At 67.6% G+C, this 222,462-nt stretch carries 232 protein-coding genes, 2 tRNA genes and 1 other RNA gene (2 of these 235 cut by a window edge); 70 read left to right on the top strand and 165 right to left on the bottom strand.

Features of this window, described 5'->3' with window-relative positions:
* Positions 1-1,241, top strand: the 3' portion of a protein-coding gene (locus tag ASE34_RS08855) for an acyl-CoA dehydrogenase family protein (protein ID WP_056278638.1). Its footprint begins 4 nt before the window's first position; the window shows 1,241 of its 1,245 coding nt (coding positions 5-1,245); its start codon lies off the left edge, out of view; it ends in the stop codon at positions 1,239-1,241.
* Between the two features lie 86 nt (positions 1,242-1,327).
* Here ASE34_RS08855 and ASE34_RS08850 read toward each other — a convergent pair whose 3' ends face one another.
* The 6 genes from ASE34_RS08850 to ASE34_RS08825 all read right to left on the bottom strand — a co-directional run bounded on the left by ASE34_RS08850 (position 1,328) and on the right by ASE34_RS08825 (position 8,012).
* Complete coding sequence (locus ASE34_RS08850; RefSeq protein WP_056278637.1) at positions 1,328-2,092, bottom strand: class I SAM-dependent methyltransferase; 765 nt, start codon at positions 2,090-2,092, stop codon at positions 1,328-1,330.
* On the bottom strand, positions 2,089-3,345 hold the full coding sequence (locus tag ASE34_RS08845) for an MFS transporter (protein ID WP_056278636.1): 1,257 nt from the start codon (positions 3,343-3,345) through the stop codon (positions 2,089-2,091). Before ASE34_RS08845 ends, ASE34_RS08850 begins: the two co-directional genes overlap by 4 nt.
* Complete coding sequence (locus tag ASE34_RS08840; protein WP_056278635.1) at positions 3,342-4,118, bottom strand: fumarylacetoacetate hydrolase family protein; 777 nt, start codon at positions 4,116-4,118, stop codon at positions 3,342-3,344. Before ASE34_RS08840 ends, ASE34_RS08845 begins: the two co-directional genes overlap by 4 nt.
* A gap of 78 nt (positions 4,119-4,196) precedes the next feature.
* Positions 4,197-5,297 carry a branched-chain amino acid aminotransferase gene (locus ASE34_RS08835; RefSeq protein WP_056279045.1) on the bottom strand — a complete coding sequence of 367 codons (1,101 nt, stop codon included), beginning with the start codon at positions 5,295-5,297 and terminating at the stop codon, positions 4,197-4,199.
* A gap of 60 nt (positions 5,298-5,357) precedes the next feature.
* Positions 5,358-6,401 carry a 3-isopropylmalate dehydrogenase gene (locus tag ASE34_RS08830; RefSeq protein ID WP_053095867.1) on the bottom strand — a complete coding sequence of 348 codons (1,044 nt, stop codon included), beginning with the start codon at positions 6,399-6,401 and terminating at the stop codon, positions 5,358-5,360.
* 75 nt (positions 6,402-6,476) lie between these two features.
* Positions 6,477-8,012: an MFS transporter gene (locus tag ASE34_RS08825; RefSeq protein WP_056278634.1), complete on the bottom strand. Its 1,536-nt coding sequence runs from the start codon at positions 8,010-8,012 to the stop codon at positions 6,477-6,479.
* Positions 8,013-8,124: 112 nt separating this feature from the next.
* Here ASE34_RS08825 and ASE34_RS08820 point away from each other — a divergent pair, with 112 nt between their 5' ends.
* Complete coding sequence (locus ASE34_RS08820) at positions 8,125-8,670, top strand: TetR/AcrR family transcriptional regulator (protein WP_053095865.1); 546 nt, start codon at positions 8,125-8,127, stop codon at positions 8,668-8,670.
* Between the two features lie 72 nt (positions 8,671-8,742).
* Here ASE34_RS08820 and serA read toward each other — a convergent pair whose 3' ends face one another.
* From serA to ASE34_RS08805, 3 genes are all read right to left on the bottom strand, one after another.
* Positions 8,743-10,347 carry a phosphoglycerate dehydrogenase gene (gene serA / locus ASE34_RS08815; RefSeq protein WP_053095864.1) on the bottom strand — a complete coding sequence of 535 codons (1,605 nt, stop codon included), beginning with the start codon at positions 10,345-10,347 and terminating at the stop codon, positions 8,743-8,745.
* A 114-nt stretch (positions 10,348-10,461) separates the two neighbouring features.
* Entirely contained in the window at positions 10,462-10,812 is a 351-nt protein-coding gene (locus ASE34_RS08810; RefSeq protein WP_056278633.1) for a hypothetical protein, read from the bottom strand.
* A complete protein-coding gene (locus ASE34_RS08805) occupies positions 10,809-11,330 on the bottom strand; it encodes a hypothetical protein (protein WP_056279044.1) in 522 nt (173 codons plus the stop codon). Before ASE34_RS08805 ends, ASE34_RS08810 begins: the two co-directional genes overlap by 4 nt.
* Positions 11,331-11,407: 77 nt before the next feature.
* Here ASE34_RS08805 and ASE34_RS08800 point away from each other — a divergent pair, with 77 nt between their 5' ends.
* Entirely contained in the window at positions 11,408-12,337 is a 930-nt protein-coding gene (locus ASE34_RS08800; protein WP_056278632.1) for a hypothetical protein, read from the top strand.
* Between the two features lie 67 nt (positions 12,338-12,404).
* On the opposite strand, the gene ilvC is transcribed toward ASE34_RS08800, so the two are convergent.
* The 7 genes from ilvC to ASE34_RS08765 all read right to left on the bottom strand — a co-directional run bounded on the left by ilvC (position 12,405) and on the right by ASE34_RS08765 (position 21,174).
* Complete coding sequence (gene ilvC / locus ASE34_RS08795; protein WP_268778156.1) at positions 12,405-13,592, bottom strand: ketol-acid reductoisomerase; 1,188 nt, start codon at positions 13,590-13,592, stop codon at positions 12,405-12,407.
* A complete protein-coding gene (ilvN, locus tag ASE34_RS08790; protein WP_056278631.1) occupies positions 13,480-13,989 on the bottom strand; it encodes an acetolactate synthase small subunit in 510 nt (169 codons plus the stop codon). The genes ilvC and ilvN overlap by 113 nt, the downstream gene beginning before the upstream one ends.
* Before the next feature lie 2 nt (positions 13,990-13,991).
* Positions 13,992-15,794 (bottom strand): acetolactate synthase large subunit, encoded by a 1,803-nt coding sequence (locus tag ASE34_RS08785; protein WP_053095859.1) that lies wholly within the window; start codon positions 15,792-15,794, stop codon positions 13,992-13,994.
* A gap of 61 nt (positions 15,795-15,855) precedes the next feature.
* Entirely contained in the window at positions 15,856-17,574 is a 1,719-nt protein-coding gene (ilvD, locus tag ASE34_RS08780; protein WP_053095858.1) for a dihydroxy-acid dehydratase, read from the bottom strand.
* 9 nt (positions 17,575-17,583) lie between these two features.
* Positions 17,584-18,378, bottom strand: a complete 795-nt coding sequence (gene otsB, locus ASE34_RS08775; protein WP_082586576.1) for a trehalose-phosphatase — start codon at positions 18,376-18,378, stop codon at positions 17,584-17,586.
* Between the two features lie 63 nt (positions 18,379-18,441).
* A complete protein-coding gene (locus tag ASE34_RS08770) occupies positions 18,442-19,851 on the bottom strand; it encodes an alpha,alpha-trehalose-phosphate synthase (UDP-forming) (protein WP_056278630.1) in 1,410 nt (469 codons plus the stop codon).
* A 51-nt stretch (positions 19,852-19,902) separates the two neighbouring features.
* Positions 19,903-21,174 (bottom strand): MFS transporter, encoded by a 1,272-nt coding sequence (locus ASE34_RS08765; protein WP_082586575.1) that lies wholly within the window; start codon positions 21,172-21,174, stop codon positions 19,903-19,905.
* 237 nt (positions 21,175-21,411) lie between these two features.
* Between ASE34_RS08765 and ASE34_RS08760 the strand changes: the two genes are divergently transcribed.
* Positions 21,412-21,693 carry a hypothetical protein gene (locus tag ASE34_RS08760; protein WP_053095855.1) on the top strand — a complete coding sequence of 94 codons (282 nt, stop codon included), beginning with the start codon at positions 21,412-21,414 and terminating at the stop codon, positions 21,691-21,693.
* Positions 21,694-21,696: 3 nt separating this feature from the next.
* On the opposite strand, the gene ASE34_RS08755 is transcribed toward ASE34_RS08760, so the two are convergent.
* Genes ASE34_RS08755 through ASE34_RS08745 form a run of 3 tightly spaced genes read right to left on the bottom strand, consistent with a single transcriptional unit; the run spans position 21,697 to position 24,348 of the window.
* Positions 21,697-22,899 (bottom strand): acetyl-CoA C-acetyltransferase, encoded by a 1,203-nt coding sequence (locus ASE34_RS08755; protein WP_056279041.1) that lies wholly within the window; start codon positions 22,897-22,899, stop codon positions 21,697-21,699.
* A 23-nt stretch (positions 22,900-22,922) separates the two neighbouring features.
* A complete protein-coding gene (locus ASE34_RS08750) occupies positions 22,923-23,573 on the bottom strand; it encodes a CoA transferase subunit B (protein ID WP_187249537.1) in 651 nt (216 codons plus the stop codon).
* A gap of 1 nt (position 23,574) precedes the next feature.
* Positions 23,575-24,348 carry a CoA transferase subunit A gene (locus ASE34_RS08745; protein WP_056279039.1) on the bottom strand — a complete coding sequence of 258 codons (774 nt, stop codon included), beginning with the start codon at positions 24,346-24,348 and terminating at the stop codon, positions 23,575-23,577.
* Positions 24,349-24,454: 106 nt separating this feature from the next.
* Between ASE34_RS08745 and ASE34_RS08740 the strand changes: the two genes are divergently transcribed.
* Genes ASE34_RS08740 through ASE34_RS08730 form a run of 3 tightly spaced genes read left to right on the top strand, consistent with a single transcriptional unit; the run spans position 24,455 to position 26,940 of the window.
* On the top strand, positions 24,455-25,240 hold the full coding sequence (locus ASE34_RS08740) for an IclR family transcriptional regulator (RefSeq protein ID WP_053095854.1): 786 nt from the start codon (positions 24,455-24,457) through the stop codon (positions 25,238-25,240).
* Between the two features lie 39 nt (positions 25,241-25,279).
* Positions 25,280-25,717 (top strand): MarR family winged helix-turn-helix transcriptional regulator, encoded by a 438-nt coding sequence (locus tag ASE34_RS08735; protein ID WP_056278629.1) that lies wholly within the window; start codon positions 25,280-25,282, stop codon positions 25,715-25,717.
* A complete protein-coding gene (locus ASE34_RS08730) occupies positions 25,714-26,940 on the top strand; it encodes an MFS transporter (protein ID WP_056278628.1) in 1,227 nt (408 codons plus the stop codon). The genes ASE34_RS08735 and ASE34_RS08730 overlap by 4 nt, the downstream gene beginning before the upstream one ends.
* A 99-nt stretch (positions 26,941-27,039) precedes the next feature.
* Here ASE34_RS08730 and ASE34_RS08725 read toward each other — a convergent pair whose 3' ends face one another.
* Both ASE34_RS08725 and ASE34_RS08720 read right to left on the bottom strand, forming a co-directional pair.
* Positions 27,040-27,450, bottom strand: coding sequence for a protease inhibitor I42 family protein (locus ASE34_RS08725; protein WP_157538163.1), 411 nt, complete (start codon positions 27,448-27,450; stop codon positions 27,040-27,042).
* Positions 27,451-27,560: 110 nt separating this feature from the next.
* Positions 27,561-27,633 (bottom strand) — tRNA-Lys (locus tag ASE34_RS08720).
* Positions 27,634-27,778: 145 nt separating this feature from the next.
* Here ASE34_RS08720 and hisN point away from each other — a divergent pair.
* On the top strand, positions 27,779-28,576 hold the full coding sequence (gene hisN, locus ASE34_RS08715) for a histidinol-phosphatase (protein ID WP_056278626.1): 798 nt from the start codon (positions 27,779-27,781) through the stop codon (positions 28,574-28,576).
* Positions 28,577-28,597: 21 nt separating this feature from the next.
* Positions 28,598-29,161, top strand: a complete 564-nt coding sequence (locus tag ASE34_RS08710; protein WP_056279038.1) for a hypothetical protein — start codon at positions 28,598-28,600, stop codon at positions 29,159-29,161.
* Positions 29,162-29,164: 3 nt separating this feature from the next.
* On the opposite strand, the gene ASE34_RS08705 is transcribed toward ASE34_RS08710, so the two are convergent.
* Positions 29,165-29,479 carry a hypothetical protein gene (locus ASE34_RS08705; protein WP_056278625.1) on the bottom strand — a complete coding sequence of 105 codons (315 nt, stop codon included), beginning with the start codon at positions 29,477-29,479 and terminating at the stop codon, positions 29,165-29,167.
* A gap of 88 nt (positions 29,480-29,567) precedes the next feature.
* Here ASE34_RS08705 and ASE34_RS08700 point away from each other — a divergent pair, with 88 nt between their 5' ends.
* The 6 genes from ASE34_RS08700 to ASE34_RS08675 all read left to right on the top strand — a co-directional run bounded on the left by ASE34_RS08700 (position 29,568) and on the right by ASE34_RS08675 (position 34,060).
* Positions 29,568-30,422, top strand: coding sequence for a hypothetical protein (locus tag ASE34_RS08700; protein ID WP_056278624.1), 855 nt, complete (start codon positions 29,568-29,570; stop codon positions 30,420-30,422).
* Positions 30,423-30,547: 125 nt separating this feature from the next.
* Positions 30,548-31,912: a GmrSD restriction endonuclease domain-containing protein gene (locus ASE34_RS08695; RefSeq protein WP_056278623.1), complete on the top strand. Its 1,365-nt coding sequence runs from the start codon at positions 30,548-30,550 to the stop codon at positions 31,910-31,912.
* A 279-nt stretch (positions 31,913-32,191) separates the two neighbouring features.
* On the top strand, positions 32,192-32,767 hold the full coding sequence (locus tag ASE34_RS08690; RefSeq protein WP_056278622.1) for a hypothetical protein: 576 nt from the start codon (positions 32,192-32,194) through the stop codon (positions 32,765-32,767).
* A 195-nt stretch (positions 32,768-32,962) separates the two neighbouring features.
* Positions 32,963-33,289, top strand: coding sequence for a hypothetical protein (locus tag ASE34_RS08685; protein ID WP_056278621.1), 327 nt, complete (start codon positions 32,963-32,965; stop codon positions 33,287-33,289).
* 100 nt (positions 33,290-33,389) lie between these two features.
* On the top strand, positions 33,390-33,725 hold the full coding sequence (locus ASE34_RS08680) for a hypothetical protein (RefSeq protein WP_056278620.1): 336 nt from the start codon (positions 33,390-33,392) through the stop codon (positions 33,723-33,725).
* 83 nt (positions 33,726-33,808) lie between these two features.
* Positions 33,809-34,060, top strand: coding sequence for a hypothetical protein (locus tag ASE34_RS08675; protein ID WP_157538161.1), 252 nt, complete (start codon positions 33,809-33,811; stop codon positions 34,058-34,060).
* A gap of 26 nt (positions 34,061-34,086) precedes the next feature.
* On the opposite strand, the gene ASE34_RS08670 is transcribed toward ASE34_RS08675, so the two are convergent.
* On the bottom strand, positions 34,087-34,404 hold the full coding sequence (locus tag ASE34_RS08670; RefSeq protein ID WP_056279037.1) for a hypothetical protein: 318 nt from the start codon (positions 34,402-34,404) through the stop codon (positions 34,087-34,089).
* A 418-nt stretch (positions 34,405-34,822) separates the two neighbouring features.
* Here ASE34_RS08670 and ASE34_RS08665 point away from each other — a divergent pair, with 418 nt between their 5' ends.
* The gene (locus ASE34_RS08665) at positions 34,823-36,640 is read left to right on the top strand and encodes a hypothetical protein (protein ID WP_056278618.1); all 1,818 of its coding nucleotides are present in this window, start codon (positions 34,823-34,825) and stop codon (positions 36,638-36,640) included.
* 79 nt (positions 36,641-36,719) lie between these two features.
* On the opposite strand, the gene ASE34_RS08660 is transcribed toward ASE34_RS08665, so the two are convergent.
* Genes ASE34_RS08660 through ASE34_RS08625 form a run of 8 tightly spaced genes read right to left on the bottom strand, consistent with a single transcriptional unit; the run spans position 36,720 to position 41,802 of the window.
* Entirely contained in the window at positions 36,720-36,980 is a 261-nt protein-coding gene (locus ASE34_RS08660; protein ID WP_056278617.1) for a hypothetical protein, read from the bottom strand.
* Between the two features lie 9 nt (positions 36,981-36,989).
* Positions 36,990-37,322, bottom strand: a complete 333-nt coding sequence (locus ASE34_RS08655) for a hypothetical protein (protein WP_056278616.1) — start codon at positions 37,320-37,322, stop codon at positions 36,990-36,992.
* A 2-nt stretch (positions 37,323-37,324) separates the two neighbouring features.
* On the bottom strand, positions 37,325-37,813 hold the full coding sequence (locus ASE34_RS08650; protein WP_056278615.1) for a hypothetical protein: 489 nt from the start codon (positions 37,811-37,813) through the stop codon (positions 37,325-37,327).
* A complete protein-coding gene (locus ASE34_RS08645) occupies positions 37,813-38,661 on the bottom strand; it encodes a hypothetical protein (RefSeq protein ID WP_056278614.1) in 849 nt (282 codons plus the stop codon). The genes ASE34_RS08650 and ASE34_RS08645 overlap by 1 nt, the downstream gene beginning before the upstream one ends.
* Positions 38,658-38,972 (bottom strand): hypothetical protein, encoded by a 315-nt coding sequence (locus ASE34_RS08640; RefSeq protein ID WP_056278613.1) that lies wholly within the window; start codon positions 38,970-38,972, stop codon positions 38,658-38,660. The genes ASE34_RS08645 and ASE34_RS08640 overlap by 4 nt, the downstream gene beginning before the upstream one ends.
* Before the next feature lie 31 nt (positions 38,973-39,003).
* A complete protein-coding gene (locus ASE34_RS08635) occupies positions 39,004-39,732 on the bottom strand; it encodes a hypothetical protein (RefSeq protein WP_056278612.1) in 729 nt (242 codons plus the stop codon).
* Between the two features lie 9 nt (positions 39,733-39,741).
* Positions 39,742-41,319: a sialate O-acetylesterase gene (locus ASE34_RS08630; protein ID WP_056278611.1), complete on the bottom strand. Its 1,578-nt coding sequence runs from the start codon at positions 41,317-41,319 to the stop codon at positions 39,742-39,744.
* A 3-nt stretch (positions 41,320-41,322) separates the two neighbouring features.
* Positions 41,323-41,802 (bottom strand): hypothetical protein, encoded by a 480-nt coding sequence (locus ASE34_RS08625; protein WP_056278610.1) that lies wholly within the window; start codon positions 41,800-41,802, stop codon positions 41,323-41,325.
* 67 nt (positions 41,803-41,869) lie between these two features.
* On the opposite strand from ASE34_RS08625, the gene ASE34_RS08620 reads away from it, so the two are divergent.
* Complete coding sequence (locus ASE34_RS08620; RefSeq protein ID WP_056278609.1) at positions 41,870-42,061, top strand: hypothetical protein; 192 nt, start codon at positions 41,870-41,872, stop codon at positions 42,059-42,061.
* Complete coding sequence (locus tag ASE34_RS08615; RefSeq protein WP_056278608.1) at positions 42,058-42,489, top strand: hypothetical protein; 432 nt, start codon at positions 42,058-42,060, stop codon at positions 42,487-42,489. Before ASE34_RS08620 ends, ASE34_RS08615 begins: the two co-directional genes overlap by 4 nt.
* On the opposite strand, the gene ASE34_RS08610 is transcribed toward ASE34_RS08615, so the two are convergent.
* From ASE34_RS08610 to ASE34_RS08525, 18 genes are all read right to left on the bottom strand, one after another.
* Positions 42,486-43,172 (bottom strand): hypothetical protein, encoded by a 687-nt coding sequence (locus ASE34_RS08610; protein WP_056278607.1) that lies wholly within the window; start codon positions 43,170-43,172, stop codon positions 42,486-42,488. The genes ASE34_RS08615 and ASE34_RS08610 overlap by 4 nt on opposite strands.
* Positions 43,169-44,290, bottom strand: a complete 1,122-nt coding sequence (locus ASE34_RS08605) for a hypothetical protein (protein ID WP_056278604.1) — start codon at positions 44,288-44,290, stop codon at positions 43,169-43,171. Before ASE34_RS08605 ends, ASE34_RS08610 begins: the two co-directional genes overlap by 4 nt.
* A 16-nt stretch (positions 44,291-44,306) precedes the next feature.
* Positions 44,307-45,080: a hypothetical protein gene (locus tag ASE34_RS08600; protein WP_056278602.1), complete on the bottom strand. Its 774-nt coding sequence runs from the start codon at positions 45,078-45,080 to the stop codon at positions 44,307-44,309.
* Between the two features lie 2 nt (positions 45,081-45,082).
* A complete protein-coding gene (locus ASE34_RS08595) occupies positions 45,083-47,809 on the bottom strand; it encodes a phage tail tape measure protein (RefSeq protein ID WP_056278600.1) in 2,727 nt (908 codons plus the stop codon).
* Between the two features lie 324 nt (positions 47,810-48,133).
* The gene (locus ASE34_RS08590) at positions 48,134-48,538 is read right to left on the bottom strand and encodes a hypothetical protein (protein WP_056278599.1); all 405 of its coding nucleotides are present in this window, start codon (positions 48,536-48,538) and stop codon (positions 48,134-48,136) included.
* 4 nt (positions 48,539-48,542) lie between these two features.
* Entirely contained in the window at positions 48,543-49,298 is a 756-nt protein-coding gene (locus ASE34_RS08585; protein WP_056278597.1) for a phage tail tube protein, read from the bottom strand.
* Positions 49,295-49,735: a phage tail terminator protein gene (locus ASE34_RS08580; protein ID WP_056278595.1), complete on the bottom strand. Its 441-nt coding sequence runs from the start codon at positions 49,733-49,735 to the stop codon at positions 49,295-49,297. The genes ASE34_RS08585 and ASE34_RS08580 overlap by 4 nt, the downstream gene beginning before the upstream one ends.
* A complete protein-coding gene (locus ASE34_RS08575; RefSeq protein ID WP_056278593.1) occupies positions 49,728-50,051 on the bottom strand; it encodes an HK97 gp10 family phage protein in 324 nt (107 codons plus the stop codon). Before ASE34_RS08575 ends, ASE34_RS08580 begins: the two co-directional genes overlap by 8 nt.
* Positions 50,052-50,056: 5 nt before the next feature.
* Complete coding sequence (locus ASE34_RS08570; protein ID WP_056278591.1) at positions 50,057-50,383, bottom strand: hypothetical protein; 327 nt, start codon at positions 50,381-50,383, stop codon at positions 50,057-50,059.
* The gene (locus tag ASE34_RS08565) at positions 50,380-50,688 is read right to left on the bottom strand and encodes a hypothetical protein (protein ID WP_157538159.1); all 309 of its coding nucleotides are present in this window, start codon (positions 50,686-50,688) and stop codon (positions 50,380-50,382) included. Before ASE34_RS08565 ends, ASE34_RS08570 begins: the two co-directional genes overlap by 4 nt.
* Positions 50,689-50,760: 72 nt before the next feature.
* Positions 50,761-51,177, bottom strand: a complete 417-nt coding sequence (locus tag ASE34_RS08560) for a hypothetical protein (RefSeq protein ID WP_056278587.1) — start codon at positions 51,175-51,177, stop codon at positions 50,761-50,763.
* The gene (locus tag ASE34_RS08555; protein ID WP_056278585.1) at positions 51,177-52,094 is read right to left on the bottom strand and encodes a hypothetical protein; all 918 of its coding nucleotides are present in this window, start codon (positions 52,092-52,094) and stop codon (positions 51,177-51,179) included. The genes ASE34_RS08560 and ASE34_RS08555 overlap by 1 nt, the downstream gene beginning before the upstream one ends.
* 10 nt (positions 52,095-52,104) lie before the next feature.
* Positions 52,105-52,473 (bottom strand): DUF2190 family protein, encoded by a 369-nt coding sequence (locus ASE34_RS08550; protein ID WP_056278583.1) that lies wholly within the window; start codon positions 52,471-52,473, stop codon positions 52,105-52,107.
* A gap of 3 nt (positions 52,474-52,476) precedes the next feature.
* Entirely contained in the window at positions 52,477-53,703 is a 1,227-nt protein-coding gene (locus tag ASE34_RS08545) for a head maturation protease, ClpP-related (RefSeq protein WP_056278581.1), read from the bottom strand.
* Positions 53,700-55,208, bottom strand: a complete 1,509-nt coding sequence (locus ASE34_RS08540) for a DUF935 family protein (protein WP_056278579.1) — start codon at positions 55,206-55,208, stop codon at positions 53,700-53,702. Before ASE34_RS08540 ends, ASE34_RS08545 begins: the two co-directional genes overlap by 4 nt.
* 13 nt (positions 55,209-55,221) lie before the next feature.
* The gene (locus tag ASE34_RS08535) at positions 55,222-56,892 is read right to left on the bottom strand and encodes a hypothetical protein (protein ID WP_235567476.1); all 1,671 of its coding nucleotides are present in this window, start codon (positions 56,890-56,892) and stop codon (positions 55,222-55,224) included.
* The gene (locus ASE34_RS08530) at positions 56,852-57,490 is read right to left on the bottom strand and encodes a hypothetical protein (protein WP_056278575.1); all 639 of its coding nucleotides are present in this window, start codon (positions 57,488-57,490) and stop codon (positions 56,852-56,854) included. The genes ASE34_RS08535 and ASE34_RS08530 overlap by 41 nt, the downstream gene beginning before the upstream one ends.
* Entirely contained in the window at positions 57,487-58,782 is a 1,296-nt protein-coding gene (locus ASE34_RS08525) for a DNA methyltransferase (protein WP_056278573.1), read from the bottom strand. Before ASE34_RS08525 ends, ASE34_RS08530 begins: the two co-directional genes overlap by 4 nt.
* A gap of 158 nt (positions 58,783-58,940) precedes the next feature.
* Here ASE34_RS08525 and ASE34_RS08520 point away from each other — a divergent pair, with 158 nt between their 5' ends.
* The gene (locus ASE34_RS08520; protein ID WP_056278571.1) at positions 58,941-59,525 is read left to right on the top strand and encodes a hypothetical protein; all 585 of its coding nucleotides are present in this window, start codon (positions 58,941-58,943) and stop codon (positions 59,523-59,525) included.
* 2 nt (positions 59,526-59,527) lie between these two features.
* Here the strand turns inward: ASE34_RS08520 and ASE34_RS08515 are convergent, their stop codons facing one another.
* Both ASE34_RS08515 and ASE34_RS08510 read right to left on the bottom strand, forming a co-directional pair.
* Entirely contained in the window at positions 59,528-59,842 is a 315-nt protein-coding gene (locus ASE34_RS08515) for a hypothetical protein (RefSeq protein WP_056278569.1), read from the bottom strand.
* A 499-nt stretch (positions 59,843-60,341) separates the two neighbouring features.
* A complete protein-coding gene (locus ASE34_RS08510) occupies positions 60,342-60,683 on the bottom strand; it encodes a hypothetical protein (RefSeq protein WP_056278568.1) in 342 nt (113 codons plus the stop codon).
* Positions 60,684-60,948: 265 nt separating this feature from the next.
* On the opposite strand from ASE34_RS08510, the gene ASE34_RS08505 reads away from it, so the two are divergent.
* Positions 60,949-61,476 (top strand): hypothetical protein, encoded by a 528-nt coding sequence (locus ASE34_RS08505; RefSeq protein WP_157538157.1) that lies wholly within the window; start codon positions 60,949-60,951, stop codon positions 61,474-61,476.
* Here the strand turns inward: ASE34_RS08505 and ASE34_RS08500 are convergent.
* Complete coding sequence (locus ASE34_RS08500; RefSeq protein ID WP_056278564.1) at positions 61,464-61,691, bottom strand: hypothetical protein; 228 nt, start codon at positions 61,689-61,691, stop codon at positions 61,464-61,466. The two genes, ASE34_RS08505 and ASE34_RS08500, sit on opposite strands and share 13 nt — an antisense overlap.
* A 32-nt stretch (positions 61,692-61,723) precedes the next feature.
* Between ASE34_RS08500 and ASE34_RS08495 the strand changes: the two genes are divergently transcribed.
* Positions 61,724-62,362 carry a hypothetical protein gene (locus tag ASE34_RS08495; RefSeq protein WP_157538155.1) on the top strand — a complete coding sequence of 213 codons (639 nt, stop codon included), beginning with the start codon at positions 61,724-61,726 and terminating at the stop codon, positions 62,360-62,362.
* A 45-nt stretch (positions 62,363-62,407) separates the two neighbouring features.
* Here ASE34_RS08495 and ASE34_RS08490 read toward each other — a convergent pair whose 3' ends face one another.
* The 5 genes from ASE34_RS08490 to ASE34_RS08470 are packed head-to-tail and all read right to left on the bottom strand — an operon-like array spanning position 62,408 to position 66,375.
* Positions 62,408-63,010, bottom strand: coding sequence for a hypothetical protein (locus tag ASE34_RS08490; protein ID WP_056278560.1), 603 nt, complete (start codon positions 63,008-63,010; stop codon positions 62,408-62,410).
* Positions 63,007-63,375 (bottom strand): hypothetical protein, encoded by a 369-nt coding sequence (locus ASE34_RS08485; RefSeq protein ID WP_056278558.1) that lies wholly within the window; start codon positions 63,373-63,375, stop codon positions 63,007-63,009. The genes ASE34_RS08490 and ASE34_RS08485 overlap by 4 nt, the downstream gene beginning before the upstream one ends.
* The gene (locus ASE34_RS08480) at positions 63,372-63,569 is read right to left on the bottom strand and encodes a hypothetical protein (protein WP_056278556.1); all 198 of its coding nucleotides are present in this window, start codon (positions 63,567-63,569) and stop codon (positions 63,372-63,374) included. The genes ASE34_RS08485 and ASE34_RS08480 overlap by 4 nt, the downstream gene beginning before the upstream one ends.
* Positions 63,570-63,580: 11 nt before the next feature.
* Entirely contained in the window at positions 63,581-63,925 is a 345-nt protein-coding gene (locus tag ASE34_RS08475) for a hypothetical protein (RefSeq protein WP_056278555.1), read from the bottom strand.
* On the bottom strand, positions 63,922-66,375 hold the full coding sequence (locus tag ASE34_RS08470; protein WP_082586573.1) for a phage/plasmid primase, P4 family: 2,454 nt from the start codon (positions 66,373-66,375) through the stop codon (positions 63,922-63,924). The genes ASE34_RS08475 and ASE34_RS08470 overlap by 4 nt, the downstream gene beginning before the upstream one ends.
* Positions 66,376-66,402: 27 nt before the next feature.
* Between ASE34_RS08470 and ASE34_RS08465 the strand changes: the two genes are divergently transcribed.
* Positions 66,403-67,044, top strand: a complete 642-nt coding sequence (locus tag ASE34_RS08465; protein WP_056278553.1) for a hypothetical protein — start codon at positions 66,403-66,405, stop codon at positions 67,042-67,044.
* A 124-nt stretch (positions 67,045-67,168) separates the two neighbouring features.
* Here ASE34_RS08465 and ASE34_RS08460 read toward each other — a convergent pair whose 3' ends face one another.
* The 10 genes from ASE34_RS08460 to ASE34_RS08425 form a co-directional block, all read right to left on the bottom strand.
* Positions 67,169-67,912, bottom strand: a complete 744-nt coding sequence (locus ASE34_RS08460) for a hypothetical protein (protein ID WP_056278550.1) — start codon at positions 67,910-67,912, stop codon at positions 67,169-67,171.
* A gap of 22 nt (positions 67,913-67,934) precedes the next feature.
* Positions 67,935-68,915, bottom strand: coding sequence for a hypothetical protein (locus ASE34_RS08455; protein WP_056278548.1), 981 nt, complete (start codon positions 68,913-68,915; stop codon positions 67,935-67,937).
* A gap of 78 nt (positions 68,916-68,993) precedes the next feature.
* Positions 68,994-69,377, bottom strand: coding sequence for a hypothetical protein (locus tag ASE34_RS08450; RefSeq protein ID WP_056278546.1), 384 nt, complete (start codon positions 69,375-69,377; stop codon positions 68,994-68,996).
* A 2-nt stretch (positions 69,378-69,379) separates the two neighbouring features.
* Entirely contained in the window at positions 69,380-70,015 is a 636-nt protein-coding gene (locus ASE34_RS08445; protein WP_056278545.1) for a hypothetical protein, read from the bottom strand.
* 15 nt (positions 70,016-70,030) lie between these two features.
* Positions 70,031-70,558, bottom strand: a complete 528-nt coding sequence (locus ASE34_RS08440; protein ID WP_157538153.1) for a hypothetical protein — start codon at positions 70,556-70,558, stop codon at positions 70,031-70,033.
* 11 nt (positions 70,559-70,569) lie between these two features.
* Positions 70,570-70,704, bottom strand: a complete 135-nt coding sequence (locus ASE34_RS18265) for a hypothetical protein (protein WP_268778155.1) — start codon at positions 70,702-70,704, stop codon at positions 70,570-70,572.
* On the bottom strand, positions 70,701-72,050 hold the full coding sequence (locus ASE34_RS08435; RefSeq protein ID WP_056278540.1) for a ParB/RepB/Spo0J family partition protein: 1,350 nt from the start codon (positions 72,048-72,050) through the stop codon (positions 70,701-70,703). The genes ASE34_RS18265 and ASE34_RS08435 overlap by 4 nt, the downstream gene beginning before the upstream one ends.
* A 53-nt stretch (positions 72,051-72,103) precedes the next feature.
* Positions 72,104-72,253, bottom strand: coding sequence for a hypothetical protein (locus ASE34_RS17765; RefSeq protein ID WP_157538151.1), 150 nt, complete (start codon positions 72,251-72,253; stop codon positions 72,104-72,106).
* A gap of 107 nt (positions 72,254-72,360) precedes the next feature.
* Positions 72,361-72,606, bottom strand: a complete 246-nt coding sequence (locus tag ASE34_RS08430) for a helix-turn-helix transcriptional regulator (protein WP_056278539.1) — start codon at positions 72,604-72,606, stop codon at positions 72,361-72,363.
* Positions 72,603-72,875: a helix-turn-helix domain-containing protein gene (locus ASE34_RS08425; protein ID WP_056278537.1), complete on the bottom strand. Its 273-nt coding sequence runs from the start codon at positions 72,873-72,875 to the stop codon at positions 72,603-72,605. Before ASE34_RS08425 ends, ASE34_RS08430 begins: the two co-directional genes overlap by 4 nt.
* Before the next feature lie 88 nt (positions 72,876-72,963).
* Between ASE34_RS08425 and ASE34_RS08420 the strand changes: the two genes are divergently transcribed.
* From ASE34_RS08420 to ASE34_RS08410, 3 genes are read left to right on the top strand one after another with little or no spacing between them, the layout of a single operon-like run.
* Positions 72,964-73,416, top strand: a complete 453-nt coding sequence (locus ASE34_RS08420) for a hypothetical protein (protein WP_056278535.1) — start codon at positions 72,964-72,966, stop codon at positions 73,414-73,416.
* Complete coding sequence (locus ASE34_RS08415) at positions 73,413-73,871, top strand: ImmA/IrrE family metallo-endopeptidase (RefSeq protein WP_056278533.1); 459 nt, start codon at positions 73,413-73,415, stop codon at positions 73,869-73,871. Before ASE34_RS08420 ends, ASE34_RS08415 begins: the two co-directional genes overlap by 4 nt.
* 2 nt (positions 73,872-73,873) lie before the next feature.
* Positions 73,874-75,049 carry a site-specific integrase gene (locus ASE34_RS08410; protein ID WP_056278531.1) on the top strand — a complete coding sequence of 392 codons (1,176 nt, stop codon included), beginning with the start codon at positions 73,874-73,876 and terminating at the stop codon, positions 75,047-75,049.
* Positions 75,050-75,129: 80 nt separating this feature from the next.
* On the opposite strand, the gene ssrA is transcribed toward ASE34_RS08410, so the two are convergent.
* Positions 75,130-75,499: a transfer-messenger RNA gene (gene ssrA / locus ASE34_RS17535) on the bottom strand.
* Between the two features lie 131 nt (positions 75,500-75,630).
* Between ssrA and ASE34_RS08405 the strand changes: the two genes are divergently transcribed.
* Entirely contained in the window at positions 75,631-76,302 is a 672-nt protein-coding gene (locus ASE34_RS08405) for an SIMPL domain-containing protein (protein WP_056278529.1), read from the top strand.
* A 24-nt stretch (positions 76,303-76,326) separates the two neighbouring features.
* Here the strand turns inward: ASE34_RS08405 and hflX are convergent, their stop codons facing one another.
* Positions 76,327-77,661 (bottom strand): GTPase HflX, encoded by a 1,335-nt coding sequence (hflX, locus tag ASE34_RS08400; protein WP_372983662.1) that lies wholly within the window; start codon positions 77,659-77,661, stop codon positions 76,327-76,329.
* Positions 77,662-77,906: 245 nt separating this feature from the next.
* On the opposite strand from hflX, the gene ASE34_RS08395 reads away from it, so the two are divergent.
* Entirely contained in the window at positions 77,907-78,548 is a 642-nt protein-coding gene (locus tag ASE34_RS08395) for a class I SAM-dependent methyltransferase (RefSeq protein WP_053095844.1), read from the top strand.
* A gap of 18 nt (positions 78,549-78,566) precedes the next feature.
* Here the strand turns inward: ASE34_RS08395 and ASE34_RS08390 are convergent, their stop codons facing one another.
* The 16 genes from ASE34_RS08390 to dapA form a co-directional block, all read right to left on the bottom strand.
* Positions 78,567-79,217, bottom strand: a complete 651-nt coding sequence (locus tag ASE34_RS08390) for an HAD family hydrolase (protein ID WP_056278527.1) — start codon at positions 79,215-79,217, stop codon at positions 78,567-78,569.
* Positions 79,217-80,089, bottom strand: coding sequence for a diaminopimelate epimerase (gene dapF, locus ASE34_RS08385; protein ID WP_053095842.1), 873 nt, complete (start codon positions 80,087-80,089; stop codon positions 79,217-79,219). The genes ASE34_RS08390 and dapF overlap by 1 nt, the downstream gene beginning before the upstream one ends.
* Positions 80,090-80,111: 22 nt before the next feature.
* Complete coding sequence (locus ASE34_RS08380) at positions 80,112-80,588, bottom strand: GNAT family acetyltransferase (protein WP_056278525.1); 477 nt, start codon at positions 80,586-80,588, stop codon at positions 80,112-80,114.
* Positions 80,581-81,108 (bottom strand): dihydrofolate reductase family protein, encoded by a 528-nt coding sequence (locus ASE34_RS08375; RefSeq protein ID WP_056278524.1) that lies wholly within the window; start codon positions 81,106-81,108, stop codon positions 80,581-80,583. Before ASE34_RS08375 ends, ASE34_RS08380 begins: the two co-directional genes overlap by 8 nt.
* Before the next feature lie 58 nt (positions 81,109-81,166).
* Complete coding sequence (gene miaA / locus ASE34_RS08370; RefSeq protein ID WP_056278521.1) at positions 81,167-82,105, bottom strand: tRNA (adenosine(37)-N6)-dimethylallyltransferase MiaA; 939 nt, start codon at positions 82,103-82,105, stop codon at positions 81,167-81,169.
* Between the two features lie 32 nt (positions 82,106-82,137).
* Positions 82,138-83,685 (bottom strand): tRNA (N6-isopentenyl adenosine(37)-C2)-methylthiotransferase MiaB, encoded by a 1,548-nt coding sequence (gene miaB, locus ASE34_RS08365; protein ID WP_056278519.1) that lies wholly within the window; start codon positions 83,683-83,685, stop codon positions 82,138-82,140.
* Positions 83,686-83,772: 87 nt separating this feature from the next.
* A complete protein-coding gene (locus ASE34_RS08360; RefSeq protein WP_056278517.1) occupies positions 83,773-84,348 on the bottom strand; it encodes a regulatory protein RecX in 576 nt (191 codons plus the stop codon).
* 306 nt (positions 84,349-84,654) lie between these two features.
* Positions 84,655-85,698 carry a recombinase RecA gene (recA, locus tag ASE34_RS08355; RefSeq protein WP_056278514.1) on the bottom strand — a complete coding sequence of 348 codons (1,044 nt, stop codon included), beginning with the start codon at positions 85,696-85,698 and terminating at the stop codon, positions 84,655-84,657.
* 285 nt (positions 85,699-85,983) lie between these two features.
* Positions 85,984-86,208 carry a DUF3046 domain-containing protein gene (locus ASE34_RS08350; protein WP_053095835.1) on the bottom strand — a complete coding sequence of 75 codons (225 nt, stop codon included), beginning with the start codon at positions 86,206-86,208 and terminating at the stop codon, positions 85,984-85,986.
* Positions 86,209-86,231: 23 nt separating this feature from the next.
* Positions 86,232-86,540, bottom strand: a complete 309-nt coding sequence (locus tag ASE34_RS08345; RefSeq protein ID WP_042541772.1) for a helix-turn-helix domain-containing protein — start codon at positions 86,538-86,540, stop codon at positions 86,232-86,234.
* 141 nt (positions 86,541-86,681) lie between these two features.
* Entirely contained in the window at positions 86,682-87,164 is a 483-nt protein-coding gene (locus tag ASE34_RS08340; protein WP_056278512.1) for a CinA family protein, read from the bottom strand.
* Positions 87,161-87,736, bottom strand: a complete 576-nt coding sequence (gene pgsA / locus ASE34_RS08335; protein WP_053095833.1) for a CDP-diacylglycerol--glycerol-3-phosphate 3-phosphatidyltransferase — start codon at positions 87,734-87,736, stop codon at positions 87,161-87,163. The genes ASE34_RS08340 and pgsA overlap by 4 nt, the downstream gene beginning before the upstream one ends.
* Positions 87,736-90,474, bottom strand: a complete 2,739-nt coding sequence (locus tag ASE34_RS08330) for an FtsK/SpoIIIE family DNA translocase (protein WP_056278509.1) — start codon at positions 90,472-90,474, stop codon at positions 87,736-87,738. Before ASE34_RS08330 ends, pgsA begins: the two co-directional genes overlap by 1 nt.
* An 81-nt stretch (positions 90,475-90,555) precedes the next feature.
* The gene (locus ASE34_RS08325; RefSeq protein WP_056278507.1) at positions 90,556-91,050 is read right to left on the bottom strand and encodes a GNAT family N-acetyltransferase; all 495 of its coding nucleotides are present in this window, start codon (positions 91,048-91,050) and stop codon (positions 90,556-90,558) included.
* A gap of 73 nt (positions 91,051-91,123) precedes the next feature.
* Positions 91,124-92,800: a ribonuclease J gene (locus ASE34_RS08320; protein WP_053095830.1), complete on the bottom strand. Its 1,677-nt coding sequence runs from the start codon at positions 92,798-92,800 to the stop codon at positions 91,124-91,126.
* 68 nt (positions 92,801-92,868) lie between these two features.
* Positions 92,869-93,846 (bottom strand): 4-hydroxy-tetrahydrodipicolinate synthase, encoded by a 978-nt coding sequence (dapA, locus tag ASE34_RS08315; protein ID WP_053095829.1) that lies wholly within the window; start codon positions 93,844-93,846, stop codon positions 92,869-92,871.
* 112 nt (positions 93,847-93,958) lie between these two features.
* Between dapA and ASE34_RS08310 the strand changes: the two genes are divergently transcribed.
* Positions 93,959-94,498 (top strand): NUDIX domain-containing protein, encoded by a 540-nt coding sequence (locus ASE34_RS08310; protein ID WP_056278504.1) that lies wholly within the window; start codon positions 93,959-93,961, stop codon positions 94,496-94,498.
* A 60-nt stretch (positions 94,499-94,558) separates the two neighbouring features.
* Here the strand turns inward: ASE34_RS08310 and ASE34_RS08305 are convergent, their stop codons facing one another.
* The 3 genes from ASE34_RS08305 to ASE34_RS08295 are packed head-to-tail and all read right to left on the bottom strand — an operon-like array spanning position 94,559 to position 96,602.
* On the bottom strand, positions 94,559-95,320 hold the full coding sequence (locus ASE34_RS08305; protein WP_056278502.1) for an SDR family NAD(P)-dependent oxidoreductase: 762 nt from the start codon (positions 95,318-95,320) through the stop codon (positions 94,559-94,561).
* Positions 95,320-95,796: a dihydrofolate reductase gene (locus ASE34_RS08300; RefSeq protein WP_053095826.1), complete on the bottom strand. Its 477-nt coding sequence runs from the start codon at positions 95,794-95,796 to the stop codon at positions 95,320-95,322. Before ASE34_RS08300 ends, ASE34_RS08305 begins: the two co-directional genes overlap by 1 nt.
* A complete protein-coding gene (locus tag ASE34_RS08295) occupies positions 95,793-96,602 on the bottom strand; it encodes a thymidylate synthase (protein ID WP_056278499.1) in 810 nt (269 codons plus the stop codon). The genes ASE34_RS08300 and ASE34_RS08295 overlap by 4 nt, the downstream gene beginning before the upstream one ends.
* 96 nt (positions 96,603-96,698) lie before the next feature.
* Here ASE34_RS08295 and ASE34_RS08290 point away from each other — a divergent pair, with 96 nt between their 5' ends.
* The 3 genes from ASE34_RS08290 (at position 96,699) to ASE34_RS08280 (ending at position 98,206) form a co-directional block, all read left to right on the top strand.
* Positions 96,699-97,112 (top strand): thioredoxin family protein, encoded by a 414-nt coding sequence (locus ASE34_RS08290; RefSeq protein ID WP_053095824.1) that lies wholly within the window; start codon positions 96,699-96,701, stop codon positions 97,110-97,112.
* A gap of 16 nt (positions 97,113-97,128) precedes the next feature.
* Entirely contained in the window at positions 97,129-97,695 is a 567-nt protein-coding gene (locus ASE34_RS08285; protein ID WP_053095823.1) for a DUF4395 domain-containing protein, read from the top strand.
* 85 nt (positions 97,696-97,780) lie between these two features.
* A complete protein-coding gene (locus ASE34_RS08280) occupies positions 97,781-98,206 on the top strand; it encodes an OsmC family peroxiredoxin (protein WP_056278497.1) in 426 nt (141 codons plus the stop codon).
* A 6-nt stretch (positions 98,207-98,212) separates the two neighbouring features.
* On the opposite strand, the gene ASE34_RS08275 is transcribed toward ASE34_RS08280, so the two are convergent.
* From ASE34_RS08275 to ASE34_RS08250, 6 genes are all read right to left on the bottom strand, one after another.
* The gene (locus ASE34_RS08275; RefSeq protein ID WP_056278494.1) at positions 98,213-98,647 is read right to left on the bottom strand and encodes a hypothetical protein; all 435 of its coding nucleotides are present in this window, start codon (positions 98,645-98,647) and stop codon (positions 98,213-98,215) included.
* Positions 98,647-99,387: a 4-hydroxy-tetrahydrodipicolinate reductase gene (gene dapB, locus ASE34_RS08270; protein WP_053095820.1), complete on the bottom strand. Its 741-nt coding sequence runs from the start codon at positions 99,385-99,387 to the stop codon at positions 98,647-98,649. Before dapB ends, ASE34_RS08275 begins: the two co-directional genes overlap by 1 nt.
* A gap of 70 nt (positions 99,388-99,457) precedes the next feature.
* Complete coding sequence (locus tag ASE34_RS08265) at positions 99,458-100,060, bottom strand: histidine phosphatase family protein (RefSeq protein WP_053095819.1); 603 nt, start codon at positions 100,058-100,060, stop codon at positions 99,458-99,460.
* 80 nt (positions 100,061-100,140) lie between these two features.
* Positions 100,141-101,169, bottom strand: a complete 1,029-nt coding sequence (locus ASE34_RS08260; protein ID WP_056278491.1) for an aldo/keto reductase — start codon at positions 101,167-101,169, stop codon at positions 100,141-100,143.
* 216 nt (positions 101,170-101,385) lie between these two features.
* The gene (locus ASE34_RS08255; RefSeq protein ID WP_053095817.1) at positions 101,386-103,662 is read right to left on the bottom strand and encodes a polyribonucleotide nucleotidyltransferase; all 2,277 of its coding nucleotides are present in this window, start codon (positions 103,660-103,662) and stop codon (positions 101,386-101,388) included.
* Positions 103,663-103,954: 292 nt separating this feature from the next.
* Positions 103,955-105,880: a GDSL-type esterase/lipase family protein gene (locus tag ASE34_RS08250; RefSeq protein WP_230100570.1), complete on the bottom strand. Its 1,926-nt coding sequence runs from the start codon at positions 105,878-105,880 to the stop codon at positions 103,955-103,957.
* Between the two features lie 154 nt (positions 105,881-106,034).
* Here ASE34_RS08250 and ASE34_RS08245 point away from each other — a divergent pair, with 154 nt between their 5' ends.
* Complete coding sequence (locus ASE34_RS08245; protein ID WP_230100571.1) at positions 106,035-106,607, top strand: DedA family protein; 573 nt, start codon at positions 106,035-106,037, stop codon at positions 106,605-106,607.
* A 39-nt stretch (positions 106,608-106,646) separates the two neighbouring features.
* Positions 106,647-106,823: a DUF5302 domain-containing protein gene (locus ASE34_RS17910; protein WP_091232420.1), complete on the top strand. Its 177-nt coding sequence runs from the start codon at positions 106,647-106,649 to the stop codon at positions 106,821-106,823.
* Between the two features lie 60 nt (positions 106,824-106,883).
* Here the strand turns inward: ASE34_RS17910 and ASE34_RS08240 are convergent, their stop codons facing one another.
* Positions 106,884-108,323: a cation:dicarboxylate symporter family transporter gene (locus ASE34_RS08240; RefSeq protein ID WP_056279034.1), complete on the bottom strand. Its 1,440-nt coding sequence runs from the start codon at positions 108,321-108,323 to the stop codon at positions 106,884-106,886.
* Between the two features lie 161 nt (positions 108,324-108,484).
* On the opposite strand from ASE34_RS08240, the gene ASE34_RS08235 reads away from it, so the two are divergent.
* The gene (locus ASE34_RS08235; RefSeq protein WP_056279033.1) at positions 108,485-109,756 is read left to right on the top strand and encodes an ATP-binding protein; all 1,272 of its coding nucleotides are present in this window, start codon (positions 108,485-108,487) and stop codon (positions 109,754-109,756) included.
* Positions 109,753-110,451 (top strand): response regulator, encoded by a 699-nt coding sequence (locus tag ASE34_RS08230; protein ID WP_053095815.1) that lies wholly within the window; start codon positions 109,753-109,755, stop codon positions 110,449-110,451. The genes ASE34_RS08235 and ASE34_RS08230 overlap by 4 nt, the downstream gene beginning before the upstream one ends.
* Before the next feature lie 84 nt (positions 110,452-110,535).
* Here ASE34_RS08230 and ASE34_RS08225 read toward each other — a convergent pair whose 3' ends face one another.
* From ASE34_RS08225 to ASE34_RS08215, 3 genes are all read right to left on the bottom strand, one after another.
* Positions 110,536-111,888 (bottom strand): FAD-binding oxidoreductase, encoded by a 1,353-nt coding sequence (locus tag ASE34_RS08225; RefSeq protein WP_056278486.1) that lies wholly within the window; start codon positions 111,886-111,888, stop codon positions 110,536-110,538.
* Positions 111,889-111,968: 80 nt separating this feature from the next.
* Positions 111,969-112,613, bottom strand: a complete 645-nt coding sequence (locus ASE34_RS08220) for an FMN reductase (protein WP_053095813.1) — start codon at positions 112,611-112,613, stop codon at positions 111,969-111,971.
* Between the two features lies 1 nt (position 112,614).
* On the bottom strand, positions 112,615-113,838 hold the full coding sequence (locus ASE34_RS08215) for an LLM class flavin-dependent oxidoreductase (protein WP_056279032.1): 1,224 nt from the start codon (positions 113,836-113,838) through the stop codon (positions 112,615-112,617).
* Between the two features lie 109 nt (positions 113,839-113,947).
* Here ASE34_RS08215 and ASE34_RS08210 point away from each other — a divergent pair, with 109 nt between their 5' ends.
* Both ASE34_RS08210 and ASE34_RS08205 read left to right on the top strand, forming a co-directional pair.
* Positions 113,948-115,105 carry an acyltransferase family protein gene (locus tag ASE34_RS08210; RefSeq protein ID WP_053095812.1) on the top strand — a complete coding sequence of 386 codons (1,158 nt, stop codon included), beginning with the start codon at positions 113,948-113,950 and terminating at the stop codon, positions 115,103-115,105.
* Positions 115,102-115,965 (top strand): serine hydrolase domain-containing protein, encoded by an 864-nt coding sequence (locus ASE34_RS08205; RefSeq protein ID WP_082586571.1) that lies wholly within the window; start codon positions 115,102-115,104, stop codon positions 115,963-115,965. The genes ASE34_RS08210 and ASE34_RS08205 overlap by 4 nt, the downstream gene beginning before the upstream one ends.
* Positions 115,966-115,978: 13 nt before the next feature.
* On the opposite strand, the gene efeB is transcribed toward ASE34_RS08205, so the two are convergent.
* The 3 genes from efeB to efeU are packed head-to-tail and all read right to left on the bottom strand — an operon-like array spanning position 115,979 to position 119,494.
* On the bottom strand, positions 115,979-117,292 hold the full coding sequence (gene efeB / locus ASE34_RS08200; protein ID WP_053095810.1) for an iron uptake transporter deferrochelatase/peroxidase subunit: 1,314 nt from the start codon (positions 117,290-117,292) through the stop codon (positions 115,979-115,981).
* A gap of 22 nt (positions 117,293-117,314) precedes the next feature.
* Positions 117,315-118,547, bottom strand: a complete 1,233-nt coding sequence (gene efeO / locus ASE34_RS08195) for an iron uptake system protein EfeO (protein WP_056278482.1) — start codon at positions 118,545-118,547, stop codon at positions 117,315-117,317.
* Entirely contained in the window at positions 118,544-119,494 is a 951-nt protein-coding gene (gene efeU, locus ASE34_RS08190) for an iron uptake transporter permease EfeU (protein WP_082586570.1), read from the bottom strand. The genes efeO and efeU overlap by 4 nt, the downstream gene beginning before the upstream one ends.
* Before the next feature lie 155 nt (positions 119,495-119,649).
* Here efeU and ASE34_RS08185 point away from each other — a divergent pair, with 155 nt between their 5' ends.
* Positions 119,650-120,654, top strand: coding sequence for an isopenicillin N synthase family dioxygenase (locus ASE34_RS08185; RefSeq protein WP_056278477.1), 1,005 nt, complete (start codon positions 119,650-119,652; stop codon positions 120,652-120,654).
* A gap of 6 nt (positions 120,655-120,660) precedes the next feature.
* On the opposite strand, the gene ASE34_RS08180 is transcribed toward ASE34_RS08185, so the two are convergent.
* The 3 genes from ASE34_RS08180 to rpsO all read right to left on the bottom strand — a co-directional run bounded on the left by ASE34_RS08180 (position 120,661) and on the right by rpsO (position 122,268).
* Positions 120,661-120,990, bottom strand: coding sequence for a transcriptional regulator (locus tag ASE34_RS08180; RefSeq protein ID WP_082586569.1), 330 nt, complete (start codon positions 120,988-120,990; stop codon positions 120,661-120,663).
* Positions 120,983-121,843: a hypothetical protein gene (locus ASE34_RS08175; RefSeq protein ID WP_056278470.1), complete on the bottom strand. Its 861-nt coding sequence runs from the start codon at positions 121,841-121,843 to the stop codon at positions 120,983-120,985. Before ASE34_RS08175 ends, ASE34_RS08180 begins: the two co-directional genes overlap by 8 nt.
* A 155-nt stretch (positions 121,844-121,998) precedes the next feature.
* The gene (gene rpsO, locus ASE34_RS08170) at positions 121,999-122,268 is read right to left on the bottom strand and encodes a 30S ribosomal protein S15 (protein ID WP_017203073.1); all 270 of its coding nucleotides are present in this window, start codon (positions 122,266-122,268) and stop codon (positions 121,999-122,001) included.
* Between the two features lie 250 nt (positions 122,269-122,518).
* Between rpsO and ASE34_RS08165 the strand changes: the two genes are divergently transcribed.
* Positions 122,519-123,745, top strand: coding sequence for an MFS transporter (locus ASE34_RS08165; RefSeq protein WP_235567473.1), 1,227 nt, complete (start codon positions 122,519-122,521; stop codon positions 123,743-123,745).
* 25 nt (positions 123,746-123,770) lie between these two features.
* Here the strand turns inward: ASE34_RS08165 and ASE34_RS08160 are convergent, their stop codons facing one another.
* From ASE34_RS08160 to ASE34_RS08145, 4 genes are all read right to left on the bottom strand, one after another.
* Positions 123,771-124,325, bottom strand: coding sequence for a YceI family protein (locus ASE34_RS08160; protein ID WP_053095805.1), 555 nt, complete (start codon positions 124,323-124,325; stop codon positions 123,771-123,773).
* A 181-nt stretch (positions 124,326-124,506) separates the two neighbouring features.
* Positions 124,507-124,875 carry an FKBP-type peptidyl-prolyl cis-trans isomerase gene (locus ASE34_RS08155; RefSeq protein WP_056278468.1) on the bottom strand — a complete coding sequence of 123 codons (369 nt, stop codon included), beginning with the start codon at positions 124,873-124,875 and terminating at the stop codon, positions 124,507-124,509.
* 220 nt (positions 124,876-125,095) lie between these two features.
* On the bottom strand, positions 125,096-125,791 hold the full coding sequence (locus tag ASE34_RS08150) for an alpha/beta fold hydrolase (protein ID WP_056278466.1): 696 nt from the start codon (positions 125,789-125,791) through the stop codon (positions 125,096-125,098).
* 12 nt (positions 125,792-125,803) lie between these two features.
* Positions 125,804-127,123 (bottom strand): PrsW family intramembrane metalloprotease, encoded by a 1,320-nt coding sequence (locus tag ASE34_RS08145; protein WP_082586567.1) that lies wholly within the window; start codon positions 127,121-127,123, stop codon positions 125,804-125,806.
* 88 nt (positions 127,124-127,211) lie between these two features.
* Between ASE34_RS08145 and ASE34_RS08140 the strand changes: the two genes are divergently transcribed.
* Positions 127,212-128,078, top strand: coding sequence for a fumarylacetoacetate hydrolase family protein (locus tag ASE34_RS08140; protein WP_053095802.1), 867 nt, complete (start codon positions 127,212-127,214; stop codon positions 128,076-128,078).
* Positions 128,079-128,150: 72 nt separating this feature from the next.
* Here ASE34_RS08140 and ASE34_RS08135 read toward each other — a convergent pair whose 3' ends face one another.
* Both ASE34_RS08135 and ASE34_RS08130 read right to left on the bottom strand, forming a co-directional pair.
* Positions 128,151-129,611: an aspartate ammonia-lyase gene (locus tag ASE34_RS08135; RefSeq protein ID WP_053095801.1), complete on the bottom strand. Its 1,461-nt coding sequence runs from the start codon at positions 129,609-129,611 to the stop codon at positions 128,151-128,153.
* 93 nt (positions 129,612-129,704) lie between these two features.
* Positions 129,705-130,619: a metallophosphoesterase gene (locus tag ASE34_RS08130; protein WP_056278463.1), complete on the bottom strand. Its 915-nt coding sequence runs from the start codon at positions 130,617-130,619 to the stop codon at positions 129,705-129,707.
* An 80-nt stretch (positions 130,620-130,699) separates the two neighbouring features.
* Between ASE34_RS08130 and ASE34_RS08125 the strand changes: the two genes are divergently transcribed.
* Positions 130,700-131,266, top strand: coding sequence for a TetR/AcrR family transcriptional regulator (locus tag ASE34_RS08125; RefSeq protein WP_056278461.1), 567 nt, complete (start codon positions 130,700-130,702; stop codon positions 131,264-131,266).
* A 25-nt stretch (positions 131,267-131,291) separates the two neighbouring features.
* On the opposite strand, the gene ASE34_RS08120 is transcribed toward ASE34_RS08125, so the two are convergent.
* Both ASE34_RS08120 and ASE34_RS08115 read right to left on the bottom strand, forming a co-directional pair.
* A complete protein-coding gene (locus ASE34_RS08120; RefSeq protein ID WP_056278458.1) occupies positions 131,292-131,627 on the bottom strand; it encodes a hypothetical protein in 336 nt (111 codons plus the stop codon).
* The gene (locus tag ASE34_RS08115; protein ID WP_053095797.1) at positions 131,624-133,003 is read right to left on the bottom strand and encodes an inorganic phosphate transporter; all 1,380 of its coding nucleotides are present in this window, start codon (positions 133,001-133,003) and stop codon (positions 131,624-131,626) included. The genes ASE34_RS08120 and ASE34_RS08115 overlap by 4 nt, the downstream gene beginning before the upstream one ends.
* A gap of 159 nt (positions 133,004-133,162) precedes the next feature.
* Here ASE34_RS08115 and ASE34_RS08110 point away from each other — a divergent pair, with 159 nt between their 5' ends.
* Positions 133,163-135,262, top strand: a complete 2,100-nt coding sequence (locus tag ASE34_RS08110; protein ID WP_056279030.1) for a S9 family peptidase — start codon at positions 133,163-133,165, stop codon at positions 135,260-135,262.
* Between the two features lie 73 nt (positions 135,263-135,335).
* Here ASE34_RS08110 and ASE34_RS08105 read toward each other — a convergent pair whose 3' ends face one another.
* The 6 genes from ASE34_RS08105 to truB form a co-directional block, all read right to left on the bottom strand.
* Complete coding sequence (locus tag ASE34_RS08105; RefSeq protein WP_053095796.1) at positions 135,336-136,364, bottom strand: ATP-dependent 6-phosphofructokinase; 1,029 nt, start codon at positions 136,362-136,364, stop codon at positions 135,336-135,338.
* Between the two features lie 222 nt (positions 136,365-136,586).
* A complete protein-coding gene (locus ASE34_RS08100; RefSeq protein WP_053095795.1) occupies positions 136,587-138,731 on the bottom strand; it encodes a DEAD/DEAH box helicase in 2,145 nt (714 codons plus the stop codon).
* Positions 138,732-138,940: 209 nt separating this feature from the next.
* Positions 138,941-139,894: a bifunctional riboflavin kinase/FAD synthetase gene (locus tag ASE34_RS08095; protein ID WP_056278455.1), complete on the bottom strand. Its 954-nt coding sequence runs from the start codon at positions 139,892-139,894 to the stop codon at positions 138,941-138,943.
* A complete protein-coding gene (locus tag ASE34_RS08090) occupies positions 139,891-140,337 on the bottom strand; it encodes a hypothetical protein (RefSeq protein ID WP_235567465.1) in 447 nt (148 codons plus the stop codon). Before ASE34_RS08090 ends, ASE34_RS08095 begins: the two co-directional genes overlap by 4 nt.
* A 53-nt stretch (positions 140,338-140,390) precedes the next feature.
* Complete coding sequence (locus ASE34_RS08085; protein ID WP_056278448.1) at positions 140,391-140,759, bottom strand: hypothetical protein; 369 nt, start codon at positions 140,757-140,759, stop codon at positions 140,391-140,393.
* Complete coding sequence (truB, locus tag ASE34_RS08080) at positions 140,756-141,649, bottom strand: tRNA pseudouridine(55) synthase TruB (RefSeq protein WP_053095791.1); 894 nt, start codon at positions 141,647-141,649, stop codon at positions 140,756-140,758. The genes ASE34_RS08085 and truB overlap by 4 nt, the downstream gene beginning before the upstream one ends.
* A gap of 104 nt (positions 141,650-141,753) precedes the next feature.
* Between truB and ASE34_RS08075 the strand changes: the two genes are divergently transcribed.
* The gene (locus ASE34_RS08075) at positions 141,754-142,653 is read left to right on the top strand and encodes an A/G-specific adenine glycosylase (protein WP_056278447.1); all 900 of its coding nucleotides are present in this window, start codon (positions 141,754-141,756) and stop codon (positions 142,651-142,653) included.
* 9 nt (positions 142,654-142,662) lie between these two features.
* Here ASE34_RS08075 and ASE34_RS18130 read toward each other — a convergent pair whose 3' ends face one another.
* From ASE34_RS18130 to nusA, 5 genes are all read right to left on the bottom strand, one after another.
* Positions 142,663-144,861: a helix-turn-helix transcriptional regulator gene (locus tag ASE34_RS18130; RefSeq protein ID WP_056278443.1), complete on the bottom strand. Its 2,199-nt coding sequence runs from the start codon at positions 144,859-144,861 to the stop codon at positions 142,663-142,665.
* A gap of 64 nt (positions 144,862-144,925) precedes the next feature.
* Entirely contained in the window at positions 144,926-145,360 is a 435-nt protein-coding gene (gene rbfA, locus ASE34_RS08065) for a 30S ribosome-binding factor RbfA (RefSeq protein ID WP_053095788.1), read from the bottom strand.
* A gap of 71 nt (positions 145,361-145,431) precedes the next feature.
* Positions 145,432-148,224 carry a translation initiation factor IF-2 gene (gene infB, locus ASE34_RS08060; protein WP_056278440.1) on the bottom strand — a complete coding sequence of 931 codons (2,793 nt, stop codon included), beginning with the start codon at positions 148,222-148,224 and terminating at the stop codon, positions 145,432-145,434.
* A gap of 95 nt (positions 148,225-148,319) precedes the next feature.
* Positions 148,320-148,574 (bottom strand): YlxR family protein, encoded by a 255-nt coding sequence (locus tag ASE34_RS17530; RefSeq protein WP_072591126.1) that lies wholly within the window; start codon positions 148,572-148,574, stop codon positions 148,320-148,322.
* A 59-nt stretch (positions 148,575-148,633) separates the two neighbouring features.
* Positions 148,634-149,617 (bottom strand): transcription termination factor NusA, encoded by a 984-nt coding sequence (gene nusA / locus ASE34_RS08055; protein ID WP_053095786.1) that lies wholly within the window; start codon positions 149,615-149,617, stop codon positions 148,634-148,636.
* Positions 149,618-149,748: 131 nt separating this feature from the next.
* Between nusA and ASE34_RS08050 the strand changes: the two genes are divergently transcribed.
* Positions 149,749-151,104 carry a flavin monoamine oxidase family protein gene (locus tag ASE34_RS08050; RefSeq protein ID WP_082586622.1) on the top strand — a complete coding sequence of 452 codons (1,356 nt, stop codon included), beginning with the start codon at positions 149,749-149,751 and terminating at the stop codon, positions 151,102-151,104.
* On the opposite strand, the gene ASE34_RS08045 is transcribed toward ASE34_RS08050, so the two are convergent.
* Positions 151,073-152,113 (bottom strand): TIGR00730 family Rossman fold protein, encoded by a 1,041-nt coding sequence (locus tag ASE34_RS08045; protein WP_053095785.1) that lies wholly within the window; start codon positions 152,111-152,113, stop codon positions 151,073-151,075. The genes ASE34_RS08050 and ASE34_RS08045 overlap by 32 nt on opposite strands.
* A gap of 117 nt (positions 152,114-152,230) precedes the next feature.
* Between ASE34_RS08045 and ASE34_RS08040 the strand changes: the two genes are divergently transcribed.
* Complete coding sequence (locus ASE34_RS08040; protein ID WP_053095784.1) at positions 152,231-152,734, top strand: pyridoxamine 5'-phosphate oxidase family protein; 504 nt, start codon at positions 152,231-152,233, stop codon at positions 152,732-152,734.
* 66 nt (positions 152,735-152,800) lie between these two features.
* Here the strand turns inward: ASE34_RS08040 and ASE34_RS08035 are convergent, their stop codons facing one another.
* Both ASE34_RS08035 and ASE34_RS08030 read right to left on the bottom strand, forming a co-directional pair.
* Positions 152,801-154,558, bottom strand: coding sequence for a proline--tRNA ligase (locus ASE34_RS08035; RefSeq protein WP_056278438.1), 1,758 nt, complete (start codon positions 154,556-154,558; stop codon positions 152,801-152,803).
* 43 nt (positions 154,559-154,601) lie between these two features.
* On the bottom strand, positions 154,602-155,372 hold the full coding sequence (locus ASE34_RS08030) for an isocitrate lyase/PEP mutase family protein (protein ID WP_053095782.1): 771 nt from the start codon (positions 155,370-155,372) through the stop codon (positions 154,602-154,604).
* A gap of 163 nt (positions 155,373-155,535) precedes the next feature.
* Here ASE34_RS08030 and ASE34_RS08025 point away from each other — a divergent pair, with 163 nt between their 5' ends.
* Together ASE34_RS08025 and ASE34_RS08020 are read left to right on the top strand one after the other, a co-directional pair.
* Positions 155,536-156,951 carry an RNB domain-containing ribonuclease gene (locus ASE34_RS08025; protein ID WP_056278434.1) on the top strand — a complete coding sequence of 472 codons (1,416 nt, stop codon included), beginning with the start codon at positions 155,536-155,538 and terminating at the stop codon, positions 156,949-156,951.
* A gap of 40 nt (positions 156,952-156,991) precedes the next feature.
* Positions 156,992-157,684: a nucleotidyltransferase domain-containing protein gene (locus tag ASE34_RS08020; RefSeq protein ID WP_056278433.1), complete on the top strand. Its 693-nt coding sequence runs from the start codon at positions 156,992-156,994 to the stop codon at positions 157,682-157,684.
* A gap of 7 nt (positions 157,685-157,691) precedes the next feature.
* Here the strand turns inward: ASE34_RS08020 and ASE34_RS08015 are convergent, their stop codons facing one another.
* Positions 157,692-158,558 carry a hypothetical protein gene (locus ASE34_RS08015; protein WP_056278430.1) on the bottom strand — a complete coding sequence of 289 codons (867 nt, stop codon included), beginning with the start codon at positions 158,556-158,558 and terminating at the stop codon, positions 157,692-157,694.
* A gap of 84 nt (positions 158,559-158,642) precedes the next feature.
* Positions 158,643-159,794: a flavodoxin-dependent (E)-4-hydroxy-3-methylbut-2-enyl-diphosphate synthase gene (gene ispG, locus ASE34_RS08010; RefSeq protein ID WP_187249498.1), complete on the bottom strand. Its 1,152-nt coding sequence runs from the start codon at positions 159,792-159,794 to the stop codon at positions 158,643-158,645.
* Between the two features lie 230 nt (positions 159,795-160,024).
* On the opposite strand from ispG, the gene ASE34_RS08005 reads away from it, so the two are divergent.
* The gene (locus ASE34_RS08005; RefSeq protein WP_056278425.1) at positions 160,025-161,908 is read left to right on the top strand and encodes a chorismate-binding protein; all 1,884 of its coding nucleotides are present in this window, start codon (positions 160,025-160,027) and stop codon (positions 161,906-161,908) included.
* Positions 161,909-161,951: 43 nt separating this feature from the next.
* Here the strand turns inward: ASE34_RS08005 and ASE34_RS08000 are convergent, their stop codons facing one another.
* A complete protein-coding gene (locus tag ASE34_RS08000; RefSeq protein WP_150115054.1) occupies positions 161,952-163,268 on the bottom strand; it encodes a M50 family metallopeptidase in 1,317 nt (438 codons plus the stop codon).
* A gap of 82 nt (positions 163,269-163,350) precedes the next feature.
* Between ASE34_RS08000 and ASE34_RS07995 the strand changes: the two genes are divergently transcribed.
* The 3 genes from ASE34_RS07995 (at position 163,351) to ASE34_RS07985 (ending at position 166,419) form a co-directional block, all read left to right on the top strand.
* Positions 163,351-163,923, top strand: a complete 573-nt coding sequence (locus ASE34_RS07995; protein ID WP_056278422.1) for a hypothetical protein — start codon at positions 163,351-163,353, stop codon at positions 163,921-163,923.
* A gap of 88 nt (positions 163,924-164,011) precedes the next feature.
* The gene (locus ASE34_RS07990) at positions 164,012-164,707 is read left to right on the top strand and encodes a YcnI family protein (RefSeq protein ID WP_056278419.1); all 696 of its coding nucleotides are present in this window, start codon (positions 164,012-164,014) and stop codon (positions 164,705-164,707) included.
* 89 nt (positions 164,708-164,796) lie between these two features.
* A complete protein-coding gene (locus ASE34_RS07985) occupies positions 164,797-166,419 on the top strand; it encodes a Mur ligase family protein (RefSeq protein WP_056278416.1) in 1,623 nt (540 codons plus the stop codon).
* An 84-nt stretch (positions 166,420-166,503) separates the two neighbouring features.
* Here ASE34_RS07985 and dxr read toward each other — a convergent pair whose 3' ends face one another.
* Entirely contained in the window at positions 166,504-167,586 is a 1,083-nt protein-coding gene (dxr, locus tag ASE34_RS07980; protein WP_056278413.1) for a 1-deoxy-D-xylulose-5-phosphate reductoisomerase, read from the bottom strand.
* Between the two features lie 36 nt (positions 167,587-167,622).
* Positions 167,623-168,612, bottom strand: a complete 990-nt coding sequence (locus ASE34_RS07975; protein WP_056278410.1) for an FKBP-type peptidyl-prolyl cis-trans isomerase — start codon at positions 168,610-168,612, stop codon at positions 167,623-167,625.
* 123 nt (positions 168,613-168,735) lie between these two features.
* Between ASE34_RS07975 and ASE34_RS07970 the strand changes: the two genes are divergently transcribed.
* Positions 168,736-169,515 (top strand): lysophospholipid acyltransferase family protein, encoded by a 780-nt coding sequence (locus ASE34_RS07970; protein ID WP_053095771.1) that lies wholly within the window; start codon positions 168,736-168,738, stop codon positions 169,513-169,515.
* 12 nt (positions 169,516-169,527) lie between these two features.
* On the opposite strand, the gene ASE34_RS07965 is transcribed toward ASE34_RS07970, so the two are convergent.
* Positions 169,528-170,022 (bottom strand): OsmC family protein, encoded by a 495-nt coding sequence (locus tag ASE34_RS07965; RefSeq protein WP_053099076.1) that lies wholly within the window; start codon positions 170,020-170,022, stop codon positions 169,528-169,530.
* Between the two features lie 91 nt (positions 170,023-170,113).
* Between ASE34_RS07965 and ASE34_RS07960 the strand changes: the two genes are divergently transcribed.
* Entirely contained in the window at positions 170,114-171,109 is a 996-nt protein-coding gene (locus ASE34_RS07960; RefSeq protein WP_056278407.1) for an asparaginase, read from the top strand.
* A 19-nt stretch (positions 171,110-171,128) separates the two neighbouring features.
* On the opposite strand, the gene ASE34_RS07955 is transcribed toward ASE34_RS07960, so the two are convergent.
* The 16 genes from ASE34_RS07955 to prmC all read right to left on the bottom strand — a co-directional run bounded on the left by ASE34_RS07955 (position 171,129) and on the right by prmC (position 187,024).
* Complete coding sequence (locus tag ASE34_RS07955) at positions 171,129-173,903, bottom strand: FtsK/SpoIIIE domain-containing protein (protein ID WP_056278404.1); 2,775 nt, start codon at positions 173,901-173,903, stop codon at positions 171,129-171,131.
* A gap of 57 nt (positions 173,904-173,960) precedes the next feature.
* Positions 173,961-174,779 carry a PP2C family protein-serine/threonine phosphatase gene (locus ASE34_RS07950; RefSeq protein WP_053095767.1) on the bottom strand — a complete coding sequence of 273 codons (819 nt, stop codon included), beginning with the start codon at positions 174,777-174,779 and terminating at the stop codon, positions 173,961-173,963.
* 242 nt (positions 174,780-175,021) lie between these two features.
* Positions 175,022-175,801 (bottom strand): DUF5684 domain-containing protein, encoded by a 780-nt coding sequence (locus ASE34_RS07945; protein ID WP_157538147.1) that lies wholly within the window; start codon positions 175,799-175,801, stop codon positions 175,022-175,024.
* 118 nt (positions 175,802-175,919) lie between these two features.
* Positions 175,920-176,666, bottom strand: coding sequence for a YaaA family protein (locus ASE34_RS07940; protein WP_056278399.1), 747 nt, complete (start codon positions 176,664-176,666; stop codon positions 175,920-175,922).
* A gap of 72 nt (positions 176,667-176,738) precedes the next feature.
* Positions 176,739-176,999 carry a F0F1 ATP synthase subunit epsilon gene (locus tag ASE34_RS07935; RefSeq protein WP_053095764.1) on the bottom strand — a complete coding sequence of 87 codons (261 nt, stop codon included), beginning with the start codon at positions 176,997-176,999 and terminating at the stop codon, positions 176,739-176,741.
* Positions 177,000-177,001: 2 nt separating this feature from the next.
* Positions 177,002-178,456: a F0F1 ATP synthase subunit beta gene (gene atpD / locus ASE34_RS07930; RefSeq protein ID WP_053095763.1), complete on the bottom strand. Its 1,455-nt coding sequence runs from the start codon at positions 178,454-178,456 to the stop codon at positions 177,002-177,004.
* A 23-nt stretch (positions 178,457-178,479) separates the two neighbouring features.
* Positions 178,480-179,379 (bottom strand): F0F1 ATP synthase subunit gamma, encoded by a 900-nt coding sequence (locus ASE34_RS07925; protein ID WP_053095762.1) that lies wholly within the window; start codon positions 179,377-179,379, stop codon positions 178,480-178,482.
* Between the two features lie 20 nt (positions 179,380-179,399).
* Positions 179,400-181,040: a F0F1 ATP synthase subunit alpha gene (gene atpA, locus ASE34_RS07920; RefSeq protein ID WP_053095761.1), complete on the bottom strand. Its 1,641-nt coding sequence runs from the start codon at positions 181,038-181,040 to the stop codon at positions 179,400-179,402.
* A 47-nt stretch (positions 181,041-181,087) separates the two neighbouring features.
* Positions 181,088-181,876, bottom strand: coding sequence for a F0F1 ATP synthase subunit delta (locus ASE34_RS07915; protein WP_053095760.1), 789 nt, complete (start codon positions 181,874-181,876; stop codon positions 181,088-181,090).
* Positions 181,876-182,430, bottom strand: a complete 555-nt coding sequence (locus ASE34_RS07910) for a F0F1 ATP synthase subunit B (protein WP_053095759.1) — start codon at positions 182,428-182,430, stop codon at positions 181,876-181,878. The genes ASE34_RS07915 and ASE34_RS07910 overlap by 1 nt, the downstream gene beginning before the upstream one ends.
* Before the next feature lie 27 nt (positions 182,431-182,457).
* Complete coding sequence (gene atpE, locus ASE34_RS07905; protein ID WP_042541851.1) at positions 182,458-182,694, bottom strand: ATP synthase F0 subunit C; 237 nt, start codon at positions 182,692-182,694, stop codon at positions 182,458-182,460.
* A gap of 43 nt (positions 182,695-182,737) precedes the next feature.
* On the bottom strand, positions 182,738-183,520 hold the full coding sequence (atpB, locus tag ASE34_RS07900; protein WP_053095758.1) for a F0F1 ATP synthase subunit A: 783 nt from the start codon (positions 183,518-183,520) through the stop codon (positions 182,738-182,740).
* A gap of 146 nt (positions 183,521-183,666) precedes the next feature.
* Positions 183,667-184,242 (bottom strand): hypothetical protein, encoded by a 576-nt coding sequence (locus ASE34_RS07895; protein WP_056278396.1) that lies wholly within the window; start codon positions 184,240-184,242, stop codon positions 183,667-183,669.
* Positions 184,239-185,411 (bottom strand): MraY family glycosyltransferase, encoded by a 1,173-nt coding sequence (locus ASE34_RS07890; protein ID WP_053095756.1) that lies wholly within the window; start codon positions 185,409-185,411, stop codon positions 184,239-184,241. Before ASE34_RS07890 ends, ASE34_RS07895 begins: the two co-directional genes overlap by 4 nt.
* The gene (locus tag ASE34_RS07885) at positions 185,408-186,115 is read right to left on the bottom strand and encodes an L-threonylcarbamoyladenylate synthase (RefSeq protein WP_053095755.1); all 708 of its coding nucleotides are present in this window, start codon (positions 186,113-186,115) and stop codon (positions 185,408-185,410) included. Before ASE34_RS07885 ends, ASE34_RS07890 begins: the two co-directional genes overlap by 4 nt.
* A 48-nt stretch (positions 186,116-186,163) precedes the next feature.
* Positions 186,164-187,024, bottom strand: a complete 861-nt coding sequence (prmC, locus tag ASE34_RS07880; protein WP_056278391.1) for a peptide chain release factor N(5)-glutamine methyltransferase — start codon at positions 187,022-187,024, stop codon at positions 186,164-186,166.
* A gap of 99 nt (positions 187,025-187,123) precedes the next feature.
* Between prmC and cysK the strand changes: the two genes are divergently transcribed.
* Both cysK and epsC read left to right on the top strand, forming a co-directional pair.
* Positions 187,124-188,062, top strand: coding sequence for a cysteine synthase A (gene cysK, locus ASE34_RS07875; protein ID WP_053095753.1), 939 nt, complete (start codon positions 187,124-187,126; stop codon positions 188,060-188,062).
* A 7-nt stretch (positions 188,063-188,069) separates the two neighbouring features.
* On the top strand, positions 188,070-188,639 hold the full coding sequence (gene epsC, locus ASE34_RS07870; protein WP_053095752.1) for a serine O-acetyltransferase EpsC: 570 nt from the start codon (positions 188,070-188,072) through the stop codon (positions 188,637-188,639).
* Positions 188,640-188,652: 13 nt separating this feature from the next.
* On the opposite strand, the gene ASE34_RS07865 is transcribed toward epsC, so the two are convergent.
* Positions 188,653-189,066, bottom strand: coding sequence for a hypothetical protein (locus ASE34_RS07865; RefSeq protein WP_053095751.1), 414 nt, complete (start codon positions 189,064-189,066; stop codon positions 188,653-188,655).
* 18 nt (positions 189,067-189,084) lie between these two features.
* On the bottom strand, positions 189,085-190,629 hold the full coding sequence (locus ASE34_RS07860) for a CitMHS family transporter (protein WP_056278388.1): 1,545 nt from the start codon (positions 190,627-190,629) through the stop codon (positions 189,085-189,087).
* Positions 190,630-190,786: 157 nt separating this feature from the next.
* Between ASE34_RS07860 and ASE34_RS07855 the strand changes: the two genes are divergently transcribed.
* Together ASE34_RS07855 and ASE34_RS07850 are read left to right on the top strand one after the other, a co-directional pair.
* Complete coding sequence (locus tag ASE34_RS07855; protein WP_321163934.1) at positions 190,787-192,436, top strand: sensor histidine kinase; 1,650 nt, start codon at positions 190,787-190,789, stop codon at positions 192,434-192,436.
* Positions 192,433-193,086, top strand: coding sequence for a response regulator (locus ASE34_RS07850; RefSeq protein ID WP_056278385.1), 654 nt, complete (start codon positions 192,433-192,435; stop codon positions 193,084-193,086). The genes ASE34_RS07855 and ASE34_RS07850 overlap by 4 nt, the downstream gene beginning before the upstream one ends.
* A gap of 27 nt (positions 193,087-193,113) precedes the next feature.
* Here ASE34_RS07850 and prfA read toward each other — a convergent pair whose 3' ends face one another.
* From prfA to lysA, 5 genes are all read right to left on the bottom strand, one after another.
* Positions 193,114-194,193, bottom strand: a complete 1,080-nt coding sequence (prfA, locus tag ASE34_RS07845; RefSeq protein ID WP_056278381.1) for a peptide chain release factor 1 — start codon at positions 194,191-194,193, stop codon at positions 193,114-193,116.
* An 11-nt stretch (positions 194,194-194,204) separates the two neighbouring features.
* Positions 194,205-196,184 carry a transcription termination factor Rho gene (gene rho / locus ASE34_RS07840; protein WP_056278378.1) on the bottom strand — a complete coding sequence of 660 codons (1,980 nt, stop codon included), beginning with the start codon at positions 196,182-196,184 and terminating at the stop codon, positions 194,205-194,207.
* 198 nt (positions 196,185-196,382) lie between these two features.
* Positions 196,383-197,312 carry a homoserine kinase gene (thrB, locus tag ASE34_RS07835; RefSeq protein WP_053095746.1) on the bottom strand — a complete coding sequence of 310 codons (930 nt, stop codon included), beginning with the start codon at positions 197,310-197,312 and terminating at the stop codon, positions 196,383-196,385.
* Positions 197,313-197,314: 2 nt separating this feature from the next.
* Positions 197,315-198,622, bottom strand: a complete 1,308-nt coding sequence (locus ASE34_RS07830) for a homoserine dehydrogenase (RefSeq protein WP_053095745.1) — start codon at positions 198,620-198,622, stop codon at positions 197,315-197,317.
* Positions 198,623-198,688: 66 nt separating this feature from the next.
* On the bottom strand, positions 198,689-200,098 hold the full coding sequence (gene lysA, locus ASE34_RS07825; protein ID WP_056278376.1) for a diaminopimelate decarboxylase: 1,410 nt from the start codon (positions 200,096-200,098) through the stop codon (positions 198,689-198,691).
* A 150-nt stretch (positions 200,099-200,248) separates the two neighbouring features.
* Between lysA and ASE34_RS07820 the strand changes: the two genes are divergently transcribed.
* The gene (locus ASE34_RS07820) at positions 200,249-201,304 is read left to right on the top strand and encodes a YihY/virulence factor BrkB family protein (protein WP_056279027.1); all 1,056 of its coding nucleotides are present in this window, start codon (positions 200,249-200,251) and stop codon (positions 201,302-201,304) included.
* A gap of 7 nt (positions 201,305-201,311) precedes the next feature.
* Here ASE34_RS07820 and ASE34_RS07815 read toward each other — a convergent pair whose 3' ends face one another.
* Positions 201,312-202,163 (bottom strand): DUF2993 domain-containing protein, encoded by an 852-nt coding sequence (locus ASE34_RS07815; RefSeq protein ID WP_056278374.1) that lies wholly within the window; start codon positions 202,161-202,163, stop codon positions 201,312-201,314.
* 38 nt (positions 202,164-202,201) lie between these two features.
* On the bottom strand, positions 202,202-203,866 hold the full coding sequence (argS, locus tag ASE34_RS07810; protein WP_056278371.1) for an arginine--tRNA ligase: 1,665 nt from the start codon (positions 203,864-203,866) through the stop codon (positions 202,202-202,204).
* 70 nt (positions 203,867-203,936) lie between these two features.
* On the opposite strand from argS, the gene ASE34_RS07805 reads away from it, so the two are divergent.
* The gene (locus ASE34_RS07805; RefSeq protein WP_235567463.1) at positions 203,937-204,746 is read left to right on the top strand and encodes an SGNH/GDSL hydrolase family protein; all 810 of its coding nucleotides are present in this window, start codon (positions 203,937-203,939) and stop codon (positions 204,744-204,746) included.
* Between the two features lie 16 nt (positions 204,747-204,762).
* Positions 204,763-204,835 (top strand) — tRNA-Arg (locus tag ASE34_RS07800).
* A gap of 105 nt (positions 204,836-204,940) precedes the next feature.
* Here the strand turns inward: ASE34_RS07800 and ASE34_RS17525 are convergent.
* A complete protein-coding gene (locus ASE34_RS17525; RefSeq protein WP_235567460.1) occupies positions 204,941-205,498 on the bottom strand; it encodes a YegP family protein in 558 nt (185 codons plus the stop codon).
* Between the two features lie 57 nt (positions 205,499-205,555).
* Entirely contained in the window at positions 205,556-205,777 is a 222-nt protein-coding gene (locus ASE34_RS07790; RefSeq protein ID WP_235567459.1) for a hypothetical protein, read from the bottom strand.
* A 106-nt stretch (positions 205,778-205,883) separates the two neighbouring features.
* On the opposite strand from ASE34_RS07790, the gene ASE34_RS07785 reads away from it, so the two are divergent.
* Both ASE34_RS07785 and ASE34_RS07780 read left to right on the top strand, forming a co-directional pair.
* Positions 205,884-206,198, top strand: a complete 315-nt coding sequence (locus ASE34_RS07785) for a hypothetical protein (RefSeq protein WP_056278363.1) — start codon at positions 205,884-205,886, stop codon at positions 206,196-206,198.
* 81 nt (positions 206,199-206,279) lie between these two features.
* The gene (locus ASE34_RS07780; protein ID WP_056278360.1) at positions 206,280-206,552 is read left to right on the top strand and encodes a hypothetical protein; all 273 of its coding nucleotides are present in this window, start codon (positions 206,280-206,282) and stop codon (positions 206,550-206,552) included.
* Positions 206,553-206,572: 20 nt separating this feature from the next.
* Here the strand turns inward: ASE34_RS07780 and ASE34_RS07775 are convergent, their stop codons facing one another.
* From ASE34_RS07775 to ASE34_RS07765, 3 genes are read right to left on the bottom strand one after another with little or no spacing between them, the layout of a single operon-like run.
* A complete protein-coding gene (locus tag ASE34_RS07775; protein ID WP_056278358.1) occupies positions 206,573-208,180 on the bottom strand; it encodes a DHA2 family efflux MFS transporter permease subunit in 1,608 nt (535 codons plus the stop codon).
* 10 nt (positions 208,181-208,190) lie between these two features.
* Complete coding sequence (locus ASE34_RS07770; protein WP_082586561.1) at positions 208,191-209,036, bottom strand: SDR family NAD(P)-dependent oxidoreductase; 846 nt, start codon at positions 209,034-209,036, stop codon at positions 208,191-208,193.
* 33 nt (positions 209,037-209,069) lie between these two features.
* The gene (locus tag ASE34_RS07765; protein ID WP_056278354.1) at positions 209,070-209,300 is read right to left on the bottom strand and encodes a hypothetical protein; all 231 of its coding nucleotides are present in this window, start codon (positions 209,298-209,300) and stop codon (positions 209,070-209,072) included.
* 315 nt (positions 209,301-209,615) lie between these two features.
* Here ASE34_RS07765 and ASE34_RS07760 point away from each other — a divergent pair, with 315 nt between their 5' ends.
* The 7 genes from ASE34_RS07760 (at position 209,616) to ASE34_RS07730 (ending at position 216,988) form a co-directional block, all read left to right on the top strand.
* Positions 209,616-210,329 carry a GAP family protein gene (locus ASE34_RS07760; protein ID WP_056278350.1) on the top strand — a complete coding sequence of 238 codons (714 nt, stop codon included), beginning with the start codon at positions 209,616-209,618 and terminating at the stop codon, positions 210,327-210,329.
* 71 nt (positions 210,330-210,400) lie between these two features.
* Positions 210,401-210,829 carry a MarR family winged helix-turn-helix transcriptional regulator gene (locus ASE34_RS07755; protein ID WP_056278348.1) on the top strand — a complete coding sequence of 143 codons (429 nt, stop codon included), beginning with the start codon at positions 210,401-210,403 and terminating at the stop codon, positions 210,827-210,829.
* A 32-nt stretch (positions 210,830-210,861) separates the two neighbouring features.
* Positions 210,862-211,284 (top strand): organic hydroperoxide resistance protein, encoded by a 423-nt coding sequence (locus ASE34_RS07750; protein WP_053095718.1) that lies wholly within the window; start codon positions 210,862-210,864, stop codon positions 211,282-211,284.
* A gap of 44 nt (positions 211,285-211,328) precedes the next feature.
* Entirely contained in the window at positions 211,329-212,306 is a 978-nt protein-coding gene (locus tag ASE34_RS07745) for a zinc-binding dehydrogenase (protein WP_056278345.1), read from the top strand.
* Between the two features lie 98 nt (positions 212,307-212,404).
* Positions 212,405-214,828: a glycosyl hydrolase family 95 catalytic domain-containing protein gene (locus tag ASE34_RS07740; protein WP_082586559.1), complete on the top strand. Its 2,424-nt coding sequence runs from the start codon at positions 212,405-212,407 to the stop codon at positions 214,826-214,828.
* A complete protein-coding gene (locus ASE34_RS07735) occupies positions 214,818-215,822 on the top strand; it encodes an acetylxylan esterase (RefSeq protein WP_200955168.1) in 1,005 nt (334 codons plus the stop codon). Before ASE34_RS07740 ends, ASE34_RS07735 begins: the two co-directional genes overlap by 11 nt.
* Positions 215,822-216,988, top strand: coding sequence for an ROK family transcriptional regulator (locus ASE34_RS07730; protein ID WP_056278338.1), 1,167 nt, complete (start codon positions 215,822-215,824; stop codon positions 216,986-216,988). The genes ASE34_RS07735 and ASE34_RS07730 overlap by 1 nt, the downstream gene beginning before the upstream one ends.
* Before the next feature lie 131 nt (positions 216,989-217,119).
* On the opposite strand, the gene ASE34_RS07725 is transcribed toward ASE34_RS07730, so the two are convergent.
* The 3 genes from ASE34_RS07725 to ASE34_RS07715 all read right to left on the bottom strand — a co-directional run bounded on the left by ASE34_RS07725 (position 217,120) and on the right by ASE34_RS07715 (position 220,768).
* On the bottom strand, positions 217,120-218,748 hold the full coding sequence (locus tag ASE34_RS07725; protein WP_053095713.1) for an extracellular solute-binding protein: 1,629 nt from the start codon (positions 218,746-218,748) through the stop codon (positions 217,120-217,122).
* A gap of 65 nt (positions 218,749-218,813) precedes the next feature.
* Positions 218,814-219,797 carry a carbohydrate ABC transporter permease gene (locus ASE34_RS07720; protein WP_233277305.1) on the bottom strand — a complete coding sequence of 328 codons (984 nt, stop codon included), beginning with the start codon at positions 219,795-219,797 and terminating at the stop codon, positions 218,814-218,816.
* A complete protein-coding gene (locus tag ASE34_RS07715) occupies positions 219,794-220,768 on the bottom strand; it encodes an ABC transporter permease (protein ID WP_082586558.1) in 975 nt (324 codons plus the stop codon). Before ASE34_RS07715 ends, ASE34_RS07720 begins: the two co-directional genes overlap by 4 nt.
* Positions 220,769-220,932: 164 nt before the next feature.
* On the opposite strand from ASE34_RS07715, the gene ASE34_RS07710 reads away from it, so the two are divergent.
* Positions 220,933-222,462 carry the 5' portion of an alpha-galactosidase gene (locus ASE34_RS07710; RefSeq protein ID WP_056278334.1) on the top strand. Its footprint extends 675 nt past the window's final position, so 1,530 of the gene's 2,205 nt are visible here — the first part of the coding sequence; it begins with the start codon at positions 220,933-220,935; its stop codon lies beyond the right edge, outside the window.

Below are 222,462 nucleotides of genomic sequence, written 5' to 3'. Positions count from 1 at the left end.
CAATCACGGATGCAGTGACGACAGGCCTCAGCGATCGCTGGCGCGGCACGCCAAGACCTCAGACCAGCCTCGAGTGGATCGACCGCGCCGAGGAGGTGGCCGACATCCTCGCGGTGGATGCCGTCGAGCGGGACCGCGCGAATGCGACCCCTCGGGCCGAGGTCCAGCTGCTCAAGGACTCGGGGCTGGTCACCCTGCTCGGCCCTCGCGCCCACGGCGGCGCCGGTGAGAGCTGGGACACCGCCTACAAGGTGATCAGGGCGGTGGCCCGCGGCGACGGGTCGATCGGACAGGTCCTCGGGTATCACTACCTCTGGGCGTGGGCGGCCCGTCTCGTCGGAACCGAAGAGCAGATCGCCGCGGTCGAGGAGCTGTACACCGCGAACGACTTCGTCTTCGGCGGCGCGGTCAACCCGCGCGACTCCGACTTGGTGATCCGCGAAGACGGCGATGATCTCGTGTTCTCCGGGCGCAAGTCCTTCTCGACGGGCGGCCAGATCTCGGACCTGACCGTCCTCGAAGGCGTCCTCGAAGGCACCGAGACGCACATCTTCGCGATCGTCCCCACGGCTCAGGAGGGGATCGTCTTCGGAGACGACTGGGACAACCTGGGGCAGCGACTCACCGAATCGGGCTCGGTCGAGATCCGCGACGTCCGAGTCCCCTGGTCGGCGGCAGCCGGCTTCGTCGACCGGGTGTTCCGCCCCTTGACCTACAACACTCTGAACGTGCCGACCATCCAGCTCGCCTTCGCGAACTTCTACCTCGGCATCGCACAGGGTGCCCTCCAGACGGCATCCGCCTACACGCGATCTGTGACCCGCCCGTGGCCGTACGGCGGCGATGACAAGCAGCACGCGACAGACGAGTGGTATCTGCTCGAAGGCTATGGCGAGCTGGCATCGAAGCTGTGGGCCGACGAAGCGCTGCTCGATGCCGTGGGCGCCGAGATCAGTGCGGTGCTGCACGCCCCGCGCGAAGAACTCGCTGCACGTCGACGTGGCGAGATCGCCGTGCGCATCGCGGCGGGGAAGCTGCGCATCGTCGACGACGGCCTGGAGGTCGCCACGAAGATCTACGAGCTCACCGGCGCCAGGGCCTCGGCCAACTCGGTCGGCCTCGACATCTTCTGGCGCAACCTGCGCACGCACAGTCTGCACGACCCGATCGCGTACAAGAAGCGGGAGGTCGGCGACTACGTGCTGCGCAATGAGGTGCCTGAGCCGACCTGGTACACCTGATCGCTCGATGCAGATGCTCCTCGGTGCCGCGTCCACGGAGGCGGTCGCGGCACCGAGGAACCCTGGGCATTCTGCCCTGGGCGGTCTCAGCCTCGCGGCGCGACGGCGACCGCCGCAGAGTGCGCCAGCGGCAGGCGTCCGGCGATCGACCGCTCGGCGCACACGAGCTCGAAGGCCGCGCGGAACGAGCGCCGATCGGTGTCGTCGAGCGCACGGTAGAACTGACCGGCTCCCCCGACGCCTCCCTCGGCGGACGCCCACAGCGCAGTCGCATCGGCCGACCACGTCCAGGTGATCTCAGACACCTGCGGGCGCGGCCAGCCCGCGTCGTCGAGCATCCTCGCGAAGCCGTCGACGGTGCGCTCGAAGTCCTTCTCCGGCGGCAGTCGCTCCCCCGTCGCAGGAATGAGTGCCGCACGCTCGCACACCTCCCGCCAGAGCCAGGTGGGCGAGTTCGTCCAGATCGTCGCCGACACCAGATCTGCGGAGACGCGGAGGAGCTCCGCCGCGGATGCTCGGGGGTCGGCGACGTGGTTCAGCACGAAGTTCGCCACGACGACGTCGAACTGGCCGTCCTCGAAAGGCAGGTCAGGCAGCGTTCCGTCGTGCACCGGAATCGCGGGATGCTCGCGCAGCGCGACGTCTCGCATCGTCGGCTCGGGCTCGCATCCGGTCGCATCCCAGCCGGCATCGGTGAATGCGGCCGTGAGCATTCCCGTGCCCGACCCCACGTCGAGCAGCGTCCGCTCCCCATGGGTTCCGAACGCTCCGAGCAGGGCCTCCGCGGTCCCGACGCAGAGCGACGCGTAGGAGTCGGCGTATGCGCGCCCGGTGCCCGCCCAGTCCTTCATCCGCGCGAGCGGCCGAGCGGCGACAGCGCGACGATGGCGATGACGATCACCGATGCCGCGATCCCGAGCCCTGCGTACTGGAAGTTCGCGAGCACCACACCCGCGAGCACAGCGCCTGCTGCGGCCGAGAGGCTCATCAGCGAATCGCTGCGGCCCTGCCTGCGCGTGCGGATCTCGGGGGCACTCGACTCGGTCAGCAGCGCGGCCCCTGCCACCGTCGCCGCGCTCCATCCGAGTCCCAGCAGGATGAGAGCGACGATCACGCCCCACTCCCGATCGTTCGCGAAGACGGCGAACGCGAGCGCCCCGCCGAGAAGGATCTGCCCCAGCAGAACCACGCGCAGCCGGCCCCATCTGTCGGCGAGGATGCCGAAGACGGGCGACAGCGCGTACATGCCTCCGACGTGCAGGGCGATCGTGATGCCCACGAGAGCCGAGACATCGGCCGGGGTGGGCGCCATGCCGTGAGCACCGTGCGCCATGTGGGCGAGGTGGACAGGGGTCATCGCCATGACGGAGGCCATCACCACGTGCGAACCGGCCACCGCGAACATCGCGTAGCGCGCGACCACAGGTCGGTCGGCGACGACGGCGCCCGTCGCCTTCGCGGCCGCCGAGGCGAGCCGCTGCGCTGCCAGAAGCGGGTCGGGGCGGAGCGCCACGAGGTACAGGACGAGCGCGACGCACTGAGCGACGAACGAGAAGGCGTAGGAACCGGTCTGTGGCGGCATGCCGATCGCCGCCCCGACGATCTCCCCCGGCCCCAGCAGCAACGGCCCAGCGACACCGCCGATGGTGGTCGCCCAGACCACGATCGAGAGATCCCTTCCGCGATGCTGTGGTGCGGCGAGGTCGGTCGCGGCGAACCGCGACTGCAGATTGCCCGCATTGCCGGCGCCGATCATCAGGATGCCGACGAGCAGCAGCGGGAACACCCGCACCGACGCCGCGAGGATCACCACCGCGATGCCGACGAGTGCGAAAAGATTTCCCAAGGTGAGGGCTCGGCGTCGGCCCATCTTGGCAGCCAGGCGCGCGAGCGGGATGGCGCACAGCGCGGCCCCGAGGGTGACCGACGCCGTCGCGAGCCCCGAGAGGGCGTCGCTGCCCGAGATGTCGGCCGCAAGCAGAGCGCCGAGAGACACCGTCGCCCCGAAGGCGATCCCGCCCAGCACCTGCCCTGTGGAGAGAACCAGCACGGCTCGCCGCTGCACCGCCGCCTGCTGAGCAGCCGTGAGGGCGACGACCGTCATGACGCGCGCACGGCGTCGTGCACGGTGTTGCGCAGGATACCCAGTCCGGTGATCTCGACCTCGACGGTGTCCCCGGCGACGAACTCCCCCACACCTGCCGGCGTACCCGTGAGGATGACGTCGCCGGGGAGCAGCGTGAAGGCCGCCGAGGCATGCTCGATGATCGCCTCGACCGAGTGGATCATGTCGGTGAGCGGGGCCTTCTGCCGCACCTCGCCGTTGATGCGGGTCTCGATCGTCGCGACCGAGGGGTCGAAGTCGGTGCTGATGGTCGGGCCGAGAGGGCAGAAGGTGTCGAAGCCCTTCGCCCGAGCCCACTGACCGTCCTTGCGCTGGAGGTCACGCGCGGTGACGTCGTTGGCGATCGTGTAGCCGAGCACGTGATCGAGGGCATCCGCGGCCTTCACGTTCTTCGCGACCCTACCGATCACGACAGCGAGCTCACCCTCGTACTCTGTCTGCTCCGAGATCGAGGGGCGCACGATGGCGTCTCCCGGGCCGATGACGGCGGTGTTGGGCTTGAGGAACAGCAGCGGCTCCTCGGGGGCGACTCCCCCCATCTCGGCGGCGTGATCGTGGTAGTTCTTGCCGACGCAGACGATCTTGGAGCGCGGGATCACCGGAGCGAGGATCACCGCGTCTGCGATCGGCACCCGGTCACCCGTGGGCTCGTAGCCCGCGAAGAGCGGATCGCCCGAGAGGACGACGAGGTCGGTGTCATCGACGATCCCGAAGAGGATGGCGTCGTCATGGCTGAATCGGGCGATCTTCATGCCACCAGCCTATCCAGCGTGCTGCACGACGAGACCCCGCTGCACGGAAGCGCAGCGGGGTCTCGAGAGTACGAAGGCTCAGACGTCGAGCCGCAGAAGCCAGCCGTGCTTGTCCTCACGGCGGCCGTACTGGATGTCGGTGAGCTCTTCGCGCAGCGACAGGGCGAGTTCGCCGAGCGGCTGCGGCTCATCGAAGCCCTCGCCGACGAGAGCACCGATGGGAGTCACGACGGCGGCGGTGCCGCAGGCGAAGACCTCGACGATGTCGCCTGAGGCCACACCCTCGCGCCACTCGTCGATGGAGATCGGACGCTTCTCGACCGCGTAGCCGCGGTCTTCGGCGAGCTGCAACAGCGAATCGCGTGTGATCCCCTCGAGGATGCTGTCGGACTCGGGCGTCACGACGCGGCCGTCTTTGAAGACGAACACGACGTTCATGCCGCCGAGCTCCTCGACGTTGCGCTGCTCGTTGAGGAACACGACCTGGTCGCAGCCCTTCGCGCTCGCCTCACTCTGCGCGAGCAGGCTCGAGGCGTAGTTGCCGCCGGTCTTCGCCTTGCCGGTGCCGCCCTTGCCGGCACGGGCGTAGTCCTCGGAGAGCCAGATTCGCACGGGCTTCACTCCCCCGGTGAAGTACGCTCCGGCTGGGCTGGCGATCACGTAGTACGCGACCTTCTGAGCCGCGCGAACACCGAGGAAGGCCTCCTTGGCGAACATGAACGGACGCAGGTACAGGCTCTGGTCGGCACCTGAGGGAACCCAGCGACCGTCGACCGCGATGATCTCGCGCAGCGACTGGATGAAGTACTCGGTGGGCAGCTCCGGGAGCGCGAGTCGACGCGCGCTGGCCTGCAGTCGTGCCGCGTTGCGGTCGGGGCGGAACGTGTGGATCGAGCCGTCGGCGTGACGATAGGCCTTGATGCCCTCGAAGATCTCCTGGGCGTAGTGCAGCACGGACGCGGCCGGGTCGAGCGGGATGGGTCCGTAGGGCTGCACGCGCGGTCGGTGCCATCCGCCCTTGACGGACCAGCAGATGTCGACCATGTGGTCGGTGAACACGACACCGAACCCCGGGTTCTCGTGAACCTCGGCGACCCGACCGGGCGTCGCGGCGGTCAGGTTCTTGGTCACAGCGAACTCCAGCGGAGCCACGGTGGTCTCGGCGTCGATGGTCGTCATCTCGTCATCCATTCCTCATGCGGCGCGCATCCTCGCGCCGTCTCAGCCTACGCCTGTCGGTCAGAGCAGAGCAGCGATCGCGGAGCCGATCTCCGCGGTCGTGCGCGCACCCGTGCGGGTCGCGATGTCGGATTCGACGGCGGCACTCACTCGAGCGGCCTCCGCTCCGAGTCCGAGGTGGTCGAGCAGCAGCGCGACCGACAGGATCGCCGCGGTGGGGTCGGCCTTCTGCTGCCCCGCGATGTCGGGAGCCGAGCCGTGCACCGGCTCGAACATCGACGGGAAGGTGCCGTCGGGGTTGATGTTGCCCGATGCGGCGAGTCCGATGCCGCCGGTGACAGCGCCTGCGAGATCGGTGAGGATGTCGCCGAAGAGGTTGTCGGTGACGATCACGTCGAAGCGCGAGGGATCAGTGACGAGGAAGATCGTCGCGGCATCGACGTGCAGGTAGTCGACGGACACGTCGGGATGCTCGGACGCGACCTCGTCGACGACGCGCTGCCAGATGGCGCCGGCGTGCACGAGCACGTTCGTCTTGTGCACGAGGGTGATCTTCTTGCTGCGACGTTCGGCGAGATCGAACGCGTATCGCACGACCCGCTCGACGCCGAATGCCGTGTTCACGGACGTCTCGTTGGCGACCTCGTGCGGTGTGCCCTTGCGGATCGCGCCGCCGTTGCCGACGTACGGCCCCTCAGTGCCCTCGCGGACGACGACGAAGTCGATCTCGCCGGGGTTCGCGAGCGGACCCGAGGCACCGGCGAAGAGCTTGGACGGACGCAGATTGACGTAATGATCCAGCGTGAAGCGGAGTTTCAGCAGCAGGCCGCGCTCGATGTTCGCGTCCTTCAGGCGAGGGTCTCCTGGCGTGCCGCCGACCGCGCCGAGCAGGATCGCGTCGTGTTCGGAGATCGACTGCAGATCATCGTCGGTGAGAGTGTCGCCCGTCTCGAGGAAACGGGCGGCGCCGAGCGAGAAGCGCGTCTTGTCGAACGTCACATCGCTCGATGCGGTGACCGCGTCGAGGACCTTCTCGGCCTCGGCGACGACCTCTGGGCCGATTCCGTCACCGGGGATGACGGCCAGCTTCACGACACGCGACATGACACTCCTTGCATCGGGATGGACCGGCCGACGCTCGGATGCATGCCGAGCGGGCCGGTCCTCCCAGCGTACTGGTCAGTGCGAGGGCGCCTTGCGCAGTGTGACGGCGGCGATCACCCCGGCCACGATCACCAGGCCCGCGCCGATCAGCGAGGTCACCAGGACACCCGATCCGAAGGCGGCGGCAGCCGCATCCCACAGCGCGTCTCCGAGCTGCGCGGGCAGATCCTTCGCGGCAGTGTAGGCGCCGGCCAGCGTCTCCGTCGCGGCGTGCGCCGCCTCCGCTGGGATGCCGGAGGGAATCACCAGCGCCCCGCGGTAGAACGCGGTGATCAGGCCGCCGAGGACGGCGGTGCCGAGCACCGCTCCCAGCTCGTAGGCGGTCTCGGAGACGGCGCTGGCCGCGCCCGCCTTCTCGGCCGGAGCACTGGACAGGATCAGCTCATTCGAGATCGTCTCCGCCGCCCCGATGCCGATGCCCAGCACCACGAAGGCGATGATCAGCGGAGCGACGCCGTGATCCGCCGTCGTGAACGCGACCAGGAGGTAGCCGGCCACAGAGAACGCGAGACCGGCGGGCACGAGCACGTGCGGTGGCACTCGCCGTGAGATCGGCACGACCGAGAGGCCGGCGACGATCATCGCGGCCATTCCGGGCACGAGCGCTGCGCCGGCCGTCATCGGCGAGAGACCGAGGACGAGCTGCAGGTGCTGCGACACGAAGTAGAGGAAGCCCACGAGCGCCACGACGCTCAGGAGGTTCACGAGGATCGCCCCCGAGAAGGAGCCCCGGCGGAACAGCTGCATGTCGAGCATCGGGACCTCGGCAGCGAGCTGACGCCGCACGAAGAGATACCCCATCACGATGCCGAGCAGCGCCCACGCCCCCGCAGTGAGGCTGGGGCCGTCGACGGCGAGCGACTTGATCGCGTAGACGACCGGGATCATCGCTGCCATCGAGAGCATGATGCTGACGATGTCGATGCGTCCGGGGTGCGGGTCGCGGCTTTCGGGAACGAGCAGCGGCGCCGCGATGAGGAGCGGGATCAGCACGGGCACGGCGATCAGGAAGACCGAGCCCCAGTCGAAGTGCTCGAGCAGGAAGCCGCCGACGATCGGGCCGAGGGCCGAGCCCGCGGAGAACGCCGACGCCCAGACCGCGATGGCGAGTCGCCGCTGATCGCGGTTCGTGAAGATCGAGCGCAGCAGCGAGAGGGTCGACGGCATCAGCATCGCACCGAAGAAGCCGAGCATCGCTCGCGCGGCGATGAGAAGACCTGCCGTGGGGGCGAACGCAGCGAGTGCCGACACGGCCGCGAAGCCGGTCGCGCCGATCAGCAGCATCCGACGACGCCCGAAGCGGTCTCCGAGTGTGCCCATGGTCACGAGCAGCCCGGCGAGCACGAGCGGATACACATCGATGATCCACAGCTGCTCCGCTCCGGTGGGCGCGAGCGCGATGGAGATCTCGGGCAGTGCGAAGCTCAGCACCGTGTTGTCCACCGACACCAGGAGCACCGGCAGCATGAGGACGACGAGTGCCGCCCAGCCACGGGCGCCGACGCGGGGAGCATCCGTCTCTGTCGTCGGGATCGACGCAGTACGGGTCATGGAACACCTCTCAGGATCACGACGGTATCGTTACTAAACCGTCCAGATGGTATAGTAACAGAATCGTCATACGGCCGCGCTACTGTGAATCGAGACGAACAGAGGATCCCCGATGCCCCGACCTCCCCTCGCCCGCGAACGCGTCCTGGACGCCTTCGAATCGATCGTCATCGAAGACGGTGAGCGGGCGGCCACTTTGGATGCGACAGCGAAGGCCGCCGGCGTGTCGAAGGGCGGCCTCCTCTATCACTTCGGCTCGAAGGACGAGCTGGCAGCGGGCCTCATCGAGCGCCTCGATGCGCTCACCACTCTGGATCTCGAGCGGATGACCTCGGCCGAAGAGGGCCCCGTCGCGTACTACGTGCGCACCTCCGTGATGGAGGACGACGCGCTGGACCGCGTCCTCATCGCCGCCACCCGCCTGGCCCAAGGCGGCTCGGCACCCGCTGCCGACGCGCTGCGACGCAACCGCGACCGCTGGGAGGACACGATCCGTCCTCATGTGCGGGATGCCGCGAGCCTCGATCTCGTGATGCTGCTCAGTGACGGCCTGTATTTCAACAACTCGCTCGATGTGCACGGTCCCGAACGCCTGGTGCCGAGAAGTGACGAGCTGTCCGACCTGATCGCGCTCGTGCTGCGCGCCACCGCTCCCTGAGGCCGGGAACGACAGAGCGGGAGGAGCGACCTCCCGGCCGCTCCTCCCGCTCTGTCGGAGTCTCCCCTGCGATCAGACCTCGGTGATCTCGATCTGACGGAACAGGTCCGCGTCGATCTCGTTGCGCAGGTCGTCGAGCAGATCGTCCGAGACCGGCGAGTCGAGGGTGAGAACGCTGAGCGCCTGATCGCCCGCCCCCAGGCGCGAGATCTGCATGCCTGCGATGTTGATACCGGCCTCGCCGAACTTCTGACCGTAGACCGCGACGATGCCGGGACGGTCGGTGTAGAGCATCACGACGTGGTGCTTCTCGATCGGCAGCTCGAGGGCGTGGTCATTGATGGCGACCAGCTTCTCGGCCTGCTTGGGGCCCGTGAGGGTGCCCGACACCGACAGCTGCGTGCCGTCCGAGAGCGCTCCGGCCAGAGTGATGACGTTGCGGTACTCGTCGCTCACGTCGTCCTTGAGCAGACGGACCGCGATACCGCGCTGGTCGGCGAGCAGCGGTGCGTTGACGTACGACACGGTCTCGCTGACGATGTTCGTGAAGACGCCCTTGAGCGCGGCGAGCTTCAGCACGCTCACGTCGTAGTCGTTGAGCTCGCCGTGCACCTCGACATCGAGGCTCGTGAGAGGCGACGTCGCGAGCGCCGCGAAGATCTGGCCGAGCTTCTCGACGAGCGAGATGCCGGGGCGCACATACGGGTCGATGACTCCCCCGGCCACGTTGACCGCATCGGGAACGAGGTCGCCGCCGAGCGCGAGGCGCACGGAACGCGCGACCGAGACTCCGGCCTTCTCCTGCGCCTCCTCCGTGCTGGCACCCAGGTGCGGAGTGACGACGACGTTCGGGAGGTCGAGCAGCGGACGAGCAGTTCCGCCCTCGGCCGGGGGCTCGGAGGTGAAGACGTCGAGACCCGCACCCGCGATCTCACCGGCGACGAGGGCCGCGTGCAGCGCTTCCTCGTCGATGAGGCCACCGCGGGCGACGTTGACGACGAAGGCCGTGGGCTTCATGGCCGTGAACTGCTCGGCACCGATCATGCCGGTCGTCTCCGGCGTCTTCGGCATGTGGATCGTGAGGAAGTCCGCCTCTGCGACGAGCTCGTCGAGCGAGAGGAGCTGGACACCGAGCTGCTGCGCGCGGGCCGAGGTGACGTAGGGGTCGTAAGCGACGACGCGCATGTCGAACGCGGCGAGGCGCGCGGCGACGAGAGCTCCGATGCGTCCGAGGCCGACGATGCCGACCGTCTTCTCGAAGAGCTCGGCTCCCGTGAACGAGCTGCGCTTCCACTGACCGGCCGCGAGCGATGCGTGTGCGGCGGGGATGCGACGGGCGAGGCTGAGGATGTGGCCGACGGTCAGCTCGGCGGCCGAGACGATGTTCGAGGTCGGCGCGTTGACCACCATGACACCCGCTGCGGTGGCTGCCTTGATGTCGACGTTGTCGAGCCCGACGCCCGCGCGGGCGACGACCTTGAGCTTCGGAGCGTGGGTGAGCGCCTCTTCGTCGATGTGCGTCGCCGAACGGATGAGCACCGCATCGGCATCCGCGAGCGAGGCGAACAGCGCTTCGCGGTCGGTGCCGTCGACGTTGCGAACGTCGAAGTCGGGGCCGAGGGCCTCGATCGTGGCGGGAGAGAGAACTTCAGCGATGAGCACGACGGGCTTCGGCACAGGGATCCTTCGGGGCAGCGCGACAGGGGGCCGATGCGCCGCACACCGTGGGGGCGCGATCACTTCAACTGTACCCGAGCGGCTCCGCTGCTCCGTGCCGTGTGACGCCGTCTGTCAGAGGGCGACGGTCACGAGATCGGACATGTTGAGGATGCTGTAGCCGATCAGGCTCAGCCAGAACACCGCCACGACGCCGAGACCCGCCAGCAGCACCAGAGCGAGCTCGCCCGCGCGTCGCCGTCGCCCGATCACGTACGCGAACACGAAGACGAGCGCCGGGAACACCACTCCGAAGAGAAGGGTCACCCAGCCGATGCCGGTGAGTCCGCTCTGGGCCATGGAGACGAGATGAGCGACGGCATTCCAGATCGCATAGGCGTAGAAGAGTCCTGCGACTCCGAGCACGAGTGCATTGAGCCACCGCGGGGAGGCGGAGGTCGCCGGAGAGGTCGACTGCTCGGTCATGATCCGATCACCCCCACCGTCACGAAAGGCCAGGGCACGAGCAGCACGACTCCGAGCAGCAGCAGTCCGACCCGGACCCACGTCGCCTTCGCACGGGTCAAGACCCACACCGCGAGGAACCAGAGCGCGGGCGCCGCGACCGCGAGCACGAACCACGGCACGTACATGGCATCGGCCACGATCAGATTGGCCAGCGGCTTCAGCCGCAGCCCTCCGACGACCCAGCCGATGCTGTACAGGAGGTACACGCCGCCGACGACCCCGAGGGTCAGCAGCATCGCGGTGCTCAGGTGTGCTGATTCCTGCTCGTCCGGCATCGTGACGGTGCCGTCGGTCTCGACGCGACCGACGGCCTCGCTGCCGCGGCCAACGGCGTTCCAGCCGTCCGGCAGCGCCGCATCATCGGCGTGATCCCGCTGGGTGGACGCCTCGCTCTCAGAGCGCTTCGGAGTGCGCGCCTTCGGCGCGACGCCGTCGTCGCCGTCCCAGCTCAGGGCATCGTCGGAGTCGGAAGTCATGTCCCCAGCGTAGGACACGTCGTCCACTATGCTCGGGGGCATCTGGGCCACCGCGGCCCTCTCCGGAAGGGAAGCCAGTGGCCGAGCAGAACGACAGGGTCGACCAGAGCACACCGGGCGGAGCCGACGAGCCCGCCGCGGGATGGAAGCCGACAGCCACGGCGAAGTCGCGGGCGACGACCTTCCGCTGGATCGCCGCGGTCCTGTGGGGTCTCGCCATCGCGGCCGAGGCGGTGTCGATCTTCTGGCTGCTCCGCCAGCGCGAGTACGTCGGCGAGGACGGCACGCTCGTGCGCGACCCCGACACGGGCCTCCTGGAGGAGCAGGGCGTCACGGCGCAGTTCCCGCAGTGGGCGTTCGTCACGCTTCTCGTCCTGCTCGTGGTCATCGCCGCGCTCGCGATCACCGGCTCGGTGCTCTGGAAGAAGGCCAACAGGCTCGACCCCGCGCGCCGATCCGAGACCGTGCGCTTCTTCGTGCAGAACCAGCTCGGCGCGATCATCGCGATCGTGGCCTTCCTCCCCCTGGTGATCCTGATCTTCCTCAACAAGGACATGAGCAAGGGGCAGAAGACGACGGCCGGCATCGTCGGCGTGGTCCTCGCCCTGCTCGCCACGGTGATCGGTGTCGACTTCAACCCGCCGTCCGTCGAGAAGTACACGGCCGACCAGTCGGCGGTCATCCTGATGCTCGGAAAGGACGAGGTCGTGTGGGTCGACGGCGGTGCGGTCTACCACGTGTGCGATGAGGTCTCCGACATCCAGACCGGCAGCGAGAAGCGCACCGGCACCACGGCTGAGGCCGTGGAGGCCGGCAAGAGCCGCCTCACGCTGAAGTTCGCCTCCGAGCTGCGCACCTGCGGTCTCGCCGTGCCCGAGAACGCCGACGAGATCGAGGACGCGTTGCGCGAGATCCAGGGCGGAGCGGTCGACACTCTTCTGCCCGCGCCGGTATGGGCCGACCCCGCCGACGCCCCGATCGAGGTCGAGGAGGCTCCGGCGGAGTGACCCGCAGAACCGCGAGAAGGGGCCCGGTGCGATCCGCACCGGGCCCCTTCTCTTCGACCGTCTCAGATCAGCGCGCAGCGCTGCCGTCGACGTAGTCTTCGTCCTGCTGCTTCCATGCGAAGAGCGAGCGCAGCTCCTTGCCGGTGGCCTCGATCGGGTGCGTCTCCTCCTTGGCACGCAGTGCCAGGAACTCCTCGGCGCCGTTGTCCTGGTCGTCGATGAAGCGCTTCGCGAAGTTGCCGTTCTGGATGTCCGCGAGGATCGCCTTCATCGACTCCTTGACCTCGGGGGTCACGACGCGGGGACCCGAGACGTAGTCGCCGTACTCAGCAGTGTCGGAGACCGACCAACGCTGCTTCGCGATGCCGCCCTCCCACATGAGGTCGACGATGAGCTTCAGCTCGTGCAGCACCTCGAAGTACGCGATCTGCGGCTGGTATCCCGCTTCGGTGAGCGTCTCGAAGCCGGCCTGCACGAGGTGGCTGACGCCACCGCACAGCACGGCCTGCTCGCCGAACAGGTCGGTCTCGGTCTCTTCGGTGAAGGTCGTCTTGATGACGCCGGCACGGGTGCCGCCGATGGCCTTCGCGTACGAGAGCGCCGTGGCCCACGCGTTGCCCGATGCGTCCCGCTCGACGGCGATGATGTCGGGGATTCCACGGCCGGCGACGAACTCGCGACGGACCGTGTGACCCGGAGCCTTCGGGGCGACGAGGATCACGTCGACGCCCTCAGGAGCATCGATGTAGCCGAAGCGGATGTTGAAGCCGTGCGCGAAGGCGAGCGTCTTGCCCTCGGTGAGGTTCGGTGCGATCGACTCGCTGTAGATCGTGCGCTGGTGCTGGTCCGGCGCGAGGATCATGATGAGGTCGGCCCACTGCGTCGCGTCGGCGACGGTCTTGACCGCGAATCCGGCCTCTTCCGCCTTCGGCGCCGACTTCGACCCCTCCTTGAGGGCGATGGCGACCTCGACACCCGAGTCGCGAAGGTTCTGCGCGTGCGCGTGACCCTGCGAGCCGTAGCCGACGATCGCGACCTTCTTGCCCTGGATGATCGACAGATCGGCGTCTGCGTCGTAGAAGATCTCGGTGCTCACTGGTTTCTCTCCTTGATTGATGTTCGTGTACGTGTGTGAAATCTGGTCAGCCGCGCAGGACGCGCTCGGTGATGCTCTTGCCGCCGCGGCCGATGGCGAGGAGGCCCGACTGCGCGATCTCCTTGATTCCGAAAGGCTCGAGGGCGCGGAGCATGGCATCGACCTTGCCCCGGTCACCGGTGACCTCGATCACCAGCGCGTCGGAGGCGTAGTCCACCACAGACGCGCGGAACAGGTTCGCCACCTCGATGACGTTCGACCTGGTCGCGTTGTCGGTGCGCACCTTGACGAGCATGTGCTCGCGCTGCACCGAGGTCGGGAAGTCGAGCTCGACGATCTTGATGACGTTGATCAGCTTGTTGAGCTGCTTGGTCACCTGCTCGAGAGGAAGATCCTCGAGATCGACGACGACCGTGATGCGCGAGATGCCAGGCACCTCGGTCACGCCCACCGCGAGAGAGTCGATGTTGAAGCCACGGCGTGCGAACAGTCCCGCGACTCGGGTCAGCAGGCCGGGGGTGTTCTCCACGAGGAGGCTCAGCACGTGAGTCGACATGGTCAGTCCTCCTCGTCGAATGCGGGCGCGTGCTCGCGGGCGTACTGGACGTAGCTGTTGCTCACGCCCTGGGGAACCATCGGCCACACCATCGAATCGGCGCTGACGACGAAGTCGATGACGACGGGACGGTCGTTCGTCTCGAGGGCGAGCTTGATCGCCGCGTCCACCTCCTCCTCCTTCTCCACGCGGATCGCGAGGCAGCCATATGCCTCCGCGAGCTTCACGAAGTCGGGGATGCGGACGGTGCCGTGACCGGTGTTGAGGTCGGTGTTCGAGTGGCGGCCGTCGTAGAACAGCGTCTGCCACTGGCGCACCATGCCCAGCGACGAGTTGTTGATGATCGCGACCTTGATCGGGATGTTGTTGATCGTGCAGGTGGCGAGCTCCTGATTGGTCATCTGGAAGCAGCCGTCACCGTCGATCGCCCACACCACACGGTCGGGCTCGGCGACCTTCGCGCCCATCGCAGCGGGAACCGAGTAGCCCATGGTTCCTGCGCCCCCGGAGTTCAGCCAGGCGTTGGGGCGCTCGTACTTGATGAACTGCGCAGCCCACATCTGGTGCTGTCCCACGCCCGCGGCGTAGATGCCCTCCGGCCCGGTCAGCTCACCGATCCGCTGGATCACGTACTGCGGAGCGAGGAGGCCGTCGGTCGTCGGCGCGTACCCGAGCGGGAACTCGTTGCGCAGCCCGTCGAGGTACGACCACCACTCCTCGGTATCAGGGGTCGTGGTGGTGATCGCGGTGCGGAACGCCGACTCGAGATCGACCAGCACGTCGCGGACGTCGCCCACGATCGGCACGTCTGCGGTGCGGATCTTCGAGATCTCGGCCGGATCGATGTCGACGTGCACGACCTTGGCGTTCGGCGCGAAGAGCGCGGCCTTGCCGGTCACGCGGTCGTCGAACCGCGCCCCGAGGGACACGATCAGGTCGGCCTCCTGCAGCGCCAGCACCGCCGGAACGGTGCCGTGCATGCCCGGCATGCCGAGGTGCTGCTGGTGGGAGTCGGGGAATGCGCCGCGAGCCATGAGTGTGGTCACGACGGGCGCATTCGTGGTCTCGGCGAGGGCGAGCAGCTCGGCAGACGCGCGACCGCGGATCACACCGCCGCCGACGTACAGCACCGGCTTCTTGGCCTCGGCCAGAAGGGCCGCCGCCGCCTGGATCTGCTTGCCGTGCGCTTTGGTCACGGGGCGGTATCCGGGCAGGTCGTACTTGGGAGGCCAGACGAACGGCGCCATCGCCTGCTGGGCGTCCTTCGTGATGTCGACGAGCACCGGACCCGGTCGGCCGGTCGAGGCGATCTCATAGGCCGCCGCGATGGCGCCCGGGATCTCCGACGCATCCTTCACGAGGAACGAGTGCTTCGTGACCGGCATCGTGATGCCGACGATGTCGGCCTCCTGGAACGCGTCAGTGCCCATCAGCGTCGAGAACACCTGCCCGGTGATCGCGAGCAGCGGCACCGAGTCCATGTAGGCGTCGGCGATCGCGGTCACGAGGTTGGTCGCACCGGGACCCGACGTCGCGATGCAGACGCCGACCTTGCCCGAGGACGACGCGTAGCCTTCGGCGGCGTGTCCCGCTCCCTGTTCGTGCCGCACGAGGATGTGCCGCAGCTCGGCGGCGTCCATCAGCGGGTCGTAGACCGGGAGGATCGCTCCTCCGGGAAGACCGAAGACGTCCTTGACGCCGAGGAGCTCGAGCGTGCGGACCACGGCCTCGGCTCCGGAGATCTCCGGTGCGGCGGACTTGGGTGCGGGCGGCCTCGGCACAGCCGAGACGGTGTCAGCAGTCATGACACTCCTTCTGATGGTCTGTTGGCGACGTCGGAGGCTGGGATGCCGGAACCGACGCGGATCAGCCGGTCGTCGCGCCCTCGGCGGCGGACCGCACGAGACGCGAGTACTTGGCAAGAACGCCACGGGTATAGCGCGGGGGTAGCGGCTCCCAGCCAGAGCGGCGGGAGGCGAGCTCCGCCTCGTCGACGAGTAGGTCGAGAGAGCGAGCTGCGATATCGACCCGTATCAGATCACCATCGCGCACGAAGGCGATAGGACCTGCGTCCACCGCTTCGGGTGCTATGTGGCCGATGCACAGGCCGGTTGTGCCGCCTGAGAATCGTCCGTCAGTCAAGAGTAGTACATCTTTTCCGAGCCCCGCGCCCTTGATGGCCGCGGTGATGGCGAGCATCTCGCGCATACCGGGTCCGCCCTTCGGACCCTCGTAGCGGATGACGATGACGGTGCCCGCCTCGATCTCGCCGTTGGCCACGGCGTCCATGGCCGCGCGCTCGCGCTCGAACACCCGGGCGGAGCCCTCGAAGACGGCCGCGTCGAAGCCTGCGGTCTTCACGACGGCACCCTCGGGCGCGAGCGACCCGTGCAGGATCGTCAGGCCACCGGTCGCGTGGATCGGGTTGTCGAAGGTGTGGATGACCTCGCCGTCGATGGGCTGCGGGTCGAGGTCCGCGAGGTTCTCGGCGAGCGTCTTGCCCGTCACGGTGAGCGCGTCACCGTGCAGCAGGCCCTCGTCGAGCATCGCCTTCATGATCACGGGGATGCCGCCGTGGCGGTCGACGTCGTTCATGACGTACTTGCCGAACGGCTTCATGTCCGCGACGTGCGGCACCTTGTCGCCGATGCGGTTGAAGTCGTGCAGGCTCAGCTCGACCTCGGCCTCGCGCGCGATCGCGAGCAGATGCAGCACGACATTGGTCGAACCGCCCAGGGCCATCGCGAGGGCGATCGCGTTCTCGAACGCCTCCTTGGTGAGGATGTCGCGGGTCGTGATGCCCTGGCGGAGCAGGTTGACGACGGCCTCGCCGGAACGGTGCGCGAAGTAGTCACGACGACGATCTGCGGCGGGCGGAGCGGCAGACCCGGGAAGGCTCAGGCCCAGGGCCTCGGCGACCGACGCCATCGTGTTCGCCGTGTACATGCCACCGCAGGCGCCCTCACCCGGTGCGATCGCGCATTCGATGCGCTTGAGGTCCTCTTCGCTCATGAGTCCCGCGCGGCAGGCGCCGACGGCCTCGAACGAGTCGATGATCGTGACGTCCTTCTCGGTGCCGTCCGAGAGCTTGACCCAGCCCGGTGCGATGGAGCCGGCGTAGAGGAACACGCTCGACAGGTCGAGCCGGGCGCTGGCCATCAGCATTCCGGGGATCGACTTGTCGCATCCGGCGAGCAGCACCGATCCGTCGAGTCGCTCGGCCATCATCACGGTCTCGACCGAGTCGGCGATGACCTCGCGCGACACGAGCGAGAAGTGCATGCCCTCGTGGCCCATCGAGATGCCGTCCGAGACCGAGATCGTCCCGAACTGCAGCGGGTACCCGCCGCCGGAGTGCACGCCCTCCTTGGCACCCTGCGCGAGCCGGTCGAGGCTCAGGTTGCAGGGTGTGATCTCGTTCCAGCTGGAGGCGATGCCGATCTGGGGCTTGTCCCAGTCGGCGTCGCCCATGCCGACGGCACGGAGCATGCCTCGGGAGGTCGTCGCCTCGATGCCGTCGGTGACGACGCGGCTGCGGGGCTTGATGTCGATGGGCGCGCTGGTGGAGGGATCATGCGAGGACATGACGGAAGTCTATTCCCGCCGGGAGGTGCGCTCGTCCGCGAGCGCCTCCAGAAGCAGGGCGATCTGTTGTGGGTTCTCCACACGAAGCTCGGCGGCGCTCTCCCCCGGTCCCACGCGGACGCCGAGATCGTCGCCGCTGAGCACGCGCATGGCGTCCTCGTCCGTGACGTCATCGCCGGCGAAAAGGATGGCGGTGGCGTCGAAATGCTCGCGCAGCGCGGTCATCGCGGCATCCTTGCCCTCGTTCCGCGACGAGAACTCGAGCACACGGTGCCCCGAGCGGCGTCGCCAGTGCGGGAAGCGCTCCGCGACGAGTGCATCGATCTCGGCGAACACCGCCTTCTCGACCTCCGGTGTGGCCGTGCGGGTGTGCACACCCATTCCGAAGGTCTTGGGCTCGAGCTCCGCTCCCTCGTATCGATCGATGATCGGCCGCGCGGCCTCCCACAGCTCCTCTCGCGACCCCTCCGCGGTGTCGCCGTCGGCCTCGTTGGCGCCAACTCCGGGATACCAGTACTGCGCACCGTGCGATCCGGCCAGCGCGATCAGCGAGTCATCCGTGTGCTCGGTGATCACCCGCAGGTCGTGCATGCTGCGCCCGGAGACGTAGGCGACGACCGTCTCGGGGAGCCCCGCGAGACGGGCGACCTGCACCGCGACCTCGGGCAGAGCCCTGGCGGCCATCGGATCGGGGACGAGCGGAGATGCCGTGCCGTCGAAGTCCAGCGCGACGATCAGTCTGGGTGTGGCGGCGATGGCGCTCAGCGCCGGGTCTGCGGCTCCGGGGGTCCAGCTACGGGTCACAGTGTCTCCAATCGAGGCGGTGTCCTCCCAGTATGACCCGGCGGAACGGTGCGACCCGGCCGATCAGCGTCCGCGGACGTCCGCGAGTGCGCGCAGGAACGACGACGACCACGCGTTCACGTCGTTCTCCAGCACGCGACGTCGCAGCGACCGCATCCGCTTGCCCTGCTCAGCGGGCGTCATGGTGACCGCGGTCATGATCGCGTCCTTCAACCCGGCGATGTCGTGCGGGTTGACGCGCACCGCCTGCCGCAGCTCGTCGGCGGCGCCCGTGAACTCGCTCAGCACGAGCACCCCGCGATTGTCGGCCCGCGTCGCGACGTACTCCTTCGCGACGAGGTTCATGCCGTCGCGCAGCGCGGTCACGAGCATGACGTCGGCGGCGAGGTACAGTGCGACCATCTCCTCGCGCGGGTAGCCCTGGTGCAGATAGCGGATGGCGGTGTGCCCCATGGTGTCGTGATCGCCGTTGATGCGCCCGACCGCGAGTTCGATCTCATCGCGAAGATGCACGTACGCGTCGACACGCTCTCGGCTCGGACTCGCGACCTGCACGAAGGTGACGTCGTCGACGCTCAGCTTGCCGTCTTCGAGGAGCTCGCCGTACGCCTTGATGCGATGCCGGATGCCCTTGGTGTAGTCGAGGCGGTCCACGCCCAGGAGGATCTTCTTCGGGTTGCCGAGGCTCGCTCTGATCTCGGCCGCGCGCGCTCGGACATCGGGGCGTGCCGCGAGCTCGAGGTACGGAGCGGTGTCGATCGAGATCGGGAAGGCCCGAGCGACGGCGGTGCGCGTGCCGCCCCCCTCGGTCGGGATGGTGACCGCCGACCCCTTCACCTCGTGACGCAGACGACGGCGCACAGCGGTCAGGAAGTAGGTGGCGTCCTGTGCGCGCTGGAAGCCGATGACATCAGCGCCGAGCAGGCCTTTGAGCACCTGATCACGCCACGGGAGCTGGGCATAGAGCCCGTGCGCAGGGAACGGGATGTGGTGGAAGTAGCCGATCGTGACATCGGGCCTCAGTTCGCGGATCATCTGCGGCACCAGCTGCAGCTGGTAGTCGTGCACCCAGACGGTGCCGTCCTGTGCGACGACGTCGGCGGCTGCCTCCGCGAAACGGCGGTTGACCTTGACGTACGCCTCCCACCATTCGCGGTGGTACTGCGGCGGCGCGATGACGTCGTGGTACAGCGGCCAGATCGTGTCGTTCGCGAAGCCCTCGTAGTAGTCGGCGACCTCCTCGGCGCTGAGCGGCACCGGGATCAGGTCGATGCCGTTGATCTCGAATCGATCCAGCTCGACATCCGGCTGGCCGGCCCACCCGACCCAGGCTCCGCGCGCACTGCGCATCATCGGCTCGAGTGCGGCGACCAGACCGCCCGGGGAGGTCCGCCACTCCTCGTCTCCGTCAGGACCCACGACCCGGTCGACGGGAAGTCGGTTGGCGACGACGACGAAATCTGCGACTGACATGGGTGAGTGCTCCTGACGATGCAGTGGGGGTGCTCCTCAGGCTACAGAAGCTCAGACCGAGGCTACGCGAGGTCGGGTGCCGCTCAGCCACCAGTTGACAAGCCCGGCGACGAAGGCTATCGCCGCAGAGATGATCGGCAGCACGAGAGCGCTGGTCGTTCCCGCGCTCTCGGCGAGCTCTCCCGCCACGGCCGCGCCGAGGGACTGGCCGACGACGATCCCCGAGCCGAGCATCGTCATCACCGTCGCCGAGCGCCCCAGAGGGCTGCGCGCAGCCCCGAAGCTGTACTGCGTGACGAGGGTCGGGCCGATGCCGATCCCCATGATCCCGAGAGCGATCATCATGGTCGCCGGCGAGTCGACGAGGAGCAGCAGCAGGCTTCCGCCGAGCAGGATGCCGGCGAACAGCAGCCAGCGCGCGCGGAGCGAGAACCGCACCGGGAGCCACGCGACGCCGAGCGCGAGAATCGCCGACCCGACACCCATCACGCCGTAGAGGAGCCCTGCCTGTTCTGCGGCGCCGCGGTCCGCCATGAAGGAGGTGAGCGATGTGAGCATCGTGCCGAAGAACATGCCGACGCCGAGGATGCCGACGACGACGATCAGCAGACGCGGGCTGAAGAGCTCGGTCACGGCCGACGGCGCCCGCCCGTCCTCGCCTCGATGCACCGAGACGACACGCGCGCTCGGATGCAGGGCGAACGCGCCCACGAACACGACCGTGAGCACCGCCGCACCGATGAGCGGGGCCCACGGCGCGATGGCGGAGGCGAGGATGCCGACGATGAACGGCCCGAACACGAACACGGTCTCATCGGCGGCGGACTCATACGCCATGGTCCCCGAGACGGTGCGCGTGCGCGCCGCCTCAGGCATCCGATCGGCGATCATCGTCACGAGTCTGGATCGAGACATCGGAGCGACCTGCGGAGCGGTGGCGCCGATGCCGAACGCGGATATCAGCACCAGCGCGTCCGCTCCCCCCGTGTAGACGACGACGGTGAAGAGCACCAGCATCGCCCCGTTGGCGATCGCCAGGATCAGCAGCACCATGCGCTGTCCGAACCGATCGGCGGCGGCGCCGAGCAGAGGTCCGAAGCATGCTGTGCCGAGTCCGACGGCCGCGGAGGTGAGTCCGCCGAGCGAGAGCGAACCGCGCGCCGAAACGACGACCGTGAGCACTCCGACGACCATCATCGCGAACGGAAGCCGGGCGATGAACGCGATGATGAAATACGGGAGCCCCGCGATGCGGAGCAGTCCTCGCTCCTCAGCCGCGGGGATCAGGGCAGGGTGCTCGGGAATGGGAGTTGCGTGTGTCATGGGCTCTCGCGCGTCCGCGGACGCGGGGTCGGGTGCCGCCGCTGTCCGCCGGGAAGCCGGCGGCCGGTAGATACACGGATTGCGGCCGCGGACCAGCCGCGACCCTTCCATGGTAGCGCGGTCGGCGGGACGACGCCTGGGTTCCCGGGCCGCCTCGTCGACGGACGGCTCTGACAGATTCCCCGCCGAGTTGTCAAGGCGGGGCGCGACGCAGCCGTCGACAGGTAGCGTGAAGTCATGAACTACCTCTCGGGCACCGGAATCGTCGGCGCGATCATGACGGGCGTCACTCTGCTCCGCGGATCCCGCGACACCAAGATCACCTGGCGCTCCGCCCTCGCGTGGGTGAGCTGGGGAATCACGCTCGCGCTGTCGATCGGCGCTGTCATCGACACCCGCCGCGCGAAGCAGGGTCGCCCCGTGTCGCCCGATTCGCCGGTCTATGCCAAGCAGCAGAAGGAGCGCGAGAAGGAAGCCAAGAAGCAGCGCTCCGAGGGCGTCAAGCCGATCAAGCGCTGAGTCTCAGCGGGTGAGGATCAGCGCCTCGCCCTGACCGCCTCCTCCGCATAGCCCCACAGCCGCGACGCCGCTTCCTCTGCGAGCGAGTTCGTGTGCCATGTGGACGACCAGACGTGTGCCTGACGCGCCGATCGGATGACCGATCGCGATGCCGCCGCCGTGGACGTTCACGATGTCGCTGGAGAGCCCGAGCTCGAGCTGCGATCGGGCGACGACCGCTCCGAAGGCCTCGTTGATCTCGACGACATCGAGGTCTGCGGCCGTGATGCCCTGCTTCTCGCACGCGCGTTCGATGGCCCGCGCGGGCTGCGCCTGCAGCGAGTTGTCCGGCCCTGCGGTCTGCCCGCTGGCGCCGACGGTGACGAGCACCGGCCAGCCTCTGGTCGCCGCCGTGGCGCGGGTCGTCACGACGACCGCCGACGCTCCGTCGGAGATCTGAGACGAATTGCCGGCCGTGATCGAGCCGCCCTCGGCGAACGCCGCCCGAAGGCCCGCGAGAGACTCGACGGTCGTGTCGGGCCTGATGCCCTCATCGGCGGTGACGAGCGTCGACTCCCCCCGCCGCTGGGGAACGGCGACGGACACGATCTCATCGTCGAAGACGCCGGCGGCCTGAGCCGCCGAAGCACGCTGATGCGACAGCGCCGCCACCTGATCCTGAGCCCCGCGCGTCAGCTCGTAGCGGGCGTTGTGGCGCTCGGTGGACGCGCCCATGCTCTCTTTGTCGTACGCGTCGGTGAGGCCGTCGTGGGCCATGTGATCGAGCACCTCCACGCTGCCGTACGTCCATCCGTCCCGCGACCCCATGAGCAGGTGCGGAGCCCTGGTCATGGATTCCATGCCCGCCGCGACGACGACCGCCGCGTCTCCCGTCCGAATCATCCGAGCCGCGTCGATGATCGCCGTGAGACCTGAGAGGCACACCTTGTTCACGGAATGGGCGGGAACGTCCCAGCCGATACCGGCTCCGATCGCGGCCTGTCTCGCTGCGTTCTGTCCCGAGCCGGCCGCGAGGACCTGGCCGACGATCACGGCGTCCACGTCCGAGGGATCGATGGACCCCTGTTCCAGGGCACCTCGGATCGCGAATGCGCCGAGCTCCGGCGCGCTGAAGCTCGCCAGCTGTCCCTTGAGGCGGCCCTGGGGAGTGCGTGCCGCGGCGACGATCACGACGTCCGCGTCGCTCGAGTGGTCTGGGGCGTTCATCTCCGCCTCTCCGTTCTGTGCGTTCATCGGTCGTGCAGTTCTTCGGGGACCGTGAGTGTCGGCTCCGTCGCCGCCACGACCTGCTCCACCGTCACGCCCGGTGCGAGCTCGACGAGCGAGAGACCGTCCGGTGTCACGTCGATCACCGCCAGGTCGGTGATGATGCGATCGACGACCCCGCGGCCTGTGAGTGGAAGCGAGCAGTCGTGCACGATCTTCGCCGATCCGTCCTTCGCGGTGTGCTCCATCAGCACGATGACGCGCGCGGCACCGTGCACGAGATCCATCGCGCCGCCGGGTCCCTTCACCATCTTGCCCGGGATCATCCAGTTCGCGAGGTCTCCGGTGGCGGACACCTGCATGGCGCCGAGGATCGCCGCGTCGATCTTGCCGCCTCTGATCATGCCGAAACTCGTCGCGGAGTCGAAGTACGCGGCACCGGCCAGCACCGTGACGGTCTCTTTGCCGGCGTTGATCAGGTCCGGATCCACCGCGCCCTCGTGCGGGTACGGTCCGACGCCGAGGATGCCGTTCTCGGATTGCAGCACGACGGTCACCCCGTCCGGCACGTGGTTCGGCACGAGCGTGGGCAGCCCGATGCCGAGGTTGACATAGGAGCCGTCCCGCAGCTCTGCGGCAGCGCGAGCGGCCATCTCATCGCGTGTGAGCGCCATGTCAGACTCCTTCCGGCGTGACGGTTCGACGTTCGATGCGCTTCGGGATGTCGGTGCCGACCTCGACGACGCGGTGCACGAAGACACCCGGCAGATGGACGCGGTCCGGATCCAGCTCCCCCGGTTCGACGAGCTGCTCCACCTGCGCGATGCAGATTCGTCCGGCCATCCCCGCGAGCGGGTTGAAGTTGCGCGCCGCCTTGTTGAAGATCAGATTCCCGTGCCTGTCCCCCGCCAGCGCATGCACCAGCGCGAAATCGGTGGTGATCGCCTCTTCGAGCACATACTCGCGCGGCCCTGCCGCGGTGTCGAAGGTACGAACATCCTTCGCCGGAGACGCCACCGCGATGCTGCCGTCGGGGTTGTAGCGTCGCGGGAGCCCACCCTCGGCGACCTGCGTGCCGACGCCGGTCTGGGTGAAGAATGCGGCGATCCCAGACCCTCCCGCCCTGAGCTTCTCGGCGAGGGTTCCCTGCGGTGTCAGCTCGAGCTCGAGTTCGCCGGAGAGGAACTGCCGTTCGAACTCCTTGTTCTCCCCGACGTAGGACGAGGTCATCTTGCGGATCCGGCGAGCGGCGAGCAGGATGCCGAGCCCCCAGTCGTCCACTCCGCAGTTGTTGCTGACGATGCTGAGCCCGCTCGTGCCCCGGGCGAGCAGTGCGTCGATGAGCGCAGTCGGATTCCCGGAGAGCCCGAATCCTCCGACGGCGAGAGACGCACCGTCCTCGATGTCTGCGACCGCTTCTTCGGCGCTCGCCCACTGTTTGTCGATCACGCATGCTCCTTCGAATGACGCTCGTTCCTTCAGCATCCGCTCTCCGGCATCCCCGAGGGAAGAACACTCTTGCGATGTGGACACATCAACGAATAGCGTCCACATTATGGAACCCTCCGCCTCGATTCCCGGAACGCAGGCGATCGCGCGCGCCGCGAAGCTCTTGAGGCTCGTGACCTCCAGCGGCCACGACGGTGCGTCGCTCCAGGAGCTGTCCGCGTCCGCCGGGTTGTCCCGCTCGACCGCGCATCGCCTGCTCTCCGCACTTCGCGCCGAGGGTCTGGTCGACCGCGACGAGTCCTCCACTCGCTGGATGCCCGGGCCGGAGCTCTATCTCATGGGATCCGTCGCCGCAGCCCGTTACGACGTGACTGCCCTGGGGCGTGATATCGTCCGCTCGCTCGCGGTCAAGACCGAGGAGAGCGCCTTCCTCTCGGTGCGCCGTGCCGATGAGACGGTGTGCCTCGTCCGCGAGGAGGGCTCCTTCCCGATCCGGTCATTCGTGCTGAGCGAGGGCGTGCGGTTTCCGCTCGGCGTAGCAAGCGCCGGGCTCGCCATCCTGGCATTCCTCCCTGACCACGATGTGGACGCCTATCTGGAACGTCATCCGGAGCTCGAGGCCAATTGGGGCAGATCTCACGGCGCCGCACCTCTGCGAACACGGCTGGCCGAGACGAAGGAGAGAGGCTATGCGGTGAATCCGGGGCTGATCGTGGAGGGCAGCTGGGGTCTCGGCGCGGCGGTCTTCGATCGCTCGGGTCGACCGGAATGGGCCTTGAGCCTGACCGGCGTGGGATTCCGCTTCGGCCCTGATCGGATCGGCGAGCTGGGCAGGACGCTCCTCGCCCATGCGCACCAGCTCTCGGCTCGGATCGCGGGGGCTCGGCGCTGACCCGGACTTATACATACCAGTGGGTATATACTTTCTGGTATGAATCGTCAGGATGTCATCCCCTCGCTCGTGCTCTCCGGGTATGCGCTCGGCCGGATCGCCGCACAGGACGCCGGCAATGATGCGCCTGCCGCGCAGTGGCGGGTGCTGAGTCTGCTCGAGCAGTCCGGGCCCAAGCGGGTCGGAGAGCTCGCGGCAGCCGCACGCACGACCCAGCCCGGGATGACCCGGCTCATCGGGAATCTCGAGCGCGAGGGATTGGTCCTTCGCTCCCCCGTCGCCGAGGACTCACGCGCGACGGCCGTCGCCATCACCGCGGCCGGGTCCCACGCGCTGCAGTCATGGCGCGAAGAGTTCCGTGACACGCTCGCCCCTCGCTTCGCCGACCTCGACGGCGACGAATGGAGCATCCTGACGCGCGCCGCCGAGATCCTCGCGGCGCACACCACCACCGACTCGACAGGAGCAGCAGCGTGAACACCCCCGCCACCTCAGTGTGGAAGCAACCAGCCCAGGTCTGGGCCGTCGCCTTCGCGTGCGTCGTCGCATTCATGGGCATCGGACTCGTGGATCCCATCCTCCCCGCGATCGCGGAATCCCTGCAGGCGACCCCGTTCGAGACGGAGCTCCTGTTCACGAGCTATCTCGCGGTCACCGGTCTCGCGATGCTCGTGACCAGCTGGATCTCGAGCCGCATCGGCGCCAAGAAGACGCTTCTGATCGGGCTGGCGCTCATCGTGGTGTTCGCCCTGCTCTGCGCGCTCAGCGGCAGCGTCGACGCGGTCATCGGCTTCCGCGCAGGATGGGGTCTGGGCAACGCGCTGTTCATCTCCACCGCTCTCGCGACGATCGTGGGCGCGGCGTCGGGGGGCAGCTCAGCTGCGATCGTCCTCTACGAGGCAGCCCTCGGGCTCGGTATCGCCATCGGTCCGCTTCTGGGCGGCCTGCTGGGCGAGCAGAGCTGGCGCGCCCCGTTCTTCGGAGTGGTGGTGCTCATGGCGATCGCCTTCCTCGCCGTGCTCGTGCTTCTGCGCGGACCCGAGGACAAGCGCGCGCCCATCCCGTTCTCGGCACCCTTCAGGGCCCTGGGTCGTCCTGCGCTCGCGATTCTCGCGATCGCGGCCTTCTTCTACAACATCGGCTTCTTCATCCTGCTCGCGTTCTCGCCGTTCCCTCTGGGCTTCGGGGCCATGGGGATCGGCTTCACGTTCTTCGGCTGGGGCCTCGCCCTCGCCATCACGAGCGTCTGGGTGGCTCCCCTGCTCATGCGCCGGATGTCCCGCACGAGCGTGATCCTCACCGTCCTGCCGCTTCTCGCCGTGGATCTGATCATCGCCGGCCTGCTGGTCGAATCCGCCACTGCGCTGGTCGTGTGCATCGTCATCGGCGGACTGCTGCTGGGTGTGATGAACACCGTGCTCACCGAAGCGGTGATGGAGGCGACGGACCTGCCCCGCTCGGTCGCATCGTCGGCGTACTCGTCGGTGAGGTTCCTCGGCGGAGCCATCGCGCCGCCCCTCGCAGCGGCTCTCTGGCACGCGTTCAACGCGACGATCCCGTATCTGGTCGCCGCTCTCGCCGTGCTCATCGCAGCGGCGACGATCTTCTGCGGCAGGAAGATCCTCGCGCACATCGACGACGAGCCCGACGACGCCGCGATCGAGGACGCGCAGGCCATCCTGCTCGGCGACGCCGGGTGACACGCCAGCCTGCTGCGTTCGATGCCGTGGGGCGATGAGCGAGCTCTCAGAGCGCAGCAGGCCCACCGGCGGCGCTGTCATCGCAGTCGCCTGATCGACCTACTTGACGGTGACCGTGATCTCCGCGGTCTTCTGGTCGTCGAGGTCCTCGGGAACGGCGCCGCGGAATCGGTACTCGAACTGGATCACGGTGGTTCCCTCACCCACGGGCGCGAAGCGGTAGGTGAGCGCGCTCGGCGCTCCGGTCTCACCCTCCTCGCCCAGGTACCGCGACCGCTCGTCGCCCGGTCCGAGAACCGCCGGATCGGGCTCCCGCGTCAGCACCCACTCCTCACCGACGGTGGGATTGATGTCACCGAAGTCGACCACGAGCGCCTCATCCGGGGCCAGCGTCACCGAGGAGGCCGTGTAGTCGATGCTCGTCTCGAGCCCAGCCGAGCATGCGGTGAGCGGAAGACTGCAGACGGCCACGATCGCTCCGACTGCGAATCTCTTCACCCGTGCGCGCATCGCCACCCCTTAGCGTTTGCATCAAACTAGCGCACGGAAAGCGATGTCGGCGGCATCACCGCGACGCAGAAAAGCCCCGATGACTGGCGAGAGTCATCGAGGCTGATCCGTGCACCCCCTCGGACTTGAACCGAGAACCCACTGATTAAGAGTCAGTTGCTCTGCCGATTGAGCTAGAGGTGCGTGGCGCGGTATTCCCCGGCCGAGGAATTACATTACCAGCCGATCGCCGCGGTGCGAAATCGAGTCGGGTCCCACGTGTTCGCCGCGCGTGTCGCCCCGTGTCACGAGCCCTCGGGCCCCCGGGCGGGGCGGTTATCCTGGAGATGTGACCGCCTCCCCCCGCGTCGACGACTTCTCTCGCGACCTCGCACTCGCCCTTCGACTCGCCGACGCCGCAGATGCGCAGTCGCTCCCCCGGTTCGACAGCTCCGACCTGGAGATCTCGACCAAAGCGGACAATTCTCATGTCACCGATGCGGACCTCGCCACCGAGCGGGCGATCCGCGCCATCCTGTCGACCGAACGGCCCGATGACGGCATCTTCGGCGAGGAGTTCGGCGCTGAGGGCAGCACCCATCGACAGTGGATCATCGATCCCATCGACGGCACCGCGAACTTCCTCCGCGGAGTGCCGCTGTGGGGCACGATGATCGCCCTCGCGGTCGACGGCGTACCGCAGGTCGGAGTGGTCAGCATGCCCGCGATCGGACGCCGCTGGTGGGCGGCGTCAGGGTCAGGGGCATGGACGGCGACGGATGCCGAACCGCGCCGGGTCTCGGCATCCTCCGTGTCGTCTCTCGATGACGCGAGCGTGAGCTTCCAGAGCATCACCCAATGGGCTGAGTCCGGTCACCTCGACCAACTGCTGAAGCTGGCCGACCGGGTATGGCGCGACCGTGCCTACGGAGACATCTACGCCTACATGCTCCTGGCCGAGGGGCGGATCGACATGGTCGCGGAATTCGGCGTCAAGGAGTACGACGTCGCGGCCGCAGTCCCGATCGTGCGCGAGGCGGGCGGTCGGATGACCGGTTTCGACGGCGCAGAGACGATCTCCGACCTCTCGGCGCTCGCCACCAACGGCATCCTCCACGACGCGTTCCTCGCACTTCTGCACGACTGACCCCCGATGAAGGCACGCGCGATGAACCGCTTCACCTCCGCCGCACTCGGTGCGCTCCTGCTCACCGTCGCGCTCGTCTCCTGCGCAGCGACGCCCGAGGGCGCGCCGTCGCCCACGCCCGACTCGCCGAAGCCCTCCCCCACGGCGACTGCGGAGCCGGCAGCCACTCCCACACCCTCCGCGGCGGTGGAGCCAGCCTGCGACACGATCGTCTCGGCCGGAACCGTGCAGGCACTCACCGATCAGGGCTGGACCTTCGAGGAGAAGGAGTTCGTGGTGGGTGGCGTGACGCTCGCCGACGGGCTCCTCTGCTTCTGGGCCGACTACAGCGTCGCCTCAGATCACGGTCAGCTCTACGGGTGGTCGACGATCAGCGCTGAAGACGCCACTGCTGCACAGACCTCCCTCCTCGGAGAGGGCTGGACCCGCGAGGACGGCCCCGACGGCATCTACATCACCGAGAACCCGCAGTTCGCGATGGGCACCGACGAAGACGGCTACGGCATGACGTATCTGTTCGGCGACGGCTGGGTGAAGTTCGCGGACACGCGCCAGGGCCTCATCCTGATCGAGTGGGCCGGCTGACGCTCACTCGACCGGAGAATCGATCACCTCGTCGACGAGGAGGATGCCGCCTGTCGAGTTCACCGACTGCATCAGATCGTCGATCCACCGCGGGTTCAACTGAGGCTGCTCCGGCTCGTCGAAGGTGAAGCGCAGCGGGATGGACGGATGGATCCAGATGGTGGATCGTCCGCCGGGCTCTCCCTCGGGATGACGCCATGACAGGGTGAAGCTCTCCTGACGGCGGAGCTTGGTCGCGATGACGATCTTCAGATGCGCGAGTGATCGATCCTCGATGTGGATCGGAACGTCCGACGCGCCATAGAACAGCGTTGCCATGCGAACCAGAATACTGGCACAGGTGGCACGGACTGCGCATCTGAAGAGGCAGGGAGGAGCTCATCCTGCGCGGTGTATCGTCGCACGCATGGACTCCCCGCTCGCTGACATCGCAGTGGAGCTGTACACAGGGTCACCTGCAGAGTTCGTGAGCGCACGCAACGCGCGCGCCGTCGAGGCCGACGACGCGGGCCTCGCCGCGCAGATTCGCGATCTGAAGAAGCCGTCGGTCGCCGCCTGGGTGGTCAACGTCTTCGCACACGAGCGCGCCGCGCAACTCGGAGAAGCGCTTCAACTCGCCGAAGAGCTCCGCGAAGCTCAGGCGGACCTGGATGCTCGCGCGCTCGCGCAGCTCGGTCGCGACCGCCGCGCCCTCACGAGCCGACTCGCGGCAGATGCCGCTGCGCTCGCTGAAGCGCGCGGACAGCGCGTCACGGCTTCGACGAGAGAGGCGGTTCAGCAGACCATCAGCGCGGCCTTCTTCGATCCCACTGCGGCCGCCGCCGTCGCCTCGGCGAGGCTCGTGCGCGAGCTGGAACCGGCCGGCACGTTCGCCGACATCGCCGACACCCTCGTGGGTGGAGGCGCACCCGCACCGCCCGCGATCTCGCCCACACCCGTCGACGAGGTGCGGTCACGCAGAGAGCGACGGGACGCGGAACGGGCCGTCAGAGAAGCCCAGAAGGCTCACGACACTGCGGCACGCGAAGCGGCGACGGCCGACCGAGCACTCCGCGATGCTGCGGTGAGGATCGAAGCCCTCACACGTCGTGAGCGTGAACTCGAAGCTGACCTGGCGAAGGTCCGACATGAAGCGAAGCGCGCGCGAGAAGACGCCGAGGAGGCGGAGGCCGAACAGGAATCGCTCGCGCAGCGAGTGCGGGAGTCGGAAGAGCATCTCCGCACCGCAGAGGACGCTCTCGACCGGCTCACCACCGGCTGACCACCGACGCGGGAGGACGTGTCAGCGGACGCACGCGCCGTCGAACGACCTCGACAGCGTACCGGTATTCTGTGTGTATCCTGAGCGCGAGGCTCCACGGCGGAGCCGATTTCACAGGGAGTGGCATGCGCAATCGGTTCCTGAGTGCCATCCTCGTCGCGACCGCGGTCGTCGCAGGCTCGCTCACTCCGTCAGCGGCGGTGGCAGCGCCTCCGCCAGCGGCGGATTGGGTACCCGTCGGCACGCTCCTCGATCAGCTGCGTGTCGAGGCTCCGTCCACCGTGAAGTACGACCGCGACCTCTTCTTCGAAGGCGCGGATCTCGACGGGGACGGATGCCGCACCCGTCAGGAGGTGCTGCTCGAGGAGTCCGACATTCCGACGACCGTCACCGGCGCGTGCACCGTCACTGGAGGTCAGTGGTTCTCCTACTACGACAACGTCACGCACATCGACCCCGCCGCGATCGAGATGGATCACCTTGTCGCGCTCAAGGAAGCGTGGGCGTCCGGCGCGTGGGCCTGGACCGACGCGCAACGACAGAGCTACTCCAACGACCTCGACGACCAGCGCACCCTGACCATGGTCACCGCCGCCGTGAACACCGCGAAGGCCGACAAGGATCCTGCATCCTGGTTGCCTCCATACCGGCCGATGCGGTGCACCTATGTCTCCGAGTGGGTCGCGGTGAAGTGGCGGTGGAACCTGTCCGTCGACCCCGTCGAGAAGAGCGCCATCCAGACGCTCCTCCAAGAATGCGGCCCCCAGTGGGACGCCTGGATGCCGGCGACGCCCACCGTCGGACGGCCCTCCGCGCCGCCGATGCCAGACCCCGTCGGCGTGTACCGGTTCTGGAGCCCCGTCTACCAGGGGCACTTCTTCACCACTGACCCGACGGAGCGCGATCAGATCATCGCCCGTTGGCCGAACGTCTGGACCTACGAGGGGCAGCGGTACACCGCGTTCACGACCCAGGTCGCCGGAACCATCCCGCTCTACAGGTTCTGGAGCAGCACGTACTCGGGGCATTTCTACACCGCAGACCCCGCCGAGCGCGCGGCTGTCATCGCCAAGTGGCCGAACATCTGGAAAGACGAAGGGATCGCGTACTACGTCTACCCGGCCGACTCCACGCAGGCCGGCACCGTTCCCGTCGCGCGGTTCTGGTCGAACTCCGCGGCTCATCACTTCTACACCGCGGACGCGGCCGAACGAGATGCAGTCCTCGCCAAGTGGTGGCGGGTGTGGATCTACGAAGGCGACAACTTCCGAGTACCGTCCTCAGGCATCCCCGTCCCTCAGCCGCCTCAGCAACCTCAACCGCCTCAGCAACCGGGGAACCCCGGGGACACGCGGAATTGCACGGACTTCGCGAACTACGCTGCAGCGAAGGAATGGTTCGACCGGTTCTACCCCTACTACGGCGACGTCGCAAAGCTCGACTTCGACAACGACGGCATCCCCTGCGAGACCCTGCCTGGCGCGCCGTAGGCCGAGCCTGAGCCGCGTCGATTCCCGATCACGCACACAAAAGACCCGCCTCCCTTCGTGATCTTCACCAGGGAGGCGGGCCTTCTTGCTTGTGACAGCGACGTGGTGGAGCTGGGGGGAATCGAACTATGCCGCGCCCCGCACCAGGGCGCTACTCCCCCGGATTCTCAGGGCTGAAGTGATGGCAAGCGATGGCCGCCGATGTGGTCCGATGGGGCTAACGGTGGGCAAAATGTGGGCAGGTCGCGCCTCTAGGACACTCGACTCTAGGGTGGTGAGATGCATCGCCTCACAGTCGCCCTGGCGGCCACCACCCCGCCAGCAGGTACCGGGCCCGGCCCGTGGGAGCTAACCCTCGACACGCTGATCGCGGGCATGGGTGCCCTCGTCACAATTGTTCTGACCGTGCTCGCACTCCTACAGACCAAGCGCGCGAACGCTCTGCAGACGGAGGCGCACCGCCTGCAGCAGGAAGTACTCACCGCGCAAGCGCGATTGGACGAGCGGCAACGGCGCTTCCGTCTATACCAAGTGATGCTCCCGTACATCGAGGCAGTCGAGAAGGACACCGACTCGGCTTCCGAATACGACGCGATGGTCATAACGTCCGTGGAGAACGGGTTCGGGCATGACGCGCCCGAACTCGAATGGGTTTCGACGGAGGCTCACGAACTCGCAGACGCCTATCGGCGAGTGGCGCGACACGCAGACGGCAGCGCCCTTGACCAGACCACGTTCTACGCTCACGCCGCGACGTTGACCAGCCTGCGGCGTCGCCTTGCGCACTGGGTCGAGACAGGCGAATACCCGAAAGAGAAGACATGGTCGGCTGCACCGCCGAAGGTGGAGCAATAGCGCGCCTCTTCCGCCAGTCTCGGCAGCCCGAGCTGGCGTGCTCGAGGCGAATGCTGAGCAGGCCCGCCGCGACCATGGGTTCCCAGCCTCGCGGTGGAGCATCCTCGCTGCACGGGTCGAACAGACCCCGCCTGCGTGACGTCGGCGCTCGCGCGTAGACTCGGTGATCGTCTCGGCCGGAGAACGGACCCGGCCATGCCTCGAAGGCTCTCCCCCGACGTACTGCTCAGCATCGCACTCGACGCGATCTGCTCCCGCAACCGGTACACCACCGACCCGGCGCCCGTGATCGCCGAGCTCCACGCGACAGCAGGCGACAGGCTCGACATCCTCACCGAGTCCGTCGGGACGTGGCTGGGATTCTTCGAGGACGCCGAGACCCGCACCCTGTGCACGGCACTGCGCGAGCTGCCCGGGCTCGACCCGTGGATCGCCGTCGGCGCGAACCGGCGCGCGCAGCCCAACCACCGCACGCCGACCGCGCACGCACGGGCGTCGTGGCCTGAACAGCGAACAACGTAGTATCAGCGCGACGAATCCGCCCACCGTGGTCGTCCAGCTACCGATATGGTTGCCGCGATGTCGTTCGCAGGTGGCGCATCACGGTCGAGAGGGAGATGACATGGGCAAGTTCATCTACGAAGGCAGCGTCAAGGTCGACATTGACGATCGGGCACTCAGGCACCTCCAGATGGTGATTACCGCGAAGCTGCGTCGAGGCGAACCCTTCGCTTTCACATGGAAGGATGACGTCAGCACAGGAAATGGCCGGGTTACGATCTGGGTGCATGGCGGAAGCTCGATCGTGTATAGGTACACGGATGCGCGCCAGCCCGAGCTCAACCGTGCATGGACCGACGCTCTCGCTATGACCGCCAGCTCCCCGACTGGCCTATATCTCGTTCCGGAACCCGCCGAGCGGCCCGCGGATGGAGCACCGGAGGTCATCCTCGCCTAGCGTCTGCTCGAGCTACATGCAAGCCCCTCAAATTCGCCAGCACGACGCGGATACCGTCGCCGGTGGCTGAGAGGACAGAGCAAGTGTGGACCGAGATCGAGATCGATAGCAGACGATTCTTCTTACAGGCAGATCAGGACGTTGACCAAGTCAAATCCATGATCGAAGCGGCGGTCGCGGCCGCGCCCACCTTCGTCACGTTCCACGGCATAGAACAGACCATCAGCGTCCTCGTTCAGCCCACCACACGCGTCGTCATCTCGCATGACCACTACACGCGCGTCGAACCCGACGATTCCCCTCCACACTCGCCCTATGAGGACTGGGGCCTCTGAGCGGTCCGCCGTAGCTAGCGCGGCCGCTACTCAGAATCGGGGGTCTCGATCATCTCGTCTACGAGCATCATTCCTCCCGTGGAGTTCGCGGATTGCATGAGCTCCTCGATCCACCTCATGTTGAGTTGCGGAGCCTCCGGGTCTTCGAACGTGAAACGGAGCGGGATTGACGGGTGGATCCAAATCGTCGACCGCCCCACCGGGTCACCCTCGGGATGCACCCACGACAGCGTGAAGCTCTCGTTTCTGCGGAGCTTCGTTGCGATAACGATCTTCAGATGCGCTAGCGCACGATCGTCGATGTGCACCGGATCATTCGCTGCACCGTAGTGGAGAGTCGCCATAGCACTCACCATAGTGCGGAGTATCGGTGCCCACGGAGTGGACCGCTCCGCACCCCAACGGCGCATCAGGTTGCGTCGTGGCCGCGCGTGCGCGTGCCGGTATATTGGCGTGCATGGATCTTGTGTGCGCCCAATGCGGTTCGGACCTCGTGTACGTCGAGTTCAACGGCGCCCAGGTCCCGAATCGGTGCTCGAACGAGCGTTGCCCATACTCTGACGCCGACGCGGACTTTGTGTGGACGGCGAAGCGCGCCGATTGGCAGCCTGACCTAGTCGACTGAGGTCCGCACGATATCCCCTCGGCTCGGCGAATGACTGACTGACACGAGCCTGTCATATGCTTGCCGGAGCACCGCGTCGTCGCGGGTGCAATCTGAGAGAGCCCGCGTCGGCTCAAAACGCTCACGGGGGAGCATCGTTGTCGAACTACATATTCATCGTTGCGAACGACGCTGCCCAGCCGAAGCTCCACGGATGGCTTGAGAAGCACCGAAGTGCGGTCGGGGCCCCAGAAACCGAGGTCCGCAGCCAGGAGGTCGCTCCCGGCATTTCCCTGACGATCGTCAGCCACGACCTTGACAATAGTCTCGACGTCTCGAGCGCCACCTTCTTCAAGGGGCACATGATCGACGAGCGCACCGGCTCCGTGGTGTTCGGGCTCACGGGGTGGAAAGCCTACGCCGCGAAGCACCTGATCGCCCCGGCAGCCTACGGCGGCCAATTCCTCCGCGCCCGGTGGGATCAACGCAACGTCACGTTCACCCGCGACGCGTTCGGGATGCTGCCACTCCTGCATACCCAGGCGAACGGATACGTTGCCGTGTCCGATTCCATGCTCGCGCTCACCGATCTCCGCCAGCACATGGGTGATCGGATCACGCCTCACGAGGAGGTGCTTCTCTCGCGGGCTTTGCTCGCCGTCTATGGCGGTCAGCAGCTCAGCCCCGACACCTATGTCGAACAGATCAAATTCGTCCCAGCGCGTCAGACGCTTCGCGTGAGCTTGGGCCAGACGCCAACGGCGACCGCATCCGGTGGCGCGATGGACGGGTTGCACCTGAACTCAGGCGAGACGTACCGGGATGCCCTCCGCACGAGCGCCGAGAACATCGCACGCACCATGGCGACGTTTATGGAACTCGGCGACTGGAAGCCCGCGCTCAGCTTCTCAGGCGGCTACGACTCGCGAGTGCCTCTCGCAGGCGCAATAGCGGCCGGCATCGCGGGCGACATGCAGATCAACACCCAGAACACACAACCCCACCACGCCGACGACTTCGCAGTCGCGACGCTCGTCGCCGAACGGTTCGGGCTGACCTTGAACGGCCGTTCCACCGCCGGCCGGCTTTCCGATCGCACCTACAAGGCCACACCGCTGATGATGTGGGGTCTCGCAGACCTCGGCATGTACGACTACATGACCCGCCCAAAGTCCGTGCGGAACCCGATCAAGCACATCAACCTGACGGGGATGGGCGGCGAGGTGACTCGGGGCAACTACGGGTGGCGCTCCTGGCCGACAATCGTCGAGGCCTTCACGAACCCGCACCCAGCGGTCGCCGCAGCGCTTTACGAGCAAGGCGTCAGTGGGCTGAAAGCCGTCGGTGCCGACCCGACGATCAGGCGTGCCTCGGAACTTCACTATGGGAACTACCGCTTTGCCCTGCATGGGGGCACCGGACGACCTCTTCAGATGTTGGGGTTCGCTCCGCTGCTTCAGAACAAACTCGTGGCGCTGGCGCACTCCGCGAAGAACGAGCTCCCCTATCCGACCAGCTACCAGCCCTCTATCGTCAACGACGTATGCATCGCGCTGAACCCTGAGCTGGCAGCAATGCCCTACGACAAGGGGAAACCGGGGCGGGCGACAAAGGATCTCTCGCCGGCCTACATCGAGGGGCGGCTCAAAGTCCTGGGCGGGCCGATCGACGCGTCGAATCTGTCACCGTATGCAGTGTTCGGCACGCCTGATGACGTGCCCGCAGGGCCACCAGAGTTCATGCTCAACATCGCTCGCAGCCGCGGTCTCGACCGGCCGATGAACAACGCGACCGTCCTCGAGCTGGGAGCGAAGGGCGTTGATCTACTCGAGTCCGAACCGCTGCGGTCGATCTATGCGCGGATCTACGCCAACGGACAGTGGCGACTCGAAACGAAGCGGTTCTCGCTAATCGGTGCGGGGAAGGACTCCCCCGTGAAGGGTGTTGTCCTGCAGATGCTGTTCGGCTCTCAGTAACCACTACACGGTGCGCTGAACGACGAAAGACCCCCACCCGGCCCGAAGGCTAGGTGGGGGTCTTCTGTGTGTGCGGCGATCAGCGCAGGTCCCGGCGCAGGGTCGCGCGCGGCGTCGGCACGTTCGGCACGGTGACCGCGAGGCCGAAGAGGCTCGACAGGTAGAGGTAGCCGGCGGTGATCGGTGTCGTGATCTCGGTGATGTCGAACGCGGCCGTCGCGCCGTCGACGACAACGGCCGTGCCGAGGATGATGCCAGCGGCGCCGAGCACGATGCCGGCGGCCTTGCGGACGGTGGGGTTCTGGACGACGACGTTCGGCGTCTGGGTGGGCGTGCTCATGTTGACCTCCTAGGTCTTCTTGGGGTTGAGGGTGTCTTCGAGATCGTCGGGCAGGTTGTCCGGGGCGATCCCGCTCGAGCGAAGCCGGTACGCGAGCGTGCCGGCGTGGACCTGCCAGGCGATTCGGAGCGCGCGTTCGCGGTCTGCGCGTGCCTGTTCGGCGTTCGCGCGTTCGAGGGCGGCGTCGCGCTGACCGATGATGTCGTTCTTCCTGTTCGATTCCCGGGTGGAGACGCCGCGTCGAACCTTCGAGACGATGTCGGCGATCTCCCGTGCGAACGCACCGAGGCCGCCCGCGCCGAGGACCGCGACGATGATGGTGACGAGGCTGGCCTTCTCCACGCCTACTCCTCTCGCGGAGCGACGTTGCCCGTTCGCCTCCGGAATGCCTCGGCCATGCGATCGGTGAAGCCGTGCACCTTGGGGTCGGTGCCGAAGATCTGCAGTTCGATGTAGCGGCGGAACAGCTGGATCATCGCGTAGAACATGAACGCCGCGGCGACGCCCGCGGTCAGCGACTGGAAGAGCGTGCCGCTGAGCACGACGAAGTACATCGCGGCGCCGATGATTGCGGCGACGTCGGCGGGCGGCTCGAGCACCCAGATGCGCGAGATCCGCCCGACCATGCCGAGCCCGCCGCCGACGAGCAGGAAGCCCGCCCACATTGGCACGAGCCATGCCGCACCGGAGAGCTCGCGCTGCACGGTGTCCGGAGTCCAGAACAGCGCGTAGCACCCACCGATGAAGATGATGAAGTACGCGACGATGTCGATGATCCGGATGATCGCCTCAAGGACACGGCGTTTCTTCTCGGCGACCGGGTGCCGGTCCATCAGCTCTCCCGCGAGGCGTTGACGATCGCGTTCGTCGACGCGAGGTATCCGTCTGCGCGGAAGGATCGGGCGGGGACGACCGGCTTTCCGGCGCCGTCCTGCGCGGGGATCTTGTGCGACCAGACGGCCTCGGCAGTCCCCCGGCACATCTGACGCCACACCGTCTTCGCGACCTCGAAGTCGGCAGCGCTGAGCGTCGGAATCTTGTCTTCCGTGCCGCCCTTCCCGCCGAAGAACACCTTCGAGATGATGCCGCGAGAGTTTGTGGCCTTCCAGGTCTCGTACTGCTCGAACGTGCCGTCGTTGCGCCCGATCCAGAGGGTGCTGTCGACATCGATGATCGGGTTCGCCATGGCGTCCTCCAAGAGAGATTCGATTTCGGGTGTGCTGGCGCCGCCTGCGGGTGCCGGGGCGCCGATGGTTCCGAGCGGACCCCAGAAGGTCCAGTGCCACCACTCGCGGAAGCCCATGCCCTCGCAGGTGATGTTGTGGCGCTTCGCGAGCACCTGGGCTCGCCGGTGCGCGGCGGTGTTCGAGTTGTACGGGGCGCGGAGATCGTTCGACCGGCGCTTCTCGTGGTTGCTGGTGTCGGGGATGCCGACCGAATCCGGGTGGATCTGGTACCAGGTGCGGCCCTGCCAGCGCTTCGTGCCGTACACGCGGCGGTTCCCCGGCGTGAGCGTCATCCGCTGGTACCAGATCCGCAGCTGGTCCTCCGGCTCGCGGTCGCCGTCCCGTGACGTCATCGGAGGGTGCCCCTCCCTGACCAGATCGTCAGAGAGGGAACCGAAGGCGTCTCGCGTGCCCGCCGCGAGGTTGTACGCCCCGTCACTGAACTGCAGAGTCATCCGATGCGCCCCTCTCGCACGAGGCGTACCGCGTGGAACAGGACCGCTGAGGCGCGTCCGCCGGGGAACTGCTTCTCCACCTCGGCCGCTTCCACCTCGAGGTCTTTCGCTGCGCTCTCGCGGCCGGCGTCATAGATGCCGGTGAGGATGCGCTCGAGATCCGCGCGGCGCAGCCATCCGTCGATCCCCACAGTGGGTACGTACTCCTCGTCATCCCTCGCCGTCGGCTCGTCCCAGGCGCTGAGGTATCCGGCATCGGGCTCAGACCGCCTCAGTGCTGTCAGGAACTCGCTTACGATGTCCGCGCTCATGTGGCTCTCCTTCGTCTGCGTTTGTCGCCCATCACTGGATGAACGAGTAGTGGCTCTTCATCGCGTTGTGGAACTGCGTGAAGTGGCTCGAGACGAGACCCTCGTTCCACAGCGCGAGCTCGAACACATTCCCGAGCCAGTGCACACCCGAGCCGATCGTGCCGACGAAGAAGCGGGAGAAGCCGCCCATATCGCCAGCGCCGACCGCGAACGAGATGCCGTTGAGCATCGCGACCGCGCCCGCCGTCCGCTGCGAGAAGCCGAACGTGAAGTACTGGCCGGGGAGGATCGAGTCCGCCGAGGCGACCTTTACGTCGGCGGTGCCGATGCGGTCGAACAGCACCTTGCCGCTCGTCTCCTTCGAGATCTTCCCGTCGGACGCGCTGACGCTCGTCGGCAGTGCGATGAGTCCGTACCGGCTGGCCTCGAGAGCGTCGGGCGACAGACGAGCGACGCCGCAGATCGTGCCACGGGAGGACGGCAGAGGCGATCCGGACGGGATCTGCAGACCGTTGGTCCCGTTGAACGCGACCGACTGATACCCCTCGAGTGGCTGCAGCGAAGCACCGCCGCCGCTGAGAGCTCCGACCTTGCCGCGCTCACGCCAGGTGGTGACGGGAGTACCAGCAGGGCCCGAGAGATCCTCCGCCAGCCAGCGATAGGGAGTCTCACCGCCTGCCGGGATGACGCCGACGCCGTGCGGCATCACCGGCAGGGTCGGGTCGGTGAACGCGAGGGGGTACGTGGTATCAACGGACATGTCAGCCTCCTAGGCGTTCACAAGTGCGGGCATGGTGGAACCCACCGCGTTGGTCACGGTGGTGCGGAAGGCGACAGCGGTCGCCGAAGGGACAGCCGCAGTCGCACGGGAGCCGTGCATCGTGTCGATCAGCGCCGGCGCCCACGTCGCCACGGTCGGGTCGGCGGGGTTGTAGTTCGTCGAGTACTCGACGGCCAGCGCGTCGACGTGGCAGAGCGGGCGATCCCACTCGACGGTGGCTGTGCCACCGTTGCGGCGGACGCGACTGTTGAGCGGCGAGACGGGCTCGTTCGTCAGCACGTTCGCACGAGCCTCGATCAGCCCCTCACGTGCCATTCGGCCAGCGCGGTCGATCTGCCCCGCGTAGGAGTAGTGAACGGTCTGGTTGTACCGATGACCGTTCGCCGGCCCCCAGACGAACCCGGTGCGCTCGAGCGCCCGAGGCACGTCCGCGAGTGCACGAGCGATCTGCTCGAAGCCCTCGTGGTCGACGTGCATCTCCGGCGTCATCGATCCGATGACCCACGGCAGGTCAGGCACACCGACGTCGATCCGGAAGTTCGAGAACACGTCGACGGCCTTCGCCAGGTACTGCGCCTGCGTCAGTCCGCCGTCTGCCTCGCCCTGAGACCAGAACGCCGCCTCGATCCATGATCCGGGGCCCGCGGCCGCAAGCGCGCCGAGCGTGAGAGCCACGGCCTTCACGTAGCGGTTCTGCGGGTCAGCGGTCAGCGACCGGTCCCACGTGCCAGCCGCAAAGTAGCGGTAGCCCGCGGGAGGCGGCTGGATGCTCGTCGTCGTGAAGCCGATCGAACCGACGCCGCAGAACACGACGAGCACACGCTGACCGGGGTGGTTGCGTGCGTACTCGCGCGCGACCTCGGCGCCCATGCTGACGTCGTCTGCAGGAAGCGGGACGATCTCCGTTCCGGTCCAGATGTCGATCCGGGAGTCTTCCTCGCGGATGCCGGGGATCGTCAGGTACGACGGGCCGGTCTGCGAGTTCGACTGACCACAGAACACGAGGATCGCGCGGCCGCCGTTCGGGCTTCCGCCCGTGCCGAGCTGCTTGCCGAGGTACTCGATGGTGTGCGGCAGGAAGTGCCCGTCGAGACCGATCGACAGGTCCGACATGCGACCGTTGATGTCCTTGAACGTGAAGGCGACGCCCGAGCCGGGGACGCCCCAAGTGATGAGCGGACCGGCCGAGCCGATGCGAAGCTGGTCGACGCGCGCGAGCGGCAGATGCTGTGTGCCGTCCTTGGCGAGCACGCCGCGTGTCATCCGTCCGAGTCGGTCAGTCTCGCGGGCCGCGTAGACCGGATCCGCGGGCCACCGGTTCTCCTTTGGGATACCCGGGTCGACGTACCGGACGATGCCGGCCTCGGACAGTGCCTCGCCGACGAGCTCCGCCGACTGCGCCTCGAGCGCTGCGATGATCGCGGGGTGATCAGCGATGACGCCTGCAGCGACGGCTGCCAGGAGGTCTTCGAGCGCAGCTCGAAATGCCGAGCCCGTCTTCTTGGTGATGGTCGCCATGGATTCGTCGGTGGCGAACTGGACGCGAGGAAGCTTCACAAGAGTCATGCGTCAGCCCTCCAATGCAGTGCCAGCGGGAGCCCACGGCTGCCAGTAGCCGTCTTCCGAGCCGGAGATATCGACCCAGATGACGTCGTTTCGGATGAAGAGAAAGTTGGGCGGGTCGCCGAAGCCGTAGAAGAAAGCGCCGAACGCTGGGACGATGCCCGGGAGTTCATCGATGGGGCCGCCGTTGGCTGGGTGGAATGGGCTCCACTCGGCGTACTCGAACGCACGATTGCCTGGCTCGTCGAGCAGGGGGTTTGAAAGCCACCGCAGGAACGGGACGTACAACAGTCCGGGGGCTGACTCCAGCTGCACCTGACCGGCACCGGTCGAGTAGTCGAGGGTTCCCTTGACCTCGCGGTCCGTGATGAGCCCGTTCTCCACGCTGGTGGTGAGCGGGCGGAACCATATCTCGGGCTTGTCGGCGGCGGGGATCTTGCCCCGGTTCGCGTCCCACGCGTTGTACGTGATGGTGACCAGAGTCATGTCGCCTCCCGACGCGCGCCGAGGTCGGCGCTTGACAGCAGAAAGGCAACTGAGTTACCTTTCATGAGTGGATGAGAATGAGATCCGGGACGAGCTGCAGTCCCTGGCCGACGAGGCGTCGACCTACGTCGACCGCCGCGATGCGGCAGTCGCGCGAGCGCGCGAAGCGCACATGAAGTGGGAAGAGATCGCCGGCATCCTCGGCATGACCCCCCATGGGCTGCGCAAGGCCCTCAACAAGCGATCAGAAGAGTCATGAACCGCACCGCCATCGCCGCTGTAGCAGCCGTTCTCCTGCTCACGCTCACCGGGTGTGCCGAGAGCGCAGACAACGCGTCAGACGAGCGCGTGGCGCCGGCATCCGCGAGCGAAGAGGCGACCGAAACGCCCGCCCCGCTTGAGGCGGAAGAGCCGGGAACGGCGGCCGACGACGAGGCGGAGTCGGCGTTCTTGGAGTTCGTCCGGGGTCGTCTCGAAACTTTCCCGAGCCAGATCCCCGATGCGACAGACGCTCAGCTCTTCGACGCCGCAGCCGACGCTTGTGAGCGGATCCGCGGTGGCGAGTCGGTCGAGAAGATGAGCGTCATTGATGGTGAACAGCCGAGCGAAGTCGGCGGCTACTTCTACGACAGCAACGCGATCATCGCCGGAGCACAGATGCACCTTTGCCCCGACACCATGGGCTAGACAACCCGAAACAGCTCAGTGCCGTCAGACCAGATGGTGCCGGGGATCGCGCCGCCGGCCAGGCTGCTTGGGATCGTGTCGGCTCCGGTCATCTGAATGCCGCTCGCTGAGATGGCAATCGATCGTGTCCCCATCTGCATGGACACCAGGCCGTCGCCGACGAACACCCGATTGGTGCCTTGCGTCAGCCTGACGCCGCCGCCCGGGTCCGCGTCGAGCTTCGCCCCACCAGGGAACGCAACAGACCCGCCCTCTGCCGGGTCGATCGTCATGTTGCCGGCGAGGATCTTGCTGGCCGCGCCGTCGATGACGATCGCGGCCGCGCCCTCGCCGACGTAGATCTTGCCGTCCTCGATGCGGATGTTGCCGGCGATGAACTTGCCAGTGAGGTCGAAGTCTCCGGTCAGCTTTACGTTGCCGGCGATCTCGCCGTCGCCGTTGTTGAACTTCCACGGGCCCGTCCACTGGAACGTTCCGTCGCCGGTGAGGTTGCCGCCGATGATGATGTAGCCGTCGCCCTCGATGACGATGCCGCCGCCCTCGGTGAAGCGGATGCGGCCGCCGTCGTAAACGGTGATGCCACCGGAGCCGAACGATGCGTTGCGGAGCGGGTTCGCGCGGAGCAGCTGCTCGAGCGCTTCGATCCGCTTCAGGAGTGGGTCGTCGTTGGGGTTGCGGATCACAGCCTCTGCACCTCCACACCGAAGAACTCGTCACGGTCGGTCGAGTGTGAAAGGCCGACCACGTAGTGGGTTTCCTTCACCGGGTCGTTGAGCTCGTCGCCGGAGTACTTCGCCTTGAATCGGGTGCCGAGCTTCAGGTCGCCGACGGGGAAGGCGGCGAGGCCGGCGCGGTGCTCCACGTTGACGTCGTACTCCCACTGCCGCACCGGCCAGGTGTTGTCGGCCAGGTACTGGGCAGTGAGCGAGTTCAGGGCGTCCTGATCTTTCACGTCCTGGAAGTCGATCGCGAAGTCGCGGACGATCATCGGTGGAGCGCCGTCGGGCGAGCCGTCGAAGTAACCGGCGAGGCCGACGAGGCGGCTGCGGTCGTATCCCTCGCCGCGGCCGAAGATGCCGGAGCCCATGTTCGCGCCGTCCTCACCGATCTCGACGAACGATGCACGGGAACGGCGAACGGACATCGGGAGGTCGATCGTCAGCCCCGGCACGCGCGGCTGCCCGGTGAGTACGTCCCATCGGAGCCGACCAAGCGAGTCGTAGACGGGAACGAACGCGAGGTCCGGTCCGCCCTGCTGCTTTCGGATCGTGTCGACGAGCACCGCCGCTGTCTTCCAGTCGGTCTTCTCGACCGTCAGGTTGAAGCTGCCCCCCTCGCTGAGATGGGAGTACCGATACGGGGCGATCCACTCCGGGCCGATGTCACCCGAGGCGCGCTTGATGACGCGTTCGACTGCGGACCGGGGTGAGGCGCCCGCGATCGCGAAGGGGCCCGCTCCGGGATAGTCGCCCACGCCGAAGAGGTATCGATCGGCGAGCAGGTGGTTCGGGGTGACGGTCTGCAGCACGGCCTCGCCTGTGGAGGTGCGCATCCGCCGGTGCTTGATCAGCCCCGCGTACTGCGGCTGCCCGTCCCAGCACTCGACGAGCACGCGGACCCAGTGTGCGGTCGCGTTCTGCCAGAAAGCGCGGTCGTATCGCTTCAGCGCCGGGGTGCGCAGCTGCACCGCGTGGGTGCCGTTCCCGATTGCGGTCATCGACTGCTTCCAGCTGCCGGTCGCCTTCAGTGTCGGGCCGATCGGGTTGCCGGTGGAGAAGTCATGGAGTCGCCAGGTGCGCACGGCATCCTCCTCGTGGTCAGGGTGCGTAGGTGTCGAAGCCCCGCACGTTGATCTCGGCACCGGCCGACACAGTGATCGTGTGCGACCCGCGGGGAATCTCGAGCTGGTCTGCTCGGCCAACGCCATCCGGGTCGACCACGCCGCCGACGGAGAACACTCCGGTGTCGGCGTCGTAAAGATGCGGGGCGCCGACCGCCAGAGCACGTGTCACCGCGACACGACGCCCCGCAGGCCCTGCGATGTCGTAGCCGGTTGGCCGGGTGCCGCGGATCTCGAGCTCAATGGGCGCCGGGTACGTGCCACGATTGACGACCTCGACCGTTGATCCCCATCCGGACGTCTGAAGGGTGTCGCCTGAGACGCGCTGATCCGGCGCGCTCAGGGAGAGGCGGAAGTCGGCGAAGCCGGACATCCCGCGCCGGTCGATAGTGGGGATGCCCTCGCGCTGTACCCAGACACGGCGGTTCTGGTTCAGGTCTTCCCATGCGAACAGCCCGAACGCGGATTCGTCGGCGAGGATCCCTTCGAACTGTCGGATCTGCGCTGCGAGGATGCTCGGGGTGGGTGCGTACGCGAACCCGCTCATCGTGATCTCGCGCGCAGTATCGCGGACGCCCGGAGTTCGCAGGGTGTCGGCCCGACTGGCGGAGCCGCGCACGGTGACGCGACCCCCGCCTGTCAGACCCGAGAGAGTCCGCACGTAGAACCCGGGACGGTGGTCAAAACGCCGTCCGGTGAACGGAACGCGGGCGAGAGTCCCGTTGAATCCCCACCCGTCCCATTCGTTCATACTCACAAGCCCCCTCGGTTTCCGTACCACTGCTTGATTGCCTCACGGACTGCACGCTCGATGAACGCTCCGAGCTCGGCGGCCGATGGTCCCTCACCGACGCTGATGTCGCCGAGCTGGACCGATACCGCACCAGGCGCCGACGTCGCGTTGGGAAGCACGACGCCGCCCTCCGCCATAGGCATGACACCGGGCATCCGCCGCAGCCCCTCCAGCAGAAGACCCCATGACCGCGCGGATCCGTCCAGCGGTGCATAGAGCTCCGGCACGTCGGACCGATCGCCGACGACCCGCCAGGTGTTCGGCGGCACCATCTGCGCGAGCGGCGACATGGGCGTCAGCCCGCCCTGGGCCATGAATTCGAGCACCGAGCCATTGGCCTGCGCGGACACCTCCCGCCCGCCGGTCGATGTCGGGATGACGAACGAGGACCCGTCCGCGACGATCTTGATCCGCAGGTTCCGCTGCTGGTTGGACTCGATGAAGCTGTCGACCTTCGCCTGGGCTTCCTCGGTCTTCGCGTCGATCGTCGTCTGCACGAGCTCCGGAACGGCACCGTACGTGGCGATCAGGTTGCGTGCTTCCTCGTCCGTGTAACCCATCTGGATGAGCTGTTGGACGAGGGCCTCAGTCGATGCGTTGTACCGGTCAGTGAGGTTCTGCTGGGACTCGCCCGCGGCGGCCGCGGTCTCGAGCTCCACCTGCAGGGCCTCCACCGCGAGCCTCGTCTGGTACTCCATCTCCGCAGCGGATGCCGCGGTGCCGTCGGCAGACGAGCCCACCTGAGCGACCGCATCCGCCGTGCGCAGTGCGGCGTCGTTCACATACCCCAGCTGCACGAGCGGGTCGGTGAAGTCGTTGAACTGGCCGCGCAGTTCCTCGAGCTTGCTCACGGCGTCGTCGGTCGACGAGTCGAATCCGCGCATGCTCTCGGCCAGATCGTCGAGCTCCTTCGGCCGCTCCTCCGCACCGTTGAAGAAATCGATCAGGCCTGCGAGTCCCTCGACGGTTTCGGCGAGGGGCCCGGAGACGAATGAGCCGAAGGATTCCGTCGCCGAGATCCCGAAGTCGATCGCGCCGTTGACGAGATCCTGGAAGAACTGCAGGATCGGCCCGCGGTTCTGCGAGACCCAGTCGGCGAAGTCGCCGAGCGGCTCGGCGAAGACGGACGCGAGTGCACCCTTGATGCCGTCGGCCGCGACTTCGATGTTCCGCTGCGCCTGATCGATCTTCGATGCGTCGTTGCCCGCGAGGGTGTCGAACATCCGCTGCGCGGATCCGGTAACGCCGTCGAGCTGCTCGACGGCCGTAGACAGATCCATCGCGAACAACGAGTCGCCGAGGTCCTCCGCCTGCGCTCCGAAGAGAGCGACGGCGGCGTTGTTGCGCTCGACACCAGGCGCCATCTCGCGCAGCTTCGTGAGAACCTCCGCGAGCCCGTCGCGGGCGCTGGCTCCTCCCTGGACGATCTTGTTCGTCATCTCTTCGGCATTCAGCCCGAGCGCCTCAAATCCGGAAGCGGACAGCTCGGAGGCGTCCGTCGCGCGGATCTGGAACTCTTTGAGCGCGTCGGCAGCGAGGTCGCTGTTTCGCGCGCCGGCCTTCATGCCCTGGCTGACGAGGCCGAGTGCCTCCTCCCCCGAGAGGCCGAGCCGCTGGAAGAGCGACGGGTACTCGGTGAGGGTGTCCAGTAGGTCCTCGTTGCGGTTGAGCCCGTTGCGCGCGCCGGCGGCGATGAGGTCGTAGGCTTCCTGCGCACTGCGCGCGAGGCCCGTGCTGAGCAGCTGGGCGACGGCCTGCGCGGTGGGGCGGACGTCTTCCTCGAGGGCATCCGAGATTCCGGCGAGTCCCTGGACGACGAGCTGAGCGTCGCGCGTGGTTGCGGACGGGTCGAGGATCCGGAACTGCAGAGAGAGTCGGGTGGCGTCCATGTTGGACTCGATCGAGTCGCCGAAGTTGTTCGCGTACGCTTCGCCGGATGCGCGGCCGAGGCGCAGCGCGTCCGCTTCACTGATACCGGTCAGACCCTGCAGACGGTCCTGGCGCTTCTCGACAGCGAGACCATCCTGGATCGCACCGGTGATCGCCTTCCCGATCGCGTATCCGCCGAGGACGATACCGCCGGCGATCGGGATCGCGGACAGAGCGTCGACGAGGGTCTTCTCGATGTCACCGCCGACGACGTCGCCGACCTTCTGACCGGCGCCACGCGTGGCTGCGTCGAGTCCCTGGCTGAGCGAGCGTCCGCCCTCATCGCCGGCTTCCTCTGTGCGCCGCTTGAACAGCGCGAGGAACCGCTTCAGCCCAGTCTCAGCGGGCTCCTCGTTGACCTCGACGTCGACGGCGTTGCGCGCCGTGCGTAGACCGTCGAGCATCCGCTCGATGCGCTGGATCGACGCCTCGGCACGCTTCACGTCGGCCGTGACGTCGAGTCCGCCCTCGGCTCGGATGTGCAGGTCCTCGAGCTTGTTGACGGCTCGCGCGAGATTCTTCTCTGCGCGGGAGACGTCGGCGTCGAGCTGCAGCACGGCGCGCTCGGACACGAGCTTCTTCGCGGCCTTCTCGACACGGTCCATGGCGCCGAGTGCGCCCTTGGCATCCGCGCCGACCTTGATCGGGTTCGACTCGATCTTCTTGCCGATCGCGAGGACCTGCTTCTCCGCCTTCTCGACCTTGTCGGTGTTCGCGGTGAACAGCAGTTCGAGGTCAGCGACCGTCAGCTTGCGCATCGTTCTCCTTCCGGAGTGCGGCCCGCAGCCGAGGGCTGGTGTCGAGCAGCGAGAAGATCAGGGTGCGAACACCAGGCCATGGGCGAGCGCGGACCGCTGGATCGTAGAGATCCACGCCGCGCTCGATGAGCTCGGCGACAACGATGCGCCACTGCTGCACGATGGCCAGCCAGGAGCTATCGATCTCCGGGGCCTTCGAGGCGGACGGCGGAGCGGCGGGTGCTGGAGCGAGGTTCGCGGGCGGCCTCCGATAGTCGGAGTACCAGCCGTCCTCACCTAGCACTGCCCCGGGCGCCGCGTACGGCGCCCAGTCCTCCGCCGTCGCTAGCCTTTTGGGGCCGGGTTCTCGGCCTCTGCGAGCTCGGCCTGCTCACGCCCCCACAGGAGCAGCGCGAGCCCGTCGGCGTAGTCTTTGCCCTTTGCCCAGTAGAAGACCGAGTAGTACGCCATCCGGTCGATGGTCGTGGGGTGCACGTTGTCGGCGACCATCTGCGCGTAGACCGCCTCGCCGAGCGCCGGGTGCTCGTCGGGTGCGATCGTGTCGAGCACGGCCTGCACCTGCTCGGGGACCGGGCCGTCGGCGAGGCCGAGCTTCACCTCGCCGAGAACCGCGCACGCGATGAGCTTGCCCATGTCGCCCACGTTGGGCGGCGCGACCGTGTAGGTGCGCTCGCCCAACGTGAGGACCAGGGGAAGCACCGCCCACGACGAGAAGTCGGAAGCGGTCATCGCGTCAGGCCCCGCGCGCGAACGTGTACGCCGTGGATGCACCGGCGGAGTTCGTGACCACGACCGCGACATCTCCGGCGTCGTCGGCGGGCACCAGCGCCACGATGGTTGCACCGTTGATGATCTGGAAGTCGTCCGACGGCAGCGCGTCGAAGGTCACGGTCGTCGCCTCGAGGAAGCCGGCGCCGTTGATCGTCACGAGATCGCCCGAGCCTGCGCCCGGAGGGGTGATGGCCTGGACGCTCGGAGCGGTGACGCCCCAGCCCTGGAACGGGTTCGCGATGTCCTCGAACTCGCCCTTGCCAGTCAGCGTGATCGACTTGATCTCGATGCCCTGGTTGTCGGTGTTCGAACGAGTCACCTCGACGGTGACGAGCGAGCGGCCCGCATCGGTCGGATCCGGCGTTCCGAATTCCGGCTTGTGGTACCAGCGCACGTCGAGGACGGCAGCCTCGCCCTTGCGCTTCGCGGCGTCGACCATGGCGGCGAGCTCAGGCAGGTAGCGACCGGTTGCGACGGAGCGGTTGCCCTGCACGGTGAACGATGCCCCGAAGGTGCGACCGGTGATGTCGTTGTTCGGTGACCCCTGGTCGTCGTACGTGCCGACGTCGGTCGAGGTTCCGGGCGTCGACGGCTGCCACGCGCTCATGCGGCGGACGGGCTGCCAGGTCGGGTCGGCGTACGAGCCGAGGTTGACGTCGAGCCCGTACTCGTAGGACTTTCCGAGTACGGTGCCGGCGGGAAGAGAAACGCGGTTCATGATGAAGCCTCCAGATTGTCGAGAGTGATCAGGTAGTTCTCGGTGCGCTCTTCGCGACCGGTCTTGTCTGCACCCAGCGGAGAGGCCGAGGTGCGGGTGATGCTGGCGATACCGTCCCCGCGGAGACGGTTGTCCAACACGATGAAGAGGACGTCGGCGAGCCGGTCGGCGTCCGCGATGTCGTCGCGGCGGCCGCGGATATGGAACTGCACGCGACGCCGGGACAGGTTGGGTTCGTCGATCGGGCTGTACACGCGCACAGCGATGGCCCGGTCGGGCGCGTCGAGGAATCGGCCGTAGAAGATCGCGACCTCAGATGACGTGTAAGCAGGACCGTTCGGCCGCCAGGCGAAGGTGGGTACGCGCCCGACGATCTCGGCGAGGCGCTTCGTTAGCTCAACGTCGAGGGTGAGATCGACCGGAGTGGAGTCAGCCATCGAGTGCCTCCTCCACGGCGGCCGCGACGATCTCGGCTATGTCGGTCTCGTCGGCAGCGATCTCGAGGAACTTCGCTCCACCGCCGTCGTCGTGCTCCCAGTCGAGATGCTCGTGCTGGAACACCGCGTGCGGTGCGGTGTAGCGGACGGCCACGCTGAGGTCGTCGACGACGACGCGGCCTGATCGGCGGAGGTCGCCGTCGTCCTTGGGCGCGAGTTGATTCGAGCGCTTGAGGATCGTGCGGGCGGCGTCCTTCATGGCGTCCTGCGCGGCCGATTCGACCATAGACAGGACTGGCTTGAGTTCGCGCACCATGGCGGCTACTCCAGCCAGAGGATCTGGTGTGAGGGCAGCGGTGGCGGGTTCTCGTCGCGGCCGACACGGAGCACCCTCGCGGTGCGCTCGGCAGATCCGCCGGGCCACACGGTGACGAGTGATCCGACCGGAACGTTCGACTCGAGCGGGACCGTGACACGGGATGACGAGACGACCTCCTGGCCGTCGTCGCCGCGTACCAACTCCTGCGTGTCGATCGTCTCCGAGACCAGGCGGCGCTTCGACCCGAGCCCTGACCCCATGCCGGCGCCAGCGATGCGATCCCGCACATCAACGACGTCGGGAAAGAAGAAGTCACCGGGGAAGGTCACGAGTACTCTCCCTCCGGCCAGAAGCGCGCCAGAGGACGCGCTTTCGGGAAGTGGCCCTCCGGGAGCCCGGAGGCGTTGTTCGCGCCGCAGAGCGACTGCAGGGACACGCGTGCGTCGTTGCTGAAGGCGGCGTCGATCTCCCGCCACGTCATCGCTGTGCCGTTTCGGCTGAATGACTTCGCTCGTTCGAAACCGGCGGACGGCAGTGCCGCGATCACCCCTTTGAGGATGGAGATCGCGTCCTTCCCCACCTCCGACTCTGGGTCGAGGGTGTCGAGGCAGGGAGCGATGATGCGAGCTCGCACCAGAACACGTCGGCCGAGATCCTCGTCTGAGCTGATATCCCCATGTGAGATCGCCATCATCGCTCCCCTCGATCAGGACTGCTTCGCAGCAGTCGTCTTTGCGGTCGAGACCTTCGGGGTCTCGACCTTGCTCGTGTCGGCCTGCGCCTTCTCGAACTCCGCCTTCGCGGTCGCGAGATCTGCGATCTCCTTTGCGACCTCGCGGGCCTTGTCCTCGACGGCCGTACGAGCGGTCGCGAGCTCGGCATCCTTCGCGTCCTCCGCGGCCTTCACCGCTTCGTCGACGTCGGCCTGAGAGAAGACCGCGATGGGCTCCTCGTCCTCGACGATCTCGGGAGCGTCACCGATCAGGCCCTGCACGCGAGCGTGCTCGAGGCCTTCCTCGGTGATGCCGTCGGAGTCGAAGACTGTGCCCTGGTAGAGGTACTGCTCACGGCCGTCGACCGTGGGCAGTACGGCGACCGCTGCGGTCACCACGAGCCGAGCCATCAGAGACCCGTGTTCGTCAGGGCGACACCAGCCAGCGGCTCGGTGACGACGGGGACGGTGACGCGACGAGCGCGGAGCGTGTACCCCTCGGGCTTCTCCTCGCGGATCGTCTTTGCCTCGACACCGAACGCCTCGGTGCGGACGTAGCCCGGGCCGCCGAGGTTCTCGTCGGCCATGCCGCCGAGCTGCTCGCGGTCGACCAGGAGCGGGTTCGCACCCTGGAAGTGCGGCGTGGTAGCCCACGTCAGGCCGAGAGCGTCGACAGGCAGGTTGCCCCGGATCGCGGTCTCGCCCTGTTCGCGCGGCAGCGCCTTGTCGTCGATCAGCATGCCGATGACCTTCGCGTACTGCGCGGGGCGCAGAACGGCAGTGTCGAGGTCGATGCCGAAGCCGAGTTCGGCGCGCTCCGCCTGGATCGTGGTGATCGCTTCGACAGCCTTACCGGCGGTCGACCACGTCTCGAGCGACGCGAAGGTGCTCGTCACGCGCGAGGCAATGACGGCCATCGCGACGCGGTCGACGTGACGGACGACCGTGTTGACGAGGCGAGTGATGCCGCGGTTGACGTAGGCGATTCCCTGACGGGAGATCTTCTCGTCGCTGACCACGGTGTCGAGACCCCACTTCACAGTGCGAGCCGAAACGACTTCGCCCGATTCGAGGATCACGGTCGGGTAGTTGCCGAGCGGCGACACCGCCTCGGGATCTTCGCCGACGTAGATCTCCTCGCCGGTCTCGTAGAACACGCCGCCGCCCTGCGCCGAGTAGCGGCCCGAGAGCAGGAAGTCCGCGATGAACTTCTGATCCGCGAGCTCAGCGACACGGTGCGCGATGACGGTCGGGTTGGACAGGAGCAGGTGCAGCTCCTCGGTGGTGAGAGTCCCCTCGGGGTGCTTCACCGGGTAGGTGTAGGACACGTCATCTCCCTCAGATGAACAGGACGTCGATGACGTCGTTGTCGGCGGCAGCGGCCTGGAGGGCGATGCCGATGGAGTTGGTGCTGGCGCCGGCGGTGGCGATCTTGCCGGCGGCGGCCGAGATCACGCGTGCGCCGACGGCGATCGCACCGGATGCGGTGAGACGCTGCACACCGGTGGATCGCGGGAACACCGTGACCCGCTCACCGGTGACTGCGTCCTGTGCCGCGACGCCGACCACCTTGATGGAGTCGGCGGACGCAGGAACAATCGCGTTCGCAGTGGACACTTCGACGAGGCGGCCACCGGTGACCGCGGTCGCGCCGACTGTGAACGGCACACCGGTCTCGGTGCCGTGCTTGGGCAGGTAGTCGGACATGGGTCAGGCCTCCTTCTTGGTCGTGCCCCAGCCGGCCTTCGCGGCGAGACGCTGGTTGTCGGTCACTGCTTCCGACTCGCTGTGGCCGATCTCGGCCACAGGGATGGTGCCCTTGGGGAACGTCGCGAGCGCCGCCACGGTGCCGGCCTCGTCACGCCCCAGCTGAGCAAGGAAGTGCGCGCGCGATGCAGGAGCGATGCGGCCCTCCTCGATCGCGTTCTGCACGATGCCCTCGTGACGCTGCGCCTGCATGTTCGCGTGCGCGGTCGCGCCGAGACCTGCCTGCCGCTGAAGCTCGGCGAACGCGCCGGCCTCTACGATGACGGATCCCTCGGGAGCGGAGGTAACGACCGGGGTCGTCTCGGCGGCCGGGTTGGCCGGGTCGGGTTCGGCACGCTCGGCGAGAGACTCGTCGAGCGCGGCCAGGAGCTGCTCATCCGTGAGGGTGGTCTCGGTCACACCGAGCCGCTCGCGGAGGCCAGCCGTCAGATCTTCGTAAGCCACGAGATCGTCCTTTCGGTTGGGGTCACCCGGCTCGGTTGAGCTCGGGAGTTCAGAGAGCGCAGCTCGGGGCGAGCGATCGCCCCGAGGCCGCGCGAACATGGACATGTCGAAGTGCGCGCGAGCGACGGGTGCAGAGTCCGCACCTTCGATGCGGTCAGCGAGGCCGGACTCGAGCGCCTCGTCGGCGGTCATGAATCGGTCCTTCGGCATCTCGGCGAGCCAGTACTCGATGCTCTTGCCGGACTTCTCCGCGTAGATCGAGGCGATGTTCCGGTCGAGACGCTCGAGGTCCTCGGCCGCGGCGCGCATCACTTCGGCGTCGCCAGAGGCGTAGCCGATCGCGTTATGGATGTAGACCTCGGAGTTGCGAGACATCACCATCTCGTCGCAGCCCGCGGCGACGAAGGATGCCGCGGATGCGGCGATGCCTTCGACGATGGCGATGGTGCGTGCGGGGTGCGCCCGGAGCGCGTTGAGGATCGCGAGCCCGTCCCAGACCTCCCCGCCCGGAGAGTTGATCAGCAGGCGGATCTCTGTGATGCCGTCAGGCAGCGCATCGATTGCAGCGTTGAACTCACCGGCAGACACGCCCCAGTCGCCGCCCCACGCGTCAATGACGTCGTAGAGCCGGAGCGTTGCGACGCCGTTCGCGACGACAGGCGTCGGGATCTCGGCGCGCGCGGTGAGCGCAGCGGACGGCGGCCGGTTCGGCTTGAACGGATTCATGCGGCTTCCTCCTCGGGAACGATCGGTGCCGGGTCCGGCTCCTGGTCAGGCGTTGCGTCCGGGTCGATGTCGGCGCCGGAGCGTCGCACGAGCTCGCGGATCTCCCGGCGAGTGAGCACTTTGTCGACCCCGAGGTACGCCTTCTGCAGCGTCTCGGCGGCGTAGCGCGCCTGCTCGGCGTCCGTCGCGGCAGCGATCGTTGCGACCAGCTGGTCCGTGCCGCTCGGCGTGACCGCCGGCGCGTCCTCGTCGGGGATGATCTCGGCGAGCCGACCGGGCAGGCGCATCAGCTCGCGGACGTGACCCTCGAGCGCTTCGTCCGGAGTGATCACCCCGGCGTCGACCAGGGCGCGGATAGCGTCGGCGGTGACCGGTGTATCCGCGCCAATCTTGGAGACGACGAGCCGCGGTGCGGGTTCGTCTGGCCCCCAGTTGAGATCGACGTAGTCCTCGATCACATGCTGCTGAGTGACGTCGACGAAGTCAGCCGCGACCGAGTTCAGCGAGTTCGTGAAGATCGACTCGAGGGTGTCACCCAGCGCGTACGAACCGGTCGAGTCGTCGCCGCCCAAGTTCAGGACGTGTGCGAGCACTGCGCGCGCGATCTGCTCGTCGAAGTACTGCAGAGGCCGGTTCGTGTCCGGCAGCTTGCCGGTGAGAGCTAGCAGCTCGAGCTTCGCGCCGTGAGGGATGGATGCGCCGGAGTCGTCGCCGGCGCGGAAGTCCTGCGCGATCTGCAGGCCGGCGTCCTTCTCGGACTCGACCCACTCGGCGTGCTTCTCGGCACTCGCGTTGTCCGGGACGGGCGCGCTCGTGTAGACCGGCACGCCAAGCCCGTTGCGCTCGATCGACATCGTCTGCACGCGCAGCACGCGGTCCTTCAGCACGCACATCTTGTACGCCGACCGGAGCAGCGACTGGCCGATCCAGTTCGCTCCCTCACGCTCATTCACGTGGACCACGAGGTGGTTGATCGGGATCTTCACTGCGCTGCGCTGACCTGACAGGAGGCCGTGCTGCGTGATCGCTTCCAACCCGCCATCCGGCGCGACGATGAACTGAGAGATGGTGCGAGGCGGACGCCACGCGAGCTTCTTCAGACGCAGCAAACCGAATGCATCCGGCTCGAAGACCTGCTCGAACACAGAGTGCCCATAGACGAGCGAGAGCAGCGCGAGACGCACGTACTCGCGCCACGAGAAGCGGCCTCGTGTCCGATGCGGAGGCACGGGGTCTAGACCCTTGATGCTCAGCCCGAGGTCGGCCGCGATGCGCTCCACAACCTCGTCGCGAGCGTCGCCCTGCTCGAGCTGGTAGCGCGCCGAGAGGATCGGCAGCATCACCGCACGAAGCACTGACACGACCTGCGGCTCCTCGCGACGCATCCGGTCGTACGCCTCGATCGAGCGCGGCCACACCAGCTGCGGGTTCGTCTCGTGAGCCTGGCCAGCGAGCGCCGCCCAGGTCGGGAGTGAGGTCGTCTGGTAGCCGATTTCTTTAGCCACGCTGGGCCTCCTTTCAGAACTGCAGCGTGCGGAGGCTCTCGCCCCGGGCGCGTGTCGCGTCGGCGCCTCGAGCGCGCTGCAACGTCGTCGCCTTGGGAGGCGGCGGTGGGATCACGGGCGGCGGGGCGGGCTCGAGCACTTCGAGCCCGTAGAGCGCCTCAGTCATGGCGACCAGACCGGCGATGTCGATCGGCTGCGACTTGTGCCGCGACCAGGCGAGGTTCTCGGCGTACTGGGTGACGACGCCGCCCTCGATCGCGAGATCGATGGGCGGCTGCTCGAGCACGACGAGTCGGCGATCGCGGACGCGATCGCGCATCCGGCCGGTCGCCATGGCGAACGCTCCGCCATCAAGCGCGTGCACCTGGAGGCCGAGCGCCTTCAGCGGTTCGATGAACTCCACCGCGGCGGTGCCGCGAGCCTGGATCACGATCTCTTTGTGGCCGGATGCTTCGGCGAGCTCGGCCATGTAGTCGGGCACCCAGAGCATGCCGGCACGACGAGCATGCACGGTCGTGAACGGGCGACCGTCGGCGGTCATCACCGCAGCCGCGATCCAGGTTGTCGAGCGGTCAGGGGTCGACGTGTCGATCGCCCAGACGGTGCGTGCCCCTCGTGGGATCTCGATGTCCTCGATGCGGGTGTGCCGCGGCCGCCACTCCTTCGGCGAGATGAATGAGTGAACCTTCGACGTCACCCACTGGCAGAGCACCTCGGTGCGGTAGCTCGCCTCGAGCATGTCGCGTGAATCCTGGAGACACATCTCGACGGTGATCTCGCCGTGCCCGATGCTCGGGTTCGCCTGGAGGATCGCGTCGACGTCGTCGAGCGCGCACCCATCCGGGGCCGACCACTCGAACAGCGCCGACGTCGACGCGGCGATCTCTCCGTTCGCGTACGCCTCGAGCTCGTCGAGCCCGCGCGCCAGCCACTCCTCGATCTCGACGAGCAGGTTCGCGCGCAGCTTGCGGAGGACGACCGAGCGCACGTCGCCGGCGTTCGAGATTCCCCACAGCTGCGAGTTGAAGATCGCCTTCGTCGTCTGGGCGACGGAGTCCCACGCGTCGAACGTCTGCTGCTCGCGCATCTCGTCCATGAGGACACGAGCTGCGGCCTTGCCGCGACCGCCTTTTCGGGAGGCGGCGCGGACCTCGTAGTGAGCTCCGTTGCGGAGGTAGATCCCGGGCTGGCCGTTCTTCCGCTGCACCTTCTGGACGAGGGCGGCGAGAGCGGGGACATGTCCGTCGTTCTCGAGGTCGCACCAGCGGCCTGTGAGGTTCCACACGTCCTGGGCGGTGTCGAGGTTCTGTGCCGTGCCGAGCACCTTGAATCGGAACGGCGGCAGCCGATCCTCGAACCGGTCGGAGTCCACGAACAGCCACCACGCGGCAAGCACCGCGGCGAGCAGGCTCTTTCCGTTCTGGCGGGCGACGAGCACGATGACGCGACGGAACCGGAAGGTGCCGTCGACGTTCAGCTCGAGCGCATGAATGAGCAGCCACTTCTGCCACGGGTACAGCGCGATGCCGAGGAACACGAGGGCGAACTCGATCACCTCGAAACCGAGCGACGTCTCCTCGGTCAGCGGCCGCAGCGGGCGCGTCCAGAGTCGAGGCTCTTCCGAGCCCACGAGGCCGGTGAAGTCAGCTTGCTCCGCCTCCGCGACGCCGCTGCTTGAAGTCACCAAGGTCAACGGGACCCCCCTTCGGCGCATCCGTCTCGGCCGACGCATCCGGCGTCGGGAGGGATGCCTGCAAAGCGGCGCGGGCCGCCGGCGTGGCGCCGAGCTCGCGCAGCCCATTCCAGAGATGCGGCAACAGGTACAGAGCCTTGGTCGCCTCGAGGGACGTGCCGTTTGCGACCGCGTGGTCGATCTGACGAGCGACCTGGCGGCACGATGCAACCAGGGCCTCGTCGGCGTCCTGCAGCTCGAGTGCGCCGAGAGACTTCTCTAGCGCGTCGGTGATCGCGTTCTTGATGCGGGTCGGCTCGCCGATCAGACGCCGGCGGTCCTCCGCGATCTTCTGCACACGATCGAACGCGGCGACGTCGCCGGCGAGAGCCTTCGGCCAGTAGACCCGGTGCAGGGTCTCAAGCCGCTCGAGGTCGATGATGCGCGATGCGGTCTGGTCGAGCGCGATCGTCGATGCGTCGATGGCCTTCTGGACGATGCGCTGCGCGGTGGCCGCGGTCTTTACGCCGACCTTCGGCGCGATCTCTTCGTACGTCGCCCCAGCCTTGAAGAGGGTGAGCGCGATCTTCCACTGCTCCCGCTCGGTCATGCCGCGGCCGTCGTGAAGTCGACGGGTTCACCGTCGCGCACGGGCACGATGCCGGTGTGCTCCTGGAACCGACGGCAGATGACATCGGCGTACGCCGTGTCGAGCTCGACGAGGAACGCCTTCCGGCCGAGCCGGTGGGCAGCGATCAGAGTGGATCCGGATCCGCCGAATCCATCGGCGACCCATGCGCCAGGCGCACAGGAGTTCACGAGCATGCGCTCGACGAGCTCGACGGGCTTCATCGTCGGGTGCTCGGCCGAGCGCGACGGGCGACACACGTCGAACACGGTCGCCGAACGGTTGTCTCCATGCCAGTGCGGACCGCCTCGGCCGAGACGACCGTCGCCGCCCGGCGTGAAGCCGTACGCGATCGGGTCGTGGTCGCGCTCGATGTCGACCTCGCCAGCGAGGATCGGCTCGGACTGGTAGTGGTAGTCCGCCCGCGAGAGGACGAACCGGTCCTTCACCCACATCAGGGTCTGCCGGTAGCGGATGCCGAGCTGCTCCATCGCCGTCTGCAGCGGCACTCGCAGCGCGTCGGCGTGGGCGACGTAGACCGGAGCACCGGGTCGAGCCATCTGCGCGGCCACCTCGAGGAACGCGATCGACACGGCGATCGCCGCAGCGGGCCCGTCGTTCTGGATTGTCATGCCCGTGCCGCCGACATAGTCCACTCCGTAGGGCGGGTCCGTCCAGACACAATCCCAGAGCACGCCCTCGGGCATCGCCGCGCGCACCGCTTCCAGGTCGCCGGACGACCCGACGAGCAGGCGGTGCGGACCCAGCGTCCACACGTCGCCGGCGCGCGAGATCGCGGAGTCGGCATCGGGCAGCGCCGGCACGTCGTCCGGGTCGGTCAGAGACACGGGCGTCGACAGCTGAGCGAGCAGCTCATCGAGATCGGAGGCGACGTAGCCCGTGCCTTCGAGGTCGCCAGCTGCGCTCATCGCGGCCGCGAGGTCGACCTCGTCATAGGCGCCGAGATCCGCGAGCCTGTTGTCAGCGAGCACGATGCGGTGAGCGGTCGCGTCGTCGACGTCGACGGTCGTCGCCTGCACAGTCGCCCATCCGAGCGAGCACGCCGCGAGGTACGTGTGGTTGCCTGCGAGGATCTCGTTCGGGCGGCCCGTGTGCGAGCCGACGTTCACGACGATCGGCCGGTACTGCCCGTGGGTCGCGAGAGACTCGGCGATCGCGCGCACGTCGCCGCGGCGCGGGTTGCGGTGGAAGACCTGCAGCTCGGCGACGTCGAACGAGGCGACCTCGAGGCGGGCGACGGTCGAATCGGCCATGCGATGCCTCACTTTCTTGCGCGTGCGCGCGATGGGGGTGCCCAAAATGGCCGGGGAGAGAGGACCACTCCCCCGGGCTGTGGTCCGCCCCCGACCGCGATCCTGGATATTTCGAGGGGTGGGGGTGTTGTTGACGGCTCAGGCGGAGGAACCTCGTCTTGGCGGCTGAGGGCGACGAGGCCAAGGCCCTCTCTTCGTCATTCATGTGCGCGGTATCGTGCAGCGTGGACTTTCTCGAAACGTTCTGGGCGACCATGTGGGGCGCGCTCGCTGGTGGCGCCTTCGGCGCGTTCGTCGCATGGCTGTTCGCCCTTGAGCTGCGACGACGCGAGAAGCGAGCACGCGACGAGGAGATAGCTCTGGAGCAGAGCGCGCGCATGCGCGTCGAGTGGGCAGACCTCGCGTATCAGACGGAGCGGTTTCGTGCGTGGCTTCGTGCTCCGCAACCGCGTTCGCGCTTCGCCCGGCTTCGGCATAGCAAGGCGATCGCATCGTCAGAGCAGGACCTTCACGACCGCATCGTCCGAGCTGGAGCGCATGCCGCGGGTCCAGACGCCAAGCTAGTCGAGTTAGTCGGCATCGCGTCGATGGCCGAGTTCATTTCGAGGGAGGCTCGGATCGTCATCCTCGACGAGGCGACGCAGCGGCTCCTTCGGCTTGCCGTCACCGATCCGTCGCGGATCGCGGAGTTCCGTCGCGACGCTATTGACACCATCCGCGCGGGCATCGACGCAGAACGCTGAGTTCACCACCAGGCGGGCATCTGCTGGCCGAGGTCGAGGGCGGGTGAGCCGGCGCCTCGTTGCTGATTGCAGAGGGTGTGTGAGTGGCGGAAGTTGTCGGGGTCGGATTGCAGTTCGGGGTGCTCGGAGACCGTGAGGAAGTGGTCGAGGTTGTGTGAGTCGGGTGTGGTGCCCGGGGCTGCGGTGTAGTCGATGGGCTGGTGGCAGAGCCAGCAGTCGGCTTCGGGGTCGCCGGCTGCGTCGAGCCGCTGGCCTTCCTCGAAGAAGTCTTTGCGGAGGTCGTGGTCGAGTCGGGTGTTGGTGCGCTGGCCGCTCACGTCGTCGTGTCTCCTGGTCGGGGTGCAGGGCGCAGTTTGAGCGGTTGGGCAGGTCGGTCGTGCCGTGCGCGCGTATAACCAGGTCCCTTAGTAACTAATCAAAGAGCTGTGCTGTTTCAGAAAACTGCGCCCTACTGCGCCCTGTAGTGGTTACTCCCCCGGAATTACGGGGAAGGCGGAGGGTCCGGTAGTGGTTTTCGACTGCGCCCTAACTGCGCCCTGGGATGAGAACTGCGCCCTGCGTCCCGGGTGGGCAGGGCGCGGTTTGAGGGCGGGGTTTGAGTGGGGTGTTTCGAGGGGCGCCGGCTGGTGAGCGGGCGCCCCTCGAGGCGGTGCAGGTACTCCTCGCCCGGAGAGTCGCCAGGCGTTCGTGAGAGTCCTTCGCGACCATGGCGGGGCTCGCGTTGACACCGGTCAGGGCCTCGACCGGGAGGAGCTGTGGCGCGCGCCACCGACAGCGCTCGTGCGCTGGGGAAGCTCGGACTCCCGGTCGAGGGCTTCAGAGGGCGACGGTGTCGCCGTGTGTGGTGGTGGCCGTGCGGCCGTCGGTCGCGATGACGACGGCCTCGCGGGCGCGGCCGTCGTGCTGGTAGCGGAGGATGTCGCCGATGCTGATGCCGGCGGCGTCGCCGACGTCGTAGGTGCGTGGGGTGGTGTCGTCGATCCAGGTGGCGGCGGCGCGGGCTTCGTCGACGAGCGTGGCGGCGTCGGGGAAGGTCTGGGCGGCGAGGATGTCGGCGAGCTGCAGGAGGCCGGCTCGGTCGCGTTGGTCGCGGAGGTGGGCGATGTTGCGGCGGTTGACGGCGGTGGTGCCGTGTCCGGGCTCGCGGATAGAGTCCACGTAGCCCTCCAATCGATTCACGTCGAATGAGGGGGGTTAGGTCCCGGCGTGTGTTGGTAGCGCGCGTCGGGGCCGTTCTGGTCAGATGACGTCGAGGGCCCCGGGAGCGTGTGCTCGGCCGGGGCCCTCGACGTTGATGCCCTGTGCGACATCTGTACAACCATCAATGTAGGGGCGTCAAACGGAGGGGTGTCAACATTTTGACTTTTGGTGGGCGTGTCGAGTGCGCCGATAGGGTGAGCGCATGAGCACTAAGGGGGTTGTCGTGAACGATGAGCAGTGGAAGAAGGTCCAAGATGCGCGCGGGCCGTGGATCGCTTTGAAGAGCCGCCACTTCAATGAGTGGCCATCTTGGATGCCTAAGCTCGACGCCGAGCTGCGGGCCTGGCTGCACGGCGAGAGCGTCGTGCACGCTCAGTTTGGCAACACGAATGGTGGTCAGCCCTTTTCCGGCGACGCGCTCGAGGCAGACGGTTTGTGGGGCGTCGTCTTGACCGAGCGCTACATCGTGCGCGTCGAGGTGGAGAAGGAGCCCAGGTCGGCGAAGCTTGGCGAGGGGCGTTCACCGGTTGTCACCGTCGTGCCGCGGTCCGCGATCACATCCTTGTCGGTCACCGTGGTGGACGAGTCGTCCCATTTCGGGGTTCCGATCGTCACCACAGCCTCGTTCGATGGGCTCCCGAACGAGATCCAGTTCCCCGCGGACAAGGAAGAGTACTATCTGATCCCCGAAGAGAATCGGCTAACGATTCTCGCTGGCCTTCGGGATGATCTGCACGGTTACGGGGCCTGATCGCGGATCTTCGCGCGGATCCGGTTCTGCCAGACAGGGTCGTTGTCCATCCGGTCGCGCCACCAAGCGAGCAGGACGTCTTCGTCTACGACACGCACCATTTGGCCGTCGCGGAGTTCCCACCCCATCGGCATGCCTTGCCTACGCCAGTGGCGAATGGTGTTGAAAGCGCGGCGGACTCGCGCGGCGGATTCTCGGTAGCTGAGCATCGTCATGGATGACCTCCTCGCACGATAGGTTTTGTGGCATGCCAACACCATCGCCCACGCCCCTCCTTGAGGTGGCTTCGGCTTCTGTCGCGCCGTGGTGGGGGGTGCCCGTGATCGCAGGCGGATTTCTCATCTTGGGTGGGTTGTTTGGCTTCGTGTCGAACTGGCTGCTCGAAAACCGCAAGCAGACCCGTGCGGAGGCCATCCGGTGGGACGGCGACATCCGAGAGTACGTCGCAGAAATCATCGACCTGTGTCGGCAGATCACGCTCGTCGTTCTGAGCGAGCTCGCTTTCGCTGCAGGAGCGGAGTACTCGATTCGAACGGTGGTCGAGGCGCTGCCTCCAGACGAGCAGAAGAAGCTGCTCAATGGTGAGGACCTCGACACCTACGCTCGCAGGGAAGCCACGGACATCAGCGACGAAAGCCCCGAGCAAACTCAGTGGCGCGAAAAGCGTTTCGACCTCTACCAACAGGTCGACAAGCTTGTCGCCAGTCTGGACCTCGTCGCGCCGGATGCGATTCGGGAAGCCGCGCGTCGACTTCGCCAGATTACTGCCGACCTCCGAACCCAAGACACTGCGTCTCCGCCCAAGCGGAAGGACACCGCCCATATCGACGAGGCCGTCGAGGAACTCATCACCGCAGTGCGTCGGCACCTTGGTAGAGCTTCCTGAAACGTCCTGCGATTCCACGGAGCTGAGCGTCAACTTTCTCACTGGTCAAGGTGTGTAGTTGGTGCGGCAGACAACGCAGACTTTGGAGAGCAGCGCCTGGCCGTCGGGTCCGTCGATCCAGTCGACGATCACGCCGTTCTCACCGCAGCGGGTGCAGAGCTCGGCGCGGGTGCGGCGGGCAGTGTGCAGATCCAGGCGAGTGCGGGCCCGCCGGATGAGGCGGAAGAGCTGCTCCTCGAGTTCGTCGAGCTCGGGCCAGGACTGGATCTCGTAGACGACGTCGGAGAGCCAGGCGTTCGCCGCGAACGCCCACTCGCGGGCGAGCTCGACATCGTCCGGGAGGCCGACGGGCAGCGTCGGCGCCTCGAGCCCGAGCCGGGACGATGCGACGACGAGGTAGCCGCGGAGTGAGTCCCAGACGGCGCGGGAATTGCGAGACTCAGGGCCGTCGACGAGCGGGATGTTGTCGTAATATCCGCCGCCAGTCACGCGCTCGGTGAGCTGGGATGCCTTCACGCCGCGGACGGCGAGGGCAATGGTCCCGGTCGTCTCGACGAGGGCGGGCAGCTGGTCGACGTGCCAGAGGAATCGGTCGACCCATTCGTTGTAGGCGGCGTCGGGGTCGATGGCGTCGAGTGGGATCGTCATGAGGTTCCTGCCTGTGCTCGCATGGCAGCGGATCCGTAGAGCGAGGATGCTCCCCGGCAAGGGACGCATCGGCATCCGAGGTTGGTGTAGCCGTTGTGGGTGCCGTGCCGCGGGTCTGCGGGGTCAGCTGCGAATGCCGCGCGTCGTGCAGCCCGCCGCTGGTCGAGTTCCTCGGCCGAGAGCTTGGGCCTCGGTGTGGACCGGGGTGCGGTCTTGCGCGGTGCTGGCGCGACGAGCTGCTCGGCGACGCGGCCGAGGAGGTCGCCGACGTCGGCGAGGCCGCGAGCGTGCGCCTGCTGCAGGAGGGTGCGGTAAGTGGTGGGGCGCAGCCAGGACTTGACGGGAACGATGCGCTCCTCGGTCATCGTTCACCTCGAGCGGTCTGCTCGGCGAGGTATGCGGCGGCGGTGTCGGCGGCCGAGGTGATCTCGGCGGCGAACTCGCGTGCTTCGTCGACGGTGAGGGGCAGGCCGGCGACGGCGATCGCGACGGTGCCGTGGTCGTCGGCTTCTGCCTTGGCGACATGAATCTCGCACACGTGCGGGCGACTGATGGTCATGGTGATCTCCTTCAGAACGGGGGCTGGTCGTAGCGGACGGGCTCGACCGGGGCGAGGTCGAGGGCGGGTGCATCCCAGACGCGCGAGCAGGAATGCTCGGGGACGGTGAAGCCCGGCACCGGCTCGCGGGGCCACCACTTCGAGCGGCCGCTCGTGATGGTGCGACCGGCGCGCTTCTGGATCTGCCAGAGCCGGATGCCGGTGATGATGCACGCGACGATGTGAGACGCGTCGAGCAGCACCGGGTCGAGCCGCGGAGTGCCGACGAGCACGCCGAGCTCGAAGTCCTCGCGGACCTCGAGTACTCGCCGGTTGCAGCGCGGGCAGTTGATGAGCAGCGGGGCCTTGGTCTTCATCGCTGGTCCCACCTGGTCTCGCGCGGGTCGTCGCCTTCGGTCTCTGCCTCGGGTGCGTAGAGCATGACGTTCGTGTAGAACCGGCGTCCGTTGGACTTCGCGGTGCCGATGTTGAAGCGCTGTTTCAGCTGCCGCCCGAACGCGGTCGTGGTCACGGCGTCCTCGTGCTGCTCGCGGCACCAAGCGTCGTACGCCTTGCGGAGCTCGCTCATCTCCACGCGGACCATGTCGCCGCCACCGACCCTGCAGCGGTCCTCGACGAACCGGCCGAACTGGTCTTCCTCGGCACGGTATGCGTCGGTCGCTGCGTAGACGACATCGGGTGTGCGGAGTCCGTCGGCGGCGTAGTCGACGGCGCCCTGGACGATCCAGTGCAGGATGCCGGGGCCTTCCTCGTCGACGAGGCGGGTCTGCAGGTTGTCGATCTTGTCGGCCTCGGGCACGGAGTGCGTGAACGGGATGAGGCGCAGTCGACGCCACACCGAGTCGCCGCCGGTCTCGACCTTCGGCTGGCTGTTGCCGAGCAGGAGGAACGTGTGCGACGGGGCGAAGTCGAAGAAGTCCTTCCCCATGAACCGAGCGGTGATCGTGTCGCCACCGGTGAGGGCCTTCATCTTCGCCTCGTCAAACTTCGTGTCCTCGTTGATCTCGGACGTGATGACGAGGCGGCGCCCCTGCAGCATCGCGAGCTCGGTGGGGTGCTTGGTCGGTCCAACGACGAGGAAGCCCTGCGGTGCCGACGTCGCATAGTCGCCGGCGATCGCCGAGAGCACCTCGGCGAACACACCCTTACCGTTACCGCCAGATCCGTGCGCGAACGGGAGGACGTGCTCGAGCACTTCACCGATGAACATGAGCCCGGCGAGACGCTGCATGTACCGCTCGAGCGGCGCGTTCGACTGGAATGTCGTCTGCAGGAACTTGTCCCACAGCGGGGTCTTCATCGTCGCGTCGGGCGTGACCGCCGTCTGCTTCGAGTGGAACAGCGCCGGAGTCGACGCGGCGATCGCGCCGGAGCGCAGGTCGACCACGCCGCCGGGGGTGTTCAGCTGCCACGGATGACGGTCGAACTGCGACGCCGCGATGCGCATCGGCGGAGCTGACCGGGCGAGGCGGACCGCGTCGGCGATCGCGCGGGCACGCATCGACTTCAGCCGCCAGGCCTTCAGGTGGGCATTGTCGGTCGGGATGCGGCGGATAACGTCGCGGGCCGCTTCGATCGCGGGCCCGTCGTCGGGGTGCCACGCCCACCGGGTGCCTTCCCAGGTGACCCACTTGCCGGCATCCGGGACGTAGCGCAGCGTGCCGGAGTACTCGGCGACGAGCAGGCGGGCGTTGCCGTCGTCGGTGAGGTCCGCGCTGTCCGATCCGATGGTCGCGGCCGGGGCGGTCGCCGGGGCGGTGGCGCCGACAGCGGCGATCTGCGTGCCCGTCGACGTCGTGCGCGTCGCGGGCGTGAGCTCACGCGGTGCGCGGAATCCGTGGCCGGCGTCGGCGAGTGCTTTCGCGGCGGCCGCGTGGTCGCCGCGGTGGTTGAGCAGCGTGTAGGCGCCGAACTTCGTGTACGGCACCTCGGGCTCGAACTCTGTCGACGAGGTGAACACGAACAGGCGATCGCGGTCGCCGGCGTGGCCGGTCGTCGCGCTGATGCCGTCGTTCTTGCCCGGGCGGCGCCAGTATTTCGTCGCGCCGCGGGAGAACACGTGCACCCAGTCGACGAGGATGTCGGACCAGTCGGTCTTCGCTTCGAAGTCGTCACCCGGGGTGATGTCGCCCGCGGCCGCGTGGAACGTGGTCGACCACTTCGCGTCGACCGGTCCCCCACTGCTGACGGTCTCTTCCGCCGGCATGGTGTCGAGTGCGGCGTGCACCACGGCGTGGAGCTGGTCGCGCTCTTCGCGGGTGATGGTCGGCAGTCCGTCCGGCCCGCCGACGAGACGCAGCCACGACTTGCCAGTGGGGTGCACGCGGCCCGCGGACGGGGCGAGCACGACGAAACCGCCGGTGCCTCGCGTCTCGGCCAGCGTCTCGCGGTAGGGCGGCCCTGCCTTGGGGCGTTGCGCGACCTTCTGGTTGCCGGGGACCGTGCCACCCTCGACCCGGTACATGAGGTGCAGGCCACCCGAGGGTGACTGCTCCGACCAGCCCGCGACGAGGCGATCGTACAGCGGGCGCAGGCCGGTGCCGTCGAGCAGCTCGAGGACCTCGCCCATCATCGGCATAGCGACACCCTCGACTTCAAGCAGCTCGACGTCACCGAAGCCGGTGACGAGCCCGATGCCCTGCTCCAGGTCGTTGTCGAACCAAGCGCGCAGCTGTGCCTCGTCGGCGGCCGCGGCCGAGAACTCCTTCCACGCGATGCGGGGTCGCTTCGTGCCGTCGGCCGCGACGGGCACGACCGAAAGGCCGGCAACGTGCAGCTCGAGGGCAGTGGCGAGAAGCGCTATCACGCTGCAACCACCAGTAGAGTGCCCTGCATGGACGGAACCATCATTCTCGCCGCGGTCTCTGCCGTGGCGGGAGGCGCTTCAGCAATCATCGCCTGGGTCGCGCGGGCCGACACCTTGGACGCCGCAAGGCGGGCAGAGACGGCTGAGGCAGCCGCGCTGGCAGCCTGGGAGCAAAGCGCCGCGGCCTTGAAGGATGCGAACGAACTAGCCGAGAAGCAATACGCAGACCGGCTGGCTCGGGAGCGGAAGATCCGTCGCGTGGAAGTAGCCGAACACTTTCGCCGTTGGTATACGGAGGAGGCGATGCGCGTGGTGCTGAGTGAGACGATGTCGGCCGAAGCGAGGGCCGAGAAGAGGGACCTCCTAATCCGGCTCTCCGCCACTGGCGAACCTGGCGCGTCGGCACTCGCCACAGAGGTCATCACCGCGCTCGCCCGCGCAAAAAAGGGCAACATCCAGACAGGAATTGAAACCGCAGCTAAGATCGCGGAACTCACACATTCATGGGTCGAGGATCCAGAAGCGTTCCTGACGTCGCGCGAGGGAACGATCACGGCTGAATCGCTGGCTACCGAACTCCAGAAGGCAGTGAGCGACCTCGAGACCGTGATTGCCGATTCGAACCCCGCCGAGACGGTAAAGGAAGGGTCGCACAGCGAACACGGGTAGAGCTTGCGCTGATTTGGTGCTGTCATGTGCCCTGGCCTGTCTCGAACAGGCTGCACACCGCGTGGCAGGGCGGGACGCTCACAGCGCCCGTGATCCGCGCGGCCAAAGGCGGCGCGGTGGTCGATCAGAAGGGGGTGTTGTCGTGCGTTGCGATCGCCTGTGGTGTGGCGTTGATCGCGGTGACGATGGTCGCCTCCGGAATCCCGGCCGCGCGGAGCTGCTGCTGCGCGACCTGCTCGCTCGTCAGCCCGCCGGCGTGCTGCTGCGTGGCCTGTGCCTGCGGCGTCGCCCACGGGGCATCACCGGGCGCCAGCGTCGGCTGAGCAGGCTGCTGGGCCTGCTGCTGGGTCGCCGAATTGAACTGCTGCTGCGCCGGCTGCGGCGTCGACGGGACGAACTGCGGCCCCCCGCTCGGGACGAACGCCGGTGTCTGCTGCTGCACAATCGCGGCCGCGGTCTGCTGCACGAACGCGGAGCTCGGCGCCGTGTACTGCGCCTGGTAGAGCTTCGCCGGGTTCGCCGGGTTCTTCGACGCCGGGTCGTTGCCGACGTACGACACCGTCAGCACACCGCCCGGTGCGATGTCCGACGCGTTCGCTGCGCGGATCGCCTCGCCGATCGCCTTCTTCATGTTCTTCGACGCGACGTAGAGCGTGCGCTCACCGTCGTCGTTCGCGTCCGCTCGCTGGTCGGTCTGCAGGTCCACGAGGATCTGCATCTTCGGGTCACCGTTGGGCCAGAAGTCCGGCTCCTGCGTGCCGTACTTCGTCTGCTGTCGCTCGCGCGGTGCGGACTTCACGGTGCCCGTGATGCTGGCGCCGATGGTGTCGAACCTGACACCCTTGCTGCTGGATTCGAAAAGGGACATGGTCTTCTCCTTGGTTGGTCTTTCAGCGGTCGAACATGTTGATGACGGGTGCGATCGCCACTGGCTGCGGCGACGCGGGGACCGGCCGAGGGGCCGGGGGGAATGCAGGAATGCAGGACGGGTGGATGGTGTGCCCGTCGGCCGCGACCGACGGGGCGAGTGGCAGCCCGCAGACGTCGCACAGCTGGGCTACGTGCGCCGGTGCAGGCACGCTCGGCAGCGCCCGCAGCGGGGCGGGAGGGGCCGGCGTCGACACGACGTGCAGCTCGCCGATGTCGAACAGCGACGCACGCGCCGCGCGGTCCTGGGCACGCTTCTCCGCGCGGCACCAGGTGCACCACTGGTCATCGCACAGCGGCGACGCAGCGAGCGCGGCATCGATACCGACCACGGTGAGCATCGTGTGCAGGCGGTTCGAGCGGAGCAGCGCCTGACCAGCGAGGTGCGGGTTGTACGGCTCGCTCCAGAAATAGGCGTTGGACAGCTCGCCGTCGCGCGGGAGGAACGCGATCGCCACGGCGCGACACGGTCCCCATCCCCCGTCATCGGTGAAGCCCTTGCCGTACAGGTGCGCCTGCACGCGGTACTGCTCGCTCGGACCGTGGAGCCGGTACTTCGAGAGCTGCTTCGGGCCGATGATCTTGTGGTCGATGACGGTGCCGGTTGGCACGTGGAAGAGGTCGGAGTGCCCGGTGATCGACTGGCCGCCGATCTGCCCGACGGTCACCTCCCACTCGGTGATCCACTCCGTGCGCTCGACCTCTCCCCCGCCGCGGTTCGCCGCGTCGAACCAGCACTCGAGCTGGTCGTGCACTGCGGTGCCGATGGCGGGCTTCCAGGCGGGGCCACGGTCAGGCTCACCGTCGCCATTCAGCTTGTGGAGGATCCAGCGGTCGCACGGCTTTCCCATCTCGGACGGGCCGATGCGCTTCTGCAGCGAACGTGGGTGCCGGGTGATTCCGTCTTTGATGACGTTCAGGTACAGGTCCTCGACGGAGGTCATGTCCACTCCTCTCCTTGGTTGGTGGTCTGTGCCGCCCCGGGACTCGAACCCGGCGTGTATGCCGTCGCGGCGGTGGTGCTACTTGACGACTAGGGACTTCGCGCCGCGCACCTGGTGCTCCTCGAGCACGCCCGGCGCGAACTGCTTCTTCACCGCGGCGTTGTCCACGGCGGTCGTGGTCTTGTACAGCTGCGGGTACTGCTCAGCCGGGTACTCGGCCTCGATCCACTTCGTGTCCAGGCGGGAGTACTCGCGCACCTGGACCTTCGTGCCGGCGATGTCGTGCGTGCCGACCTCACCGCCGAGGATGTCGAGCAGCTGCGAGTCGATCGCTTCGACCTCGCCCTGCATGTATTCGAGGTCGGCCTTGAGAGTCGCGCGGCGAGCGACGAGACGTTCCTTGATCTCGAGGGACTTCGGTGCGGCCTGGTTGATCGGGGTGATGGGAGCGGGGTTGCTCATGGTCATGCCTCCTGGTTCTCGGTGGTGGTGGTTTCGTCGACGATCTCGGCGTCGAGTACCTCGCCGTCGACGACGTCGTCTTCGGTGAAGCTCTGCTCGAACTCCTGAACGAGCAGCGTCGCCAGCTCGCCGATCTCGCCGCCGAGCTGGGCGACCGCGTAGTCGCCGGGCACGAGCTCGCCGTAGTCCTCGCGCGGCAGAGCGCTACGGGTGAGGACGAGAGCGCCGGACGGGGCGCGCAGCTCGATCGAGAACTTGCCGGCGTCCTGGTCGATGAGGCGCACCGAGTACTCACCGCTCGCGACCGTCAGCTCGAGCGGCTGAGCGAGGACCGGCGGCTCATCGGTGTCGGGCAGGTCGAGAGGCTGCTTGATGTGCTGGACCCGCAAGTCGTGCAGCTGCTTGATCAGCTCGCGCACTGCGTCCTGGTCGGCCTCGTCGATGGCGATCTCGACGTGTACGAGCTCGATCTTCGGAACGCGCTCGAAGTGCTCGTTCTGGGTGATCTCTTTGGTGCGCACGAGGGCGACGATCGGGAGGTACTTCTGGCTCATGTAGACGCCCAGCAGGTGCCGGGTGTTCGACTCGAGGCCGTTGTCGTCGTACTCCTTGGGGAGTGCGGGGGCGAGCTTGACCATGGTGATGGGTTCCTCTCAGTGGGTCGGTGATGCAGAGCGGTTCGGCCAGTCGAGGCGTGCGAACGCCTCCTCCTGGCCGGGGACGTAGGTGGGTGTCTCATTGCCGGCCCAGCGGGCCCCGGCCCACATGAGACCGACCGCGTCGGCGACGTTGTCGTCGGGGATCTGGACCTCGGGATACGCGGCCCGCGTCGCGGTCACGACGTCGTCCTTCGTGGCTCGCCCGTTGCCGGTGGCGAGCTTCGCCCGGCTAGATGGGGCGACTCCGACGACGGGCCCGCGAGCGAGCAGCTGGTCGACGAGGATCCAGTAGAGAGCCATGCGCTCTCCATGCGCGCCGGTCTGCTTCGTCGAGTTCGGGATCTCGATCAGCGTCACGTCGACGCGGGCCGGGATCGGGGCGAGGATGCCCGCGACCGCTCGGCGGATCCGGTTACGGCGAGCGAGCAAGCTCTTGCCGATGTTCGGCGACATGACGCGGCGCGTCATGACCTCGGTGCCGTTGGCGATCGCAACACCCGTGCACGTCAGTGACGGGTCCACGCCTACCGCGATCACGAGAGCACCGCCACTCCGATGAGCAGCTGCACGATCACAGCGACGCCTAGCACACCGGTACCGATGCCGAGCAGCCGCGACGCGGGGCGCGGAGCCGAATACTCCATCGGCTGGTTCTGGACGACGTTCACGCTGCGGCCTTCACGGTCACCGCCGCGTCGTAGACGATGCCCTGCTCGACCTCGCTGAGCTCGTAACCCCACTCGGCGAGCAGACGCAGATAGGTCGCGGACGCCTTCGACCACGACGCCGCCGCAGAGAGCACATCCTCGTGGCGGGCAATCAGCATGGCGAGCGCGGCGCGCCACGCATTGATCGGCTTCGCGGCCGCCCACTCAGTCAGGGTCGTCGTCGTGTTCCAGTCGTCGGCGGCGGCCGGACTCTGCAGTAGTACGAGAGCGGGCCGCGAGGCCGCCTGCCAGGTGCGCGAGTGCCTTTCGGCGAGGTCGTGAACGACGAGCAGCTCCCACCCAGCGGGTGCAGTGCGGCGGGTGAGCAGCTGTTCACGCACCCACTCGAGGCGAACCTCGCAAGCAGTCGGCCAGGCGGCGGTGCGCTGCTTTTCGATCTCCTTGCGAGCGCGCTCGGCCGCGGTCAGCTCGACGCGGGGTGCCTTGTTCGCGTCGCGGTGGCCGTGCTTCGACGGGTCAGTGCAGAGGTAGTGCACCTCGACCGGGCCGCTGTATCCGCGGACGCCCACGAACGCGGCGTGCCCCGGGCACTCCCTGTGCTTCGCGGTGGTGATCTTCTTGCCGGTCTTCGCGTCGACCAAGTCGCCCAGGTACCGGTGCTTGTTCTTGGGCACGTTGTATTCGTGGAGCGAAGGCTTCGCGACGATCGTCACGCCGTCGGCCTGCAGCTTCTCCGTGAGCCGCGCGATCTCGGTGGCGCGCTCACGCTCTGCGACGATCTGCTGCACCGCGTAGTCCTTGTTGTAGGACTGGCTGACGACGCGTTGCACCTCGGCCTCGGTCAGCTCGGCTTCGGCCATCTTCGCGGCCAGATCGAGCGTGATCCCGGACTGGCCGATCGCGGCCGTGGCGGTCTTCGACTTGGATGCGGTGACGATCGCGGTGACGTCGTCCTTGCTCGTGCCGGTTCGCTTGGCGATCTCCGCAGCGGGGAGCTTGAAGTCGAGCACGAGCTGCGCGATCGCCGCGACATGGTCAGAGGTCGTGAGGCCGGCGCGGTCCTCGTTGACGACGATCTGCTCGACGATGCGGGCGGCGTCGTCGACGGGCGCGGGCTGGACGAACACGGGCACCTCGGCCAGCTCGGCGTCGACGGCGGCGAGGGTGCGCATCTGTCCGTCGAGGACCTCGAGGCCGTCGGTGGTCTCTTGGGCGAGGATCGGCACGAGCACGCCGTGCTCACGGATGGAGGCGACGAACTCCGGGCGGAGGGTGACCTCCTTGCGGACGTTGGGGCCGACGAGCAGGGTCTTGGGATCGACGCGCACGACAGTGGTGGTTGACATGGTGACTCCTGATGAATGGATGAGGGTGATGGTGGTGAAGCGGAGCCTCGGGTTCAGCGCAGCCAGAAGGCCTTCGTGAAGACGCCGGCCGCCCAGAAGAAGACGAGGAGGAAGACGGTCGTGAGCAGCAGTAGGCCGTCGGCCTCGCGGGAGAGCAGCAGCCACAGCCCGAACGAGACGGTGAACAGCCAGAGGAACGTCATGCCGAGGACGATGCGGGCGGATCCGGTGGCCGGAGCTACCGCCCCAGCGGAGCCCCGGCCCACCTCCGCCCCATCCCCAGAGGGCACCCGGTCCCCAGACCGGGAGTTCATGGCTGCTCCCGTGTGGTCACGAACGCCGCCTCAACCCACGCGACGACGTCGTCCTCGCGGTAGAGGGTGATGTGCCCGCGGTCGCCGGTCGGCTTGCTGTAGCGCGGGCCCTTTCCGGACGCGCGGAGGTCCTTGAGGTTCGCGACGCTCATGCCGGGCACGAGCTCGCACACCTGCTCGGGCGAGAGGTAGCGAGAGGTAGCCGCGCTCGACGGTCGCCGCAGCGGCGTGACGTTGCTCACGAGGCGACCGCCATCGCGTTCTCGTCGTCGCCCCGCATCTCGACGACTTCGCCGAGACCGAGCCCGAATGCGAGGGCGATCCCGACGGCAGCGCGCATAGACACCTCCTCACCCGCCTTGTATCGAGCGAGCGTCGGACGGCTCACACCGATCAGGCGAGCGAAGGCCTCGTCAGACTTAATGCCGGACTGAATCTTGAGACGATCGAGCAGTCCATCGCGGATGACAGCGACGGGCCGGATCTCTGCCTCACCAGTTGGATTGTTCATGTTCCAACTGTCACTCTGGCGTTCCAGTCTGTCAAGCCAGTAATCTAAATGGCTTGCGCGTATGACACGAATGGAACAAACTTGAGACATGAACGACACCATCAAGTGGCTGGACGGCGTCCGCGGATCCGACTCGATTCGGGAAGTGGCACGGAAGATCGGCACTACGCACGCGACCCTGAACCGCCAGGCGAACGACGACTCCCTGTCGTTCGAACTCGTTAGGTCGATCGCCTACGCCTACAAGCGCCCTGTCCTCGCGGACCTTCTCACCACAGGGCACCTCGCGCCGGAAGACGTGGGGATCAGCGACGTCGAGAACGCACTGCACGCGGCCACAGACGAGGCCCTCGTCCTCGAGGTGGGCCGACGACTCGGCATGACCGACACCGGGTCGCTCTTCGACAAGCCCATAAGCGAGGCCGTCTCCGAAGCGACGATCCACCAGTTCCCCGTGCGCGATGTCCCTGCCCTCGAAGAGGATGAGGAGCTCGGGGCCGTTGCGCGTCCCCGCGAGACAGAACCCACGGACGAGCAATGACCCCCATCGATCAGAGACTCCTCAACTTCGCCGACGCACTCGGCGTGCGCATCGAGTACCGCGACCTCCCCGACGATCGCGATGGCCAGTACATCCACGCGCGACGAGCGATCTACCTTCGGCCCGGAATGCACTCGCGGCACCACCGCAGCGTCCTCGCCCACGAGCTCGCCCACGCACTCTGGGGCGACGTCCCGTCGAAGTTCGGTCCCGTGAACGCGAAGCAAGAGCGACGCGCGGAAGAGTGGGCAGCACTCCGCCTCATCGACCTCGACACCTACCGCTACCTCGAGCGCGTCCACCACGGGCGCGCAGCCGGGATCGCCGTCGAGCTCGGCGTAATGAAGAGCATCGTGCTCGCCTACCAGAGCCTGCTGCAGCGCATCGGTGACACGACCTACGTCGATCCGAAGATGGGCGCAGGCCAGTGGCACCAGCGCGTCGAGGTCGCCTGACCATGGCCGGATCGATCACGCCCTACGAGACCGCGAAGGGGCGACGCTACCGCGTCCGCTACCGCAAGCCGGACAAGTCACAGACCGACAAGCGGGGCTTCCGCACCAAGAAGGAAGCGGAGCTGTTCCTCGCATCGGTCACCGTGTCGAAGGCGACCGGTGAGTACTTCGACCCGAAGGACTCACGCGTCGATGTCGGGGCACTCGGCGACGCGTGGCTGCTCACCAAGAAGGGCCTGAAGCCGTCGTCGTACCACTCGCTCGAGACGTCGTGGCAGGTGCACGTGAAGCCGCGCTGGGGCGCAACCCCGGTCGGCGACATCAAGCCGTCAGCCGTTGAGTCCTGGATCTCCGAGATGAGTGCCGGCACGGCGGTCACAGATCGACAGCGCGTCCGCCGCAACACGATCGGGCCGAGATCCGCGACCGTCGTACTTCGCGCGCTCGGGGTACTCGCCGGCATCCTCGACGTCGCCGTCCGCGATCGACGGATCTCGAAGAACCCGGCCCGCGGCGCGAGGAACCTGCCGAAGAAGATTTCGCAGAAAGAGCGCCGCTACCTGACGGACGCGGAGGTCGTTCGACTCGCGGTCGCGACGCACGACCATACGCTCGCCACGCTCACCCTCGTGCTCGCTTACTGCGGGCTGCGGTGGAGCGAGGCGATCGGGCTGCGCGTGTCCGACATCAACATGCTGCGCCGGCGCCTGCACGTGAATCGCGCCGCGGTCGAGGTCGACGGCGTGATCGAGGTTGGCGCCCCGAAGTCCTGGGAAAAGCGCACCGTCCCCTTCCCAGCCTTCCTCGCGGCCGCGCTCGAGCGACAGTGTGCTGACAAGGCGAAGAGCGATCTCGTGTTCAGTGACGCAAGCGGCCACTATCTCCGACGCGCCAAGACAAGCGAGGGCGCCGGCTCCTGGTTCTCACGTGCAACGGAGGAAGCCCGGATCGCGCGGCTCACCCCGCACGACCTCCGGCACACCGCGGCCTCACTGGCGATCAGCTCGGGCGCGCACGTGAAGGCGGTGCAGCGGATGCTCGGCCACAAGTCCGCGGCCATGACCCTCGATACGTACGCTGACCTGTTCGATGACGACCTCGACGACGTCGCGAATCGGCTCGATGAGCGTGCGACAGCGGCGGATGTGGGCAAAGTGTGGGCAGGGCTCGCTGCCTGACGAGTTATCCACAACGCAAAAAAGGCCCGCCTCCCTAGTGATCACTAGGGAGGCGGGCCTTCTTGCTTGTGACAGCGACCTGGTGGAGCTGGGGGGAATCGAACCCCCGTCCAACGCTGAGTCTCCACGCCTTCTCCGGGCGCAGTCTGTGAAGACGTTCTGCTCGGCTCCGACCTTTGTCACAGACACCTAAGTCGACGAGCCCAGCCTGGGAAGAGTCCCACGTGACGTCCAGACGCCATCACGCAGCAAGATTCCTAAATGACGCCAGGATCCGTATCGGAATCACATACGGCCTGACGGACTATCGGGCTCGCTTATGCAGCGAGGGCGAAGTCGTTGCGCTTGGTTTCGGCAACTATTTTTTTGCAGAGAGCGTTTACGAGATAACTCTGCATCCTCGGCCCGCTTCTCGTGGATTCACAGGCGCTGTCGAAACCGATCAGCCCCGTGGTCCTTCTCTCGAAGGAGCCGCTGTCACTCTGTGTACTTATCATCCCGGGAACCGGAGTCCCCGAGCCTCACAGACTACAACGTTCGCGAGGCCTTCGCCATTCCATGCCCTGGCGTAGAGTCACGACATGAGCGAAGTCACCGTCACCGTCCGCGGCGATCACGAGGCGCGAGTTGCGCCCGAGCGCGCCACCATCCACGTCAGTGTCCGCGCCGACGGCGCCGACCGCGCAGGAGTGGTCGATAGCGTGATGCATCTCACCGAGCCGGTGCGCGAGAGCATCACCGCGCGGCTGGACACGGGCATCGTCGTCGACTGGTCCAGCAAGCGGTTGTCCGTACGCGCCGAGCGCCCGTGGAACTCGGAGGGCACGCAGCTCGCGCCCGTTCACTACGCCGGCGTGGATCTGACTGCGACGTTCGCCGAAGCCTCGGCGCTCTCGCTCTGGGTGTCCGAGGTCTCGGCATGGGACGGTGTCGAGGTCGGCTGGGTCGACTGGCACCTCACCGCCGAGACGAGGTCCCGGGTCGAACGGGAGGTCGCGGCGCAGGCCGTCGGAGCGGCCGTGACGCGCGCGCAGGCATACGCCACAGCGCTCGGACTCGGTTCCGTCGTTCCCGTCGAGATCGCCGATGTCGGGCTGATAACCCCCGCGCCCGTTCAGCCGCTCGCGGTCATGCCCAAGATGCGCGGGGCGATGATGCAGGAGTCCCAGGACGTGGGCGGGCCGTCAATGGACTACGAACCCGACGAGATCGTCATCTCCGCAACGGTCGAGGCGCGATTCGTCGCGCGCTGAACCGCGCCCCGCACCGCAAAGCGGTCAGGCGTCGATCGCGAACGGCGCCAGATCGGCGGCGAGTCGCTCGGACACACGCGCGTGCACGACTGTGCCCTGCTCGCTGTGGTCCACCGCCAGCAGCATCCCGGTCTCGTGGATCGCCGCGACCAGATCACCCCTGTCATAGGGAACAACCGCGTGCACCTCCACGGCCGGCTTCGGAAGCGCCTCTTCGATCGCCGCTCGAAGCTCTTCGATGCCCTCGCCCGACCGGGATGAGACGAAATGCGCCGTGGGCTCGAGGCCTCGCAGCACGAGACGCTCGTCGTCGTCGATCAGATCGGCCTTGTTGAACACCACGAGCTCGGGCATATCACGCACACCGACGTCGCCCATGACGTCCCGCACGGTCTGCAGTTGACCGGCGGGATCGGGGTGAGATCCGTCAACGACGTGCAGCACGACGTCGGCGTCGCCGACCTCTTCCAACGTGGATCGGAAAGCCTCGACGAGCTGGTGCGGAAGGTTGCGGACGAAGCCGACGGTGTCCGTCAGCGTGTACACACGCCCGTCCGACGTCTCCGAGCGGCGGACCGTCGCATCCAGCGTCGCGAACAGTGCGTTCTCCACGAGCACCCCTGCGCTCGTGAGAGCGTTGAGAAGGCTCGACTTGCCGGCGTTGGTGTATCCGGCGATGGCCACGGAAGGAATCGTGTTGCGCTTGCGCTCGGCACGCTTGGCCTCTCGCGCCGGGCCGAAGTCACGGATCTGCCGACGAAGGAGCGCCATCTTGGTGCGGATGCGGCGACGGTCGAGCTCGATCTTCGTCTCACCGGGGCCACGGGAGCCCATTCCGGCACCACCGGCACCGACCTGGCCACCCGCCTGACGGCTCATCGAGTCACCCCAGCCGCGCAGGCGCGGCAGGAGGTACTCGAGCTGCGCGAGTTCGACCTGGGCTTTGCCCTCACGGCTCTTGGCGTGCTGGCTGAAGATATCGAGGATGACGGTGGTGCGGTCGATGACCTTGACCTTGACCACGTCCTCGAGAGCTCGTCGCTGGCTGGGGGCGAGTTCCGTGTCGGCGATCACGGTGTCCGCGCCCGTGGCCGCCACGATGTCCTTCAGCTCCTGCGCCTTGCCGCGCCCGATGTAGGTCGCGGCGTCCGGGTGCGGTCGCCTCTGCAGAACGCCATCGAGGACGACGGCTCCTGCGGTCTCCGCGAGGGCTGCGAGTTCGCGGAGCGAGTTCTCCGCGTCTTCCTGAGCGCCCTGCGGATACACGCCGACCAGCACCACGTTCTCGAGCCGGAGCTGGCGGTACTCGACCTCCGTGACGTCTTCGAGTTCTGTGGAGAGACCGCCGACGCGCCGCAGCGCATGACGATCCTCGAGGTCCCACTGGTCGCCGTCCGAGAACGCGTGTGACGCGGTGGACTGGTCCTGCAGCGCCTGAGCGGCGCCGAACACTCGTGCCTCCGTCCGCTTCTCCGCATTCGCGAGAACGCGATCGACTGCTTCGTCACCTGTGGAGTGTGTGCTGGTCTCCGTCATCCGTCCCTTATCTCTGGGTTTTGTTGCGAGCCTTAACCTTAGCCCGCGCTGTCCGCTACGCTCACGGTATGGGGTCCGACCATTACTTCACCGCGGCCCCGGCAAGCCCCGAGAACCTGCGATCGATCCGTGTGACGCTCGCAGGCCGAGAGCTGGACGTCACCACTGCTGGCGGCGTCTTCAGCCCGGATCGGCTGGATGCCGGTACTGCCGTCCTTCTCGCAAACACGCCTCCGGTTCCGCCGGGAGGCCATCTTCTCGACCTCGGAAGCGGGTGGGGACCGGTCACGCTGTCGATGGCATTGGCCGCGCCCCATGCGACCGTATGGGCGGTCGATGTGAACGAGCGGGCTCTGGATCTCGTGCGTCGCAACGCCGCAGCTCATGGTCTCAAGAATGTCAACGCCTCACTGCCCGAGGATGTTCCCGCTGACGTGACTTTCCGCTCGATCCGCTCGAATCCTCCGATCCGCGTCGGCAAGAACGAGCTTCACGGCCTGCTCGAGAAGTGGATCCCCCGCCTCGACGAGCGCAGCGACGCGTGGCTCGTCGTGCAGCGCAACCTCGGCGCGGATTCGCTGCAACGGTGGATCGGCTCGACGTTCCATCCTGGTTTCAGCGTGCACCGCACCGCGACCTCCAAGGGCTATCGCATCCTCAAGGTGCGCAAGCACGGCACCCCACCCACCGAGCCGATCGCTCTCGTCTGACGTCTCGCCGCAGCGACATCAGCGACCGAGAAGGTCGGGAAGGTCGCGCATGTCGGCGAACACGACGGCTCCTTCCTGTTCGAGCCACTCGGCCGGGGTGAGCCCGCCGGCGTAGCCGTATACCCGCATCCCGGCGGCTCGAGCGGCGCGGACGCCGAACCGGCTGTCCTCGACCACCGCGCAGTGTTCGGGGTGCACCCCGAGCCGATCTGCGGCGTGCAGAAAGAGATCCGGGGCGGGCTTACCGACGACCACGTCATCCACGCTGAAGATCCTTCCCTGGAATCGCGGAAGGAGACCGGTCATCCCGAGCGTTCTCCGGATCTTCGCATGGGTACCGCTCGAAGCCACGCACGTGGCCGTCACGATCTCGTCGAGTGCGCGCTCGACGCCGTCCACCGCGATCAGCTCAGCGAAGGCGGCGACGTACCACGGCTGATAGGTCGCCTCCCAGTCGTCGGGAAGCGGGCTCCCGAGGTACGACTCGATCTCCGAGCGGAAGTAGGCGGCAGAACGTCCGACGAACCGGTGCACGATCTCGTCCGAGGACAGTTCCCACCCGAGATCGGCGAGTACCCGCCGGTCCACCTCGATCGAGAGCCGCTCGCTGTCGACGAGGACTCCGTCGCAGTCGAAGATGACCAGATCGATCGGACCGGTCGCGCCCATCAGATCAGGTCGACCTCGCCGCTGAACACGAGCTGCGCGGGGCCGGACAGCGCGACGTGCTCGCCGTCCTCCGCGGGGAACATGCGCACGCCGAGCGTGCCACCCGGCACCTCGACCCGCCAGTTGTCGGGCGCCTTCGCACCTGCCCAGTAGCGCACCGCCAGAGCTGTGGCCGCCACACCCGTGCCACAGCTGAGGGTCTCCCCCACACCGCGCTCGGAGACGCGCATCGAGACGTGCCCGATCCCGTCCCGCACAAGCGGCTCACCTGGGACGACGAACTCGACGTTCGCACCCGCGGGCGGGGTGGGTTCGAGCACCGGAGCACGGTGGAGTTCGAGTGAGGCGAGTTCCGCCTCGGATGCGAGGGCGACCACCACATGAGGATTCCCGACGTCGATGCCCAGCCCCGGGCGCGTGACGGGGAGCCCGTCCGCCGTGACAAGAGGGTCGTCGCCGGAGAGCTTCCACAGGCCGAGATCCACCTGATATCCCGTCTCACTGCGGGTCACGTCGCGCACGCCCGCTCGGGTTCCGATCGGGAGCGTCGAGCCGGGCTGGATCGTGGCGAGCCCGGAGCGCACGAGATAGTGCGCGAAGACGCGGATGCCGTTGCCGCACATCTCGGCGATCGATCCGTCGGCGTTGCGGTAGTCCATGAACCATTCAGCTGCCGGCTCCTCAGCGAGTGACGCCCGCCCGTCCACGATCGCTGCAGAGCGCACGACACGAAGGATGCCGTCGGCTCCGATGCCGCGGTGCCGGTCACAGAGCACTGCGACCTGTTCCGAGCTGAGTTCCAGTGAGCCGTCGGGGTCGGCGATGATCACGAAATCGTTGCCCGTACCGTGCCCTTTGGTGAATGCGACCATTCGTCCAGTCTAGAGATCTCGGCTAGGCGTCGACGATCAGGCGTCTGCCCGTGTTCGACACGGAGAATCGTTCGTAGCCCAGGTCGTCGTAGAAACCGAGGACGCCTTCGTTCCCCTCCCTGACCATGAGCTGCACCTTCGGGCAGCCCATGGCGACGAGAAGCCGTTCGGCCTCGCGCACGAGTGCTCTCGCGATCCCTCGTTGGCGGTGCGACTTGGCGGTCGCCAGGTAGTAGAGCCAGCCGCGGTGTCCGTCGTAGCCGGCCATGACCGTCCCGAGGATCGGTGCCGAGCTCGATTCGGGCTCGGTGCTCTCGACGACCAGAAACAGCTCCGGCTGCACCGTGAGCTTGCGCTCGATGTCGAGCCGCGGATCGTTCCACGGGCGCGTGAGCCCGGCCTCGTCCCAGAGCGCGACAACCGCCTCGGTGTGCGCCCGGTCGAACGCCCGGACCGGCCAGCTCTCGACTGCGCGCCGAGGGGCTGACGCCTCAGCCACGGCGCACGCGGTAACGCCCGCACATGAAGTTGCGGTTGCGAGCCACCTCGAGGAGCTCGAGGTCCAGCATCCGCGGCAACAGGGGTGCCCCGGATCCGAGAGTGACCGGCGCGTACTGCACCCACACCTCATCGAGAAGACCCGCATCCGCGAACTGCCCGGCCAGGTCTCCGCCACCGACGACCCACAGATCCTTGCCGCCGGCGGCAGTGACCATCTCGGAGTGAACGGCGGTCACATCGCCCTGCGCCTTGCGGACGTCGGCGCCGACGGGAATCTCGAGCTCCCTGTGCGTGAACACCCAGGTCGGCTGCTCGTAGCCCCAGCGCCCCTCTTCGTGCTGCATGACCCAGTTGTAGGTCGATGCCCCCATGGCCAGCGCCCCGATCGTCTTCTCGAACGCCCCATAGGACATCGGTCCTTCGGCGTCGATGTCCTGCTTGAGGAGCCAATCGAGGGAGTGCTGGTCAGTCGCGATGAAACCGTCGAGGCTGCTCGCCGTGTAGAAGTGGGTGGCCATGCATCCACCTTCTCATCGGTCACCGACATCGCGCGATGGCGGTGAGGGAGATGTCGACTCAGGACTCGACGAGTGCCGTCGCGTCGACCGGGGGTTCGTGCCAGGTGAGACCCGGATACCGCTTGAACCAGGACACCTGACGTCGGGCATACCGACGCGTGAGGGCCTGCGTCTCGGCGATCGCCTCGTCTTGACTGAGCCGCCCGTCGATCTGCCCCAGAGCCTGGGAGTAGCCGATGGCACGCTGCGCAGTGACGCCATCCTCGAGCCCTTGCCGCCGGAGCCCCGCCACCTCGTCGACGAGGCCTGCACGCCACATCTGTTCGACCCGTGCGTCGAGCCGTTCGACGAGGACGCTGCGCTCGACATGGAGACCGATCAGTCGGGTGTCCGCCTGCCAGAGCGACGGCTGTTCCGGCAGAGCGGCACCGTGCGTGGCGCTGCCCTGCTCGAGCACCTCGAGGGCGCGGATCACCCGTCTCCCGTTGTGGGGGTCGACGCGCGCCGCCGTGGCCGGGTCGAGCGCTCTCAGCCGGTCGAGCATCGCCCCCGCACCCTCGTCCTCGAGCTCGCGTTCGAGCCGAGCGCGGATGACCGGGTCGCGCGGCGGGAAGGCGAAGTCGAAGACGACGCTGGAGACGTAGAGCCCGGAGCCGCCGACGAGGATGGCGTCAGCACCACGGCGCTGGATATCGATGATCACGGAGCGCGCAAGAGGCTGATACCAGGCCACCGCCGCTTCCTCGTCGACCTCGCGCACGTCGAAGAGGTGGTGCGGAATGCCGCGTCGTTCAGCAGCGGCGAGCTTCGCCGTGCCGATGTCCATTCCGCGGTAGAGCTGCATCGCATCGGCGTTCACGATCTCGGCTGCGTTGCCCCGCCGGCGCAGCGCCTGGGCGAGATCGAGCGCGAGATCGCTCTTGCCCGTCCCCGTCGCGCCGACGACTGCCCAGAGCCGCGGCGCATCGTGCGTGCCGCCCGGCTCCGTACCCGTCATTCCTTGGATACCGGCTTCGTCGCGAGCAGCGGTCACCTGCCGACGCGCAGCGTCGGCAGGCCGAGAGACACCGCCCGCGTGCCGTCGGGCGCCGCAGGCGCCGGCACGGCGCACGATTCCGCCTGGGCGCGATCCCAGGCGTCCCCACCGCGCGTGCGACGGATCTTGAGCGGGGAGCCCGTCGGGTCATCGGCGAGCAGGTGGAACGGAGCCGCATGGGTGATGGTCACCGAGACGACGTCACCGGGCCGGGGAACAGCCGACCCCGGGGTCACCTCGAAGTGCACGAGGCGATTGTCTTCCCCCCGGCCGGTCAGCCTATGCGTCTCGGCGTCCTTCTTGCCCTCGCCCGTCGAGACGAGGACCTCGACCTCGCGGCCGATCTGCTTCTGGTTCTCTTCGAGCGAGATGCGCTCCTGCAGCGCGATGAGCCGGTTGTAACGTTCCTGCACGACGGCCTTCGGAACCTGGTCTTCCATGGTCGCCGCCGGTGTGCCCTCGCGGATCGAGTACTGGAAGGTGAAGGCGCTCGAGAAGCGGGCCTGTTCGACCACCCGCATTGTGTCCTCGAAGTCCGCCTCGGTCTCACCGGGGAACCCGACGATGATGTCGGTGGTGATCGCGGCATGCGGAATGCGATCACGGACGCGGTCGAGGATTCCGAGGAACCTCTCACTGCGATAGGAACGACGCATGGACTTGAGGATGCGATCGCTGCCGGACTGCAGCGGCATGTGAAGCTGCGGCATCACAGTGGGAGTCTCAGCCATCGCGTCGATCACGTCGTCGGTGAACGCAGCCGGGTGAGGACTCGTGAAGCGAATGCGCTCGAGTCCTTCGATCTCGCCCGCCGCGCGCAGGAGCTTGCCGAATGCCTGGCGATCGCCGAACTCCACGCCGTAGGAGTTGACGTTCTGTCCGAGCAGGGTGACCTCGATGGCACCGTCCTCCACGAGGAGGCGGATCTCGTTCAGGATGTCACCCGGACGGCGGTCCTTCTCCTTGCCGCGAAGACTCGGAACGATGCAGAAGGTGCACGTGTTGTTGCATCCGACCGAGATGGACACCCACCCGCTGTGCGCAGAGTCACGCTTGGTCGGGAGCGTCGAGGGAAACACCTCGAGCGACTCGAGGATCTCCAGCTCGGCGTCACCGTTGTGTCGCGCTCTCTCGAGAAGGCCGGGAAGCGACCCCATGTTGTGCGTGCCGAAGACCACATCGACCCATGGGGCCTTGTCGAGAACGGCTTGCTTGTCCATCTGGGCGAGACAGCCCCCGACGGCGATCTGCATGCCGTCCTTGCGGCGCTTCACCGAAGCGAGCTGACCGAGGGTCCCGTAGAGCTTGCCCGCGGCATTGTCGCGAACTGCGCACGTGTTGATGATCACGACATCGGCCTCGGCGCCGTCCGTGGCTCGGACGTATCCCGCACTTTCGAGCGAGCCCGAGAGACGTTCGGAATCGTGGACGTTCATCTGGCAGCCGAAGGTGCGGACCTCGTACGAACGCTGGCGCCCGTCACGGTCGAGTGCGGCTGACGACGACGCGATGATCGTCGGTTCACTGCGCGGGATAGTCATGATCTCCCCATTGTACGAGCGGTTCCCCCCTCGCTGCCGCTGCCGCTGACCGGCCGGCGCCGGGCGAGGTGCGCGCCCTCCCCGGTGTCAGTCCGAATCGACGAATCGGACCCGCGACGACGAGCCGGAAGATTCCTCGGCGAGGGCCGTCTTCGCAGCCGTCATCGCGATGGAACCGTTGTACCCGCGACGTGATAGCTGACCGACGAGGCGTCTCAGAGCAGTATCCGGGTCGAGGCGGGACATCGATCGTGCTTTCGAGCGAGCGTACTCGAGTGCGCGCTCCGCGTCGTCGTCGGGAACATCGCCCAATGCCGCGTCGATCACATCGCGGGGAATCCCCCGCTGCGAGAGCACCCGCGAAAGAGCGACCCGCCCCTGTCCTTTTCGCTCGATTCCCGACATCACGAGCTGATCGGCGAGAACCGCGTCATCGAGGTAGCCGCGGCGACAGAAGTCGTCGATCACGTCGTCGATCGACCCGGAGTCGAGCCGGACGCCGTTCTCTTCGTAGCCCCTGAGCACCATCCGCGCCTCGGACAACGAGAGCGATCGAGCCCTCAGCTTGCGCACGAGAAGCTCCTCGGCGTCGACGCGCAGCTTCGACGGATCGACGCCGCTCTCATCTGCTGAGTCGTCGTCGTGTGGTTGCAGTGCACGCAATCGGGGTGCAGACCGAGCCGCAGCGCCTCGAGCAGGATGCCGTTCGCTGGGCCCACGAGAGTCGACGAGTGGAGCTGGAGCCGAGTCGCCGGTGGATGCGACTCCCACCGCCGTCGATTCCACGAGGCCTGCGTCTTCCGCGGCGCGGCGGGTACCTGCATCGGACCCGACAGAGCTTCGATCGACCGGCTTCATCCGCGCGGAATCACGGCCGAACAGAGGGATGATGGGGGCGAGCTCCTGAGGCTCGCCCCCGCCATCACTCATGGTTCGCTCCGGTTGCGCCACAACCGCGAACCATCACGATCATGCCGGGCGGCGCTCGGCGAGCTCGTCAGCATGTGCCTCGGTGGCTCCTCCGATGCCGAGCTTCTGCTTGATCTGGGTCTCGATCGCCAGCGCGATGTCGGGGTTCTTGAGCAGGAACGTTCGCGCGTTCTCCTTGCCCTGTCCCAGCTGGTCACCGTCATAGGTGTACCAGGACCCGGACTTCTTGACGATGCCGTGCTCCACACCGAAGTCGATCAGGCTGCCCTCACGGGAGATGCCGACGCCGTAGAGGATGTCGAACTCAGCCTGCTTGAACGGCGGAGCCATCTTGTTCTTCACGACCTTGACCCTCGTACGGTTTCCGACTGCGTCGGTGCCGTCCTTCAGAGTCTCGATTCGGCGGATGTCCATTCGGACGGACGCGTAGAACTTCAGCGCCTTTCCACCCGCGGTGGTCTCCGGCGAGCCGAAGAAGACACCGATCTTCTCTCGCAGCTGGTTGATGAAGATCATCGTGGTGTTCGTCTGGTTGAGCCCACCGGTGAGCTTTCGCAGCGCCTGAGACATCAGACGAGCCTGCAGACCCACGTGGGAGTCACCCATCTCGCCCTCGATCTCGGCTCGAGGCACGAGCGCGGCCACGGAGTCGATGACGATCAGGTCGATCGCCCCGGAGCGGACGAGCATGTCCGCGATCTCGAGCGCCTGCTCACCCGTGTCGGGCTGCGAGACGAGAAGGGCGTCGATGTCGACACCGAGCTTCGCGGCGTAGTCAGGGTCGAGCGCGTGCTCGGCGTCGATGAAGGCAGCGATTCCGCCAGCGCGCTGAGCGTTGGCGATCGCGTGGAGGGTGAGCGTCGTCTTACCCGACGACTCAGGACCGTAGATCTCGACGATTCGTCCACGCGGCAGTCCTCCGACGCCGAGGGCGACATCGAGAGCGATGGAACCGGTCGGAATGACGGCGACAGGCGCACGCTCGTCGCTGCCCAGTCTCATGACCGAGCCCTTTCCGAACTGACGATCGATCTGGGCGAGGGCGGTCTCGAGGGACTTCTCGCGGTCAGCGGGTGATGGCATGACGTGCTCCTTATGCTCGCGTGGTGCCGCCTGTAGGCTGTCGCGGTCCTCCCGGCTGGGCGGAACTCTCCGACAAGGCGTATGGCTCTTCGGCTTGTTCTTCACCGTAGGAGGAGCCTCCGACATTGCGTCGTCAGCACCGCGAAACAGGGAGAGAAACGTCTCTGAACCACTTGTGCAGAAGACTACGCCCGTTTCGAACACATATTCGACGACACGCCGTCTCGGCGTGTCGCAAATCGAAACCGCCTCGAACGCGGCCCTCGCCGCGAACGCCTCAGAGGGTCATCGCTTGCGCGGCTCCAGACGACCTGCACCGTGTCGCCGCTCCAGGGGGACATCCGTCTCGGCGCACAGCGCCAGCCAGATCTCGCGCGGTGCGACGCCAGCGTCCAGCGCTTCGTCGGCAGTGCGCCCGGCGAGCTGAGTCAGAACGAGGTCGCTGATCAGAGATGACCCGCGACCGCCGAATTCCGCATCGACTGCGCGGAGGAACTCACTACGTCGCATCAGAGGCTATGAGAGTCCGACGTTCAGTGGAGCGACAGCTCGGGCTCGACAGAAGCCACGAGGTCGTCCGGAACGACATCAGGGAAGACCTGAATGCCTTCGAGGACCGAGATCCGGTCGCCGACCTCTCGCATGATGATCGAGATGGGAACATCCAGAGCGTCAGCCACCGAGGCGAGAATCTCACTCGATGCTTCCTTCTGGCCCCGCTCGACCTCGCTGAGATAGCCCAGCGCCACAGAAGCCTTGCTTGCAACCTGCCGGAGCGTCCGCCCCTTCTGCAGGCGGAAGTCCCTCAGCACATCGCCGATTTCCTGTCGTACAAGAATCATCGGAACCTCCTCCCAGATCGCCTTCTCGAGGTCTCCCTCGAAGAGACCGCCAGTCTAGTCCTACCGACCTTCACAAAATCTACCTTCGCACGCTGTGCTTTCGGTGTGAGCACATAGGACATAACGGAGCGCACCCATCCCCTATTCCCGCAGAACCCGAGCGAGCATATCGATCGCCGCGTCGACCGCCTGCGCCCGCACCTCGGCACGATCACCGGCGAATCGAAACAACTCGGTCACCGAGGAATCCGGCGTCACCACGGCCACATGCACCGTGCCGACCGGCTGACCGTCAGGTGAGTCCGGCCCCGCGATACCCGTGGTCGAGACGCCGACGTCGGCAGGGGCCCCGTCGACGTTCAACGCACCGCGCACCCCCGCCGCCATCTGAAGAGCGACGTCGGGGTGGACAGGACCGTGCGCGTCGAGCAGCGCGTCGTCGACGCCCAGCAGCGTGTGCTTCACCGGAGTGGCGTACGCGACGATCGCTCCACGGAGCGAGGCAGACGCCCCCGGCACGGAGACGAACTCGGCCGCGAGAGCACCGCCCGTCAACGACTCCGCGACACCGAGCGTCCAGCCACGCTCGACCAGCGCGGCGAGCACGGCCGACGCAGATGTCACGAGGGCTGCCGCGCGCCTCGTACCTGCGCGACGATGTAGTCGATTCCGCTCGCCACGGTGAGGATCAGCACGAGCACCATCAGGATGGCGGTCACGAGCAGCCACGGCTCCAGCCCGATCACGACGTGCAACGGAAGCAGCGCCCAGGACAGGGCCACCGCCTGCACTGCCGTCTTGATCTTGCCCATCCAGGCCGCAGCCACGACGTGCTCCTTCGCCACCATGAGACGGTGGATCGTGATGCCCCACTCCCGAATGAGGATGATGATCACCAGCCACCAGTTCAGCTCGCCCAGTATCGCGAGACCGATGAAACCCGCGCCGGTGAGCAGCTTGTCGGCGATCGGGTCCCAGAGCTTTCCGAAGTCGCTGACGATCTCGTAGCGGCGGGCCAGGTAGCCATCGACCCAATCGGTCGAGATCGCGACGATGAAGAGAACAGCGGCGATCCAGCGGACAGCGATGTCGTCGAGTCCGAACGTGCCACCGATCAGCAGGAGGACGAAGAAGATCACCGCGAGCGGTATGCGCGCGACCGTGATCGCGTTGGGAAGCTGCCGTGGAATGGCCATCAGTCGCGTCCCGTCAGTCCCCAGGCGTCTTCGTCGCCATCGTCTTCAGCCTCGACCACAGGGAGTCCCTGGAACTGCGCCTCGACCGGGTCGTGCGGCGTCCCGGCAGCAGTCGCGGCCGAGGAGGGGGCAGGCGGCTTCGGCGGAGTGTCGTCGCCTCGCAGCTTCGCCATGACCTGGGGCAGCTGTTCGGCCGTCGCCAGCACATCGCGCGCCTTCGATCCTTCTGACGGGCCGACGATCTCTCGCGACTCGAGGAGGTCCATCAGGCGACCGGCCTTCGCGAACCCGACGCGGAGCTTGCGCTGCAGCATCGACGTCGACCCGAACTGCGACGACACGATGAGTTCGGCCGCGGCGAGAAGAAGCTCGAGATCGTCGCCGATGTCCTCGTCGACCTCCTTCTTCTTCGTGGGCTCCAGCGCTTCCTGGACGTCGGCGCGGTAGTCCGGACGGGCCTGACGCGTCACGTGCTTGACGACCGCGTCGATCTCCTTCTCATCGACCCACGCACCCTGCAGTCGGAACGGCTTGGACGACCCCATGGGCGAGAACAGCGCATCGCCCTGTCCGATCAGCTTGTCGGCGCCGGGGCTGTCGAGGATCACGCGACTGTCTGTGACGCTCGTGACGGCGAACGCGAGGCGCGAGGGGACATTCGCCTTGATCAGACCGGTCACGACATCGACGCTGGGTCGCTGCGTCGCTAGCACGAGGTGGATACCGGACGCGCGTGCGAGCTGGGTGATGCGGACGATCGAGTCCTCGACGTCGCGCGGGGCGACCATCATCAGGTCCGCCAATTCGTCGACGACGACGAGGAGGTACGGGTAGGGCTTGAGCACGCGTTCGCTTCCCACGGGAAGCTCCACCTCGCCGGCGCGGACGGCACGGTTGAAGTCGTCGATGTGACGGAACCCGAACGACGCGAGGTCGTCGTACCGCATGTCCATCTCCTTCACGACCCACTGCAGCGCTTCCGCCGCCTTCTTGGGGTTCGTGATGATGGGTGTGATCAGGTGCGGCACCCCGGCGTAGCTCGTCAGCTCCACGCGCTTGGGGTCGATCAGGACCATCCGCACATCCGTGGGTCGGGCGCGCATGAGCAGACTCGTGATCATCGAGTTGACGAAGCTCGACTTTCCGGAGCCGGTGGAACCGGCGACAAGCAGGTGAGGCATCTTCGCGAGGTTGGCGATGACGATGTTCCCACCGACGTCCTTTCCGACGCCGATCGTCATCGGGTGGGTGCTCTTGTGCGCTGCCGGAGACCTGAGCACATCGCCGAGCGCGACCATCTCCTTGTCGGCGTTCGGAATCTCGATTCCGATCGCGCTCTTTCCGGGTATCGGCGAGAGGATCCGCACATCGTTCGATGCGACCGCATACGCGAAGTTGTTGCTCAGCTGGAGGATCTTCTCGACCTTGACGCCGTGCCCCACCTCGACCTCGTACTGGGTGACCGTGGGGCCACGCGAGAAACCAGTGACCTTCGCGTCGACCTTGAACTGTGTCAGCACGCTCGTGATCTGCTCGATCACCTTGTCGGTCGCCTCGGAGCGCGCGACCGGTGGAGGCCCTTCGACCAGAAGACCTGGCGACGGCAGCACGTACGGGGCGACGGGGGCCTGGGGGCCTCGCTCCCCCGGCCCGGCCGTGCCGAAGCCGTCGAGACCCGGAAGCTCCGGCATCTCTCCGGTGTCGGACTCGTCGTCTAGCAGTGCGGTGGTCTGCTGCCCTGCCAGGGATTCCGTCACGGACCGCACGTCCGTCAGCACCTCGGTCGCCGCGTCATACGGATCTTCCACGACGACGGCCTGATCGTAAGCCGGAGTCGGCTCGGAGGTCGTCAGCAGCGCGGTGATGTCGTCGGAGCCCAGCGTCCCCTCGTCGGGGTCTTCCTCACGGCCGGTCTTGTTCCGCCGCCACCAGGGAAGGACGTCGGGGTCGTCGACCTTGTCGGACTCGTCGATCGCCGCGGCTTCCTTCGCAGGCTTCTCGGTGCGCTCAGCGTCGAACATCCACGCGTAGAGGTCGCCCAGGCGCTGCCCGATACGGTTCGGCGGAGTCTTGGTCAGGATCAGGATGCTGAGTCCCGCCAGCAGGGCCAGGACGATATAGGCACCCACCGGAGTGAGATACGAGAGCGGCTCACCGATCATCCAGCCGAAGAGACCGCCCGCTTCGCTGAGCGCAGGCATGCCGTCCCGGGGCTGCGCACGAACGAGCAGTCCGGCGGAGTCGACTCGACCCGCTGCGATGTGGCAGAAGCCTGCCAGGGTGAGCACGAAGAGTCCGAAGCCGATGCCGATGCGCCCGTTGTCGTGGACGGACGAGGGATGGCGGAACAGCCACCCTGCCAGCAGCAGCAGCAGCACGGGCATGACGAAAGCCACGCGCCCGACCAGAAGCCCCACCGAGTAGGCGCTGATGTTCGACGCGACCTCGTTGCCGATGAAGAACCATTCGTTGACCGCTCCGGCGATCGCCAGAAGCACCAGCAGGAAGGGGAATCCGTCGCGCCGGTCATCCTTTTCGAGCGTCTCCGGGCCGAATGCCCGGAACAGGCCACCGACGCCGTGGGCGAGCCCGTTCCACGCTCGTACCGCCACCGGAGGCTTGTCGATCTCGTCGATGTACTTCTTCGGCGCAGCCTGGGCCTTCGGCGCAGCCTGCCGCTTCGGGCGAGGCGTGGCGCTCTCGGACGCGCGCGCGGACTTCGTGGTACTCCTGGCCATGCTCTCACGTTACGGCCAGAGGCCGACATTCACCCGTAATGACGCGGCATTCCGGCCGGTTCCCGGGCCCGCGAAGGGAGATCAGGACGTGCGATGCACCATCGTGTCACGGAGATCCCCCGCGTCGGTGACCACGAAACCCTCCGACCGATACAGGGCGTGCGCAAAGTTGTCCCGTTCGACGCTGAGGCTGATCCGAGGGTGCCCCTGCTCGCGCGCGTGGGTGACGAGGCGTCGAAGCAGGGTCCGTCCGACTCCGTGCGCCCGCCAGATCGGCTGCACTCCGATGATGAGCTCGGGCACCGCGGTTCCGACGAAACCGAAGCCTGCGTCGTCCGGTGCGAGCATCCGATACCACGCCGCACCGATGGGTCGCAGATCGGAGTCGAGCGCGATGAAACCGGCATCCGCCGGCCGCATCCACCCCGCGATGTAGCGCCGGTGCTCGACGGCGCTGAGAATCTCATGCCGAGCGCGTGCCCCGCCCGAGCGCCAGTTCGCCGCCTCGACGACCATGTCGCCGAGGAAGCTCCCGTCCGCCTGGTCGGCGGGTCGAATCGAGAAGACGTCCGGCATGGGGTGAGCCTAGGCCGTTCGCGTTACAGCCGAGTGTCGGTCGACTGGGAACCCGCGAACCACCGGGCTCCGATCACGCTTCGATGACCAGCGGGACGATCATCGGACGACGACGGAGCTTCTGGTTGACCCAGCGCCCGATGGTCCGACGGATGACCTGCGAGAGCGCATGCGTGTCGCGCACGCCGTTGCCGGAGGCCTCCTTGAGGGCGGCGATGATCTTCGGGGTGACGTCATCGAAGACGGAATCGTCTTCGGCGATGCCGCGCGCGTGGATTTCCGGACCGGAGATGATGCGACCGGTGGCGGCATCGACCACGACGATCACGGAGACGAAGCCCTCTTCAGCCAGGATCCGACGATCCTTGAGGTCTGCGTCCGTGATCGCGCCGACGGTCGAGCCGTCGACGTACACGAAACCGAGATCGAGCTGGCCGACCACTCGGGCGTCGCCGCCCTTCAGGTCGATGACCGTGCCGTTCGAGGCGATGATCGTGCGCTCGGCCTCGATGCCCGTGTCCTGCGCCAGCTTGGCGTTGGCGATCAGATGGCGGTACTCGCCGTGCACCGGCAGCACGTTCTTGGGTCGCAGGATGTTGTAGCAGTAGATGAGCTCACCCGCTGCGGCATGGCCCGAGACGTGCACCTTGGCGTTCGCCTTGTGCACCACGTTCGCGCCGAGCTTGGTCAGACCGTCGATCACGCGGTACACGGCATTCTCGTTGCCGGGGATGAGGCTCGAGGCCAGGATGACGGTGTCACCCGGTCCGGGCTCGATCGCATGGTCGAGGTTGGCCATGCGACTCAGAACGGCCATGGGCTCGCCCTGCGAGCCGGTGGACATGTAGACGATCTTGTCGTCCGGAAGGTCGCGGGCCTTCTTGTAGTCGATGAGAAGACCGCTCGGCACCTTCAGGTATCCGAGGTCCTCGGCGATCGTCATGTTGCGCAGCATGCTGCGTCCGAGCAGCGCGACCCGTCGGCCGTGCGCATGCGCGGCGTCGAGAACCTGCTGCACGCGGTGCACGTGACTCGAGAAGCTCGCGACGATGACCCGGCGAGGCGCCTTGCCGATGACCTGATCGAGCACGGGGCCGATCGAGCGCTCCGTGGGAGTGAACCCGGGCACGTCGGCGTTCGTCGAGTCGACGAGGAACAGGTCGACCCCTTCCTCGCCGAGGCGGGCGAACGCGCGGAGGTCGGTGATGCGTCCGTCGAGCGGAAGCTGGTCCATCTTGAAGTCGCCGGTCGCCAGCACGAGGCCCGCGGGAGTGCGGATCGCCACGGCGAGTGCGTCCGGGATCGAGTGGTTGACCGCGACGAACTCGAGGTCGAACGGTCCGACCTGCTCCCGCTGGCCCTCCTTCACCGTGAGGGTGTAGGCCTTGATGCGGTGCTCCTTGAGCTTCGCCTCGACCAGCGCGAGCGTGAGGCCCGATCCGATCACGGGGATGTCGCTCTTCAGGCGCAGCAGGTAGGGAACGGCACCGATGTGGTCCTCGTGCCCGTGGGTGAGGACGACTCCGACGATGTCGTCGAGGCGGCTCTTGATCGGCTCGAAGTCCGGCAGGATCAGGTCGACTCCGGGCTGGTGCTCCTCCGGGAAGAGCACTCCGCAGTCGACGATCAGGATCTTGCCGTCGAACTCGAAGATGGTCATGTTGCGACCGATCTCACCGAGTCCGCCGAGCGGAGTGACCCGCAGCGTCCCCTCGTCGAGAGCTGCGGGTTCTGCGAGCGGGATGGACATGCTGTCTCCTCAGTCGGACACTCCACGCGTCCGTTCGTTCATGGTGACGCGCCTCGGCGCGTGCGTTCTCAGCGGGTCGTGCCGTGCACCTTCGGCAGGGCGCCGCCCGCGGCCGCGTTGCGGTCGGGGCGGAAGTTGGAGAAGTCTGCTCCCGGAACGTCCCTCACGAGATCGAGCTCGTCCTCGATGAGCGCGGCCTCCCACTCTTCGGGACCCACCAGGGGCAGACGCACGCGGGGGCTGGAGATCCGGCCCAGGCCGTGCAGGATGTACTTCGCGGCGACGGTTCCCGGGACATGCGTCATGACCGCGCGCACGAGCGGCTCGAGCCTCTTGTGCTCTGCCGTGGCCGTCGTCAGATCGCCTCGGTTGACGGCGTCGATGATGGTGCGGTACGGAGCCGCCGCGACGTTGGCGGTCACGCCGATCAGGCCGGTCGCGCCGATGGCGAGATGCGGCAGAACATTCGCGTCGTCTCCCGAGAAGTACATGAGGTCGGTCTGGTTAAGGACGCGGCTCACCTCGGAGAAGTCGCCCTTGGCGTCCTTCACGGCGAGGATGTTCGGGTGCTTGGCGAGGCGCAGGATGGTCTCGTACTTGATCGGCACGCCGGTGCGACCGGGGATGTCGTAGAGGATCACCGGCAGGTCGGTGGCGTCGGCCACCAGGCGGAAATGCGTGAGGATCCCGGCCTGGGTCGGCTTGTTGTAGTACGGCGTGACGATCATGATGGCGTCTGCGCCGGCCTTCTCGCTCGCCTTGTAGAGCTCGATCGCGTGCGCGGTCTCGTTGGATCCACCGCCGGTGATGATCTTGGCGCGTCCGGCCGAGACCGACTTTCCGACCTCGACGAGCTTGAGCTTCTCAGGGTCCGTCAGGGTCGAGGTCTCGCCGGTCGTTCCCGTCACGACGATTCCGTCAGCACCGGCGGTGATGACGTCATCGATGTGCTTCTCGACGGCGGGCCAATCGACTTCGCCGTCGGCCGTCATCGGAGTGACGAGCGCGACGAGAACCTGTCCGAAGGGGTTGCCCGAGTGCGTCATGCCCCCAGCGTATCGGTTCGAATGCCGCTCACCCAGACGAGGGACGGCGGATGACATCTCCCCGGACGATCGCGACCATCATCTTGATTGGGATCCACATAGGCTCGACTCCATGGCATGGGTTACACGCGAATCGTCGACGGTGTACGAGAACCGGTGGATCGAGGTTCGGGAGGACCAGGTCACGGGGCCCGGGGGCGATGGCATCTACGGCGTGGTGACCATGCGGCATCCGGCGGTCTTCGTCGTCGCACTCGATGACGAGGACCGCGTCTGCCTCATCACTCTCGAGCGCTACACGACCGGAGTGTCGATAGAGATTCCTGCCGGAGGAAGCGACGGCGAAGAACCGCTCGCTGCAGCGCAGCGCGAGCTGCTCGAGGAGACGGGCTTCGTCGCCGAGGACTGGACGGAACTCGGAACGATGAACGCCCTGAACGGGATCGCCCACGCCCCCGAGCACGTGTTCCTCGCTCGGGGTCTGACTCCGTCCGACGACTCCACTCACACGCAGGCGGAGGAGGGCATCGACGCCGTCACCTGGGTACCGTTCTCCGACGTCCTCGGCATGATCTCCGATGGCCGCATCACCGATGGAGAGACCGTGGCGGCGATCGGATACGCCGGTATCCGTCTGGGCAGATTCCGCTGATCTCCTAGCGCCCTCATTCGCGCACGGCGCGCCCACAGCGGGACGCGGTCGACGTTCAGATCAGACGCGGCCGCGACGTGCGACGCCGGAGGTCAGCGCGCTCGGAAGCAGGGACGCGACAGCGACGATCGCCTTGTAACGCAGCGACGGGATCGAGACGGCCCTTCCGCGCGCCGCGTCACGGAGCGCCTCGCGGACCACATTCCGCGCGTCGAGCCACATGAAGCCGGGAACGCCCTCGTGCCCCGGTTCGAGTCCCATCCGCTCGTGGAAGGTCGTGTGCGTGAAACCCGGGCAGACGGCGGTGACCGTCACTCCGTCGGGTGCGTACTCGACATTCGCCCAGCGGCTGAATCCGATCAACCAGCTCTTGCACGCGGAATACGTGGAGCGCGAGATGAACCCTGCGACGGACGCGACGTTGATGATCCGGCCCCCACGGCCGCGCATCGTCTGAAGCGCCGCGTGCATGAGCCGCATCGACGCCTCGACGTGAACGCGCAGATGGCGCACCTCGTCGTCGATGTCGTTGTCGGCGAACTGCAGCGGGAGGCCGAAGCCTGCATTGTTGATGAGAAGGTCGACCGGATCGGAGGCATCACGGAGACGGTCGGCCACGCGCTCGACATCCTCGTCGATCGACAGGTCGGCGGGAAGCACCTCGACCGCGACACCGTGCTCGCTGCGCAACTCGGCCGCCACGACCTCGAGATCGCCGGCGGAACGTGCGACGAGGATCAGATCGGCTCGGCGCCGGGCCAACTGGCGCGCGAACTCTGCGCCGAGGCCGGCGCTCGCTCCGGTGATCAGTGCGGTGGGCATCAGCGCTCGTATCCCAGGAAGCGGAACCGGATGCCGGAGCGCGACGTCTGCCACTCCCCCTCGTTCACGAGCCGCCACCCGGCTTTGGACGGCGCATACGCGTCGCCGGAGACCTCGATGTCGAGCTCGGTGACTTCGAGGCGGTCGGCGTCGGCGATCACCAGGCGGAAGATCTCGGCGCCGCCGATGATCCATACCTTCTCGTGGCCGCGCACCGCGTCCGTGACGGTCGCGGCACGACGGGCGCCGTCCGCGGACCAGTCCTGCTGGCGGGTGATGACGATGTTCTCTCGCCCTGGAAGCGGGCGGAAGCGCTCAGGGAGCGAGTCCCACGTCTTGCGACCCATGATCACGGGAGCGCCGAGGGTGACTTCCTTGAAGTGAGCGAGATCCTCGGGGACGTTCCAGGGCATGCCGCCCTCTGCTCCGATGACGCCGCCGTGCGCCTCGGCCCAGATCAGCCCGACCCAGGTCATACCGCGACCGCCGCCCTGATCGGAGCGTGGTGCTGGTAATCCTCGACGACGAAGTCCTCGTAGTCGTAGTCGAGGATCGACTCGGGCTTCCGGGCGAACCTCAGCGTCGGGTATGGATACGGTTCGCGCGTGAGCTGTTCATTCACCTGGTCGAGGTGATTGTCGTAGATGTGGCAGTCACCCCCGGTCCAGACGAAGTCGCCAGGCTCGAGTCCCACCTGCTGGGCGATCATCAGCGTCAGCAGGGCGTAGGACGCGATGTTGAACGGGACGCCGAGGAACAGGTCGGCGCTGCGCTGATAGAGCTGGCAGGAGAGCTTGCCGTCCGCCACGTAGAACTGGAACAGGGCGTGACAAGGAGCAAGCGCCATGTCGGGGATGTCGGCCGGGTTCCAGGCAGACACGATGAGTCGCCGGGAGTCGGGCGTCTGCCGGATCTGCTCGATCACCTGAGCGAGCTGATCGATGCTCTCACCCTCCGGCGTCGGCCAGCTGCGCCACTGCACTCCATAGACAGGACCCAGATCGCCGTCGGCATCGGCCCATTCGTCCCAGATGGTGACGCCATGCTCCTGCAGCCACTTCACATTCGAGTCGCCCCTGAGGAACCAGAGGAGCTCGTAGGCGATCGACTTGAAGTGCACCCGCTTCGTGGTGATGAGCGGGAAGCCCTCGGAGAGATCGAAGCGGATCTGCCGCCCGAAGACGCTGGTGGTGCCGGTTCCTGTTCGATCGGACTTGTGAGTGCCGGACTCCAGCACGTCTCGGAGAAGGTCTTCGTACGGCGTCGGGACGGCTGCGCTCATGTGTGCCAGACTACCCGCCCTGGGGGCTGTCGAGTCGGATCGTCACGATGCGACATATCGGCCCGGGCGGTGCCGGATCACCCGTATTCTCGACGCATGTCACCCGCCGTCGCCCTTCTCCTCGCCGCAGCGCTGCTCGTGCTCGCCGGCACGATCGGTGTCGTGCTGAGACTTCTCGACGGACGGCGTCGCGGAGGCGGCCATCTGCGCTTCGATCCGAACGACGCGGGCGTGTCGCGCCTGGGCGCGAGAGCGACAGTCGTGCAGTTCAGCACCGAGATGTGCACCCGCTGCCCCCAGGTACGACGCATGCTCAGCAGCTACGTCGCAGAATCGGAGGGCCTGGACCACGTGGAGGTCGACCTGACGCATCGACCGGATCTGTCGGCTCGATACAAGGTCATGCAGACACCGACGACCTTCATCGTCGACGGATCAGGAGCCGTCCGCGCACGCTTCCATGGCGTGCCCCATCGACACGCGCTGAACGACGCGCTGGCAACCGTATGACGAGGACGGAAAGCGCATGACGACACCGGCCGGCATCGATCCCCGCGGCCCGCGATTCGCAGCGACGGTCACGACAGTGCTGCTGCTCGTCGCGACATATCTGGCGCTGGTCGGCATCTCGACCGCACGGACCTTCGGCTGGTTCGCCTATCAGCCGCTCGACTCGGCCGACATCGGCTCGGCCACGTGGGCCGTGACGTCGGCGACCCTTGCACAGCGCGCGCTGGACCCGGGGTTCCTCCTCACGATCGTGATCGCCTTGCTGTTCCTGTGGGGCGTCCTGTCACCCGCGACTGCACCATGGGGCGTCGTGTTCCGCAGGGTCATCCGTCCGAGACTGGCCGCTCCGACCGAGCTCGAGGATCCGCGTCCACCGCGGTTCGCCCAGGGTGTCGGTCTCGTCGTCGTCACGATCGGTCTCGTGCTGCACCTCGCCGGGGTCCCGTGGGCGCTGCCCATCGCGACCGCCGCCGCTTTCATCGCCGCCTTCCTCAATGCGGCGTTCTCCTTCTGCCTCGGATGCCAGATCTATCTGCTGCTGCAGCGAGCAGGCATCCTCGGTCGCGCGGCGTCGACCGCCTGAGCGCTGTTCCGCCGCACGCCCACGCTCGATAGGCTGGCCGCACACGCGACCCGCATCGAGCAGCGCGCGATACAACGGAGGAATCATGCCCGTCACCAGCGAAGCCACCACCACCTGGACCGGATCCCTCACCGAGGGCTCGGGCACAGTCGCGTTCTCCTCGTCGAAGCTCGGGACCTTCCCGATCAACTGGAAGGCCCGCAGCGAGGGCAGCGACACCACCACCACGCCTGAAGAGCTGATCGCCGCAGCCCACGCGTCGTGTTTCAGCATGGCGCTGTCTCACGCGCTGTCCGAGAACGGCACTCCGCCGGAGCGCGTCAACACGAGCGCGTCCGTCACCTTCAAGCCCGGTGTCGGAATCAGCGGAAGCCACCTCAACGTGAACGCGGTCGTCCCCGGGCTCAGCCCTGAGGAGTTCCAGTCGATCGCTGCCGAGGCGAAGGTCGGCTGCCCCGTATCGCAGGCGCTCGCCGGCATCGAGATCACGCTCGAGGCCACGCTCGCCTGACGTCGGTCATCCGCGAGCGATGCGAATCGCCTCGCGGATGCTGGCGCGAGCGTCCTTGCGGCGGCCAGCGGCATCCTGGACGACGCCGAGTCGGTAGCGCGCGCGCCAGTCCGTCGGCTCCGCATCCGCCTCCCCCGCGTATCTCGCGATGAGCGGGTCGGCGTCGGCACGAGCGATTCGGCCACTCGGCGTCAGCTCGGACTCCGCCGCGGGCATACCGCCCTCGGCATCGAGCTCACGCCCGAGCCGGTCGGCAGCGAACCCGAACTGCATCTCTCGGACGAGCGCCCATGCCCCGATCGGGGCGAGAACGATCAGCGCGACACCCATGCCGATGGACACCGGTGTGCCGACAGCGAAGAACATCACGGCCAACCAGATGGCGACGGCGAGGTAGACCAGCAGTGCGGCGGCCATCAGGCCGACGCCGATCCGCGACATCACGAGCGGATGCCGATGTCGATCATGCTCTCGAGCCCGACGAAGACGCCGATCGCCTGGGCCGCGAACGGCACCGCGAGACGGATGCCCGGGGCGTAGGCGAGTGCGGGGTCGACCGTGTCATGCGTGAACGTGAGGGACTCACCGGGGCCGGACAGGACGACCTCCTGTTTGGCGATGACGCCGGGACGCCGGAGCGAGTGGATCGGCACGCTGCCGACCTGCTGTCCGCGCGCTCGCTGGTCGGCGTGCGGTGCGCTGACGGGACCCTGTTCGGCGCGTGCGGCGGCGATGAGCTCGGCCGTGCGCACCGCAGTGCCGCTCGGCGAATCCACCTTCGCCTCATGGTGTGCCTCGACGATCTCCGCCGATCCGAAGAACGGCGCGGCTGCTGCGGCCAGAGCCGAACCGAGCACCGATCCCAGCGAGAAGTTCGGGATGAAGACAGCCCCGGTTCCGGCGTTCTCCACCAGAGGACGCACGAGTGCGATCCGCTCGGTGGACCATCCCGACGTGGCGACGAGAATGTTGATCTCACGCTCGACCGCAGCGCGCACGACGTCGACACTGACCTGAGGCGTGGTGGCGTCGATCACCAGATCCGCACCGTCGAGTTCGGCGAGGTCGCTACGAGACGTCAGCACGCGCGTCACCTCGAAGCCCTCGAGCTCGTCGATCACCGCACCGATGATCGATCCGAGCTTCCCGGTTCCGCCGACGAGTGCTACCTGGGTGGTCATGCGTTCAGTCTATTTCGCGACGTCGATCCGCCCGGCGCGGCGGGCCGGAACTCAGGGAATCAACGGGGAATCAGACGGGCATCGCATCGGGGATGCCGGTGCGCAGCTCGACCGGGAGGTGCCCGGTGTCGTTGTGAGTGAGGAGCGTCCAGGGCCGGCCCTGTTTCTGGGCGATCACCGTGAGGCCGCAGTGCGCCTGGTTCAAGGTCATCCATCGCCACTCGGGGGCACCGAGGACCTCACGCACGAACCACGAGATCACGAAGTTGTGCGTGATGAGAACCTCGTGCACGTCACCCGGTTTGCGCACCAGGAACTCGTTGACCGCGTCGAACATCTGAGCACGCCCGGCATCGAGCTCCGCCTCGGTCACCGAGCCGAAGAACGGTTCGTAGGCGGCCGGGGTCTCGTCGGTCATCCCCGTGGGCACGCAGTCGAACAGCAGTGCGGTCGGCTCTGGATCGACCGACGGGAGCCGCTCGGCGATCGCACGGGCCGTCTCGTTGGCGCGCAGGAGCGGAGAGTGCCAGACGGCGTCGAGCGGGAGTCCCGAGAGCCGATCTGCGATGAGTTCGGCCTGACGCTGGCCACGCGGCGACAGGGGTCCGTCGGCGAGACCGTGCTCGGCGTCCTGATGTTCACCATGTCTGACCAGATATATGTAATGCGTCACAAACTCGCTCGCTTCATCGACAGCGTCCGCCGGGATTCACTCCACCCTATGCCAGGTCTGTGACAGAGGCGTTACGACGCTCAGTTGCCGGCGCGAGTGAGCTCGGTGACCTGTGCGCGCGACAGCGTGACGCCGGCGCCCTGCATCAGCTCGTCGACGTGCTCGGTCGCGAAGGTGTTGACGATGGGCGCCGCGATGGTCCGCTGCGCGAGCAGCCACGCGATGGACACGGCGGCCACGGGAACCTCGAGTTCGGTCGCGACCTGGTCGAGAGCCCGCAGGATCTTCGTGCCACGCCTGTTGAGATGCCCCCGCAGCTGCTCCCCGCGTACGCCCCGCGAGGTCAGCGCCTTGCTGCGGTGGCGACCGGAGAGGAAACCGTGCTCGAGAGCGTGCGACGGCGTGACCGCGAGGTTCTGCGCACCCGCCACCAGACGCAGGTCCCCTTCGAACGGCTGACGGCGGACGAGGTTGTACGGCGAATCGATGACCTCGATGCGTGGGTACCCGGCCGAGGCGAGGATGCGCGCCTCCACGAGCCGCTCGGGTGCGAAGCCGAATGCGCCGAGTGCGCCGATCTTGCCCGCGTCGACCATCCACTCGACCGTCGCGAGGGTGTCCTCGAGATTCGTCGTGCGGTCGAGCGTCGCGTCGAGGTACAGCACGTCGATGCGCTCGACGCCGAGCCGCGTGAGCGACCCCTCGACAGCGCGGACGAGGTTCACCGAACCGAGACCCGGATTGTCTGCGTGAGCACCGATCCGCACACTCAGCAGGGCGCGGTCGCGTCGCCCTCTGGACTGCAGCCATTGGCCGATGATGTGCTCGCTGCGACCGCCGGAGAATCCGTCGGCGGTGTGGATGGCGTTGCCACCGAATTCCACGTAGCGGTCGAGGATTCCATGGCTCGTCTCGAGGTCGACGTTCCAGCCGAACTCCGCCGCACCGAGCATGAGCGGAAAGGTCTCGAGTCCGGTCTCTCCGAGAGGGACGCGGATGGTCTCCCCTATTCCGGGTCCGACGATCGGGATGGGAGCGGACGGGTGCTCTGCGGCGCCCTGCTGCGCGCGATCGGCCGGCGCTCCTGCGCCTACACTGAACAACCGCATATCCTCACCCCCGCGTCAATCGGTGCGTACCGACCTGCGTCACTGCCTGAAATGCACCCCCCGGTGCGTACTTCGAGAGTAGGCGAGATCTGCGAACTCCCCGACCAATACGGGGAACGGCGCAAGAACTTCCCATAACGGTTTGATCACATCGGATACGACGAAGCCCGGACCGTCCGTGAGGACAGCCCGGGCCTCGTGTCGAAGCGCTGGCGATTACTCGGCAGCGGCCTCGTCAGCAGGAGCTGCGTCCGCTGCGGGGGCGTCGTCGAGCACGGGCTCGAGCGACAGCTTGCCGCGGTCGTCGATCTTCGTGATCTTCACGAGGATCTTCTGGCCGACGGACAGGACGTCATCGACGTTCTCGACGCGCTTGCCACCGGCGAGCTTGCGCACCTCGGTGACGTGCAGCAGGCCGTCCTTGCCGGGCAGCAGCGAGACGAACGCACCGAACGTCGCGATCTTCACGACGGTTCCGAGGAACTGCTCTCCCACCTCCGGGTTGGTCGGGTTCGCGATCGCGTTGACCTGGGCACGGGCAGCCTCGGCCGAGGGGCCGTCGGTCGCGCCGATGTAGACGGTGCCGTCCTCCTCGATGGAGATCTGCGCGCCGGTCTCGTCCTGGATCGCGTTGATCGTCTTGCCCTTCGGGCCGATCAGCTCACCGATCTTGTCGACCGGGATCTGCACGCTGATGACGCGCGGCGCGGTCGGCGCCATCTCGTCGGGAGCGTCGATCGCGGCGTTCAGCACGTTGAGGATGGTCAGACGGGCGTCGCGCGCCTGGGTCAGCGCGCCGGCGAGCACCGACGACGGGATGCCGTCGAGCTTCGTGTCGAGCTGGATGGCCGTGACGAACTCGCTGGTACCGGCGACCTTGAAGTCCATGTCGCCCAGTGCGTCCTCTGCGCCGAGGATGTCGGTGAGGGCCGCGTAGCGCGTCTCTCCGTCGACCTCATCGGAGACGAGTCCCATCGCGATGCCCGCGACGGCTGCGCGCAGAGGCACACCCGCGTTCAGCAGCGACAGGGTCGACGCGCAGACGGAACCCATCGACGTCGAGCCGTTGGAGCTCAGCGCCTCGGAGACCTGACGGATCGCGTAGGGGAACTCCTCGCGGCTGGGCAGCACCGGCACGAGCGCGCGCTCGGCGAGGAAGCCGTGCCCGATCTCGCGACGCTTCGGCGAACCGACCCGGCCGGTCTCACCGGTCGAGTAGGGCGGGAAGTTGTAGTGGTGCATGTAGCGCTTGCTCGTGGTCGGCGACAGCGAGTCGATCTGCTGCTCCATCTTGAGCATGTTCAGCGTGGTGATTCCCATGATCTGGGTCTCGCCGCGCTGGAAGATCGCGGAGCCGTGTACGCGCGGGATGACCTGGACCTCGGCGTCGAGCGGACGGATGTCGGCCAGGCCGCGGCCGTCCATGCGCACGCTCTCGGTGAGGATGCGGCCGCGGACGATCTTCTTCGTGACGGACTTGTACGCTGCGGAGAACTCGATCGGGGCTCCAGCGGGCAGGTTGCCTGCTTCGACCGCTTCGATGAGCTGCGCCCTGACGCGGTCCTTGACCTCGTCGTCCTTGCCCTGACGCTCCTGCTTGTCGGCGATCTGGTAGACGTTCACCAGGTCGTCGTAGGAGCGCTCGGCCACGAAGTCGTAGACCTCGCTGGAGTACGGCGGGAAGACCGGGTACACACCCGGCTCCTTCGACGCGCTGGCGGCGAGCTCGGCCTGAGCCTTGACGAGCTGAGCGATGAAGGGCTTCGATGCCTCGAGGCCCTGCGCGACGACAGCCTCGTCGGGCTTGGTGGCGCCGGCCTTGATGAGGTTCCAGCTGCCCTCGGTGGCCTCAGCCTCGACCATCATGATCGCGACATCTTCGGTGCCGTCGGACTTGGTGACGACGCGACCGGCGACGATCAGGTCGAACACGGCCTCGCTGACCTGCTCAGCCGTCGGGAACGCGACCCACTGGTCCGCGTGCTCGCCGTGGCCGGGGATGAACGCGAGGCGCACACCGGCGACGGGACCCGAGAACGGGAGACCCGAGATCTGCGTCGACGCGGAAGCCGCGTTGATCGCGAGGGCGTCGTAGAACTCGCCCGGGGCGATCGACAGGACGGTGATGACGATCTGGACCTCGTTGCGCAGGCCGTCGACGAACGACGGACGCAGCGGACGGTCGATCAGACGGCAGACGAGGATCGCCTCGGTCGAGGGACGTCCCTCACGACGGAAGAACGAGCCGGGGATCTTGCCTGCTGCGTAGGAACGCTCTTCGACGTCGACCGTCAGCGGGAAGAAGTCGAAGCCCTCGCGCGGGTGCTTGCCTGCGCTGGTGGCCGAGAGGAGCATGGTCTCGCCGTCGAGGTACGCGGCGACTGCGCCCTGAGCCTGCTGCGCGAGGCGGCCGGTCTCGAAGCGGATGGTGCGGGTGCCGAAGCGGCCGTTGTCGAGAACGGCCTCGGTGGCGGTGATTTCAGGACCTTCCAAGAGGTCTCTCCTTCTTTGTTTAGACTCGCGAGTCCGTGTGACGCGCGAGCGCATTCATGAAGGAGCGGATTCAGCCGGATACGGGCGCGCGGGCATTCCCGCGAATCTCACCTGCGCTGGCCACCAGTAGAAAGCCACCCGACGTCGCGCCGAGGAACCCACCACAGGGGACCAGCTCTCCGCCGATCGCTCCATGAGTCGATATGAAGTTGTGCGGTCGACACACGTCGACCTCCTCCAGCCTATCAGCGCGCCCTTGAATGTCCTCCGTTTCCGTCCGCGGCGGGTTCGTTCAGTGGACCTTGACGTCCTGCGGAGCGCTCGATCGTCCGAGATAGACGTAGTCGTCGTGCTTCGCGACCCGGCCATCGCCGGCCGCCCGACCGTGCAGTCGTCGCCACACCCAGGGCAGCGCATGGCGGCGCCACCACAGTCCCGCGCCGATCTGCTCGTTCTCATGCAGCGCGGCATCGAGCACCCCCAGCGCGTCGGCGTGCGGCACCGAGAGGACCTCGCCCGCGCGATACGCGAGGAATCTGTGACCACGACTGCTGAGGTGGACGAGGTCCTCCCCCCAGTTCGGGCGATCCGGAAGCGACGGGTACAGGTCGGTGTCGATCAGGATCGCGCCCGTCCGCGCGGCGATGCCGGACAGTGCCGTGGCGAATGCCGCGAACCTCCTGGTGTAGATCCCGGCCGCTCTCCGACGGGGCAGGAACGGAGTGACGAGCAGCACGTCGGCCCCGATGTCGCGGAGCCGGGTGACCGCGCCCTCGAGCTCCGCGGCGAGCGCGGGCACGTCGACCGTCGACTTAACCAGATCGTTGGCGCCGATCAGGATGGACACGAGGTCCGGCTGCAGTTCGAGCGCTCGATCGAGCTGGGTGCCGCGCACATCACGCACACGCTTCGACCGGACGGCGAGGTTCGCATACCGGAGACCTCCGCGTGCGGCGAGCAGCAGGGCGAGCCGGTCGGCCCATCCACGGAGCGCACCATCCGGTGCCGGATCGCACAGGCCTTCCGTGAGCGAGTCCCCCAGCGCCACGTAACGCCGCCAGGTGCGCGCTTGCACCGGGGCGATGGGCTCCGGCCGCGTCAGGCGGCGAGCGCGCGCTCCCTCATCGATCATCCTGAGCTCTCGGGCCTCCTCGTAATGCCCCATCAGCTGAGAACAGACGTTCGCCCAGCTGCGACCCTGCACGGCCTCGCGTCCTGCTGCGCCGAACGCCCGGCGTTTGCGGCCGTCGCCGGTGAGGTCGACCACGCGCATCCGCAGGTCGCCGAGATCGCCGGGACGGTAGAGCCATCCGTCGATTCCCATCCGGACGAGGCCGAGGGGGCCGCCGCGACCGGTGGCGACGACGGGCACCCCGCTGGCGTGGGCCTCCTGGAGGGTCTGTCCGAAGGTCTCGCTCTCTCCCGGGTGCACGAACACGTCGAAGGATGCCATGGCTGCTGCGAGCGCGTCGCCTTCGAGGTGCCCGAGGAAGCACGCACCGGGCATCAGGGACTCGAGTCGAGGCCTGCTCGGTCCGTCCCCCACGATCACGAGGCGCGCACCGGGGATCGTCTGCAGCACTGTCAGGTCTTCCACCTGCTTCTCGGGTGCGAGCCTGCCCACGTAGCCGATCACGACCTCGCTCGTCCACTCCGCGCGCAGTGTCGCGCTCCGGCGGGCCGGCTGGAACTGCTCGGCATCCACGCCTCTCCCCCACAGACGGATGCGATCCACACCGAGCTGCGCGAGCTGCTGCGCCGAGTCGGGCGACGGCGCGAGCGTGATGGTCGCGCGCCGATGGAGCCGCGCGATGTGCGATTCGGCGACACCGGTCGCCACAGGGATGCGATACCTCTGCGTGTATGCCGCGACATCGGTCTGGTACGCGGCGACGGCGGCGACGCCGATGTGCTCTGCGGCGAGCGCGCCTCGCCATCCGAGGGCGAAGGGCGAAGCCAGGTGGATGACATCGGGGCGGAAGCGTCGCAGCGATGCCGCGACCTGACGTGCAGGCGGGGTCCCCACGCGCACACTGCGGTACCCCGGCAGCGCGAGGCTGGGGACCGCTTCCACAGCGGCTCCGTGCACCTCCCCGGGGATGCCGGTCCCATCGGGCGCGATCACATGCGCATCATGGCCAGCACGTTCGAGGTGACTGAGGATCTGCAGGACGGATCCGGTGACACCGTTCATGTGCGGAAGGAAGGACTCTGTCACGATCGCGACTCTCACGTCCTCAGGATGCAGCCCTCGACTCCCACCCGAGGCGCGAATCGGGTCGGAGCACCAGAAGTTCACCGGATGCTGGACGGCTCTTCACCGGCTATCCCGGCGTTGGTTCCCGTTCACCTCCGACGACCACGGTGGGAACGTGTCCACTGAACTGCTCGACGGCCCCTGGGCTCTGGTGGTCATGAGCCTGCTCGTGCTGGGCGACTCGTTCTTCGTGGTGGTTCCGGGAGAGATCGCGGTGACCGCGCTCGGCGCCGTCGCATCGACGACCGGCGATCCTCCCCTGTGGTGTGTGATCCTGTGGGCGGGCATCGCCGCGGTCGCCGGAGACGTCACCTGCTATCTCGTGGGTCGCAGCGTGGGCGTCGACAGGTGGCGCTGGATGCGCACGCCCCGAGTGCGCCGAGCGCTCACCTGGGCGCGGCTGCGTCTGGAAGGCGGGACCGCCACCGTGCTCTTCACCGCGCGCTTCGTCCCTTTCGCTCGACTGGCGATCAACCTCATGGCAGGGGCCTCGCGGATCCCGCCGGCTCGGTATCTGCCGCTCGTGACGATCGCGGCGTTCGGGTGGTCCGCCTACCAGGCATCCGTGGGCGCCATCGTCGCCGTGCTGCTTCCGGGAGGCCCTCTGGTCGCTGTCCTCGTGTCCGTCATCGTCGCCGTCGGGCTCGGCGCCGCGATCGATGTCGTGTCGCGCCGAGCACGGAACTGATCCACCCATGCCTCAGATGCGTGCCCTAGGCTGGCGAGCATGAGCACCGAAGAAGGCGCCTCCTCCAGCGAGGAGATGAAGCGCAAGTTCAAGGAAGCGCTCGAGAAGAAGAACGCGCACCACCGGCAGGGCGAGGCCCACCTGGATGGCGACTCCGCCGTCCATGGCGCGCCCGCCCCGCAGACGCGGCGCGAGTTCCGACGCAAGAGCGGTTGACCACACGGATGCGGGAGCCGACTGCCGTCGACTCCCGCATCCCTCTTCTCAGCAGGCAGCTCAGCTTCGCGCCGAGCGCGCCCGTGCCCGCTCCTCCTTCGCCGCCATCTCGTCGAGCGCGGATTCCTTGAGGCCCTGGATGTCCACGGCCGTGCTCTCGTCCGCCATGCCGTGGTCGTCCACGCCGTCGAGCGAGGACTCCTCGAACGGCAGCGCGCCGCTCAGCACCTGCTGCACGCGTTCGCGATCGATCTGGCGCGTCCAGGTGCCGATGAGCAGCGTCGCCACCGCGTTGCCGGTGAAGTTCGTCAGGGCGCGTCCCTCCGACATGAACCGGTCGATGCCCACGATCACGCCGACGCCGTCGACCAGGTCGGGACGGTAAGCCTGCAGCCCGCCGGCGAGAGTGGCGAGTCCGGCTCCGGTGACACCGGCGGCCCCCTTGCTGGCGATGATCATGAAGACGAGCAAGCCGATCTGCTCACCGATCGTCATCGGCTGCCCCATGCCGGTCGCGATGAAGAGCGACGCCATCGTGAGGTAGATCGCCGTGCCGTCGAGGTTGAACGAGTATCCGGTGGGGACCGTGATGCCGACGACGGGCTTGGATACCCCGATGTGCTCCATCTTCGCGATCAACCGGGGAAGGGCGGACTCAGATGACGAGGTGCCGACGATCAGCAGGTACTCGCGGGCGAGGTACTTCACCAGGCTGAAGATGTTGACCCGGGTGACGGCGAAGAGCAGGGTTCCGAGCACGACCACGATGAACAGGATGCAGGTGATGTAGAACGCGACCATCAGCACGCCGAGGCTCCAGATCGCGGCGATGCCCGTCTTGCCGACGACCGCGGCGATGGCTCCGAACGCGCCGAGCGGTGCAAGCCACAAGATCATGCCCAGGATGCGGAAGACCAGCTTCTGGAGGTTCTTGACCGCATCCATGATCGGGGTGCCCTTTTCGCCGAGTCCCTGGAGTGCGAAGCCGACGAGCAGCGCGATGAACAGAACCTGCAGCACGCTCTCGCCCGTGAAGGCGGAGAAGAACGTCGTCGGGATGATGCCCAGGATGAACTCCGTGGTGGTCTTCGCCTCGGTCGCTGTCGCGTCATAGCTGGAGTTCGCCATATCGAGGCCCGCACCGGGGTGGATGATGTTGCCGACCACCAGGCCGATCGCCAGCGCGAACGTCGACATGACCATGAAGTAGAGCAGCGCGAGTCCGCCGATCTTGCCGACGGTCGCTGCCTTGGCGATCGAGCCGACGCCCACCACGATCGTGCAGAAGATGATCGGCGCGATCATCATCTTGATGAGAGAGACGAAGCCCTTGCCGATCGGTTCGAGGCTCTGTCCGACCTCGGGCCAGATGAGGCCGACCGCGGCTCCGAGCACGACGGCGATGATCACCGACACGTACAGCCACGTATGCCTGTCCCATGCCTGCTTGCCGCGCCGCCAATGGAATCCGGGAAGCGAGAACCCTGTCGTGATGGCCATGTTTTCCTCCTTGATCATGAACGTCTTCGTCTCATGCCCTCGGGCGCCCTCGCCTTCGGTAAGCTCACCGTCGCGGACATCACTCGGCAAAGCCATTTGTGGTCGTATTGGTCATTACCGATATGCCGGACTCCGCGATCACCGTCGATCGGAAGGACGCGATGAGACCTGCCCGCAGCATCGCCTCACGGGTGTTCGCCGTGCTCCTCGTCGCCGCGCTCGTCGTGGGAGCTCTGGTCGCCGTCTTCCTCGTGATCGATGCGCAACGCGCCACGCATGCCGAGGCCGAGCGCGTCACGGCGGCGACAGCAGTGACTCTCGCCGTGTCACCGCTCGTGATCGACACCCTCGAGGCCGGCGATGCCGCAACGGCCACGCAGACCCTCGAGCCCTATGCGCTCGATGTGATCTCGGACGCGGATCTCGACTTCGTGACGATCATGACGCCTGACGGCACCCGCGTGACCCACCCTGACATCGAGCAGATCGGGGCGAGATACCTCGGCACCATCCCCGACACGCCTCGAACCTTCACCGAGGTGTTCACCGGCACTCTCGGGCCCTCGGTGCGAACCATCGTTCCGGTACTCGCCTCCGATGGCGAACCGGTGGGCTGGGTCTCGGCCGGCGTGACGACCGAGACCATCTCCGACACCCTGATCCGTCGTCTCCCCCTGTCACTCGGCATCACCGTCGGCCTCATCGCTCTCGGTGCGCTCGGCGCGTGGATCGCTCGCCGGTTCACGCGCGGTATCGCAGGAGACCTGCCGCCGGGTCAGGTGAGGGACGCCGTGTCGTCATACGAATCCCTGCGCACTCTGGGCGACGCGCTGCGCGCTCAGACGCACGAGCACGGCAATCGCATGCACACGGCGGTCGCGCTTCTCGAGCTCGGCCGTAGCGAGGAGGCGATCGACATCCTGACCGAGACCTCGCGCCAGAGTCAGTCGCTCGTCGATCAGGTCACCGCACGACAGGCCGGCGACCCCGCCGTCGGCGCTCTGCTTCTCGGCAAGGCGTCGCAGGCCAGGGAGCGCGGGATCGACTGGCGGGTGAGCATCGACCCGGACACTCCCGCCTCCCCCCTCTCCCCCGTCGACAGCGTCGCCGTGCTCGGCAACCTGATCGACAACGCCATGGATGCCGCCGCCACCGGTGCTGAGCGCTGGGTGGGGGTCTCGCTGCGCCCCTCGAAGAACGGCGGAATCGTCCTCGAGGTCTCCGACGGCGGTGACGGCATACCCTCCGACCTGCGCGAGCGCGTCTTCACCCAGGGCTTCTCGACCAAGCCTGCAAGCAACCACGGGCGCGGAGTCGGGCTCGCTCTCGTCCGCGCGGTGGTGGCCGGGGTGGGCGGCACTGTGGAGCTCTCCGCTCATCCGACCACGTTCACCGTCACCCTCCCGCCGGCGAGAGGACGCAGGAGCCCATGATCCGCACGCTGATCGTCGATGACGACGCTCTGACACTCGAGCTCCACCGCTCGTACCTCGAGAGGATCGACGGCTTCATCGTGGGCGGCGAGTGCACCGGCGCCAGGGCCGCATTGACCGCCGTGCTCGATCAGCCGCACGACGAGCCGTTCGACCTGGTCCTTCTCGACATCACGATGCCCGACGGCTCCGGCATCGATGTGCTCCGAGGGCTGCGTTCCCGACACGCTGCCGTCGATGTGATCGCGATCACCGGCGTGCGCGATGCGGACACCGTCCGGCAGATGGCAGCTCTCGGCGTCTACCAGTACCTCGTCAAGCCGTTCCCCTTCGCGGTGTTCCACGAGCGTCTCACCGCGTATCGCATCCATCGGGAGCAGGCACGGTCGACGGCCGGAGAGGCGACCCAGGCGGAGATCGATGCGCTTCTCGGGCGCACGACGGGGACGATCCCGATTCCCAAAGGGCTGTCGACCGCGACGCTGCAGAAGGTGACGACAGAGCTGCGCTCCTCCAGCGCCGCGGTCTCGGCGAGCGAGGCCGCCGCGCGACTCGGGATGTCACGCGTGTCCGTGCGGAGGTACCTGGAGCATCTCACCGATTCGGGCATCATCACGCGCAGCGCTCGCTACGGCGCACGTGGACGCCCGGAGACGGAGTACCGCTGGACGAGACGCGTCGACGGAGACGAATGATGCCGGCGCGGCACCCCCGCCCGTCCCGATCGTTAGAACGACGCGGATCCTTTCCGCTGGATGCGGCCCGGTCTCAGCCCGGTGTCAGCGCGGGAGCCGCCCCTCGTGGATCAGCGAGTCGGGGTCGGCGGCGGCCCTGATGGCGCGAAGGCGATCGATCGCCGTCGGGTCACCGCAGCGCTCGAGGGTCTCACCCGGACCCAGGAACGTCGGGATCGTGCACGGGGCGATCGCGTGCGCCAGCACCTCACGGAAGCCCGCCATGCTCGCCTCCCCCGGTTCGCTCGGCACCCCGGGGAAGACGGGCACCAGGGCGTGGAGCAGCCAGCCGACGCCCTGAAGTGTCGCGAATCCGGCGCGTCGAGGATCGTTCAGCGCGCCACCGAGCATCCGGATGTCGATGCCCATGATCGGCCACTGATCCGGCAGCTCGCGGAACCGCAAGAGATCGTCGATCGTCGCGTCGTCGAGCGACGAGAGCGCAGCAGACACGCCTTTGCCCGGCGTCGGTTCGGTGGGTTCGCCGCTCGACGCCGCGACGGTCTTCGGCGATGTGGCCCCCGACATCTCACGACGGACCGTGCCTGCTCGCCGCACCCGCTCGAACAGCTCATCGGCGGATCCGACCGTGGACAGCGCCCGCACGCTGAGGAAGCTGCGTCCGCGGATCTCCTCGGGAAGCTGCGGAGCGTCGGGCATACGCATCGAATTCACGAACACGTTGAGCGATGCCGGGGCCTCTGCGGACAGATCGCGGACGGCCCGCAGCACCGACCCGGCGTCTGCGGCGTCGAAAGTGAGTTCGGTTCCCCACAGCGACGGCGCGGGAACCAGGTCGATCTCGAGGGCCGTCACGATTCCGACGACGCCGCCCGCTCCGCGAAGCGCCCACATCATCTCCGGGTCGCTCTCGTCGTCGACCCGATCATGGGTCCCGTCGCTCCGCAGCACCCACGCGGCCCTGAGGTTGTCCGACCCGAGTCCTGCTGTGCGACTGAACCAGGAATGGCCGCCGCCCAGGGTGTACCCCGCGACGGCGACGACCGGGCTCGTGCCGGCAGGAGCCACCCAGCCCGTTCCTTCGAGCGCCTCGACGACGGCGCCCCAGCGGACTCCGCTGCCGATGCGGACCACCCCCGAACCGAGGTCGATCGACAGCTCGTCGAAGGCCGCCATTCGGACGATGACGGCGTCGGCCAGGTCTCCGCCGGCGCCGTGCCCGGTGGGCTGGACCGCGAGCGTCACGCCCGCGTCGCCCGCGGCGTCGAGAAGAGCGCGCAGATCGCGCAGATCGGCCGGTGCGGCCACGCCCGCCGGATGCTGTTCGATCGCCAGGTTCCACGGACGACGCGCCGCGTCGAAGGATTCGTCGCCGGGGAGGACGAGAGCGCCGCGCAGGGCATGCCGCGCGGATTCGAGGACAGAGCGAAGGGCCATGAGGTCACCGTACGACTCCCTTCGGACATCGTCTACGGCCTCATGGCCCTGCGCTCATTCCCGGTCGTGCCGGGGATCGATCACTCGCCGGCGAGACCGCCGAGCATGTGGCCGAACGAACGGCCCTCTCCGAGATACGTCGCCGGGTCGTACGGGTCGGCGGCCGCAGCCACCTCGCGCTTCGCGATCGCCTCAGCCAGCTCGCGAGCGCCCTTCTCGACGCGCTTGGCCAGAGGCGCGACGTCGTCGCCGCCCCCGCCCCAGTCGCTCGACGCCGCGAACACACCGGTCGAGACGGCGTCGGCATGCAGGTAGGCGAAGAGCGGACGGATGGCGTAGTCGATGGCGAGCGAGTGCCGAGCCGTGCCGGCGTTCGCTCCGATCAGCACCGGCTTGCCCGTGAGCGCGTCGGGATCGAGCACGTCGATGAACGACTTGAAGAGCCCGTTGTAGCTCGTCGAGAAGATCGGCGTGACGGCGATGAGCGCGTCCGCCGACACCACTGTGTTGATCGCGGTCTCGAGCGCGGGCGGTGCGAATCCGGTGAGCAGGTTGTTCGTGATGTCGTGGGCGTAGTCGCGCAGCTCGATCACGTCGACGCTCGCCTCGATGTCGTGCCCCGCGAGGGCCTTCACGGTCTCGGCCGCGAGGCGATCCGCGAGCATGCGCGTGGACGACGGGTTCGAGAGCCCGGCAGACACGACGGCGATACGACGAGTGGTCATCTCAGGCCCCCTTCCGGCTGAGTCCGAACGCGGCTCCCGCCGGAGCGGGAGAGTCCTGATAGGGCGAATCCCCCGTCAGGTTGTCACCGCGGTTCGCACCCGGACGAGCCTGACGCGTCGGTCCGTCGCCGAACTCGGCCCTCACCCGTGCGGCATGGGTCGGAGCATCCGGCACGCCGGCCGGACGATCCTTCGCCAGCTCCTTGCGCAGCACGGGCACGACCTCGGAACCGAGGATGTCCAGCTGCTCGAGGACGGTCTTCAGCGGAAGGCCCGCGTGGTCGATCAGGAACAGCTGACGCTGGTAGTCGCCGTAGTGCTCGCGCATGGCGGCATAGCGGTCGATGACCTGCTGAGGCGAGCCCACCGTCAGCGGGGTCATCTCGGTGAAGTCCTCCATGCTCGGTCCGTGACCGTACACAGGGGCATTGTCGAAGTAGGGGCGGAACTGATTCACGGCATCCTGCGACTTCGCCGCCATGAACACCTGGCCACCGAGGCCGACGATCGCCTGTTCGGGTGTCCCGTGTCCGTAGTGCGCGTAGCGCTGGCGGTACAGCTCGATCAGGCGCTGGTAGTGCTCCTTGGGCCAGAAGATGTTGTTCGCGAAGAAGCCGTCGCCGTAGTACGCGGCCTGCTCGGCGATCTCCGGGGTGCGGATCGATCCGTGCCACACGAACGGCGCGACTCCGTCGAGCGGACGAGGCGTCGAGGTGAAGCCCTGCAGCGGGGTGCGGAACTTGCCCTCCCAGTTCACGACGTCCTCACGCCACAGCTTGTGCAGCAGGGCGTAGTTCTCGATCGCGAGCGGAAGCCCCTGACGGATGTCCTGACCGAACCAGGGGTACACCGGACCCGTGTTGCCGCGGCCGAGCATGAGGTCCATGCGCCCGTCCGAGACGTGCTGCAGCATCGCGTATTCCTCGGCGATGCGCACCGGGTCGTTGGTCGTGATCAGGGTGGTCGACGTCGAGACGATCAGACGCTCGGTCTGAGCCGCGAGGGCGGCGAGGAACGTCGTGGGGCTCGAGGACCAGAACGGAGGGTTGTGGTGCTCGCCGATCGCGAAGACGTCGAGGCCGACCTCCTCGCTGTGCTTGGCGATCGCGAGGGTCGCCTTGATCCGCTCCTGCTCACTCGGCGTCTCGCCGGTGGTCGGGTCGCGGGTGATGTCGCTGACCGACATGATGCCGAACTGCACCGGGACGCCTGCCTGCTCACTCATGATTGCTCCGTCTTCTCCGAATCGGGTGCCCTGCATCCGGTTCTATTCATTTGAATGTATCTGAGTCAACGCGATGCGAGCAACTTTATTCCCCGAGTAGCCTCAGAGCATGCACAGCGACGGATCCGCCCTGACGAGCCCCGCCACCGGCCCCGTCCAGAAGCCCCGCAAGCGCGTGCCATTTTGGGACAACGCGCGATATGCGTGCATCGTCCTCGTGGTGCTCGGCCACGCGATCCAGCGCCTCACCTACGACTCCGACATCGCGCTCGCGGCGTATCTCGCCCTCTACGCCTTCCACATGCCGGCGTTCGCGATCATCTCGGGCTACTTCTCGAAGTCCGGTTCCCCGACGCGTGTGCAGATGGCCAGGGTGATCACCGACATCCTGCTGCCCTACGTGATCTTCGAGTTCCTGTGGACCCTCACGAAATGGCTGGTCGAGGGTCAGGCCGACCCGAACTTCACCAAACCGTCCTGGACCCTCTGGTTCCTCCTGGCGCTCGGCATCTTCCGCCTCGTCCTCCCCTACCTCGCGCTGCTGCGGTGGCCGCTGCTGTGGACCGTCATCATCTCGATCGGCGTGGGCTATCTGCCCAACGTCGACAGCACGTTCTCGCTCTCGCGGACCCTGGGCCTTCTGCCCTTCTTCGCACTCGGCTGGTGGCTGCGCGAACGCGACGTCGTCACTCGCTTCCGCCTCCTCGAGATCCGCCCGTGGTGGATCCGCGTCGTCAGCGTCGTACTCCTCGCCGCGGCAGGGTTCTCGGCCTGGCGGTGGATCGATGTCTGGAAGGAGCTCGATCTGCGCCACTGGCTGTTCTACGAGGACGCGTACGCGGACCTCGGCGGAGAGCAGTGGTGGGCCGGCGGTGTGCGCGTCGCACTCATGCTGATGGCAGTGATCCTGAGCGCCGCCTTCTTCGCTCTGATCCCCCGCGGAACCTACTGGTGGACGAAGTTCGGCCAGTACACGATGTACGTGTTCCTGCTCCACTCGTTCGTGCTGTACCCCTTCCGCGAGACCGGGGTGCTGCGCGACCTCGACCCGACGTGGCTGTGGCTGCCGCTCGTGACGCTGCTGTCGGTGGTGCTGGCTCTCGCGCTCGCCACCAAGCCCGTGCGCTGGCTCTTCCGCCCGCTGGTGGAGCCCCGCCCGTCCTGGCTCTTCCGAGACCCCGAGCTGGCTCGACGCGAGGGCCACCGCAGCGACCCGACCGGCTCTCGTCGGCCCCGTCAGGGCGCAGCGGCTAGCCTGAAGGAGTGACGAGAGCCGAGATGATCCGCGACCGCCTCGTGGACCATGCGGACTCGTCGGGGTTCGGGGCTCACGGGCTCCACGTGCTCGTGGGTGACGACGTCGCCGAGCACCGGTGGACTGCCGACGTCCGCGAGGAGATCCACTCGGTTGCGAAGGGCGTGTGCGTCCTCGCGGCCGGAATCGCTGCCGCCGACGGTCTCATCTCGCTCGATGCCCCGATCGCAGAGTACGTGCCGGACCTCGCCTTCGGAGACGGCGTCGAGCACCTCACGCTGCGACGACTGCTCTCGATGTCGAGCGGAGTCGATCTCGCCTGGTCGGAGACCATGATGACGGACTGGCCCGATCTCGCACGAGAGTTCCTCTCGCGCCCGTCTCGCGGTCACGTCTTCCAGTACTCCAACGCCAGCACGTACGCGGCGATGATGATCCTGGCCACGCGGACCGGTGACGTCGTCGAGTATCTGCGCCCCCGGCTGCTCGCGCCTCTGGGCTTCGACGACCTCGAGTGGGAGCGGTGCCCGCAGGGACGCATCGTCGCGGGAGGCGGCATCGCACTGCGCACGGAGGAGGTGGCACGCCTCGGTCGACTGATCCGCGACCGTGGCGAATGGCAGGGCCGACGACTCGTGCCGACCGAGATCATCGACGCGATGCACTCCGACTGGGTGGTCGCCGGTGAGAATGCCGGTTACGAGCGCTATGCGCTCGCGGGCTGGGACGGCCCGGGCCAGGTGTGGCGCCTGCACGGGGCGTACGGACAGCTGCTGATATTCGGTGAGGATGCCGTCGTCACGATCACAGCCGACGACCATTTCGGTGCGGATGCCTACGCGACCTTTGTCGCGGAGACGCTGCGCTCCTGACCCTCGACCGGCATCAGGCGAAGAGGTCGGCGCCGACGAACGAGCCCGGCTTCGAGCCTCCGGGGACCGCCCAGATCCCTGACCCGACGTGCGTGACGTACTCGTTCATCCGATCCGTCGACAGCCGGCGCTGCAGCGAGACGAACTGAGCGGGATCCCGCTGGTACGACAGGAAGAAGAGCCCCGCGTCCAGCCGTCCGAGATCGTTGTTGCCGTTGACGTAGTTGAATCCTCGCCGCAGGATCCGGATGCCGTCGTTCTGGTCCGGATGCGCGAGACGCACGTGCGCGTTCTGATCGATGGCCGACGTACCGAAATCCGGCGCCGCGAACTCGTCGCCGCCGGAGAGCGGAGCGCCCTCGCCCTTGTCGCGCCCGATGATGGTGTTCTGCTCGGAGAGCCGCACGCGGTCCCAGGTCTCGATCCGCATCGCGATCTTGCGCGCCACGAGGTACGACCCGCCGACCATCCACTCGGGCCTGTCATCGGGGCCGAGCCACACGTTCTCGTCGAGGGCGACGGAGTCATCGGCGAGGATGTTCGCGGTCCCGTCCTTGAAGCCGAACAGGTTGCGGGGCGTCGCCTGCGCCGACGTCGTGCGGGACGTCTTGCCGAACCCGAGCTGGGACCAGCGCAGCTTGGCACGACCGAAGGCGATGCGGCTCAGGTTGCGGATCGCGTGCACGGCGACCTGGGGGTCGTCGGCGCACGCCTGGATGCAGAGATCGCCGTGCGAGGTCTGCGGGTCGAGATCGTCGCCGAGGAAGGCGGGAAGCCTCTCGAGCCGCTCGGGACGCAGGGAGGCGATGCCGTACCGGTCGCCCTCGTCGTTCTCGAACAGGGTCGGGCCGAAGCCGAACGTGATCGTGAGGCCGGCTGCCGTCAGCCCGAGAGCCTCGCCCGTGTCATCCGGCGGCACCTCCGCATCGCCCCCGACAGCGCCGGTGGCACTCACCTCGAGCCCCTGCGTCATCCGCGAGGCGGCATACGTCCAATCCTGCAGCAGCGAGACCAGGTCTTCGCGGTCGGTGCGAGGCATCATGTCGAAGGAGGCGAAATGCAGATGCTCCTGCACGGGCGTCGTGATTCCCGCCTGATGGGCGCCGAAGAAGTCGTACGCACGCTGGGCGTCCGCTTCTGCTCTCGCGCGTCCGAGCGCGACTCCCCCCGACAGTCCGGCGCCGACTCCGACGGCGAGGGACGCGACGCCGCCGCCGAGTGCCAGTCCGAGGAGTCCGCGCCGGCTGAGACCCGTGGCCGAGGATGCCGCGGCCGCCGACTCCGGGAGGGAGTCGGCAGCTGCAGCGTCCTTCGCGCTGTCGTTCATGTGCGAGACCGTGTCCGTCGGATCAGTCGAGGACGGTGCCGGTGAGCTGCGAGAGCGGCTCTGCGAGGGCGTTGATGAGATCGGTGAACTCGCGCTTGTCCGCATCGGTGAGCTCGGCGTAGCCGACGAAGCCGTCGGAGAGCGAGCCGTGCGCCGCGAGGGATTCCTCGAGAGCGGAGTATCCGCCTTCGATCTCGGTCACGAGATCCGCGCCTTCATCCCCCTGTGCCGTGGCGAAATCCTGAACGAGCGAGAACGCCATCTTCGACCCCTCGACGTTCGCGGCGAAGTCGTACAGGTCGGTGCCGGACCACCAGTCTTCCTCGCCGGAGATCTTGCCCGTCGCCACTTCGTCGAGCAGCGCGATCGCGCCGTTCGAGATGCCGCCGATCCCCTGGTCGTCGAGAGCCGCGGTGAAGTCGTCCGAGTGCACGTAGTCGTAGAGCTCCTGCACGTCGGCGATCAGCTGGTCGCCGTACTCGGCGCGCTCCTCCGTCGTCGACGGTGCCCAGTCCTGCCATGCGGGCGTCTCGCCGTCGGCGTTGAGGGCGTCCTGCGCCGGCACCCAGAGGTCCTTCTCGATGCGGTGGAAGCCCGTCCAGTCGAGGCCCTCCGCCACAGCGTCGACCTCGCGGTAGTCGATGCGGGGGTCGAGCGTCCCGAGCGCTTCGGCGACGGGCTCGATGCGCTCGTAGAACGCGCGCGTCTGGGGGAACAGCGCTCGCGCGGCCTCATCATCGCCGGACTCATAGGCGGTGACGAACTCGTCGACCGACGGAACCAGCTGACCGACCTGGTCCTTGACGAAGGCGGCGTATAGGTCGACGGCCTGCTGCTTCTGATCGGCATCCTCGCCGTCGACCGCGACCCGGTCGCCGGTCACGGTGAACGCGGACTTGCCGACCCCCTCGCCGATCATGCCCGGCTTGCACAGCGTGAAGTACTCCCCCGGCTGAGCCACCACCGTGAGGGTCCGCGACGCTGAGGGCGCGATGTTCTCGACCTCGCCGACGATGCGGAGGCCGTCTTCTGCGAGCAGATAGAACTCCGAGGTCTGCGCGCTGTCGTTCTTCACATCGAACGTGAGTGTGCCGCTCTTGGCGGTCGCAGCCGAGACGGCGCACGCCGAGTCGGTCGACGAAACGTCGAAGGATGCACCTGCGGCGACATCGCTCTTGGCGACGCACCCGCTGAGGACGAGTGCTGCCGCGCCTGCTGCGGCGACGGCACCGAGGATTCGGCGAGAGGTGGTCATGCTGCTCCTTGCTGGGTGAGAGTGGATGCCGACGTGTCGCGGCCAGGGGACGTCTGCACATGTGGGGAGGCGGACCGGCGTGACCGGAGCCCCCGGATGAACAAGAGCCCGACGACGACGATGTACACGGTCCAAGCCGTGACCTGGAGCCACGTCATCCGTGGCATGAAGCCGACGGTCGCCTGCAGGATGGTCGCCCAGGCACTGTCGGGCGCGATCACGTTCGTGACATCGAAGGCCCAGCCGAAGGGGAATGCCACCCAGCCGAGAGCGACCGCCCCGGTGGCCGCGTCGATCGGTGCCGCCGCGGTGAACGGTCCCGGCAACGCGCCGGCCTCCTGGAGGTCCATGATCGCGTAGGCGAGCACCCCGGCTGCGACGATGACGAGGAACCCACTGGTCCAGGTGAAGAACCGGCGAAGGTCGAGCCGGACGGCGCCGCGGGCGAGCGCCCAGCCGATCACCACGGCGGCGAGAAGCCCGAGCACCGCGCCGAGCAGCGCCGACGGAGCGTCGCCGAAGGACTGCACCATCGACCACAGCAGAAGAGTCGTCTCGATCCCCTCGCGTGCCACCGAGACGAAGCCGATCGCGATCAGCGCCCAGACGCCGCCCTGTGTGAGCGCGCGGTCGAGTCCGCCCTCGAGGGTCGCCTTCATCGTGCGCCCGGCCTTCTGCATCCAGAAGATCATCCAGGTCACCATGCCCACCGCGAGCAGCGACAGCAGTCCGCCGATCAGCTCCTGAGCCTCGAAGGTCAGCGAGTACGCACCGAAGGTCAGGACGGCCCCGATGCCGAGTGCGAGGGCGATCGCCAGGCCGACCCCCGCCCAGAGCCTGGGCAACGCGTCACCGCGACCGAGCCTGCGCAGGTAGGCGACGAGGATGCCGACGACGATCGCGGCTTCGAGGCCTTCACGAAGACCGATGAGAAAAGTGGCGAGCACGGAGGGAACTCTCTGGGAAAGACTGAGGTAAGGCATCCCTTACTTCAGAGACATTAGCACCCCTTCCGCTCGGGCCTCGCACACACGCGATCGCCTCTCGGTAATTCGGCGCAACACTGAACCGCACTCGCCCAGACCCGATCTACGCTCGGTGAATGGCTGATCTCTCGCTTCCCATCCTCGACCTGTCCCAGCTCGATGCCGGTCCCGAAGCCGCTGCTCGGTTCCGCGACGACCTTCGCGCGGCCACGCACGACGTGGGCTTCTTCTATCTCACCGGCACAGGCATCTCCCCCGAGCTGGAGGCGAGGTTGCACCGCGCGGCGCTCGATTTCTTCGCGCTGCCCGACGACGAGAAGCTCGCGATCGAGAACGTCAAGAGTCCTCATTTCCGCGGGTACACGCGGGTCGGCGGCGAGCGGACGCAGGGCAAGGTCGATTGGCGCGAGCAGATCGACATCGGCCCCGAGCGCGAGCCTGTCGAGGGCGGTCCGGCCTTCAATCGACTCGTCGGCCCGAATCTGTGGCCCTCCGCACAGCCCGAGCTCAAAGCGGTGATCACCGAGTGGCACGACACGCTGACAGAGGTCGCCCGCAAGCTCCTGCGCGCCTGGGCCGTCACGCTCGGGGCGGACGAGTCGTACTTCGACGAGCCCTTCCGTGATCCGTCGACGCTGATCAAGATCGTCCGCTACCCCGGCACCCACGAACCCGAGCCGCAGCAGGGCGTCGGAGCGCACAAGGACTCCGGAGTGCTGACCCTGCTCTGGGTCGAGCCCGGAAAGGGCGGCCTGCAGGTCGAACGAGACGGCGAGTGGGTGTCAGCCCCGTCCGTCCCGGGCGCGTTCGTCGTCAACATCGGCGAGCTGCTGGAGTACGCGACCGGCGGCTACCTCAAGGCGACCAACCACCGCGTCATCTCCCCTCGGGCACCCGAAGAGCGCATCTCCATCCCGTTCTTCTTCAACCCCGCGCTCGATCAGCAGCTGCCGCTTCTCGAGCTTCCCGCAGATCTCGCCGCGGCGGCGACCGGCATCACCGAGGACCCGAGCAACCCCATCCATGCCACCTATGGCGAGAACGCCATGAAGTCGCGACTGCGTGCGCACCCCGACGTGGCTGCGATCCACCACCCCGACCTGGTCGGCACGAACGCCTGACCCGGGTCACAGCGCCGCGCCTCCTCCGAGCGCGACGATCTCGCGCAGGGCCTGGAGGTGTCCGTCGAAGGCTGCACGGCCGGCTGCGGTCGAACGGACCCACGTGCGAGGGCGACTGCCGAGGCTTCCCTTGCGCGCGACGACGTACCCCGCGGCCTGAAGGTGCGAGATGGCCTTGCTCAGCGGAGAGTCGCCGCACTGGAGGATCTCACGCAGCGTCGCGAAGTCGAGCTCGATGCCGTCACCGAGCGACGCGAGGACCGAGAAGCGGATCGGCGACGCGAAGTTGTCGTCGAGTCGGGTCCGCGGGTGCGGCACCGATGGGGTGTCAGTCACGGAGATCACGTCCGGGGACGAACGACACGGCGACGAACAGCGCGATGATGCCCAGGCCACCGACGAATCCGAGGCCGATCGGAACGCCGTCGAGCAGGACGAGCAGAGCCAGTGCACAGCCAGCAGCGGCGAAAGCGAGCTGGTGCGGCCAGCGCCACGAGGCGCCGACCGCAGGAAGGCCCATCTCACTGCGAGCGGCGACGAGCCAGACGAAGGTCATGAGCACGACGAGCAGAAGGAGCGTGCTCGCGAGCACCCCGTCTGGCGCGGAGCCGAGCATGGCCATCACTCCGAGAGCGACTCCCACGCAGATGGTTCCCCACCGCATCGCCCGTGGAAGCGGCTTCGGCATGGACCGCGGGGGGCGCGGGTCACCCGATGCCAGAGCGAGCTGAACTGCGCCGTAGCCACCGAATCCGACCAGCATGAGGACGGCCGGGATCCACACACCGATCTCCGGGAACCCGGGATAGAAGACAGCGAAGCCGAAGACGACGAGCACCACGACCGTCAGAGCACCGCCGGCCAGCAGAATGGGCCAGCGCGACCACGTCAGGCGCAGTTGCATTCCGCTCCGCTGAGCCATACCTGTGGAGAGCTGCCCCCACACGAGAAAACTGAAGACGAAGACCTGCGGCGTCACGCCGCCGTGACCACGTATCGCCGTAACCAGAGCGACGAGATACACCGCAGTAACGGCCGCATTGGCGATCTGCAGCCACGCAAGCGCCCGCCGGTCGACTACGCGCCCGCGCCGGTGCTTCACAGCATCCGCCTCGTCGAGGTAGCGCTGCGCGACGTCCGCACTGGGCGGCGCGATCGCCTCGTGCCCGTGGATCGGCTTCTGCTCCATCGCGTGACCCCCTTCGCTTTCCATCTGGAAAGCTCACTACTTTCCTAATGGAAAGCGTGCACGAGATCAACCCCCGAATATGACGAAGGCCGCCCCACACCTGGGGCGGCCTTCTCAAGAATGTTCTGCGCGATTGTACGCTGGCTCGCTCCGCGTTATCGGCGGAGACCCAGGCGTGCGATCAGCGAGCGGTAACGCTCGATGTCGACGCTCTGGAGGTAGCCGAGCAGACGACGGCGCTGACCCACGAGCAGGAACAGGCCACGACGCGAGTGGTGGTCGTGCTTGTGCTCCTTCAGGTGCTCCGTGAGGTCCTTGATGCGCTGCGTCAGCATCGCGGCCTGCACCTCGGGGGATCCGGTGTCACCGGGGTGCGTCGCGTACTCTTCGATGATCGCCTTCTTGACGTCTGCTTCCAGTGCCATAGATTCGATCCCCTCTCTGCTTGTTGCGCGGTGCCCGACGCCTGATGCGTGAGCTCTCTTTATCCGCGGCCGATCAAACGGCAACCTGAAGAGTCTACCAGGACTCGATGCCGCTGGGTGACCGTGCCCACGCCCGCCCGACGGCACCTCGGATACTCTCGAATCATGCATGACGGATACGCGGCGTGAGCGCTGCACGCAGCCATCTGATCATCTCAGCCCCCTGCGAGCCAGCCCTGCATTCGCACGCATGTGGATCGGCTCGGTGCTCGCGGGGATCGGCGGGCAGCTGACGATCGTCACGGTGATGCTGCACGTCTTCGCGCTCACCGGAAGCACCTTCGCGGTATCGATGATCGCGGTCGCCGGACTCGTCCCCATGATCCTCGCCGGCCTCTACGGCGGGATGCTCGCGGACGCGTTCGACCGCCGCCGCGTGGCGTTGGTCGCGGCCACGGTGACCTTCGCCTCGACCGCGTTGCTCGCCGCGCTCACCTGGACCGGTGCGGAGACGATCTGGTGGCTCTACGTGCTGAGCATCGTCAACTCCGCCGCGAACTCGGTCGGCATGGCCACCCGGACCGCGATCGTGCCACGGCTCATCCCCCGCGACAAGCTGGCCGCCGCGTCCGCGCTCAACGGTGTGGCGTTCGGCCTCACCGTGATGGCCGGCCCCGCGGTAGCCGGCATACTCGTCGCGCTGACAGGCTACGGGTGGACTTACACACTCGACGTCATCCTGATGCTGTCGATGTTCCTCGGCCTGTGGAGTCTCCCTCCGCTGCGGCCGGAAGGGGACATCGTGCGGCCGGGGTTCGCATCGCTCGTGGACGGGTGGAGGTTCCTGCGCCGCGCGAACAACATCCGGATGCAATTCGTGGTCGACATCATCGCCATGACATTCGGGCAGCCCCTCGTGCTCTTCCCCGCACTCGGCACCCTTCTGCTGGGCGGCGGAGCGGTGACCACCGGCATCCTCACCGCAGCCGTCGCCGCGGGCACATTCGCATCGAGCCTCTTCTCCGGTCGGGTCGTGCAGTACCGCTGGCACGGACGCGGCATCGAGCGCGCGGTCGAGGCCTATGGCGCGTCCATCCTGCTCTTCGGCGTGGTCCTGGTCATCGGAGCCGTCTCTGCCGGGGCGACCGAGGCGACGCCGAACGTCGGGCTGATCATCGCCTCGTGCATCGTGCTCGCGCTCTCCGGCGCATCCGACAACATCAGCTCGATCTATCGCAACACGATGATGCAGGCGGCCGTGCCCGACACCATGCGCGGTCGACTGCAGGGGGTCTTCATCATCGTGGTCGCCGGCGGCCCCCGGATCGGCGCCCTCTACGCGGGCACGCTCGCGACCTTCACGACCCTGTGGTTCCCGCCGCTGCTGGGCGGATTGCTGGTGATCACCCTGGTCGCCCTGCTCGCACGGCGCAGCCCGGGATTCCGCGGCTACGACGCAGAGAACCCCGAGCCCTGAGGGCCCGGGGTTCGAGATCAGGTGATCAGTCCTGCTGCAGAGCGCCCTGCAGGTCGAGGCTGATCGTGACGTCCTTGCCGACGAGCACGCCGCCGGTCTCGAGCGCGGCGTTCCACGTCAGGCCGAAGTCCTCGCGGTTGATGACCGTCTTGGCCGATGCGCCGGCCTTGTAGTTGCCCCACGGGTCGGAGCCGAAGCCACCGAAGTCGAGCTCGAAGCTGACGGGCTTGGTGATGCCGCGGATCGTCAGGTCGCCGTCGACGAAGAGCTCGCCGTCCTCGGCGCGCGCACCCGTCGACACGAACTCCATCGTGGGGAAGTTCTCGGTGTCGAAGAAGTCGCCGGAGCGCAGGTGCGTGTCGCGCCCCTCGTCCTTGGTGTCGATCGAGGTGACGTCGACGCTCGCCTCGACGCGGGCCTCGAGCGGGTTCTCGGGAGCGATCAGCGTCGCGCTCTTGACGCCGAACGTGCCGCGCACCTTCGAGATCATCATGTGGCGCACGCTGAACGTGACCTCGCTGTGCGACGGGTCGAGCACCCAGGTGCCGGGACGGTAGCCGGGAATGTCGATGCTGGTCATGGTTTCTCCTCTGGAGACATCAGCCGCATGTGTGCGGCAACGGATGAGGGGCCGTGTTCACGGCGTCACGCGTAACAACTTACATGCACATGCATGTATTCCCCTGAATGCGGATATTTCCTCGGGCGACGAGAAGGCGCCGAGCCCGCAGTGGGCCCGGCGCCTCCCGGCGTCGATCGGGTCAGCCGACGGCGACGAGATCGATGATGAAGATGAGGGTCTTGCCCGAGAGGAAGTGGCCTCCTCCGACCGGACCGTATGCGAGGTGCGGCGGGATGACGAGCTCGCGCCGTCCGCCTTTCTTCATGCCCGGGATGCCGTCCTGCCACCCCTGGATCAGGCCGCGAAGCGGGAACTGGATGGTCTCGCCGCGACCCCACGACGAGTCGAACTCCTCGCCCGATTCGAACTCGACACCGGCGTAGTGCACGGTGACCGTGTCGCCGGGCTTGGCCTCGGCTCCGTCTCCCTCGATGATGTCGCGGATCACGAGCTCCGCGGGGGCGGGTCCGGTGGGGGCGTCGAACTCAGGCTTTGTGCGATCAGTCATGTCCTCCATCAAACCCGAGTCGCCCGGCGCGGGTCAACGCGATCGCTCCGCTGAGGGCGAAACGGCGATGCCGCCCGTCGACTGCCCCCTAAGCCCTTGACACCCGCGCACACCGGGTGCACCCTGTTTACAGATCAACTCAGCGCCCGGTAGACATGCAGGCATCGCCGCAGCACCGGGCGCTGAGTCTTGGTACTGAACCTGCTTGACGGCTCGAGCATCATGACGCTTGCTGCTCCTGCGCGTAGGCGATCAGCATCGATGCGAGCTCTTCGGGCCGGCTGAGGGCGACACAGTGACTCCCCTCGATCTCGTCGGCGACGATGCCCAGGCGCTTCCGGGCGAGGTCGCGAAGGAATGCGGGCGGGAAGAACCTGTCCTCCGCGCAGACGACGAACCGAGTGGGAACAGAGGGCCAGGCCGTGAGCGGCCACGGGACGGCCATTGATGCGACCGACGGATGTGCTCTCTCCCGACCGATCGCCTCGTCGGCGAGCGCTCGCGGCACGTCGTGATAGAAGCCGATGTGCGGATCGTCGTTGCCGGTGAGGCCTCCGTCGCGGGCTGCCTGCGCCGCCACGGCATCCTCGAATCCGGTGTTGGACCACCACTCGTCCGGACGCTCCCCCGGGTCGGGAATCATCGCCGCCAGCATCACGAGCACGTCCGCCGCCAATCTCTCAGCGACGATCGGTGCGGTGAATCCCCCGAACGAATGGCCGACCACGACACCGCCCCGTCTCGCGTCTGCCGCGGCCACGACGGCATCCGCGTAGTCGGTGAGAGTGAGGGACTCGTCATCGCCCGGCAGGTCGGGTGCGATCACCTCATGTCCGCGCTCCCGCAGGACGGCGGCGAGCCGATGCCATGACCACCCCGTGTCTCCTGCTCCGTGCACGAGGATGAAGAGGGCCATGATCAGCGGGTCTCAGTAGGCCAGCAGAGCAGCCCGAGTGGCGCGGGTTCGGGCGAGCAGCGCCTGCTCGTCCGCCGGTGCCATAGGGTCGCGCCCCGTTATCGCGCGCTGACGGACGGATGCCAGCATGGTGGCGTCCTTGATGAACTCGCGCATCAGCGGACGCCGATCGCCCCGAAGCTGCGACGCCCATGCCAGGCCGGTCTTGCGCCCGGCGGGAGTCGCGAGCATCGTGACCTCCTCGGGGGTGAACCACCCGGCGGCCGCGTAATCGCCCAGACGGGCCTTCGTGAGGCGAGACTCCTCGCGCCTCAACGCGATGATCCCCACGATGAACCCCACGAACAGCGGCACCTGGAGGACGAAGTAGAGGAGGAAGAAGTTCGCGAAGGACGATCCGTTCCACAGGCCGTGGAGCACCATCGCCCCCAGCATCCCGAGCAGACCGAACCCGAGTGCGGCCCCTGTCGACGCGTGCCGTCGAGCGGCCAGGCCGATGGCGAGACCCGTCAGCGATGTGAACATCGCGTGGGCGAAGGGCGACATGATCGCCCGGAGGATGAACGTCACCGTCAGCTGCTCGCCGCCGCCCTCGATGAGGCTGATCGCGAAGTACTGGATGTTCTCGGTGAACGCGAAGCCGGCACCGACCAGCGCCCCGTAGACGACCCCGTCGACCGGACCGTCGAACGAGCGACGCGCGATGAGGAAGATCAGGAAGACTCCGAAACCCTTCCAGAACTCCTCGACGATCGGCGCCTGGATGACGGCGCCCGCCACTTCTCCCCGGAACCCCAGGAGCGCGGTCAGCCCGAGGTCGACGAGGAGCGTGAGTCCCACGGCGGCGATCGCACCCCAGGCGATCGCGAAGAACACCAGCGACTTGGGCTCGGGTTCCCACCGGTCGATCATACGGACGACGAAGAAGACGATGGCGAGCGGGACGAGCGCGAGGACGAGGCCGATGATCGATGCGAGCGGACCCAGGAACAGACCGAAGTAGGCGATGAGCCCGAGCATCAGCAGACCGAGGAAGCCGAACAGCGCGAACAGCGCGACGCGTCCGCCTCGGCGTGCCGCCGGCAGGGCAGGAAGACCGGGGGCAGGCGAGGGTGCGGCCGGAGCGGGAGGCGAATACGGGGTCGGCTGAGCGAGGACCGAGGCGTACTGAGGACGCTGGGAGAACTGCGGCGGGGCGTAGTTCGACTGCGCGTACTGCTGCGCCGAATACTGCGGGGGCTGCGCAGCATACTGCTGGGGATACGTCGGCGGCTGCTGCTGCGCGGGCGGCGGCGTGTACGGCGATGGCTGGGACGGTCCTCCGGAACTCATAGCCAAAGCATATGGCGAACAACCAACTTCGCCCGGGTCTGGCGACTTCCTCCAGGCAATCGAGCCGAGCAGCGGATAGCGTAGGAGCATGCGGTTCGCTCATCTGCGTCGTGCCGACTCTCCCGCTGCGCATCTCGCAGTGGTGGAGGGTGCCGATGCCATCCTCGTCTCCGATCTCCTTCCCGACCCCCCTGCGACGCTTCAGCAGCTGATCGAAGGGGGCGAGCAGACGCTCACCGCTCTTCGCTCGGCCCTCGACGGCGATGCTCCGCGGCACCCGCTCGACGGGTGGAGCTTCGCCTCAGCGGTCATCGCTCCCCCGGCGGTCCTCGCGGTCGGCCTCAACTACGCGGCTCACTCGAGCGAGCTCGGTCTGAAGACCGACGCCGCTCCGACCGTGTTCACCCTGTGGCCGAACTCGCTGACAGGCCACGAGCAGACGACGTCGTGGCCGCGTTCGCTGAGCGAGGCTGTGGACTACGAGGCGGAGCTCGGTGTGCTGATCGGCACCCCGGCGAAGGATGTCGCAGAGGCCGACGCGCTCTCGCACGTCTGGGGCTACACCGTCGTGAACGACATCACCGCGCGGAACGTCCAGTTCTCTGAAGCGCAGTGGTCACGGTGCAAGTCGTTCGACGGCTTCACCCCGACCGGTCCCTTCGCCGTCACGGCCGACGAGGTCGCCGACCCGCAGGACCTGCACATCTGGGCGATCGTCGACGGCCAGACCGTCCAGGACGCGAGCACGGATCAGATGGTGCGGTCGGTTGCGAAGCTCATCGCGCATCTCTCGCAGTCCCTGACGCTGCTTCCCGGCACCCTGATCTCCACCGGGAGCCCCGGCGGTGCCGGATACTCTCGAGACCCCCAGATCTTCCTCCGGGATCGTTCGACGGTGACGGTCGGCATCGACGGCATCGGCGAGCTCACCACCCACTGTCGCGTGCTGGACTGATCCCCCGCTCACTCTGTGACACACGGAAGGGCCCCGGCGAGATGTCGCCGGGGCCCTTCCGTGTGCTCGGAGTCAGATCTCGATGAGGTCCTCGGACCCGATCACCGGGATCGCGGCCGTGATGGCCTCGAGTCCCGACAGGCGCGCGGGCGACAACTGCTTGATGACCTCTTCGCGAGACATCAGTCCGGCTTCGACCACCAGGTCGGCGACGTTCCTGTTCGTCAGCAGCGCGGTCTTGGCCAGCGCGGCCGCGGCGGCGTATCCGATGAACGGCGTGAGTGCTGTGATGACGCCGACCGAAGCGCCGACCATGGCGCCGAGGCGGTCTCGGTTCGCCGTGATGCCGTCGACGCAGTTGACGCGCAGCGTCCACATCGCCTGTCGCATCCAGGTGATGGACTGGAAGATCGAGTGGGCGATCACAGGCTCGAATGCGTTGAGCTGGAGCTGCCCGGCCTCGGCCGCCATCGTCACCGTCATGTCCGCGCCGGCGACCGCGAACGCCACCTGGTTGACGACCTCCGGGATCACCGGGTTCACCTTGCCCGGCATGATGCTGGAACCGGCCTGCATCGCCGGCAGGTTGATCTCGCCGAAGCCCGCCTGCGGACCCGACGACAGCAGTCGCAGGTCGTTGCAGATCTTCGACAGCTTCATGGCGTTGCGCTTCAGGGTCGACGAGAACGACATGAACGAGCCGGTGTCGCTGGTCGCCTCGACGAGGTCGCCGGCCGTCACCAGGTCGAGTCCGGTGATCTCGCGCAGATGCTTCAGCACAGCGGGTGCGTAGTCGACGTGCGTGGTGATGCCGGTGCCGATGGCGGTCGCACCCATGTTGATCTCGAACATCAGCGAGGCGTTCTCGGTGAGGCGCGTGTGATCGTAGCCGAGGGTCGAAGCGAAGCCGTGGAACTCCTGACCCAGAGTCATGGGCACGGCGTCCTGCAGCTGCGTGCGTCCGACCTTGAGCACATCGTGGAACTCGTGCGACTTGTGCAGGAACGAGATGCGCAACAGATCGAGCTCTTCGAGCAGCGAGCGGAGTGTCAGAGAGAGACCGATCTTGACCGCCGTCGGGTAGACGTCGTTGGTCGACTGACTGCGGTTCGTGTGATCGATCGGCGAGAGGAACGCGTAGTCGCCCTTCTCGCGTCCGGCGAGCTCGAGGGCGATGTTGGTGATGACCTCGTTGGCGTTCATGTTCGTCGACGTGCCGGCACCGCCCTGGATCACACCGACGGTGAACTGATCGTGGAACTCTCCGTCGATGACACGCTGGGCGGCCCGATCGATCAGGTCCGCACGCTCGGGGTCGAGGACGCCGATCTCGCGGTTCGCTCTGGCGCTGGCCTGCTTGACCATCGCGAGTGCGACGACGAGGTCCGGATAGACCGAGATCGGACGCTTGGTGATCGGGAAGTTCGCGTCGGCGCGGGCGGTGTGGATCCCCCAGTACGCGTCGGCGGGAATCTCCATGCTCCCGAGCGAATCGGTCTCGGTGCGGGTGGGGGCAGGCGCGGCAGAAGCCATGTCACATCCTTGTGGGTAGTGGCGAGTGTGTGGTGCGGGGGATGCATCCAGTCTACGCCTGCGTGCATGCACGGCCAGGGATACGACGGCGGGTCAGCGTTTGCGAGAGAAAGCCTCGAGACGCTCCTCCGGGCTGAGACGGGCCATTCTCTCCAGCCACGCCATCGAGAAGTGATCGCCGGTCGGCGCGTCGGTCACGGGCACCACGGTGTGGGTGATCGTCTCGGGTCGTACATGCACGATCTGGAACGCCTGCGCCGCATCCATGCCGTTCACATCGGCGGCCGGACGAGCGACATTCATCGTGTAGCAGGTCGCCGAGGACACGCTGACAGGCACGCCCGCGAAGGTGCCGTGCGACGAGTAATGCAGGTGGCCGGCGAGGATACCGCGCACGTCCGTGTCACGAATGACCTCCGCGAGATCGTCCTGGTGCCGCAGCTCGAGTATGTCGAAGAGCGGAAGGTGGCTCGGGAGCGGCGGGTGGTGCATCGCGAGCAGCGTGCCGTGCGGCGCCGGTTGCTTCAGGATCTCCGCCAGCCATGAGAGCTGGCCGGGGTCCAGGTCGCCGTGATGCCATCCGGGCACACTCGTGTCGAGGGCGATCAGGCGCAGACCGTCGAGGTCCCATGCGCCCGTCACGGGCTCCTCCGTCGCGGGCAGGTCGAGCAGCCCCTCGCGCAGCGCCGGCCGCTCGTCGTGGTTGCCGGCAACCCAGACGACGGTCGTCCCCAGCTCCTGCGCCACGGGCTCGACGGCGCGGCGGAGACGGCGATACGCATCCGGCTCCCCCAGGTCGGCCAGGTCGCCGGTGATGACGATCGCCGACGGGTGCGGGTGCACGGCCCTGATCGCCTCAAGGGTGCGAGCGAAGTTCGACTCGACGTCGTATCGTCCGCCGAGCCGCGCTCCACCCGCGAGGAAGTGCGGGTCGCTCACATGGATGATGACGTGCGAGGCGGGATCATGGCGACCGAAGACGAAGCCGCTGTCGGAAGGCGCTGACATGGTCTCAGCCTAGGCCGCGGCGCGACACCGGACGGGCGACGACTCCACGGCAGCTGTAGTAGTCGCGATACAGTGCTCGGATGGCGAAGAACGAGACACGGCGACGGATCATCGCGGATGCAGGGCTGACCGTTCTGGCGACCGATGGCTCTCGCGGTCTCACCCACCGAGCCGTGGACATCGTCGCGGCCGTGCCGGTGGGCACCACCTCGAACTACTTCCGCAGCCGAGAGGCACTCATCGCGGGCCTCGTCGATCGGATCGGCGAGCGTCTCGCCCCCAGCGACGACGACCTCGCACGGCGGTCATCGGAGGAACCGAGCAGAGAGCTCTTCGCCGAGTACATCCGCGACATCGTGCGTCGCCTCACCGATGACCGCGACGTCACACTCGCACTGTTCGAGCTGCGGCTCGAGAGCAGCCGCCGCCCCGAGGTCGGCGCCCTTCTCGGCGCGTGGCAGCGAGCGGGGTTCGACGCGGACGTCGCTTTCAACGCGGGAGCGGGCCTTCCGGGTGGTCGCCGAGAGATCGCGCTCTTCCACTATGCGATCGACGGCCTGCTGCTCGATCGGCTCACGACCCCGATCGATCCGGACACCACCACCGACGAGATCGTCGACGACCTCGTCGCCGGTCTCCTCCGCTGACGCCCTCCTGGGCAGGACTCGTCGGTCAGTGCCCGACGACGATGATCAGGATGCCTGCCACGACCGCAGCCGCGCAGAGCGCGAAGCATCCGTACGCGCCGAACAGTGCGATCCGTCGCTGCGCCTCGGTGAGCGGACTCTTCTTCGCCGCCTTGGCCGCCTGCTTGGCAGCCCGCTTGAGCTCCTTCTCGGAGATCACGGTGATGGCGTCGGTGAACTCCGCCGGGCTCACGACCGGCGCGTGTCCGCTGCGAACAAGGAGCCGAAGACCGAACGCATAGAACGTCACGACCGCGCAGGCTCCGATCAGAGCCGCAAGGAACACCTGGACGAATGCGCCCCAGTCGATGCCGACACTCACTTCGACTCCTCGCTCTTCGCCGTCTCGGGACTGTCGACCCCGGGGCCGTCGACCCGCGTCGAGGCTCCCGTCTTCGGGGCCTTCTTCGCGGCCTTGGCCGCTGCCTTCGCCTTGGCGTCCGCCTTGGCCTGAGCCTTGACCTTCTCGCGCGCCTCCGCACGAGCCTTGGCCTCGGCCTTGGCCTCGATGATCCGCTGCTGTCGACGCGTGGGCGGGGGCGTGTCGGGGTGCTCGATCGCGAGCCCCGACTCGGCCACATCGCTCATGGCGTTCGCGGAGGTCACTGCATCCTTGCGGGAGCGAAGGAACAGGCCGATGATCACGGCCAGCGCAAGGACCGCGTCGATCGCGATGCCCCAGAGGCCGAGCCAGGTGATGAGCAGGGCCGCGAGGGCACCGACTGCACCTGCGGCCGGAAGTGTGAGGAGCCAGCCGATGGCGATTCGACCGGCGGTCCGCCAGCGGACCGTGGAGCCGCGGCGGCCGAGGCCGGAGCCGATGACCGAGCCCGAAGCGACCTGCGTCGTCGAGAGCGCGAAGCCGAAAGCGCTGGAGGCGAGGATCGTCGCTGCCGTCGAACTCTCGGCCGAGAAGCCCTGCGCGGGCTTGACCTCGGTCAGCCCCTTGCCCAGCGTGCGGATGATGCGCCACCCGCCGAGATAGGTGCCGAGGGCGATCGTCACCGCACAGGCGATGATGACCCAGAGGTACGGATCGGCCTGCTCGCTGCTCTGCCACCCGACAGTGATCAGCGCGAGGGTGATCACGCCCATCGTCTTCTGAGCGTCGTTCGTGCCGTGCGCGAGTGCGACCAGTGACGACGTGAAGATCTGTCCCCAGCGGAAGCCGTCGCGCCCGTCGGGCTTGCCGTCGTAGCGTCGCGTGATCGAGTACGCGAGCTTGGTCGCCGCGAAGGCGATGATGCCGGCCGTCAGCGGGGCGATGAGCGCCGGGAGGATGATCTTCGAGAGCACCATGCCGAAGTCGATGCCGTTGACTCCGACGCCGACCAGGGTGGCTCCGATGAGGCCGCCGAACAGCGCGTGCGACGAGCTCGAGGGCAGACCCAGCAGCCACGTCAGCATGTTCCAGGTGATCGCGCCGATGAGACCGGCGAAGATCATCGGCAGGAACACGTCGCCTTGGATCGTGTCCTCGCGGATGATCCCGTGCGACACGGTCTTGGAGACCTCCGTCGACAGGAACGCTCCGACGAGGTTGAGGACTGCTGCGAGAAGGACAGCGGTCTTGGGCTTCAGCGCGCCTGTCGCGATGGGCGTGGCCATCGCGTTGGCGGTGTCGTGAAACCCGTTGGTGAAGTCGAAGAAGAGTGCCAGCAGGATAACCAGCACGACGATGAGGGCTGCGGTTTCCACCGTTCGCTTTCGGTCGTTGAGGAAGAAAGGAGAGGTGTCGACGGGATCGACGTGACGAACGAAGAGTTCACCGTGGGTTTTACTTCCGTTAACCGGCCCCGGTAGATCCTCCCACCCTCCCGGGTGCCGGTCAACTTGACCTGGGATAGCGTGGGAGGCGTGACTGATGCCCCGATCGCAGACCGCCGCTCGACCCTTCGCACGCACCACGGTGACACCTTCGATGATCCATACGAATGGCTTCGGGAGAAGGAATCCGGCGAGGTCATCGCACACCTCGAAGCCGAGAACGCCCACACTGAAGCCGAGCTCTCCCATCTGACCGACCTCCGCGAGACTCTGTTCCAGGAGATCAAGGGCCGGGTGCAGGAGACGGATCTGTCCGTGCCCACGCGGCGCGGGGCCTGGTGGTATTACAGCCGCACCGAAGAGGGCGCGCAGTACGGCATCCACTGCCGTACTGCCGCGGCCGAGGACGACTGGACTCCCCCGGTGCTGGAGCCGGGCGTGGCGGTGCCGGGCGAGATCGTGCTGCTCGACGGCAACGTCGAGGCCGAGGGGCATGAGTTCTTCTCCCTCGGAGCGTTCGACACCTCGGACGACGCGACGAAGCTGCTCTGGGCGACGGACTTCGAGGGCGACGAGCTCTACACGGTGCACGTGCGCGACCTCGTGACCGGCGAGACGCTCCCCGACGAGATCCCCGACACGGGTGGCGCGTTCTTCACACCGGACGGCACCGGGATCCTCTACACGACTCGCGACGAGGCATGGCGGCCCGACACTCTCTGGCTGCACCGTCTCGGCACTCCCGTCTCGGACGACGTGAAGCTCTTCCACGAGCCCGATGAGAAGTACTGGCTCGGCGCCGGCATCACCCGCAGCCGCAAGTACCTGGTGATCGCCGTCGGATCGAGCATCACCAGCGAGGAGTACCTCGTCGATCTCGCCGGAGACCTCACCGCAGCTCCTCGGATCGTCTGGCCGCGCCGCGAAGGCGTCGAGTACTCGCTCGAGCACGCCGTGGTGGACGGCGAGGACCGCCTCTACATCCTGCACAACGATGAGGCCCTGGACTTCGAGCTCGTCTCCGTGCCCGCCTCCGACCCACAGAGTGAGCGCCGCATCGTCCTCGCGCACGAGCCGGGTCGTCGACTGCTCGGGATGGACGCGTTCCGCGACTTCGCGACGGTGGAGTACCGCCGTGAAGGCCTGGAACGGGTCGGCATCCTGGACTACACGACGGACTCGGTCGACGACATCGCCTTCGACGAGCCCCTCTACTCGGCAGGCGTCAGCGGCAATCCGGAATGGCACTCGCCGTTCCTCCGGCTCGGCTACACGTCGTTCGTGACTCCGGGAACCGTCTACGAGATGGATCTCGCCACCCGCGAGCTGCATCTGCGCAAGCAGGTCGCCGTCCTCGGCGGGTATGACCCCCGGGAGTACGGCCAGAAGCGCGACTGGGCCACGGCGTCGGACGGTACCCGCGTGCCGATCTCCCTCGTGTGGAAGCGATCGTTCGGAGAGCCTGGCGCCGACCCGCGCCCCGTGCATCTCTACGGCTATGGCTCGTACGAGCACTCGATCGACCCCGGCTTCTCGGTCGCGCGGCTCTCGGAACTCGACCGCGGCATCGTCTTCGCCGTCGCTCATGTCCGCGGCGGTGGCGAGATGGGTCGGCAGTGGTACGAGGACGGCAAGCTGCTGAACAAGCGCAACACCTTCACCGACTTCGTCGCGTGCGCCGAGCACCTCGTGGAGCAGGGAGTCACGTCGCCCGAGCGCCTGGTCGCCGAGGGAGGAAGCGCGGGAGGACTCCTCATGGGCGCGGTGACGAACCTCGCTCCCGAGCTGTTCGCCGGCGTGCTCGCGGCAGTGCCGTTCGTCGACGCGCTCACCACGATCCTCGACCCCTCCCTCCCCCTGACGGTGATCGAGTGGGATGAATGGGGCGACCCGCTGCACGGAGCCGAGGTGTACGAGTACATGAAGTCGTACTCGCCGTACGAGAACGTCCGCGACGGCGTGCGCTACCCGCGCATCCTGGCCGTGACCTCGCTCAATGACACACGCGTCCTCTACGTCGAGCCTGCGAAGTGGATCGCTGCCCTGCGCGTCGCCGGTGCGACCGACGCCCTGCTCAAGTGCGAGATGGTCGCCGGTCACGGCGGTGTCAGCGGACGCTACAACTCGTGGAAGGAGCGGGCGTTCGAGCTCGCCTGGATCCTCGACACGGTCGGCCTCGCATCGCGCTGAGCTCTCGAAGAACACAGAGAACGGGCCGATCCGCAGGGATCGGCCCGTTCTCTGTGGTGCACGCGATCGAGACTCAGCCGAAGAGCGCTGCTGCCTCGTCGTAGCGGCTGCGCGGAACGGTGTTCAGCTCGCCCAGAGCCTCGGCGAACGGCACGCGCACGATGTCCGTGCCCTGCATCGCGACCATCTGACCCCATGCCTTGTCGATGATCGCGTCGGCCGCGTGGAGTCCGAGGCGCGTCGCGAGCACGCGGTCGAAGGCTGACGGCGATCCGCCGCGCTGGATGTGGCCGAGGATCGTCGCGCGGGTCTCGATGCCCGTGATGCGCTCGATCGCCGGAGCGAGCTGGTCGCCGATGCCGCCGAGTCGAGGACGGTTGAATGCGTCCAGGCCCTTGTCGCTGTAGGCCTCATCCATACCGAGCAGCTTGAACCCCTCGGAGACGACGACGAGCGGTGCGCGACCGCGATCGTGCGCGCTCGAGACGAGCTCGGTGATGTCGTCGATCGACATGGGCACTTCGGGGATGCAGATGGCGTGAGCGCCCGCTGCCATGCCCGCGTGAAGGGCGATCCAACCGACGTGGCGCCCCATGACCTCGGCGACCATGCAGCGCTGGTGGGAGTCGCCCGTCGTGCGCAGACGATCCATCGCGTCCGTGGCGATGTTGACCGCCGTGTCGAACCCGAACGAGTAGTCCGTGGCGCGCAGGTCGTTGTCGATCGTCTTCGGCACGCCGATGACGTTGATGCCGTCCTTGGCGAGGCGGTCGGCTGCTGCGAGGGTCCCCTCGCCGCCGATCGCGATGATGCCGTCGATCTTGTGTCCGTACAGCGTCTTGGCGATGTTCTCGGCGCCGCCGCGCTCACCCTCGTAGGGGTTCGTGCGACTGGTGCCCAGGATCGTGCCGCCGACCTTCGACAGGCCCTTCACCTCGTGTCTGGTGAGCGGGAAGAAGTCCCCGTCGACCACGCCGCGCCAGCCGTCGCGGATGCCGACGAACTCGAGGTCGTAGGTGGTGGTGCCCTTGAGCACGATGCCGCGGATGACCGCGTTGAGTCCGGGGCAGTCGCCGCCGCTCGTCAGAATGCCGATCTTCATGCTTGCCTCAGACGGGTTCAGGGAAGGGGGAACAGGCGACGTTGCCTGCGATCGACACTAGCGCTCCGGGCGGACCGGGCGCCATTCGAGACGATGAAAACCGAGGATCTTGCCGCCGTTGCGCGACGATTCGCCAGAAATGCGCGATACGCCCGGCCGACATGAGAAATCGGCGCCAAGAAACAGAATTCTTAACGCCGATCTCTGTCGACTCGAGAAGGCTCAGACGACGCCGAGCGTCTCCCGCAGAAGATGCATGAGAGCGCCCAGCTGCACAGGCTCGGCCGCCGCCTCGTCGAGGGCCTCGCCGTCCAGGGCACGGGCCGCGAGGCCCTGCTTCTGATCGATGAGCTCCGCGATCTTGGCGTCGATCGTGTGCGCGGCGATGATCCGCCACGCCGTCACCGGCTCGTCCTGACCGATACGGTGCACGCGGTCGATCGCCTGAGTCTGCTCCGCGGCCGTCCAGGACAGTTCCGCCAGGACCACGTTGGATGCGGCCTGCAGGTTCAGGCCGACACCGGCAGCGGTCAGCGAACACACCGCGATGCCGACCTCGGGGTCGCTGTTGAAGTCGTCGATCGACTGCTGCCGCACGGTCGAGGTCTGGTCGCCGCGGATCGAGACCGAACGGATGCCGGCCGACGCGAAGTGCGCCTCCGCCTGGTCCATCACGTCGATGTGCTTCGCGAAGAACACGACCTTGCCCACCGATCGCTGCAGCTGGGCCGCGTAGTCGGCTGCGAGGTGCGCCTTCGCCTGTCCGATGCGCCGCACCATCGTGAAGACGTTGTCTCCCCCGGTGCCAGCGGCCTTCGACTCCTCGAGCTCGTTCTGGGCGACCAGACGCACGATGTCGTCGTCGATCTCGCCGGGTGCCAGTCCGCGATCCCCTCGCGCCTCGATGATCCGCCGGTAGCGGGCGGCGAGCCGCTCGCCCAACTCTCGCTCGGCCTGACGGATGCCGCGGCCGAACTCGTCGTCCAGCTGCACGGGAAGGTCGGCGATGAGCTTGTCGGGAAGGTCGGCGGCGACGTCCTTCTTCTTGCGCCGCACGATACCCATCGAGATCACGGCTTCGCGAGCCTCGGGGTAGAACGCCTTGTCTGCGGGGGTGAAGCCGGTCGCGTCGAGCTTCTCCATCAACTCCGGCCCGGGCTTCTCACCCGTCGTCCACCCGAGGAAGCGCCAGATCGCGTCGAAGTCCTCGACGTCGTTGATCAGTGGGGTTCCCGTGAGCGCGAGCATCAGCGGGTTACCGCCGGGGGTGCGCTCTCGAACGCGATTCGCGAGCGACAGCACGTTCTGCGACCGCTGGGAGCTGAGATTCTTGATGAAGTGGGCCTCGTCGACGACCATGCCCCGGAGGCCGATGGATGCGAGCCACGACATGTGGCGATCAAGGATCTCGTAGTTCACGATGAACACATCCGCGAAGGCGTCGATGTCATCACCATCGCCCTGGATCACGGTGGCCCTGCGCTGAGGGGTCCAGCGCTCGACCTCTCGCGCCCAGTTCATCTTGACCACGTTGGGCACGACCACGAGCAGCGGGTAGGCCCCGGCCACGGACGCCGCGAGCACCGACTGCGCCGTCTTGCCCAGACCGGGCTCGTCGGCGAGGAGGAAGCTCCTGTGCCCCTCTCGCACCGCTTCGAGGAAGCGGGACTGATGCACCATGACCTCGAGGCCCTTGGGCGAGAGGTGGTCGTACTCGGGCGCCGGAGGCAGGTCCATACTGGCTGCTCCTCCCCCGGCTCCGGTCTCGAAAGCCTTGTAGAGCGGGCCCATGAGCTCCCAGCCGTCGAGACGTCGACGCGGAGTCGTGGTGGCGCGCGGGGTGAGATCGGGCGCGAGGAACGGGTTCGCCAGCTGACGCGCCTCGACAGAGGGCGGGGTCACCTGCCGCTCGGCGATCGCCGCAGACACTACGGGTGCCTGAACGGGCGCGATGTCGGCGATGATCAGCTCTTCCGGAGCCAGTTCGGCCCCCGACTCGAGCAGCCAGTCGCGTCGCATGCGCTTCGCGACCGGTGAGGTCGCCTGATCGGCTTCGAGAAGCTGGATCAGCGACGTGTCGCGCGCCGCCGTCTTCGCCAGGATCGTGGCGACGCCGTCGAGTCGCTTGAGAAGCTCTGCGCGGGCGGCATCGGCGATGTCGGCATCCGCCTTGACCCTGGCGCGCTCTTCACGCACCAGGAAGGCGATGACCTGGAACTTGACCCGGTTGGTGGGTCCGAGCTTTCCTCGCTGCGACTTCGCCTCGATCTCACGCACCTTGCGGGCGAGGATCGGGATGAGGGGTGCCTCATCGTCGCGACGGGACGTCTTCTTGCGCCGTGTTGCGGCGGTTGCCGTGGTCGGCATGCTCCTCCTGAGCGTGAAGGCCGGAACACCCTGAGGATGCATCGGCCGTTCTCGGTGTCCGCGTGTGGCGTGAGCCAGGACCGTACGAACAGTATTTCCGGCGGTCGTCGACGAGCGAAGGACGCGCGAGGATCAGGGACCACCGAGGCCCATTCTATGCCATGCCGCCTGAGCCACGCAGATCAGGACACGCAGAGTTCAGGGCGAGTTCAGCGGGCGTCGCGCGACAGGACGGTCTCGGCATCCGTCACGTCAGCGGCCATCTGGGACTTCAGCCTCTCGATCCCCTCGAACGCGACCATTCCGCGCAGACGCTCGACGAACTCGACGGTGACGTCGTGACCGTACAGATCGAGATCGGTCTCTCCGATCACGTGCGCCTCGACCTGACGTTCGAGCACGTCGTCGAAGGTGGGGTTGGTGCCGACCGAGATGGCAGCCCGGTGGCGGAGACCGGTCTCGTGGTCGACGAGCCAGCCTGCGTAGACTCCGTCGGCCGGCACGAACGAGTCGACGGACGCCGAGAGGTTCGCCGTGGGGAAGCCGAGCTCGCGTCCGCGCTTGAGGCCATGCACCACCTCCCCGCGCACGTCGACGTTGCGGTCGAGCACACGCGCGGCGGCGGTGACATCTCCGGCCATCAGCAGTTCCCTGATCCAGGTGGACGACACCCGACGGTCGGAGCCGTCGAGGAAGACGTCGTCGACGACCTCTACCGTGAAGCCGTACTTCGGTCCGAGCTGTCGGAGGAGATCGGGGTTGCCCGCTCCGCCGCGGCCGAACCGGAAGTCCTCACCCACGAGAACGGTGGACACGTGCAGGGCACTGGTCAGGATGCCGGCGACGAAGTCCTCCGCGCTGCGCGCTGCGAGCTCCTCGTCGAACGTCAGAAGCAGCGTGGCGTCGAGCTCGAGCTCGCTCAGCAGCTCGATCTTCCGCTCGACCGTGACCACGTTCTCCGGGCAGCGGTCGGGCCGCAGCACGGCGAGCGGATTGCGGTCGAACGTGACGGCCACGGCGCGGATCCCCGACTCGGCAGCGATCTCCTTGAGGCGCCCGATCACCGCTCTGTGCCCCGCGTGGACGCCGTCGAACTTGCCGATCGCCACGGCGGAGGGACCGAAACCGGGGGGAACCTCGCTCGGGTCTCGGAAGACGATCATGCGCTCGCCTCGACACGGAGAGCGGACGCGACCGCACGGGCCGGCCTATGCGTGCGCAGCCACCAGATGCCGAAGATCGGCAGCACGAGCGGGATGAACAGATACCCGCGCCCGAACATCGACCAGACCGTGTCGTGCGGAAAAAGCTCGGGGAAGAAGATGCTGAGCGAGCCGACCACGAGGACTCCGGCGAGCTCGAAGACGATCGCCACCCAGGCCACCGCGTACCAGCCGCGTCGATTCGCGAGAACGAGCGCCAACGTCGCCAGGATGTACACGCCGGCAGCGAGTGCCGAGAGCGCATACGCGAGAGGCGCTTCGCCGAACTGGCGGAAGATCTGCACGAAGCTTCGCCCGGTCGCCGCCAGCGCCATCACGGCGTAGACGATCACGAGGACACGACCGATGCCGGTCATGCGGGAGGTGGGAACGGTGGTGCTCATAGCGTCCTCCATTCTAGATCCGGGCGGGAAGCCCCGGATGCCTCGCCGACCGGTCAGGCCATCTGGATGGTCCAGATCACGTGCATGCGCCAGATCATGATCGCGACGGCCAGCGCCGCCACCCCGAGGATCACCGTGCTCCAACGGCTCCTCTCCATCAGCGCCCAGAGCACGGCGCCGATGGGGAGCAGCACCGCGGAGACGAGATAGACCCAGTACTCGAGCAGGTCGCCCGTCGGCGGGTTCCCCACCAGCGGTGCCACGATGGCGACGATCACCTGCACGACGAGGAGCAGCTCGACGAGCGCGAGCGCACCGACGGAGTAGTCGCTCGGACGTCGTCCGGCCAGGCCGAGTGACACGCAGAACAGTCCGGCCAAGATCGCGACCGCCACCTGGGCGATCGTCAGCCAGAGGATCATCGAGCCGCCTCCGGCATGTTCATGGCGCTCTTGAGATCGGCACCGCGCCTCTCGACGACGCCGACCAGGACGCCGTCCTCGTCGATCGCAGCCGCGAGGGAGCCGGTCAGCCGATCCGCCTGGCCGACCAGCCGCTTGCCGTGACGCAGATCTCTCGCTTCCTCTGCCGACACCGGCATCACGTCCAGGACCCTCGCGGCCGCGGCGGCCGGAGTCAGCAGCGCTGTCTCGACGACGCCGTCGACCGTCACGGCATCCGCGACGTCGAAGTCGCCGACTCGCGAGCGCCGAAGGGCCGTGAGATGCCCGCCGACCCCGAGCGCTGCCCCGAGATCACGAGCGAGGGAACGGATGTACGTGCCGGAGGAGCAGTCGACGACGACGTCGAGATCGAGGAACCCGTCACCGGAACGCTCCGCCAGAACCTCGAACCGCGACACTGTGACGTCACGAGCGGCCAACACGACCTCTTCGCCGGCCCGCACACGGTCGTACGCGCGACGTCCGTCGACCTTGATCGCGGACACCGAGCTCGGGACCTGAGAGATCGCGCCGGTGAGCGCGTCGATCCCCGCCGCGACCCGATCGGGGGTGACCGAGTCCCAGGACCCCGCCGTGGCTCGGGTCAGGATCTCGCCGTCCGCATCGTCCGTGCCCGTCGTCTGTCCCAGTCGGATCGTCGCCTCGTAGGTCTTGTCCGCTCCGACGATGTAAGTGAGCAGTCGCGTCGCGCCCTCGACGCCGATCACGAGCAGACCCGTGGCCATGGGGTCGAGGGTTCCGGCGTGCCCGACCTTGCGAGTGCCGAGCGCACGTCGAGTGCGTGCGACGACGTCATGGCTGGTCAGTCCAGCTGGTTTGTCGACGAGGAGGATGCCGGGCGAGACCATCTCTCAAGCCTACGGTGCGCTCGAACTCCCCTCTGCCCGTCGCGACCCATGTCGACGCCGTCCGCCGCTCTTCAGGGGCATCGGTGTTCGCCTAGGCTGACGAGGTGCCTTCGACTTCGCATCCACCCGCCGAGGTGTCCGAGCCTCTTGCGGACTGGTACCGGGGTGCCGCACGCGACCTGCCGTGGCGGCGCACGGAATTCCGCGAGGATTTCGGCGCGTGGGGAACGCTGGTCAGCGAGTTCATGCTGCAGCAGACGCCCGTGAACCGAGTGATACCGCACCTCGAGGCGTGGCTCGCCCGGTGGCCGACGCCCGCGGCCATGGCCGCCGCTTCACCCGCCGAGGTCGTGCAGCAGTGGGCCAACCTCGGCTACCCGCGCCGCGCACTCTGGCTGCATCGCGCGGCCATCGAGATCTCTGAGCGACACGGCGGCGTCGTCCCCAACGACATCGATGCCCTCCTCAAGCTCTCGGGCATCGGCGACTACACGGCCAGGGCTGTCGCTGTCTTCGCCTACGGCGACCGGCACCCCGTCGTCGACACGAACACTCGACGTGTGATGGCGCGCGCCATCCTCGGCCGAGCACAGCCGGGACCGCCCTCGCGTCGCGACCTGGCGCTGATGGACTCGCTGCTGCCCGCCGATGTCACAGAGTCCGCCGTGTTCAACGCGGCCGCGATGGAGCTGGGCGCGACGGTGTGCACGGCACGCTCGCCGCGCTGCGACGTCTGCCCGCTGAGCGACACATGCGCGTGGCTGGCCGCAGGGCGACCCGAGACCGGTGACACCCGCAGACGCCAAGCCGCCTTCGAGGGTTCTGACCGTCAGGCGCGAGGAGCCGTGCTGCGGGTGCTGCGAACCGCCGCGCCCACCCCGGTCCTGATCGACTCCGTGCTGGCCGACTGGCCCGATCCGCTTCAGCGCGACCGTGCGATCGACTCGCTCATCGCCGACGGCCTCGCCGAGGCCGATGGCGAACTGCTGTCGCTTCCCCGCTGAGTCCGCCCGTCAGACGAACTGCCCGATGCGGTGAGCGAGCACCGTGAGCTCGACTCGGGTCCTCACCTCGAGCTTCATGAAGACCCGGCCGAGGTGCACCTCCACGGTGCGCACCGATACGTGGAGCGCATCCGCGATGTCGCGGTTAGAAGCTCCGCCGACCGCCAGCATCGCCACCTCGAACTCTCGAGCGGTGAGCATCGACTCCCACACTCGCCGGCACGAGGAGAGCGGGTCACCGCTGGCGGCAGCTCCGTCGGAGGCCTCCACCTGCTCCAGACGCACCGAGACCGCTCTCGCCCATGCCGTCGCACCGGAGACCTCGAGCAGGTTCCGTGCCATCGAGAGGTGCTCCCGTCCGAGACCCACGTCTCCCTTGATCAGCGACCTCGTGCCGATCATCGCCTCGACCCGTCCGCGCGAGAAAGGCGAGGTCAAGGTCCGTGCGGCGGCGACCACGACCGGCCGCGCAAGGCGCCACTCGTCGTCCGAGCAGCTGGTGATCTGCACGCGCAGCCGTTGCGCCAGAGCGATCTCGGGCGGTTCGATCCGCTGCGGGCTCCATGGTCCGCCATGCGTGACCACGATCGCCTCCTCCAGCCCCGGCACCGACAGGGTCGGCTGAGGAGCGCCGCGATCCCTCCAGAGCCGCATGCACGCCGCGGCCTCGGCCGAGTGTCCCGACAGGAATGATTCGATCCCCCTGTCCACCAGCTGATCGATGCGCAGAGGGGCCGGGAGGGCGGCGGTGAGAGCCTTGGCGAACGGCCCCAGATGTCCGAGAACCGCGAGATCGAGGCGTCGTGCGATCACGACGCCGAGCCCGGCGAAAGGCAGCGCCACAGGCAGCTCGACGGCCGCACGAAGCATCCGGTCGCGCGCGGCGCCGATGTCTCCACGCCACATCAGGAGCAGCACCTCGGCGACCGCGCGGTACGCCGCGACGAGTGGACTGAGCTCGAAGCCGGCCACGAACGGGTCGACCTCGACGCCGACCGGCGAGTCACCTGCGGCGAGCAGGCTCAGCCCCCGGTCGACGTCCCCGTCGACCGCCGCTTGCAGAGCCCTCAACAGGCCGCCGGTGAGGGGCCCGGCCCCGCGAACGTCGTCCTTCTCGCGGTCGCCGATGACGAGCCAGGCCAGTGCGACGACCGGATCTCGGAGTTCGCGATCGGCTTCGACGCGCGCGCTCGCGTGACGGAGAGCGTCGAGCCACGAGCGCATCGTGCGACGGTCACCGCGTTCGGCGCACAACATCGCCGCGAAGGCAGCAGCTCGCGCCCAGGAGTACCAGTGCTCCGCGTCATCGCGATCCGGCCGGATCACGCTCATGTCGACCTCGGGAACTGACCCGCGCAGATGCGTCTCGGCGACGAGCAGCCCGCCGAGCCCCTGGAGCCGATAGAGCTCGTCGCCACCGGGGAAGAGACTTCCGAGCCGTCGCGCCGCCTCGACCGCGTGCCCGGCCGCGATGGCGGCGACACCGGCGACGAGGTTCGCCTCGTCCTGCTCGACCCCGCTCGAGTGGGCGGCGGCTTCTGCAGCGAGGTGGAAGGCGCGCTCGCTGAGTCCCGCCTCCGAATGCTCCCTGGCTATCCGTGTGAGCTCCCCGGCAGTCACCGGTTCGCCGTGCATCGCAGCTCGAGCGCTGTGCCAGTCGGCGTCCACCTGCTCGCCGCGTTCGTCGAAGAGTCGGTGGAGTCGCAGGTGCACTGCAGCAGCCGCGGAGGAGGGCGTCGTCGCTCGCAACCAGATCGCCAAGCGGGGGTCGGACAGACGGACGCGACCGGCGTGGATGTCGAGGAGCGCTCCGAGAGGGCCTGTGGTGAGCTCCGCGGCAGAACGACCGGCGAAACCGACCAGCGGATCCAGCCTGTCGTCGAGGCGCATCGACACCGCGATGAGCACCTCACGGTCGCTGTCGTCCAGCTCCAGCTGGGCGAAAAGCGTCTCGACCGATGACACCATCGGCAACGGTGAGGGGAGCGCCCTGAGCCCCTGCCGTTGAGCCGCGTCAAGACGAGCTGCGACGGCCAGGATCGTGTGAGGGTCCTCCGACAGCTCGGCCGCGAGTCGCGCCGCGACATGCGGCGCGCAGCTCAGGTCGTGCTCGAGGAGTTCTTCGAGAATCGTCTCGACAGCTGCCGGTGCGACCGAAGCTGTCCCCTGCGCACGCGAAACGTCGATGCTGAACTCCCCAGTCCCCACGGGCGACCGCCCGTTAGGCCGAGATTACCAAGACTGCTCACGCCCTCAGACGAGGGCGCGATATTCAGGCCTGCGTGTCGTCGTCTTCCTGGCGCAGGTACGGGTCTGCGTCACCGGCGTGCGAGGCGGAGGAGGCGAGCTTCGCCACGTCGGCATCGCGCTGCTGCGCCTCGCGAAGAAGCGCCGAGATGTGATCGGCGTTCTCGGGCAGCGCGTCGGGGATGAACTCGAGCGTCGGAACCAGGCGGGTGCTCAGCTGCTTCCCGACCTCGCTGCGGAGCATGCCGGTCGCGGAGGTCAGCGCCGCACCGCTGGAGAGGCGCTCCTCCTCGGTGCCCAGCACCGTGTAGAACACGGAGGCGTGCTGCAGGTCTCCGCTCACGCGGACGTCGGTGATGGTCACGAATCCGAGTCGCGGGTCGCGCAGACCCTTCTCCAGTCGCTCTGCGAGGATCACACGAATGCGATCGGCCAGACGTGCCTGTCGTTCACCAGCCATTGTTCTCTCCCTCTACGTACCCTTCGGGCGAGGGTGCATGACGCACCCTCGCCCGAAGATATCGAACTCGATCAGCTGCGAGGCTTCTCGACCAGCTCAGTGGTCTCGATCTCGTCGCCGATCTGGATGTCGTTGAACTTGCCGAGGCCGATACCGGCCTCGTAGTCCGTGCGAACCTCGGTGACGTCGTCCTTGAACCGACGCAGCGACTCGATGGCGAGGCCATCGGCGATCACCACACCGTCGCGGATGACGCGAGCCTTGGCGTTTCGCGTGATCGTTCCCGAGCGCACGATGACACCGGCGATGTTGCCGAACTTCGAGGAGCGGAACACCTCGCGGATCTCGGCGACACCCGACTGGACCTCTTCGTACTCCGGCTTGAGCATGCCCTTGAGCGAGCTCTCGATCTCGTCGATCGCGTTGTAGATCACCGAGTAGAACCGGATGTCCACACCTTCACGCTGTGCACGCTCGCGCGCCTTCGTGTCGGGACGGACGTTGAAGCCCACGATGATCGCGTTGTCGATCGTCGCGAGGTTGACGTCGGACTCCGTGATCGCACCGACACCGCGGTGGATGATGCGGAGCTGCACCGAGTCGTCGACCTCGATCTTGAGAAGCGACTCCTCGAGCGCCTCGACGGCACCGGAGACGTCACCCTTGATGATGAGGTTGAGCGACTCGACCTTGCCCTCTTCGAGAGCACGGGTGAAGTCCTCGAGCGAGATGCGCTTGCGGGCCTTGGCCAGCTGCGCGTTGCGCTCGACAGCTTCACGCTTCTCGGCGATCTGACGGGCCATGCGGTCTTCCTCAGTGACGATGAAGACGTCGCCGGCACGTGGCACGGAGTTCAGACCCTGCACCTGCACGGGACGCGACGGGTAGGCCTCGAGGACCTGCTCGCCGTTCTCATCCGCCATCGCACGCACACGGCCGTACGCCGTTCCGGCGACGATCGCGTCACCGACGCGCAGCGTTCCGGACTGGATGAGCACCGTAGCGACCGAACCGCGACCCTTGTCGAGCTTCGCCTCGATGGCGACACCGCGAGCGGCCTTGTTCGGGTTGGCGGTCAGGTCGAGGCCTGCATCGGCAGTGAGCAGCACCGCGTCCAGGAGCTCCTGGATTCCGGTGTTCGCACGGGCCGAGACATCGACGAACATGACGTCTCCGCCATACTCCTCTGCGACCAGGCCGTACTCGGTGAGCTGCTGGCGCACCTTGGCCGGGTTGGCGTCGGGCTTGTCGACCTTGTTCACCGCGACCACGATCGGCACGTTCGCCGCCTGGGCGTGGTTGAGCGCCTCGACCGTCTGCGGCATGATGCCGTCGTCGGCCGCGACCACGAGGATCGCGAGGTCGGTGACCTGCGCTCCACGAGCACGCATGGCCGTGAAGGCCTCGTGACCCGGGGTGTCGATGAAGGTGATGGCACGCTCGATGCCCTCGTGCTCCGTCCACACCTGGTACGCACCGATGTGCTGGGTGATGCCGCCGGCTTCACCCTCGATGACGTTGGTCTGACGGATGGCGTCGAGAAGGCGCGTCTTACCGTGGTCGACGTGACCCATGACGGTGACCACCGGAGGACGGATCTCGAGGTCGTCCTCGCTCTCCTCCTCGAGCTCCTGCTCGAGGTTGAGACCGAAGCCCTCGAGGAGCTCCTTGTCCTCGTCCTCGGGCGAGACCATCTGGATCTTGTATCCGAGCTCCGCACCCAGGACCTCGAACGTCGCCTCATCCAGCGACTCGGTGGCCGTGGCCATCTCGCCGAGGTTGAAGAGGATCGTCACGAGGGTTCCGGGCTGGACCGTGTAGCCGGTCAGCGTCTCGATCTTGTCGGCGAAGTCCGAGATCGACGCGCCGCGGCGCATACGGATGATCTCCCCGTTACCGCGGGTGACGTTGACGCCACCGACGACCGGGGCGCTCCGCATCTCGAATTCCTGCCGCTTCGCCCGCCGCGACTTGCGCTGCTTGCTCTTGCCGCCGCCCTTGCCGAAGGCACCTGCGGTACCTCCACCGGGACCGCGACCGCGACCTCCACCGCCACCGGGACGACCTGCGAAGCCTCCACCGGGACGAGCGCCGGGACCTGCACCGGGTCCACCGGCACCGCCGGGACGACCGGGTCCACCCGGACGCTGCTGGAACGGTGCGCCACCGGGACGACCGCCCTGACCGCCGCGCGGGGCGCCGGGACGGGGGGAACCGGGACGAGGTGCACCCGGACGCGGCGCGCCGGGACGCGGAGCCTGCGGACGCGGGATGTTGCCCGGCGTCGGGCGCTGGCCCATCCCCTGCGCGGAGGCGAAGGGGTTGTTGCCGGGTCGCGGTCCGTTGGGCCGCTGACCCATGCCCTGAGCGGACGAGAACGGGTTGTTGCCCGGGCGCGGGGCGCCGGGCTTGGGTGCGCCGCCGTCAGCGGGCTTGGAAGCTGCGCTGTCTGCGGACTGGGGAGCTGCCGGCGTGGCGGCAGCCGGAGCGGCGGCCTCGGCCGGAGCTTCGGGTGCCGGAGCGGCAGCAGACGCCTCGGGCGCGGGCGCGGGCTTGGGCCCGGGCTTGGGTCCGGGTGTCGGTGCACCAGCACCGGGCTTGGCTGCACCGGGCTTGGCTGCACCGGGCTTGGCTGCACCGGGCTTGGCGGCACCGGGCTTCGCTGCGGCGGGAGCCGCATCCGCGGAGCCCTTCAGCGAGGCGTCCGACTCGATGGCAGCGCGAAGCTTGCGCGCCACCGGCGGTTCGATGGTCGAAGAGGGGCTCTTGACGAACTCTCCGAGTTCCTTGAGCTTTGCAAGTGCGATCTTGCTGTCGACGCCGAGTTCGGCGGCGATCTCGTGTACGCGTGGTTTACCAGCCACAATTCTCCTGTCTGGGGTCGGTCCACCCAGACAGGGCAGACCACTAGTCGCGGACGGGTCTCATTTCGAGCCGTTCACTTTGTTTCCATAGCCGTTCAGCCTTTGTTTCTTGGTGGGTGCTGTTCGATGATCCGCGTGTCCAGATCGCTGGAGACGCGCAGTGCTCTTCCGAAAGCCCGGCGCCGCAGAGCGGCATCCACGCATTCCGGTGTCGGATGGACCCACGCGCCTCGCCCTGGCAGAACGGCGCGCTCATCGAGGATGAGGATGTCGTTCTGGGACACCACTCTGAGAAGAGCGGCGCGGGGAGCACGCGTGCGACAGCCGACGCACGTTCGTACGGGTTCCATCTTACACCTGTGTTCCCGTCCGACTCGCGCGGCGGGCGCGAGTCGGACGTGGCGAGCGGTCAGTCCAGGACGCTGTCCGGCTGGATGTCGATCTTCGCTCCGGTGAGCTTGGCAGCCAGTCGGGCGTTCTGCCCCTCCTTGCCGATCGCGAGCGAGAGCTGATAGTCGGGCACGAGTGCACGCACGGCCCTGGTGTTCGCGTCGAGGATGAACGAGCTCGTGACCTTGGCGGGAGAGAGGGCGTTCGCGACGAACGCGGCGAGCTCCGGGTCGTGATCGACGATGTCGATCTTCTCGCCGGCCAGCTCCTCGGTGACGGCACGAACGCGTCGGCCCATCTCGCCGATGCAGGCGCCCTTCGCGTTGATCGCCGGGTCGTTCGCACGGACGGCGATCTTGGTGCGGTGGCCGGCCTCACGAGCCAGCGAGACGATCTCCACGAGACCTGCGGCGATCTCGGGCACCTCGAGCGCGAACAGCTTGCGGACGAGACCGGGGTGCGTGCGCGAGACGGTGATCTGCGGTCCCTTGAGACCCTTCGCGACGCTGGTCACGTAGACGCGGAGGCGCGACCCGTGGGTGTACTCCTCGCCCGGCACCTGCTCCTCCGGAGGAAGGATCGCCTCGACGGCTCCGAGATCGACGTGGATCATGCGGGGATTCGGTCCCTGCTGGATCACGCCGGCGACGATGTCGCCTTCCTTGTCCTTGAAGTCTCCCAGCACGACATCATCCGCGATGTCCCGCAGGCGCTGGCTGATGACCTGCTTGGCGGCGAAGGCCGCGATACGTCCGAAGTCATTCGGCGTCGCGTCCTCTTCGCCGATGATCGCGCCCTCTTCGTCCTTGACGACCTGCAGCACGGCGACGTGCCCGGTGCGACGATCGAGTTCGACGCGGACCCCCTCGGGGGTGGCGCCGTCGTCCGAGACGTGCTTGGAGTAGGCGGTCAGGATGGCCTGTTCGATGATCGAGACCAGCTCATCGAAGGGGATCGCCTTCTCCTTCTCGATCCCACGCAGCAGACTCAGTTCGATATCCATGACGACTCCCTATTCAGCTCTCGTCGCGCGGGTGTTCACGCGCGACATCCGTACCACGATACCCTGTGCCCACCGCCCGATGCCACGGAGGCGGCCGCACCGACGCGGTGCCGAGCGCGCAGGAGGACTCAGTGACGACGTACGACACCATCGTGATCGGGGCAGGGATGTCGGGTGTGACGGCGGCCCGCATGCTCGACGACGCCGGAGCCGACGTCATCGTCCTCGAGGCGAGGGATCGCGTCGGGGGCAGGATGCACACCGACCGCGCTGCGGGTTTTCCCGTCGATCGCGGTGCGTCATGGGTCCACGGCATCGACGACTCCCCGCTGTGGGATCTCGTGCAGGCGCTCGGCATCCCCACCCTCGAGTACACCGTCGGCAGCTTCCAGGCCGGAGGCAGGCCGATCGAGAACTTCGACGGGGAGGGCAGGGCGATGGATCCTGCGAGCACTTCTCAGTGGGTCGCCGATGTCGAGCAAGCAGATCGACTGTTGGCAGAGGAGATCACCCGGTCCTCCCCCGGCGACACCTATCTGGATGTCACGGAGCGCGCGCTCGACCGCTCGGGCTTCGAGCCGGAGCGCATCGATGAGGTCCGCGAGTTCTTCCGTCACCGCGTCGAGGAGCAGTGCGGTGCATGGGTCGGGGACCTCGACGCGCACGGGCTCGACGAGGATGCGATCGACGGCGACGAGGTCATCTTCCCGCGCGGCTACGATGAGCTCCCGCGTCGGATCGCCGCCGGTCTCGACATCCGACTCGGTCACGTCGTCACCCGCATCGAGCGGACCGACCGGGGCGTCACCGTGTCGACCCGGAATGGAGAGTTCTCGGCCCGCAACGCGCTGGTGACCGTGCCGCTCGGCGTGCTCAAGGCGGAGTCGATCGAGTTCGCCCCTCCCCTGCCCGAGGCTGTCGCCGGACCGATCGCTCGACTGGGCATGGGCGTGTTCAACAAGGTGTTCATCCAGTTCCCGGAGCGCTTCTGGCGCGAGGACAGCTACGTTCTCCGAGCGCTCGGCGAGGCCGGTGAGCACTGGCACTCCTGGTACGACGTCTCGGCGGTCAGCGGGATCCCGACGTTGCTGACCTTCGCCGCCGGCCCGTTCGGCCGCCGGATGCAGGATCTGTCGGATGAGGAGGTCGTCGCGGACGTCGTGAGCGCCCTGCGGTTCCTCTACCCGGATGCCGTCGGCGACCCCACCGCGCACTGGATCACGCGATGGGGACAGGACGAGTTCTCGAACGGGTCGTACTCGCATCTCGCGGTCGGCTCGTCACACCACGACCACGACGAGCTCGCGGGGCCGGTCGACGCAGTGCTGCACTTCGCCGGTGAGGCGACATGGGGCGACGAGCCGGCGACCGTGGGGGCCGCGTACTACTCGGGGCACCGCGCCGCTGAGCGCATTCTCGGTCGGTCGATCGACCTGGCGGAATTCGCGGCAGGCATCACAGCGCGGGAGCGGACTCCAGCGAGTTGATCGCGCCGATCAGACGGAACAGGTTGCCGACCTGTCGCTGGTCGAGATGCAGGGAGAGACGAGGAAGGTGCAGCAGATCGTCGTCTGCGACCTCCGGCGACCGCGGAGCTGTCCGTTCGATCCGTCCGCTCGCCAGCATCCCGGCGAACCGGTCGTTGAGATCCTCGAGCTCTTCGTCCGTCGGCTCTCCACGCAGTCTCAGCACGAGCGAGTCCCCCACCCAGCGCAGCGAGTCGTAGTTGCGCCAGAACCCGGCGATCACGGCGGCTGCCGACTCGACGGAGTCGGTGATGACCACGCGATCGAAGTCGCCCTCCGAGATCACCCCTGTCGGCGCCAGGTCCTCGTCGATGAATCGCTTGAGGCCGTTCCAGAACGTGCCTCCCGGCTCGTCGAGCAGCACGATCGGCGTCGGCTCGGCCTTTCCGGTCTGTTGGAGGGTCAGCAGCTCGAACATCTCGTCGAGGGTGCCGAATCCGCCAGGGAGACAGATGAAGCCGCTGGACTCCTTGATGAGCATGAGTTTGCGGGTGAAGAAGTACTTCATCGCCACCACATGCTCGCTCGCCGCGATCAGGCTGTTGGCCTTCTCCTCGAACGGCAGCCTGATCGACACGCCGAGCGAGAGCGCGGGGCCGGCACCTTCAGCGGCAGCCTGCATGATTCCCGGTCCTGCTCCGGTCACCACCATCCATCCGTCCGCTGCGAGAGCAGCCGCGACATCACGCGCCTGGACGTAGAGCGGATCGTCGTGGAGGGTACGCGCCGAGCCGAACACCGTGACCTTCGGCACCCCTTCGAACGGTGCGAACAAGCGGAAGGCGTCCCGCATCTCGGCGAGGGCGGCGGAGGCGATCTTGAGATCGAGGCGGTTCGTGCCGTCCTCCCCCAGCAGGACCGCTGTGCGCATCATGCGCATCACGAGCCTGCGATCGGTCTTGACGCCTGCTTCGTCGAGGACGTTGTTGATCTCGGCGCTCAGCGACGCCGTCAGCGGTTCGTCGGTCATGCCCTCAGCCTGTCATGGGAGCGCGTCGGGCGGGCCGCCGCAACGCCGCCCTCACCACGCTCACGTCCCCGTGTCAACGCCCGTGCCAAGTCAGGTCTCCTGCGGCACAGTGGCTGCATGACAGAGATCACTGGACCGGAAGCACTGGCACGCGTCACCGAACTCGTCGAGGACATCGACTTCACGATGCTGACGACCACCGACGACGACGGCAACCTCGTGAGCAGGCCGATGTCGACCCGGCAGATGGACGACGCCGGCGACATCTGGTTCTTCACCGCCGAAGACACCGAGAAGGTCGAGGAGGCGCGCGCCCATCGACAGGTCGGCCTCTCGTACTGCGACGCGAAGGGCATGCGATACGTGTCGGTGGCCGGCAACGCGTCCGTGGTGCACGACCGCGCGAAGATGGAAGAGCTCTATTCGCCCTCGCTCGACATCTGGTTCGAGGACGGGCTGGACACTCCCGGCATCGCACTTCTCAAGGTGACGCCGACGGTGACCGAGTTCTGGGAGCCCTCCAAGGGCAAGATCGCGATGGCGGCCGGCGCGCTCAAGGCCCTCGTGACCAAGGACACGCCCGATGACGACATCATGAACCACGGCCGGATCGTCTGCTGACGTCCGCTCCGAACGACAGAATGCCGCGCACCCGGTGAGGTGCGCGGCATTTCTCTGTCGTCGAGGTCAGCGCTGGGTCAGCTGATCGACGGCGTCGGCGACGGACACCGCGCTGCGATCCCCCGTGCGCCGGTCCCACAGCTCGACCTGACCGTCCGCGGCCCCTCGGCCGACGATGACGATCTGCGGAACGCCAACGAGCTCGGCGTCTCCGAACTTGACTCCGGGCGAGACCTTCGGGCGGTCGTCGTAGAGCACGTCGAGACCGGCGGACTCGAGCTGAGCGGAGAGCTCAGCTGCCACGTCGAAGGCCACCTGGTCACGACCGGCAGCCACGACCTGCACATCGAAGGGCGCGACCGATGCCGGCCAGATGAGACCCTTCTCGTCGTTGTTCAACTCGGCGATGATCGCCAGGATGCGCGTCACGCCGATGCCGTACGACCCCATCGTGACCGTGACGAGCTTGCCGTTCTCGTTGAGCACCTTGAGTCCGAGCGCGTCCGCGTACTTGCGACCCAGCTGGAACACGTGACCGATCTCCATTCCGCGCGCGAGCTCGACCGGACCGGAGCCGTCAGGAGCCGGATCGCCCGCGCGGACGTCGGCGATCTCGACGATGCCGTCGGCGAAGAAGTCACGTCCGGCGACAACCGAATGCGCGTGCTTCTCGTCGAGGTTCGCACCGGTGATCCAGCTCGTGCCCTCGCTCACACGGGGGTCGACCAGGTAGCGGATGCCGGTAGCCGATTCCTCGCCGAGCACAGCTCCCGTGGGCGACCAGGGGCCGATGTAGCCCTTAACGAGCAGCGGATTCTTCTCGAAGTCGTCTGCCGTGGCGGTCTCGACCTCGGCGGGCGCGAACGCGACCTCGGCCCGCTTCTCGTCGACCTCGCGGTCGCCGGGGATGCCGACGACGACGAGTTCACGGGTGCCGTCGAGGTGCGTGAGCGCGAGCACGACGTTCTTGAGCGTGTCCGCAGCCGTGTAGTCGCCGTCGAGGTGCACGTTCGAGTGCGCGACGAGAGTCTCGATCGTGGGCGTGTTCGGCGAGTCGAAGATCACCGGTGCCGCATCCGCGTCGAACGCGATGGCGTCGGGAACGGCGGTCGTGAATGCCTCCACATTGGCGGCGTATCCGCCGGCGCTGCGGACGAACGTGTCCTCGCCGACGGGAGTCGGGTGCAGGAATTCCTCGCTCCGCGAACCGCCCATCGCTCCGGCATCCGCCTGGACGATGACGTACTCGAGACCCAGGCGCTGGAAGATGCGCTCGTAGGCATCGCGCTGAGCCTGGTAGCTGAGATCGAGACCCTCATCGGAGGAATCGAACGAATAGGCGTCCTTCATCGTGAACTCGCGTCCGCGAAGCAGTCCTGCCCGCGGACGCGCCTCATCGCGGTACTTGTCCTGGATCTGGTAGAGCGTGAGGGGAAGATCCTTGTACGACGAGTACAGGTCCTTCACGAGCAGCGTGAAGGCCTCTTCGTGCGTCGGCGCGAGCAGGTAGTCGCCGCCCTTGCGGTCCTGGAGACGGAACAGCAGGTCGCCGTACTCGTCCCAGCGTCCGGTCGCCTCATACGACTCGCGGGGCATGAGAGCCGGGAAGTGCACCTCCTGTGCGCCTGCCGCGGCCATCTCCTCGCGGACGACGGTCTCGATCTTGGCCTTCACGCGGAGACCCAGCGGGAGCCACGCGAAGATACCGGCAGCCTGCGGCCGGATGTACCCGGCGCGGATCAGCAGCTTGTGGCTCGCGACCTCTGCGCCTGCAGGGTCTTCACGGAGCGTGCGGAGGAAGAATTTCGAAAGACGAGTGACCACCGGGCAAGTCTACTGACCGGTGGTCGCTCGTTTTCGCGATGCGTCAGTTGAGCGCGGGCAGGCCGTTCGGGATCACGCCGCCCGCGTAGAGGCTTGCCGCAAGATCCTGGACCGCGGTCAAGGCGACCCGCTGAGGGAGCGGGCCGTAGGAGATGCGGGCCACACCGAGCTTCTCGTACTCCGAGGCGGCGAGGGTGCCGGGGAGCCCGATGACGCTGAGCTTGCCCTCGCCGAGCCCCTCCACGAGCTGACGCGTGATGTTGGCGTCGAGCATGCCCGGAACGAAGACAGCCGTGGCGCCGGCGTCGAGGAACGCCCGGCCGCGCTGGATCGCATCGGCGATGCTCTCGGCGACAGGACGGTGGCCGGCGCGCACGAAAGCGTCGGTACGAGCGTTCAGAGCGAACGGAACACCCTCGGCCTCGGCGGCCTTGACGATGGCCTCGACGGCCGCGACCGACTCGTCGAACGGCTTCAGACGGTCTTCGACGTTGGCACCCACCACGCCGGCGCCGATCGCGAGTCGCGTGGTCTCTCCTGCGTCGCCGTATCCGTCGTCGAGGTCGGCGGTCACCGGAACGGAGACGGATGCGGCGATGCGGCCGACCATGTCGATCATGATGTCGCGGGTGATGGTGCCGTCCTCGAAGCCGAACGAGGCGGCGATGCCGTGTCCGGCCGTCGCGATCGCCTTCGTCTCGGGAAGCTTGGCGACGGCGCGGGCGGACACGACGTCCCACACGTTCACGACGCGGAGGATCTCCGGAGCTTCGTAGAGTCCGATCAGGGTCTGGGCTTTCGCAGCAGTGGTCATGCCCCCACGCTAACGCCCAGTATTCCGGTCGGGGCCGGACGGACACGCGAATCTCAGGTTCCGGGTGGTGCGCATCGCTACGGCTGACGGCTCGACCCCTCGGCTCCCGCGGTGCTGCCCCGACGGCACCGGCTCGCGAAAGCGAAGGATCTAGTGTGGGGTCATGCCTCAGCGCCGATCCCACGTTGCTCCGTCAGCCGCGCAGACCGAGCTCGCCGTCGCGCTCGCCACCCTGCGGGAATCTCTGGGCGCCCCCACGGACTTCCCTGCGGCGGTCCTGGCGGAGGCTGCAGCCTCGGATGCTGCCACCCCAGAGCTCGATCTGCGCGACATCCCGTTCGCCACCCTGGATCCGCTCGGGTCGCGCGACCTCGACCAGGCCTTCCACCTCGAGCGCCGGGAATCCGGCTACACCGTCCGCTACGCGATCGCCGATGTACCCGCTTTCGTGCGACCGGGCGGCGCTGTCGACGCGGAAGCCCGCCGGCGAGGTCAGACCCTGTATGCAGCGGACGGCACGATCCCGTTGCATCCGAAGGTGTTGAGCGAGGATCGTGCGTCGCTGCTGGCCGATGTGGATCGCCCCGCGCTCGTCTGGACCTTCGCGTTGGATTCCGCGGGAGTCGTCGAGGAGTTCCGGCTCGAGCGAGCGCTGATCCGCTCGCGCGCCCAGCTCGACTACGCCAGCACGCAGGCGGCACTCGATCAGGGCGAGGCGGGTCCCGCCGAGCTTCTGCCGGAGATCGGCGCGCTCCGCATCGCGCAGGAGAAGCTGCGGGGCGGTGCGAGCCTGAACCTGCCGGACGAAGAGGTCGTGCGGGGCGTCGACGGAACCTTCGCCATCGAACGCCGGCATCCGCTTCCTGTCGAGGAATGGAATGCTCAGCTGTCGCTCATGACGGGCATGGCAGCCGCGTCGCTCATGATCGACGCAGGCATCGGGATCCTGCGGACGATGCCCCAGCCCGATGAGAAGTCGTTCGAGGCGTTCCGCCACCAGACCGAGGCCCTCGGCCGGCCGTGGACGACCGGCAGGTATGGTGACTACCTCCGCGAGCTGGACCGCGAAGACCCCATGACCCTCCCGATCCTCGAAGCTGCGGCGTCCCTGTTCCGCGGAGCGGGGTATGTGACCTTCGACGGCCCGGTACCGCCCGACACGGAACAGGCGGCGATCGCCGCCCCCTACGCTCATGCCACCGCACCATTGCGGCGTCTCGTCGACCGCTGGTCGCTCACTGTCTGCCTCGCCGCATCCGAGGGTCGCGAGGTTCCGGGCTGGGTGCGCGAGTCCCTCGCCGAGCTTCCTGCACTGATGCAGGAGTCCGGCCAGCGTGCCTCCCGACTCGATTCCGCGACGATCAACTGCGTCGAGGCTGCGCTGATGACACCGCTGGTCGGCGCATCCGTCGACGCGACCGTCATCGAGATGCGCGGTGAGCGCGCGACCGTCCAGATCGCCGATCCCGCCGTGACGGCCTCCGCCCCTGTGCCGCCCGACACCGTCCCCGGCGCGATCGTGTGCCTCCGTGTCGAGCGGGTGGACGTCACCCGAGGTGAGATCGAGTTCGCCGTCTGACTCTCTCGGAACACACGCGGAGGGACGCTACGCTGGCGGCGTGGACCACCTCGCCATCGCTGAACGATTCGTCGACGCTCACTATCCCGGGGCAGACGTCGCGGTAGTGGCGGGGAGCACCGCGCGCGGAGAGCGGACGCCATCGAGCGACATCGATCTGCTGCTTCTCGGCGACCGCCTCTTCGCGGTCGAGGAGCAGACGAGCGAGGCCTCGACGCACGAGTTCGAGGGCGAGATCTTCGAGGTCTTCGCATACACCCCAGCGGGATTCGACGAGTGGGCCGACCGCGGCGTCGCACAGCATCGACCGGTGACGGTGCACATGCTCGTCGAAGGCATCGCGATCCGAGACGACGGTCGCCTCTCCGCGCTGCGCGCTCGATGGCGGAGCGTGCTCGACGACGGCCCCTCCCTGAGCGCGAAGGAGTCCGCCTTTCGCCGATACGTCATCACCGATGTGCTCGACGATCTCAGGGATGCGACGGATGCGCTGGAGCAGCAGGTCGAGGCCGCCATCCTGTTCGAGAGGATGGCGGAGCTCATGCTGTTGAGCGAAGGACGCTGGACGGCGACGGGCAAGTGGCTTCCGCGACGGCTTCGGAGCCTCAGTCGCGAGCGTGCCGACCTCCTGAGCACCCCTCTGCTCGCGCGGGACTACGCCGCCTTCGCCGCCCGGGTCGAGGACGAGCTCATCCGCGCGGGCGGCCGGGTGCAGAGCGGCTTCGTGCGCTGAGCGGGGCTCAGGATGCGGGCACGGCCCGCGTCGTCATGACCAGCAGCTGCGGATCGGTCAGGTCGAGTGTCACTGAGATCGAGACGAACTCGGCGAGGGACGCCACGTGCGTGCCGCCGCAGAGGATCTCGGCCGTGCCCTCCGGCAGGTCGCAGTGCCAAGTACGGCGGTCCACGATCGTCGGGCCTTCGGTCACCACCCTGCTCGATGCGCCGGAGGCCACCCATTCGGCCAGCTGAGCGTTGATCGCCGCCTCGCGCTCAGCGAGCGTCGTCGCGAAGGTCTCCGTGTCGAAGCCTGCCCGGCGCAGGCTCTTTCCCAGTCGGTATTCGTCCACAGCACCGTCGACGTGGATGCGGCTGGACTGATTGGCCTTCCCCTCGAAGTTCGGGTTGCCCAGAGCATCCTCGCCCGGGTCCTTCCGCCAGAGGTCGGCGAGAGCCAGGTCGAGCGCCAACGACGCGAGGTGGCAGGCCGTATGTCCGCGGCTGAGACCAGCCCGCCGGGACGAATCGACCGCCAGCTCGACACGTGCGCCCTCGACCAGCCAGGACGGGGCCTCCCCCTCCAGCGGATGACCGACGAGCCATGTCCATCCCTCGGCGCCGCGCTTCACCGGGATGTCGGATGCCACGGCGAACTCGCCCTCGTCGGAGACCGCTGCCATCACAGCCTCGGAGACGCGAACACTCGAACCGTCCTGCGCGATCTCGCCGCTGTCTCCCGGCTGATCGGGCCAGGTGTGGTCGACGGGGTGGAAGGGCGTCGCGTCGACGACGACGACGACACCTGCGGGAGTCGACTCGACCCGTGCGACGGTGCTCGAACCCGAGACGTCGCCACCGGCGAAGGACACGACAGTTGACGAGGGCATGGAGCTCCTTGAGGTGTGCTGGATGGTCGCCGTCCCCCGCCGACAGGACCCGCTTTCGAGTCCGAGCGAGGGAACGCTCCGCGGTCAGACCGTGACGACCTGCGCGGTGCCGAGAGGCGCTTCCGGCCCCATGTCGGCCGCGATGCGGTTCGCCTCTTCGATGAGCGTCGCGACGATGTCGGCCTCCGGCACGGTCTTGATGACCTCGCCCTTGACGAAGATCTGTCCCTTGCCGTTGCCCGAGGCGACCCCGAGGTCAGCCTCCCGCGCCTCGCCGGGACCGTTCACGACGCATCCCATGACGGCGACGCGCAGCGGCACCGTCATGTCTTTGAGACCCTCGGTCACGTTCTCGGCGAGCGTGTACACGTCGACCTGCGCGCGCCCGCACGAGGGGCACGAGACGATCTCGAGCTTGCGCTCTCGCAGGTTCAGCGACTGCAGGATCTGGTGACCGACCTTGACCTCCTCGGCCGGCGGTGCGGACAGTGAGACGCGGATGGTGTCTCCGATGCCCTCACCGAGCAGGATGCCGAACGCCGTGGCGCTCTTGATCGTACCCTGGAACGCCGGACCGGCCTCAGTCACACCGAGGTGCAGCGGCCAGTCGCCCCGCTCGGCGAGCAGGCGGTAGGCCTTCACCATGACGATCGGGTCGTTGTGCTTGACCGAGATCTTGAAATCGTGGAAGTCGTGCTCCTCGAACAGCGACGCCTCCCAGACGGCACTCTCGACGAGGGCCTCAGCCGTCGCCTTGCCGTACTTGGTGAGGATGCGCCGGTCGAGCGACCCGGCATTGACACCGATCCGCAGAGAGACACCCGCGGCCTTGGCCGCCTCCGCGATCTTGCCGACGTTGCCGTCGAACTCCCGGATGTTCCCGGGGTTCACACGCACGGCGCCGCATCCCGCATCGATGGCGGTGTAGATGTAGCGCGGCTGGAAGTGGATGTCGGCGATCACCGGGATCTGGCTCTTCATGGCGATGATCTTCAACGCGTCGGCGTCGTCCTGATGAGGGACGGCGACACGGACGATCTCGCATCCGGACGCGGTCAGCTCGGCGATCTGCTGGAGCGTCGCGTTGATGTCCGTCGTCTTCGTCGTCGTCATGGACTGCACGGTGACGGGAGCGTCACCACCCACGAGCACCTTGCCCACCTTGATCTGGCGAGACTTGCGGCGCGGGGCGAGGACTTCGGGGATCTTCGGCATCCCAAGATTCACTGCTGGCACAACCCCCAGCCTACGCCGCCTGAATGCACACAGGCTGGATGTCGCCCGGCTCGGATGCGCGTCATACGACCGGGAACGCGGCGTTCGGTGTGATAGTTTTCAGCCCATGCTCGCGAACTTCACCTGGTGGCCCGCCTCTTAGGCGGTGTGTTCGCGTTCCCACGAATCCAGACCGCCTCCGGGGCGGTCTTTTCGTTGAGCCGAGCCGGAGCCACGCACAGGAGACACCGATGACCCTCTCACGTCTTGCCGAGCTCACCGCAGATCCCACGGCCTCGTTCGTGCTGATCGCCCGCGACGGCGCCGACACCGTCGAGCTGCTCACAGGCGAGGTCGTCGACGTCGACCTGCTCGCCGACATCCCGCTCACGATCGAGGGCACCCCCCGCGAGATCTTCGCCATGGTGCCGTACCGCCAGGTGCGCGAGCGCGGGTTCGTCGCCCAGGACGACGGCGCGCCGCTGCGATGCATCGTGGTCGACGAGCATCTGCATCTCCCGGCTTCCGAACTGGTCGCCGAACTCCCTTCCGCCCCTGTCCCCCTTCGTGACGGCGGCTTCGACATCGCCGACGACGACTACGCCCAGATCGTCGAGACCGTGATCGCCGACGAGATCGGACGGGGCGAGGGCGCGAACTTCGTGATCCGCCGCGACTTCACCGCAGAGATCGACGTCGACGACCGAGCCGCGGCCCTCACCTGGTTCCGCGCCCTGCTCACGCACGAACGCGGCGCCTACTGGACCTTCGCGGTCGTCACGCCCGGACACATCGCCGTCGGCGCGAGCCCCGAGGCGCATGTCGTCGCGCGAGGCGGCGTCGTCACCATGAACCCGATCTCGGGCACCTTCCGCCACCCGGCCGGCGGAGCGACTCGGGACACCCTGGTGGACTTCCTCTCGTCGACCAAGGAGACCGAGGAGCTCTTCATGGTCGTGGACGAGGAGCTCAAGATGATGAGCGCCGTCTGCTCCGACGGTGGGCGCATCACCGGCCCGCATCTGAAGGAGATGTCCCGCCTCACGCACACGGAGTACATGCTCCGCGGGCGCAGCACGCTCGACCCGCGGGACATCCTGCGCGAGACGATGTTCGCGCCGACGGTGACGGGCTCGCCGATGCAGAACGCATGCGCGGTGATCCGCCGGCACGAGAAGAAGCCCCGCGGATACTACTCGGGTGTCGCCGCACTGTTCACTCCGAACGTCGACGGCGGTCACGACCTCGACGCCCCGATCCTCATCCGAACCGTGTACCTGCAGAACGGGTCGCTCAGCGTCCCGGTGGGTGCGACCCTGGTTCGGCACTCGGATCCCCACGGCGAGGTGTCGGAGACGCATGGCAAGGCCGCTGGGGTGCTCGGCGCGATCGGAGCGATCGACCGAGACCGCGTCGCCGAAGCCCGCGACGACGCGGACGCCCCGGGTCGGCCGCAGACGCTTGCCGACGACCCCGCGGTCTCGGAGCTCCTCTCGTCCCGCAATGCGCGGCTCGCGGACTTCTGGTTGAATCCGCAGGGCGACGACCTGAGCGGTCCTTTCGCCGGGCGATCGGCGATCGTCGTCGATGCAGAGGATCGTTTCACCACGATGCTGGCGCATCAGCTGCGCCACCTGGGACTCGACGTCGCGATCCGCGCCTGGAGCGACGCCGACGACGCGGAGCTCGATGCAGCCGACCTCGTTGTCGCGGGTCCGGGGCCCGGCGATCCCCGTGACGTCGAGAGCGACCGCATCACTCGACTGCGTGAGGTCGTGTCCCGACGTGTCGACGCCGAGGCGCCACTGCTCGCGGTGTGCCTGAGCCACCAGATCCTCAGTGATCGCTTCGGCATCGAACTGACACCCCTCGCGGCGCCGCACCAGGGGCTGCAGAAGGCGGTGCCCGTGTTCGGCGAGAACGCCTCGATCGGCTTCTACAACACCTTCACCGCCAGGGTTGCTCCGGGCACGACGTCGATCGGCTCGGTCGAGGTGTCGGCAGACCCGGAATCAGGCGACGTCTATGCGCTTCGCGGCGACCGCTTCGCGTCGGTGCAGGGGCACCTGGAATCGATCCTGTCCCGCGACGGCATCCGCACTCTCGAGCGCCTGGTCACGCACGCGCTCAGCTGATCCTCGACCGGGCGCAGTCCGGTGGATCGGCCGCACCGGCCGCTCAACCTCCGAAGAGCTTCACGGGGTTGAACACGTCGGCGAGGAGCAGCACGGCCCCCATCGCGATGAGAAGCGTGGCGACGACGACCGTGAGCGGCACGAGCCTGGTCGCGTCGACGGGCGCGGGCGGCGGACGGCGGAACAGCTTCGCCCAGGCGCGCCTTATGCCGTCCCACAGGGCGACCACGACATGACCGCCGTCGAGCGGCAGCAGCGGAATCAGGTTGAACACGAACAGGGCCACGTTCAGGGAGCCGAGAAGTCCGAGAAGCACGGAGAACCGATTGAGGACCGGCGCATCGGTCGCTGCGACCTCACCGGCGATGCGTCCGACCCCGACGACGCTCAAGGGTCCATTCGGGTCCCGCTCCGAACCGGTGACCAGTGAGACGCCCACGTCCCAGATCCGAACGGGAAGGGTGACGATCATCGACCCCACGCGGGCGACGGTGTCCGCGGCCATCTGGGGGCCGGCGGAGAGCGGCTGCGGCACGAAGCCCATCTGAGCGGCCATACCCACGTAGCCGACCTCTCGCACGACGGGTTGCCCGTCGTCGTCGAGGACGGGCTGCCCACTCGCATCCGTGATGGTGCGCTCAGCTTCGATAGGCGTGATGCTCAGCGTCTCCTCGGCACCGTCCCGCAGCACCACCATTTCCAGGGTCTCGCCCGGCGCCGCCTGCACGATGGCGGTCGCCTGAGCGAACGTCGACACCGGCTGCCCGTCCACGGACACGAGGACGTCGCCCGGGAGGATCCCGGCTTCTGCCGCGGGCGTGGCCGGATCGTCCGGCGTGCATTCGGTCGCCGATGAGCCGGCGGGGAGCACGCACTCGTTCACCGAAGCGATCGTCGTGGTTCCCTGCTGGACGCCGATCCCGGAGACGAGGACGGTGAAGATCACGACCGCGAGGATCAGATTCATCAGCGGACCGCCGAGCATCACGATGACGCGCTTCCACACGGGAAGCCGGTAGAAGACGCGGTCCTCAGCGCCCTCGGCGATCGTCTCGTCATTCGCCGTCCGTGCGTCCTGGACGAGAGCGCTGAACACGCCCTTCGCAGGCCCCGATGCGGCGGAAGCCGGGTACATCCCCGACATCGAGATGAACCCACCGAGCGGCAGCAGCTTGAACCCGTACTCGGTCTCGCCGATTCGCTTGGACCAGATCCTCGGACCGAAGCCGATCATGTACTGGCCGACGCGCACGCCGAACAGCTTGGCCGGCAGGAGATGTCCGACCTCATGCAGACCGATCGACAGACCGAGGCCGATCAGCATGAACACGATGCCGGCCAGATAGAGCAGTGCTTCCACTCCCCCAAGCTAGTGCTCGACGCCTAGGAATACGCCCCGAGAGCTGCACGGGGCGACCGCCTCGCACGGTTAGGCTTGTCCCGTGACCTCCCGCCAGCTGCGACTTCTGCGCGCAGCGACGGCATCCGGTGCTGCGACTCTCGTCGCCGCCGCATCGCACACCACCGCCGGCGGGGCCGCGCCGCATCCGCTCCTCGTGGTCGCCGTGGCGATCCTCCTGGTCCCGCTCGCCGCGCTGCTCATCGGCGTAGGGATGTCTCGCGCGCGGATCGCTCTGACGGTGCTGATCAGCCAGGGGCTCTTCCACCTGGTGTTCCAGCTGCTCGGCACGCCGACCGGAACGGCGGCACCGGCGGGACATCAGCACCACCTCGATCTCGCAGCTCTGGGCCCGGTGGTCGCGACGACCGCCCCCGACTCTCTCATGCTCATCGGCCACGTCGTCGCGGCGATCCTCACCACTGCGCTGCTGTGCCACGGCGAATCGTCGGTGCGGGCCATCGCCGGATGGGTGCGGGCTCGCCTTCGTCACGCGGTCGCCGTGTTCCGGCCTCTGTCCGAGCCCCCCGCGCTCCCCGTACTCTCGATCCGGCTGCCGGATCAGGACCTTCTCGCTGCGTCGGTCTCCCGCCGCGGGCCTCCTGCACTCGTCTGATCTCGCATCGCCTCCCCGAGGCGTTTCCCCTTCCCGCGGACGACGCGCACACCGACGCGCCCGCAGATCAGCACACAGGAGTACCACCATGCGTTCCACCAACACCCGCACCACCCGTCGCAACGTCACCGCAGGCCTCATCGGGGGTGCGATCCTCGCACTCGCGATCCCGGCCATGGCCAGCGCACACGTCAGCGTCAGCCCCGACGAGCTGACTGCAGGAGACCACGGTGTTCTGACCTTCTCGTTCGCGCACGGCTGCGAGAACTCTCCGACCACCTCGCTGAAGGTCACGATGCCGGAGGGGCTCGCGTCGGTCGCGCCCACCATGGACAGCGACTGGACGATCGACGTAGAGAAGGGCGACGACGGGCTCGTCAGCGCCGTGACGTACACCGCCGTCGCACCGGTGCCCAACGAGCTGCGCGGAGCGGTCAGCATGGCGGTCGGCCTCGACGAGAACACACCCGCTTCCCTCGCTTTCCCCGTGATCCAGACCTGCGTCGAAGGCAGCACCGAATGGACACAGCTCGCGGAGGACGGCGAGGACCCGCACAGCCTCGACGCGCCCGCTCCCGTGGTCGAGGTGACCGCGGCCGCTGCCGGCGGGCACGGCGAGCATGACTCTGCCGAAGATGCGGGAGATGCAGACTCTGCCGTTGCGGACGCGGCCGACGATGCGGGATCCGCGAATGCGGTCGGCACGGCGCTGGGCGCAGGCGGCCTCGTCGCCGGCATCGCCGCGCTCGTGGTCTCGGTACTGGCGTACCGCCGCGCGGCGTGACGCGCCGGCACGTCTCCCCGATCGCATGCGGCCGGGGAGACGTGCCGCACCCGGTCATCGCGCCGCGGGCGTGAGATCATGAAAGGGACATGTCGATTGAACAACAACCGAGCCTGCCTCCCGTGCTCCGCCCCGCGAACCCGCCCCGGCGTGAGCTGTCCGAACTCGCCTCTCGATTCGCACGAGACGTCCGTGGCGAGGTGACCGGTGTCACCCTGTCCGGCATCACCCTGGCCACCGCCGATCTCCGCCCCGGCGAGGCGTTCGTCGCGATCCGAGGCGTGAACCGCCACGGCGCCGATTTCGCGGTCACCGCCGCGGAGAAGGGCGCTGTCGCGATCATCACGGATGAGGACGGCGCCGAGATCGCCGAACCCGCGGGCCTGCCCGTGCTCGTGGTGGACGACCCGCGCGCAGTCCTCGGCGCCCTCAGCGCCTGGGTCTACGGCACCGGCGCAGGCGAGCCGCTCCCGCTGCTGTTCGCGACGACCGGGACGAACGGCAAGACGAGTGTCTCGCACCTCCTCGAGGGCATCCTCGACCAGCTCGGCGTCGTCACCGGACTCTCATCGACCGCCGAACGACACATCGCCGGCGAGGTGATCGTGTCGAGACTCACCACTCCTGAGGCATCCGAGATGCACGCGCTCCTCGCCTTGATGCGCGAGCGCGATGTCGAAGCCGTGGCCGTCGAGGTCAGCGCGCAGGCGCTCTCACGTCATCGCGTCGACGGCATCCGCTTCGACGTCGCCGGCTTCACCAACCTCAGCCATGACCACCTCGACGACTACGTCGACATGGAGGAGTACTTCGAGGCGAAGCTGCCGCTCTTCCGTCCGGATCGAGCGACCCGCGCAGTGGTATGCCTCGATTCCCCGTCGGGCGCCACGGTCGTTCAGCGCTCGGAGATCCCCGTGGTCACCGTCGGCACGCCCTCCATCGCCGCCGACCCCGATGCCGCGGCCCGTGCCGACTGGGTCGTCGTGATCGACGACGAACGCGCGTCCGGCACCACGTTCACTCTCACCGGCCCGGCAGGCAGGCTCACGACGACGGTTCCCGTGATCGGTCCGCACATGGCCGCGAACGCAGCACTCGCCATCGTGATGCTGCTCGAGGGCGGCTACGCCTGGGATCGAATCGCCACGGCACTCGATCGCGACGGTGGCATTCTGGCGCACCTTCCCGGTCGCACCCAGCTCGTCTCCGGCGACTCCGGCCCGGTCGTCTTCGTCGACTTCGGGCACTCCCCCGACGCGTTCGAGAAGACGCTCGCCGCGGTCCGCCGTGTCACACCGGGCAAGGTGCTGATGCTCTTCGGCGCCGATGGCGACCGCGATGCCAGCAAGCGCTACGACATGGCGCGCACGGCCGTCGAGGGCAGCGACATCCTCGTCGTCACGGACCACCACCCCCGTTTCGAAGACCCCGACTCGATCAGAGCCACTCTCGTGGCCGGCGCACGCGCCGCGCGCCCGGACGCGCAGATCCATGAGTACTCGCCTCCCGAGACGGCCATCGTGGCGGCCGTGGGCCTGGTCGGCGAAGGCGACTCGATCCTGTGGGCGGGACCCGGCCACCAGGACTATCGCGACATCCGGGGCGTTCGCACGCCGTACTCGGCCCGCGAGCTGGCGCGTCGTGCCCTCCGAGCAGCCGGATGGCCCGTGCCCGATTCGCACTGGCCGGTTCCCTACCCGGACGAGGACTGACCCGGGAGCGGATGCCGTCGACCACCGCATTCGCGCCCGGGCCGACCGCGCGGCATGGGCGGAATACCGCCCAGAACCGTTCGGTCAGGCTCGAGCAATGAGCTGGTCGGCTTTGCGGCGCGCCCACTCCTCGGCATCCGCCAGCGACTCGACCGTCAGCGTCTGCGGGGGCTCGTGGGAGTCGACGACCCGAGAGATCGTGTCGACGATCCCGAGGAACGGCAGGCGACCCTCGTGGAAGGCATCGACGGCCTGCTCGTTGGCCGCGTTGTAGACCGCAGGGAAAGTGGCAGCCGCACGACCGACGGACTTCGCGAGATCGACCGCCGGAAACGCGTCGTTGTCGAGCGGCTCGAAGGTCCAGGAGGTCGCCTGAGTCCAGTCGAGCGGGCGACCGACGCCGCCCACACGGCTCGGCCAGTCGAGACCCAGCGAGATCGGCAGACGCATGTCGGGCGGGGACGCCTGAGCGATCGTCGAGCCGTCGATGAATTCGACCATCGAATGCACGATGGACTGCGGGTGCACCACGACCTCGATGTCGTCGTAGGCGACATCGAACAGCAGGTGCGCCTCGATCACCTCGAGTCCCTTGTTCACGAGCGTCGCGGAGTTCGTCGTAACCATCCGGCCCATGTCCCAGGTGGGGTGCGCGAGCGCTTCCTGCGGCGCGACATCGAGCATCTGATCACGCGAACGGCCCCGGAACGGACCACCGGATGCCGTCACGACCAGGCGGCGCACCTCGGCGTGCGTGCCGCTTCGCAGCGCCTGGGCGAGCGCCGAGTGCTCGGAGTCGACCGGGACGATCTGGTCAGGGGCAGCTGCTGCGCGCACCAACTCGCCTCCGACGACGAGGGACTCCTTATTCGCGAGAGCGAGCGTTCTTCCCGCCTTCAGCGCCGCGAGAGTGGCGCCGAGTCCGATCGATCCGGTGATCGCGTTGAGAACGACGTCAGCCTCGACGTCACGCACGAGCTGCTCGGCCTCGGTCGCGCCGAGCGCGATGTTCTCGACCCCGAAAGCGGCAGCCTGCTCTGCGAGCATCTCGGCATTCGTTCCGGCCGCGAGCCCGACGAGTTCGAAGCGACGTGGATTCGCCCGGATGACGTCGAGCGCCTGTGTGCCGATGGAGCCGGTGGAGCCGAGGACGATGATGCGACGCATGCCGCCAGCCTATGGCAAGCCCTCGACCCCTCCGTCTTACTGGGCCTGTTCGATCGGCGTGGTCGCGAGGATGTCGACGACGAAGACCAGGGTCTCGCCGGTCAGATCGGTGTCGTTGATCTCGCCCTCGCCATAGCCATCCTTCGGAGGCATGGTGACGATGACCTGCGAACCGACCTTCTGGCCCTCGAGTGCCATCTTGAAGCCCGTCACGACACCGCTGGTCTGGAACTGCGAGGGAGCTGCATCCCGGCTCCAGCTGGAGTCGAACTCCGAGCCGTCCGACCACTTCACACCGCGGTACTGCACAGTGACCAGGTCGCCTGCGCCGACGACGGCGCCGTCGCCCTGCTTGAGGACGGCCACCTCCGTCTCGGCGGGAGCATCGGAGTCCGGGAGCGTGATCGTCGGCGAGCCCTCGTCGTCGAGCTTCACGGTCGGCATGCCTTCGGTCGCGTCGACATCAGAGCCGGATGCGGTCGTAGGAAGCTGTTCGATCGTCTCGACGTAGAGGACGCTCGGGTTCATGCCCTCCTGCGCGGCGGGGAGCGTCAGCACGACACTCGAACCGATCGGGAGGCACTCGGCCGCCACCGTGAACACCGTGGACTGCGTCGGGTCGACGATCTGCTGAGGCTGCTGCACCGCGAGCAGGGCTGACAGTACCCCGTCGGGGCCCCGCTCCGAGGTGCTGAGCACCTCGTTGGTGGTGGCGTCGATGAGCTGGTAGCGCAGAGACACGAGATCGCCGGGCATGACGTCATCGCCGTCACCCTCGACGACGACCGAGCGCTCGGCCTCCGCGAGGTCGGTGCCCGCCGGCACCGTGACCTTGGCGTCTGCCCCGGATCCCTCGACGGTCACGGCATCGGAGCCGGCGCCCGACGCGATGTCCGCCAGGCAGGAGGTCTCGGCGGCAGGGTCAGGAGTGCTCGTGGACTCGGGGTCCGAGCCTCCGGCGCACCCGGCCAGCAGAAGGGTCGCCGCGGCGACGGTGGACAGGACGATAAGCGGACGCTTGCGCACAGTGGAACCTCAGGATCGCGGGCGGGACACCCCATCATCCCCCATACCCCTTTGCCGATGCTGGGAGACTCGCTCCGGCGCTTCATTCCCACCGGGGCATGATCGCCGGGGTAATCTGCTCTGATGACGTCAGAGCAGTCCGTGGAGCCCGAAACTTCGCCCGCAGAGACTGAGAAGCCTCGCCACGCCGGCTTCGCCTATGCGCTCGGTCGCAGCCTCATCACGCCCCTCGCGCGCACGATCTACCGGCCCCGCATCGAAGGCAGGGAGAACGTCCCTCAGGACGGCCCGGTCATCTTCGCGAGCAACCACCTGTCGTTCATCGACTCGATCGCGATCCCGGTCGCCGCACCGAGGCCCGTGCACTTCCTCGCGAAGTCCACGTATTTCGAGGGCCCTGGATTCAAGGGCTGGCTCAGCAAGACGTTCTTCGAGTCCATCGGGGCGATCTCGGTCCGCCGTGGAGCGGGGAAGGCCGCCCTCGACGCACTCGACGTGCAGCGTCAGCTTCTCGATGAGGGCCTCGCTGTCGCCCTCTACCCGGAGGGCACGCGCTCGACGGACGGACGCCTCTACAAGGGACGCACCGGCGTGGCGTTCCTCGCCCTGCAGACCGGTGCGCCGGTCGTGCCGGTCGGCCTCGTCGGCACGGACAAGGTGATGCCCGTCGGCGCCAAGATGCCGACCCTGAAGGAGCGCATCACCGTGCGCTTCGGCGAACCTCTCGACCTCTCGCCCCACGGACCCGCCACGAGCGGGCGCGCCCGCAGACTCGCGACGGACGAGATCATGGCCGCGATCCATGCCCTGTCCGGGCAGGAACTGGCGGACGCCTACAACGAGGCTCCCGCGCAGGGCACCATCGAGAAGATCAAGCAGGCGCTGCCCCACGAGCGCCGCTGACGCCGCCGCCGCTCAGCTCTGCTCGGCGCGGACCGAGGCTTCGTGCCGCACGGGGAAGTTCATCGAATTCGCGATGAAGCACCACGCGTTCGCCTGGGCATGGGCACGTTCGGCCGCCTCTCTCATCGAGGCGTCCGCGACGACGACCTCGGGCCGCAGCATCACCTCGACGAACGCGCCGCCGCCGCGCCCGTCCTCTCGCATCATGCCGGAGGCCGTATCGCGGTAGGAGACGACGACGACGCCAGCCGTCACGCACGCGTGCAGATACGAGAGCAGATGGCACTGCGACAGGGAGGCGAGGAGCAGATCCTCAGGGTTCCACCGGGACGGATCGCCACGGAACGGCTTATCGGCTGAGGCCAGGATGTCGGGCTTGCCGTCGACCTCGAGCGTGACATCGCGTCGATACTCGCGGTAGCCGCTGGTGCCGGTGCCAGAGTTTCCGGTCCAGGTCGAGGTGAGTGAGTAACGGTGCTCGCCGAGCGGCGCGAGTCGATCTGCCATATCGACAGTCTGCCACTCGACTCTGCCGGACGATGTGCCGGACGATGTGCCGGTGGCACGGTCGACACCCATCCGACGATATCCTGGGGAGGTGCTGGAGACTCTCACCGTTCAAGATGCCGTGGAACTCGCCGTCGTCGAACGCAGCGGGTTCATCGAGTCCCGCCACGCGGGGGCGGCGGTGGTCCTCTCACCCGACGGCGACGTCGTCGCTCGATACGGCAACGCCGACGCCCTGATACTTCCGCGCTCGAGCCTCAAGCCGCTGCAGGCCGTGGCGTGCATCACCGCGGGTGCCGCTCTCGAGGACGAGCAGCTCGCCATGTCGACCGCGAGCCACAGCGGCACGGATCGTCATGCCTCCGTGGTTCGCAACGTGCTCACCGAGGGCGGTCTCACCGAGGACCACCTGGGCTGCCCGCCGGCGTGGCCGGGCGACACCGCCGCTCGCGACGAGCTCGTGCGCGAACACGGCGCACAGACACGTATCCGCATGAACTGCTCAGGCAAGCACGCGGCCATGCTCCGTGCCTGCGTCGCGACGGGCTGGCCGACCGACAGCTACCTGGATCCGGCGCATCCGCTTCAGCTGCACATCCGCGACGTGATCGAGCGGCTCACCGGCGAGAAGGTCGCTCACACGGCCATCGACGGCTGCGGCGCCCCGGTATACGCGATCACGCTGACGGGCCTCGCCCGATCGATCCACCGGATCGGCACCGCCTCGGACCGCTCGCCCTTCGCCCTGCACCGGGTGGCCGGCTCGCTGGTGCGTGCGGTGCGTGAACACCCGTGGACAATCGACGGCCCGGGGCGCCCGGACACCATCGCGATCGAGACACTCGGCGTGTTCGCGAAGGGCGGTGCCGAAGGGATCATGGTCATGGTCGCCCCGAACGGCACGACCGTCGCGCTGAAGATGCTCGACGGCGGGGCGCGCGCGTCGACCATCGTGGCGGCGACTCTGCTGGCGCGCGCAGGCGGGCTCACCGATTCGGACGTGGCGACACTCGCCGCCGCGCTGCCTCTCGAGGTGCTCGGCGGTGGGGCGACGGTCGGAGCCGTTCGCCCCGGCAGTGCCATCTGACCAGGAGACGACACGCTTCTCATCGCCGGGGCGCGAGTGCCGGGATCACGATTCGTCGGGGCCCGGAGTCGCCGACCAGCGACCACGCCCGGCCCGCATGCGGTCGCGAATACGGCGGGAGCTCTCGCACACCGGCGAGCTGCCGCAGCTCCGCGGCATTCTCCGCGCGGATGAGCACTTCGCCCTCTCGACGCACCCGCTGCCACAGCGTCGAACTGCGCTGCCACGCGTCTGCATCGCCGAGCACGACGGTGGGACGCGTGGGTGCCTGAGCATCGCGCGGTTCGCCGCTCAGAGTGACGACGTCGCAGTCGGGATACGCAGCCGCCACTGACTCCGCCACCGCAGCCACCCCCGGCGTGATGAGCGCCGTGAGGGCACGCCGCGGAGCCCAGCCGTCACTTTCCCGTTCCCTATATCGAGAGGTGCCACTGGATGAACCCGACGACCGCAGTCGCTCCTCGGGAACCCAGACCAGTTGGATCTCACGATCCCCCATCCGCAACCGTCCCGGACCGCGCTGCGGATCGAAACCTGCGGAGTCCCCACCCGCAGCAAGGTGATCGACCCGACTCGGCATCCTGAGCAGCCCCCGACGCGGCAGCGCGTCGAGAAGCCGCCCGACAGGCCCCGATGCTCTCGTCGCCGTGATCGCGATCGTGCCTCCGGCCCCGTTGCGGAGGATCTGCTCCCAGAGCTGCGCCAGATGCTGGCCGTACTCGACGGGCAGCTCGCCGATCCGGACGTCGATGTCGTCGCACAGCACGAGCCCTCCGCGCGGAACTCCCCCTTCCGCCAGAGCCACGACGGCGTCCCACGAATGTTCTGGATCGCTCGGTATCCACAGTGGATGCCCATGCTGCTTGGCCAGTGCACGCAAGGCCGAGCTGCGCCCCGACTCGGGTCCTCCGAGGAAGGCGATTCCTCGATCGGATCCGATCGACAGCCGCTCGAGTGGCTGCTCCTGACGTTGCGGATCGTCCGCGCGGCCCAGGATGACTTCGCCCTCCTTGCGTGTCTCAGCCTGAAGCTCCGCGAGAGGAAGCATCCGCGGCAGCACCGGCAGCCACGGGCTGCCCGGAATGTCGGCGTCAGCCCATCTCAGCGCGATCGACCTGAGATCGGCGACGCCGGTCAGCGCTACTCGCATCGCGATCGGCGCAGCGTCCTGCGGGCGCCGAACCAGAGCCACGCCCCTCGACTCGACGCCGCCCGGGAGCTCAGCCGCGTCGTCGGCACCGATGACGGCCCGACTGTCGGCGGCGTCCGCAACACGCAGGCTCACTCTCAGCGGACAGTTCGCCGCCAACGCATCGCGGATCACGCCTGACGCGCGCTGCGTCCCGAGGACGAGGTGCATGCCCAGCGCCCTTCCCCGAGCGGCGATGTCCGTGAACACAGCCCCGAGGTCCGGATGATCCTGGAGCAGCGCGGCGAACTCGTCGACCACGATGACCAGCCTCGCCATGCCGACCTCACGGACGTCTCGTGCGCCGGCCTCGGCGAGGACCGACTCGCGGCGCCGCAGCTCGGCGGTCAGGCTGGAGACGCCCCTCCGCGCCCCCTCCTCATCGAGGTCCGTGATCACTGCAGCCACCTGCGGGAGCATCCGAAGCGGTTCGAAGGCTGTGCCGCCTTTGAAATCGGCGAGGACGAATGTCACTCGATCGGGTCCATGGCGGCTCGCCATGGCCGTCACCCACGAGACCAGCAGCTCGCTCTTGCCCGTTCCGGTCGTGCCGGTCACGATGGCGTGCGGCCCGTCATCGACGATGTCGAGGAGTATGTCCTCGCGCTCACCACGGCCGACTGCGGCCGGGAGACCGACGAGCGATTCCGGCTGCAGCAGGTCGCTGAGCGCCACCGACGCGGGGACAGAATCGAGTTCCTCTCCCTCTCCTGTGCGACTGACCCCGATCGCGATCGTCTGATCCCGGGACATGAACTCGGCGTCGACCTCGACGATCCCCTGCGCCGTGCGGACGCGCGCCCGGTGCGGCTCGGTGATGTCGATGACGGTCGCGATCCCCTCCGGAACATCGTCATCCCGATCCAGCAGCCAGATCACGGCGTCGGCCGTCGGCCGAGGATCAACGCCCTGCACCACGGCCACCCGGAACGAGCCGCGCCGCGCGGCGTGGGCCTGCGGGAACCCCGCGAGCCCCAGCTCTTCAAGACGGCAGCCGATGATGGACATCTGGGCGGCGCCGAATCTGAGACACAGCTGCACCACGAGCGCTCTCGTCGCGGCGGCGACGAGCGGATACGAGCCGCGCAGTCCGATGCCGCCGCTGAGGGGCACCGTCACCGGCACCCGCTCGACCCTCGCGCATCGCATCCGGAAGTCCCGTTCGCGCTCCCCATCCCCGCCCGAAGCGCGCACGCCGCTGTCGCCGGTACCGCTGCCGACGACGACCTGAGTGGCGGCGGCGGGTGGATCGAGGCCGCGCAGCGGCGGCTGCGCCAGGCCTGCTGCTGCGTCGGGATGTCGATGCCACCGCAGCTGACGCTCATCATCGTGAAGCTGCGTCAACTGAGCTTCGACGAGCGACCACGCAGCCTCGCTGTCGGTCGCAGCCACCCGCGATGCCCTGCGTCGGGATCGTGACCCGTCGATCAGCGAAGCGATGATCATCAGGGGACCCAGAACCGCGAAGCACAGGGAGAACAGCGACCCGGTGACGAGCCAGAGAACCACCCCAGCGGCCACGGGGACGAGTGCCGCGACGAACGGTGTCGGGGGCCTACGAGCCGGTGCGGGGGCGGCAGGGATCGCGATCGGCAGAGAGTCCATGCCTCCAGTCGACCGCACACGCGGGCCTCAGAAGCAGCCCTCCACAGGGAAAGGACGTCAGACGGAGGACTCGTCCGTTGTGGAGGAGGACTCGTCCGGCACCGAGGGCGACTCGTCCGCGATCTGCACGATGACGAGCGTCACGTTGTCGCGACCGCCATTCTCGAGTGCCGCAGCGAGCATCGCATCGACGGCGGCAGCCGGATCGGCGTTCTCGCGGAGGAAATGCTGGATGCCGTAGTCGGTCAGCTCCTTCGTGAGTCCATCAGAGCAGATCACGAAACGATCTCCCGGGCGCACATCGAGCGTGACGTAGTCGGGAGCGGTGAGCTCGCTCGCCCCGACCGCTCGTGTGATCACGTTGCTGTACGGATGACCTTCGGCCTCTTCGGGGCTGATCTTGCCTGCCGCGATGAGCTCCTGCACGACCGAGTGGTCGGTGGTGATCTGCACCAGGCGGTCGTCCCTGAGGAGGTACACGCGCGAGTCGCCGATGTTGAGCGACGTCCAATGCGGCTCGTCGCCCTCGAACTCGAGGAAGACTCCGGTGAGCGTCGTCCCTGTACCCTCGTCTGTCGTCTCCGGATGGTCGGCGATGTCGGCCACCGCCATCTCCAACGCACCCTCGATTGCGCCGCGATCGACCGCGCCGGCAGCGACCACGGCGTCGAGCCGCTTCACCGTGCTGCGGCTCGCGATCTCGCCGCCCGCATGGCCACCCATGCCATCCGCGACGATGAAGAGCGGATAGTCCGCGAAGAACGCGTCCTGGTTCGTCTCACGTCGCCGACCCACGTCGGTGACGCCTGCCCAGGAAAGGAGCAGCTGACGCTGCGCAACCGTGACGCGGCGCGTCTTCGTCGTCGTCTCAGCCACTCGTCGCCTCCGGATTTCCTGCGGTTCGGGCTACCCCAGGACACTCACATATCGTAGTGGACGCCGCGACGGCCGCACGCGCACCCCCGGCCATCACGCGGAGTCCTGCGGCGCCGACTCTGGGCTGCGACATGAGCATGTCTCCACGTTATCGTCTTCCACCGTTGCTCTTCACCACACCGCGAGCGCCCCATACAGCACAGAGCCCCCGACCGAAGTCGAGGGCTCTGTGCGGTCCGCGATCAGGCCGGAGGCTGCGTGGGATCCGTGGGCGGAACCTGCGGAGCGGCCGGAGGCGCTGCGGGCGGAGCCGGCGGTGCCGTGGGCGGTGCCGTGGGCGGCGTCGACGGAGCAGCCGGCGGAGCACCGGTGGTCGACGGGGCCGCGGGCGGAGCGTAACCGGGCTGGGCGGGCGGAGCGTAGCCGGGCTGCGCGGGCGGTGCGTATCCCTGCGGCGCGGGCGGCGCATAGCCCTGCTGAGGAGCGCCGTAGCCCTGCGGAGCGCCGTAGCCGGGACCGGCCGCCGGACGCGGCTGCACAGGAACGCCATCCCAGACGGTGGAATCGGCGAGGAAGCTGTTTCCTGCCCACGGTGCGGGAACGATGTTCGGGTTCCAGCGCGACTTGTCGAACGCGTTGATGCCGTACCAGACGATCGAGAGCAGAACGAACAGGACCACCCAGACGGCATCCTTCTGCAGCTTCAGTCCGACCCGCCATGCGGCCAGAGCGAGCACCACAGCGAGAGCGATGCCGGTCAGGAAGTTGAGGTACGGAATGAACGAGAGACCGATGCCGATGAGGACGACCCACGGCGAGATGTCACCCAGCTTCGCGAAGATCATCGTGTTGTACACCGGCACCCACGCGCGCCACTTGCCCTGGACGCCAGCCTTTTCGAAGATCTTCATGAGGAAGATCGACGAGATCACATAGAACGCCAGCGCGAAGAGCAGACTGATCAAGAAGACGACGAACAGACCGGCGATAGCCGCCCCGTTGTCGTAATAGTCGTTGTACATGATCCCCTCCGGATCCGATGGAGCGGACGCTGTGCGCGCCGCGAGACCCACCATATCGGTGTGCTGATATTCGGGGCAACGACACACGCGGAGACAGCGCACTGCCCGTCATGCACCGTCATTCCGCGACGACGAGCTCCTCGACACCGCGGTCGTCGGTCGGTCGAAGGACGAGACCCCTGCTCGCCGCCCATGTCCGAAGCGTGCGAAGCGACCGAACTCTCGGGCGGTCCTCCGCCAGGGCGCGCACGAGAAGACCCTTGGACTTCTTGTTGAAGTGATTGAGAGCCCGTCCGTGCTCGGTGACGACCCGCACATAAGCGGAGGGCACGGAGTCCGGCACGGGGCCGAGCGCGACGTAGGCCTCACTGCGCAGATCGAGAATGAAGTCGGGGTCCTCCCCCACTATGGCCGCCGTGGTCGCGTCTGCCCAGTGCCTGCGCAGCGCAGCCAGGCCCGGCACTGAGGTCCCGGCAGCGAGCCGATACGGCGGAATGAGATCGAGCGCCCCGATCGGCCCCAGCGGCGCCGAGTGGATCCAGACGTGCGAACCGAGCCAGCGACGAGACGTGGGGTCGAGACTGCCCGCGTCGAGAGCGTCGTACAGAACGCCCGTGTAACGGTCGACCGCCGGCATCGTCGCGGCCGAGCGCAGCATCCGATTGTGCTCGACATCGCCTGCCTGCTTGGGGCTCAGCTTCAGCACTCTGCGCGCTGCTTCCTCGTCGTGCGCCAGATCGATGAGCGCATCGATCACCGCTCGGCGCTCAGCGACCAGACCGGGGAGCGCCAGCGAGCTCTCGTCGAGAGGCGCATCGCGTCCTCCGGGTCGCTTGGTCTCCGACGGGGGCAGCAGAATCTTCATGAGACCTCGGGATACAGACGCGTCCGCCCCGACCCACTGAGGGTCGAGGCGGACGCGAGGAACTGAGACTGATCAGGCGATGAGAGCCGCGTTGCCTGCCACGATCGTCAGGACGTCGCTCTCCATCGAGAGGAATCCGTCCTGCGCGTTGGCGAGCACCTTGGTGCCATCCGTCTGCGTGATCCGGACCTCGCCCTGGGCGAGGATCGCCAGGACCGGCTCGTGGCCGGCCATGAATCCGATCTCACCCTCGACGGTCTTGGCGACCACGAGGCTCGCCTCTCCCGTCCAGACCTCCGCATCCGCGGAGACGAGGCTGACATGCAATGCCATGATCAGCCGTTCTCCTTCTGGATCTTCGCCCACTGCTCTTCGACATCGGAGATGCCACCGACGTTGAAGAAGGCCTGCTCGGCGACGTGGTCGAAGTCACCGCGGGCGATCGCATCGAACGACTCGATGGTCTCCTTGAGCGGGACGGTCGAACCCTCGACACCCGTGAACTTCTTGGCCATGTAGGTGTTCTGCGAGAGGAACTGCTGGATACGACGTGCACGAGACACGACGATCTTGTCCTCTTCGGAGAGCTCGTCGACACCGAGGATGGCGATGATCTCCTGCAGTTCCTTGTTCTTCTGGAGGATCTGCTTGACCGTGGTGGCGACGCGGTAGTGGTCCTCGCCCAAGTAGCGGGGGTCCATGATGCGCGACGTCGAGGTCAGCGGGTCGATGGCCGGGTACAGACCCTTCGACGCGATCTCACGCGAGAGCTCCGTGGTGGCGTCGAGGTGGGCGAACGTGGTCGCCGGTGCCGGGTCGGTGTAGTCATCGGCGGGCACGTAGATCGCCTGCAGCGAGGTGATCGAGTGGCCACGGGTCGACGTGATGCGCTCCTGCAGGAGGCCCATCTCGTCGGCGAGGTTCGGCTGGTAACCCACGGCGGAGGGCATGCGGCCCAGCAGCGTGGAGACCTCGGAACCGGCCTGCGTGAAGCGGAAGATGTTGTCGATGAAGAGCAGCACGTCCTGCTTCTGCACGTCACGGAAGTACTCCGCCATCGTCAGAGCCGAGAGGGCGACGCGCAGACGCGTTCCCGGCGGCTCGTCCATCTGGCCGAAGACGAGGGCCGTCTTGTCGAAGACACCCGCCTCTTCCATCTCGTGGATGAGGTCGTTGCCCTCACGGGTGCGCTCACCGACACCGGCGAACACCGAGACTCCACCGTGGTCCTGCGCGACGCGCTGGATCATCTCCTGGATGAGGACGGTCTTGCCGACACCGGCTCCACCGAACAGACCGATCTTTCCACCCAGCACGTACGGCGTGAGGAGGTCGATCGACTTGATGCCGGTCTCGAACATCGTGGTCTTCGACTCGAGCTGGTCGAAGTTGGGAGCCTTGCGGTGGATCGGCCAGCGCTCGGTGACCTCGATGGTCTCGCCGGGCTCGAGGTTCAGGACCTCGCCGATCACGTTGAAGACCTTGCCCTTGGTGACGTCGCCGACCGGGACCGAGATGGCCTCGCCCGTGTCGCGGACTTCCTGGCCGCGGACGATGCCGTCGGTGGGCTTCAGCGCGATGGCGCGAACGAGGTCGTCGCCGAGGTGCTGAGCGACCTCGAGGGTGATCTCCGTGGACTCCTCGCCGATGACGATGGTGGTCTTCAGAGCGTTGTAGATGTCGGGGATCGAGTCGTGCGGGAACTCGATGTCGACAACCGGACCGTTGACGCGCGCGACGCGCCCGACGACCGCGGTCGCCGGCTGGTCAGCCGTAGCGGTGGGGGTCATTTCTTCGTCTCTTTCCTGATGGTCTATTTGCTCGACGAGAGGGCGTCGGCGCCGCCGACGATCTCCGCGATCTGCTGCGTGATCTCCGCCTGACGCGCGTTGTTGCGCAGACGGGTGTAGTCGGTGATGAGCTTGTCGGCGTTGTCGCTGGCCGACTTCATCGCCTTCTGCGTGGCGGCCTGCTTGGCGGCAGACGACTGCAGGAGAGCGTTGAAGACGCGGCTCTGGATGTACACCGGCAGGATCGCGTCGAGGACTGTCTCGGCATCCGGCTCGAACTCGTACAGCGGGTAGACGGCGCTGCCCGCTTCCGAGTCATCGGCTTCCGCGATCTCCAGCGGGAGCAGTCGCACGGATTCCGGCGACTGCGTCATCATGCTGACGAAGCGGTTGTACACGAGGTGGATCTCGTCGACGCCACCCTCGTCCGCACCGCGCGAGAAGTCCTCGAGCAGCGTGGCCGAGATCTCCTCCGCCGTGTGGAACGACGGGGTGTCGGTGTCGCCCGTCCACTCCGCAGCAGCCGCGATGCGGCGGAACTGGAAGTAGCCGACGGCCTTGCGTCCGACGAGGTAGAACACCGGCTCCTTGCCCTGCCCCCGCAGGAGCTCCGCCACCTCGAGACCCTCACGGAGGATCTGCGAGTTGAAGGCTCCGGCGAGACCGCGGTCCGACGAGAAGATCACGACCGCAGAACGGCGGATCGTCTCGGGCTCGCGGGTGAGCGGGTGGTCGACGTTCGAGTGCGTCGCGACGGCGGACACGGCCCTCGTCACGGCCCGCGCGAAGGGGCTGGACGCTTTGACGCGTGCCATCGCCTTCTGGATGCGCGAAGCCGCGATGAGTTCCATCGCCTTCGTGATCTTCTTGGTCGTCTGAGCAGAAGAGATCTTCTGCTTGTAGACCCTGAGTTGAGCGCCCATGAAATCAGTTCCTCACGCGATTACGCGCGACGACCCTTGACGATCTTCTCCTGGTTGACGTCCTCAGCCTCGGCTGCAGCGTGCTCCTCGTGACCCGGGGCGCCGATGGCCTGCCCCTTACCACCCTGGAACTCCAGAAGGAAAGCGTCGGTGTGCTTGTCGAGCTCGGCGACGGTGTCGTCATCGAGGACGTTGGTCTCGCGCAGGGTCTCGAGCACCTTCGTGTTGCGACGCAGGTAGTCGAGCAGTTCGCGCTCGAAGCGAAGCACGTCCGAGACCTCGAGGGTGTCGAGCTTGCCCTTCGTTCCGGCCCAGATCGAGACGACCTGCTCCTCGACGGGGTACGGCGAGTACTGAGGCTGCTTGAGCAGCTCCGTCAGGCGCGCTCCACGGGAGAGCTGACGACGCGAAGCCGCGTCGAGGTCGGATGCGAACATCGCGAACGCCTCGAGGGAGCGGTACTGCGCGAGCTCCAGCTTCAACGTTCCGGAGACCTTCTTGATCGACTTGACCTGAGCGTCACCACCGACTCGCGACACCGAGATACCCACGTCGACCGCCGGACGCTGGTTGGCGTTGAAGAGGTCGGACTGGAGGAAGATCTGGCCGTCGGTGATCGAGATCACGTTGGTCGGAATGTATGCCGAGACGTCGTTCGCCTTGGTCTCGATGATCGGGAGACCGGTCATCGAACCTGCGCCGAGCTCGTCTGACAGCTTCGCGCAACGCTCGAGCAGACGCGAGTGCAGGTAGAAGACGTCACCCGGGTAAGCCTCGCGGCCCGGCGGACGACGGAGGAGAAGCGACACCGCACGGTAGGCCTCAGCCTGCTTCGACAGGTCGTCGAAGATGATGAGGACGTGCTTGCCGCCGTACATCCAGTGCTGGCCGATGGCCGAACCGGTGTAGGGAGCGAGGTACTTGAAACCGGCGGGGTCGGATGCCGGAGCCGCCACGATGGTGGTGTACTCCAGAGCGCCGGCCTCTTCGAGCGCGCCCTTCACCGAAGCGATGGTCGAGCCCTTCTGACCGATGGCGACGTAGATGCAGCGCACCTGCTTGTTGACGTCGCCCGACTCCCAGTTGGCCTTCTGGTTGATGATCGTGTCGATCGCGATGGCCGTCTTGCCGGTCTGGCGGTCACCGATGATCAGCTGACGCTGACCGCGGCCGACGGGGATCATGGCGTCGATGGCCTTGATGCCGGTCTGCATCGGCTCGTGCACCGACTTGCGCTGCATGACACCCGGTGCCTGCAGCTCGAGCTCGCGAACGCCTTCGGTGGCGATGGAGCCGAGGCCGTCGATCGGGTTACCCAGCGGGTCGACGACGCGACCGAGGTAGCCGTCGCCGACGGGAACCGAGAGGACCTCACCCGTGCGGGTGACTTCCTGGCCGGCCTCGACGCCGGTGAAGTCGCCGAGCACGACGACACCGATCTGGTGCTCGTCGAGGTTGAGCGCGAGACCCTTGGTGCCGTCCGCGAAGGTGACGAGTTCGTTCGCCATCACCCCGGGCAGTCCCTCGACATGCGCGATGCCGTCGGCTGCGTCGATGACGGTGCCGACCTCGGTCGCCGCGGCCCCAGTGGGCTCGTATGCTGCGGCGAAGTCCTTCAGCGCGTCACGGATGACGTCGGGGCTGATCGATAGTTCTGCCATTGTCTTCCCTTTGTATCTGGGTGCGCGGTTCCCCGCGCGAAGTCGTGTTAGCCGGCGAGCTTCTGGCGAAGATCGGCGAGACGGGCGGAGATACTGCCGTCGATGACGTCATCGGCGATCTGCACGCGCAGGCCTCCGACGACAGAGGGGTCGTTGACCTCGTTGAGCGAGATCTTGCCGTCGTAACGACGCGAGAGAGCGTCGCTGAGACGGGTGCGCTGTGCGTCGGTGAGCGGTGTGGCGCTGTGCACCGTCGCGACCACACGGTCGCCCTGGTCGGCGACGACCCGCGTCGCACGGGTGAGCATCTGCCGAACGCGACGGTCACGAGGCTGGCGCACCAGCGACGAGACGATCACGGCGGTCGCGTCGCTGACGCCCCCGGCGAGAAGCCTGTCGACGAGCGCGCCCTTGGCGTCCTCGCCCCCGAGGCGGCTTCCGAGCGCGAGCTCGAGCTCCGCGTTCGCGGCGATCACCCGGGTGAAGCCGAAGAGCTCTCCCCCGATGTCAGCCTGCGGTTCGGCGATCGCGGCAGCCCTGATCGCGAGTTCCTCGACGCCGTCCACGAGCTGGGAAGCCGATGACCAGCGCTCGGCGACGACCGTCTTCAGGACGGTCTGCGCGTTCTGCGAGAACCCGCCGAACACCGCGGCGACGACGTTCTGTCGCGCCACGACCGGAGCCGACGGGTCAGCGAGCGCGCCGCTCAAATGAGACGACTCCGCCACGGCGCGTGCGGCTGCGAACAGCTCCCGCGCCGTGTCGAGAGTGACGTCCGTCGCTGCGGCAAGCGTCTGAGTGGATGCCGCGAGTGCCTGAGTGGTCGCGCTGCCCATTACTGAGCCGCCTTCTCGGATGCTTCGAGGTCGGCGAGGAAGCGGTCGACGACCGCGGTCGCACGTGCATCGTCGGAGAGCGTCTCGCCGACCACGCCACCGGCGAGGTCGATCGCGAGCGAGCCGACCTCGCTGCGCAGCGAGACGAGAGCGGTCTGCCGCTCGGCCTCGATCTGCGTGTGCGCGGTCGCGGTGATGCGAGCTGCTTCGCTCGACGCGGCCTCCTTGGCCTCGGCGACGATCTTCTTGCCGTCCTCACGGGCGGCTTCGCGGATCTCACCGGCCTCGGTGCGTGCCTCGGCGAGCTGACGGGTGTACTCCTCGAGCGCGGCCTCAGCCTGCTTCTGTGCTTCGTCCGCCTTGGCGATGTTGCCCTCGATGGCGGCGGACCGCTTGTCGAGCATTGCCGTGAACTTCGGAAGGGCGACCTTCCACACGACGATGAGGATGACGAGGAACCACAGACCCGACCAGATGATGTCGTACCACGCAGGGATCAGAGGGTTGGGTGTTTCACCCTCTGCTGCGAGGTTCGTGACAAGAGCGTTCAGCATCCTGTCTCCTTCAGAAGTCGGTTCGGATTACGGGAAGGGGATGAATCCGACGGCGATGCCGACGAATGCAAGCGCCTCGGTGAAGGCGATACCGATCCACATGAGGACCTGCAGGCGGCCGGCCAGCTCGGGCTGACGAGCGACACCCTCGATGGTCTTGCCGACGACGATACCCACGCCGATGGCCGGACCGATCGCTGCGAGGCCGTAGCCGACCGATGCGAGGTGACCGTTGATGTCTGCGAGAACCGTAGTAGCGTCCACGGGTTTTTCCTTTCGTTGGGTGGGACGGCAGTTGCCGACCCGCTCAGTGCTCTTCTGCGACCGCGAGCTGGATGTAGACCGCGGTGAGGACGGTGAAGACGTATGCCTGGAGAACGGCGACCAGGATCTCGAAGAGAGTGAAGGCGCCGCCGAAGGCGAGGGTTCCGACACCGAGAGCGGCCCAGCCGCCACCTGCGGTGAAGAAGAAGAACTGGGTGGCTGCGAAGCACAGCACCAGGAGCATGTGGCCGACCACCATGTTCATCAGGAGTCGGAGCATCAGCGTGACGGGCCGGATGATGAACGTCGAGAGGAACTCGATCGGCGTCACGATGATGTAGACCGGCCACGGAACGCCGGCCGGGAACAGCGCGTTCTTGAAGAAGCCCAGCGGGCTCTTCTTGATACCCGCGTAGATGAAGGTGATGTAGCTCACCAGCGCGAGCGTCAGCGGCACGGCCGCGATGCTCGTGCCTGCGATGTTCAGGAACGGGATGATTCCCGTGATGTTCATGAACAGCACCATGAAGAAGATGGTGGTGAGGATCGGCAGGAATCGGTTGCCGTCCTTGCGTCCGAGCAGATCGTGCGCGATATTGGTGCGGACGAAGTCCAGCCCCATCTCGACGACGCTCTGGAAGCGTCCGGGGACGATCTTCATACGGCGGGTTCCGAGGACGAGGATCAGCACGACGGCGACCACGGCGAGGAACTGCACGAGGTGGATTCGGTGCACGGGGATACCCGCGACTTCGAAGAGGATCTCCGGGAAGAACTCGTCGATCGAAGGTCCGTGGAACTCGCCGTCAGAGGCGAGTTTGGGCATCAGGGTCGCAGCAAGATTGAACAGCGCGGGCTCCAGCTTCGGGGCACCGGTCAGAACCGGGGCGACGATGGTCGGTGTGCTTCAAGCGCAAGCGCTCGCGGGCGAGCGGCGGGCACGTCTCAACACTATCAGAATAAGAGGGTGTCCTAAGACCGCGGGGGCTGTTCGCCGGAGCCGTCCTGCGCAGGGGGTTCGGGCACGATGTGGTGGCGCCCGGGCGCACGATCCTCCGGCACGACGGTCGGCAGCTCCACCCCCGGCGCGCGGTCGATCGGAGCCTCGGAGGGAAGGGACGCGTCGCTCACGTGCGGAAGGCGCATCCGCGTGATGACGATCACGTCGATGACGAGGGTCGCCACCACGCCCGTGACGATCGACAGGAAGAACACCATCGGCTCGATCCACGGCTGCCCGCTCAGGACGATCATGATCACGACGAAGAGACCGAGCTTCAGAAGCCATCCGCCGAGCACGATCGCGAAGAACAGCTGCACGTAGAGCGGATCGCCGAACCAGCGGTTGGCGATGAGGATGCTGAGGGCCGTGATGCCGAGGAACAGCATGGCGAGCACGACGCCCAGCAGGCCGCTGACGAGACCTTCCGTCCCGCCGACGAGGAGGCCGATCGCTCCGGCGACGATCGCGAGGACCGCCATCGAGACCGCGGACCAGATCAGCGTCCTCCGCAGGATCGGATTGCTGGAAACAGGGCTCGGGCTCACGGGGACTCCACGGGTGTCGGGTCGGACTCAGCAGACGCCGCGGGCTTCCGTCGGCGCAGAGGATTCAGGGTGATGACGAGGCACGCGGCGATTCCCACCAGGCCGAACACGACTCCGGGGAGGTACTGGCCGGGCCAGTCCTCACGCGCGCCCACGTACATGAGGAGGACGGCCAGGGAGATGACCGCGGTCCAGGCGTAGAAGATGAGCACGGCGTCGCGGTCGCGGTGGCCGAGGTCGAGCATGCGGTGATGCAGGTGCTTGCGGTCGGGTGAGAACGGCGACTTCCCCGCGTTCATCCGTCGCAGCACTGCGAGCCCGAAATCGAGGAGCGGCAGCAGCACGACCAGAAGAGGGAGGAGGATCGGGATGAACGCGCCGAGGAGCTGCGATCGTCCGAGACGCTCGGGATCGAGGGCCGACGGCTCGAGCTGCCCGGTCACGGCGATCGCGGATGTCGCCATCAGCAGACCGATCACGAGCGCTCCCGAATCGCCCATGAAGAGCTTCGCAGGACTCCAGTTGAACGGGAGGAAGCCGAGGCACGCGCCGATCAGCACTGCGGCGAGGAAGGATGCGAGGTTGAAGTAGCTCGATGCTCCGGTGTCACGCGTCAGGATGTAGGAGTAGGCGAAGAACACGCCGTTCGCGATCAGGCAGACGCCGGCGACGAGGCCGTCGAGGCCGTCGATGAAGTTGACGGCGTTCATCACGATGACGATCGCGAACATCGTGATGGTGATGCTCAGCCAGCTCGAGAAGACGATCAGATCGCCGAACGGCAGGGAGAGGATCTGCAGCCCGCCACCGACGGTGATGATCCCGGCAGCGAGGAACTGTGCGCCGAGCTTGATCATCCAGTCGAGATCCCACAGATCGTCGACGACGCCGATGACGGCGATCAAGAGGGATGCGGCGAGGATCGACCACATCGTCTGCGGCGGCATCCACATGGTGGTGAAGAACGGATTCAGAGCCGAGACACCGATCGCCGCTGCGATGCCGAGGAAGATCGCGACGCCACCGAGACGGGGAGTGGGAGTCGTGTGCACATCCCGCTCTCGGATGCCGGGGTACAGCTTGAAACGCAGGCTCAGCTTCCAGACCGCCCAGGTCAACGCGAAGGTGATCGCGGCGGTCAGGATGATCGTGAGGAGGTACTGCTTCACGAATCCCCGTCCGATTCCGGCGACGGCGCCTCGGGTTCGAGCAGGTCGCCGAGCACCTCCTCCAGCCGTTCGCGGCTGACGGCGCCGGCTCTGAGGATGCGAACACCACCGGCGGCGGGCTCTGCGCCGCGGGGAACCAGGGAGGTCGCGTCGACGATCGTCGACGCGACCCCGTCGCGACTGACGCCGTCTGCGAGATACACCGACACGCTGTCTCCGAGCATCCGCTCGGCATCGAACGCGGAGATCGCCGACTCACGGCCGGTGAGGTTCGCGCTGGAGACGGCCAGCGGTCCGGTCTCCGCCAGGAGCTCCAGCGCGACGCGCCCCTCGGGCATTCTGACGGCGACGGTCCCCTCCGTGTCGCCCAGGTCCCAGACGAGAGAGGGCTGAGCGGGGAGAACGATGGTCAGGCCGCCGGGCCAGAAGGCGTCGACGAGTCGCTGGACGGGCTCGGGAACGGACTCCGCCAGCGCGTGCAGCGTCTCCTTCGTGCCGATGAGCACGGGAGGCGGCTGATTGCGCCCTCGCCCTTTGGCGTCGAGGAGGCGCTGTACGGCAGCGGGAGAGAACGCGTCGGCGGCGACGCCGTAGACCGTGTCGGTGGGCATGACGATGAGTTCGCCGCGGGCGATGGCCTGGCGGGCGTGGCGCATGCCGGCGAGGAGCTGGGCCTCGTCGCCGCAATCGAAGATGGAGGACATGACGATCCGATTCTAGTTGGCGATGTCTGTGCGGTTCGTGTCTGCGCGTCAGGGACGCAGAGCGGTCGTCGCGCGGTCTCGCAAGGTGAGGTCGCGGTGCGTCGCGGCGGCACGCCAGCCGTCGCGCGTGAGGATGCTGCGGATCTCCTCGCCCTGGAGCTCGCCGTGCTCGATCACCAGCAGCCCGCCCGGATGCAGCAGCTCGAGCGCGCGCACGCTGAGCACACGCACGATGTCGAGCCCGTCTTCTCCCCCGTACAGCGCCATCGACGGATCGAAGAGCCGAACCTCAGGGTCACGAGGCACCGCGGCGTCCGGAACGTACGGCGGGTTCGAGATCACGACGGAGGCAGTGCCGTCGAGCTCCGCGAACGCGTGCGCCAGGTCGTCGTTCACGAGGGTGAGGTTGGCCACCCCCGCCGTGTTCCGAGCCGCCCACGGATACGCGTCGGGCGAGAGCTCGGCGGCGAAGATGCGCGCATGGGGCACCTCGGTGGCCATGGCGAGTGCTATCGCCCCGCTGCCGGTGCCGAGATCGATGCCGATCGGGTCGGGAAGCGCGGACCCGAGGAGCGCGTCGATCGCGTACTGCACGACCGTCTCGGTCTCAGGTCGCGGGACGAAGACTCCGGGCCCGACCGCGAGCTCGAGGTGGCGGAACGGCGCCGTTCCGGTGATGTGCTGCAACGGCTCCCTGCTCGCACGACGGGCGACCAGAGCCCGCAACGCCTCGGCGTCCGCCTCCTCCACCGCATCACCGCGGATGATCGATGCCTGCACCTCACCACGCCGCGCGCCGAGGACGTGACCGGCGAGCAGCTCCGCGTCGACGAGAGGATCCGTGACGCCGGCGTCTGCGAGCTGTCGGGCCGCCGCATGCACGGCGGAGGCGAGGGAGAGATCGGACATGGATCAAGCGTAGAGCGCAGCAGGTGTCATATTGCCCACCCCCCTAGGGCTCTCGCCTAGGCTGGAGCGCGCAGTCCCCCGCACAGGAAGGCTCTCCCCATGCCCGGTATCCACTCCGACATCACCTCCGCTTTCGGCAACACTCCCCTGGTTCGTCTGAACCGGGTCACCGAGGGCCTCGGCGCGACAGTTCTCGCCAAGCTCGAGTTCTACAACCCGGCCTCGAGCGTCAAAGACCGGCTCGGCATCGCCATCGTCGACGCTGCGGAGGCCTCGGGCGAGCTGAAGCCCGGAGGCACGATCGTGGAGGCGACCAGCGGCAACACCGGTATCGCGCTGGCGATGGTCGGCGCCGCACGCGGGTACAAGGTGATCCTCACGATGCCCGCGTCGATGTCCAAGGAGCGGCGCCTCCTTCTCAAGGCGTTCGGCGCCGAACTCATCCTCACCGACCCCACGAAGGGCATGACGAACGCGATCGCCGAGGCGGAGGCGATCGCCGCCCGCACTCCGGGTGCCATTCTCGCGAAGCAGTTCGCCAACGAGGCGAACCCCGCGATCCACCGCCGCACGACGGCCGAGGAGATCCTCCGCGACACGGAGGGCTCCGTCGACTACCTCGTCGCCGGCATCGGCACGGGCGGAACCATCACGGGCGTCGGTCAGGTCCTGAAGGAGCGCGTCCCCGGGGTGAAGATCGTCGCCGTCGAACCCAAGGATTCGCCCATCCTCACCGAGGGACACCCCGGGCCGCACAAGATCCAGGGCATCGGACCGAACTTCGTGCCTCCGATCCTCGATCGTGATGTTCTCGACGAGGTCATCGACGTCACGTTCGACGATGCCATCCGTGTCGCGCGCGAGACCGCGAGCCGCGAGGGCATCCTCGTGGGCATGTCGAGCGGAGCCGCGATCTGGGCCGCTCTGCAGGTCGCCCAGCGCCCGGAGGCTGCGGGGAAGACGATCGTCGTCATCATCCCCTCGTTCGGCGAGCGTTACCTCTCGACCGCGCTCTACGAGGATCTGCGCGAGGCCTGAACTCCCGATGGACATGATCGGCCGAATGCGCGAGGACATCGCGGCAGCCCGACTTCGCGACCCCGCCGCGCGCAGCGGCGCCGAGGTGGCACTGCTGTATCCGGGGATGCACGCGATCTGGGCCCATCGGGTCTCGCACGCGCTGTGGCGCCGCCGGCTGCGGCTGCTCGCCCGTGCGACATCACAGGTGTCGCGATGGCTCACCGGGATCGAGATCCACCCCGGCGCGCGGATCGGTCGACGCTTCTTCATCGACCATGGCATGGGCGTGGTCATCGGCGAGACGGCAGAGGTCGGCGACGATGTGATGCTGTATCACGGGGTCACTCTCGGCGGCCGCACGCGTGACTCAGGCAAGCGGCATCCGACGCTCGGCGACGGCGTGGCCGTGGGAGCAGGCGCGAAGATCCTCGGACCGATCACGATCGGTGAGGGCTCCGTGGTCGGAGCGAATGCCGTGGTCACGCGCGACGCCCCGGCGGACAGCATCCTCGTCGGTGTGCCCGCCAAGCCCCGTGCACGGGTCATGGGCGAGGACACCCGAGCGGTGCTCACCGCACCCGACTACTCGATCTGACGCGCCCGCGCTCTCAGGCCGCCCCGCGGCGAGACCTCACCTTGTCGACCTTCTTGCGAAGGAAGATCAGTGGCAGCAGCACACTGCCGAGCGCCGTGATCAGCCAGACGATCACCGATCCGAGCAGCCAGCCCACGAGATCGACGATGCGCAGCCCGCCGATCGGCAGCAGGACGACGACCACGAGGGCGATGAGCGTCGAGAAGATGCCGATGCCGCCCATCAGAACCGGTGCATAGCGATCCGCGATCTTGCTGACCCACGGTGAGAGCACGCTCTGCAGCACGGCGAAGATCAGGATGCAGAGCACGAACCCCCACCACTGGTCCCACTGGATCTGGAATCCCTCGAGCGCGAGGTCGGCCACGATGAGACCGAGACCGGCCGAGATGACGTACATCAGCGCGCGGAAGAGGAAGGTGATCACGCGCCGAGCATATCGCTCTCACTGGGCGACGAAGAAGGGGATCGCGCCCGACAGGATGCCGACGGCGAGCATCACGAGCGACACGATCACCGCGCGCCACAGCACCTTCCTGTGGTGATCGCCCAGGTTGACGCTGGCGAGCGAGACGAGCAGCAGGATCGCCGGCACGAGCGGGCTCTGCAGGTGGACCGGCTGACCGATGATCGATGCCCTCGCCATCTCGACGGGGTCGATGCCGAACGTCGCCGCGCTCTGCGACAGCACCGGCAGGATGCCGAAGTAGAAGGCGTCGTTCGACATGAAGAATGTGAACGGGATCGACAGAACACCGGTGATGGGTGCGAGGAAGGGGCCGAGCGCAGGCGGAAGCACGTCGGTGATCCAGGTCGCCATCGCATCGACCATCCCGGTGCCGGTCAGGACGCCGACCAGGACTCCGGCCGCGATCACCATCGAGACGACACCGACGATGCTGGGCGCATGGGCCACGATCTCGGACGCCTGTTCCTTGATCCCTCGGAAGTTGACCAGCAGCGCGACGGCGGCACCGACCATGAACACGTACGGGAGCGGCATGATGTCGAGAACGAGCAGCACCATGACGGCGACGGTGAGCGCGAGGTTGAACCAGATCAGTCGCGGCCTCAGCGTCGGGCGCGCGGGGTCGAGCATGGTGTCCGCCATGGCGGTGTCGGCCGGGTCGACGCTGGCCGCGGCGACGGGGCCTCGCCCACCGGCGACGACGACGATGTTGCCGGTGCGGAGCGCTGCACGGGCGCCGGGCTTCGGTCCGGCACCGCGGAAGATCTTCGGCACTGTAGAAAGAGCACCGCCGTCGGAACCCGTGAGGAGCCCTTCGGAGTCGAGGCGCCCGAGTCGGCGGCGCTCCCCCAGCCCGAGCATCCAGGCGAAGCCCAGCGTCACGACGATGCCGACGCCGAGAGCCGGCAGCATGGGGACGAAGATGTCCGTCGGCTGCAGTCCCAGAGCGGTCGCCGCGCGCACCGTCGGCCCGCCCCAGGGAACGATGTTCAGAGTGCCGTTCATCAAGCCGGCGACGCACGTGAGGACGACCGGACTCATGCCGAGACGGAGGTAGATCGGCAGCATCGCCGACGTCGTGATGATGAACGTCGTCGAGCCGTCGCCGTCGAGCGAGACGGCTCCCGCGAGGATCGCGGTTCCCAGCACGACCTTCGCCGGGTCATCGCCGAGAACACGCGTGATCACCCGGATCAGCGGATCGAACAGGCCGACGTCGATCATGATGCCGAAGAACATGATCGCGAACATCAGCAGCGCTGCGGTCGGGGCCATCGTGGCGATCGAATCGAGGATCATGTCGCCCATGCCGAGCCCCGCACCGGCGAACAGCCCGAACGCGGTCGGCACGAGGATCAGCGCCACCATGGGCGTCAGTCGCTTCGTCATGATCAGCGTCATGAAGGCCAGCACCATGGTGAAGCCCAGGAGGACCAGAACCCATTCGGGCGGCACGAACGCGAGGTCGTAGGTCGGCGCCTCTTCTGCGGCCGTGGACAGGCCGGTGAGTGCATCGAGCATGCTGTGACTCCTTCGTCGAAGCTCCGTCGACTGCGACGGATCCTGACGAGACTAGGCAATCCCTCCCCGCAGAGCGCGGTATGCCGCATTCTCGGATGTTGTGCGCGTAGCGTGGGTTCTGCGCATATTGCGCGGGAGCAGAGAAGGAAGGACCACGGTGTCGACGACGACGACGCGACCTCGGTTCGCGACCCGCACGCTGCTGCTGCATCTCGCCACGGTCGCCCTTGTCGTCGTGATGTGCACCGGCGTGTACCTCCTTCTCGCCGTGCAGCAGCTTCGCACCGAAGCCGAGTCCACCGCCCTCGGCATCGCCCGGACCCTCGCCGAGGACCCGCAGGTCCGCGACGAGGTCGCACGAATCTCGGCCGCCGAAGAGGCGCCGGACCCGGACGAGCTCAGGAAGGGCGAGCTCGCGCGCCTTGCAGCGGACGTCTCTGACCGCACCGGTGCACTGTTCGTCGTCATCGCCGATGAGGACGGCATCCGCCTCGCCCATCCGACCAGTTCACGCATCGGCCAGATGGTGAGCACACCCTTCGAGGAGGTGCTCGCCGGGAACGAGGTGGTCGACTGGCAGACCGGAACCCTCGGCGAGTCGGCTCGCGCCAAGGTCCCCGTGCTCGACGATGCGGGGATCCCCGTCGGCGAGGTCAGCGTCGGATTCGAGCGCACAGGCGTCTTCGATGACCTGCCTCCGCTGCTCGCGGTGATCGGCATCACCGCCGCCGGTGCCCTGGCGCTGGCTTTCCTCGCGTTCCTGCTGCTGCGCCGTCGCTGGGAGCGCCTGACGCTCGGCGTGCAGCCCGAGGAGCTTGTGGCGCTCGTGCAGAACCAGACAGCAGTGCTGAATGGCGTGGATGACGGCGTCCTGGCCGTCGACACGGCAGGGATCGTGCGGGTGAGCAATGATGCGGCCGATCGGATGCTCGGTCTCGACGCCGCTGTGGGACGACGGCTGGCGGAGCTCTCGCTGCCGACCGCTGTCGTCGAGACCGCGACGGGAGCGCCCACGACGTCGAGCACCGTCGTGGACCACCGCGTGCTCTACCTCGATTCCCGTCCGGTGATCCGCGACGGCAGGCCGCTCGGACATGTGCTGATCATCCGTGACCGCACCGACCTCATCGCTCTGACGGAGCGACTGGAGACCGTGCAAGCCGTGACCGCCGCCCTGCGCGTGCAGCGTCACGAGTTCGCGAACCGGATGCACGTGGTCGCGGGGCTCATCGACGCAGCCAGGATCGACGATGCCCGGGGATTCCTCGATGAGCTCGTCGAGCGCGGCTCGGTCGCATTCCCCGTCGCCGGGCTCGACCTGCTCAGCGACCCGTTCCTGCACTCTTTCCTGGGCGCCAAGGGGATCGAGGCCGGTGAACGCGGCGTCTCCCTGCGCGTCGCGGACGAGAGCCAGCTGATCGGCAGCGTGGCAGAACCGGAGGACGTCGCCGCCGTCGTGGGCAACCTCGTCGACAACGCGGTGACCGCCGCCGTCGCCGGAGCGCGGACTCCCCGCTGGGTCGAGGTCGCGGTGCTCGGAGACGGCGACGCGCTCGTCGTCACGGTCGCAGACTCGGGACCGGGACTCGCGGGGATCGACCCGATGGCTCCGAGTCAGCCGCGCGACGACGACACAGACCGCGTGCACGGCCGCGGGCTCGGCATCCCGTTGGCTCGAGACATCGCGCGACGCCGCGGCGGCGATCTCTGGATCATCGACGCAGGAGGCGAGGAGCACGGTGCCGTGTTCGCCGCTCGACTCGGTGGCGCCGTCACCGACACATCGACGACTGAGGAGAACCGATGAACGATCCCCTGCGGGTGCTGATCCTCGACGACGACTTCCGCGTCGGACGACTGCACCGGAGCATCATCGACGACCAGCCCGGATTCTCGGCACTGGAGCCCGTCCGCACCCTCGCCGAGGCACGGGACGGCATCCGCTCATCACGCCCTGACCTCCTCCTGGCGGACGTCTTCCTCCCGGACGGAGACGGCATCGCCCTCGTGCGCGAGAGCGGCGTGGACGCGATCCTCATCTCGGCCGCCGACGACGCGCCGACGATTCGACGCGCGCTCAGATCAGGCGCCGTCGGGTACCTGCTGAAGCCGTTCGATCGTCGGGCGCTGGTCGGCCTGCTCGAGCGCTACGCGCGGTATCGCAACCTGCTCGCCGGAGATCGTCCCCTTCGCCAGGAGGACACCGATCGCGCCCTGGCGATCCTCCACGGATCCGGAGAACCGGTGTCTGTCTCGCGATCCGCGACCGAGCAGCTGGTGCTCGCCGCTCTCGGCGACGGCGAGGCGTCGGCCGCAGAAGTCGGAGAGCGCGTCGGGATCTCGCGCGCCACCGCGCAGCGCCACCTCGCGGCTCTCGCTGCTCGGACGGTCGTGGAGGTCCGCCTGCGTTACGGGGCGACCGGACGGCCGGAGCACCGGTACGCGGCCCGCTCCTGACCCGCGCCGCAGCTCAGCGGCGTCACCTCAGGAGTCGGAGCCCACCGCGGCGAGTCGAGCCTCTTCGTCGGCCTGGATCGCACTCTCGATGATCGGCTCGAGAGCGCCGTCCATCACCTGATCGAGGTTGTAGGCCTTGAATCCCGTGCGATGGTCGGCGATGCGATTCTCGGGGAAGTTGTAGGTGCGGATGCGCTCGGACCGATCCATGCCGCGGATCTGTGACTTGCGTGCATCGGATGCCGCGGCATCCAGCTCCTCCTGCTGCTTCGCCAGTAGTCGCGCCCGGAGCACGCGCATCGCGGCCTCACGGTTCTGCAGCTGCGACTTCTCGTTCTGCATCGACACGACGATTCCACTGGGCACGTGGGTGATGCGCACGGCCGAGTCGGTCGTGTTGACGGACTGACCGCCCGGGCCCGAGGACCGGAAGACATCGATCTTCAGGTCGTTCTGATTGATCGCGATCTCGTCGGGCTCGTCGACCTCGGGGAACACCAGCACTCCGGTGGTCGAGGTGTGGATGCGCCCCTGCGACTCGGTCGCGGGCACGCGCTGCACGCGGTGCACGCCGCCTTCGTACTTCAGGTGCGCCCAGACGCCCTGGGCGGGGTCCGAGGACGATCCCTTGATCGCGACCTGGACGTCCTTGTAGCCGCCGAGATCGGATTCGTTGCGCTCGAGGAGCTCGGTCTTCCAGCCCTTGGAGGCTGCGTACTGGATGTACATGCGCAGCAGATCCGCGGCGAACAGCGCCGACTCGGCGCCGCCCTCCCCCGCCTTGATCTCCATGATGACGTCGCGCGCGTCATCGGGATCGCGTGGGATGAGCAGTCGGCGCAGCTTCTCCTGCGATGACTGCACCCCCTCTTCGAGGGTCGGGATCTCAGCGGCGAACGCCTCGTCCTCGCGGGCGAGCTCCCTCGCGGCGTCGAGGTCATCGGATGCCGCCGCCCACGCCTCATAGGCGGCGACGATCCGCGACAGCTCGGCGTAGCGACGGTTGACGCGCTTCGCCCGAGCAGCATCGGCGTGCACCGCCGGGTCGGAGAGCTCCTCCTGCACCCGGCGATGCTCGTCGATCAGAGTCTGGACGGACTCGAACACCCCGGCTCCGCTCAGCGGATGTTGTTGTCGTGTCCGTGCGCACCCGAGGGGAGCGTCGGAATCGACTTCTGCATCTGCACGAGGAACTCGACGTTCGAGTGGGTCTCCCTGAGCTTGCCCAGGACGACCTCGAGCGCCTGCTGCTGGTCGAGGCCTGCAAGGGCGCGACGCAGCTTCCAGGTGATCTTGACCTCGTCGGTCGACAGCAGCATCTCTTCGCGGCGGGTGCTCGACGCGTTGACGTCGACGGCCGGGAAGATGCGCTTGTCGGCGAGCTGGCGCGACAGGCGCAGTTCGCTGTTGCCGGTGCCCTTGAACTCCTCGAAGATCACCTCGTCCATCTTGGAGCCGGTCTCGACCAGCGCCGTGGCGAGGATCGTCAGGGATCCGCCGTTCTCGATGTTGCGCGCAGCACCGAAGAAGCGCTTGGGCGGGTACAGCGCCGAGGCGTCGACGCCACCCGAGAGCACCCGTCCGGATGCCGGAGCAGCGAGGTTGTACGCACGGCCGAGGCGGGTGATCGAGTCGAGCAGCACGACGACGTCGCGGCCCAGCTCGACGAGACGCTTGGCGCGCTCGATGGCGAGCTCGGCGACCGTGGTGTGGTCTTCTGCCGGACGGTCGAAGGTCGAGGCGATGACCTCGCCCTTCACCGTGCGCTCCATGTCGGTGACCTCTTCGGGGCGCTCGTCGACGAGCACAACCATGAGGTGGACCTCGGGGTTGTTCTGCGCGATCGCGTTGGCGATCTGCTGCAGGACGATCGTCTTGCCGGCCTTGGGCGGCGCGACGATGAGGCCGCGCTGTCCCTTGCCGATCGGGGCCACGAGATCGATGATGCGCTGCGTGAGCTTCTCGGGCGCCGTCTCGAGACGCAGACGCTCCTGCGGGTAGAGCGGCGTGAGCTTGCCGAACTCCACACGGGTCGCGGCGTCGTCGATCGACAGGCCGTTGATCGAGTCGACCTTCACCAGCGCGTTGTACTTCTGGCGGCCCTGCTGCTCACCCTCGCGGGGCTGCTTGATCGAGCCGACGATCGCGTCACCCTTGCGGAGGTTGTACTTCTTGACCTGTCCGAGCGACACGTAGACGTCGCTGGGGCCGGCGAGGTATCCGGTCGTGCGGACGAAGGCGTAGTTGTCGAGCACGTCGAGGATTCCGGCGATCGGGACGAGGACGTCGTCCTCGCCGATCTCGGTGTCGAACTCGTCCGTCGGCGCGCCGCCGCGGCGCTTGTTGCGCTGACGGTTGCGGCCGTTGCCGCCCTCGTCTTCGGCGGGTGCCGTCTGCGGCTGCTGCTGCTGGGGCTGCTGCTCGCCGCCCTGGCCGTTGCCGTTCTGGCCGCGTCCGCGGTTACGGCTGCGGTTGCGGTTGCGGTTGCGACCGCCCTGCTCTTCGCCGTCGCCGGAATCAGAGGAGGAGTCCGCCGCGGGTGCTGCCTCGGCCGGTGCGGCGTCAGCGGGCTTCTCGGCTGCGGGAGTCTCGGCCTCGGCAGCAGGCTTCTTCGCCGTGCGGCGTCCGCGACCGGTGGTCTTCTTCGGCTCGTCGGCAGAACCCGCCTCTGCGGAACCGGCGTCCGCGGAGCCGTTGGACTCTGCGGTCTTCGCTGCGGGAGTCTCGGTGGATTCGGCGGGTGCCGGCGCGGAGGCTGCAGGAGCCTCGGCGGTCGCCGCAGGAGACTCAGCGTTCTCTGCGTCAGCCTTCTTCGCACGGCTGCGGCGAGGGGCCTTCGCCTTGGGTGCCGCGTCGGCGGCGGGTGCCTCGGATGCGGGAGCCTCGGTGGCCGGTGCGCTGTCGGTGGATGCTGCGGCCTTCTCGGCCTTCTCAGCCTTCGCGGCGGCGGTCGCGGTGCTCGCACGGCGCGGAGCGCGCTTGCGGGCCGGTGCGACCTCGGTCGCGGCGGTGGTCGCGGCGTCGGAGCTCGCGGCCTTCGCCGCAGCCTCGGCGGCGGGTGCCGCCTGGTCGTTCTGGGTCTCGGAGAAATTCTCCACGAGTACTCCCTCTTTGGTCTCGGGGACATGAGCGGCACGCGCACAACGGGTGCTGCGCGCGATCGCACGGGCTGACGCTCGGCGTCAGCCAGCCTCTGCACTGGGTTCTCGGAAAGAACGAGGTTCTCGGTGAGAGCAGTGCGACAGGGGTTTTGCGTGCGGGTCTTGCAGAGTTGCAATGGGGCCAGATTCACGCAGTTACGTGGAGCCCTCCGCTCGATTCCCCACTGTACCACCACGCACGTCGACCGCGAGCAGCAGCGCATCCCACGGGGTGTCGGTCGTCGATTCCGCCAGTTCCACGGCGTCCTGACGACTTCCGGGGCCGTCTGCGAGAACCAGCACGCTGGGTCCGGCGCCGGACACCACGGCGGCGAAACCTGCCGCACGGAGCGTCTGGACGAGCCGCTGCGTCTCGGGCATCGCCTCGGCGCGGTAGTCCTGATGCAGTCGGTCGGCGGTCGCGTCGAGCAGCAGCTCCGGGCTCTGCATCAGCGCGGCGATGAGCAGCGCCGAGCGCGAGACGTTGAAGACCGCATCGGCCGTCGACACCTGCGGCGGCTGCAGCGATCGCGCCTTCGACGTCGACATCGTGTACGACGGAACGAGCACGAGCGGCGAGACGCCGCGGTGCACGAGGAGCTTCTTGTGCTGGGGACCTCGTTCGCCGACCCAGGCGATCGTCAGACCGCCGAACAGCGCGGGAGCCACGTTGTCGGGGTGCCCTTCGATCTCGGTGGCGAGGCGCAGCATGTCGGCGTCGTCGATGTCGACGTCGCCCTCGAGCAGGCCCTTCGCCGCGAGGATCCCCGCCGCGACCGCCGCGCCGGAGGACCCGAGTCCGCGCCCGTGGGGCACCCCGTTCTCCGCGACGATGCGCAGGCCCGGGACGGCGCGATCGACGTCGGCGTACACGTGAGCGATCGTGCGGACGATCAGGTTCGAGTCGTCACGAGGGATCTCGCTCGCGCCGGAACCCGAGACCTCGATCTCGAGCTCGCCGGCGGCGAGCTCGGTCACGAGAAGCGTGTCGTAGACGCTGAGCGCGAGTCCGAGCGTGTCGAATCCGGGACCGAGGTTGGCGCTGGTCGCCGGCACGGTCACCTCGACCGTGCGCCCTGCCGCCATCGTCACTCGCCTTCCACGCGGAGCACCGAGACGACCCGCTCGACGACAGAGCTGGCGGCGAGTGCGTCGACCGTGGCGCTGAGCGCGGCGTCCGTGGCCCGGTGCGTGCCGATGACGAGACGAGCGGTGGGCTCGTCCTCTCCTTCGACCGTCTGCACCACGGTCGCGACGGAGACCGATCCGTCGCTGAGGATGCCGGCGACGGTCGCGAGCACACCGGGGGCGTCCGAGACCTCGAGGGTGATCTGGTAGCGGGTGGTGACATGACCGATCGGCACCACCGGGAGGTTGGCCCTGGTGGACTCCCCCACGCCGACGCCGCCGGCGATGTGCCGTCGGGCCGCCGACACGACGTCTCCGAGCACGGCGGATGCGGTCTGCACGCCACCGGCGCCTGCGCCGTAGAACATGAGCGAGCCCGCAGCCTCGGCCTCGACGAACACGGCGTTGTTGGCGCCGTGCACCGACGCGAGAGGGTGCGACGTCGGCACGAGGGCCGGGTACACGCGCACCGAGATCGACTCGGTGCCGTTGGCCTCGATGCGCTCGCACACGGCGAGCAGCTTGATGACGAAGCCGGCTGCGCGCGCCTCATCGATCATCGACGCGGTGATGGTCGTGATGCCCTCGCGGTACACGGCGTCGAGCGGAACAGCCGTGTGGAAGGCGAGGCTCGCGAGGATCGCGGCCTTCTGCGCGGCGTCGTATCCCTCGACGTCGGCGGTCGGGTCGGCCTCGGCGTATCCGAGACGCTGCGCGTCGGCGAGCACATCGGCGAAGTCGGCGCCCTCGGTGTCCATGCGGTCGAGGATGTAGTTGGTCGTGCCGTTCACGATTCCCATGATGCGCACCACGCGGTCACCGGCGAGAGAGTCGCGCAGCGGGCGGATGATCGGGATGGCACCGGCGGCGGCGGCCTCATAGTAGACGGATGCGCCCACGCGGTCGGCCGCTTCGAAGAGCTCGGGGCCGTGAGTGGCCAGCAGCGCCTTGTTGGCGGTCACGACGTCGGCACCGGAGCCGATCGCCTGCAGGATGCTCGTGCGGGCGGGCTCGATGCCGCCGATCAGCTCGATCACGATGTCGGAGCCGAGGATCAGCGATTCGGCATCGGTCGTGAACAGCTCTTTCGGCAGATCGGTCTCGCGCGGCGCATCGAGGTTGCGCACCGCGATGCCGGCCAGCTCCAGCGTGGCACCCGCCCGGTCGGCGAGCTCATCGCCGTGGCGCAGCAGCAGGGCGGCCACCTGGGAGCCGACCGCTCCGGCGCCGAGCAGCGCCACCCGAAGTCGTCGATACTCAGTCGTCATTGCATCTCTCCTTAGGAGGGTGGTTCAGTCGTGCTTCGTCGGGGACCGCGTCGTTCGTCGCGCGGATCACCCGTGGCTCTCGGGGGCCGCGACACCGACGTCGCGAGACAGCACGTCGGCGATCGTCTCACCGCGGACGATGACCGCCGATCGGCCGTCGCTCACAGCGACGATCGGAGGGCGAGGGACATGGTTGTAGTTGCTCGCGAGCGGCGCACAGTACGCACCCGTCGAGGGGACCGCGAGCAGATCGCCGGGAGAGACGTCGGCCGGAAGGTACTCATGGTCGACGACGATGTCGCCGGACTCGCAGTGCTTGCCCACGACCCTGCTGAGCTGCGGCGAGCCGATGCCGACCCGGGAGGCGAGTCGAGCCGAGAACTGCGCGTCGTACAGCGCCGTCCTGGCGTTGTCGCTCATTCCGCCGTCGACGCTGATGTAGCGCCGGGTCGCGCCCGAATCAAGCGCGACGTCCTTGGTCGTCCCGACCTCGTAGAGCGTCACTCCGGCAGTGCCGACGATGGCCCTGCCTGGCTCGAACGACAACGCGGGCACGGCGATGCCTCGCGCGGCGCAGCCTTCGGCGACGGCGGCGACGATCTCGCCCGCGAGGGTCTCGATCGGCGTCGGATCGTCGACGCTCGTGTAGGCGATTCCGAACCCCCCGCCGAGGTTGAGCTGCGGAACCGGTCCGCCCTCGAGGAGAGTCGCATGGAGCTCGAGCACGCGCGACGCCGACTCGCGGAAGCCCGCGACGCCGAAGATCTGCGATCCGATGTGGCAGTGAAGGCCGGCGAACTCGATTCCCGGGATCTCCCTGATGCGGGCGACGGCCTGCTCGGCCTCGGGCAGCGGGAAGCCGAACTTCTGGTCTTCGTGGGCCGTCGCGAGGAAGTCGTGCGTCTCGGCGTGCACGCCGCTGATGACCCGCACCAGCACCCGCTGCACAGCGCCGGTCCTGGCGGTGATGGCCGCGAGACGCTCGATCTCGATCGCGCTGTCGACGATGATCGTGCCGATGCCCACCTCGACCGCGCGCTCGAGCTCGGCGACCGACTTGTTGTTCCCGTGGAACCCCAGCGACGACGGAGAGACGCCGGCCGCGAGTGCGACCTCGAGTTCACCACCGGTGCACACGTCGACGTTGAGTCCCTCTTCGGTCACCCAGCGCGCGATCGTCGTGGTCAGCAGCGCCTTGCCGGCGTAATACACCCGCGCGGTCGTGCCGTGGGCGGCGGCGGCCGCGTCGAAGGACGAGCGGAAGGCGCGGGCCCGAGATCGCACCTCGTCCTCGTCGATCACGAGCAGCGGCGTGCCGTACGACTCCGCGAGATCGGTGGCGGAGATCCCCGCGAGCCGCAGCGCTCCGTCGTCACCGCGGACGGCGGACGCCGGCCACACGGCGGTGGGAAGATCATTCGCGTCGTCGGGCACGACGAGCCATTCCGGGGCGAGCGAGTCGGCAGGGGAAAGCAAGGAACACCAATCGTGGGACGGGTCTCGGGCGGATGCGCGCACTGCGAGGTTGCCCCCGATTCTAGGGCACCGTGCATGCCGCATCAGTCATGGTGACGCCCGGCGTCAACCCCCTGCGGACACATCCCACCGACTCCTAAGGTGGTGGAGATGAGCACCGAATCCGCAGCACCCGATGCCCGACGCCCCGGCCTGATCGCGCGCGTCAGCGCGTCGGCGATCCGCTGGGCTCTGACACGGCGCCCGGTCCGCGCGTTCCTGCTCTACTCCGAGCGGCGGGGCCCGATGCTCGCCGACAGCGTGACATACCGCGCTCTGTTCAGCGTCTTCGCCGCCGTGCTCCTGGGGTTCTCGATCGCCGCTCTCTGGCTCGCCGGCAATCCCGACGCCTGGAACGCGATCATCTCCGCCGTGCAGTCCGTGGTGCCCGGTCTCATCGGCGAAGACGGCGTCGTCAATCCCGACGATCTCAAGGAGCCGATATCGCTCTCCGTCGCGGGCGCCATCTCGACGGTCGCGCTGATCGGCTCGGCGCTCGGCGCCGTCGGATCGCTGCGCACCGCGGTGCGCGTCCTCGCCGGAACCGCGCATGCCGACGTGCTGTTCATCTGGGTCATGCTCCGCAACCTGCTGCTCGCGGCCGGCGTCGCCGTGCTGTTCGTCGCCGCAGCGGCCGTCACATTCGCCGGTCGGCTCGGGATCACCTGGATCAGCGGTCTGCTCGGCATTCCCGAGGATTCGCCCGCGGCATCCTGGAGCATCCGGATCGTCTCCCTGGTCGTCGTGCTGGCACTCGACACGGTGCTCATCGCCGGGGTGTTCCGCCTGCTCTCCGGGCTGCGCCCCGCAGGCCGTTCACTCTGGATCGGGTCCCTCATCGGCGGAGTCGGGCTGCTCGTGCTGCAGGAGCTGTCCGGCCTGTTCATCGGCGGCGCGACGAGCAACCCCCTCCTCGCCTCCTTCGCCACTCTGCTGGCGCTGCTCATCTGGCTCAACCTGTCGACCCAGGTCATCCTGATCGCGTGCGCCTACATCGTCACGTCGGAGGAGGAACGCAAGGACCGGGTGCACGCGCGGTTCGGCGCGACGACCTTCCCCCAGCGACGTGTGCAGCGCGCCGAAGCGGAGGTCGCGCTGGCGACGTCCGAGCTTCGGGAGGCGCAGAAGGCCGAGCGCGAGGCCCGTCTCGGAACCGACGAGGACTGAGCCCGTCTCAGGGGCAGGTGCCCTTTCCGAGCAGGGTCTGATCGGTCGCGATCGCACCGTCGACGTCGACGTCGATCACAGCCTCCGATCCGTCGATCTGGAGGCCCGTGAGGGTGATGCCGGCGGGAAGCTGGTCCGCGATGCAGATGCGCTGCGTCTGAGTGAGCTGCTCCCCCAGAGCACCGAGACTCGAGCCGACCTGATCCGCGTCGACCTCGAGTCCGCCGACGGTGAGGCCGACAGGGGTGAGCTCGAGATCTCCCTCGGCCACCCCCGGGGTCACCGTGAGCGATACCGGGATGGCGAGGCCGAGAACGCTCACCGAACCCGCGACCGTCGCGTTCGGCGATTCGAGCGTGACCGTGTCGATCGGCAGCTCGGTGTTCGAGAGCAGGGACGTGAACTGGGACTCGTCGATGCGGATCGTGCCGGATGCGGATGCGAGGTCACCGCCGCGCAGCGGCACGCCCATGGCGGTGACGTCGACGGCGCCCGTGATCCCCTCCAGCGTGACCGAGTCGGTCGAGAGATGCAGGGTGTCCAGCGTTCCGCCGATCAGCTGCGGGATCAGAACGCCGTCGGCTTCGACGGCGAGCTTCTGGTCGGCCGGCAGGTCGAGCTGCTCGATCACCATGCCCCGCACGATGCCGGGCAGGACAGCGCGCGCGATGAGCTCCGCAGCGATGGCGAGAACAGCGAGAACGACCACGACGATCAGCAGCACCCAGGGCCAGCGCTTGCGCGCGCGCTTCGGCGGTGTGGCACCGGCATCCCCGCCGTCCTTCCCACCCGGGATCACGAGCGTCGGATGCTCGGAATCCGCCGACGGGTAAGGAAGGGTGTGGTTCTCGTCGCTCATGCTGCCATCCTGCCCTACGGCACGGACGACAGCAGAGGTCACATGCGCTCGGGAGCGGACACGCCGAGCAGGTTGAGGCCGTTGCGGAAGACCTGCCCTGCGGCGTCATTGAGCCACAGACGCGTGCGGTGCACGGTCTCGATGGGGTCGTCGCCCTGCGGGATCACGCGGCAGTTGTCGTACCAGCGGTGGTACAGGCCGGCGAGCTCCTCGAGGTAGCGCGCGACGCGGTGCGGCTCGCGCACCTCGGCCGCGAACGCCACGATGCGAGGGAACTCCTGCAGAGCGCCGAGCAGAGCGCTCTCGGTCTCATGCGTGAGCGTCTCGGGCGCGAACTCCGAGCGATCCACACCGGAGTCGGCGGCATTGCGGGCCACGTTGTGCGTGCGGGCATGCGCGTACTGCACGTAGAACACCGGGTTGTCGTTCGTGCGCTTCTGCAGCAGCTCAGGATCGAGAGCGAGCGGGGAGTCAGCAGGCGAGCGCTCGAGCGAGTAGCGCAGCGCATCGGTGCCGAGCCATTCGCGCAGATCGTCCATCTCGATGATGTTGCCCGCACGCTTGCTCAGCCGCGCTCCCCCGACCGAGACCAGCTGACCGATCAGCACCTCGACGTTCTTCTCGGGGTCTTCCCCGGCGGCGCCGGCGATCGCCTTGAGGCGGTGGACGTAGCCGTGGTGGTCGGCTCCGAGAAGGTACAGCTTGTACTCGAAGCCGCGGTCCCCCTTGTTCAGGTAGTACGCGGCGTCGGCGGCGAAGTACGTGTACTCGCCGTTGGAGCGACGGATCACGCGATCCTTGTCGTCACCGAAGTCGGTGGTGCGCACCCACACTGCACCCTCGTCGTCGAACACGTGTCCCTGCTCGCGCAGGCGGTCGACGGCGCGATCGACGAAGCTGACGCCGTCCGCGTCCTTGGCGTGCAGCGTGCGCTCCGAGAACCACACGTCGAAGTCGACGTTGAACTTCGAGAGCGACTGCTTCTGCTCCTCCAGCTGGAACCCGTAGGCGAGCTCCCGCGTGACGACCACCTGCTCGTCACCGGAGAGCTCGAGCAGGTCCGGACGCGCCACGAGAACACGAGCGGCCAGATCGCCGATGTAGCTGCCGGCGTACCCGCCCTCGGGAGTTGGTTCGCCCTTGACGGCGGCCAGCACCGAATTCGCGAAGCGCTCCATCTGCACTCCGGCGTCGTTGATGTAATACTCCCTCGCGACCTTCGCGCCGGAGGCTGCGAGCACCCGGGCGATCGCATCGCCGAGCGCCGCCCAGCGAGTGTGACCGATGTGCAGCGGCCCGGTCGGGTTCGCGCTCACGAACTCGATGTTGATGCTGTGACCGGCCTGCGTGTCGTTGTGCCCGTACTCGGCGCCGGCTTCGACGATGAGCTTCGCCAGCGCGCCGGCGGCAGCCGCGTCGAGGCGGATGTTGATGAAGCCCGGCCCTGCGACCTCGGCGGTCTGCACGCCACCCACCTGCGCGAGGCCGTCGGCGATCTGCTGCGCCAACTCGCGCGGGTTCGTGCCGAACGGCTTCGCCAGGCGCATCGCGATGTTCGAGGCCCAGTCGCCGTGGTCGCGGTTGCGCGGACGCTCGAAGACGATGTCCGACGCGGACAGCGAGAACGGCTCGCCAGGACGTCGTTCCTCGGCGATCGGTGCGAGGACGGCGAGGAGGGCTGTGGCGAGCGATTCAGGGTTCATAGGCCTCCCAGTTTACGGCGCGTCACGCGCCCGAATTTGCGAGGGCGGATTCGTGATCTACAGTCATGCCATGAAGGCCGCATCCGCCCGCTATCGTCTGCCCGTCGCGGGCCTCGCCGTCGCAGTGATCCTGGCGGTCGCGGCAGTCATCCTCGGCGTGTGGCGGCCCTGGGTTCCGATGCCGTCTTCGGCACCCGTCGGTGCTGCGGCGGCCGCGGACGAATCAGTGGCGATCGCGCCGGTTCCCCTTCTTCTTCCGGAGCATCCGACCGTTCTCGTGTTCGGCGACTCCTGGACCTACGGCTCGGCCGCGACCGAGCCGACCCTCGGATACGCCTATCAGCTCGCCGACCTGATCGGCGGACGGACCATCGTCGACGGAGTCCGCGGCAGCGGTTACCTCAAGCCCGGACTCGATGGCCCGGCCTTCGGTGTGCGCATCGCCGCTCTGGACCCGACACTCACCCCCGACCTGATCATCCTCCAGGGGTCGATCAACGACCGGGCGCAGGGCGAGGCCGGATACCGCGAAGCCGTCACCGCCGCGTGGGATGCCATGGCGGCGAAGTATCCGGACGCGTCGATCGTGATTCTGGGGCCGGCGCCGCACGAACTTCCCGTGGGCGCTGAGACCGCGCGCATCGACGCCGATCTCGGTGAACTCGCCGCCGCTCGCGGATGGTGGTACATCTCCCCCGTCGCACAGAACTGGATCACCGACCAGAACTACCTGTCGGTCATCGATGTCGAGATCGGCCGCAAGCATCCGTCGACCGACGGTCACCTCTACCTCGCCGAGAAGCTGGCCGCAGCGCTCGGCGAACTGGGCGACGCGCCGGTGACCGAGGCCGGTGGGTCGGAGACCACTCCCGAGCAGTGATATTGTCGATCGGTACGCCTCCGTAGCTCAGTGGATAGAGCGCCGGTTTCCGGTACCGTAGGTCGCAGGTTCGACTCCTGTCGGGGGCACACACGGGTCACGCGCTGCATGAATGAGAATTCGCACGCGGAGCCGAGATATCGAGAAAGGCCGCCTGGTTCCAGGCGGCCTTTCTCGTTGCGCTCGCGGCCCACTTACTCCGGTGGCTCGCTGCCGAGTTCACGACGGGCCAGTTCGAGCGAGCTCATCGCGGCAGCCTCGCTGGAATGCCCCTCACTGACGGCCAGGTAGTGGCCTCCCGCGCTCTTGAGGCGCCATCGGTAGTCTCCGGACGCGTCGCGGTAGACCTCGAACCGGCCCTTCGGCCCTGTCTCCACTCTGCCGAGCGCAGCGGCGACCGCCGGGTTCCTGACCTCCGCGAGGATCGTCGCGCGCAGCTGCGCCGCCGGCGCCTCAGCCACCCCCGTGAGAGACGAGAGGATGCTCACCGCGGTCGCCCGATCTTCGTCCGTGACCCACCGCTCACGCGCGAGCGCCTCGATGAGCGTGAGGCCGCTCGCTGCCTCCTTGAGATCGGAGCTGAACGCGAGCGCGTGTGCGTGCTCGAATCGGCGCGACCACTCCTGACGAGCATCCGTGGCTCGCTGGGTCCGCCTCGTCAGCATGAAGCTGACGACAGACCAGATCAGTCCGACTCCTGCCACGCCGGCCGCGATGATCGCGGCAAGGAGTGTCGCGCCGGAGTCCGTCATGCCCACACGATAGCGCGCACCGACCGAGCCGGGACAAGGATTCCGTCCGCCTGACCCCTAGTCGTAGCTGTGGTGCACATGCCACCCGTCCTCACCCCGGAAGACGTCGAACACCAGGGAGTGGCCCTCGTCATCCGTGCCCTGGAACCGCCATCCGTACAACCCTCGCTCCGACTCCGGCGCCGCTGACCAGATCGAGTCCCAGAGTCGCGTGGGCATGTCGGAGACCTTCCACCGACGCCCGGCGAAGACCGTTCGCGACGGGATGTCGTCGACCATCCATATAGTCGCAGGCAGATGAGCAGGAGCTGGTCGCATGAATCGAGAATAGAACAAATCTTCGAATCTTGCTACCGTTGTCACTGGGCCGGAGAAGGGAGCCGGCATGGGCACGAGCAAGCGCCTGGCAGCCCACTACGACATGCGCTCTCAGCATCGGACCATCCTCACCGCAGCGCGCGCCGGCGCTCTTCAATCCCTGACGGAGCGCGAGCTCGCGCTCCGGGAACAGCCCGTCACGATCTATCCGCAGCCGTATCGTGCGGTCCGCGCCTGGGTGCGCTTCGGGCCCGAAGCGGTGCGGGTCGATGCGAAGCTCGCGCGGTCGACACCGTTGGCCGCAGGCATCGAGTTCCGGGCAGGCGACCGGACGTTCCGGTGCTGGGTGTGGGGCAATGCAGTGACCGTCGATGAGGGCTAGCGAGACCGACTTCTGAGCAGAGGCTCTCGACGCCGGAACAGAAGTTCGTCGGGAGAACTCCTGCGCGCCATCGGCCAGCTATTGAGCTACTGGACTCTGACGGACGAGCAGCACGCCACTCTGATCGACATGCTCGTCGATGCGAGCGGGCTCACGGTGCTGGCTGAGTCGCACGACCGGCTCGGCCGAGACTCGGTCGGGCTCCGGGTGAGCGATGAGGGGACGTCCTACGAGAACACCCTCCTCATCTCCGAGGACACCGGCCGGATCACAGGCATCGAGAACGAGCTGACGAAGCCGATGGAGTTCATCCCGGCCGGCGTCGTCGGCTACACGATGTGGGACATCGAGTAGCCACGGGGTACATGAAGGAATCAGGCGGCCGACGTCGCGTCGGGCTGGTCCTCACGTCGGGTCTTGGCGGTCGCTCCGAGGGACATCGTCGACAGGAGACCGAGGGACAGGAACCCTGCCGCCGTCCACGCCGCGAAACGCGTGCCGTCGGAGAACGCGGCCTTGGCGTCGTCGGCGATGTCAGCCGTCTCGGGCTGCGCCTCCAGTCCGCTGATCGCTCCGCCCGCACTGTCGACGACCGCCGACACGATCTGATCGCGCTGCTCGGCCGGGAGTCCCCGAGCGTCGAGTGATGACGCGAGGATCCCGGCTGTGCTCGCGAACAGCACGGTGCCGAGCACTGCGACCCCGAGCGCTGCACCGAGCTGTCGTGACGTCGACTGCGTGCCCGAAGCCGCGCCGCTGTCGTCGACCGGCACATCGGCGAGCACGACGCCGGTCAGCTGAGCGGTGGCGAGGCCGACACCGAGGCCGTAGACGAAGAGGAACGGGATCAGCGGCACCCACGACGCATCGGGGGCGATGACGAAGCCGACTCCGGCGACGCCGATGATCTCGGCGATGAGGCCCGCACGGACGACCCACACCGGAGCGATCTTTCCGCTGGCCGCCCCCGCGGCACCGCTCGCGACGAAGGATCCGAGGGCGAGCGCGAGCAGCAGGAGCCCGGTCTGCAGCGCATCGAAGCCGAGGACGAACTGCAGCCACAGGGGCAGAGCGAGGATGATGCCGAACTCTCCCAGCGACACGACTGTCGCCGCGATGTTGCCGTTGCGGAACGAGGGGATGGAGAACAGACGCAGAGCAAGCAGCGTGGACGTGCCCTGCCGCTCACGATGCACACCCCATGCGATGAATGCGACGAGTGCCACGATCGCCAGTGCGAAGGCGAAGGGGATCGGAGAGACATCGAGCGGCCAGGCCCAGTCGCCGATCTGCGGACGTTGGTCGACGAGCCACCAGCCGTACGTGCGCCCCTCGATGAGGCCGAACACGAGGCTGGCCATGGTGATGACCGAGAGGATCGCCCCGACCACATCGATCTTCGACGTCCGGTCGCTGCGCGACTCCCCCACCGTGAGCAGCACGCCGATGACGATGATGATGCCCAGCGGGATGTTGATCCCGAACGCCCACCGCCAGGAGAAGGCAGTCGTCAGCCATCCGCCGAGCAGCGGTCCCACAGCGGCCATTCCGCCGATCGTCGACCCCCACACCGCGAAGGCGATCCCCCGCTCGCGCCCGCGGAAGGTGGCATTGATGATCGACAGCGTGGTCGGCAGGATCATCGATCCGCCCACTCCCTGCGCAAGACGGGCGAGGATCAGCATCCCGCCGTGCGGAGCGAAGGCCGCGAGCACCGAGGATGCTGCGAAGACCACGACTCCGATGATCATCACGCGCCGACGCCCGAACCGATCCGCGAGGCTGCCGAACACGAGCAGCAGCGCGGCGAACACCAGCGTGTACGCCTCCTGCACCCACTGCACTTCGGTGGAGGTGATGCCGAGATCGTCGACGATCGCCGGAATCGCCACATTCACGATCGTCGAGTCGACGATGATCAGCGAGACGGCGATGCTGATGAAGACCAGGCCCACCCAGCGCAGGCGAATGTAGCGTTCCATGACTACTAGCTTAGCTAGCAATAAGCGCGGCGTGCTGTTTTTTCGATCTCGAGGTGCACCCGGTTACAGCATCGCGGTGAGCACTCCCCCCCTCCGCCCGCAGCGCCGCGCCGTTGGTAGCCGATGAGCGAGGACTGGCGATGTAGGTCACCAGACTCGCGATCTCATCGGGCTCGATGAACCGCTCGAGCAGCGTCGTACGGTTCTGACCGATGATGGAGGCTTTCACCACCTCGGGCGGAAGGGACTGCGCCTCTGCCACGGCTGCAACGCTCGCCGCCACCCCGTCCGAATACGTCGGCCCTCCGAGGATCGTGTTCACAGTCACGGCGGTGCCTCTGGTGCGCTTGGCCAGCCCGCTGCCGAGAGCGGCCATCGCGGCCTTCGTCGTGCCGTAGTGCACCATGTCGGCGGGGATATTCACCCCGGACTCGCTGCTGATGAAGACGATGCGGCCCCACCCCCGCGCAAGCATGCCTCCGAGAAGGTGGCGGGACAGCCGGACTCCGCTCATGACGTTCACCTCGAAGTATCGACTCCAGTCGTCGTCCGTGATCGTCTCGAACTCGGCAGGGCCGAAGATTCCCACATTGTTGACGAGAATGTCGACGTCGCCCAAGGCTTCCGTCAGTCGCTCCACCTCTTCTCGCCTCGCGAAGTCCGCCGCCAGCCCTGAGACCGTCGAGCCGGGGTGCTCCGCACGCAGTCGCCGGACCGCCGCATCCACACGCTGCTCATCACGTCCGTTCACCGTCACGTCCACGCCTTCGCGGGCGAGCGCGGAGGCGATCGCGAACCCGATGCCCTGCGTCGAGCCGCTGATGAACGCCGTCTTCCCGTGCAGCTGCAGATCCATGGTGCTTCCTCTCCTCGACGCACACGCGTCTCTTTACTTGAGGGCGAGGGAGCGGCCCGCTCGCTCACTGCCGACGATCAGCGCATCGACCACTCCCTGCGCGAGGAATCCGGCTTCCGCATCCGACGGAGTCAGAGCAAGCCAGGCGAGTTCGTCGGTGCCGGATGCCCATTCGGCGACCGCCGTCGTCTTGCCGTACCCGCTCGGAGCGCTGAGGACGCTGAGATGCCGCCCTCTCGCCGCCTCGATCAGTGCATCGTTCACCCGCGCTCGCCGCACGCCTCCCGGTTGTCGTTCCGGAGGGCGGAAGCGCACAGCGGGTACAGGACGAGACAGGCGCGTGGGGGAGGCCATGCCCTCAAGGTAGCGACGGGCGGTATATCGGACAAGAGCATGTCTCCCTGACGATCACCAGTCGGTGGGAGCGATTCCACGTCGCCACGTCACCGACGACACCGTCCCGTGAGCCCTCACCCGCATCGGGTGAGGGACACGCCATCCGCGCCGTCCTCGGTGCACTCTGAGATCAGCGCGCCGGACCGTGCGCGGGAAGGTTCGCGATGACGGATGGGGCCGACCATGGGTGAGTTGCTGGTCACACTCATCCCCGTCGCGCTCGGAGTCGTCCTCAGCCCCTTGGCGATCATGGCTCTGGTGGCCGTGCTGCTCTCCCGACGAGCGAGTGCGAACGGCATCGCGTTCCTGATCGGGTGGGTCGTGGGACTCGCCGGCCTCCTGACACTGGCTCTCTGGCTCTTCACCGTCTTCGAGGTGCACGGGCTTCGCGAACCGCCGCTCTGGGTGCCGATCCTCCGTCTGCTGATCGGACTGTTCCTCGCGGGCGCCGCCGTCTGGGTCTACCGCAAGGGCTCTGCGCGCATCCGTCAGATGGCCGCCGCATCCTCGCCGCAGCAGGTGGTCGCGGCCGCTCCGCAGCTGCCGGGGTGGCTGCATGCCGTCGAGACGTTCCGCCCCGTGCGCACCGGATTCCTCGGGCTGGCGCTCTTCGTGCTGAACCCCGTCGACGCGTCCTGCGCCATCATCGCAGCGCTCGACATCTCGCTCGCGCAGGTCGGCGACGACGCGGTCTGGGTCGCCCTGGCGTTCGTGGTCGTCGGGACGTTGCCCATCGCGATGCCGGTGTTCTACGTCGCGATCCGAGGCGAGCGCTCGCAGCCGCTGCTCGACTCCGCCCGACGATGGGTCGCCGGAAACACCCACGTGATGAACGCCGCTCTGCTGCTCGTGATCGGCGCCCTCCAACTGCAGAAGGGCATCTCGGGGCTCCTCTGAGCGAACGGCGTCGTCCGGTCGACGAGCTCAGATAGGTTGTGCACAATTTAATCGCGTGCAATACTCGAGGTATGGCCGTGACCGATGAGATGGTGTGCTTCTCGCTGTATTCCGCCGCCCGAGCGACGACGCAGGCGTACCGTGCCCTCTTGGCGCCGTGGGGTCTGACCTACCCGCAGTACCTCGTGCTCGCGATCCTCTGGATGGAGGGCGAGCAGACGATCGGCTCGCTGGGCGACGCCATGCAGCTCGACTCCGGCACCCTCTCCCCCCTGGTCCGCCGCCTCGAGCAGGCGGGCTACGTCGCGCGGGCCCGCAGCACGGCCGATGAGCGCGTCGTCACCGTGCGACTGACCGACACCGGCATGGCTCTGCGCACTGAAGTCGCTCCGGTTCACACCAAGATCGCCGCCCTCGCCGGAATGCAGGACGACGACCAGCGTCACCGCCTGATCACCGAGCTGCAGGAGCTCACCGCACGCCTGCAGCTCGCCGACTGACCCCAACCCGCAACCCGGAAGGAGTCCACACGATGGACGCTCTCTACACCGCCGAAGCACTCGCCACCGGAGCCGGACGAAACGGCCGCGTCACCACAGGCGAGGGCCGACTCGACCTCGACCTCGCCATCCCGAAGGAGATGGGCGGCAGCGGCGACGGCGCCAACCCCGAGCAGCTGTTCGCGGCCGGGTACGCCGCCTGCTTCCACTCCGCACTGCAGACCGTCGCGCGTGCGCAGAAGGTGAAGATCACCGATTCGTCGGTCGGGGCCCGCGTGCAGATCGGGTCGAACGGCGAGGGCGGATTCGGCCTCGCCGTGCAGCTCGAGGTCGTCATCCCCGACCTTCCGCACGAGCAGGCTCAGGCGCTCGCAGACGCCGCCCACCAGGTCTGCCCGTACTCCAACGCGACGCGCGGCAACATCGACGTCGCGATCACCGTCTCCGACGACTGATCCCGCTCGACCTCCACCACGACCGATCCCACAAGGAGAACATCATGCGCGCCCTCACCCACGAGACCTTCGGAGAACCCGAAGAGGTCCTCACCGTCACCGAGCGTCCGATGCCGGAGCCCGGCCCCGGCCAGGTCCGACTGAAGATCGTCCTCTCCCCCATCCACAACCACGACCTGTGGACGATCCGCGGCACCTACGGCTTCAAGCCGGAGCTCCCGGCAGCATCGGGCACCGAGGCTCTGGGAATCGTGGATGCTCTCGGCGAGGGCGTCGACGATCTCTCCGTCGGTCAGCGCGTCGCGACGGGCGGCACCTTCGGCGCCTGGGCGGAGTACGTCGTCGCGAACGCCGCGGGCCTCATCCCCGTGCCGGAGTCGCTCAGCGACGAGAGCGCCGCGCAGCTCGTGTCGATGCCGTTCAGCACCATCAGCCTGCTGCACTTCCTGGGCGCCGAGAAGGGCGACTGGATCGTCCAGAACGCGGCGAACGGCGCGGTCGGTCGCATGCTGGCACAGCTCGGCGCCGCTCGTGGCGTCAACGTCATCGGGCTCGTCCGGCGCTCGGCCGGGGTCGACGAACTGCGCGAGCAGGGCATCGAGAACGTGGTCTCCACGGATGCGAACGACTGGCGCGAGCAGGTCGCCGCGATCACCGGTGGCGCGCACGTCGCCTTCGGCATCGACTCGGTGGGCGGCTCGTCGGCCGGCGACGTCCTGTCGCTCCTCGGCGAGGGTGGCACTCTCGTCGCGTTCGGTGCCATGAACTCCCCCACGATGGAGATCGCCTCGGGCGACGTCATCTTCAAGCAGGCGACCGTCAAGGGCTTCTGGGGCAGCAAGGTGATCCAGACCATGGATGCCGGCACGCGCGGCGCCCTGTTCGGCGAACTGATCCAGCGCGTCAGCGACGGCACGCTGACCCTGCCCGTCGCCGGCGTCTTCGATGCGGCGGATGCCGCAGAGGCAGTCCGCGCAAGCAACACCGCGGGCCGGGTGGGCAAGGTTCTCCTGCAGTTCTGACCTGGTCAGGCGCAGGGCGGTCGGATTACTTGACAGCGGCAATTAATGCCGCCTACGCTGACGGTGACATCGAGATCGATCGAACACACCGGAGTGCGATGACCGACACCCTGCGCCTCACCTGGGACGCCCCCGCCACCCGCTGGGAGGAGGCGACGCCCCTCGGCAACGGCCGCATCGGCGCGATGGCGTTCGGCGGCTCCGACGGCCACTATCAGCTGAACGACTCGACGATCTGGTCGGGAACGCCCGACGGCCCCGCGCGTGCACTGCAGAAGGTGCGCGCCGGGGGTGCCGGCCCCGAACGGCTCGCGGCTGTGCGCGAGGCCCTCGCAGCCGCCGACGTGCGCCGGGCGGAGGAGCTGCTGATGGCGTTCGAGGGTCCCTACTCGCAGGAGTTCCTCCCTCTCGCCGATCTGCTCGTGCGCGTGGCGGACGCTCGATCGGATGAGACCGTCCCCGCTCGCATCCTCGATCTCGACAGGGCGACCCTCGTCGAGTCACTGCGCACCCCCGCCGGCCGAGTGACGCGACGGTCCTGGGTCTCGGCTCCGGCTCGCGCCCTGATCATCGAGCTCACCTCGGACGACGAGTTCGAGACCACCGTCGAGCTGTCCACCCCGCTCCGCGGTCGCGTCGTCGACGCGTCCGACGCGCTCGTGCTGGATGTGCAGGTTCCGATCGACGGCGCCCCGCTGCACGAGGACTCCGTCGACCCCCTGCGCTATGCCGACGACGATGCCGAGTTCGACGCCTACGCGGCCGTCGCCGTCTCCCTCGACTCGGATGGCGAGGTGGGTCGCCACGACGATCGCATCGTCGTCCGCCATGCCCGCCGCCTGCTGATCGCCCTGTCCACTTCGTCGCGCGCCGGGTCGTGGTGGGCCGACGCCGACGGGGACTGGCGGACCGCCTCACGCGAGGCGATCCGGGATCGCGCACGAGAGAGGGCGGAGGCCGCGGCTCAGCGCGACGCCTCGTCTCTCCTCGCCGAGCACGTCGCCGACCGGCGCCGCATGACTCGGGCGCGATTCGCGATCGGCAGTCGGCGTGAGGGCGAGTGGAGCGTCGATCGCGACGTTCTCCGCGGCTCCGACCCCCTGCTCCGCGCGACGATCGCCGCCGAATTCGGGATGTACCTCCTCGCGTCGAGCTCTCGTGCCGGCAGCCCTGCGGCCAACCTGCAGGGGATCTGGAACGACCAGCTGCAACCGGCCTGGTCGTCGAACTACACGATCAACATCAACACCGAGATGAACTACTGGGCGGCGCCGATGCTGCTCGATCCTGATGTCCTCGAGCCGTTGATCTCCCTCGTCGAGCGCCTCGCCCGCACCGGCTCCGACACCGCCAGGGAGCTGTACGGAACGCGCGGATGGGTCGCCCATCACAACAGCGACGTCTGGGGGTGGAGCCTGCCGGTCGGCGACGGGCACGGGGCGGCGAGCTGGGCGATCTGGATGATGGGCGGAGTCTGGCTCACCCACAATCTCTGGGACGCGTACGAGTTCGGTGGCGACGATGAGCTGCTCCGCGCTCGCATCTGGCCGCTGATGCGGGGCGCGGTGGAGTTCTGCCTCGACTGGCTGACTCCGGGCCCCGACGGGCACCTGCACACCTCGCCGTCGACGGCCCCCGAGAACTCCTATGTGGCCGCCGAAGGTCTGCCGACGCCGCTCGGCCTGACCGCGACGTCGGATCTCAGCCTCATCGGCTCGCTCTTCGAGCGCGCGCTCGTCGCGATCCGCCGACTCGGCATCGACGACGCACTGGAAGCCGAGGTGCGCGAGGCGCTGGCAGCCCTCGCTCCGTTGCGCATCGGCTCCGACGGCCGACTGCTCGAATGGTCCGAAGAGGTCGACGAGCATGAACCGCTGCACCGGCACCTCTCCCCCGTGGTCGGACTCTTCCCGCTCGACCAGGTGACGCCCGAGCGGACTCCGGAGCTGTTCGACGCGTCTGTGGCGCTCATCGACGCACGCGGGCCGGGAGCCATGGGCTGGTCCTGGGCGTGGAAGGTGGCACTGCGTGCCAGGGCACGGCAGGGCGACATCGCCGCATCGCTGCTCGAGGAGGCGCTGACGCCGTTCGACGGCGACGCCACGCGGCACGGGCCCGTCGACGGCTCGGAGTGGGGAGGCCTGCTCCCCAACCTCCTCAGCACGCATCCGCCCTTCCAGATCGACGGCAACCTCGGATTCCCCGCCGCGATCACCGAGATGCTCGTGCAGAGCCACGGCCGCACAGTGCGTCTGCTTCCCGCGCTCCCCGCATCCTGGACCCACGGAGACGTCCAGGGCATCGCCGTGCGACCGGGCCTCGTGCTCGACCTCGCCTGGGCGGACGGGCGGGTGATCTCGGGTGCTCTCCGCAACCCCGGCGAGCGCGACAGGGAGGTCTCCGTCTCGAACGGCGAGCGGGAGGCGATCATCGCTGTGCCGCCGGGCGCTCGGATCGACCTCGCCGATCATGATCTTCTCTTCTCCGCGTCGGCCGACCAGGAGGAGTCCCGTGCGCGGTGAGGTGCGTGATGTCGTCGCCCCCACCACGCAGACCGAGCCTGATGACTTCGATGCCTTCTGGGCGGACACGATCGCTCGCACTCGGAGCTTTCCGCTCGACCTCTCCGTGACCCCGATGCCCACGCGTCTGACTCAGATAGACGTGTACGACGTGTCGTTCCGCGGGTACGGCGGAACACCGATCCATGCTTGGCTGCGCGTGCCGCACGGTGCCGCGGAGCCCCTCCCCGGGCTCGTGCAGTTCTTCGGCTACGGCAACGGCCGAGGTCATGCCCTGCGCGATCTGCGGTGGGCTGCCGCGGGCTACGCGCACTTGGTGGTGGACGCGCGGGGGCAGGGACACGGCGACACCGATGACGATCATGCCGACGGCGGTCCGTCCGCCGGCGGATTCCTCACCCGCGGCATCCGCTCGCCTCAGGAGTACTACTACCGCAGGGTGTATGCGGATGCCGTGCGAGCCGTCGACGCGCTCCGTGCCGTCGACGTCGTCGACGCGGATCGCGTCGGCGCGGTCGGCGCGAGCCAGGGAGGTGGAATCGCGCTGGCGATCGCCGGCCTGGTCCCCGACCTCGCTGTCGCGATCGTGCAGGCACCTTTCCTCTGCGAACTCGACCGGGCCGCCACGCTGAGCACCGAGCACCCGTACACCTTGCTCACCCAGTACTTCGCGGATCGGCGCGGCGACGCCGCAGCGGCTCTCGAGACGCTCCGATATTTCGACGGGATCAACCACGCGAAGCGTGCGACGGCCCCGGCTCTGCTGAGCACGGGACTCCTCGACGGCATCGCGCCGCCCGAGACCGTGCTGCCCGCATTCGCCGCGTACGGCGGCCATAAGACCGTGGTCCTGTGGCCGTACAACGGGCACGAGGCCGGCGGAGACCTCGACGAGGAGAACGCCCTGGAGTTCGCGGCCGAGCACCTGGGCCTGCACAGCCGACCGCCTCACGGCGGATTCGCTACGATAGCCGACACGACACGAAGGACCTGATGGACCACGACACCGCAGCGCGAACCACCCTGATCCGCTCGGCGTCCGACGCGGGATCACGGGTCTTCGAGACGATCCTGACGCGCAGTCCCATCAGCCGGATCGACATCGCCCGCCAGACGGGGCTCTCCCAGGCCGCCGTCACGAAGGCGGTGGCCCCGCTCGTCGCGGCCGGCCTCGTCGACGCGCCGCCCGCCTCGCACCGCGACGGCACCCCCGGACGCCCGGTGAGCCCCGTCTCCATCGTCCTCGAGTCGATGGTCATGATCGGCGTCAAGGTCAACGTCGACGAGATCATCGCCGTCGCGACCGATCTCGCCACGACCGTGCTCGCCAGCACCCGTCGTGCGCTTCCCGCCGACGATCCGCACACCGTCATCGACGCCATCTCCGACGTCGTCGCCGCGCTCGCGGCCGAGCTCGGCGAGAGCGCGTCGGCCATCGCGGGAGTCGGAGTGTCGGTGTCGGGTGACGTCGACAGCATCGCCGGGATCGTGCGCGAGTCGAACATCATGGGGTGGGCGGACGTGCCGCTCGGCGACCTGCTCCAGGAGCGCCTCCCCTGGCCCGTCACGCTCGAGAACGACGTGCACGCGCTGACGATCGGAGAGCACTGGTTCGGTGTCGGGCTCGGCACCGCCTCGTTCGCGATCGTCACCATCGGACGCGGGATCGGCAGCGGACTGCACCTCAACGGAGAGGTCGTGAGCGGGGCGTTCGGTGTCGCGGGCGAGATCGGGCACCTGCCGCTCGCCGATCCGGCACTCGTCTGCCCGTGCGGGCGTCGCGGCTGCGTCGAGGCCGCCGCCTCGACCGGAGCGATCGAGGCGGCGGTCTCCGGTGCCCTCGGCCGGCCGGTCGCGATCGATGAAGCCGTGGCTCTCGCCCACGCCGGAGACGCCGACGCCGACGCCGCATTCCGCGAAGCGGCCCGCCTCATCGGCACGGCCATCGCCACCCTCGTGAACCTCACCGGTCCCGAGGTCGTCATCATCGGCGGCGAGGGCGTCTCGGACTTCGACCTGTTCGAGAAGACCCTGCACGACGCGTTCGAGGCGCACGCGTTCGGCGCTGCGGCGCGCTGCCGCATCCTGACCCGTCCGCACACCTTCGAGGACTGGGCGCGAGGCGCATCCGCCGCCGCCATCCAGTCGCTCGTGCGCTGACCGTTCGGGACGAGCGGAAGAGAAGGGGACGGATGCCATCGGCATCCGTCCCCTTCTCGCGCCCAGCCCGCCACGGTCCGCAATGCAGAGATGCGCGGGACGGATGATCCGTCCCGCGCATCCCGTGTCGATCAGAGTGCGTCGTACGCGGTCTGCAGCAGCTCCAGGTAGCGTGCGAGCCCGAGGCCCTCGATGTCGGCGACGTACGCGTCCCACGCGCCGTCGTCCGTGATGTCGCGCTGCCCCGTGACGAACTCCGCCTGGGCCTGCGTGATGTAGGTGGCGATGTTCGTCTGCAGCTCCGCGAGCTCGGCCGAGGTCTCGAGGTCGGGCCACAGCTTCTCGATCGGGAAGATCACGCTCTCGTCGGGCTGGAAGGGCTCGTACTCCTGCGTCGCGTAGAGCAGACGTCGCTCGTATCCGTCGGGCGTGTAGATGTCCTCCGGCACGACCTGGGCGTTGCGGAACTCCAGCGAGTCCCAGTACTGCGACATCGAACGCCACGCGGCGTTGGAGGTCTCGTCATACGTGATGGGACGGAATGTCGGCTCGAGCTCGGGGTCGAGCGCGAGGTCGCCGTCGACCGCGGGCACCCACGCCTCCCCCTCCGGTCCCATCGACGCGCGGATCTGGCCCTCGTCCGTCGCGAGGTAGTCGAGCAGCTTGATGGCCTCGATGCGCTCGTCCTCGGTCGACTTGTTGGTCAGCGCGAACGTGCCCACCGGATTCACCGGCGACCGCCACGTGGCGAGCTGAGTGCCGTCCGGACCCGCGATCGGCGCGACCGCGTCGTAGTTCTTGTCACGTCCGTCAGGAGAGTCCGCCGAGACGAACACGTACGGGTGCAGCGTGACGGCGGAGCCGAGGATCTGCGCGTCCCCGCTGTCTCCGAGCGCCTTGAGGGCGTCGCCGTTCTGCGTGAACGCCCCGGTGTCGAGCAGCCCTTCCTGCGCCAGCGACGTGATGTACTCCAGCCCCGCCCGCCAGCTGTCCGAGGTGGCGTTGAGCGCGACCTCATCGCCGTCGAGCACGAGAGGTGGCGGGCTCGAGGGTCCGCCGACCGGCGCATAGGTGAAGGCGTTCATCAGATAGTTGATGATCGGCTCCGACGCCGAGCCGCTCAGCGGCACCTCGTCGGCGGCGCCGTTGCCGTTCGGGTCGCCGTCCTTGAAGGCGCGCAGCACCGTGCGCAGCTCCTCGGTGGTGGTCGGCTGCTCGAGTCCCAGGGCGTCGAGCCAGGTCGTGTTCATCCAGAGCTTCGACGGGTAGCTGCAGTGGAAGCACTCGCTCCACTGGGTGATCGCGTAGATGTGGCCGTCAGGCGCGGTGACCGACTGCTTCCAATCGGGCTTCTCCTCGAATCGCTCGGCGAGGTTGGGGGCGTATTCGTCGATGAGGTCTTCGAGGGGCACGAGCACCCCCTGCTGCCCGTACTTGAGGATCTCATTGCGCGAGAATCCGTCGACCCACGGCACGAGGAAGTACGCGTCGGGGTAGTCGCCGCTGGCGAGCGAGATCTGTCGCTTCTCCCCCGCGACGCTGCCGTCGTAGGTCGTGGTCTGCCAGTCGAAGTCGATGTCGAACTTCTTCTCGACCTCCTGGGTGAACAGATTGTCCTTGAGCGAGCCGTTCTCGCCCTGCGGGCCGAATGCGACGAGCTGGCCGTTGTCGTCGCTCGCCGGGGTGCAGGCGGCGAGCGCCAGTCCCGTCGCGACGACGGTGACCGCCGCGATCGCGCCTCGTGTGATGCGGTGTGTCATTGCCGGAATCTCCTTTGACCGGTTCAGGTGTGCGGGTGTGTGTGGTGGGTCTGTGAGAGGAGTGGTCAGCCCTTGACGGCGCCGACCATGATCCCCTTGCTGAAGTGCTTCGCGACGAACGGGTACACGATCAGCATCGGCACGGTGGCGATGATGACGGTCGAGTACTTGAGCAGGTCGGCGAGCTCTCGACGTTCGAGCTGGGCGGCCAGGTCACCGCCGCCTCCGCCGTCGTTGAGGATGAGGATGCCTCGCAGCACGAGCTGCAGCGGCTGCAGGTCGGCGTCGCGCAGATAGAGCAGCGCGTCGAAGTACGAGTTCCACTGCATGATCGCGTACATCAGCGCGATGACCGCGAGCAGCGGCTTGGCGAGCGGCAGCACGATGGTCCAGAGGATGCGGAGTTCGCTCGCACCGTCGAGCTGTGCCGCCTCGTAGACCTCGTCGGGGATCGACGAGCGGAAGTAGACCATCGCGATGATCACCTGCCAGACGCCGATCGCGTTCGGGAGGAGCATCGACCATCGGGTGTCGAGCAGGCCGAGCGACTGGACGACGATGTACATCGGGATCACTCCGCCGGAGAACAGCATCGTGAAGACGACGCCGCCGGTGAGGGTCTTGCGCCCGAACAGGTTCGCCCTGGACAGCGGATACGCGATGGCGACCGTCCCGGCGACGCTGATGATCGTGCCGACCACGGTGTAGAACACAGAGTTGCCGAATCCGCGGAGGATCGCGGGGTTGTTGAGAGCTTCGGTGTACCCACGGAGGGTGAAGTCGACGGGCCAGAACAGCACCCGGCCGGATGACACCGCCTGAGGGCTGGAGAACGAGCTGGCGACGATGTTCAGCAGTGGCAGGAGCACGACGAGCAGGAAGACCGTCAACAGCAGGTAGGCGGCGATCACGAAGACGCGATCCGCTCTGGTCTCCTTCACCTTCACCCCGGAGGCCAGGGGGTCCCGTCGGCGGCGGCCGCGCCCTGAGCCCGATCCGACGACGATCTCCTCGGTGAGCAGGGGCTGCTCTCTGATCACGGTGCTCACCACAGCCCACTTCCTGTCACTCGCTTGGATATGCCGTTGACGACGAGCAGGAGCACGAGGCTGATGACGGCGTTGAAGAGTCCGATGGTGGCTCCGAGGCTGAAGTTGGCGTTCAGGATGCCGGTCTTGTAGACGTACGTCGGGATGATCTCCGACGTCGAGAGGTTCAGTGCGTTCTGCAGGAGGAACGCCTTCTCGAACCCGATCGCCATGATGTTGCCGACCCCGAGGATCAGGATGATCGTCGCTGTCGGCAGCAGGGACGGCAGGTCGACGTACCAGATCTTCTGCAGCCGTGATGCGCCGTCGATCTTGGCGGCCTCGTAGAGGGAGGTGTCCACGGACGCGAGGGCGGCGAGGTAGATGACCGCGGAGTACCCGGTGGTCGTCCAGATGTCTGTCGCCACATAGATGTGCCGGAAGAAGTCGGCGCTCGCCAGCAGATCGACCTGACCTGCGCCGAAGAAGCTCAGCGTCCGGCCCAGGAGGCCCACGCGTGGAGACAGCAGCAGGATCGTCATCGACACGATCACGACGGTGGAGATGAAGTACGGCGCGTACGTGACGAGCTGGACCGTGCGGGTGAAGAACCGCAGTCGGACCTCGTTGAGCAGGATCGCGAGGATGATCGGCAGCGGGAAGCTCGCGATGAGGGTGTAGACCGCGAGGATGAACGTGTTGCCGATGAGCTTGGGGAACACCGGGTTGCGGAAGAGTGCGGTGAAGTTGTCGACTCCCACCCAGGGACTCCCCCACACGCCGTCGATGGGGTTGTAGTTCTTGAACGCGATGACCGCGTTGGCCATCGGCACGTATCGGAACACGATGAACCAGATGACGGGCAGGAGCAGCAGCAGGTACAGCTGCCAGTAGCGGCGCAGGCTGCGGACGAATCGCGAACGTGCGTCGGTGCGTCGAGGACTCGGCGGCGAGATCTCGACCGGTGGTGCGTGCTCAGCACTGAGCTTCATGATCGCCCTCCCAGGGCAGGATTACTTTACGTCGTAATAAAATCACGCCGAGCCGAAAAAGTAAACGCTCGATTTCCGGTCGGCGATTTCGAGGGATCGCTTGCACGTCCATCTCAAACGTGATTTATTGACGTTGTCAAGTAACTACCGGAGGGTCTCATCCCATGACTTCCCGTGCAGACACCGTCGTCGCACTCCGCGCCGCTGGTGCCGCCTTCATCGTCCAGATCTCCGACCCGATCCCCCGTGTGCTGCACTGGGGCGCGGACCTCGGAGACCTCGATCCCGCAGCCGTCTCGGCGCTCGCCCTCACGGCCGGGCCCGCCCAGCTGAACAACTCCCCCGACATCCCGCGTGCCTTCTCCGCACTGCCCACCGAGCACGAGGGCTGGTCGGGAACCGCAGCTCTCTCCGGTCACGCGAGCGGACGCGCCACGACCCCCCGACCTCGACTCGTGGGACACGATGTCGAGATCCCGTCCGACGGCGTCGGCGGGCGCATCGTCCTCCGGTTCGACGACACGATCAGCGGCATCCGCACCGAACTCGCATATCACCTCGACCCGCACGGAGTTCTCGCGGTCGACACGTCCCTCGCACGCGACGCCGCCCTCAGTCCGCGCATCGGTCGGACCCCCTACACGGTGGGCGCCGTGCTGTCGCTGCTTCCGCTCCCCGAGCGCGCGACCGAGATCCTCGACTTCACCGGGAAGTGGTGCCGTGAGCGCTCCCCGCAGCGTTCGCCCTTCGGCTTCGGCACCCACCGTCGCGCCGCGCACCGCGGCAAGCCGGGACACGACTCGCCCTTCCTGCTCGCGGCCGGAACCGCCGGATTCGGCTTCCGGCACGGAGAGATCTGGGCCGTGCACCTCGCGTGGAGCGGTGAACAGCAGTACCTCGCCGAGCGCCTTCCCGAGGGCGCTGGCGTGTTCAGTTCGGTCATCGGAGCCGGCGAGGAGCTCCACCCAGGCGAGATCATCCTCGAAGACGGCGACCGCTACGACGCACCGACCGCGCTGTTCCTCTGGTCCGACAGCGGACTCGACGCCATCAGCGACCGACTCCACGGGCGCCTGCGCGCGCGTCCGACGCATCCGCGCTCGCCGCGACCCCTGGTGCTCAACACCTGGGAGGCGGTCTACTTCGACCACGACCTCGAGCGCCTCACCGCGCTGATCGAGCGTGCGGCGGAGGTGGGGGTCGAGCGCATCGTGCTCGACGACGGCTGGTTCCGCGGACGCCGCGAAGCAGATGCCGGCCTGGGCGACTGGTTCGTCGACGATGAGGTGTGGCCGGACGGACTCGGGCCCCTCGTCGATGTCGTGCGTGCTCAGGGGATGCAGTTCGGTCTCTGGTTCGAGCCCGAGATGATCAATCTCGACTCCGATCTCGCGCGCGCCCATCCGGACTGGGTACTGGGTCCGGCCGAGGGCCTCGGCCCGGAATCCCGGTCGCAGCACGTTCTCGACATCGCGCGCCCCGAGGCGTACGACTACCTTCTCGCGCGTCTCGACGCTCTCGTGCGCGAGCACTCGATCGATTACCTGAAATGGGATCACAACCGCGATCTTCTCGAAGCGGTCAGTCGCGGCGGCGATGGGGACAGGCCCAGCGTGCACCGGCAGACGGCCGCGCTCTACCGCCTGCTCGACGAGCTGCGGTCGCGGCACCCGGGGCTCGAGATCGAGACATGC

Origin of the sequence: Microbacterium sp. Root280D1, from assembly GCF_001428975.1 — a bacterium.
GTDB lineage: Bacteria > Actinomycetota > Actinomycetes > Actinomycetales > Microbacteriaceae > Microbacterium.
Note: the sequence above shows the minus strand (reverse complement) of the source record. Positions and strands in the feature narration are given on the sequence as shown.

What these genes read in the sequence shown, in the direction of transcription:
- ASE34_RS07830 (WP_053095745.1), bottom strand. Translation starts at nt 198,622, where the DNA reads ATGACGACTGAGTATCGACGACTTCGGGTGGCGCTGCTCGGCGCCGGA.
- ASE34_RS08350 (WP_053095835.1), bottom strand. Translation starts at nt 86,208, where the DNA reads ATGCGACGTAGTGAGTTCCTCCGCGCAGTCGATGCGGAATTCGGCGGT.
- ASE34_RS07755 (WP_056278348.1), top strand. Translation starts at nt 210,401, where the DNA reads ATGGCCGTGACCGATGAGATGGTGTGCTTCTCGCTGTATTCCGCCGCC.
- ASE34_RS08640 (WP_056278613.1), bottom strand. Translation starts at nt 38,972, where the DNA reads ATGAGCGCGGACATCGTAAGCGAGTTCCTGACAGCACTGAGGCGGTCT.
- ASE34_RS08595 (WP_056278600.1), bottom strand. Translation starts at nt 47,809, where the DNA reads ATGCGCAAGCTGACGGTCGCTGACCTCGAACTGCTGTTCACCGCGAAC.
- dxr (WP_056278413.1), bottom strand. Translation starts at nt 167,586, where the DNA reads ATGCGTCGCATCATCGTCCTCGGCTCCACCGGCTCCATCGGCACACAG.
- ASE34_RS08785 (WP_053095859.1), bottom strand. Translation starts at nt 15,794, where the DNA reads ATGACTGCTGACACCGTCTCGGCTGTGCCGAGGCCGCCCGCACCCAAG.
- ASE34_RS08625 (WP_056278610.1), bottom strand. Translation starts at nt 41,802, where the DNA reads ATGACTCTGGTCACCATCACGTACAACGCGTGGGACGCGAACCGGGGC.
- ASE34_RS07815 (WP_056278374.1), bottom strand. Translation starts at nt 202,163, where the DNA reads ATGAGCGACGAGAACCACACCCTTCCTTACCCGTCGGCGGATTCCGAG.
- ASE34_RS08435 (WP_056278540.1), bottom strand. Translation starts at nt 72,050, where the DNA reads ATGTCAACCACCACTGTCGTGCGCGTCGATCCCAAGACCCTGCTCGTC.
- ASE34_RS08700 (WP_056278624.1), top strand. Translation starts at nt 29,568, where the DNA reads ATGGACTCCCCGCTCGCTGACATCGCAGTGGAGCTGTACACAGGGTCA.
- ASE34_RS08095 (WP_056278455.1), bottom strand. Translation starts at nt 139,894, where the DNA reads ATGATCGTCTTCCGAGACCCGAGCGAGGTTCCCCCCGGTTTCGGTCCC.
- ASE34_RS08240 (WP_056279034.1), bottom strand. Translation starts at nt 108,323, where the DNA reads ATGGCCATCACGACAGGGTTCTCGCTTCCCGGATTCCATTGGCGGCGC.
- ASE34_RS08105 (WP_053095796.1), bottom strand. Translation starts at nt 136,364, where the DNA reads ATGAAGATCGGCATTCTGACGAGCGGCGGCGACTGCCCCGGACTCAAC.
- ASE34_RS08225 (WP_056278486.1), bottom strand. Translation starts at nt 111,888, where the DNA reads ATGGCCCTTCGCTCTGTCCTCGAATCCGCGCGGCATGCCCTGCGCGGC.
- atpB (WP_053095758.1), bottom strand. Translation starts at nt 183,520, where the DNA reads ATGCCCAAACTCGCCTCTGACGGCGAGTTCCACGGACCTTCGATCGAC.
- dapF (WP_053095842.1), bottom strand. Translation starts at nt 80,089, where the DNA reads ATGGTCGCATTCACCAAAGGGCACGGTACGGGCAACGATTTCGTGATC.
- ASE34_RS08310 (WP_056278504.1), top strand. Translation starts at nt 93,959, where the DNA reads ATGGCATGGGTTACACGCGAATCGTCGACGGTGTACGAGAACCGGTGG.
- ASE34_RS08210 (WP_053095812.1), top strand. Translation starts at nt 113,948, where the DNA reads ATGCACAGCGACGGATCCGCCCTGACGAGCCCCGCCACCGGCCCCGTC.
- recA (WP_056278514.1), bottom strand. Translation starts at nt 85,698, where the DNA reads ATGCCATCACCCGCTGACCGCGAGAAGTCCCTCGAGACCGCCCTCGCC.
- ASE34_RS08820 (WP_053095865.1), top strand. Translation starts at nt 8,125, where the DNA reads ATGCCCCGACCTCCCCTCGCCCGCGAACGCGTCCTGGACGCCTTCGAA.
- ASE34_RS08090 (WP_235567465.1), bottom strand. Translation starts at nt 140,337, where the DNA reads ATGAGCACCACCGTTCCCACCTCCCGCATGACCGGCATCGGTCGTGTC.
- ASE34_RS07935 (WP_053095764.1), bottom strand. Translation starts at nt 176,999, where the DNA reads ATGGCATTGCATGTCAGCCTCGTCTCCGCGGATGCGGAGGTCTGGACG.
- ASE34_RS08725 (WP_157538163.1), bottom strand. Translation starts at nt 27,450, where the DNA reads ATGCGCGCACGGGTGAAGAGATTCGCAGTCGGAGCGATCGTGGCCGTC.
- ASE34_RS08185 (WP_056278477.1), top strand. Translation starts at nt 119,650, where the DNA reads ATGGCTGATCTCTCGCTTCCCATCCTCGACCTGTCCCAGCTCGATGCC.
- ASE34_RS08485 (WP_056278558.1), bottom strand. Translation starts at nt 63,375, where the DNA reads ATGACCGAGGAGCGCATCGTTCCCGTCAAGTCCTGGCTGCGCCCCACC.
- ASE34_RS08705 (WP_056278625.1), bottom strand. Translation starts at nt 29,479, where the DNA reads ATGGCAACGCTGTTCTATGGCGCGTCGGACGTTCCGATCCACATCGAG.
- ASE34_RS08405 (WP_056278529.1), top strand. Translation starts at nt 75,631, where the DNA reads ATGAGCGAAGTCACCGTCACCGTCCGCGGCGATCACGAGGCGCGAGTT.
- ASE34_RS08425 (WP_056278537.1), bottom strand. Translation starts at nt 72,875, where the DNA reads ATGAACAATCCAACTGGTGAGGCAGAGATCCGGCCCGTCGCTGTCATC.
- ASE34_RS08690 (WP_056278622.1), top strand. Translation starts at nt 32,192, where the DNA reads ATGCATCGCCTCACAGTCGCCCTGGCGGCCACCACCCCGCCAGCAGGT.
- ASE34_RS08420 (WP_056278535.1), top strand. Translation starts at nt 72,964, where the DNA reads ATGAACGACACCATCAAGTGGCTGGACGGCGTCCGCGGATCCGACTCG.
- ASE34_RS08085 (WP_056278448.1), bottom strand. Translation starts at nt 140,759, where the DNA reads ATGATCCTCTGGCTGACGATCGCCCAGGTGGCGGTCGCGATCTTGGCC.
- ASE34_RS08695 (WP_056278623.1), top strand. Translation starts at nt 30,548, where the DNA reads ATGCGCAATCGGTTCCTGAGTGCCATCCTCGTCGCGACCGCGGTCGTC.
- ASE34_RS08600 (WP_056278602.1), bottom strand. Translation starts at nt 45,080, where the DNA reads ATGAACGAATGGGACGGGTGGGGATTCAACGGGACTCTCGCCCGCGTT.
- ASE34_RS08320 (WP_053095830.1), bottom strand. Translation starts at nt 92,800, where the DNA reads ATGTCCATCCCGCTCGCAGAACCCGCAGCTCTCGACGAGGGGACGCTG.
- ASE34_RS17765 (WP_157538151.1), bottom strand. Translation starts at nt 72,253, where the DNA reads ATGACGTTCCTCTGGCTGTTCACCGTCTCGTTCGGGCTGTGGCTGCTG.
- ASE34_RS07955 (WP_056278404.1), bottom strand. Translation starts at nt 173,903, where the DNA reads ATGGACTCTCTGCCGATCGCGATCCCTGCCGCCCCCGCACCGGCTCGT.
- ASE34_RS08215 (WP_056279032.1), bottom strand. Translation starts at nt 113,838, where the DNA reads ATGAGTGAGCAGGCAGGCGTCCCGGTGCAGTTCGGCATCATGTCGGTC.
- ASE34_RS08135 (WP_053095801.1), bottom strand. Translation starts at nt 129,611, where the DNA reads ATGGCTTCTGCCGCGCCTGCCCCCACCCGCACCGAGACCGATTCGCTC.
- ASE34_RS08100 (WP_053095795.1), bottom strand. Translation starts at nt 138,731, where the DNA reads ATGCCGACCACGGCAACCGCCGCAACACGGCGCAAGAAGACGTCCCGT.
- ASE34_RS07770 (WP_082586561.1), bottom strand. Translation starts at nt 209,036, where the DNA reads ATGGATCTGCAGCTGCACGGGAAGACGGCGTTCATCAGCGGCTCGACG.
- ASE34_RS08165 (WP_235567473.1), top strand. Translation starts at nt 122,519, where the DNA reads ATGTGGATCGGCTCGGTGCTCGCGGGGATCGGCGGGCAGCTGACGATC.
- ASE34_RS08040 (WP_053095784.1), top strand. Translation starts at nt 152,231, where the DNA reads ATGACAGAGATCACTGGACCGGAAGCACTGGCACGCGTCACCGAACTC.
- ASE34_RS08285 (WP_053095823.1), top strand. Translation starts at nt 97,129, where the DNA reads ATGACGACACCGGCCGGCATCGATCCCCGCGGCCCGCGATTCGCAGCG.
- ASE34_RS08840 (WP_056278635.1), bottom strand. Translation starts at nt 4,118, where the DNA reads ATGAAGATCGCCCGATTCAGCCATGACGACGCCATCCTCTTCGGGATC.
- ASE34_RS07745 (WP_056278345.1), top strand. Translation starts at nt 211,329, where the DNA reads ATGCGCGCCCTCACCCACGAGACCTTCGGAGAACCCGAAGAGGTCCTC.
- ASE34_RS07965 (WP_053099076.1), bottom strand. Translation starts at nt 170,022, where the DNA reads ATGGCAGATCGACTCGCGCCGCTCGGCGAGCACCGTTACTCACTCACC.
- ASE34_RS07785 (WP_056278363.1), top strand. Translation starts at nt 205,884, where the DNA reads ATGGGCACGAGCAAGCGCCTGGCAGCCCACTACGACATGCGCTCTCAG.
- ASE34_RS07725 (WP_053095713.1), bottom strand. Translation starts at nt 218,748, where the DNA reads ATGACACACCGCATCACACGAGGCGCGATCGCGGCGGTCACCGTCGTC.
- ASE34_RS08300 (WP_053095826.1), bottom strand. Translation starts at nt 95,796, where the DNA reads ATGACCTGGGTCGGGCTGATCTGGGCCGAGGCGCACGGCGGCGTCATC.
- ASE34_RS08495 (WP_157538155.1), top strand. Translation starts at nt 61,724, where the DNA reads ATGCCAACACCATCGCCCACGCCCCTCCTTGAGGTGGCTTCGGCTTCT.
- ASE34_RS08680 (WP_056278620.1), top strand. Translation starts at nt 33,390, where the DNA reads ATGGGCAAGTTCATCTACGAAGGCAGCGTCAAGGTCGACATTGACGAT.
- thrB (WP_053095746.1), bottom strand. Translation starts at nt 197,312, where the DNA reads ATGGCGGCAGGGCGCACGGTCGAGGTGACCGTGCCGGCGACCAGCGCC.
- ASE34_RS07885 (WP_053095755.1), bottom strand. Translation starts at nt 186,115, where the DNA reads ATGTCCTCCATCTTCGATTGCGGCGACGAGGCCCAGCTCCTCGCCGGC.
- ASE34_RS08590 (WP_056278599.1), bottom strand. Translation starts at nt 48,538, where the DNA reads ATGACCGCTTCCGACTTCTCGTCGTGGGCGGTGCTTCCCCTGGTCCTC.
- ASE34_RS08475 (WP_056278555.1), bottom strand. Translation starts at nt 63,925, where the DNA reads ATGAAGACCAAGGCCCCGCTGCTCATCAACTGCCCGCGCTGCAACCGG.
- ASE34_RS08045 (WP_053095785.1), bottom strand. Translation starts at nt 152,113, where the DNA reads ATGACCGACGAACCGCTGACGGCGTCGCTGAGCGCCGAGATCAACAAC.
- rbfA (WP_053095788.1), bottom strand. Translation starts at nt 145,360, where the DNA reads ATGGCTGGTGAACGACAGGCACGTCTGGCCGATCGCATTCGTGTGATC.
- ASE34_RS08770 (WP_056278630.1), bottom strand. Translation starts at nt 19,851, where the DNA reads ATGTCAGTCGCAGATTTCGTCGTCGTCGCCAACCGACTTCCCGTCGAC.
- ASE34_RS08410 (WP_056278531.1), top strand. Translation starts at nt 73,874, where the DNA reads ATGGCCGGATCGATCACGCCCTACGAGACCGCGAAGGGGCGACGCTAC.
- ASE34_RS07915 (WP_053095760.1), bottom strand. Translation starts at nt 181,876, where the DNA reads ATGGGCAGCGCGACCACTCAGGCACTCGCGGCATCCACTCAGACGCTT.
- ilvC (WP_268778156.1), bottom strand. Translation starts at nt 13,592, where the DNA reads ATGCCATGCTCCGCGCCCTCGAGCCTTTCGGAATCAAGGAGATCGCGC.
- ASE34_RS08530 (WP_056278575.1), bottom strand. Translation starts at nt 57,490, where the DNA reads ATGACCGAGCGGGAGCAGTGGAAGATCGCGCTCACCCTCTTCAAGGCT.
- ASE34_RS08015 (WP_056278430.1), bottom strand. Translation starts at nt 158,558, where the DNA reads ATGCCCTCGTCAACTGTCGTGTCCTTCGCCGGTGGCGACGTCTCGGGT.
- ASE34_RS07730 (WP_056278338.1), top strand. Translation starts at nt 215,822, where the DNA reads ATGGACCACGACACCGCAGCGCGAACCACCCTGATCCGCTCGGCGTCC.
- ASE34_RS07820 (WP_056279027.1), top strand. Translation starts at nt 200,249, where the DNA reads ATGAGCACCGAATCCGCAGCACCCGATGCCCGACGCCCCGGCCTGATC.
- miaA (WP_056278521.1), bottom strand. Translation starts at nt 82,105, where the DNA reads ATGACGGGTACGGAGCCGGGCGGCACGCACGATGCGCCGCGGCTCTGG.
- dapB (WP_053095820.1), bottom strand. Translation starts at nt 99,387, where the DNA reads ATGACCACCCAGGTAGCACTCGTCGGCGGAACCGGGAAGCTCGGATCG.
- ASE34_RS08735 (WP_056278629.1), top strand. Translation starts at nt 25,280, where the DNA reads ATGAATCGTCAGGATGTCATCCCCTCGCTCGTGCTCTCCGGGTATGCG.
- ilvN (WP_056278631.1), bottom strand. Translation starts at nt 13,989, where the DNA reads ATGTCGACTCACGTGCTGAGCCTCCTCGTGGAGAACACCCCCGGCCTG.
- ASE34_RS17530 (WP_072591126.1), bottom strand. Translation starts at nt 148,574, where the DNA reads ATGGAACCCGTACGAACGTGCGTCGGCTGTCGCACGCGTGCTCCCCGC.
- ASE34_RS07925 (WP_053095762.1), bottom strand. Translation starts at nt 179,379, where the DNA reads ATGGGCGCTCAACTCAGGGTCTACAAGCAGAAGATCTCTTCTGCTCAG.
- cysK (WP_053095753.1), top strand. Translation starts at nt 187,124, where the DNA reads ATGCCCGGTATCCACTCCGACATCACCTCCGCTTTCGGCAACACTCCC.
- ASE34_RS17525 (WP_235567460.1), bottom strand. Translation starts at nt 205,498, where the DNA reads ATGACGGACTCCGGCGCGACACTCCTTGCCGCGATCATCGCGGCCGGC.
- ASE34_RS08175 (WP_056278470.1), bottom strand. Translation starts at nt 121,843, where the DNA reads ATGGAGCAGAAGCCGATCCACGGGCACGAGGCGATCGCGCCGCCCAGT.
- ASE34_RS08850 (WP_056278637.1), bottom strand. Translation starts at nt 2,092, where the DNA reads ATGAAGGACTGGGCGGGCACCGGGCGCGCATACGCCGACTCCTACGCG.
- ASE34_RS07850 (WP_056278385.1), top strand. Translation starts at nt 192,433, where the DNA reads ATGAACGATCCCCTGCGGGTGCTGATCCTCGACGACGACTTCCGCGTC.
- ASE34_RS08560 (WP_056278587.1), bottom strand. Translation starts at nt 51,177, where the DNA reads ATGGCTCGGCTCGTGGTGACCGCAGCGGTCGCCGTACTGCCCACGGTC.
- ASE34_RS08525 (WP_056278573.1), bottom strand. Translation starts at nt 58,782, where the DNA reads ATGGCCGATTCGACCGTCGCCCGCCTCGAGGTCGCCTCGTTCGACGTC.
- ASE34_RS08670 (WP_056279037.1), bottom strand. Translation starts at nt 34,404, where the DNA reads ATGGCGACTCTCCACTACGGTGCAGCGAATGATCCGGTGCACATCGAC.
- ASE34_RS08345 (WP_042541772.1), bottom strand. Translation starts at nt 86,540, where the DNA reads ATGATTCTTGTACGACAGGAAATCGGCGATGTGCTGAGGGACTTCCGC.
- ASE34_RS08025 (WP_056278434.1), top strand. Translation starts at nt 155,536, where the DNA reads ATGCCTCAGCGCCGATCCCACGTTGCTCCGTCAGCCGCGCAGACCGAG.
- ASE34_RS08375 (WP_056278524.1), bottom strand. Translation starts at nt 81,108, where the DNA reads ATGGCCACCCACTTCTACACGGCGAGCAGCCTCGACGGTTTCATCGCG.
- dapA (WP_053095829.1), bottom strand. Translation starts at nt 93,846, where the DNA reads ATGACGCACTCGGGCAACCCCTTCGGACAGGTTCTCGTCGCGCTCGTC.
- ASE34_RS08280 (WP_056278497.1), top strand. Translation starts at nt 97,781, where the DNA reads ATGCCCGTCACCAGCGAAGCCACCACCACCTGGACCGGATCCCTCACC.
- ASE34_RS08460 (WP_056278550.1), bottom strand. Translation starts at nt 67,912, where the DNA reads ATGTCCCTTTTCGAATCCAGCAGCAAGGGTGTCAGGTTCGACACCATC.
- ASE34_RS08325 (WP_056278507.1), bottom strand. Translation starts at nt 91,050, where the DNA reads ATGCCGGACGTCTTCTCGATTCGACCCGCCGACCAGGCGGACGGGAGC.
- ASE34_RS08685 (WP_056278621.1), top strand. Translation starts at nt 32,963, where the DNA reads ATGCCTCGAAGGCTCTCCCCCGACGTACTGCTCAGCATCGCACTCGAC.
- ASE34_RS08295 (WP_056278499.1), bottom strand. Translation starts at nt 96,602, where the DNA reads ATGAGCGCAGCCGTCCCGACGCCGTACGAAGACCTTCTCCGAGACGTG.
- atpD (WP_053095763.1), bottom strand. Translation starts at nt 178,456, where the DNA reads ATGACCCCCACCGCTACGGCTGACCAGCCGGCGACCGCGGTCGTCGGG.
- epsC (WP_053095752.1), top strand. Translation starts at nt 188,070, where the DNA reads ATGGACATGATCGGCCGAATGCGCGAGGACATCGCGGCAGCCCGACTT.
- ASE34_RS08160 (WP_053095805.1), bottom strand. Translation starts at nt 124,325, where the DNA reads ATGACCAGCATCGACATTCCCGGCTACCGTCCCGGCACCTGGGTGCTC.
- ASE34_RS07910 (WP_053095759.1), bottom strand. Translation starts at nt 182,430, where the DNA reads ATGCTGAACGCTCTTGTCACGAACCTCGCAGCAGAGGGTGAAACACCC.
- ilvD (WP_053095858.1), bottom strand. Translation starts at nt 17,574, where the DNA reads ATGTCCTCGCATGATCCCTCCACCAGCGCGCCCATCGACATCAAGCCC.
- ASE34_RS07760 (WP_056278350.1), top strand. Translation starts at nt 209,616, where the DNA reads ATGGGTGAGTTGCTGGTCACACTCATCCCCGTCGCGCTCGGAGTCGTC.
- ASE34_RS08630 (WP_056278611.1), bottom strand. Translation starts at nt 41,319, where the DNA reads ATGACTCTTGTGAAGCTTCCTCGCGTCCAGTTCGCCACCGACGAATCC.
- ASE34_RS07990 (WP_056278419.1), top strand. Translation starts at nt 164,012, where the DNA reads ATGCGTTCCACCAACACCCGCACCACCCGTCGCAACGTCACCGCAGGC.
- argS (WP_056278371.1), bottom strand. Translation starts at nt 203,866, where the DNA reads ATGAACCCTGAATCGCTCGCCACAGCCCTCCTCGCCGTCCTCGCACCG.
- ASE34_RS08845 (WP_056278636.1), bottom strand. Translation starts at nt 3,345, where the DNA reads ATGACGGTCGTCGCCCTCACGGCTGCTCAGCAGGCGGCGGTGCAGCGG.
- ASE34_RS08575 (WP_056278593.1), bottom strand. Translation starts at nt 50,051, where the DNA reads ATGGTGCGCGAACTCAAGCCAGTCCTGTCTATGGTCGAATCGGCCGCG.
- ASE34_RS08810 (WP_056278633.1), bottom strand. Translation starts at nt 10,812, where the DNA reads ATGACCGAGCAGTCGACCTCTCCGGCGACCTCCGCCTCCCCGCGGTGG.
- ASE34_RS08390 (WP_056278527.1), bottom strand. Translation starts at nt 79,217, where the DNA reads ATGGGCGCGACCGGTCCGATCGATCTGGTCATCTTCGACTGCGACGGA.
- ASE34_RS07945 (WP_157538147.1), bottom strand. Translation starts at nt 175,801, where the DNA reads ATGTACAACGACTATTACGACAACGGGGCGGCTATCGCCGGTCTGTTC.
- ASE34_RS07860 (WP_056278388.1), bottom strand. Translation starts at nt 190,629, where the DNA reads ATGCTCGATGCACTCACCGGCCTGTCCACGGCCGCAGAAGAGGCGCCG.
- ASE34_RS08465 (WP_056278553.1), top strand. Translation starts at nt 66,403, where the DNA reads ATGGACGGAACCATCATTCTCGCCGCGGTCTCTGCCGTGGCGGGAGGC.
- ASE34_RS17910 (WP_091232420.1), top strand. Translation starts at nt 106,647, where the DNA reads ATGAGCACCGAAGAAGGCGCCTCCTCCAGCGAGGAGATGAAGCGCAAG.
- ASE34_RS08145 (WP_082586567.1), bottom strand. Translation starts at nt 127,123, where the DNA reads ATGAGTTCCGGAGGACCGTCCCAGCCATCGCCGTACACGCCGCCGCCC.
- ASE34_RS08825 (WP_056278634.1), bottom strand. Translation starts at nt 8,012, where the DNA reads ATGACCCGTACTGCGTCGATCCCGACGACAGAGACGGATGCTCCCCGC.
- ASE34_RS07740 (WP_082586559.1), top strand. Translation starts at nt 212,405, where the DNA reads ATGACCGACACCCTGCGCCTCACCTGGGACGCCCCCGCCACCCGCTGG.
- ASE34_RS08290 (WP_053095824.1), top strand. Translation starts at nt 96,699, where the DNA reads ATGTCACCCGCCGTCGCCCTTCTCCTCGCCGCAGCGCTGCTCGTGCTC.
- miaB (WP_056278519.1), bottom strand. Translation starts at nt 83,685, where the DNA reads ATGACTATCCCGCGCAGTGAACCGACGATCATCGCGTCGTCGTCAGCC.
- ASE34_RS08260 (WP_056278491.1), bottom strand. Translation starts at nt 101,169, where the DNA reads ATGCGGTTGTTCAGTGTAGGCGCAGGAGCGCCGGCCGATCGCGCGCAG.
- ASE34_RS08130 (WP_056278463.1), bottom strand. Translation starts at nt 130,619, where the DNA reads ATGTCAGCGCCTTCCGACAGCGGCTTCGTCTTCGGTCGCCATGATCCC.
- ASE34_RS08450 (WP_056278546.1), bottom strand. Translation starts at nt 69,377, where the DNA reads ATGAGCAACCCCGCTCCCATCACCCCGATCAACCAGGCCGCACCGAAG.
- ASE34_RS08330 (WP_056278509.1), bottom strand. Translation starts at nt 90,474, where the DNA reads ATGGCCAGGAGTACCACGAAGTCCGCGCGCGCGTCCGAGAGCGCCACG.
- ASE34_RS08755 (WP_056279041.1), bottom strand. Translation starts at nt 22,899, where the DNA reads ATGAACGCCCCAGACCACTCGAGCGACGCGGACGTCGTGATCGTCGCC.
- pgsA (WP_053095833.1), bottom strand. Translation starts at nt 87,736, where the DNA reads ATGGCCATTCCACGGCAGCTTCCCAACGCGATCACGGTCGCGCGCATA.
- ASE34_RS07985 (WP_056278416.1), top strand. Translation starts at nt 164,797, where the DNA reads ATGTCGATTGAACAACAACCGAGCCTGCCTCCCGTGCTCCGCCCCGCG.
- efeO (WP_056278482.1), bottom strand. Translation starts at nt 118,547, where the DNA reads ATGACCACCTCTCGCCGAATCCTCGGTGCCGTCGCCGCAGCAGGCGCG.
- ASE34_RS08235 (WP_056279033.1), top strand. Translation starts at nt 108,485, where the DNA reads ATGAGACCTGCCCGCAGCATCGCCTCACGGGTGTTCGCCGTGCTCCTC.
- prmC (WP_056278391.1), bottom strand. Translation starts at nt 187,024, where the DNA reads ATGTCCGATCTCTCCCTCGCCTCCGCCGTGCATGCGGCGGCCCGACAG.
- truB (WP_053095791.1), bottom strand. Translation starts at nt 141,649, where the DNA reads ATGGTCTCGCCCGGCATCCTCCTCGTCGACAAACCAGCTGGACTGACC.
- efeB (WP_053095810.1), bottom strand. Translation starts at nt 117,292, where the DNA reads ATGAACGACAGCGCGAAGGACGCTGCAGCTGCCGACTCCCTCCCGGAG.
- ASE34_RS08710 (WP_056279038.1), top strand. Translation starts at nt 28,598, where the DNA reads ATGAACCGCTTCACCTCCGCCGCACTCGGTGCGCTCCTGCTCACCGTC.
- ASE34_RS08415 (WP_056278533.1), top strand. Translation starts at nt 73,413, where the DNA reads ATGACCCCCATCGATCAGAGACTCCTCAACTTCGCCGACGCACTCGGC.
- ASE34_RS08275 (WP_056278494.1), bottom strand. Translation starts at nt 98,647, where the DNA reads ATGTCGCGGATCGGCGTCGGCCTGATGGCCGCCGCACTGCTGGTCTAC.
- ASE34_RS08140 (WP_053095802.1), top strand. Translation starts at nt 127,212, where the DNA reads ATGCGGTTCGCTCATCTGCGTCGTGCCGACTCTCCCGCTGCGCATCTC.
- ASE34_RS08660 (WP_056278617.1), bottom strand. Translation starts at nt 36,980, where the DNA reads ATGAGCACGCCCACCCAGACGCCGAACGTCGTCGTCCAGAACCCCACC.
- ASE34_RS08585 (WP_056278597.1), bottom strand. Translation starts at nt 49,298, where the DNA reads ATGAACCGCGTTTCTCTTCCCGCCGGCACCGTACTCGGAAAGTCCTAC.
- ASE34_RS08155 (WP_056278468.1), bottom strand. Translation starts at nt 124,875, where the DNA reads ATGACTGATCGCACAAAGCCTGAGTTCGACGCCCCCACCGGACCCGCC.
- ASE34_RS08445 (WP_056278545.1), bottom strand. Translation starts at nt 70,015, where the DNA reads ATGGTCAAGCTCGCCCCCGCACTCCCCAAGGAGTACGACGACAACGGC.
- rpsO (WP_017203073.1), bottom strand. Translation starts at nt 122,268, where the DNA reads ATGGCACTGGAAGCAGACGTCAAGAAGGCGATCATCGAAGAGTACGCG.
- ASE34_RS08305 (WP_056278502.1), bottom strand. Translation starts at nt 95,320, where the DNA reads ATGCCCACCGCACTGATCACCGGAGCGAGCGCCGGCCTCGGCGCAGAG.
- nusA (WP_053095786.1), bottom strand. Translation starts at nt 149,617, where the DNA reads ATGGATATCGAACTGAGTCTGCTGCGTGGGATCGAGAAGGAGAAGGCG.
- ASE34_RS07970 (WP_053095771.1), top strand. Translation starts at nt 168,736, where the DNA reads ATGACGTCAGAGCAGTCCGTGGAGCCCGAAACTTCGCCCGCAGAGACT.
- ASE34_RS08125 (WP_056278461.1), top strand. Translation starts at nt 130,700, where the DNA reads ATGGCGAAGAACGAGACACGGCGACGGATCATCGCGGATGCAGGGCTG.
- ASE34_RS07805 (WP_235567463.1), top strand. Translation starts at nt 203,937, where the DNA reads ATGAAGGCCGCATCCGCCCGCTATCGTCTGCCCGTCGCGGGCCTCGCC.
- ASE34_RS08645 (WP_056278614.1), bottom strand. Translation starts at nt 38,661, where the DNA reads ATGACTCTGCAGTTCAGTGACGGGGCGTACAACCTCGCGGCGGGCACG.
- ASE34_RS08490 (WP_056278560.1), bottom strand. Translation starts at nt 63,010, where the DNA reads ATGACGATCCCACTCGACGCCATCGACCCCGACGCCGCCTACAACGAA.
- ASE34_RS08230 (WP_053095815.1), top strand. Translation starts at nt 109,753, where the DNA reads ATGATCCGCACGCTGATCGTCGATGACGACGCTCTGACACTCGAGCTC.
- ASE34_RS08030 (WP_053095782.1), bottom strand. Translation starts at nt 155,372, where the DNA reads ATGACCACTGCTGCGAAAGCCCAGACCCTGATCGGACTCTACGAAGCT.
- ASE34_RS07715 (WP_082586558.1), bottom strand. Translation starts at nt 220,768, where the DNA reads ATGAAGCTCAGTGCTGAGCACGCACCACCGGTCGAGATCTCGCCGCCG.
- ASE34_RS07790 (WP_235567459.1), bottom strand. Translation starts at nt 205,777, where the DNA reads ATGGTCGACGACATCCCGTCGCGAACGGTCTTCGCCGGGCGTCGGTGG.
- atpA (WP_053095761.1), bottom strand. Translation starts at nt 181,040, where the DNA reads ATGGCAGAACTATCGATCAGCCCCGACGTCATCCGTGACGCGCTGAAG.
- ASE34_RS08550 (WP_056278583.1), bottom strand. Translation starts at nt 52,473, where the DNA reads ATGTCCGACTACCTGCCCAAGCACGGCACCGAGACCGGTGTGCCGTTC.
- ASE34_RS08150 (WP_056278466.1), bottom strand. Translation starts at nt 125,791, where the DNA reads ATGGCCCTCTTCATCCTCGTGCACGGAGCAGGAGACACGGGGTGGTCA.
- ASE34_RS08395 (WP_053095844.1), top strand. Translation starts at nt 77,907, where the DNA reads ATGGGGTCCGACCATTACTTCACCGCGGCCCCGGCAAGCCCCGAGAAC.
- ASE34_RS08220 (WP_053095813.1), bottom strand. Translation starts at nt 112,613, where the DNA reads ATGACCACTCGTCGTATCGCCGTCGTGTCTGCCGGGCTCTCGAACCCG.
- ASE34_RS08005 (WP_056278425.1), top strand. Translation starts at nt 160,025, where the DNA reads ATGACCCTCTCACGTCTTGCCGAGCTCACCGCAGATCCCACGGCCTCG.
- ASE34_RS07750 (WP_053095718.1), top strand. Translation starts at nt 210,862, where the DNA reads ATGGACGCTCTCTACACCGCCGAAGCACTCGCCACCGGAGCCGGACGA.
- ASE34_RS07940 (WP_056278399.1), bottom strand. Translation starts at nt 176,666, where the DNA reads ATGAAGATTCTGCTGCCCCCGTCGGAGACCAAGCGACCCGGAGGACGC.
- ASE34_RS08545 (WP_056278581.1), bottom strand. Translation starts at nt 53,703, where the DNA reads ATGAATCCGTTCAAGCCGAACCGGCCGCCGTCCGCTGCGCTCACCGCG.
- ASE34_RS08455 (WP_056278548.1), bottom strand. Translation starts at nt 68,915, where the DNA reads ATGACCTCCGTCGAGGACCTGTACCTGAACGTCATCAAAGACGGAATC.
- ASE34_RS08580 (WP_056278595.1), bottom strand. Translation starts at nt 49,735, where the DNA reads ATGGCTGACTCCACTCCGGTCGATCTCACCCTCGACGTTGAGCTAACG.
- ASE34_RS08835 (WP_056279045.1), bottom strand. Translation starts at nt 5,297, where the DNA reads ATGACGACCATCGACGCCGAGACCACCGTGGCTCCGCTGGAGTTCGCT.
- ASE34_RS08500 (WP_056278564.1), bottom strand. Translation starts at nt 61,691, where the DNA reads ATGACGATGCTCAGCTACCGAGAATCCGCCGCGCGAGTCCGCCGCGCT.
- ASE34_RS08635 (WP_056278612.1), bottom strand. Translation starts at nt 39,732, where the DNA reads ATGTCCGTTGATACCACGTACCCCCTCGCGTTCACCGACCCGACCCTG.
- ASE34_RS08765 (WP_082586575.1), bottom strand. Translation starts at nt 21,174, where the DNA reads ATGACACACGCAACTCCCATTCCCGAGCACCCTGCCCTGATCCCCGCG.
- ASE34_RS08650 (WP_056278615.1), bottom strand. Translation starts at nt 37,813, where the DNA reads ATGGACCGGCACCCGGTCGCCGAGAAGAAACGCCGTGTCCTTGAGGCG.
- ASE34_RS08830 (WP_053095867.1), bottom strand. Translation starts at nt 6,401, where the DNA reads ATGTCGCGTGTCGTGAAGCTGGCCGTCATCCCCGGTGACGGAATCGGC.
- ASE34_RS08480 (WP_056278556.1), bottom strand. Translation starts at nt 63,569, where the DNA reads ATGACCATCAGTCGCCCGCACGTGTGCGAGATTCATGTCGCCAAGGCA.
- ASE34_RS07775 (WP_056278358.1), bottom strand. Translation starts at nt 208,180, where the DNA reads ATGGAACGCTACATTCGCCTGCGCTGGGTGGGCCTGGTCTTCATCAGC.
- ASE34_RS08750 (WP_187249537.1), bottom strand. Translation starts at nt 23,573, where the DNA reads ATGGCGCTCACACGCGATGAGATGGCCGCTCGCGCTGCCGCAGAGCTG.
- ASE34_RS08760 (WP_053095855.1), top strand. Translation starts at nt 21,412, where the DNA reads ATGAACTACCTCTCGGGCACCGGAATCGTCGGCGCGATCATGACGGGC.
- ASE34_RS08805 (WP_056279044.1), bottom strand. Translation starts at nt 11,330, where the DNA reads ATGACTTCCGACTCCGACGATGCCCTGAGCTGGGACGGCGACGACGGC.
- ASE34_RS08740 (WP_053095854.1), top strand. Translation starts at nt 24,455, where the DNA reads ATGGAACCCTCCGCCTCGATTCCCGGAACGCAGGCGATCGCGCGCGCC.
- ASE34_RS08615 (WP_056278608.1), top strand. Translation starts at nt 42,058, where the DNA reads ATGAACCGCACCGCCATCGCCGCTGTAGCAGCCGTTCTCCTGCTCACG.